The 229382-nt window shown below is 52.7% G+C and carries 219 protein-coding genes, 2 tRNA genes and 3 pseudogenes (1 of these 224 cut by a window edge); 101 read left to right on the top strand and 123 right to left on the bottom strand.

Translation table 11 applies throughout. The features are described from left to right. Window positions 1-524, bottom strand: the 5' portion of a protein-coding gene (locus tag AC6I8L_RS11945; protein WP_117117013.1) for a HEPN domain-containing protein. It extends 295 nt beyond the left edge of the window; the window shows 524 of its 819 coding nt (coding positions 1-524); the start codon lies at window positions 522-524; the stop codon falls past the left edge of the window. A 580-nt stretch (window positions 525-1104) separates the two neighbouring features. On the opposite strand from AC6I8L_RS11945, the pseudogene AC6I8L_RS11940 reads away from it, so the two are divergent. The 3 genes and pseudogenes from AC6I8L_RS11940 (at window position 1105) to AC6I8L_RS11930 (ending at window position 5935) form a co-directional block, all read left to right on the top strand. Further along, window positions 1105-2200, top strand: a pseudogene (locus AC6I8L_RS11940) (IS3 family transposase). 86 nt (window positions 2201-2286) lie between these two features. Further along, window positions 2287-3204, top strand: a complete 918-nt coding sequence (locus AC6I8L_RS11935) for a hypothetical protein (RefSeq protein ID WP_048216020.1) — start codon at window positions 2287-2289, stop codon at window positions 3202-3204. A gap of 439 nt (window positions 3205-3643) precedes the next feature. Continuing rightward, entirely contained in the window at window positions 3644-5935 is a 2292-nt protein-coding gene (locus AC6I8L_RS11930; RefSeq protein WP_048216021.1) for an AAA family ATPase, read from the top strand. A 606-nt stretch (window positions 5936-6541) separates the two neighbouring features. Here the strand turns inward: AC6I8L_RS11930 and AC6I8L_RS11925 are convergent. From AC6I8L_RS11925 to AC6I8L_RS11915, 3 genes are read right to left on the bottom strand one after another with little or no spacing between them, the layout of a single operon-like run. Then, window positions 6542-10042 carry a DEAD/DEAH box helicase gene (locus tag AC6I8L_RS11925; RefSeq protein WP_058959919.1) on the bottom strand — a complete coding sequence of 1167 codons (3501 nt, stop codon included), beginning with the start codon at window positions 10040-10042 and terminating at the stop codon, window positions 6542-6544. Then, complete coding sequence (locus AC6I8L_RS11920; RefSeq protein WP_048216023.1) at window positions 10029-10805, bottom strand: Hachiman antiphage defense system protein HamA; 777 nt, start codon at window positions 10803-10805, stop codon at window positions 10029-10031. The genes AC6I8L_RS11925 and AC6I8L_RS11920 overlap by 14 nt, the downstream gene beginning before the upstream one ends. Before the next feature lie 60 nt (window positions 10806-10865). Then, the gene (locus tag AC6I8L_RS11915; RefSeq protein ID WP_117045396.1) at window positions 10866-10985 is read right to left on the bottom strand and encodes a DinI-like family protein; all 120 of its coding nucleotides are present in this window, start codon (window positions 10983-10985) and stop codon (window positions 10866-10868) included. Window positions 10986-11076: 91 nt separating this feature from the next. Between AC6I8L_RS11915 and AC6I8L_RS11910 the strand changes: the two are divergent. Beyond that, window positions 11077-11219 (top strand): annotated as a pseudogene (locus AC6I8L_RS11910) (IS3 family transposase); the annotation flags it as partial. Between the two features lie 38 nt (window positions 11220-11257). On the opposite strand, the gene AC6I8L_RS11905 reads toward AC6I8L_RS11910, so the two are convergent. From AC6I8L_RS11905 to AC6I8L_RS11895, 3 genes are read right to left on the bottom strand one after another with little or no spacing between them, the layout of a single operon-like run. After that, entirely contained in the window at window positions 11258-13291 is a 2034-nt protein-coding gene (locus AC6I8L_RS11905) for a DUF3732 domain-containing protein (protein ID WP_117045395.1), read from the bottom strand. Then, a complete protein-coding gene (locus tag AC6I8L_RS11900; RefSeq protein WP_048216025.1) occupies window positions 13291-13752 on the bottom strand; it encodes a three component ABC system middle component in 462 nt (153 codons plus the stop codon). Before AC6I8L_RS11900 ends, AC6I8L_RS11905 begins: the two co-directional genes overlap by 1 nt. Continuing rightward, window positions 13749-14876: a hypothetical protein gene (locus tag AC6I8L_RS11895; protein WP_048216026.1), complete on the bottom strand. Its 1128-nt coding sequence runs from the start codon at window positions 14874-14876 to the stop codon at window positions 13749-13751. The genes AC6I8L_RS11900 and AC6I8L_RS11895 overlap by 4 nt, the downstream gene beginning before the upstream one ends. 380 nt (window positions 14877-15256) lie before the next feature. Here AC6I8L_RS11895 and AC6I8L_RS11890 point away from each other — a divergent pair, with 380 nt between their 5' ends. Beyond that, the gene (locus AC6I8L_RS11890) at window positions 15257-16204 is read left to right on the top strand and encodes an ArdC family protein (RefSeq protein WP_048216027.1); all 948 of its coding nucleotides are present in this window, start codon (window positions 15257-15259) and stop codon (window positions 16202-16204) included. 195 nt (window positions 16205-16399) lie between these two features. Here the strand turns inward: AC6I8L_RS11890 and mobC are convergent, their stop codons facing one another. From mobC to AC6I8L_RS11785, 21 genes and pseudogenes are all read right to left on the bottom strand, one after another. Further along, window positions 16400-17146: a MobC family replication-relaxation protein gene (gene mobC, locus AC6I8L_RS11885; protein WP_048216028.1), complete on the bottom strand. Its 747-nt coding sequence runs from the start codon at window positions 17144-17146 to the stop codon at window positions 16400-16402. A gap of 9 nt (window positions 17147-17155) precedes the next feature. Beyond that, window positions 17156-19015: a type IV secretory system conjugative DNA transfer family protein gene (locus AC6I8L_RS11880; protein WP_058959917.1), complete on the bottom strand. Its 1860-nt coding sequence runs from the start codon at window positions 19013-19015 to the stop codon at window positions 17156-17158. A 697-nt stretch (window positions 19016-19712) separates the two neighbouring features. Next, the gene (locus AC6I8L_RS11875) at window positions 19713-20015 is read right to left on the bottom strand and encodes a TrbM/KikA/MpfK family conjugal transfer protein (protein WP_072226505.1); all 303 of its coding nucleotides are present in this window, start codon (window positions 20013-20015) and stop codon (window positions 19713-19715) included. 59 nt (window positions 20016-20074) lie between these two features. Further along, window positions 20075-21094 carry a P-type DNA transfer ATPase VirB11 gene (gene virB11, locus AC6I8L_RS11870; RefSeq protein ID WP_058959916.1) on the bottom strand — a complete coding sequence of 340 codons (1020 nt, stop codon included), beginning with the start codon at window positions 21092-21094 and terminating at the stop codon, window positions 20075-20077. Further along, window positions 21084-22391: a VirB10/TraB/TrbI family type IV secretion system protein gene (gene virB10, locus AC6I8L_RS11865; RefSeq protein ID WP_058959915.1), complete on the bottom strand. Its 1308-nt coding sequence runs from the start codon at window positions 22389-22391 to the stop codon at window positions 21084-21086. Before virB10 ends, virB11 begins: the two co-directional genes overlap by 11 nt. Beyond that, entirely contained in the window at window positions 22388-23278 is an 891-nt protein-coding gene (gene virB9, locus AC6I8L_RS11860) for a P-type conjugative transfer protein VirB9 (protein WP_201785667.1), read from the bottom strand. The genes virB10 and virB9 overlap by 4 nt, the downstream gene beginning before the upstream one ends. After that, the gene (locus AC6I8L_RS11855) at window positions 23275-23958 is read right to left on the bottom strand and encodes a VirB8 family type IV secretion system protein (protein ID WP_058959913.1); all 684 of its coding nucleotides are present in this window, start codon (window positions 23956-23958) and stop codon (window positions 23275-23277) included. Before AC6I8L_RS11855 ends, virB9 begins: the two co-directional genes overlap by 4 nt. Continuing rightward, window positions 23951-24091 (bottom strand): hypothetical protein, encoded by a 141-nt coding sequence (locus AC6I8L_RS11850; protein WP_058959912.1) that lies wholly within the window; start codon window positions 24089-24091, stop codon window positions 23951-23953. The genes AC6I8L_RS11855 and AC6I8L_RS11850 overlap by 8 nt, the downstream gene beginning before the upstream one ends. 89 nt (window positions 24092-24180) lie before the next feature. Further along, entirely contained in the window at window positions 24181-25212 is a 1032-nt protein-coding gene (locus tag AC6I8L_RS11845; protein ID WP_058959911.1) for a TrbL/VirB6 family protein, read from the bottom strand. Window positions 25213-25283: 71 nt separating this feature from the next. Continuing rightward, entirely contained in the window at window positions 25284-25559 is a 276-nt protein-coding gene (locus tag AC6I8L_RS11840; RefSeq protein WP_047727032.1) for an EexN family lipoprotein, read from the bottom strand. 11 nt (window positions 25560-25570) lie between these two features. After that, window positions 25571-26299 (bottom strand): TrbJ/VirB5 family protein, encoded by a 729-nt coding sequence (locus AC6I8L_RS11835; RefSeq protein WP_058959910.1) that lies wholly within the window; start codon window positions 26297-26299, stop codon window positions 25571-25573. Between the two features lie 22 nt (window positions 26300-26321). Then, window positions 26322-29069 (bottom strand): VirB4 family type IV secretion/conjugal transfer ATPase, encoded by a 2748-nt coding sequence (locus AC6I8L_RS11830; protein WP_058959909.1) that lies wholly within the window; start codon window positions 29067-29069, stop codon window positions 26322-26324. A gap of 11 nt (window positions 29070-29080) precedes the next feature. Next, window positions 29081-29359, bottom strand: a complete 279-nt coding sequence (locus AC6I8L_RS11825; protein WP_045903274.1) for a TrbC/VirB2 family protein — start codon at window positions 29357-29359, stop codon at window positions 29081-29083. Next, window positions 29356-30000: a lytic transglycosylase domain-containing protein gene (locus AC6I8L_RS11820; protein ID WP_058959908.1), complete on the bottom strand. Its 645-nt coding sequence runs from the start codon at window positions 29998-30000 to the stop codon at window positions 29356-29358. The genes AC6I8L_RS11825 and AC6I8L_RS11820 overlap by 4 nt, the downstream gene beginning before the upstream one ends. 72 nt (window positions 30001-30072) lie before the next feature. Next, complete coding sequence (locus AC6I8L_RS11815) at window positions 30073-30291, bottom strand: hypothetical protein (RefSeq protein WP_058959907.1); 219 nt, start codon at window positions 30289-30291, stop codon at window positions 30073-30075. A 393-nt stretch (window positions 30292-30684) separates the two neighbouring features. Beyond that, on the bottom strand, window positions 30685-30894 hold the full coding sequence (locus tag AC6I8L_RS11810; RefSeq protein WP_058959906.1) for a TraR/DksA family transcriptional regulator: 210 nt from the start codon (window positions 30892-30894) through the stop codon (window positions 30685-30687). Then, window positions 30884-31471, bottom strand: coding sequence for a DUF2857 domain-containing protein (locus AC6I8L_RS11805; RefSeq protein ID WP_058959905.1), 588 nt, complete (start codon window positions 31469-31471; stop codon window positions 30884-30886). The genes AC6I8L_RS11810 and AC6I8L_RS11805 overlap by 11 nt, the downstream gene beginning before the upstream one ends. A gap of 52 nt (window positions 31472-31523) precedes the next feature. Next, a complete protein-coding gene (locus AC6I8L_RS11800; RefSeq protein ID WP_020078417.1) occupies window positions 31524-31718 on the bottom strand; it encodes an AlpA family transcriptional regulator in 195 nt (64 codons plus the stop codon). A 141-nt stretch (window positions 31719-31859) separates the two neighbouring features. Further along, a pseudogene (locus tag AC6I8L_RS11795) lies at window positions 31860-32779 on the bottom strand (hypothetical protein). A 485-nt stretch (window positions 32780-33264) separates the two neighbouring features. Beyond that, on the bottom strand, window positions 33265-33708 hold the full coding sequence (locus AC6I8L_RS11790; protein ID WP_064511331.1) for a hypothetical protein: 444 nt from the start codon (window positions 33706-33708) through the stop codon (window positions 33265-33267). Window positions 33709-34276: 568 nt separating this feature from the next. Then, window positions 34277-35170: a LysR family transcriptional regulator gene (locus AC6I8L_RS11785; RefSeq protein WP_058959904.1), complete on the bottom strand. Its 894-nt coding sequence runs from the start codon at window positions 35168-35170 to the stop codon at window positions 34277-34279. Window positions 35171-35272: 102 nt separating this feature from the next. Here AC6I8L_RS11785 and AC6I8L_RS11780 point away from each other — a divergent pair, with 102 nt between their 5' ends. Then, complete coding sequence (locus AC6I8L_RS11780) at window positions 35273-35602, top strand: YciI family protein (protein ID WP_058959903.1); 330 nt, start codon at window positions 35273-35275, stop codon at window positions 35600-35602. Between the two features lie 580 nt (window positions 35603-36182). On the opposite strand, the gene AC6I8L_RS11775 is transcribed toward AC6I8L_RS11780, so the two are convergent. Both AC6I8L_RS11775 and AC6I8L_RS11770 read right to left on the bottom strand, forming a co-directional pair. Next, window positions 36183-36380, bottom strand: coding sequence for a hypothetical protein (locus AC6I8L_RS11775; protein WP_058959902.1), 198 nt, complete (start codon window positions 36378-36380; stop codon window positions 36183-36185). Between the two features lie 21 nt (window positions 36381-36401). Further along, window positions 36402-37331: an aromatic alcohol reductase gene (locus AC6I8L_RS11770; RefSeq protein WP_058959901.1), complete on the bottom strand. Its 930-nt coding sequence runs from the start codon at window positions 37329-37331 to the stop codon at window positions 36402-36404. Between the two features lie 141 nt (window positions 37332-37472). On the opposite strand from AC6I8L_RS11770, the gene AC6I8L_RS11765 reads away from it, so the two are divergent. Then, the gene (locus AC6I8L_RS11765; protein WP_058959900.1) at window positions 37473-38378 is read left to right on the top strand and encodes a LysR family transcriptional regulator; all 906 of its coding nucleotides are present in this window, start codon (window positions 37473-37475) and stop codon (window positions 38376-38378) included. A 166-nt stretch (window positions 38379-38544) separates the two neighbouring features. On the opposite strand, the gene AC6I8L_RS11760 is transcribed toward AC6I8L_RS11765, so the two are convergent. The 4 genes from AC6I8L_RS11760 to AC6I8L_RS11745 are packed head-to-tail and all read right to left on the bottom strand — an operon-like array spanning window position 38545 to window position 41599. Then, window positions 38545-39102, bottom strand: coding sequence for a flavin reductase family protein (locus AC6I8L_RS11760; protein ID WP_058959899.1), 558 nt, complete (start codon window positions 39100-39102; stop codon window positions 38545-38547). 58 nt (window positions 39103-39160) lie between these two features. Then, window positions 39161-40018: an SDR family oxidoreductase gene (locus AC6I8L_RS11755; protein ID WP_058959898.1), complete on the bottom strand. Its 858-nt coding sequence runs from the start codon at window positions 40016-40018 to the stop codon at window positions 39161-39163. Window positions 40019-40053: 35 nt separating this feature from the next. Continuing rightward, the gene (locus AC6I8L_RS11750; protein WP_058959897.1) at window positions 40054-40821 is read right to left on the bottom strand and encodes an SDR family NAD(P)-dependent oxidoreductase; all 768 of its coding nucleotides are present in this window, start codon (window positions 40819-40821) and stop codon (window positions 40054-40056) included. Between the two features lie 34 nt (window positions 40822-40855). Further along, complete coding sequence (locus AC6I8L_RS11745) at window positions 40856-41599, bottom strand: SDR family oxidoreductase (RefSeq protein WP_058959896.1); 744 nt, start codon at window positions 41597-41599, stop codon at window positions 40856-40858. Between the two features lie 197 nt (window positions 41600-41796). Between AC6I8L_RS11745 and AC6I8L_RS11740 the strand changes: the two genes are divergently transcribed. After that, window positions 41797-42741 (top strand): AraC family transcriptional regulator, encoded by a 945-nt coding sequence (locus tag AC6I8L_RS11740; protein WP_236699725.1) that lies wholly within the window; start codon window positions 41797-41799, stop codon window positions 42739-42741. Window positions 42742-43068: 327 nt separating this feature from the next. Here AC6I8L_RS11740 and AC6I8L_RS11735 read toward each other — a convergent pair whose 3' ends face one another. Continuing rightward, window positions 43069-43443, bottom strand: a complete 375-nt coding sequence (locus AC6I8L_RS11735; RefSeq protein WP_058959895.1) for a hypothetical protein — start codon at window positions 43441-43443, stop codon at window positions 43069-43071. A 111-nt stretch (window positions 43444-43554) separates the two neighbouring features. Between AC6I8L_RS11735 and AC6I8L_RS11730 the strand changes: the two genes are divergently transcribed. Next, on the top strand, window positions 43555-43974 hold the full coding sequence (locus AC6I8L_RS11730) for an Rrf2 family transcriptional regulator (protein WP_020078429.1): 420 nt from the start codon (window positions 43555-43557) through the stop codon (window positions 43972-43974). Between the two features lie 54 nt (window positions 43975-44028). On the opposite strand, the gene AC6I8L_RS11725 is transcribed toward AC6I8L_RS11730, so the two are convergent. From AC6I8L_RS11725 to AC6I8L_RS11700, 6 genes are all read right to left on the bottom strand, one after another. Next, a complete protein-coding gene (locus tag AC6I8L_RS11725) occupies window positions 44029-47220 on the bottom strand; it encodes an efflux RND transporter permease subunit (protein WP_058959894.1) in 3192 nt (1063 codons plus the stop codon). Beyond that, window positions 47217-48386: an efflux RND transporter periplasmic adaptor subunit gene (locus AC6I8L_RS11720; protein ID WP_058959893.1), complete on the bottom strand. Its 1170-nt coding sequence runs from the start codon at window positions 48384-48386 to the stop codon at window positions 47217-47219. Before AC6I8L_RS11720 ends, AC6I8L_RS11725 begins: the two co-directional genes overlap by 4 nt. Before the next feature lie 634 nt (window positions 48387-49020). Further along, a complete protein-coding gene (locus tag AC6I8L_RS11715) occupies window positions 49021-50271 on the bottom strand; it encodes a tyrosine-type recombinase/integrase (protein WP_058959892.1) in 1251 nt (416 codons plus the stop codon). 161 nt (window positions 50272-50432) lie between these two features. Beyond that, window positions 50433-50508, bottom strand: a tRNA-Asn gene (locus AC6I8L_RS11710). A 103-nt stretch (window positions 50509-50611) separates the two neighbouring features. Further along, entirely contained in the window at window positions 50612-51379 is a 768-nt protein-coding gene (mtfA, locus tag AC6I8L_RS11705; RefSeq protein ID WP_160868112.1) for a DgsA anti-repressor MtfA, read from the bottom strand. Between the two features lie 170 nt (window positions 51380-51549). Next, window positions 51550-52230 carry an ASCH domain-containing protein gene (locus AC6I8L_RS11700; protein WP_045815144.1) on the bottom strand — a complete coding sequence of 227 codons (681 nt, stop codon included), beginning with the start codon at window positions 52228-52230 and terminating at the stop codon, window positions 51550-51552. Window positions 52231-52820: 590 nt separating this feature from the next. Here AC6I8L_RS11700 and AC6I8L_RS11695 point away from each other — a divergent pair. Together AC6I8L_RS11695 and AC6I8L_RS11690 are read left to right on the top strand one after the other, a co-directional pair. Further along, window positions 52821-53519 (top strand): phosphohydrolase, encoded by a 699-nt coding sequence (locus AC6I8L_RS11695; RefSeq protein WP_058959891.1) that lies wholly within the window; start codon window positions 52821-52823, stop codon window positions 53517-53519. A gap of 76 nt (window positions 53520-53595) precedes the next feature. After that, complete coding sequence (locus tag AC6I8L_RS11690; RefSeq protein WP_058959890.1) at window positions 53596-53844, top strand: hypothetical protein; 249 nt, start codon at window positions 53596-53598, stop codon at window positions 53842-53844. A gap of 43 nt (window positions 53845-53887) precedes the next feature. Here AC6I8L_RS11690 and AC6I8L_RS11685 read toward each other — a convergent pair whose 3' ends face one another. Then, the gene (locus AC6I8L_RS11685) at window positions 53888-55489 is read right to left on the bottom strand and encodes a methyl-accepting chemotaxis protein (protein ID WP_058959889.1); all 1602 of its coding nucleotides are present in this window, start codon (window positions 55487-55489) and stop codon (window positions 53888-53890) included. 122 nt (window positions 55490-55611) lie between these two features. Further along, window positions 55612-57012, bottom strand: a complete 1401-nt coding sequence (dcm, locus tag AC6I8L_RS11680) for a DNA (cytosine-5-)-methyltransferase (RefSeq protein ID WP_479398856.1) — start codon at window positions 57010-57012, stop codon at window positions 55612-55614. A gap of 127 nt (window positions 57013-57139) precedes the next feature. Between dcm and AC6I8L_RS11675 the strand changes: the two genes are divergently transcribed. The 6 genes from AC6I8L_RS11675 to dgcQ all read left to right on the top strand — a co-directional run bounded on the left by AC6I8L_RS11675 (window position 57140) and on the right by dgcQ (window position 61200). Beyond that, a complete protein-coding gene (locus tag AC6I8L_RS11675) occupies window positions 57140-57616 on the top strand; it encodes a very short patch repair endonuclease (protein ID WP_034824507.1) in 477 nt (158 codons plus the stop codon). A gap of 70 nt (window positions 57617-57686) precedes the next feature. Then, on the top strand, window positions 57687-57962 hold the full coding sequence (locus AC6I8L_RS11670) for a hypothetical protein (RefSeq protein WP_034824504.1): 276 nt from the start codon (window positions 57687-57689) through the stop codon (window positions 57960-57962). An 11-nt stretch (window positions 57963-57973) separates the two neighbouring features. Continuing rightward, complete coding sequence (locus AC6I8L_RS11665) at window positions 57974-58885, top strand: DUF808 domain-containing protein (protein WP_034824501.1); 912 nt, start codon at window positions 57974-57976, stop codon at window positions 58883-58885. A 36-nt stretch (window positions 58886-58921) separates the two neighbouring features. Further along, window positions 58922-59056 (top strand): hypothetical protein, encoded by a 135-nt coding sequence (locus tag AC6I8L_RS11660; protein WP_255253243.1) that lies wholly within the window; start codon window positions 58922-58924, stop codon window positions 59054-59056. A 180-nt stretch (window positions 59057-59236) separates the two neighbouring features. Next, window positions 59237-59416, top strand: a complete 180-nt coding sequence (locus tag AC6I8L_RS11655) for a YodC family protein (protein ID WP_034824498.1) — start codon at window positions 59237-59239, stop codon at window positions 59414-59416. A 206-nt stretch (window positions 59417-59622) separates the two neighbouring features. Beyond that, window positions 59623-61200, top strand: a complete 1578-nt coding sequence (gene dgcQ, locus AC6I8L_RS11650) for a cellulose biosynthesis regulator diguanylate cyclase DgcQ (protein WP_236699724.1) — start codon at window positions 59623-59625, stop codon at window positions 61198-61200. Here the strand turns inward: dgcQ and AC6I8L_RS11645 are convergent. The 3 genes from AC6I8L_RS11645 to AC6I8L_RS11635 all read right to left on the bottom strand — a co-directional run bounded on the left by AC6I8L_RS11645 (window position 61197) and on the right by AC6I8L_RS11635 (window position 63830). Further along, a complete protein-coding gene (locus AC6I8L_RS11645; RefSeq protein WP_034824481.1) occupies window positions 61197-62417 on the bottom strand; it encodes a glycosyltransferase family protein in 1221 nt (406 codons plus the stop codon). The genes dgcQ and AC6I8L_RS11645 overlap by 4 nt on opposite strands. Window positions 62418-62440: 23 nt before the next feature. Beyond that, window positions 62441-63238: a mannosyl-3-phosphoglycerate phosphatase-related protein gene (locus AC6I8L_RS11640; protein WP_058959887.1), complete on the bottom strand. Its 798-nt coding sequence runs from the start codon at window positions 63236-63238 to the stop codon at window positions 62441-62443. 358 nt (window positions 63239-63596) lie between these two features. Continuing rightward, window positions 63597-63830 (bottom strand): DUF2525 domain-containing protein, encoded by a 234-nt coding sequence (locus tag AC6I8L_RS11635; protein ID WP_058959886.1) that lies wholly within the window; start codon window positions 63828-63830, stop codon window positions 63597-63599. 318 nt (window positions 63831-64148) lie between these two features. Between AC6I8L_RS11635 and AC6I8L_RS11630 the strand changes: the two genes are divergently transcribed. Further along, window positions 64149-64307 carry a YqaE/Pmp3 family membrane protein gene (locus tag AC6I8L_RS11630; RefSeq protein WP_034824466.1) on the top strand — a complete coding sequence of 53 codons (159 nt, stop codon included), beginning with the start codon at window positions 64149-64151 and terminating at the stop codon, window positions 64305-64307. A gap of 67 nt (window positions 64308-64374) precedes the next feature. After that, on the top strand, window positions 64375-64569 hold the full coding sequence (gene dsrB, locus AC6I8L_RS11625; RefSeq protein WP_034824463.1) for a protein DsrB: 195 nt from the start codon (window positions 64375-64377) through the stop codon (window positions 64567-64569). Between the two features lie 78 nt (window positions 64570-64647). Here the strand turns inward: dsrB and AC6I8L_RS11620 are convergent, their stop codons facing one another. From AC6I8L_RS11620 to fliF, 15 genes are all read right to left on the bottom strand, one after another. Next, window positions 64648-66354, bottom strand: coding sequence for a methyl-accepting chemotaxis protein (locus AC6I8L_RS11620; protein ID WP_058959885.1), 1707 nt, complete (start codon window positions 66352-66354; stop codon window positions 64648-64650). Window positions 66355-66530: 176 nt separating this feature from the next. Continuing rightward, complete coding sequence (gene rcsA, locus AC6I8L_RS11615; RefSeq protein ID WP_058959884.1) at window positions 66531-67166, bottom strand: transcriptional regulator RcsA; 636 nt, start codon at window positions 67164-67166, stop codon at window positions 66531-66533. Window positions 67167-67795: 629 nt separating this feature from the next. After that, window positions 67796-68584, bottom strand: a complete 789-nt coding sequence (gene fliR, locus AC6I8L_RS11610; protein ID WP_058959883.1) for a flagellar biosynthetic protein FliR — start codon at window positions 68582-68584, stop codon at window positions 67796-67798. Further along, a complete protein-coding gene (gene fliQ / locus AC6I8L_RS11605) occupies window positions 68584-68853 on the bottom strand; it encodes a flagellar biosynthesis protein FliQ (RefSeq protein ID WP_034824451.1) in 270 nt (89 codons plus the stop codon). The genes fliR and fliQ overlap by 1 nt, the downstream gene beginning before the upstream one ends. Window positions 68854-68930: 77 nt before the next feature. Continuing rightward, on the bottom strand, window positions 68931-69662 hold the full coding sequence (gene fliP, locus AC6I8L_RS11600) for a flagellar type III secretion system pore protein FliP (RefSeq protein ID WP_034825234.1): 732 nt from the start codon (window positions 69660-69662) through the stop codon (window positions 68931-68933). After that, window positions 69662-70057, bottom strand: coding sequence for a flagellar biosynthetic protein FliO (gene fliO, locus AC6I8L_RS11595; RefSeq protein ID WP_034824448.1), 396 nt, complete (start codon window positions 70055-70057; stop codon window positions 69662-69664). The genes fliP and fliO overlap by 1 nt, the downstream gene beginning before the upstream one ends. A 2-nt stretch (window positions 70058-70059) precedes the next feature. After that, complete coding sequence (fliN, locus tag AC6I8L_RS11590) at window positions 70060-70467, bottom strand: flagellar motor switch protein FliN (protein ID WP_034824445.1); 408 nt, start codon at window positions 70465-70467, stop codon at window positions 70060-70062. Next, a complete protein-coding gene (fliM, locus tag AC6I8L_RS11585) occupies window positions 70460-71467 on the bottom strand; it encodes a flagellar motor switch protein FliM (protein ID WP_034824442.1) in 1008 nt (335 codons plus the stop codon). The genes fliN and fliM overlap by 8 nt, the downstream gene beginning before the upstream one ends. Window positions 71468-71471: 4 nt before the next feature. After that, window positions 71472-71957: a flagellar basal body-associated protein FliL gene (gene fliL, locus AC6I8L_RS11580; RefSeq protein ID WP_034824439.1), complete on the bottom strand. Its 486-nt coding sequence runs from the start codon at window positions 71955-71957 to the stop codon at window positions 71472-71474. A gap of 130 nt (window positions 71958-72087) precedes the next feature. Beyond that, a complete protein-coding gene (locus AC6I8L_RS11575) occupies window positions 72088-73371 on the bottom strand; it encodes a flagellar hook-length control protein FliK (protein ID WP_058959882.1) in 1284 nt (427 codons plus the stop codon). Further along, window positions 73368-73811: a flagellar export protein FliJ gene (fliJ, locus tag AC6I8L_RS11570; RefSeq protein WP_038646338.1), complete on the bottom strand. Its 444-nt coding sequence runs from the start codon at window positions 73809-73811 to the stop codon at window positions 73368-73370. Before fliJ ends, AC6I8L_RS11575 begins: the two co-directional genes overlap by 4 nt. A gap of 23 nt (window positions 73812-73834) precedes the next feature. Beyond that, complete coding sequence (gene fliI / locus AC6I8L_RS11565) at window positions 73835-75199, bottom strand: flagellar protein export ATPase FliI (protein WP_045815130.1); 1365 nt, start codon at window positions 75197-75199, stop codon at window positions 73835-73837. Then, the gene (gene fliH / locus AC6I8L_RS11560) at window positions 75199-75900 is read right to left on the bottom strand and encodes a flagellar assembly protein FliH (protein WP_034824427.1); all 702 of its coding nucleotides are present in this window, start codon (window positions 75898-75900) and stop codon (window positions 75199-75201) included. The genes fliI and fliH overlap by 1 nt, the downstream gene beginning before the upstream one ends. Continuing rightward, on the bottom strand, window positions 75893-76885 hold the full coding sequence (gene fliG / locus AC6I8L_RS11555; protein ID WP_058959881.1) for a flagellar motor switch protein FliG: 993 nt from the start codon (window positions 76883-76885) through the stop codon (window positions 75893-75895). Before fliG ends, fliH begins: the two co-directional genes overlap by 8 nt. Continuing rightward, a complete protein-coding gene (gene fliF / locus AC6I8L_RS11550) occupies window positions 76882-78618 on the bottom strand; it encodes a flagellar basal-body MS-ring/collar protein FliF (protein WP_058959880.1) in 1737 nt (578 codons plus the stop codon). Before fliF ends, fliG begins: the two co-directional genes overlap by 4 nt. A 235-nt stretch (window positions 78619-78853) precedes the next feature. Between fliF and fliE the strand changes: the two genes are divergently transcribed. The 3 genes from fliE (at window position 78854) to AC6I8L_RS11535 (ending at window position 80394) form a co-directional block, all read left to right on the top strand. Then, window positions 78854-79165 carry a flagellar hook-basal body complex protein FliE gene (gene fliE / locus AC6I8L_RS11545; RefSeq protein WP_034824419.1) on the top strand — a complete coding sequence of 104 codons (312 nt, stop codon included), beginning with the start codon at window positions 78854-78856 and terminating at the stop codon, window positions 79163-79165. 109 nt (window positions 79166-79274) lie between these two features. Beyond that, window positions 79275-79982, top strand: a complete 708-nt coding sequence (locus tag AC6I8L_RS11540; RefSeq protein WP_058959879.1) for a YnfC family lipoprotein — start codon at window positions 79275-79277, stop codon at window positions 79980-79982. A gap of 229 nt (window positions 79983-80211) precedes the next feature. Further along, window positions 80212-80394, top strand: coding sequence for a hypothetical protein (locus AC6I8L_RS11535; RefSeq protein WP_045815127.1), 183 nt, complete (start codon window positions 80212-80214; stop codon window positions 80392-80394). A 51-nt stretch (window positions 80395-80445) separates the two neighbouring features. Here AC6I8L_RS11535 and AC6I8L_RS11530 read toward each other — a convergent pair whose 3' ends face one another. Next, entirely contained in the window at window positions 80446-81657 is a 1212-nt protein-coding gene (locus AC6I8L_RS11530; RefSeq protein WP_058959878.1) for a diguanylate phosphodiesterase, read from the bottom strand. Between the two features lie 247 nt (window positions 81658-81904). On the opposite strand from AC6I8L_RS11530, the gene AC6I8L_RS11525 reads away from it, so the two are divergent. Further along, the gene (locus AC6I8L_RS11525) at window positions 81905-82153 is read left to right on the top strand and encodes a hypothetical protein (RefSeq protein ID WP_038646357.1); all 249 of its coding nucleotides are present in this window, start codon (window positions 81905-81907) and stop codon (window positions 82151-82153) included. A 57-nt stretch (window positions 82154-82210) separates the two neighbouring features. On the opposite strand, the gene AC6I8L_RS11520 is transcribed toward AC6I8L_RS11525, so the two are convergent. Continuing rightward, window positions 82211-82858, bottom strand: a complete 648-nt coding sequence (locus AC6I8L_RS11520) for a helix-turn-helix domain-containing protein (protein ID WP_058959877.1) — start codon at window positions 82856-82858, stop codon at window positions 82211-82213. A gap of 144 nt (window positions 82859-83002) precedes the next feature. Between AC6I8L_RS11520 and AC6I8L_RS11515 the strand changes: the two genes are divergently transcribed. From AC6I8L_RS11515 to AC6I8L_RS11500, 4 genes are all read left to right on the top strand, one after another. Then, on the top strand, window positions 83003-83392 hold the full coding sequence (locus AC6I8L_RS11515) for a hypothetical protein (protein WP_034824400.1): 390 nt from the start codon (window positions 83003-83005) through the stop codon (window positions 83390-83392). After that, on the top strand, window positions 83373-83702 hold the full coding sequence (locus tag AC6I8L_RS11510; RefSeq protein WP_034824398.1) for a hypothetical protein: 330 nt from the start codon (window positions 83373-83375) through the stop codon (window positions 83700-83702). Before AC6I8L_RS11515 ends, AC6I8L_RS11510 begins: the two co-directional genes overlap by 20 nt. Before the next feature lie 82 nt (window positions 83703-83784). Beyond that, window positions 83785-84306 carry a RodZ family helix-turn-helix domain-containing protein gene (locus tag AC6I8L_RS11505; protein ID WP_153012276.1) on the top strand — a complete coding sequence of 174 codons (522 nt, stop codon included), beginning with the start codon at window positions 83785-83787 and terminating at the stop codon, window positions 84304-84306. A gap of 127 nt (window positions 84307-84433) precedes the next feature. Beyond that, on the top strand, window positions 84434-84700 hold the full coding sequence (locus AC6I8L_RS11500) for a hypothetical protein (RefSeq protein WP_034824391.1): 267 nt from the start codon (window positions 84434-84436) through the stop codon (window positions 84698-84700). Window positions 84701-84719: 19 nt separating this feature from the next. Here AC6I8L_RS11500 and AC6I8L_RS11495 read toward each other — a convergent pair whose 3' ends face one another. Then, complete coding sequence (locus AC6I8L_RS11495) at window positions 84720-84959, bottom strand: DinI-like family protein (protein WP_038646364.1); 240 nt, start codon at window positions 84957-84959, stop codon at window positions 84720-84722. Between the two features lie 171 nt (window positions 84960-85130). Between AC6I8L_RS11495 and iraP the strand changes: the two genes are divergently transcribed. Next, window positions 85131-85424, top strand: a complete 294-nt coding sequence (gene iraP, locus AC6I8L_RS11490; RefSeq protein WP_058959875.1) for an anti-adapter protein IraP — start codon at window positions 85131-85133, stop codon at window positions 85422-85424. Between the two features lie 194 nt (window positions 85425-85618). Here the strand turns inward: iraP and AC6I8L_RS11485 are convergent, their stop codons facing one another. Beyond that, entirely contained in the window at window positions 85619-85942 is a 324-nt protein-coding gene (locus AC6I8L_RS11485) for a DUF6388 family protein (protein ID WP_034824381.1), read from the bottom strand. A gap of 148 nt (window positions 85943-86090) precedes the next feature. Here AC6I8L_RS11485 and yedD point away from each other — a divergent pair, with 148 nt between their 5' ends. Then, complete coding sequence (yedD, locus tag AC6I8L_RS11480; protein ID WP_058959874.1) at window positions 86091-86558, top strand: lipoprotein YedD; 468 nt, start codon at window positions 86091-86093, stop codon at window positions 86556-86558. Between the two features lie 73 nt (window positions 86559-86631). On the opposite strand, the gene fliT is transcribed toward yedD, so the two are convergent. Genes fliT through fliD form a run of 3 tightly spaced genes read right to left on the bottom strand, consistent with a single transcriptional unit; the run spans window position 86632 to window position 88832 of the window. Next, window positions 86632-86985 carry a flagella biosynthesis regulatory protein FliT gene (fliT, locus tag AC6I8L_RS11475; RefSeq protein WP_058959873.1) on the bottom strand — a complete coding sequence of 118 codons (354 nt, stop codon included), beginning with the start codon at window positions 86983-86985 and terminating at the stop codon, window positions 86632-86634. After that, window positions 86985-87392, bottom strand: a complete 408-nt coding sequence (gene fliS / locus AC6I8L_RS11470) for a flagellar export chaperone FliS (RefSeq protein WP_038646375.1) — start codon at window positions 87390-87392, stop codon at window positions 86985-86987. Before fliS ends, fliT begins: the two co-directional genes overlap by 1 nt. Window positions 87393-87401: 9 nt before the next feature. Next, window positions 87402-88832 (bottom strand): flagellar filament capping protein FliD, encoded by a 1431-nt coding sequence (gene fliD / locus AC6I8L_RS11465; RefSeq protein WP_058959872.1) that lies wholly within the window; start codon window positions 88830-88832, stop codon window positions 87402-87404. Window positions 88833-89168: 336 nt separating this feature from the next. Between fliD and AC6I8L_RS11460 the strand changes: the two genes are divergently transcribed. Continuing rightward, window positions 89169-90968, top strand: coding sequence for a FliC/FljB family flagellin (locus AC6I8L_RS11460; protein ID WP_058959871.1), 1800 nt, complete (start codon window positions 89169-89171; stop codon window positions 90966-90968). Between the two features lie 197 nt (window positions 90969-91165). On the opposite strand, the gene AC6I8L_RS11455 is transcribed toward AC6I8L_RS11460, so the two are convergent. The 7 genes from AC6I8L_RS11455 to AC6I8L_RS11425 all read right to left on the bottom strand — a co-directional run bounded on the left by AC6I8L_RS11455 (window position 91166) and on the right by AC6I8L_RS11425 (window position 98545). After that, complete coding sequence (locus AC6I8L_RS11455; protein WP_058959870.1) at window positions 91166-91525, bottom strand: hypothetical protein; 360 nt, start codon at window positions 91523-91525, stop codon at window positions 91166-91168. A gap of 160 nt (window positions 91526-91685) precedes the next feature. Then, entirely contained in the window at window positions 91686-92015 is a 330-nt protein-coding gene (locus tag AC6I8L_RS11450; protein ID WP_058959869.1) for a YmdA family protein, read from the bottom strand. Between the two features lie 544 nt (window positions 92016-92559). Continuing rightward, complete coding sequence (locus AC6I8L_RS11445; RefSeq protein ID WP_058959868.1) at window positions 92560-93615, bottom strand: fimbrial protein; 1056 nt, start codon at window positions 93613-93615, stop codon at window positions 92560-92562. Window positions 93616-93627: 12 nt separating this feature from the next. Further along, window positions 93628-96180, bottom strand: coding sequence for a fimbria/pilus outer membrane usher protein (locus tag AC6I8L_RS11440; RefSeq protein WP_082678103.1), 2553 nt, complete (start codon window positions 96178-96180; stop codon window positions 93628-93630). Window positions 96181-96236: 56 nt separating this feature from the next. Then, entirely contained in the window at window positions 96237-96920 is a 684-nt protein-coding gene (locus tag AC6I8L_RS11435; protein WP_058959867.1) for a fimbrial biogenesis chaperone, read from the bottom strand. A 48-nt stretch (window positions 96921-96968) separates the two neighbouring features. After that, the gene (locus tag AC6I8L_RS11430) at window positions 96969-97502 is read right to left on the bottom strand and encodes a fimbrial protein (protein ID WP_058959866.1); all 534 of its coding nucleotides are present in this window, start codon (window positions 97500-97502) and stop codon (window positions 96969-96971) included. 332 nt (window positions 97503-97834) lie between these two features. After that, complete coding sequence (locus tag AC6I8L_RS11425) at window positions 97835-98545, bottom strand: PilZ domain-containing protein (RefSeq protein WP_479402565.1); 711 nt, start codon at window positions 98543-98545, stop codon at window positions 97835-97837. 540 nt (window positions 98546-99085) lie between these two features. Between AC6I8L_RS11425 and AC6I8L_RS11420 the strand changes: the two genes are divergently transcribed. The 12 genes from AC6I8L_RS11420 (at window position 99086) to AC6I8L_RS11365 (ending at window position 109449) form a co-directional block, all read left to right on the top strand. Next, complete coding sequence (locus tag AC6I8L_RS11420) at window positions 99086-99457, top strand: hypothetical protein (RefSeq protein ID WP_058959863.1); 372 nt, start codon at window positions 99086-99088, stop codon at window positions 99455-99457. Between the two features lie 42 nt (window positions 99458-99499). Further along, window positions 99500-100198, top strand: a complete 699-nt coding sequence (locus AC6I8L_RS11415; RefSeq protein WP_058959862.1) for a hypothetical protein — start codon at window positions 99500-99502, stop codon at window positions 100196-100198. Between the two features lie 33 nt (window positions 100199-100231). Next, window positions 100232-100594, top strand: a complete 363-nt coding sequence (locus AC6I8L_RS11410) for a cell envelope integrity TolA C-terminal domain-containing protein (RefSeq protein ID WP_082678102.1) — start codon at window positions 100232-100234, stop codon at window positions 100592-100594. A gap of 171 nt (window positions 100595-100765) precedes the next feature. After that, a complete protein-coding gene (locus tag AC6I8L_RS11405; RefSeq protein WP_045834049.1) occupies window positions 100766-101734 on the top strand; it encodes an HNH endonuclease signature motif containing protein in 969 nt (322 codons plus the stop codon). A gap of 143 nt (window positions 101735-101877) precedes the next feature. Continuing rightward, the gene (locus AC6I8L_RS11400) at window positions 101878-102600 is read left to right on the top strand and encodes an RNA polymerase sigma factor FliA (RefSeq protein ID WP_058959860.1); all 723 of its coding nucleotides are present in this window, start codon (window positions 101878-101880) and stop codon (window positions 102598-102600) included. A 49-nt stretch (window positions 102601-102649) separates the two neighbouring features. Beyond that, window positions 102650-103153 (top strand): flagella biosynthesis regulatory protein FliZ, encoded by a 504-nt coding sequence (gene fliZ / locus AC6I8L_RS11395; RefSeq protein WP_034824353.1) that lies wholly within the window; start codon window positions 102650-102652, stop codon window positions 103151-103153. Between the two features lie 131 nt (window positions 103154-103284). Beyond that, window positions 103285-104271, top strand: coding sequence for a D-cysteine desulfhydrase (locus AC6I8L_RS11390; protein WP_058959930.1), 987 nt, complete (start codon window positions 103285-103287; stop codon window positions 104269-104271). 143 nt (window positions 104272-104414) lie between these two features. Beyond that, window positions 104415-105215: a cystine ABC transporter substrate-binding protein gene (tcyJ, locus tag AC6I8L_RS11385; RefSeq protein ID WP_058959859.1), complete on the top strand. Its 801-nt coding sequence runs from the start codon at window positions 104415-104417 to the stop codon at window positions 105213-105215. After that, window positions 105215-105883: a cystine ABC transporter permease gene (tcyL, locus tag AC6I8L_RS11380; protein ID WP_045815117.1), complete on the top strand. Its 669-nt coding sequence runs from the start codon at window positions 105215-105217 to the stop codon at window positions 105881-105883. The genes tcyJ and tcyL overlap by 1 nt, the downstream gene beginning before the upstream one ends. Then, window positions 105880-106632 (top strand): L-cystine ABC transporter ATP-binding protein TcyN, encoded by a 753-nt coding sequence (tcyN, locus tag AC6I8L_RS11375; RefSeq protein ID WP_058959858.1) that lies wholly within the window; start codon window positions 105880-105882, stop codon window positions 106630-106632. The genes tcyL and tcyN overlap by 4 nt, the downstream gene beginning before the upstream one ends. Before the next feature lie 236 nt (window positions 106633-106868). Continuing rightward, a complete protein-coding gene (locus tag AC6I8L_RS11370) occupies window positions 106869-107957 on the top strand; it encodes an acyltransferase family protein (protein WP_058959857.1) in 1089 nt (362 codons plus the stop codon). Between the two features lie 409 nt (window positions 107958-108366). After that, window positions 108367-109449 (top strand): acyltransferase family protein, encoded by a 1083-nt coding sequence (locus tag AC6I8L_RS11365; protein ID WP_058959856.1) that lies wholly within the window; start codon window positions 108367-108369, stop codon window positions 109447-109449. An 88-nt stretch (window positions 109450-109537) separates the two neighbouring features. Here AC6I8L_RS11365 and putA read toward each other — a convergent pair whose 3' ends face one another. Continuing rightward, window positions 109538-113482 (bottom strand): trifunctional transcriptional regulator/proline dehydrogenase/L-glutamate gamma-semialdehyde dehydrogenase, encoded by a 3945-nt coding sequence (putA, locus tag AC6I8L_RS11360; protein ID WP_058959855.1) that lies wholly within the window; start codon window positions 113480-113482, stop codon window positions 109538-109540. A gap of 445 nt (window positions 113483-113927) precedes the next feature. Between putA and putP the strand changes: the two genes are divergently transcribed. The 5 genes from putP to phoH all read left to right on the top strand — a co-directional run bounded on the left by putP (window position 113928) and on the right by phoH (window position 120591). After that, window positions 113928-115412: a sodium/proline symporter PutP gene (gene putP, locus AC6I8L_RS11355; protein WP_034824337.1), complete on the top strand. Its 1485-nt coding sequence runs from the start codon at window positions 113928-113930 to the stop codon at window positions 115410-115412. A gap of 526 nt (window positions 115413-115938) precedes the next feature. Then, window positions 115939-116772 carry an iron uptake transporter permease EfeU gene (gene efeU, locus AC6I8L_RS11350; protein ID WP_058959854.1) on the top strand — a complete coding sequence of 278 codons (834 nt, stop codon included), beginning with the start codon at window positions 115939-115941 and terminating at the stop codon, window positions 116770-116772. A 54-nt stretch (window positions 116773-116826) separates the two neighbouring features. Then, entirely contained in the window at window positions 116827-117945 is a 1119-nt protein-coding gene (gene efeO / locus AC6I8L_RS11345) for an iron uptake system protein EfeO (protein WP_058959853.1), read from the top strand. Between the two features lie 2 nt (window positions 117946-117947). Beyond that, the gene (gene efeB / locus AC6I8L_RS11340; RefSeq protein WP_058959852.1) at window positions 117948-119228 is read left to right on the top strand and encodes an iron uptake transporter deferrochelatase/peroxidase subunit; all 1281 of its coding nucleotides are present in this window, start codon (window positions 117948-117950) and stop codon (window positions 119226-119228) included. 574 nt (window positions 119229-119802) lie between these two features. Beyond that, complete coding sequence (phoH, locus tag AC6I8L_RS11335; RefSeq protein WP_034824330.1) at window positions 119803-120591, top strand: phosphate starvation-inducible protein PhoH; 789 nt, start codon at window positions 119803-119805, stop codon at window positions 120589-120591. Window positions 120592-120658: 67 nt separating this feature from the next. On the opposite strand, the gene AC6I8L_RS11330 is transcribed toward phoH, so the two are convergent. Both AC6I8L_RS11330 and AC6I8L_RS11325 read right to left on the bottom strand, forming a co-directional pair. After that, window positions 120659-121987 (bottom strand): IS4 family transposase, encoded by a 1329-nt coding sequence (locus AC6I8L_RS11330; RefSeq protein ID WP_058962542.1) that lies wholly within the window; start codon window positions 121985-121987, stop codon window positions 120659-120661. A 319-nt stretch (window positions 121988-122306) separates the two neighbouring features. Then, window positions 122307-123320 (bottom strand): nitrilase family protein, encoded by a 1014-nt coding sequence (locus AC6I8L_RS11325; protein ID WP_058960230.1) that lies wholly within the window; start codon window positions 123318-123320, stop codon window positions 122307-122309. Between the two features lie 93 nt (window positions 123321-123413). Here AC6I8L_RS11325 and AC6I8L_RS11320 point away from each other — a divergent pair, with 93 nt between their 5' ends. Beyond that, entirely contained in the window at window positions 123414-124289 is an 876-nt protein-coding gene (locus tag AC6I8L_RS11320) for a LysR family transcriptional regulator (protein WP_058960229.1), read from the top strand. A gap of 64 nt (window positions 124290-124353) precedes the next feature. Here the strand turns inward: AC6I8L_RS11320 and AC6I8L_RS11315 are convergent. Then, window positions 124354-124441: transfer RNA gene (locus tag AC6I8L_RS11315), tRNA-Ser, on the bottom strand. A gap of 245 nt (window positions 124442-124686) precedes the next feature. Between AC6I8L_RS11315 and phoA the strand changes: the two genes are divergently transcribed. Further along, window positions 124687-126093 carry an alkaline phosphatase gene (gene phoA / locus AC6I8L_RS11310; RefSeq protein WP_058960228.1) on the top strand — a complete coding sequence of 469 codons (1407 nt, stop codon included), beginning with the start codon at window positions 124687-124689 and terminating at the stop codon, window positions 126091-126093. 66 nt (window positions 126094-126159) lie between these two features. On the opposite strand, the gene gap is transcribed toward phoA, so the two are convergent. From gap to AC6I8L_RS11295, 3 genes are all read right to left on the bottom strand, one after another. Then, complete coding sequence (gene gap / locus AC6I8L_RS11305) at window positions 126160-127170, bottom strand: type I glyceraldehyde-3-phosphate dehydrogenase (protein WP_058960227.1); 1011 nt, start codon at window positions 127168-127170, stop codon at window positions 126160-126162. 78 nt (window positions 127171-127248) lie between these two features. Next, entirely contained in the window at window positions 127249-128226 is a 978-nt protein-coding gene (locus AC6I8L_RS11300) for a GlxA family transcriptional regulator (protein WP_058960226.1), read from the bottom strand. A 51-nt stretch (window positions 128227-128277) separates the two neighbouring features. Continuing rightward, window positions 128278-129300, bottom strand: coding sequence for a LacI family DNA-binding transcriptional regulator (locus tag AC6I8L_RS11295; RefSeq protein ID WP_058960225.1), 1023 nt, complete (start codon window positions 129298-129300; stop codon window positions 128278-128280). Between the two features lie 293 nt (window positions 129301-129593). Here AC6I8L_RS11295 and AC6I8L_RS11290 point away from each other — a divergent pair, with 293 nt between their 5' ends. From AC6I8L_RS11290 to AC6I8L_RS11270, 5 genes are all read left to right on the top strand, one after another. After that, window positions 129594-129914 (top strand): PTS sugar transporter subunit IIB, encoded by a 321-nt coding sequence (locus tag AC6I8L_RS11290; RefSeq protein ID WP_058960224.1) that lies wholly within the window; start codon window positions 129594-129596, stop codon window positions 129912-129914. Further along, the gene (locus tag AC6I8L_RS11285; protein ID WP_034824306.1) at window positions 129914-131230 is read left to right on the top strand and encodes a PTS sugar transporter subunit IIC; all 1317 of its coding nucleotides are present in this window, start codon (window positions 129914-129916) and stop codon (window positions 131228-131230) included. Before AC6I8L_RS11290 ends, AC6I8L_RS11285 begins: the two co-directional genes overlap by 1 nt. Before the next feature lie 8 nt (window positions 131231-131238). Then, the gene (locus AC6I8L_RS11280) at window positions 131239-131571 is read left to right on the top strand and encodes a PTS lactose/cellobiose transporter subunit IIA (RefSeq protein WP_034825225.1); all 333 of its coding nucleotides are present in this window, start codon (window positions 131239-131241) and stop codon (window positions 131569-131571) included. 30 nt (window positions 131572-131601) lie between these two features. After that, entirely contained in the window at window positions 131602-133035 is a 1434-nt protein-coding gene (locus AC6I8L_RS11275; protein WP_058960223.1) for a 6-phospho-beta-glucosidase, read from the top strand. Window positions 133036-133236: 201 nt separating this feature from the next. After that, complete coding sequence (locus AC6I8L_RS11270; RefSeq protein ID WP_058960222.1) at window positions 133237-134655, top strand: 6-phospho-beta-glucosidase; 1419 nt, start codon at window positions 133237-133239, stop codon at window positions 134653-134655. 117 nt (window positions 134656-134772) lie between these two features. On the opposite strand, the gene AC6I8L_RS11265 is transcribed toward AC6I8L_RS11270, so the two are convergent. From AC6I8L_RS11265 to pth, 4 genes are all read right to left on the bottom strand, one after another. Continuing rightward, window positions 134773-135801 (bottom strand): methionine synthase, encoded by a 1029-nt coding sequence (locus AC6I8L_RS11265; RefSeq protein WP_058960221.1) that lies wholly within the window; start codon window positions 135799-135801, stop codon window positions 134773-134775. A 27-nt stretch (window positions 135802-135828) separates the two neighbouring features. Further along, complete coding sequence (locus AC6I8L_RS11260; protein WP_058960220.1) at window positions 135829-136806, bottom strand: DUF1852 domain-containing protein; 978 nt, start codon at window positions 136804-136806, stop codon at window positions 135829-135831. A 406-nt stretch (window positions 136807-137212) separates the two neighbouring features. Beyond that, the gene (ychF, locus tag AC6I8L_RS11255) at window positions 137213-138304 is read right to left on the bottom strand and encodes a redox-regulated ATPase YchF (RefSeq protein WP_034824290.1); all 1092 of its coding nucleotides are present in this window, start codon (window positions 138302-138304) and stop codon (window positions 137213-137215) included. Between the two features lie 111 nt (window positions 138305-138415). Continuing rightward, window positions 138416-139003 carry an aminoacyl-tRNA hydrolase gene (gene pth, locus AC6I8L_RS11250; RefSeq protein ID WP_034824288.1) on the bottom strand — a complete coding sequence of 196 codons (588 nt, stop codon included), beginning with the start codon at window positions 139001-139003 and terminating at the stop codon, window positions 138416-138418. 260 nt (window positions 139004-139263) lie between these two features. On the opposite strand from pth, the gene ychH reads away from it, so the two are divergent. Then, complete coding sequence (ychH, locus tag AC6I8L_RS11245; RefSeq protein ID WP_058960219.1) at window positions 139264-139539, top strand: stress-induced protein YchH; 276 nt, start codon at window positions 139264-139266, stop codon at window positions 139537-139539. Here ychH and AC6I8L_RS11240 read toward each other — a convergent pair. The 4 genes from AC6I8L_RS11240 to lolB form a co-directional block, all read right to left on the bottom strand. Continuing rightward, a complete protein-coding gene (locus AC6I8L_RS11240; protein ID WP_058960218.1) occupies window positions 139536-140711 on the bottom strand; it encodes a GGDEF domain-containing protein in 1176 nt (391 codons plus the stop codon). The genes ychH and AC6I8L_RS11240 overlap by 4 nt on opposite strands. Before the next feature lie 225 nt (window positions 140712-140936). Then, window positions 140937-141884, bottom strand: a complete 948-nt coding sequence (gene prs / locus AC6I8L_RS11235; RefSeq protein WP_034824282.1) for a ribose-phosphate diphosphokinase — start codon at window positions 141882-141884, stop codon at window positions 140937-140939. Window positions 141885-142021: 137 nt separating this feature from the next. Then, window positions 142022-142876, bottom strand: coding sequence for a 4-(cytidine 5'-diphospho)-2-C-methyl-D-erythritol kinase (ispE, locus tag AC6I8L_RS11230; RefSeq protein WP_167347109.1), 855 nt, complete (start codon window positions 142874-142876; stop codon window positions 142022-142024). Then, window positions 142876-143499, bottom strand: a complete 624-nt coding sequence (gene lolB / locus AC6I8L_RS11225) for a lipoprotein insertase outer membrane protein LolB (protein WP_034824277.1) — start codon at window positions 143497-143499, stop codon at window positions 142876-142878. Before lolB ends, ispE begins: the two co-directional genes overlap by 1 nt. Window positions 143500-143716: 217 nt before the next feature. Between lolB and hemA the strand changes: the two genes are divergently transcribed. The 6 genes from hemA to kdsA are packed head-to-tail and all read left to right on the top strand — an operon-like array spanning window position 143717 to window position 149028. After that, entirely contained in the window at window positions 143717-144973 is a 1257-nt protein-coding gene (gene hemA, locus AC6I8L_RS11220; RefSeq protein WP_058960216.1) for a glutamyl-tRNA reductase, read from the top strand. Between the two features lie 41 nt (window positions 144974-145014). Further along, window positions 145015-146097: a peptide chain release factor 1 gene (gene prfA / locus AC6I8L_RS11215; RefSeq protein WP_034824272.1), complete on the top strand. Its 1083-nt coding sequence runs from the start codon at window positions 145015-145017 to the stop codon at window positions 146095-146097. Continuing rightward, window positions 146097-146927 carry a peptide chain release factor N(5)-glutamine methyltransferase gene (prmC, locus tag AC6I8L_RS11210; protein WP_058960215.1) on the top strand — a complete coding sequence of 277 codons (831 nt, stop codon included), beginning with the start codon at window positions 146097-146099 and terminating at the stop codon, window positions 146925-146927. Before prfA ends, prmC begins: the two co-directional genes overlap by 1 nt. Window positions 146928-146941: 14 nt before the next feature. Then, complete coding sequence (locus AC6I8L_RS11205; protein WP_058960214.1) at window positions 146942-147340, top strand: SirB2 family protein; 399 nt, start codon at window positions 146942-146944, stop codon at window positions 147338-147340. Next, entirely contained in the window at window positions 147337-148146 is an 810-nt protein-coding gene (gene sirB1 / locus AC6I8L_RS11200) for an invasion regulator SirB1 (protein ID WP_034824266.1), read from the top strand. Before AC6I8L_RS11205 ends, sirB1 begins: the two co-directional genes overlap by 4 nt. A gap of 27 nt (window positions 148147-148173) precedes the next feature. Continuing rightward, window positions 148174-149028 (top strand): 3-deoxy-8-phosphooctulonate synthase, encoded by an 855-nt coding sequence (gene kdsA, locus AC6I8L_RS11195; RefSeq protein ID WP_058960213.1) that lies wholly within the window; start codon window positions 148174-148176, stop codon window positions 149026-149028. A 69-nt stretch (window positions 149029-149097) separates the two neighbouring features. Here kdsA and chaA read toward each other — a convergent pair whose 3' ends face one another. Then, window positions 149098-150189: a sodium-potassium/proton antiporter ChaA gene (gene chaA / locus AC6I8L_RS11190; RefSeq protein ID WP_058960212.1), complete on the bottom strand. Its 1092-nt coding sequence runs from the start codon at window positions 150187-150189 to the stop codon at window positions 149098-149100. A 535-nt stretch (window positions 150190-150724) separates the two neighbouring features. On the opposite strand from chaA, the gene AC6I8L_RS11185 reads away from it, so the two are divergent. Continuing rightward, window positions 150725-151393, top strand: coding sequence for a gamma-glutamylcyclotransferase (locus tag AC6I8L_RS11185; RefSeq protein WP_167347107.1), 669 nt, complete (start codon window positions 150725-150727; stop codon window positions 151391-151393). On the opposite strand, the gene AC6I8L_RS11180 is transcribed toward AC6I8L_RS11185, so the two are convergent. From AC6I8L_RS11180 to AC6I8L_RS11145, 8 genes are all read right to left on the bottom strand, one after another. Then, window positions 151394-152815 (bottom strand): serine/threonine protein kinase, encoded by a 1422-nt coding sequence (locus AC6I8L_RS11180; RefSeq protein ID WP_058960210.1) that lies wholly within the window; start codon window positions 152813-152815, stop codon window positions 151394-151396. It lies immediately after the preceding gene. A gap of 65 nt (window positions 152816-152880) precedes the next feature. Continuing rightward, on the bottom strand, window positions 152881-153831 hold the full coding sequence (locus tag AC6I8L_RS11175; RefSeq protein WP_058960209.1) for a hypothetical protein: 951 nt from the start codon (window positions 153829-153831) through the stop codon (window positions 152881-152883). 14 nt (window positions 153832-153845) lie between these two features. Next, a complete protein-coding gene (locus AC6I8L_RS11170; RefSeq protein WP_045816028.1) occupies window positions 153846-154622 on the bottom strand; it encodes a PP2C family protein-serine/threonine phosphatase in 777 nt (258 codons plus the stop codon). Beyond that, window positions 154619-155734 (bottom strand): type VI secretion system-associated FHA domain protein TagH, encoded by a 1116-nt coding sequence (gene tagH / locus AC6I8L_RS11165; RefSeq protein WP_058960208.1) that lies wholly within the window; start codon window positions 155732-155734, stop codon window positions 154619-154621. Before tagH ends, AC6I8L_RS11170 begins: the two co-directional genes overlap by 4 nt. A gap of 33 nt (window positions 155735-155767) precedes the next feature. Beyond that, window positions 155768-156466 (bottom strand): type VI secretion system-associated protein TagF, encoded by a 699-nt coding sequence (tagF, locus tag AC6I8L_RS11160; RefSeq protein ID WP_058960207.1) that lies wholly within the window; start codon window positions 156464-156466, stop codon window positions 155768-155770. A gap of 13 nt (window positions 156467-156479) precedes the next feature. Further along, window positions 156480-158594, bottom strand: a complete 2115-nt coding sequence (gene tssM, locus AC6I8L_RS11155) for a type VI secretion system membrane subunit TssM (protein WP_058960206.1) — start codon at window positions 158592-158594, stop codon at window positions 156480-156482. Then, a complete protein-coding gene (icmH, locus tag AC6I8L_RS11150; protein ID WP_058960205.1) occupies window positions 158594-159808 on the bottom strand; it encodes a type IVB secretion system protein IcmH/DotU in 1215 nt (404 codons plus the stop codon). Before icmH ends, tssM begins: the two co-directional genes overlap by 1 nt. Before the next feature lie 85 nt (window positions 159809-159893). Beyond that, the gene (locus AC6I8L_RS11145) at window positions 159894-160385 is read right to left on the bottom strand and encodes an SH3 domain-containing protein (RefSeq protein ID WP_201785676.1); all 492 of its coding nucleotides are present in this window, start codon (window positions 160383-160385) and stop codon (window positions 159894-159896) included. Window positions 160386-160865: 480 nt separating this feature from the next. Between AC6I8L_RS11145 and AC6I8L_RS11140 the strand changes: the two genes are divergently transcribed. From AC6I8L_RS11140 to flhE, 10 genes are all read left to right on the top strand, one after another. Continuing rightward, entirely contained in the window at window positions 160866-162086 is a 1221-nt protein-coding gene (locus tag AC6I8L_RS11140) for a nitrate regulatory protein (protein WP_058960204.1), read from the top strand. 267 nt (window positions 162087-162353) lie between these two features. Beyond that, a complete protein-coding gene (locus AC6I8L_RS11135) occupies window positions 162354-163607 on the top strand; it encodes a CmpA/NrtA family ABC transporter substrate-binding protein (RefSeq protein ID WP_058960203.1) in 1254 nt (417 codons plus the stop codon). A gap of 11 nt (window positions 163608-163618) precedes the next feature. After that, window positions 163619-164494 carry a nitrate ABC transporter permease gene (ntrB, locus tag AC6I8L_RS11130; RefSeq protein ID WP_058960202.1) on the top strand — a complete coding sequence of 292 codons (876 nt, stop codon included), beginning with the start codon at window positions 163619-163621 and terminating at the stop codon, window positions 164492-164494. 10 nt (window positions 164495-164504) lie between these two features. After that, complete coding sequence (locus AC6I8L_RS11125) at window positions 164505-165293, top strand: ABC transporter ATP-binding protein (protein ID WP_058960201.1); 789 nt, start codon at window positions 164505-164507, stop codon at window positions 165291-165293. A 10-nt stretch (window positions 165294-165303) separates the two neighbouring features. Next, window positions 165304-169371: a nitrite reductase large subunit NirB gene (nirB, locus tag AC6I8L_RS11120; protein WP_072226522.1), complete on the top strand. Its 4068-nt coding sequence runs from the start codon at window positions 165304-165306 to the stop codon at window positions 169369-169371. Then, window positions 169368-171971, top strand: coding sequence for a nitrate reductase (locus tag AC6I8L_RS11115; RefSeq protein ID WP_058960200.1), 2604 nt, complete (start codon window positions 169368-169370; stop codon window positions 171969-171971). The genes nirB and AC6I8L_RS11115 overlap by 4 nt, the downstream gene beginning before the upstream one ends. Before the next feature lie 11 nt (window positions 171972-171982). Continuing rightward, window positions 171983-172804 (top strand): uroporphyrinogen-III C-methyltransferase, encoded by an 822-nt coding sequence (cobA, locus tag AC6I8L_RS11110; protein WP_058960199.1) that lies wholly within the window; start codon window positions 171983-171985, stop codon window positions 172802-172804. An 87-nt stretch (window positions 172805-172891) separates the two neighbouring features. Then, window positions 172892-174043, top strand: coding sequence for a flagellar biosynthesis protein FlhB (flhB, locus tag AC6I8L_RS11105; protein WP_034828621.1), 1152 nt, complete (start codon window positions 172892-172894; stop codon window positions 174041-174043). Continuing rightward, window positions 174036-176123, top strand: a complete 2088-nt coding sequence (gene flhA / locus AC6I8L_RS11100) for a flagellar biosynthesis protein FlhA (protein WP_058960198.1) — start codon at window positions 174036-174038, stop codon at window positions 176121-176123. Before flhB ends, flhA begins: the two co-directional genes overlap by 8 nt. Window positions 176124-176125: 2 nt before the next feature. Continuing rightward, a complete protein-coding gene (gene flhE / locus AC6I8L_RS11095; protein WP_058960197.1) occupies window positions 176126-176530 on the top strand; it encodes a flagellar protein FlhE in 405 nt (134 codons plus the stop codon). A 35-nt stretch (window positions 176531-176565) separates the two neighbouring features. Here flhE and argS read toward each other — a convergent pair whose 3' ends face one another. Together argS and AC6I8L_RS11085 are read right to left on the bottom strand one after the other, a co-directional pair. Further along, window positions 176566-178296, bottom strand: a complete 1731-nt coding sequence (argS, locus tag AC6I8L_RS11090; protein ID WP_058960196.1) for an arginine--tRNA ligase — start codon at window positions 178294-178296, stop codon at window positions 176566-176568. Between the two features lie 168 nt (window positions 178297-178464). Next, window positions 178465-178587: a hypothetical protein gene (locus AC6I8L_RS11085; protein ID WP_007889544.1), complete on the bottom strand. Its 123-nt coding sequence runs from the start codon at window positions 178585-178587 to the stop codon at window positions 178465-178467. 319 nt (window positions 178588-178906) lie between these two features. Between AC6I8L_RS11085 and AC6I8L_RS11080 the strand changes: the two genes are divergently transcribed. Beyond that, window positions 178907-179461, top strand: a complete 555-nt coding sequence (locus AC6I8L_RS11080; RefSeq protein WP_058960195.1) for a VOC family protein — start codon at window positions 178907-178909, stop codon at window positions 179459-179461. Here the strand turns inward: AC6I8L_RS11080 and AC6I8L_RS11075 are convergent. Beyond that, a complete protein-coding gene (locus tag AC6I8L_RS11075; RefSeq protein WP_058960194.1) occupies window positions 179458-180597 on the bottom strand; it encodes a MalY/PatB family protein in 1140 nt (379 codons plus the stop codon). The genes AC6I8L_RS11080 and AC6I8L_RS11075 overlap by 4 nt on opposite strands. A gap of 85 nt (window positions 180598-180682) precedes the next feature. On the opposite strand from AC6I8L_RS11075, the gene cutC reads away from it, so the two are divergent. After that, window positions 180683-181435, top strand: coding sequence for a copper homeostasis protein CutC (gene cutC / locus AC6I8L_RS11070; protein WP_058960193.1), 753 nt, complete (start codon window positions 180683-180685; stop codon window positions 181433-181435). A 169-nt stretch (window positions 181436-181604) separates the two neighbouring features. Continuing rightward, a complete protein-coding gene (locus tag AC6I8L_RS11065) occupies window positions 181605-182465 on the top strand; it encodes a hypothetical protein (RefSeq protein ID WP_058960192.1) in 861 nt (286 codons plus the stop codon). 41 nt (window positions 182466-182506) lie between these two features. On the opposite strand, the gene AC6I8L_RS11060 is transcribed toward AC6I8L_RS11065, so the two are convergent. Further along, window positions 182507-183604, bottom strand: coding sequence for a glycerol dehydrogenase (locus AC6I8L_RS11060; RefSeq protein WP_058960191.1), 1098 nt, complete (start codon window positions 183602-183604; stop codon window positions 182507-182509). 175 nt (window positions 183605-183779) lie between these two features. Here AC6I8L_RS11060 and AC6I8L_RS11055 point away from each other — a divergent pair, with 175 nt between their 5' ends. Beyond that, window positions 183780-184400 (top strand): LysE family translocator, encoded by a 621-nt coding sequence (locus AC6I8L_RS11055; protein WP_058960190.1) that lies wholly within the window; start codon window positions 183780-183782, stop codon window positions 184398-184400. Between the two features lie 3 nt (window positions 184401-184403). Here the strand turns inward: AC6I8L_RS11055 and cmoB are convergent, their stop codons facing one another. The 3 genes from cmoB to AC6I8L_RS11040 all read right to left on the bottom strand — a co-directional run bounded on the left by cmoB (window position 184404) and on the right by AC6I8L_RS11040 (window position 186996). Beyond that, window positions 184404-185372, bottom strand: coding sequence for a tRNA 5-methoxyuridine(34)/uridine 5-oxyacetic acid(34) synthase CmoB (gene cmoB, locus AC6I8L_RS11050; protein WP_058960189.1), 969 nt, complete (start codon window positions 185370-185372; stop codon window positions 184404-184406). Beyond that, a complete protein-coding gene (gene cmoA / locus AC6I8L_RS11045; protein ID WP_034828642.1) occupies window positions 185369-186097 on the bottom strand; it encodes a carboxy-S-adenosyl-L-methionine synthase CmoA in 729 nt (242 codons plus the stop codon). Before cmoA ends, cmoB begins: the two co-directional genes overlap by 4 nt. 77 nt (window positions 186098-186174) lie before the next feature. Beyond that, window positions 186175-186996 (bottom strand): DUF72 domain-containing protein, encoded by an 822-nt coding sequence (locus AC6I8L_RS11040; protein ID WP_058960188.1) that lies wholly within the window; start codon window positions 186994-186996, stop codon window positions 186175-186177. A gap of 232 nt (window positions 186997-187228) precedes the next feature. On the opposite strand from AC6I8L_RS11040, the gene aspS reads away from it, so the two are divergent. The 6 genes from aspS (at window position 187229) to ruvB (ending at window position 192909) form a co-directional block, all read left to right on the top strand. After that, entirely contained in the window at window positions 187229-189010 is a 1782-nt protein-coding gene (gene aspS / locus AC6I8L_RS11035) for an aspartate--tRNA ligase (RefSeq protein WP_058960187.1), read from the top strand. Then, on the top strand, window positions 189010-189441 hold the full coding sequence (gene nudB, locus AC6I8L_RS11030) for a dihydroneopterin triphosphate diphosphatase (RefSeq protein ID WP_034828648.1): 432 nt from the start codon (window positions 189010-189012) through the stop codon (window positions 189439-189441). The genes aspS and nudB overlap by 1 nt, the downstream gene beginning before the upstream one ends. 324 nt (window positions 189442-189765) lie before the next feature. Continuing rightward, on the top strand, window positions 189766-190509 hold the full coding sequence (locus AC6I8L_RS11025) for a YebC/PmpR family DNA-binding transcriptional regulator (protein ID WP_034828649.1): 744 nt from the start codon (window positions 189766-189768) through the stop codon (window positions 190507-190509). 37 nt (window positions 190510-190546) lie between these two features. Then, window positions 190547-191074, top strand: a complete 528-nt coding sequence (ruvC, locus tag AC6I8L_RS11020; RefSeq protein WP_038646509.1) for a crossover junction endodeoxyribonuclease RuvC — start codon at window positions 190547-190549, stop codon at window positions 191072-191074. A gap of 207 nt (window positions 191075-191281) precedes the next feature. Beyond that, on the top strand, window positions 191282-191896 hold the full coding sequence (ruvA, locus tag AC6I8L_RS11015) for a Holliday junction branch migration protein RuvA (RefSeq protein ID WP_034828652.1): 615 nt from the start codon (window positions 191282-191284) through the stop codon (window positions 191894-191896). Window positions 191897-191904: 8 nt separating this feature from the next. Further along, window positions 191905-192909 (top strand): Holliday junction branch migration DNA helicase RuvB, encoded by a 1005-nt coding sequence (ruvB, locus tag AC6I8L_RS11010; RefSeq protein WP_058960186.1) that lies wholly within the window; start codon window positions 191905-191907, stop codon window positions 192907-192909. Between the two features lie 70 nt (window positions 192910-192979). Here the strand turns inward: ruvB and znuB are convergent, their stop codons facing one another. Then, entirely contained in the window at window positions 192980-193765 is a 786-nt protein-coding gene (gene znuB, locus AC6I8L_RS11005) for a zinc ABC transporter permease subunit ZnuB (RefSeq protein WP_058960185.1), read from the bottom strand. After that, window positions 193762-194517 carry a zinc ABC transporter ATP-binding protein ZnuC gene (gene znuC / locus AC6I8L_RS11000; protein WP_058960232.1) on the bottom strand — a complete coding sequence of 252 codons (756 nt, stop codon included), beginning with the start codon at window positions 194515-194517 and terminating at the stop codon, window positions 193762-193764. The genes znuB and znuC overlap by 4 nt, the downstream gene beginning before the upstream one ends. Window positions 194518-194594: 77 nt before the next feature. On the opposite strand from znuC, the gene znuA reads away from it, so the two are divergent. From znuA to lpxM, 3 genes are all read left to right on the top strand, one after another. Further along, window positions 194595-195566, top strand: a complete 972-nt coding sequence (gene znuA / locus AC6I8L_RS10995; RefSeq protein ID WP_058960184.1) for a zinc ABC transporter substrate-binding protein ZnuA — start codon at window positions 194595-194597, stop codon at window positions 195564-195566. Window positions 195567-195580: 14 nt separating this feature from the next. After that, window positions 195581-196909 carry a murein DD-endopeptidase MepM gene (gene mepM, locus AC6I8L_RS10990; RefSeq protein ID WP_034828661.1) on the top strand — a complete coding sequence of 443 codons (1329 nt, stop codon included), beginning with the start codon at window positions 195581-195583 and terminating at the stop codon, window positions 196907-196909. A gap of 127 nt (window positions 196910-197036) precedes the next feature. Further along, the gene (gene lpxM / locus AC6I8L_RS10985) at window positions 197037-198014 is read left to right on the top strand and encodes a lauroyl-Kdo(2)-lipid IV(A) myristoyltransferase (RefSeq protein ID WP_058960183.1); all 978 of its coding nucleotides are present in this window, start codon (window positions 197037-197039) and stop codon (window positions 198012-198014) included. 25 nt (window positions 198015-198039) lie between these two features. Here the strand turns inward: lpxM and AC6I8L_RS10980 are convergent, their stop codons facing one another. The 3 genes from AC6I8L_RS10980 to AC6I8L_RS10970 form a co-directional block, all read right to left on the bottom strand. Then, window positions 198040-199275 (bottom strand): MFS transporter, encoded by a 1236-nt coding sequence (locus AC6I8L_RS10980; protein WP_058960182.1) that lies wholly within the window; start codon window positions 199273-199275, stop codon window positions 198040-198042. A 92-nt stretch (window positions 199276-199367) separates the two neighbouring features. Then, a complete protein-coding gene (gene pyk / locus AC6I8L_RS10975; protein WP_038646525.1) occupies window positions 199368-200810 on the bottom strand; it encodes a pyruvate kinase in 1443 nt (480 codons plus the stop codon). A gap of 117 nt (window positions 200811-200927) precedes the next feature. Further along, the gene (locus AC6I8L_RS10970; protein WP_058960231.1) at window positions 200928-201773 is read right to left on the bottom strand and encodes a MurR/RpiR family transcriptional regulator; all 846 of its coding nucleotides are present in this window, start codon (window positions 201771-201773) and stop codon (window positions 200928-200930) included. A 373-nt stretch (window positions 201774-202146) separates the two neighbouring features. Here AC6I8L_RS10970 and zwf point away from each other — a divergent pair, with 373 nt between their 5' ends. Then, complete coding sequence (gene zwf / locus AC6I8L_RS10965; RefSeq protein ID WP_034828667.1) at window positions 202147-203622, top strand: glucose-6-phosphate dehydrogenase; 1476 nt, start codon at window positions 202147-202149, stop codon at window positions 203620-203622. Between the two features lie 184 nt (window positions 203623-203806). Continuing rightward, window positions 203807-204445 carry a bifunctional 4-hydroxy-2-oxoglutarate aldolase/2-dehydro-3-deoxy-phosphogluconate aldolase gene (locus AC6I8L_RS10960; RefSeq protein ID WP_058960181.1) on the top strand — a complete coding sequence of 213 codons (639 nt, stop codon included), beginning with the start codon at window positions 203807-203809 and terminating at the stop codon, window positions 204443-204445. Window positions 204446-204526: 81 nt separating this feature from the next. Here AC6I8L_RS10960 and purT read toward each other — a convergent pair whose 3' ends face one another. Beyond that, window positions 204527-205705, bottom strand: coding sequence for a formate-dependent phosphoribosylglycinamide formyltransferase (purT, locus tag AC6I8L_RS10955; RefSeq protein WP_058960180.1), 1179 nt, complete (start codon window positions 205703-205705; stop codon window positions 204527-204529). A 161-nt stretch (window positions 205706-205866) separates the two neighbouring features. Between purT and AC6I8L_RS10950 the strand changes: the two genes are divergently transcribed. Beyond that, the gene (locus tag AC6I8L_RS10950; protein WP_058960179.1) at window positions 205867-206508 is read left to right on the top strand and encodes a tellurite resistance TerB family protein; all 642 of its coding nucleotides are present in this window, start codon (window positions 205867-205869) and stop codon (window positions 206506-206508) included. Between the two features lie 17 nt (window positions 206509-206525). Here the strand turns inward: AC6I8L_RS10950 and AC6I8L_RS10945 are convergent, their stop codons facing one another. Then, window positions 206526-207398, bottom strand: a complete 873-nt coding sequence (locus tag AC6I8L_RS10945; RefSeq protein ID WP_058960178.1) for a LysR family transcriptional regulator — start codon at window positions 207396-207398, stop codon at window positions 206526-206528. Window positions 207399-207490: 92 nt separating this feature from the next. Here AC6I8L_RS10945 and AC6I8L_RS10940 point away from each other — a divergent pair, with 92 nt between their 5' ends. Beyond that, on the top strand, window positions 207491-208003 hold the full coding sequence (locus AC6I8L_RS10940) for a phenolic acid decarboxylase (protein WP_167347108.1): 513 nt from the start codon (window positions 207491-207493) through the stop codon (window positions 208001-208003). 126 nt (window positions 208004-208129) lie between these two features. Beyond that, the gene (locus AC6I8L_RS10935) at window positions 208130-210193 is read left to right on the top strand and encodes a prolyl oligopeptidase family serine peptidase (protein ID WP_058960176.1); all 2064 of its coding nucleotides are present in this window, start codon (window positions 208130-208132) and stop codon (window positions 210191-210193) included. On the opposite strand, the gene exoX is transcribed toward AC6I8L_RS10935, so the two are convergent. Then, the gene (exoX, locus tag AC6I8L_RS10930; protein WP_038646533.1) at window positions 210187-210855 is read right to left on the bottom strand and encodes an exodeoxyribonuclease X; all 669 of its coding nucleotides are present in this window, start codon (window positions 210853-210855) and stop codon (window positions 210187-210189) included. The two genes, AC6I8L_RS10935 and exoX, sit on opposite strands and share 7 nt — an antisense overlap. 7 nt (window positions 210856-210862) lie before the next feature. Next, on the bottom strand, window positions 210863-211093 hold the full coding sequence (locus AC6I8L_RS10925; protein ID WP_034828680.1) for a DNA polymerase III subunit theta: 231 nt from the start codon (window positions 211091-211093) through the stop codon (window positions 210863-210865). Window positions 211094-211246: 153 nt separating this feature from the next. Between AC6I8L_RS10925 and copC the strand changes: the two genes are divergently transcribed. The 5 genes from copC (at window position 211247) to AC6I8L_RS10900 (ending at window position 213953) form a co-directional block, all read left to right on the top strand. Beyond that, entirely contained in the window at window positions 211247-211624 is a 378-nt protein-coding gene (gene copC, locus AC6I8L_RS10920) for a copper homeostasis periplasmic binding protein CopC (RefSeq protein WP_058960175.1), read from the top strand. 3 nt (window positions 211625-211627) lie between these two features. Further along, the gene (copD, locus tag AC6I8L_RS10915; protein WP_058960174.1) at window positions 211628-212509 is read left to right on the top strand and encodes a copper homeostasis membrane protein CopD; all 882 of its coding nucleotides are present in this window, start codon (window positions 211628-211630) and stop codon (window positions 212507-212509) included. 28 nt (window positions 212510-212537) lie between these two features. Beyond that, entirely contained in the window at window positions 212538-212885 is a 348-nt protein-coding gene (locus tag AC6I8L_RS10910) for a YebY family protein (protein WP_034828876.1), read from the top strand. A 465-nt stretch (window positions 212886-213350) separates the two neighbouring features. Continuing rightward, on the top strand, window positions 213351-213677 hold the full coding sequence (locus AC6I8L_RS10905; protein WP_058960173.1) for a hypothetical protein: 327 nt from the start codon (window positions 213351-213353) through the stop codon (window positions 213675-213677). A gap of 108 nt (window positions 213678-213785) precedes the next feature. Beyond that, window positions 213786-213953 carry a hypothetical protein gene (locus AC6I8L_RS10900; protein ID WP_166932300.1) on the top strand — a complete coding sequence of 56 codons (168 nt, stop codon included), beginning with the start codon at window positions 213786-213788 and terminating at the stop codon, window positions 213951-213953. Window positions 213954-213995: 42 nt separating this feature from the next. Here the strand turns inward: AC6I8L_RS10900 and AC6I8L_RS10895 are convergent, their stop codons facing one another. The 3 genes from AC6I8L_RS10895 to AC6I8L_RS10885 form a co-directional block, all read right to left on the bottom strand. Continuing rightward, entirely contained in the window at window positions 213996-214274 is a 279-nt protein-coding gene (locus AC6I8L_RS10895; protein ID WP_058960172.1) for a hypothetical protein, read from the bottom strand. Between the two features lie 62 nt (window positions 214275-214336). Then, window positions 214337-214552 (bottom strand): DUF3761 domain-containing protein, encoded by a 216-nt coding sequence (locus AC6I8L_RS10890; protein ID WP_236699731.1) that lies wholly within the window; start codon window positions 214550-214552, stop codon window positions 214337-214339. A 300-nt stretch (window positions 214553-214852) separates the two neighbouring features. After that, entirely contained in the window at window positions 214853-215584 is a 732-nt protein-coding gene (locus AC6I8L_RS10885; RefSeq protein ID WP_058960171.1) for a class I SAM-dependent methyltransferase, read from the bottom strand. Between the two features lie 252 nt (window positions 215585-215836). Here AC6I8L_RS10885 and AC6I8L_RS10880 point away from each other — a divergent pair, with 252 nt between their 5' ends. Next, complete coding sequence (locus tag AC6I8L_RS10880) at window positions 215837-216484, top strand: metallophosphoesterase (protein ID WP_058960170.1); 648 nt, start codon at window positions 215837-215839, stop codon at window positions 216482-216484. A gap of 2 nt (window positions 216485-216486) precedes the next feature. Here AC6I8L_RS10880 and rsmF read toward each other — a convergent pair whose 3' ends face one another. The 3 genes from rsmF to yebS all read right to left on the bottom strand — a co-directional run bounded on the left by rsmF (window position 216487) and on the right by yebS (window position 221833). After that, window positions 216487-217911, bottom strand: a complete 1425-nt coding sequence (rsmF, locus tag AC6I8L_RS10875; protein WP_058960169.1) for a 16S rRNA (cytosine(1407)-C(5))-methyltransferase RsmF — start codon at window positions 217909-217911, stop codon at window positions 216487-216489. Between the two features lie 75 nt (window positions 217912-217986). Further along, the gene (locus AC6I8L_RS10870) at window positions 217987-220620 is read right to left on the bottom strand and encodes a PqiB family protein (RefSeq protein ID WP_058960168.1); all 2634 of its coding nucleotides are present in this window, start codon (window positions 220618-220620) and stop codon (window positions 217987-217989) included. Continuing rightward, complete coding sequence (gene yebS, locus AC6I8L_RS10865; protein WP_097116874.1) at window positions 220589-221833, bottom strand: membrane integrity lipid transport subunit YebS; 1245 nt, start codon at window positions 221831-221833, stop codon at window positions 220589-220591. Before yebS ends, AC6I8L_RS10870 begins: the two co-directional genes overlap by 32 nt. 217 nt (window positions 221834-222050) lie before the next feature. On the opposite strand from yebS, the gene AC6I8L_RS10860 reads away from it, so the two are divergent. From AC6I8L_RS10860 to htpX, 4 genes are all read left to right on the top strand, one after another. Beyond that, entirely contained in the window at window positions 222051-222551 is a 501-nt protein-coding gene (locus AC6I8L_RS10860; RefSeq protein ID WP_038646557.1) for a GAF domain-containing protein, read from the top strand. A 96-nt stretch (window positions 222552-222647) separates the two neighbouring features. Continuing rightward, window positions 222648-223328, top strand: a complete 681-nt coding sequence (gene proQ / locus AC6I8L_RS10855; protein ID WP_034828699.1) for an RNA chaperone ProQ — start codon at window positions 222648-222650, stop codon at window positions 223326-223328. A 19-nt stretch (window positions 223329-223347) separates the two neighbouring features. Continuing rightward, window positions 223348-225384 carry a carboxy terminal-processing peptidase gene (prc, locus tag AC6I8L_RS10850; RefSeq protein ID WP_058960167.1) on the top strand — a complete coding sequence of 679 codons (2037 nt, stop codon included), beginning with the start codon at window positions 223348-223350 and terminating at the stop codon, window positions 225382-225384. A 217-nt stretch (window positions 225385-225601) separates the two neighbouring features. Continuing rightward, complete coding sequence (gene htpX, locus AC6I8L_RS10845) at window positions 225602-226483, top strand: protease HtpX (protein ID WP_038646563.1); 882 nt, start codon at window positions 225602-225604, stop codon at window positions 226481-226483. 52 nt (window positions 226484-226535) lie between these two features. Here the strand turns inward: htpX and AC6I8L_RS10840 are convergent, their stop codons facing one another. After that, window positions 226536-227918, bottom strand: coding sequence for an MFS transporter (locus AC6I8L_RS10840; protein WP_058960166.1), 1383 nt, complete (start codon window positions 227916-227918; stop codon window positions 226536-226538). Between the two features lie 193 nt (window positions 227919-228111). Between AC6I8L_RS10840 and kdgR the strand changes: the two genes are divergently transcribed. Beyond that, entirely contained in the window at window positions 228112-228903 is a 792-nt protein-coding gene (gene kdgR, locus AC6I8L_RS10835) for a DNA-binding transcriptional regulator KdgR (protein WP_034828705.1), read from the top strand. Window positions 228904-228939: 36 nt separating this feature from the next. Here the strand turns inward: kdgR and AC6I8L_RS10830 are convergent, their stop codons facing one another. Further along, the gene (locus AC6I8L_RS10830) at window positions 228940-229176 is read right to left on the bottom strand and encodes a YobH family protein (RefSeq protein ID WP_034828706.1); all 237 of its coding nucleotides are present in this window, start codon (window positions 229174-229176) and stop codon (window positions 228940-228942) included. Window positions 229177-229382: the final 206 nt, after the last annotated feature.

The raw sequence follows: 229382 nt of genomic DNA, 5'->3' as shown, positions 1-229382 counted from the left end.
AACCTATAATCTCCTCTTTTAAGATTATTAGTTGCAGTTTTACATACACCAATGGCGTGCCCTTTTACATCATATATTTTTCTTAATCGTCGTCGGTTTTTTTCTACTGAGCTATCATCTGAATTTATATTTTTAAGGGTTCTGCACTTGGACTTATTAATTAATTCATCTATCCCACCATGGAAAGATATTAGCTCTGATATTATTTCATAAATAAATGATTCAAAAAAACTGAAATTACTAAGTAGTGTATATTTACACAGTTTGTTTTTGTACCCTTGAGCCCGTCGCTTTAAATCAGTGTTTATATTCTTTTGTTTCTCACTGCTTATATCTCCCTTAGGCTGATAATAGTCTGCTTTGGTGATTTCATTTATAACTCCTTTTTCGAAAAGGATAATATTTCTTTTCAATACTGGAACCGCAGAACAGACCAGAACAGAAAAATCAAAAGTGTCTTGCGTTTGTTTTTTAAATTTCACATAAGATACAGACTGAGTGAAAGTTTTTTTTGAAGAGTTCATATTGTTCCTTCAGAGTATTTACACGGTCACTTGTTATTATGCTTTCGAGCACAAGATGAATAAAAGCAATTAACAACAGAGTTTTGTCAAATGTTTTGGTGCATGATTGATTATATACTTCGCGAGCCAGTCCGAGTAAAGCTTTTAAAATTCTATGAATCATTTCTGTCAGAGAAAATCAGGCCTATTAAAAGCCTAGCCATACGAAGACTAAGGTCTAAATGTGTTGCTGGTCTCGCAAATTGTACCAAAGTGTCTCACTATGCTAGTACTACTGATCTACACACTGCTCGATCAACAATGCTTTCAATCTTTACATCTATACTACATTCGCTTTCTAACCAGACCGATATCCCTCATGTAATCCTGACAACGCTACCGCCATCAGGAACATCAGTCCTGGTTGAGTACTTGTAAATCTAAATGTGACTGAAACTCATGGATTATTCAAGAAGGCAATAAGATGTCACCTAAAGTTGAGTCTGCGCGATTATGCAGTTACGACTTGGCTTGTGCAAAACGAACCATTCACTTTAAGAGATCTTCCGACATACTGTTCATGTCCTCTGGGGAGATCGTCATGCGCAAAGCCCGATTCATCGAGCACCAGATCATCACCGTTCTGAAGTCTGTTGAAGCAGGACACACCGTCAAAGATGTCTGCCGCGAAGCGGCGTATTACAATTGGAAAGAAAACTACGGCGGTATGGAAGACTCTGATATCAATGAGATGAAAGATCTTGAGGACGAAAACCGCCGACTCAAACAGATGTTTGCCGATCTCAGTCTGGAATGCCGGGCGCTGAAAGACATCATTGAAAAAAGCTTTAACACCAGCGATAAAGCGGGTGCTCGTCGGTTATCTGACCTCACAATTTACGATGAGCACTCGCCAGGTATGCAGGATGTTATCGCTGAACAGGACGGTGTACTTTTACCAGCCCGACGCCCGACGTGATGAACCGGTGATCCACGCGTTGACTGAGCTGGCGGAGCGCTACCCACGATACGTTTTTAAGAAGCTGTTCCAGCTACTACGCAGGCAAGGCAACACCTGGAACCACAAGTGCGTGCATCGGATTAACTGTCTGCTGAAACTGAATTTTCGTCGTAGGGGAAAGCAGCCTCTGCCGGTACGCAACCCCGCGCCACTGGCGACGCCGGAAGCGCTAAACCAGAGCTGATCCATCGATTTTATGCATGATGCACTGCTCTGGGGCAGACGCTTCAGGACCTTCAATGTGGTGGATGACTTTAACCGTGAAGCACTGGCGATAGAAATTGACCTGATTATCCCGGCCCAACGTGTTGTGAGAGTGCTGGACAGGATCGCAGCAAGCCGGGGCTATCCTCTTAAGATGCGGATGGATAATGGCCAGGAACTGATCTCAGTGGCGCTGGCGCAGTGGACCGAAGAACATGGGGTAATGCTGGAATTTATCAAGCCGGGTAAGCCGACACAGAACGCGTTTATCGAGCGCTTTAACCGGACGTACCGGACAGAAGTCCTGGATTTTTATTTGTTCAGGACACTGAATGAAGCACGGGAAATCACGGAGCGCTGGCTGGCCGAATATAACAGCGAGCGACCTCATGAATCTCTGAATAATCTGACGCCGCAAGAATACCGGCTGATGGCTGAAACCCCGGAAGTCTCAAAAAGTGCGTGGAACTAAAACAGGCGTACTTACATGTTTGCGTTGAAATACCCTAAAATCTCCTGTTTTATATCAGCAGACACCTTACACCGTCAGAGAAAATTGTGGAAAAAATCAGCCCTGCAACAGTTCAGTTTATCAAGCTTGGTGAGGCCGGTGAATGGGAGCAGCAGTGTCTGTCGGAGGGCACGCTTCGGTTTGGTTATCATGAAACTCCGAACAGTCTTTGTGTTGAGGGGCAATGGGCCGACGTGCACGAGATATGGCTTAACATCCGCAAGGGGAAAAAAGGCAATGCGAGCAGTGACGTTAGGCAGATCAAGACCTTTTACATGGCGGACGCAGAGACGCTATTCATTACCTTCAGGGGTGGGTTTCTGTACTGGTGTCGACCCGCGGGTCCGGTTAAGGTGCTGGCGGATGGTAGTCGAGTCCGAAAAACAATGGAGGGGTGGCAGAACACCAGCATTGGGGGAGCACTGTTAACCACAGATCACCTGAGCGGTGACCTGTTAAAGGTTCAGGGATACCGGGGAACGATATGTAACGTAAGCGCACATGATTACGTTGTTCGTAAAATAAATGATGAAGATCTCCCTGCGGTATCTGATGCGAAGCAGTCTGAAGAGACTTATCTGAAGGCTATAAAAAAGCTTTGTCAGCTGCTGACCTGGCAGGATTTCGAACTATTGGTAGACCTTGTTTTTTCAACAAGCGGGTGGCGACGCACCAGTATTGTCGGTAAAACACAAAAAACGCTGGACCTTGAGCTTGAATCTCCCACCACCGGAGAGAAAGCGTTTGTACAGATTAAATCACATGCGGACGCATATGCTTTCAGCGAGTACGAAAAGCGGTTCAGAGAAACCAGTGCCTATGAACGAATGTTTTTTATCTGGCACAGCGGGTCGTTATCGGAAAATATCAAAGTCGATGGCATCACGTTAATCGGCCCAAATAAGTTAGCAGGGCTTATTCTGGACAGTGGTTTATCAAGGTGGCTTCGAAAAAAAGTTTCGTAATATTCCTGCTTTCTTGGTAACGCATCAACAGAGCATCCACGTGAAAAACCTGCAGCCTCACCTTACGCTGCGACACCATCAGCCCCCAGCCGTCAGGCTCGAAACGCATCCTTTTGCGGTTAGGCAGAGCTTGCTAGCGTGCCGGGGCGTCAGCCAGACCGCGCTACTTGGTACGCAGTGGAGCCGAAGGGGCAAGCAATGTTTGAATTTGAATGTCCGCTGTGTGCTGTGAGTTCAACGGGTAGATGCAACGCTATCCTCATAAAGTGGGAAGATGAAGTCGCAGAAAGAGCACAGCATTCGCTACTAGTGATATATTAACTTCATCCAAACGGAGTCAACACCAGAAGCAATTCTCCTAGTAGGATGGTGCGCTCGTATTCATCTTGCTCTAATCTCAATCCGTTGTGGTAAAAATCGCGAAGAAAAAGGGATTTATATGCTTGAAAGAATTCATCAAATTACTAGCGTAGGTTTATTCCAGGATATCCGTCCTGCTGGTATGTCCTTTAAAAAAATGACCTTTGTCTATGCTGATAATGGGCGTGGTAAATCCACCCTTGCGTCTATTCTGCGTTCCTACACTGAATTAAATCCAGATATTGTACGGCACAGGAAAACGATTGGGGAAACAACCCCTCAAAATATTCATCTGCAGTTTTCTCAGGGAAATCGTGCGATATTCGATAACGGCACATGGAGTGGTAAGTATTCAGATGTGCACGTCTTCGACCTAGATTTTGTTGATCGTAATGTTTACTCAGGTGGTGAAATCAGCGCTAGCCATAGAAAGCGACTGCTGAGTTTTGCGCTGGGCAGTGATGCGGTAGCAGCGAGGGCTGCTTTTATTGATGCATCAGACAAGGCAGAGGAGGCCAAGAGAGTTACGAGACTGGCAAGTGAAAAGCTGACGGTGGCCCGGGGAAATGTAACGCTAGCAAGATACATAAAGCCTGTTCAGGAAGAGAACATTCAGGAAAAAATTGCATTAGTCGAATCAGAACTGGATCTCTGCAAAAGAACAGAGACGATCCGCAACCGTACGGGCTATCTTCCGTTACCTCTTTACGCTCCTGATTTCAGTTCTTTTTTTTCCATACTTGCATCGAGTTATGACAGCCTAAGTGCGGGTGCAGAAGAGGTCGTCTGTGCGCATATTGACCATATCAATGTCGAAGGTTTTGAGCGATGGGCGAGTAGCGGCCTTGATTATATAAAAGACGAATATTGTCCTTTCTGTACGCAAAGCTTGGAGGGTGTTGGACTGATCCGGTACTACCGGGAGCGGTTTAATCTTGCATACAAAGCCTTACTTAATCAGGTTACAGGCCTAGATAACGTTGTGGCGACAACCATGCGCGTTTTCAATCTGGCCTTACTTGAGAGCAAGATTGAGCAGGCGGGGTTAGTGACTGAAAACTGGAAAGATTGTCTCCAGTTGAACGTGAGTCTCCCTGATTTAGATAAAATTAAAGCTAGTTTGGAAGGTCTTCAGTCATCTCTGAGTCGCTTAACAGAAGCCAAGAAAAGCGATCCGCTTTCAAAGACCCAAGGCGACTATGAAAAAGAAATCGCTGATGCAGTAACTGCAATCAATGATGAGCTTTCTGCCTTTAATTCGGGCGTGGAAACTGCCAATCTGGATATTCAGGCTTATAAAGAGGCGCTTGAAACCAAAAATGAAGAAACCCTGCGGGTTACATTATCCCAGCATGAAGCAACCCGACTTCGTCTATCACCTGAGGTAGTAGGTTTTATCTCTGATTATCAGACCGCTAAAACAGCTGAAGTGACGGCCTCTGAACTAAAGGAAACACGGAGGGGTGAACTGAATGCGATCATGGACTCGACCCTTGGAAAGTATCAGTCCTCAATTAATGATTTATTGATGAAGTTTGGTGCAAGCTTTCGCATCACAGAAATTAATTATAACTATGCCGGCGGTGGTGAGCCTAAATCTGAATATGCAATTGAACTTAGAGGGGAAAAGATTTCGCTAACGGGGGAGGAATACAGTTTTCGGAGCTCACTCAGTGAAGGGGACAAAAGGACGCTAGCCTTCGCATTCTTCATCTCAGTCTTGCTTCATGACGTTGATCTTGAAAGAAAAATTGTCGTTATTGATGATCCGATGTGTAGTCTGGACAATCATCGCAGGAACCACACAATCACCATCATTAAACAGATATACCTTCGCAGCTTGCAGGTAATCATCTTGGCGCACGACCTGCTCTTTATCCGTACCATGCGAGATGAGTTCCTAAAAATACCTGCTACTCAAATGCAGGACATTTCAGCCTTACGCATTGTCCACATTGCTGGTGATTTCAGTAGTTTGGACAAACTAGATGTCGATCTGGAATGTGAATCTCCCTACTATAAAAATCATCGGCTGGTGAGCGGATTTGCCGATGGTGCTCATCATCAGCTTCACGACACGGCGGTGGCAATCAGACCGCTTCTTGAGGGGTATCTGCATCGACGTTTTCCGGGGCGAATTTCACCGGGAAATCTGTTTGGAGAGGTAGTAATGCAGATTGCACAAGCACAACCGAACGATCCGTTATTCTTCGCTAAATCACTGGTACCTGAGTTGAATGAAATTAACAATTATGCTGGTCGCTATCATCATGACACGAACCCTCAGGCATCATCAGAACCCATCACGGCAGGTGAACTGATGTCTTACTCTCGACGGGCTTTGAATGTGATTTATCGCGGAAACGTATGAGAAGTTCCTGATTGGGTATCACCTCGTACTTAGAAGATCAACTGTACATTTGAAAATGAGCCCTCTCGGGGGCTCATACCGATTATAAGCACTGCCGCCGGTGCAAACGCTTCGTTATGAATATTCTCTTAAGGAACACCCATTTCCAAACGTGACATTAGAATATGGGAGCGACATGAGCAGTGCCGGTAAGGGATGTTATGTTTCATGTAAACACTTAGTCGTCATAAGCTAAACGTCTGCTTCTCGCTCACAGCGGACCTCACGGTACTTCACGCGGTCCGCTTCGTGCTGCGAGTTCAACGGGGCGATGCAACGCTATCTGGTACTGCAATGAGACCATTGACGGGACGAGTCCTTCGTAGTGTGACGTCTTGCCATGTTGATCTGCTGCCGGAGCGCGAGGCTTGTTTGCGTTCCTCGATCTACGCTTCTACTTCGGCTAAGACCCACACTACGTAGCGTCGCGTCAGATGAAGCGACGCGGAAACTCGCCGCGGTGTTCCATCTCGTAGAGCGTCGTTTCGGCTAGCACGTCGCCACAGTCGCGACAGGTACGCGCTTCTGGTCGTAGATCCACGCAGACAGCATCTTGACAGTTCCCTTTTAGGCGTCGGCAGCCGGCCAACGCAACTTTCCGCGGCCGACGCGTAGAGCATCCACTAGCCGGGTTTTGCCCGGCAACCGCCCCGAGAATAGGCTGGGCTTGGGATCAACCGCTGGCTTCTTGAAGACGGCGATCCGCTGATAGTCGGGGGTTGCCAGCCAAGTCCGCGCGTCCCCTTCGTCGGTGACGATTCGATAGAGGCCAGCGGGCGGGGAGGGCTCGGTATCGAGTAGGCGCTTGTAGCGTTCGACGGACCATTTCTGGATGCCTCCGCTGAGAGCTTCGGTTCGGAAGCGGGCCCATAACGCGGAGGTGTCGGGTGTTGGCCAGTTGCCTGCGTCGGTTTTGGCCGTAATCTCGTCGGATTCAAGCCAAGCCCGCATTTCTGCGGGCGTGACGAAGACTGGCTCAGCATCTTCGATGGCCGCCATTGCCGCACGCCGTGACGGCAGGCCTGCGCGGATCAGCATCGCCATCATTAATTGGGGGACACCGGTTTCTACCGCAGCCGCAGCACCGCCCGCCACCGTATCCGGCGACCAGCCGAAGGACATGCGCCGGGTGCGGACGGCTTCTAGCGCCCAGACTAGCCGATAGGTGAAGGCATCTTCGACCGCCCGCATGTTCTGCGGTCCGATCTTGGAGACTTCTTCCCCGGACACCCAACTACGTAGGATAGCTTTCCAGTTCGGCGGCAGCGCGTTTGCCTTGTCAGGGATGAAAGGCCGCATGAACAGCAGGCGTTCGCCGAGTCCGCCGAGAGCATCGGCGAGTTCGTTGATGTCGCCGCTCAATGCTGCACTGTCTGCCCTGTCGATGAGTTCGGCCAACTCGTCCGCCATAGCGTCGATGAGGAGGCCAGCTTCAAGCCCGACTCCCATCGCGAAATGCCCGCGTCGCGTTGGGGTGGTGGTGGCTTTCCAGATGAGACCAGCGCGTGCTTCGAATACCTTCCGGTGCAGGGAAGCGACATCCTCGTCCTCCCGAGCAATTTGGCGAGCCCAGAGTGACCCCTTGAGCGCCTCGTCTAGAAGGTTAGGTAGATCGGCGCGATCAACGTCTAGGGATTCGATCAGACCGAATACGGTGGCGTCGAGGCGTTCGACGAGCTGAGACAGGGGCTCCTCGTCGATGGTTTCCTCCTCGTCGTCCGTCTCGTCTTCATCGTCGGTGGCGGCGTCGTATACCACAGCGGCGGCAAGTCGTTCTGCCACCCCTGCTTCTTCGTCAGGTGACCTCCAAGCCTCGCGGGCGTTGGCGAGATATTCCCAGGCATCATCTCGATCCAGGACTCCCTCGCGCGATAGACGTTTAAGGATTTCGGCAACGATCTGGATAAGGCCGCTTTTAAGCGTCCTGGCCTTGGCAGAGGCGACCAGTTCCCTCCATTCTTTTTTTCGCCATTTGATTTTGTCGAACATGACATGGACGATCAGCCCCTCGACATCGACGAATGCACGTCCGGCGCGGCCGGCCACGTTCGCGAACTCCTCACCTTTGATCTTCTCTGAGGCGCGATATAGCGCGGGCACGAGCAGCACGGCAGCGTTGAGATTGAGGCCCTGGGAGAGCGTCGGCGAAGCGATAATGACCTTTAGCGTTCCTTCGGTTAGGAGCAGTTCCAGTTCGCGTAGGAACGGGCTCGGCAGTCGGCCGTGATGAATGGCAACCCCCACCTTAAGGCTGGCCACGGCTGGGTGATCCTCGCCCAACCATTCCTTACCGACTTCCAGGGCGCGGGCGATCGGAGCCTCGTCTTCCAGCAACGAGTTCAGATAGCCTCGCTTGCAGAGGTCCACGACTTGTTTGCCGTAGCTCTCGACCCAGTTCGCTTGGGTAGAGAAGATCAAGGTGCGCTTGCCCTGGCTCGCGAACTCCCATGCCGCGAACAGAGCGAGGTGCGAGTTCTTGCGTGGATAGGGCTTCTTCTCCTTCCCTCGCGCTGGTTTTTCCGCGACGAATTTGTCAAGGAAGGGGCCATCGTCGTCTAGATCGAGCCGTAGCAACGCGTCCTTACCTCGCCAGGTAAGTGCGCCGAATCTCTGGCGCGTTGGGCGCCAGTCGGAACGCACAGGCTCCCCGGGTTCGTCGGAACGAATCCATGCGGTAAGGTCGTCGAGTTCGTCGCCGCTTGGCAGGATCGCGGAAAGGCAAACTATTCGGCGCTCTGCCGCATCCGTGCGCCGAAGTAGGCGCTGCACGAGCGTCTCATAGCGGATTTCGCGCTCACTAGGACCGATCATGTGGCCTTCGTCGAGGACGATCAGGCCGACATCGTCAATCAGCGTCTGGTCGCTTCTCAGAGCGAAGTCGAGTTTTTCGGGCGTCGCAATGATGATCTCCCGTGTGCGGAGGGCGTCTTCATCACCGGCGGAAAGGCCGCTGGCGCCGTAAAGAGAAGAGACACTAAACCCTAGTGGCGCGAAGGTCTTCCTGAAAGATCGTTCGGTCTGGGCCGAAAGAGCGCGCAGCGGTGTGACGATTAGCACCCGGCGTGCGGAGGATAGGGTCATTAACACGGCAATCTCTGCTACTCGTGTTTTGCCCGCGCTGGTCGGCAGGGCGACGACCAGATCGTCTGTGACGTCTGTGGAGCGCTGGGCGGCTTCGCGCTGCGATGGCCATAGCTCCACCTCTGAGGTCTTGCGGGCGTAAAGTGAAGATATAAACAACCGCCGTAGGTCGGGATATTTTTCCTCCGCACCCTTGGGTGGCTCAGTCGGCAAATTCTGGTGTAGTGAATGTTGCCACAGGTCGTCGATCAGGTGACGGCAGAGGTTCGAAATCCACCACAGAGGGACGTTCTCAGCATTGTCAGCAAGCCCGACAGCGGTAGTAAGGAGCCCTCGTGCGGCTTCGAACGGCTCGACTTCACCCGTTTCAAGCGCGAAGTCAAAAAATGCCAGGGCACGGCAGATCGTCGTATTGAGAATTGTCGACAGCACTTCGTCGACGTCAGTGTCTTCGCCCTGCAGCGTCGCCGCGATCTGCTCATCGCCGTGAGCCCCGTCATCCAACCAGTTGCGGACGAAGCCGCGAAGTTGATCGAGATCGCGCAGTATAAGGTGTCGGATCGCTATTTCACCGGGTGAGACGTTAAGGTCTTCCTCTGTCTCGTTGAAGATTGAAAAGGCGACGGCCGAGAAACCGGCTAGATGGTAGGCTGCAGCAGCAATGGTGCGGCGGAATCCGCGATCAGGGGACTCTGGATTACCATTACGCACCAGAGCTTCGAAGGCGTTGGCTGCGCGCTCAAAGGCCTTGCCAGTGAGTTTCGAAGCACCAGCCTGAGCCCGCAGTGCCATTGCGCCTCGAAGCAGGGCAAAACCGTGCTCGGCAAGATCTGTTTCGATGGTTGCGCCAAGCGGCGGAGCGTTTTGCGGCAATACGCCATCCTTACGCATCAACGACCAAGCTGCACCGCGATAGAGGAGGCGCCCGAGAATACCGTCAACTGTAGCGGCCGTCAGGAAGGTGCTTAATTCTTCAGTCGTCTCCAAGAGCTTCCGCCTCTAGGTACATTGCCGCAATGAAATCCTGATGATCTTTGATGTGAATGTTCACGACGTAGTGGTCCCTATTGACTCCAGCGGCTTCAAGGTTCTCTTTCAGGGAAGCATGAGGGCCGTTACCCGACACGGTGAAGAGCATGTGGTCGATGCGATCGGCTTGCATGGACTTAAGACCCACTTCGTCGCGAAGGTCGCGACCTAGTGCGTTATCGCCAGCGTCGTTGCTCTCCAACAGGCGATTGGCGACGAACAGCAGCGAGTCAGGCGTGCAGCGGCCATTGTCGCGGTCTAGGACCTTGCGGGCGGCGATGACCGTGGTTTTGCCAAGCTTCTGGTTACTTTTAGCTTCACCTTTCAGTAGCCAGAGCTTATTGCCTTGGTAGCCCGCGCCGATGAAGTCATCGCCGCGCATGGCCATGTTACGGCCGTCCTTGTATCGGAGCCGGCGCACGGGTACCCGCAGACCGATTTCTTCCTCCACTAGTTCCGTCGCAAGAATTTCGCCGAGGTCGCCAGAGCGGCCCTTGGGGGTATTAGGCATTGCCTCGCTGAGGATCTTGGCTGCAACCTTGTATCCTAGTCGCCCTACGTCATCGGCGATGCGTTCAAGTCGGTCGTAGTGCGAGCGAATGGTCTCAGCAAGGTCCTCGCGGATATCATCGCGGCCGCCGTCCTTCTCGACATACGTCCAGTAATACTTGCGTTCGTCATTTTCTTTAATGGACTCACACCACTTCTCATATAGGCCCACGGTGTTTCTCCCGATCAATCAGTTAGGATAACGTCAAGATTTTCCCGATTCGAAATCGGCTTATTGAAAGAATCCATCGTCAGCGCTTTCCCACGTATCTCGCAAAATGCCGTCAATCTCTTCCCGTTCAGTTTCAGTCGCGCCAATCAATGGGAAGCAGCTCAGATTTTTTTCAATCACCTACAGGCAAAGATTTCTGATAATGTACCCCATTGGAGGGGAGATGCAATGTCAGAGATTAATCCACACGATGCCGAGCAGACTTAGCTCCAGGATCGGGAAACACATCTATGAAACCTGGTATCTGGCCCGGCGGATATCTTCGATCACATTGAAGTGTTCTACAACCGGGCCCAGCGCCACAATCATCTCGGCGGTGTCAGTCCGGAGACCTTCGAACAGGCCTCGTCGTGAGGACAGAATTTGTCTACGGCCGTGGGGTCCGTCCATAGTTACTCTGTAGACACATCTAGGTTTGGTACTGGGTCTATTAAACCTCTAGTGCGCCATCGATTTCCATTGACTAATGATTCAAATTCAGTTCCATTGGAGAGGATTAGATCATCTGCATGGTCCGTAACAATTATTTGAGGTGAGAATCCATTAGCGATCTTAATTTCATTACAATAAGAAGATAACTGGCTGAATAAATTTTCCACAGCCTTAATATCGTCATCTAGGTCTCGTTCGTTTTTTCCTCGGTCGATCCTTTCTGCTGCTTTTGTTTCATTAAATGTTACCGATTCGTCTCGTCTAAAATTTGGGAAATAGACTTGAGTTGGTTGGTCTAAGAATAATATTGATGGTATCGAACATAGATTTCCCAGCTCAGCAAAAAAACGATGTAAAGCTAAAAATAAACTAATGTGACTATATAACCAATTGGCACCACTTCCCATAGATCTTAAATAAATTTTTTCATTTTTCTCAGTTAAATGATAGAGGTCGAAAGTCTCAAAGGAAAAGTGCAAGTTAATTGGCTTGTAACTTTCTTCAAACTCAAAGTTTTTGCCTATTGTGTTCATGTAGTTATTTACTTTAGTATTTGCATTTTCAATTCCTTTTTTTATATCATAACCTTTTAATTTTTCATCTATTTTATAAATATCATTTTTAACAGTTTTAATGTTCCTGTCTAGTTCAATATCATCTCCTAAACTTATTCCCTCCAATAACATAAATAATCTTGCCTTTATTATGAGGATGTTCTCATATAGACTTTTTTGCGCAGATATTTGTTTCTCTGATGTTTCTATAACTAAGATTTGTTCATTTAGCGGTGTTATCTCATTTTTTAATTCTTCGATTTTTCGTTTTACTTCTACTAACGATGATTCAAATTTTGCCTTTATAGGTTTAATATGAGAAAGATTATGAACTACTTTAGTAATTGCATCCTGTAATTTTTTTGCACTATGTAATAACTCATTGTTTTGGGTATGGCAGAATGGACAGACAGAAGAAGCCACCTGTATTTTATCTTTCCATCCCAATTTGCTACCATTAACAAATAAACGTTTTTCTTCTTCTATATTTTTAGCAATGGAAGATGCTTGCCTTTGGAGTTTTCTTAATTCTGAAACTTTTAAGTTAAGCTGTTTTTTTAAGTTATTATAAAACTCAGTGGTTGCATTGGAGTTATAATTTATTTTCTCAGGAACTATTATTTTGTCTAATTTTTCTTTTGCATCACGTGGATTGAGCAGAATTACATTCAGTGAGATTGGTTCGCTTTCAAAACCCATTAAAGCATACAATTGATTAAGCACGGGGGAAAGGCGCTGTTTTTGCTTTGTAGAGACACGTGAATTATTTTCTTTTTCTCGAAGTAGTTTATTTAACTCTAAGGTTAGTCTTTCCTTTTCTTGCGATTGAATAAAAAATTCTTGGTCGACTAAACCGAGAAAAATTTTTGTATGTTCTATAACTTGATCCCTTTTTTCTTTTTCATCAAAACGATAGAATAATGCATGTTTGTTAGCCACAAGGTTTTGATGTTGCAGCATAAAGGAGGTAAAACTCCTAATAGATGGAGTAGGTGCCTTCCGATTAAACTTCCGATTAGACTTAGCCGTTAATGAAACATCGACATCGTCTATGTCCAGAAAGAAACCAGTAATGAATTTTTTATATCTTTCTATGTCGATATAAAGATTCGTAACAAAGTAATCAGCATTGATTATTTCCGTAGAATAATGCTCTTCCCTTCTAAAAAAAGCTTTGTTATTAATATCAGGACGCCTCGCCATTACTATATTTTGTTCGTCTATTTTTATGAAAATATAGTAAACGGCTGCACTATCAGTAATCACTCCCTTAGGAACAGTATATTCATCACTACCAAAGCAATAATCAAATATCTCTATTAATGCACTTTTACCGGTAGATGATTTACCTGTTACAATATTAACTCCTTCTTTGAAATAAACGGGATGCTTATTTCCTATTTTGTCAATGACGCCCATTTCATGGATTAATGTGTTCATTATGGTTGTACTCCCAAGAAGTCGAATATTTCCATCACTGAATGGTTGCTAAATAATTTTGCCAAATTTATGGCGCTTTTTTGTGATGTTATTGATTTGTTTTGGTTTTTTTCACTATGTAATGTAAGGCTCTCGGTGTCTATTATTAGCCAGTCGTTAATTAGACAATACTGTATGCTTTGCGCTGTGATATATTTGAATTCTTCAATTCGTTCTTGTAGGTCATAAAACTTGGCTTTATCATTAAATATTGACCACATAGTGCTTTTTTTGTTTTCCCCAAAAATAGCGCCTTGAAGCCTACTTTCAAATATTGAATGAGTACATAGCGGAATGACAATTGGCGCGAGTATTAAATTATGTTCTACTTGATTTATTGAGGAATAAAATGAAACTAAATGCTCGCTAAATCTAAAAGGGTTGTACTTCAATAGATATAATGAATCGATAATGCTACTCATAGCTCAATCTTCCATTTGATATTTTTATCATCATCGTCCATTGCATCATGGATTAGTCCGTTTTTATATTCAATTGGTGGGATTTCATTTCCCATGTTAAATGGAGTTTCATTAACTGTATTATTATATAATATCTTTGAATCTTTCAATTGGTCTTTTAAATTTAGCTGTGCCGAAGAATAATTAATAATAAAACGTTTTACAATCTGTTTTTGATATGCCTTGGTTTTTTTTGCATATAATGGATATTCATCAAGTTCTTCAATCAAAGAGTTTTGTAATTCAACCCAGTTACCTATAGCATCAGGGATCATAGCATGATGTTCGATATCTATGATTTTCTTAACAAAAAGCTTGTCCTGATATTTTTCTATCTCAAGATCGGTTGGTTCATAACCGTTGAATGGTGGGAAAGTAAACTCTTTTTTATGAAGTAGTGAAGTAAGTTCTTCACATTTTGCATTGAATAATTTACTGCTGATTTCCCATGAGGAGTTATTGGCCTGTTCATAAACAAATCCAACAAGACCCTCTAAATAGCATTCTAAATTATATTTTGGTATGCCAATTGGGCGCTTTAGAATTTTATTCTTCAAAGCTTTGAGGTCGTCGGTTTCAGTGAAAATCGACATCTTCTTAATTATTTCCATCAATTTTTTAGATGGAGATTCCATCACTGCTTTCTGCAATTTGACAATGTTTTTGGGCTTTTCTGATTCTAACTCTTCTTTAGAACGTTCTGAAAATATATCTTTAAGAATTTGAAGTCGATCTTCTGGAGAACAATAATTCCATTTTGCTAGCCGAGTTGTCGACCCAAAAGCTTGAGTAGTATGTAGGATCAAAAAACCATAATTTTCATGCTTGAAGTTGGCATCGAGCCAGTTCTTCAATGTATTCCACAAATTTTCATGATGATCTGTCAGAGGTGCCGCATAGTTCTTCGCCTCTGTCTGTGTTGATTCATCAATCTTATTGCTAACAAGACTGATATCGCCATCTTTTTCAAACCAAATGGATTGCTCGTCTTGTAGTGAAAAACACTTATCAAGTCCTATCAATACCTGATAATGAAATGCTAAAGCGGTTGTAAGCGCTGCGTTTTTGGTTTGGCTACCATTCATACACAACTCTCCCTAGAGCTCTTTCAAAGATAAGCATATTTTGCCAAAAATGTCTTGAAGTTACGAGTGTGTTCTATTGTGCCTTAACAAAAAGCCATAAGATTTAGATGAAAATCATGGTATTTACATTGACAAAATGATGCAAAACCCATTTCACCACTGCGGAGTAAGGGGCGCTATGCCCGGCTATGCAGGGGCAGTTTTTTCTCCCGTGTGCTTTCCGTTCTTCATCTCTGCTTCCGGTTAATCGTTTCCCAACACAACCCGTCCCGCAAGGGTAAATGGCACGCTGTTGCGCCCTTGCAGGCCAGAACGATGCCGGGAAAGCGAACCATCAGGCGATACGAAGACGAAAATCACACACTGACGGAGAAAAAACCATGACGATTTCCCTGCATACCACCCGGACAAGCGCCCCTAACGCCGCAGCGGCGACCAGCGTATCCCCGCTGGACCCGTCAGGCTCCTCAAAAACGAATTTTTCTAAAACCAGAACGGACATTTATCAGACCGTTACCGACAACATCATTGCAGCACTTGAAAGCGGTGTAAAACCGTGGTCCTGTCCGTGGCAACGCGTATCGGGCATGTCTGGTCTGCCATCTAATTACGCAACCGGAGCAGCCTACAGCGGTATTAATATCATGCTGTTATGGTGCAGCGCATCTAAACAAGGTTTCAGCGATTCACGCTGGATGACTTACAAGCAGGCACAGGCGGCAGGTGGACAGGTTCGCACGCGTGAACGTGGCACCACAGCCATTTTCTACACCACGCTGGAGAGGGAAAACGACGCCGGAGAAATCGACCATATCCCGATGCTGAAAACTTTCACCGTGTTTAACGTTCAGCAAATCGGCGGCTTGCCTCTGACAAAGGTAACTGTCAGCCCGGAAGCGAGATTTGCCCCGTTGCCGCAGGCTGAAAATCTGTTCAGGAAGAGCGGCGCAAACATCATTGAGAAAGGACAAAACGCCTTTTTCAGCCCATCAACTGATGAAGTCTGGTTACCGGAGCGCCATCTATTCGCTGATGCGGCTAACTTCTACGCTACCGGCCTGCATGAGCTTGTCCACTGGAGTGGGGGTAAAAAACGCCTGAACCGTGAAATGAAAGGGAAGTTTGGCAGTGCGGATTATGCAGAGGAAGAACTGGTGGCGGAGCTGGGAAGTGCCTTTCTGATGGCGGACCTAGGGATTGAGGGAGAGGTACAACATGAAAGCTACATTGCTTCCTGGCTGAAAGCACTGAAAAACGACAGGCGCTATATTTTCAAAGCGGCCAGCGCCGCCTCCAAAGCGCATCGTTATCTGATGGATAAACTCTGAGGCCGGAACCGGACAACCGCAAGGGAATGCGGCTACATGGTTTTTAACCGGCAACGCTGCAAGGCGCAGACTGAGGCGGAACGCAGCACAGCGAGTACCGAACAGTCCGCGCCTCGCAGTGGAATAAAAAAATACACCGGCCTGGCGGTATCGCCGCCAGGCCGGTAAGGCCATCACGATGGCTCAAGTAAAAGCTTACGTAGAGCTGTCTAATGACAGACGCTTTAGTTCATCAAAGGTATAAATGCGAAACACCCGACGATGGCGTTCTTCCAGCGGGACGTGCTGATGGTTGATGATGACATGCCTGATGCTGTCAAACAGCAGTTCAAGCGCACGTTTTTTCTGCGAATCGGGTACTACATAAAATACGTAAATCCACTGTTTTTGGGTACGGGCCAGCAGGTGGCTGGCGATAATCGACTGGTAGCGGGCTCGGGTTTTCAGGCGGCGCTCGGTTTCAATGGCAATAATGTTACCGTCGGGCAGCGTCAGTAATCCGTCAGGGCGATGTTTTACCTGAAACTGGCTGAGAAAGCTGGCCCGGTCGCCGTTAATCCATCCCGAAGCGCCTTTCTTCTCCAGAATAAGTCTGGCGGCCTGATTATCAAGATGGTGCTCCAGCGTCCAGCCGGTGATTTTTGATGGTTCAAACCGCGCAGGAAAGATTTTATCATCCGGGGTTAACACCACCGCCAGCCCGTCGCTGGTGATCCCCCATAATGAAATCTTCATTGTCCGTGATTCCAGCACATGCTTCTGGATTAACCCCATTTGCTCAGTTTTTGCCAGCAGCGAATAAAGCGATTTATGATCCCGGAAACCAAATAGCAGCATCAGCGTTTTGAAATCGCTGTAGGTTTCTTCTTTCAGGAAGTTCAGCAGTTGTTTTATTTTTTCTCTGTTGCGTGTTTGGCGCTCTTGATATGTCGAAATCAGCATAACCGCTCCTTAAAAATCCAGCGGGGACAGGTGTTCTCCCTCATCAGGTTGGGGCTCTGCCGGTTTGACTTCGCTTTCGTTGAAGAAAAGATCCGGGTGCGTTGTCATTACATCCTGTATGGATGGTTTATCATCCTCGTCAAAATCCAGTGCGATTTTCACCGGTGCCGCCGATGCGGCAATATCAGGGGAAACCGAGAAGATTTTTAGCTGACGCTTTCTGATCTTTATCGGTGAAATCAGTGAGGCAGAAGGTAGCGTTTTTGTCGTAAAGATAAAGCTGACAAAATCGGGCAGGTTCAGGATCATATTACTGTCAATAAAGAAACGTTCGGCCTGGCGGATTGTGCGCTCACTGTCGATGGTCTCCGTCAGCATATTATCCGTTTTAGCCTTACGGAGTTCATCATCCACCAGAATAGTGCCTGACATTCTTGCAACCCATTCCGCCGTATCCGGGTCCATAACCCGGTAAACCAGTTTGAATTTAGCGTTCTCAACGACCGCTCCGACAACGGCGTCACCTTTCAAATCTGCCGGGCAGTCTTTTAAATCGGCAATGGACTGGTGGTCCATAATAATATGCACACCTTTATCCCGCGCCGCACCTAATCCCTCCAGTGCTGGCCTGGATAAATGGTATTTCAGTTCTGAAAGATAAATAGCAATGGGGCGGGGTATGTCTGTTACACGGTCGCGCCTTTCTGCTAACTGGTACAGGCGAACCAGCAGCATGCGCTGTGCGGTAATTATTTTGCTGTTTCGCATTGAACCGATGACGTAACAGCAACCGCCTTCATCAAATATCTTATTAAGCGAAAATCCGGTAGGGGCATTGATGGCATTGAGCAAGGCCAGTTCCTCAATCTTGCCGAAAAAGGCTTTTATCTTATCTGCAATACTTTGAACATAGTCTCCGTTATAAACTTCCCGAATGGTTGAGGCTGTATTATGGATGACAAATTGTGCGGCTATTCGGGCGGCTTTCCGGTCGTCGATCCGATAAAAGTCAGCTTCCTGTCCTTTTTCCGCCAGGCTGAAACCTGCAACAAACAGTTCTTCCAGTTCATCTGGCGTAATATCTTCAATCAGGTTTAGCTGGTATTGCTGTTTTCGCAGGTCAATTAAGGCAAAGGGTTTTCCTGCATCCTCGCAGGCTTTCCGATAAAGGTGTGGAGCCCATTCATCATCCTTGGGGTCCATAACAAACACACCTTCACCGGCCAGAATACTTTGATAAAGCAATATGCCGGTGGCAACCCCTTTCCCTGCTCCAGTGGTGCCAATAATATCCGCGTGTTGTTTCTGCCAGTCTTTTAACGGGAGATACATTGGTTCGTTCTCCCTGTCCATGCCAATAAAAATGCCTTTATTCAGGTCAATATAATCCAGCGGATCATAATGCAGTGTTTCCGGCAGCAGGGACTTTACGGTGCGGACATCGGTGCGCAATTCGCGTTCAAGGGTGGTTTTTTTAACAAGATGTTTCTTTATTTTGTCCAGTTCCGGCGTGAATACGCGGCGAAGTATAATATGAAAAATAATCCCGGTCACAGTGAAAGCAATCCGTACTGACCACGCCAGTACCGTATTATCACTGGTGAGTCTGGTCTTATACAGCCACTGGAAGGATCCGATAACTATCGGGGCCAGTGTCCCAGAGAGAAAACACACCAGGGAAAAAGCAATAATCAGCTTTTTCCATAACGGGGCTTTCTGCCGTTCATCGCTTTTCATCGATGCAAAAAACGGCATCGTCAACCCCGCTAATAATGCCAGCATCAGTTGTTGCTGTTGCATAAAAGCCAGCACCGCCAGCATCCCGTTCACTATCGGGGACAGTGAAGCGGCAAGCTTATTTAAAATCATGATGCCTCCTTCGTCAGCGATTCGCCCCATGACATCGCCCCATCAATTCGCCCCACGGTGTCGGGCGAAAAGACGGGGCGAGCGTATGGGGTAAAAAAGGTGGCCGCTGTGCGGCCATGTGCAGGAAAGCATGCTTCCCTGCACGAAACGGCGTGCGCCGGTACATGCGGGCTGGACGCCCTTATTGCCCGGTGCATGGGGGTAATGTCGCGGCTGGACGCCACGCCAAAACCCTAGGGTCAAAAGCGGCACACCGTCGCCCGCTACGCGCGACCACCCCCTTTAAGACGGTCGCTTTCGCCTTTTTCTTCCCTTTGCTCGTTCCTCGCAGCGGGAATAAAAGGGAAGCTGACCTTTAAAGAGGGTGGTCGCGCCACGCTACCGGCTTTTGGCCGGAGACTTAGCCGCGACGGTGTGCGGGGCTGTGCCCCCCAAATAAACCGCTGTCGTGGGCGACAGCTTTTCGCTCGCTTGGGCGGCGAAATTTATCCGGCTCCCCCCGGCCTGCAAAATCCGCGTGGGCGCGGCTGTTTGCAGATGAGGCGCGGTGCCTGAATTATTTTCGCTCCTTAACCCGCGAAAATATTTCTGTCCGCAGCCTCATTTTTACAGCCCCTGTTTCTTCGCTCCTTAATCCGCGAAAAACAGAAGCCGTAAAAACCTGAAAACCGTCATGCCCTGTGCCGTCTCGCCAGTATTAACCACGAATGCGGCCATATTGACTGATGATCTGACTGATAGCCGCCGGGTCTGCCGAATTACATTCTCTTAAAAATGATTTTCTGGCATCGGCCGTATGGTCAGGCAGAAAACCATGCCTGTTCTTTTTTACGATATTAAAGAATTCCCGTTCAGCGGAATGACATTCACTGCCGCCGCCATTTCCGGTTGCTTTACCGTACATACATAACACCACTTCGCAGGCATCAGCAGCCAGTACAGTTGTTGAACATGACGCAATCACGCAAAACAATAATACGGAGGATATTGCTTTTTTCATTTCAGTTACCATTATGATTAATGAAAGGTTACGTATCTTGATAATGTTATTTGCCGGAGTTATCTTCTGAATGTTTCTTTCATGCTATTTAAATGAACTGGCTTAAAGTAAATATCATGCATCCGGCGAACATCGCCGTGTATATCAATACTGACGATGACATCAATGCTTTTAAGTACCTTGCGTAACAACACATCAAAAGGAATGTTCCGGCAGTCAGGGTTTTCATAGCAGCGGTCAATGATCCCTTCAATACATTCTTCCGGGCTGCCCGCATGCAGGGAGGTGATTAACCCCTCATGCCCGGAGCCGACAATTTTCAGCGCGTCCCACGCTTCCTGCCCACGAATTTCCGCCAGTAATATCCGGTCAGGGTTCATACGATAATTAGCCCGGATCAGTCTGCCAGGTGTGACAATAGCATTATCCCCGGCATCCGCAGGGTAAAAAAGATGCACATAATTGGCATGGTGATAAAAACGGATTTCGGGATTATCCTCAATCGTTACCAGCCGGAGATGCAGCGGAATATAATGCAGCAGCGTTTTCATATAGGTGGTTTTGCCGGAGCCGGTTTCACCCACAATAAAAATCGTCTTGCCGTATTCCACCGCCTTTTCCATAAAGCGGGGAATATCCCCGCTGTGATATAACCGGACCAGTGCATTATCCTGGCTTTCCGTTTTTTCCTGACCGGCCACGCGCTGATAAAATCCAGCATCAATCCATGACTGATGTGTTTTTTGCCCGAATGAGGGTTTGCGTAACGTAAGGGACACCGTATTACGCTCACAGGCCGGAGGAATAATCGCCTGAATACGTTCGCCGGATTCGAGCGTGGCCGACAGAATCGGTGACGTATCGTCAATATTATCGTCCTGCCAGGACGCCAGCGCTCTGGCAAAAGCATGACACTGACGCAACGTGATGGGGGATGCCTGTTTTTGCCATTTTCCCCGAATTTTTGTATGCAGCTCACCCGGTCGGTTAACCGCAATTTCTGCCAGGCCATCCTGAGCAAGAAAATCACCAAACAGCCGGTTTTTCATAAAATCCAGTGACAGGTTTTCAGCGCTCATACCATTTCTTTTTCAGCCGTAGTTGATAAACAGAGGAAAAATCAATATCCGTGCCGGTCATGATGCCGATCACATCGCCCTGGTTCAGGTACATCGTGGGCGGGATACTGATGCTGTTTTCCAGCGTCGTTTTCGCCATTTCCGCCGTGGCGGCGCGGGTGTTTTCGGTATAGTCGGTATTGCGGTCTTTACCCGGCGCGGCATCTGATGCAGTCGCCGCCACGTCCTGCACGGTACTGAGCATCAGGGCGTTGCCGAAACGCTCCCAGAAATGGCTGTCGATCCAGCCTGCGATCCCCGCCTCACCGAGCGGGCCGGTGGCCTGCGTATCGGTGAGCGGGATTTGCAGGCTGCCGGGCTCCGGCGTGCGCAACTCCGTCCACAGCACAAACATCCGGCTGCGCCCGTGTTGCAGTGCGCCTGTGCGGTAGACGCCACGGGCGACCGTTCCTGCCGGGATCAGCTTCACATGGTTACTGGCGCTCCAGACATTCTCACCGATCAGGCAGGAGATATGACCGCCAACATCGGATACCAAGCGCCGCATCATCGAACACGGAATATAGCGGTCCACCGGGATATAGAGATCGGGATCGAGGCCCAGCCGTCTGACACCGGTGACGCGGGCAACGCCCGGATTGTCGTTGTTATTGCTGCCTGCCGGTGCTGTCGTATCCGGGCAGCGCAGGCGGTCATCTTCGCCACTGACCAGTACTGACTGACAGGATGTGTACGCCGTGGAGGCTGACGGTCTGCCCGACGTTTCCGTGTTGCTGCGCACTCCGCTTCGGGACGTGCGTGTATTGTCGCCTGACCCTGTACTGCCGCTGTTCAGCCCGTCTGCCAGTGCTGCCGCCTTGTTCAGGGCGGGCGGCCCGGGCGGCAGATCTGGAGTGGCCGGAGCGCTCTGACTGGCAGGGCCTGCGCTTTCCTGCCTCCCTGGCCCGAACAGGCCAAACGGGTTACTGTCCATGCCCAGATTCTTACGTTCCTGCTGCACCGTCCCGGAGGAGGGCGACGGCGCGGTGTCAGATTCTTTCTCATCACCCCTTTTCAGGGCGCAGAGAAGGCGATCGCCGCCGGATGCCAGCGCGATGACCAGGACCAGACTCAGCAGGCTGACGATCAGTGTGCGGCGACCGGACGCTTTACGGAAACGGGTCACTTCCGGCTGGCCGGGCGGCGTTTTCTTCTCCGGCTCCTGATATGCCATTGCCGCGCGGGCGCGTTCACGGGCTTCCGATTCCCGTTCTGCGGTGGTTTTTTCCGGTTCGTTCGGGAAAGATTTGTCGGTCATTTTGCCTCCAGCGTAACGGACGGCGAAACGGTGTCACTGTTGGCCAGCGGGATACGCCCGGATCCGTCGTTTTCGATCCCCACCACCGAGGTGCCGTAACGCAGAATCAGCTGCGGCGATGCCGGAACCACCACCACGGTGTAGTTGCCCCGTTTACCCGTCCGGGGCGTGACCGCCTGCTCCTGGCCGTTAACCACCCGGAAAACGGAAGGCAGGGTTTTCGTGGGGGAAAAGCCGATATACGCGAAACGACCGTCATCCCAGGTAAAGTCCGGGGCGATGGCGGCGGAACCGGCGGCCACCCGTTTTGTATAGCGCCAGTTGCGCGGCGTGGTGGCCTGCCCGAATGCCGCCGCTATCCGCTGCCGGTCCAGTGCTTCCTGCTGATGTTGCTGACGGGCGGCGCTGGCGGCGGCAGACTTTTTCCGCAGTTCGTCGGGATAGCGGTAGCGGATAACAAAGGCCTGGGCGGGCGAGTCTTTATCCAGCACGTTCAGCTCCAGGCTGTAATCGCGCTTTGATGTCACCACGAACAGATTGGTTTTCCAGTCTTTTGCCGTCGGCAGAAACACCTGGCTGACGTTGTTGCCGCTGGCATCCGTGACCGGCTGGGTAATCGGGTTCGGGCTGATGCCCACCCGGTTGTCGCTTTTCGTCACGGTCCAGCCTCTGGGAAAACCCGCCTGCGCATCGATAACGGTTTCATCATCGTCAAACACCAGCATGGTGACGTAGCCGGGGCGGGTACTGACGACCGTGGCGTTCTGGCTGTTGTACGTGACGTTCTGCATCCGGCTGTCATACGCGCTGCCGCGCGGTGTCGCCGCGCTCCATGCCACGCATGACGCCAGTAAACCCGTGAGGAGCAGAATGTGTTTCAGCATCATTCCCCCCTCAGCTCTTTGTCGCGCTGGTAGCTGGTGACGATAAAGCCCAGCGGGTTCACTTCGCGCTGGCTGTCGGTCAGTTGCCGGTGTGGTAAATAGCGGTAGGTCAGGCGGATATTCCACACATCCGTTTTTACTGAATTATCAGCAATACGGCGGATAGTGCGCTTGATACGCAGGGTTGCCAGACTATCCGGCCCGGTGGCAGGCGCATGCACATTGGAAATAATGTCGATATAGACAACATATTCCGCCTTGTTAAAAATCACGTCCGGTGCCTGATCGCCGTTAAACCCGTCAAGATAATCCCGGTTCACGCTGTCGCTGTTAAATAACTGTACGTCGTCGTAATCACGCTGGAGGGAGAAGTAATTATATCCCTCGCGCAGTCTGACATAGTGTGCTGCCAGTGAATGCGCCAGTGCCTTTTCAGACGAAATATCCCGCTCCTTCACGCGGGTCATATATTCATAACGCCCGGTCTGTTTATCCACCGACCATAACTCAATGTCGGTGGTTTTCAGCGGCAGCAGAATAATAATGGCCGCAATCGCCATTGCGGCCAGCATCAGCCCGACAGCAGCCACCCGCCAGGCGGTTTTTCGGGAATGCTCTTCCTTTTCCAGCAGGATGGATTCAAAAGAGCGGGAAACATTAACAATGTTCTGAATATCAGACATGGTGAGTCAGCTCCTGAATGATGGCGGGGGAATTCACCGGCTCGGGTTCGCCGGATACCGACGGAAGGTCGCCCTGATGCCGTGCGCAGCCCGTGAGCGCGCACAGCATCAGAAAGAAGATGCTGAATTTCATGGAAGCCCCTTATCGTAAGGATGCAGGAATGCCGCACCGGTGGCGCAGGCCACGGCGTGACGGGGAAAGGAAATTAAGGGTCGGGAGGATTAACGATGTCGCTGCCGGTTCAGGCGTTTCATGCTTTCGATGGCGGCGGCGCGTTTCTGCCAGGCGCTCACGGTTTTACCCGCGCCTGCGCCGGTGAGCCTGCCGGTCGACGCGACGACGGCCATGCCGCCTTTCGCAGCCAGGCGGGCACCGCCCTTTATCCCCGGCCCGGCGAGGTCGGCGGATTTATTCGCCATTCCGCTCAGGCCACTCATGGCTGCCCCCTGCAGCACTGCCTGTACGGCGGCCCCGCTGAGTGCGCTGGCGAGCTTCGCGGAGAACCAGACCACCACACCCGCCGCAATCCCGGCCAGCAGGCACTGTGCTGCCAGCGTCACCATGTTACTGACATTGGATGTCCGGGTCGCTGCATCAAGGATTTTATTCAGGTAATTGATGGCGATACGGATGGATAAGGCGGAAAACATGATCGTTAATATTGCCGCGAAAATCGTTTTCAGCCAGTTATCAAACATTGGCTTAAGAAAACCGTACAGCAGGCAGAAAATAAAGAGCGGCGCGGTGATCGTCATTAACAGGATGGTGATTTCGGCGAGCAGGTTGACAAAGGTGGCCGCCAGTAACAGAACGATCGCGCCGCCCCATACCAGCACTTCGGCAAAGCCACCATTAAGTTTGACGTAAGTCGAAGTGTCCATACTGAACAGCGTCTGTCCCAGTGTCTGCGCCTTTTCCCAGACGGTATCAAGCAACGCCCAGACGTTATCATCGCCGCTGACACCGTCTTTGAGTCCCTGGATAGCCGCTACCGCCATATCCAGCCAGCCATCCCGGTTTAACGCAAAGGTGGTGATCATCAACATTCGCCCCACATCCCAGGCGACATCTTCTACCGGGGTCCGGAGTTTGCCAGCCAGTGTCTGGTAACCGCGATACAGTATAAATAAGGTAAAAGAACTGACGATGATGACGCTGATCATAGTGCCGTAAGTGGAAGACTGACCTTCCAGAACGGCATTCAGTCCATCCATGATGTTTTTGTCCATACCAACAAAAATACCACCGGACATGGTGCCTCACCTGATATATAAAGAAAGGAAATAAAAAACAGGGAGAATTCCCTGTTTTGCTGGAGGAGATATTACCGGGTGACGGATTTTCTCTTTTCGGCTTCCAGCTGAAAGAGTGTCTCAAATTTTTCTTTTGTTCCGGGCTTGCCAATTTGAGCGAACATAATGGCAGCCCGTTGAGCAAACTCGCAGTTATCGCTTGCCTCACCATCCTTCAGGCATTGCGTATAAACCGCATATGTTTCGTCAGGATGCTGCTTATACCAGGCTTCGGATTTGGTTTCCTTGCAGCCGGACAGTAATATCACGCCTGAGAGTGTGCATAAGGTGAATAAGGATCTGAGCATGGATAATCTCCTTATAAATTATTAAGGTCAGCAACAGGTGCCGTTAGCTGCTGCTGTTCAAAGGCTTTCTGTCTTTGCTGTTCCAGCAATGTCGTTCGCTGTTCAGCCTGCCTGACAGACATCTCCCACTGATTTGTCAGCGCATTTAACTGTACGCTTTTCGCCGCGATGGCGTTAGCCAGATCCTGAGACTCTTTCGAGTCCTGCGCATTCGATATACGGTCAGATAAGTCTGATATATCGCTGAGTGTGCTGTTGATCCTGTTTTCAACGTCAGTGGTATTCTCAATCGCCATTGCCTGATTGAGGATTATCTGTTTGCAACTGTCGGCCAGAGACTGAGATTTTATTTCTTCCTGTTCAGGGTTGCATACGCTGAACGATTTGTATTTACTGTAAAGGTGTTGCAGTTCAGCAGAATAGGAACTGTTCTGCGTGGTCAGTAGATCATCCAGTGAAATACCGCTCTTACGGAGATTATCAATATCGGTTTTCAGGCTTCGGGCATCACTGAGAAAACCCTGAATATCCCGTACGCCGGTTGCAGTGGCTAATTGTTTTTTATATGCATCAAGTTCACTTTTATAATGGGTAGCCGTATCCTCCCATTGCTGTAGTTTCTGCATCCACTGATTAATTGACTCGGTATTCTGCACGGCGTCGAAAACCGGTATTCCGGCGCTGAACGCCTGCGTCGAGAAAAATAACGATAATGCCAGATAGGTATATCTGGTACGCATATCAATGACCTCCGTATGAATATTAGATGGCCCGCTCAAGGAAAGCGTCTTTCCATTCATCAGGTCGCATACCGTCCTGATAAATGGCATCGAATATTTTCAGATTGTCCTCACTGCCGCTGAGAAGCCGGGTGAGTTTACCCAGTCCGGACAGATCCATTTTCGCCATTGCCACAAACGGGCGGGTTTCTCCGGCCCGCAGCGGTGTTTTCAGGATGACCATATAATGCTCGCCCGGATCCAGATTTCTGACCGTCTCATAAACGCTGTCCGGCACTTTCATTTTCTCCACATAATCCGCATAGCTGGCTTTCGGATTGGCGAGGAAAATCTGGGTACCGCACTGCTCAATAATCGCCGGGGCGATGGGGTGTCTGACGATTTCATCCGGTGACTGTGTTGCCGGAACGAAGATACCGTTCAGCTTGCGGATGACTTTCAGCATATTGAGCGAGAAGCGGGAAAATTCGACATCGGCCAGCCAGCGCCAGAACTCATCCATAAACATCACCAGGCGGCGACCGTCCAGAAGACTGGTCACACGGTACAGCAGGTAAAAGGTCACGGGGCCGCGAATATCGTCATCATCCAGAAATTCGGTGCCGTCGATACCAAAGTTATCGACATCGCTGATGGTGAAAGTATCAGCCTCGTTATCAAACACCCAGCCGAACTCGCCCCCCTGCGCCCACTGTTTCAGGCGAATACGCAGCCCGTTGGTGCGGGCGTCTGTAGTCGGCGGTTCCGGCAGCACTTCCAGCAGCCGGGTGATCCCGAACCGGCGGTACTCCGGCGGATAGTCCAGCATGATGGTGTCCACGGCGGCACTGATCCGCTCCTCATCGCGCGGATCGAGCGGCTTACCGTTGCGGCGGCACAGCATGCGCACCAGCCGTTTGATGAAACTGATGTTCCGGCGGGTTGGCTCCAGCGCAAACGGGTTGAAGCCGGTGGGCTCGCCGGTACGGATGCGGAAATAACGCCCGCCCGCCTGGCGGATCGCCATCTCCGCCGCCCGGTCCTTATCGAAATACACCGTGGTCAGCCGTTTGATGGTGGCAGAAGGCGCAAACGACGCCGGGTTACGGTACTTCTGCATCAGTTGTTGCATGATGGTCATCAGCAGGGTTTTACCGGAGCCGGTTTTCCCGATAATCGCCGTATTCCCCGGCGTTTTCTCACCGGTGTCATCCCGTCCGGCCTGGCTGTCGTGCAGGTTCAGGTAATACCCGCCACCGCCGGGAGATGTGAGGAGGGCGATGGCTTCCCCCCACGGATTACCGCTGCGTTTGTGGGGATGGAAGTTATGCAGGCAGGCCATATCGGCGAAATTCTGGCTGCTGACGGCCACCAGTCGGGGGCGCAGCGTATAGACGCCCGGCAGTTGCGCCAGATATGCGGCGGGCAGTGACAAAGTGGAAAGCGCCGTCATAATACCCAGATCGGCGAAGGGCTGGGCCAGAACGTTAGTGTCCTTCACCACCTGTCCGGCACTGTCTGAGGAGATCAGCAGGGAAAAGTGGAATTTACCGCATGACACATGCCCGGACTGGAGCAGGTCGCGCAGGACAATCAGCTCTTCGCGCTGGGAAGTCGCGTCGTCGTGCGTGGAGTTAAGCCGTTTTTCCGCCAGCCGGATATGATTCTGCGCCTCATCCCGTGCCATACAGGTAAAGGACTGCGTCAGAACATACTCGCTTTCAGCGTACAGCAGCGCATCCAGCATACCGGTGTGGGTTTCCGGGGAATAATCCTTAATCTCCAGGCTGCGGAAGAAGCGGGAACCGCTGACCGTCTGGCATTCACCGGTGTCGGTGGTGAAAAAGACGTCTGGCGTACTGAGAGTTTCATAAAATGGTGAGCGCGTTACGGCCACCTTCTGCCACTGACCGGTAAGCAGACGATGAAAGAACGCGAGTTGTGCGGAATATACCCGCCCGTTTTCTTCATATATCCCCAGCGGCGTTGCCATATAGCGGGATAATGAAGATTCCAGTGCTTCACGGTATTCCCGCATGATTTTGAGCGCGTCATCCAGAGCTGGCTGGCGTTTAACGTGCGACTGCGCTTTCATGGTTTTCTTCTCAATCTGAGAGAACGGTGCGTAGCAGACGGTGAAAAACAGCCGGTGCCGCCAGAACGGTTTTTCTTTTACCGGCTGGTAATACCGACGTGTTACCTCATCGGAAAAGGGAATACCCGAACAGGCTTCAAAAGCATCATGGTATTTTTCACGGAGCCGGTGAATATAGAATGTTACCGGCAGACCCTCATACGAACGAATAACGTTATTCAGGTGCGTGGCCATCAGGGTCAGGTGATGTTCGTCTTCACATTCAAAGACTGTGCCGCCCAGCTCCCAGGTGGCAACAAAATCACGCTGACGGTTTCTGATGACGTAAGGGTGAATATGGGAGGAATACGGAATATATTTATCCAGCGTAATACGCTCGTTTAATTTCATTTTCTGAATAAACTCCGAGACATCAACGTTATCGTACTGGTTTGCCAGAAGGGCATTCGCGCCAAAATGGGTATTGGTGAAAAGTCGTCCACGGGTTTTAAACGCCAGCCAGAGCAGACTGAAATAATGAATGTCCTTTCGGGATTTATTTTTCATTTCCGCCCAGGCCGGGATCAGCAACAGTGCCAGGTAATAGCTGACATAGACCGCCAGCAGGACGATAGCCCCGCTGACGAGAACGAACGGCACGAGAGGAATGCCCATAATGGTGGCAGGCCGCGTAAGCGCTTTATTCAGCGTAGCCATCGTTGCCTCCCTTATGATGCCCAGTAGGCACCGAAGCCGGACGCGCCAACAATCAGGATCGCGCCGATGATGACGTTACGCATGTCGTGCAGGCTCTTGCCATCGAACAGCACCTTGTAGCCCACCCACATTGTCGCCAGCGTGATGGTGACGGCGGCCAGACCCAGCAGGCCGGTCGAAGTATTGCTCAGTGTCTCATTGGCCTTGTTAAATCCGCTGTCTGCCGCCAGCGCCGGGGCAGACAGCAGCATGGAAGCAACAGCAGAGTAACGGCGTTTACGCATGATCATTTCTCCTCATCAGGGACAACAGGGATAGCGCCGCGAATGACGGAACCGGGATAATGCAGGGAAGTCAGGACCGGCGCAGTGGCACCGGCAGGCTCGCCGCGCAGCACAACGGCGGGATAACGGACAGACGGTTGTGTGCTCGGGTCAGAGGCACGCTGCCGGTCTTCCCGGGTGGACGGGACGACATAGCCAATGCGCTGTACGTAGCTGGTCTGGTTAAAGGCGGATTGCGGTCGCTGGCCGGTTTCAAAGTTGCCGGAGTAGTAACAACTGAGCGCCCGTTTCAGCGTTCTGCCGCGCCGGTAACAGTCGGCGAGAATGCGCTCAAATACCGACAGATTGATGCAAGGGTTAAGCAGGTCGCTGGCCGTGACGCCGTAATGGCGGAAATTGGTGCTGGTGATTTGCATCAGGCCGACCGAATAGCGTCGGCCCTGTGCAGTCAGCTGTCCGGTGAGGCGGACCGCCTCCGGCAGGCTCGTGGGAAAATGAGAAATCACGCCCCGACTGTCTGGCAGGATTTCAGCAATGGCGTAAGGGTGGAAACCGGATTCGACCCGCGCGACGTCAAGTGCCGTGGACGGGTGAATACTGGCGGCGCACTGCACCGCCAGTGCCAGAAAGGCAGTGGTGGAAAGCATGCTGGCCTCGTAACAGAGAGACCGACGGCTTACAGAAAAATACGCCGCCGGGGGAGAAGAAGAGAAAATGGATTAAGCGGCCGCATTCTGTGAAATGTCACTATCTTCCCTAGGTTCAAGTAGCACCAGTCTGCCGGAGACGGCAATACCGGGTATCAGCACGATATTAAGACCGGGTTTGCCGTTGTGCGCGAAGGCCACACCAACCTTTGTCCAGTACGTGTTTTTTTCACCCTGTGCATCGGGCTGACTTTCCTGGGTAACAAATACGTGATAAGCGGGTTTTCTCATGGAATTTCCTTTGAACAAAAACAGTAAATGAAATAAACCAGTCACATCCCGGTTCTGCATTCCGGTTTTAACGGGTCAGCGAGAACATTCAGCGGCACCCTGAATTGTGGTTACGTGACAGCCCGATCCATTTTGTTAAAGAGCAATACCCTGTCAGGACGAATTAATGTCCATAGGGGCGACTATGCTGTAATGGCGTTCTCAGATTCGAATATCTGGTGAGGGATATAAATGAGAAACTCAAAACAAAAAGAAGAGAGAAAAATAGTGGAGTATTTAAGATGCAGTAAGAATAATGAGGATTTAAAAAACTCGAGAGAGTGGTATTAACATTCACCGTGAATAATAAAGACGTGCAGAGATATAACATCTCTACACGTCCTTTTTATCCTGTCAGCGGCTACTACGTTCAAGTTTTTCCTGACATTCCGTACAGGTGGTTACACCCGGCAGTGCTTGCCGTCGCTTTTCTGGAATGGGTTTACCACATACACGACAGTGAAATAATGATGGTGTCGACCCCGGCTTAAAACGACTCTGTTCAATCATCTCCTCCAGGCGCTGCTCATTAATTTCCTGATCGCGATCGATCTCATCCGGCATGTGGTGCCCTCCTGTTAGCGGCAACTTCCTTTTCACAAAGCGTGATACGTCTCCATACCATGGTGAGTGATAGTCCCAGGAACCTTGGTAGCAGGAGTTCAGTAACCTGCATCATGGCCATCAGCGCGTCGGGGGATTCAAGGCTTTCCACCCGGCACTTCTGCCATTGCCGCCAGATCTCGGCATCTGTCTCTTCATCCGGCTCAGGTGTACGTCCATATGGCACGCTGACACCCAGCAACCGTCGGCGAAGGCAGACATCATTAGACGTCAAGCCAAAGTAGTGGTTGAGCAACGCGATAGAACCGCCCAGCCGGATAGCCCGGTTAATCTGCTGCTGTTGTCGGTATTCCTGTCGGGCCTGCGCCAGTAAATGATGCAGGACATCATGGCGGACACTGACCGCAACAAACGGCGCTGATGACCGACTGACAGCAAACAGCTCATCGAGCGACAGTTGATTAAGGGCGTTCATTTCGTCGAACGTGAATCCGAGGGATTCACAGTGACGAATATCCCCAACTTTCAGAGCGTGCAACGCATCAGTTAAGATGGTGTAATTAATTAATGGAATCATTCTGTTATCTCCTCAATCTATATGGAAAAGTTGAGCAAATAAACGGACATTTTTAACTGATTGAACGTCCGGCCAATTTAAGGCTGATCCATTCATCAATTTCCGATTCGAGCCAGGCCACACTGGCCGGGCCAATTTTTATTGAACGTGGAAAGGTTCCATTTTTCATATACAGGTAAATCTGAGAGCGTTTCAGGCCAGTTTTTTCTTCAACTTGCTTCAGGCGCAATAGCTGATGTGCTGTCATTGTTTTCTCCTGTGGTTAAATAACCGGTGGACGCCCGGCGTTCTCAAAAGAAGCACAGGAAAGATTAGGATGGAAGTTAATAAATCCATATCAAGGAGGCTATTATCCTTAATACGGATTTAAACTTTAGCATGATAAATATCATGCTATCTTAGACGATGGTGAAACTGGGGAGCCTCGTTCTAGCGCGGTTTTTAGTGTGTCTCCGCTGAGTCGATCTGTGATGCCATCGTCTGAGGCCCATTGCTCGAAGATGGATAAGAGTTTATAAGGTTGTCGAAGTAAAGGCCTTATATCCTCATTATGATAACAGGCAAGCCAGAAAAGACGTGATAGAGGCGTTGAAATACGGGGTTTAACGGCCAACGACTTGGTTGGGATGTTTATAAGCTTTCCAAGTTCTGAATGGCGTATAACAAAACATGCATCAGTAGGTAAATTATAGAGTGGAAAGTACGCTTTTCTCAGCGTGTTGTTTGCTTCAATATGGGATATTTTTTCGGAAATATCCAGAATGATATCTTCGGGGAGCAACGCTGTTTGTTGTCGTATTCTGTCATTCCATGTGGAATTTATAAATATTTGATATATTTCCCCTAAAATAGTAACCGTCAGCCCATAATTGAATTCATTAGCTCCAGTTATCGGCGCTGGGATTTTAAGTGATTGTGATAGTAGACGTTGTACAAGAACATATTCATATCCAGCTAGGCTGGTATCTATAATTCTTTGCGCAGTGCGTAAATATCTTCCTTCTGTGCTGAGTATCAGATTGTTTTCTTCGATAAAGCTTTTTTTTCGAGGGCGCAAAGGCGGGAGGTTAATGAGTTTTCTATAGGTCTAAATTTTAATTTATTTTTTAATTTTTGAATTTTTCTTAATATAATAGGTGACTGAAAATAAATGGAAAGGATGATGTTTCCTCTCAGCGCATTCTTGTAGATATCACTTTTTGTTAATCTAAACTTCAATTTCTGTTGAGCCAGTTGTATGGCTTCAGGTATAGTTAACCACTCAGTCATCGGGTATTTAATGTCAGTGCGATTATTTTCTTTTTTCATAATGAAGCTCCACTTGTATTGCAAGGTAATGGTACTTGGTTTAAATGCTGTTAACATTACTCAGTGCTCTTACTTCAGGCATGCTAGTTCAAGTTCAATTAATAAGAGTTTCCACGTAATAAACTTCGTTTGGATGATATTTAAGAGGGACTGGTCGCGCCTTAGAAACACGGGAAAAAGCTGACAACATTCATACTGTATGTTGGTTATTAATTTGAATGATATATGTCCAGTCTTTGATTTTTACTTTTGCCAGAATCAAAGAAATACTCCATGCGAATATAGCGATAATGTAAACTGACTCAGAGCATTCTAAGATGAAATTGGGTTGGAGATTATTATATATGCCAAACGTATCAGGTCTCATTTATCCCAAATCGTCACGCAGGTATTGAATTTCAGCATCGGCAGTAAGCCTATACTGACGTCGCTGATGATGCGGAAAAAAGAGTTTATAGACTGGCGTGAAAGCAATTTATTATTAATTACTCAACATACCTGGCGCAGAGGTGGCGATCCTTGCGAAGAAAAATATATCGTATGGTGTTGTACATGCTATAAACAAAGTTGTCTTTCATGTCCTTTTCTTCAATCGCCTTGGCAATGGCATTTCTCATCATCAGTAGAATAATACCTCTGAATATGGACGTTAAACCGATGGTAAAGAAAGCAGTAACAGCAAGGTCAACTAACCAAAATCCTGAATTAAGAAGAACAGGCCTGTAGATTGCCATACCCACTAAAACCACCCAGTGACTGAAACAATAAAAGCAACTGAGGAGACAACCTGTCATGGCATTTATCTTGACCATTCGTTCTCGCAAAAGACGGAACATTTCCTGTTGCGTGACGGTGATTGAAGTACAACTGGACATCCGCGCTATTACCATGCAAACCCAGAACTGCTCTAAAACGTTATCGAATGACATAGTATGTACCCCTCATAAGACCTTCATGTAATGATATAAGATACATGAAAACAAGATTCTTATGCAACAACAAAAGTGTCATAAGTGAAAGTGCAGCAATCGAGTATCAACAACGGGAATGTCAACCGGCTAATCTGGGATTACTTGTAATGATTCATATGTATACAATTCAAGGTGCCGTTACCTCTGAAGATATATCCTTGATGATCAATACGAATCCGGTTTAAGTCAGATGTCTGTTCCAACGGATAAAATTGCAGGTACTGTCCATTCTGAGAATGTCCAGGGAGGGGGCACTTCAAAAATCCCTCACTTCTAACACCGTTCTGCTGGTTTTGTAATGGCAGATTGAATTTAACCACCTGAACAGAGGAGATAGCCTTACTTCAAGACAAGTCAGGTGTCTTAAATAAAAAAGAAATTTCATCTCAGCTTTCAGGTGAATGTTCTTTCCTAATGGCAAAATAAATAGCCCAATGAGATAGGCTATTGCGCATCTGCAGTGAAATTGACTGACAGCAGTGATGCCTAAGTGAGATTGCTGTTATTAAAAGGCTTAGCGGAATAATTAGCTAAGATGTTCATATAGTTCGTCAATAAAAACTTTATACCGGTTTTCGTTAGCCCGAGAAGGGTCATACAATAAATGCATTTCCCGAGGGGGAATATTAAAATCTTCCAGAACAGGAACGAGTTTTCCCTTTTTAATAAATCGTTCAAGTCCCTTTTCATAACCAAATAGCAAGCCAGTACCTCTTAATGCCGCCTCAAGGATTGCTCCCCAGTCGTTAATAGCCAGGCGAGAGTTTACCATCACTTCCGCATATCCCTCACTGCTGGAAAAAGGCCAGTAATGGCTTAATCCCGCAGACCAAGGTGCAAAAACCAGACACTCATGATGTTTCAGATCAGAAGGTTGTTCTGGATGACCGTACTTTGCCAGGTATTGAGGAGCAGCGCATGCAAAAAATCGGTACGCAGGCAACGGTTTTGCCGCAAGTCTGAGTTTCTTATCAAGCTCGCCGATGCGTATCACCAGGTCAAAATCTTCTGAAGCAGGATTAATAACGTCATCAGAAAGAATAAGTTCAATACGCATTTGCGGATAACGCTCAAGAAATATGCTCAAAAAATCCACTAAGACATAACGGCCGAAAGTTACCGGCGCATTCAGCCGTAACGTACCTGCAAGAATCGCACTCGAACTGCTTGCTTCCCGTTCTGCACTGTTGATGGCTTGTAAAATTGTTTCACAACGCCTGTAGTACAGCGAGCCTGCCGGCGTCAGGCTTTGCCTGCGCGTCGTTCGGTTAAGCAGGCGCGTTTCAAGCTGCTTCTCAAGTGTGGCGATATGGCGGGCCACCATCTGAGGCGACATATCGAGCCGGTCTGCGGCCGCAACAAAAGAGCCTGTCTGAACCACAACAACGAAGGCCCGCATTCCGGTAAGTTTATCCAGCATTCGCTACTCCTGGTTGTTTCAGAACTCAATATTGGCGAATTTTAAAAACTGCTAATACTTATTATGCTTATTTTTTGTCTCATGAACAGGACAGCGAAAACGATGCACATTTATATTGTCAGAATGGACCATCCGGATGGCACCGGGTGGAATACCTTTGTGCGCGAGCATGTGATTTATCTGAAAGGGCTGATAGAACAGGGCAAACTGTTAGCGTCCGGTCCGCTCAAAAACACGCCGCTGCGGGCGGGATTTCTTATTTTCAGGGCTGAGACGCGCGATGAAGTCCAGTCCATGATCAGTGCGGACCCTTTTGCTCGTGAAGGTCTCATCGCTAAACTTGAAATCCATGAATGGGACCCGTTGTTTGGTCTGCTTGACAGGTACTCAAGCCACAATACGGTCAGTGAATTGCAGGGCTTAATTGGCTGAAAATTTGAGCCACGAGAAAAATACTATCAGTATCCTGTAGTATTCATATATCGGGTGTGAGGTGAGTAGCCACGCCAGTTACTCGCCTCTCTACCTGACGGTAATTTTTTAAATTTCACAACCGTACAAATTATTATAAATTATCAGATTACAGAACTAAACATCATTTGGTTTCCATTAAATCGTTATTTTGTTTAACAGGCACCTTACATCCTGATTTTATTTAGGACAAAATCTTATGTGACTTTTTTAGTTACGCAATGATATCTGCCTGCAAGCAGTCCCCAGGCATTCAGAACAGGTCATTCAGATATGCCGGGTGTGTAAGTCATTCGCAATTTTCTGAACTAGGTATCCGCAAGTACTGCTGCCAGGGGGGAGACTGGAGTTGCTGTACATGATGGTGGGGGAGTTTTACCTGACACGTACGGTAAAACTCTCAGTTACCCACCCGTTATACTTTATAAATTTATTGACGAATCAAAATAAAAACCTCCAATATGTAATACGATATAAATATCCTTGACTGCGTCGACAGCCATACCTGGTAAATTCAAGGGGCTGTTTCACCCAGATCTATTTATTCCGGCAGGATTTTTTCTGCTGTGATATGTACTTTATTTCCCATGCGGGCTTCGGTGATTTTATAATCCCTGTCAGCCTGCTGGCGAATTTTTTCTTCCGTCTGCTCCGTATCGCCTGTTGCCGTCACGGTTTGAGCACAGACTGAAAAAGGCAGGACTATAGAGACGAATAACAACGTCATGGTAGTTTTCATTGATAATCCCTTGATTAATAATTAAATGGATGACTTAAGCCAGGCTGCGATATTCTGCGTGGGAATATTATTCTGCACGTTCCAGGTGTCGTTCATCGGCCACCACATACCGTCTCCTCGGGCGAAGGCCGCACGATAGCGAAGCATCTGGTCATCCGGGCTGGCCTGCAATTCCTCCAGCAGGGTCGGCAGGGTCAGAACCTTTTTCACAAAGGTTTGTTGTGTCACTCGCTCGACCGTTTCTGCCAGTTCACCATAGGAAGTCGTTTCTCCTGCAACAAACACCACTTCGTTGGCAATACGCGGCTGATGTAGATAAATGTCGGTGGTGAGTCGGCCGATATCTTCCGGAGAAGTTACTGTAACCTGTGTGTCCCATCCCCCCAGCGCATTGATAGTCCGTGCGGATAAATTCACCACATCGAATGCAGGCTCGAAGAGAAAGCTGGTAAACATACCGGTGGAGATAATGATCCATTCGGTGTTGTGTTGTTCTCGCAGTAAGGTTCTTACATCATACTGTTCGTCCCAGACCGGCTGGCCGCTGCCTTTGCCGACGACATCGTAGTTAACACCAAACTGCCATGGAAAGTAGCGGTTAACTCCGGCTTCCAGTACTGCGCGGGTGATTTTTATCTGGGTGCCTGCGCCTGCAACAAACCCCATACAATTGATAACGGTATCAAACTCTTTAAACTGATCCTTCAGGGCGTCCATCGTGCTGTCGGCGATGTCCAGAGGGATTAATTTTGCTTCGGCATCCACATATTTTTGATGCGTGGAAGCGCGCAGTTGACCTTGTTCATCCCTGGAACGAGGCGAAACGATAACGCACACAGTGCCTTCTCGCTGAGAGACTGCGGGGAGCAGATGCTGCAGTACAGCCGCCCCGAGTTGTCCTGCGCCCAGCACCAGTATTTTTTCACCTGAGTGTAATTTATGCTCTGCCATGTTAGTTCCTTATACTATTTTAGCCGTGTTCAGTGTCCGGGAGAAAGTGTAGGGCGATGATGTACGTTCGATAAGATCCCTAAACCGAGTTAGACTGTTCGCTCTGACGGGATAATCAATATCTACAGGCAAGAGGGTAGGATGGATAAACTGGCAGCAATGCAGGTCTATGTCAGCGTGGTGGAAACTCATGGCTTTGCAAGAGCGGCAGAAGTGCTGGGTCTGCCACGCTCTACGGTTTCTAGGGTTATCCGGGAGCTGGAATCCTGGCTTGGTATCCAGCTTTTGCAGCGTACTACCCGCAAACTCAGCATCACGGCGGAGGGCCAGCGCTACTACGACGAATGCAAAAGGATCCTGACGGATATTGCGGCCATGGAGTCGTCTTTTCCCGCCCGATCTGAGCAGCCAGGAGGCCGTTTCAAAGTGGGGATGCCCCAGTCCCTCGCCCGACATTGCATTATCCCCAGACTCCTGTCGTTTCTCCGCCAGTACCCCGGGCTGGAAGTGATGCTGTGCTCAAGCGATAATGTTGAGGATATCATCAGGGAAGGATATGACTGCGTGATCCGTACTGGCAGGATCGAAGATTCAACAACCCTGGTTGCCCGCCCACTGCCTGGTTTTACCTGGGTCGTTCTGGCCGCGCCGTCTTATATTGATGCTTTCGGCAAGCCGCAAAAACTGGATGAACTGGAAAAGCATCACGCGGTTGGCTATCTGAATCACCGCACCGGACGCACAACTGAATGGTTTTTTACCCTTGATGGTGGGGACCGGGCGATCCGTATGAGAGAGGTGCTAATCGTTGACGATACCGATGCCTATATTCAGGCCGGGATACAGGGGGTTGGGTTAATCCGTGTCGCCAGTTATCTGGCTATGCCGTACCTGCAAAGCGGGGAACTGGTCTCCTGTCTGGAGAACAGCACCTCTAAATTACCGCTATCCCTGGTATACCCCTATAGCCGGTATATACCACCGTCAGTTCGCGCTTTTTATGACTGGAGCAGAACGATGTTAAGTCACCCGGATAATCGTCAGTAAAGTAAAAAGAGAGTTAACTTTTTAGCGTACATTTTCATTCTGTTGGCCGTAAGATCCTGCTACGGGATGGATCACAAGATCTGCGTCCTTTTTCATGGCAATACATTACCGGCTTTTACCGGTAATGTATTGCCAGCAAGCGCTTGTAGTCAGAATGGAACAACATTCAGTTCATCAGGTCGCGCCATTTTACCATCCTGTCACTAAGGTCAAGCATCTCTCCGTCGACACTGAAACGGCCATCGCCCTGATGGTGGAGCAGGCGCATTTCCTGCCATGCGCTGTCAAGCCAAATCCGCCGAACTTCCAGCACCCACAGGTTATAGCGCCGCACCTGTCGGTCATCCACCACTCTGCACTCCAGATTAGCCAGGCATTCATCTACCAGAGGCGCACTGACCGATTGCGCGGCAATGGGCGTCAGGCCGAAACGCGCAAATTTGTCGTCTGTTTCTCCCGAGCAATTACCGATGTCCACAACGGCCTTTGCCATCCCGGCTGGCGGTACAGCCAGAACACATTCCCCGGTATCTGACAGCGCCTGATAGCTGTAATCCCAGGGGCCGATAATCACACCGACCAGCGGTGGGGCATGCTGCATCATCATGTGGAAACCTGCGGTCATCAGATTCGTCCGGCCATCTGTCCCCCTGGTGGACACCAGAATAACGGGACCAGCTTCAAGAATACGGTACGCTTTTTCCGCAGGCAGGCTGTCATGCATGAGATATCCTCCAAAAAGAAAATCAGGGACAGTGTGGTTCACATGTCCCCGGGGGTTATTACTCTTCAAAATCCGTGGCGTCTGACGCGCTTCGCCAGACATCAAGGTCCTGACTCACTGCATGCATTTTTTGTTCAGCGAGGGTGTTGGCAATCTTACCAGCAAAAAGATGCACGGGAGGGGCGTCAGCAAAGGCCGCCTGCAGTATCAGAGAAGCGACTTTATCAGGATTGCCAGCCTGTTTGCCGTCCAGACCGTTCAGATGGAGGTCCAGCGAGGCCTGAGCTTCGGTATAGTCAGCGATTGTGCTCTGGGCCACGACCAGCGTCTCTTTCGACAGGAACCCGGTGCGCACCGGTCCAGGATAAACCACTGTGGCTCTGATGTTCAGCTCGGCCAGTTCGGCCGCCAGGGTTTCGGTCAGACCGGCCAGTGCGAATTTGCTGGCGACATAGCTGCCCCAGCCCGCGTAACCGCCCTGAAAGCCCACGATCGACGCCACGTTGAAGATATGGCCGCTGCGCCGCGTACGCATATGCGGCAGGGCATGGCGCAGTACATGCAGGGGAGCAAACACATTAACATCGAAATTGCGACGCAATTCGCTGTCGGTTAATGCTTCAATGGTGCCCTGCTGGCCGTAGCCTGCGTTGTTGACCACACAGTCAATGCGCCCGAAGGCGGCAATGGTGCTGTCGATGGCTTTCTGAACGCTAGCTTCGTTCACCAGGTCCACCTCCAGCGCCAGCAGTCGCGCGTTATCGTCGCCGAATGCCTGACGCAGACTGGTCAGGGTGCGGGAGGTTGCGGCTACGGCATCGCCTCGCGCCAGTAACTGGCGTGCCAGCGAAAGGCCAATACCACGAGCAGCGCCGGTGATAAACCAGACTTTTGCAGGGGAGGTTTGTTGTTGCATTGATGGAGACTCCTGTTGTTGAAAAATGAATTGCATTACTGAATGGCGACACTCATACCACCGTCGGCCATAACCACTGCGCCGACAATGTAACTGGCCCTGTCTGACGCCAGAAAGGCGGCGACTTCTGCGATTTCATCGGGGTGGGCTGCACGACCAACAGGCGCTTTACGACCATGCTCTGCCAGATATGCCTGCCCGTCGGGCTGGATTGTATTCGTGATGTTTGTCACCGCATCTCCGGAGCCGACTGCATTAACACGAATACCGTGAGTGATAGCTTCCAGCGCGAGTGTACGGGTTAACTGTGCAAGCGCCCCCTTGGAGGCTGCATAGGCGGCGATACCGGGAAAAGACTGATAACAGGCGTAAGAACCAATATTAACGATTGCACCCGATTTTGCCGCCATCATTGGGCGCATGGCTTCCCTTGAGAAAAGAAATGCCCCCGTGGCATTAACAGCCATGACCTGGTTCCATTCACTGAGGGTCATTTCTGCCACTGGCTGGTTGATGATGATGCCAGCGTTGTTGATTAAGACGTCGAGGCGACCGAACTGTTCTGTTGCAGTCCGCACAGCCAGTTCCGCACTGGCTTCCTGAGTCACGTCGGCGACAACGGGCACAATACCTTCACGTGCAAGCGCATTGACATTATCCCCCCGGCCAACTGCGACGATACGTGCTCCCTGGCGGTGCAACAGTTCGACGGTCGCCAGGCCGATACCGCTGGCGGCACCGGTGACGATCGCAACACGGCCTGCAAAGGGCATAGCCCTGGAAAAAGAGCCTGACTCTGACATGAACACTCCTGAATAAATGAAAACATGTTTACGGTTAATGAGGACTGGCCACAGGGCGGACGATGAGTTCGCTGATATCAACGCCAGCGGGTTGTTCAATGGCATAGGCGATTGCCTGCGCCACGGGCTCAGGAGGTAAGGCGATGCGCCGGAATTCGCGCATGGCAGTCCGGGCTGTTTCGTCCGTAATATGATCGGCAAGTTCTGACTCGACCACCCCCGGGCTGACCAGCGTCACCCGGATCGCGTCGGTCTCCTGTCGCAGTCCGTCAGAAATAGCGCGCACGGCAAACTTGCTGGCGCAATAGACAGCGGCTATGGGCGAGACCGTATACGCGCCAGTGGAGGCAATATTAATGATGTGACCATAACCCTGCTCCTGCATGATCGGCAGGACGGCGGCTATTCCGTGTAAAACGCCCCGTACATTGACATCCAGCATGCGGTTCCACTCTTCGACCTTCAACGCTGCCAGCGGTGAGAGTGGCATAACGCCAGCGTTATTTATGAGAACGTCAATGCGTCTGTGCTTCTCCAGCGCCCTGGCTGCGATGCGTTGCAAATCTTCTGGTCGCGTGACGTCAATTGCCATGGCATCAACATTACCCCCCCTTGCCCGCAACTCTGTCGCCAGTGCGGTCAGTTTTTCCATACGTCTGGCACCGATAAACAAATGATGCCCCTTCCGGGAAAGATGACGGGCTGTGGCCTCACCTATACCACTACTGGCACCGGTAAGAATGACCACCTTAGACGTTTCTGATACCACTGTTTTCATCACTCCTCCTTGCCTGTCAACGGGCGGGACAGGGAATGTCACGGGAATATCAAACAGGCAGGTATCATAAAGAGAGGGTACATACGGCGACAGGCCTGACACTCTTGCGTCATTGCCTAATCCTATTTTCTTTATTGATTTTTAAGCACGCGGGGAGTGAAAATATAATTATTAAATTCAATTAGCAGGTCTGATGTATGCCAGAAAGATTGACCTCCATATCTCAACAGTCCGAAATGGCGGCTATGATTTGCCAGCTCGCCCCACATGAAGGTCACACCCGTACGTTGCTGGATGGCGTGCGTCTGATGCGTGCTGACGGTGCGCTGGGGCGTACCCCCGTGTTGTACGAACCAGGCATTGTTATTGTCTGTCAGGGGCACAAAAGAGGTTACCTGGCTGACAGGGTTTACCACTACGACCCTTTGCACTACCTGGTGCTGTCAGTACCTCTGCCATTTTCAAGCGAGACAGATGCCAGCCCGGCAGAACCTTTTCTTGCTGTGTCCATTCGGCTGGATATGACAGCTGTGGCAGACCTGGTTATGGCTGTCGATCACCATGCCACTGCATCAGGTTCACCCGTTGGCATTGTCTCCACACCACTTGACGACACGCTGGCAGATACGACAGTTCGTCTTCTGAAGGTATTATTCTCACCACTTGAAGCCCGGGTTCTGGGGCCGGGGATTGTGCGAGAGCTGATTTTTCGTGTTCTGCTGGGTGAACAGGGCGGAGCCATTCGTGCTGCGCTGGCCTGTCATGGCAACTTTGGACGTATCGCGCGTACGTTACAGCGTATCCACCTCGATTACGCCCGGCCACTAGATGTGGCTTCACTTGCGCACGAAGCTGGCCTGAGCGTTCCGGCTTTTCATGCGCATTTCAAAGCCGTGGCGGCGACTTCTCCCATTCAGTACATCAAGTCAGTACGTCTTCATCAGGCGCGACTGATGATGATACGGGACAACGTTACTGCAGCAGGGGCAGCAGCTCGGGTCGGCTACGAAAGTGCGTCGCAGTTCAATCGAGAGTTCAAAAGACTGTTTGGTCGCAGTCCCGGAGAGGAGACACGTAAAATGCGCACGGCATTCGCACTGATGGAACCTGCGCAACTCGAAGCAGCGACATCGACACACTAATCTGCAACTGTCGATATTCATGCGCAAATGTTTACTGTAAACCGGACTGAGACTCCAGGACGCTAACAGTTCATGCTGATATTAAGATTATCTGAATAACCTGTGGGATTTTCGTTCGTAACAAAAATGTCAGCAACACCTGCTGGCACATCAACACCGGCAGCAAGAACCAGTATGTACCTGTACCTCTGTGAGCTGCGTGGAAGACGAACGTAAAAACATCGCAAAACCTGGTGCGAAAGCGTAAAGCAGTAGTGCCATTTATATGCGCAGATTGCCGGGCTAACCGTCCTGTTTTCATCACCAGGTTTTCAGGCTCCGTTCGATTTACAAACCCAGCTTGTCTTTCATTTCTTTTTCTTCAATTGCCTTGGCGATAGCGTTTCTCATCACTTTCAGGATGATCCCGCTGAACATGGCCGTTAAACCTATGGTAAAGAATGCTGTAACCGCAAGGTCAATTAACCAGAATCCTGAATGAACAAGAACGGGCCTGTAAATTGCAACACCGGCAAAAACCACCCAGTGACTGAAACAATAAAAACAACTGAACAGGTAGCCTATCATGGCATTTTTTTTGACCATCCATTCACGCAACGGGCGAAACATTTCCTGCTGCGTGACGGTGATTGAAATGCAACTGGACATCAGTGCAATGACGAGGCAGACCCATAACTGTTCTGACACATTATCGAATGACATAAAAAATACTCTCTGTATGGATTTCATGTAATAGTATAAGATACATGATATCGCGCCACTTATGCAACAACGAAAGTTTCATAAGAAACTTCGCAGCAAACAGGATAAAAAATGAGAAAAGACCACCGGCTGTCCCGTGCATTACACGTGCTGATACATATGGATAAAATCCGCGATCCCGTTACCTCCGAAGATATAGCCTCGATGATCAATACGAATCCGGTTGTGGTCAGACGCCTTTTCCAGGGGCTCAAACAGGCGGGTATCATTCATTCTGAAAAAGGGCATGGAGGTGGCTGGACACTCCAGAAACCTCTCGGAGACATCACTCTCCTTCAGGTTTTCCACGCTATTGGCAGCACTGAACTTTTTTCAATAGGCTGGGCGACTGAACATGACAAATGCCAGATAGAGGATGCAGTTAACAATGAAATAAGTGATACGCTTGAAGAGGCGAGACGTCTGATTACGAACCGCTTTGCTGAACTTACCCTTGATAAGCTTGTGCCGGAAGTCCTTAAACATAAATAAATTCAACAGCCGGGCATCATATAATGTCCGGCTGTTGAAAGGTCACCATAAATTTTAGTCTGAAGCCTGTTCTGTTATCGGCCGTTCCTCAGGCGCGTCCGATAAAGTGGCCGAGTGCAGTGGTTTCCCTGATATTTGTCGGGCTAACAGGTAGAACACGGGGGTCATAAACAAGCCAAAAAGGGTGACGCCGAGCATGCCAAAGAATACTGATATCCCAATTGCCTGACGCATCTCAGCGCCTGCTCCATGCGATACCATCAGGGGGATTACACCCATGATGAAAGCCAGTGAGGTCATCAGAATTGGACGCAGCCTGAGACGGCATGCCTCTTTCACCGCGTTAAAGGCAGACTTACCTGAAAGCTCAAGTTCACGGGCAAATTCAACGATAAGAATGGCATTTTTAGATGCGAGCCCGACCAGGACGATAAATCCAATTTGCGTAAAGATATTATTGTCCCCATGAGTCAGCCATACCCCGGTAAGTGCAGAAAAGATACTCATTGGGACAATCATAATGACAGCCAAAGGGAGCGTAAGGCTTTCATACTGGGCAGCCAGTACCAGGAATACTAGGAATACACATAGTGGAAAAATCCAGACGGCACTGTTGCCTGCAAGAATTTGCTGGTAGGTCAGGTCTGTCCACTCATACTCTACGCCGGGTGGAAGTGTTTTCATCGCTATACGTTCAATCTCTTCCATCGCCTGACTTGAAGAATAGCCCGGAGCAGGAGCGCCACTAAGATCGACCGCTGTAAAACCGTTATAACGGGTAACCAGCTCAGGACCGTGTGTCGGCTCAATACGGGCTATGGCAGACAGCGGTACCATATTGCCATCGGCATTTCGGGTCTGTAGTTTCAGTATATCCTCCGGGGTCGCCCTGAACTCTGCGTCGGCCTGCATTCTTACCTGATATACACGACCTATTATATTGAAATCATTTATATAATATGAGCCAAGATAGGATTGTAATGTCTCGGTGATATCACTGATGTTCACCCCAAGTTGTTTGGCGCGATTACGGTCAATATCGACATTAATTTGTGGAAAATTATTCTGGTATGTTGAAAAAAGTGGCGTCAGCACAGGTGATTTAGCTGCTTCTGCCTGAAATCGTCGAAGTACTTCGGCCATTCCGTCGTAACCGATATTTCCTCTGTCTTCAAGCTGCAATTTGAATCCCCCCAGGGAGCCCAGACCCATAACGGGTGGTGCCGGGAAAACGGCCGCAAAATCTGCGCCAGGAAGTGACTGATATCTGGCATTCAGAGAGGCGGCAACATCATCTGCGCTGATGCCAGGCCGTTGCTCAAAAGGCTTGAGGAGGACAAATGTCAGACCGGAACCAGGGCTTGTGGTGGTGCCGTTTACAGACAATCCAGCATAAGAAGATGTGGAAGATACTCCTGGCTCACTTCGTGCTATTTCATTCATTTTTTCCAGTACCCGGTCTGTTCTGGACAATGATGCGCCAGCAGGAAGCTGCACAAAACTGATAAGGTATTCTTTATCCTGAGCAGGGATAAACCCCCCAGGTACAGACCTGCCCAGTAACAGCGTAATTGCCAGCAGAATGCCATAAATCACCATAATCAGAATCTTGCGCTGGCCAAGCGCGCCAACACCTTTTTCATATCGTCTGGCACTACTATTGAACAGGCGGTTGAAAACAGTAAAGAACCGTCCACAACTACGATGCATAATGCGCGTAAGCCAGTCGCTGTCTGAATCACGTGACTTCAGCAGCATGGCAGAGAGAGCCGGTGAGAGCGTAAGGGAGTTAATAGCGGAGATTATCGTTGAAACTGCTATTGTCACTGCAAACTGCTGATAAAACCTCCCGGTCAGGCCACTCATAAAAGCCAGCGGAACAAATACGGCACTCAGCGTCAGCGCGATCGCAATAATAGGACTACTGACTTCCTGCATAGCCTTGCAGGCGGCATGATATGGCGTCATGCCTCTTTCTATGTTTCTTTCTACATTTTCAACAACAACAATGGCATCATCAACGACAATGCCAATAGCCAGGACGAGGCCAAAAAGGCTCAGGGCATTGATTGAAAACCCAAAAAGGTACAGAAATGCCATTGTGCCGGTTATCGAAACGGGAACAGCCAGCAGAGGAATGATTGATGCTCGCCAGGTCTGGAGGAAAAGAAAAACAACCAGTACCACGAGGAGAATGGCCTCAAAAAGAGTATGAAGCACAGCTTCTATACCCGCCCTGACTGATTTGGTTGGATTATAAACTATCTGGTAATCCAGTCCTTCAGGGAACTGTTTTTTCAGATCTTTCATTGTGCGACTTACTTGTGAGGCAATTTCCAGAGCATTTGCGCCCGGAGACTCCTGTATGGCCAGCGCTACCGCAGGCTTTTTATCCAGGTAAGTACGCATGGCATAATTTTCAGCGGCCAGTTCAATACGGGCGACATCCTTCAATAATGTCGTTCTGGTATCCTGTCGGGCATGGAGCACAATGTTGCCAAATTCTTCAGCCGTTTTAAGCCGACCGCTGGCATTAACTGACAACTGTAACGGTGTTTCTTCTGCCATAGGGGCTGCGCCAACGCTTCCCACTGGTGACTGGGCGTTTTGTTCACGGATAGCAGAGGCGACATCTGATGTCGTCAGTCCGCGAGCAGCCATAGCATCAGGATTAAGCCAGATTCGCATCGCGTAACCACCGGGGCCCCATACTGATACCTGGCCAACTCCCTCAATACGCGAGAGCTGGTCTTTGATGTTACGTATGGCGTAATTACTGATGTAATTATCGTTATATCTGCCATCAGGCGATATCATATGAACGGCAAGTGTGATATTCGGCGAGCTTTTATTCGTTGTGACACCCAGTCGCTGGACATCTTCAGGTAACCGGGGCAGAGCCTGCGACACCCGGTTCTGCACCCATTGCTGAGCCTGATCGGGATCTGTGCCCAGTTTGAAGGTCACTGTCAGATACAGATTGCCATCCTCATTTGAAAGTGACTGCATATACAGCATATTCTCTACGCCGTTCACAGTTTCCTCTATTGGAGCTGCAACCGTCTGTGCAATCGTGGTGGCATTGGCTCCAGGATACTGGGCATGAACGATAACGGATGGGGGGACAACCGGTGGGTATTCCGATACCGGTAGACGAAATATGGCGATAATCCCTGCCAGAATGAACAACGCAGACAGTACTCCAGCAAAAACCGGCCTGTCGATAAAGAATTTTGATACTTTCATGATGACTTATTTCCTTCCCGGGATTTTGAAGAAGGGGATTCGTCTTTGCTGACAACGACTGTTTCACCGGGACTGACCAACTGCGCCCCACCGGAAATAACTCTGTCACCCTTATTGAGGCCTTTTTTCACAACAATCAGTTCCCCCTGTCTGTTTCCCAGTTCGAGGGGGCGATATTCAACTTTGTCATTGTTTCCTACTACCAGAACATAGCGTCTGTCCTGGTCGGTGCGGATCAGTGTCTGGTCAATCAATACTGCTGTATAAGATTTGCTTGTCTGGAGTCTGACCCGGGCCTGTAAACCGGGAAGCAACCTTGATGATGGATTATCAAGAAGTGCGCGCATCCTGATAGTGCCGGTTTCAGTACTGAGATGATTATCCACAGAATGAAGAATGGCTTTATGTGGATAATCTTTTTCATCAGCCAGTCCTACCAGCACTTCAGGTTTGTCTTTATTTGAAAGCTTGTCGATATAATTAAGATAGGTTCGTTCATCCGCATTAAAAGCGACATACAAGGGATCAAGAGCAACAATGGATGCAAGAACTGGACTGTCAATACCGGCTGCGACCAGATTACCGACTGTCAGTTCTGCTCTGGAAATACGGCCAGTTACCGGTGCGGTGATCCGGGTATAGCTTTCGCTGAGCCTGGCGCTCTCGACCTCAGCTTCGGCAATCTCCCTGGCTGCTTTCGATTCCCGGGCGGCATTGTTCAGAACGTCATAATCGCGCTGTGAGATAGCATGGGTCCCGATAAGTTTTTTACCACGGGACAGATCCAGCAATGCCAGGTCCTGCTTCGCTTTTGCCTGCGCGTATGCTGCACGAGCCCGGGCCAGTTCAGTCTTATAAGGGGCTGGATCGATAATAAATAAAATGTCGCCTTTCCTGACCAACTGACCATCCTTGAACTTAACATCCACAATCGCGCCTGTAACTTTTGAACGTACAGCGACCTCATCGGTGGCTTCCAGTTTTCCCGAGAATTCGGCCCAGTCGTTTACCGTATGAACAACTGCGGACGTAGTTCGCACCGTTTTAAAGTTTGATGTCTCAAGTGCATACGCGCCGGGTATGACGCTCTGTTTTGAAAGGAACAGCCCGATGACAGCCAGTGTACCGGTTAAGCACAACATGCGACGTTTGAACGATACAGTCATAAATCATTCCAAAAATCATGTGGTTATAAAGGTAAAGTTAAGTTGTTTGTTGGCCCCTACATGTCACAGCGTTTACCTGCGTTACTTTGTGATGTGTGCGCACCATAAGACGTTGCAAACTCGCATCGGAAAGATAAACTCATGTAACTTTACAAGGGACATGAGTCAGCTTATCACATGAAACCATGAAAGTTACATGATATTTTGCGTGAGATGTTTTCAATTCCGTTAAAGTGAATGCAATCTTTCACGAGAAAGTTGTTTTTATTTGCTATGTAATCAGTCTTGATAACATTCCGATTTACCGGGAGAATGAGTGGGGCTGGGAAGCAAACACAGTAATGTTCACGTCAAGTTAATAGCCGAGTACCTTCTCGCCCTAAACCAGCAGCGTGTTCGATACGTCAGGAGCCTGATCTGCATTTCTTAGAGTTTTCCTTTGTCGGCCGTTTTAAGACTATGGAATGTTCTGTAGAGAACATCCGCAATAGCCTTTTTCAAAGGCAAATACCTTACAGGAGTCATTACTCCTTCGCAGTCATGGGATTTAAACTAAAAAAAACCATATCAATTGACGCCGATATGGGGTTGATTTGTTACGCCAGATAGTTCATGAACTATCTGGCGTAATGCTTTATTTTCTGATAAGGAAATATGGTGGAACGTAGGCTTCACGGCATATATCCAGATAATCGGACCACCACTGCATCATCGCCTTGCGGGCTTCCAGATGTTCTGCCTTGTGAATATAAGCCATGCGCACGGTATTGCGCTCCTGATGACTCATCTGGCGTTCTACTGCGTCCTTTGACCATAAACCCGATTCCATCAGCGCACTGCATGCCATCGCCCGAAAGCCGTGGCCACAGATATCCTTTTTTGTGTCGTAGCCCATCACCCGCAATGCCTTGTTGACCGTGTTTTCACACATTGGCTTATACGGGTTATGGTCGCCGGGGAAGACCAGTTCATTATTACCGGTGATATCTTTAATCTGTTTCAGAATGGCGATGACATGTTCTGAGAGGGGGACGATATGCGGCATTCGCATTTTGGCCCCGCGCTCGGAATAACGCACGCCAATAATGGGTTCTCGCGTCGCGGGTATCGTCCAGACCCGGTTTGTGAAATCAATCTCTGACCAGCGGGCGAAACGCAGTTCACTGGAGCGAATGAACACATGCAGCATCAGCAGGACGGCAAGCCGGGTAAGTTCGCGGCCCTGATGATATGCCTCAATACGTTCAAGCAGTTCAGGCAGCCGCTCCAGTGGCAGGGCAGGATAGTGCCGTCTGACAGGAGGTGTGGTCACGCCGCTAAGGTTTGCTGCCGCGTTCGTATCGATTAACCCCTGATGGACCGCATGGCGCATTATGTTACTCAGGTGCTGCCGCGTGCGGGACGCAACTTCCAGCAGACCTTTTTCCTCGATCCCTTTCAGCAGGTCAATGAAATGACGGGGTTTAAGTTCTGACACAGGCAGGTTCCCGATAACCGGAAAGATGTGATTGTTCAGGCTGGCAAGCAGACGGTCAGCGGTGTTCTGCGACCATTTCCGGTTACTTTTATGCCACGCCAGCGCCACGTTTTTAAAAACTTTATCCGGTGTTCTTGAGCCACGTTCAGCAGCCCGCTTCTGTACCGGGTTGATATTCAGCGCCAGCATTTTACGGACACCTTCACGCTGCTGTCGCGCATCAGAGAGGGAGACGGCAGGATAGGCACCCAGCGCAATGCGGGATTCTTTACCGTTAATACGGTACTTGAGATACCAGTGACGTGAGCCACCCGGTTTGACCAGCAGATACAGACCGTGGGAATCGGAGACTTTAAAGGGTTTATCAGAAGGCTTGAGAGTGCGGATTTTCGCGTCGGTAAGGGACATATGGGGGTCACTCCATTATCGAACTAACCTGACCCCAGATTTGACCACCAATTTTTCCCGATGCGGAGGGTAAAATCAAAATGCACCGGGAAGAATTTTCACGCTAACCTGTTGAGCCAACACCATATAATGATTCGCAAGGATGCATGAAAACAGGAAATTGGCTCCTCTGACTGGACTCGAACCAGTGACATACGGATTAACAGTCCGCCGTTCTACCGACTGAACTACAGAGGAATCGTGTGAACGAGGCGCATATTAATGGCACCTCATTAATGTGTCAACAGCTAAAAATACATTTGTATTCAACTGGCTAGCAATAGTACAAAGCGATCGCGATTTAAGCAGAACCTGCTGCAAGACGCGCCATCGGGTCCTGGCGATAAAACTGCTGTAAGTGGCGATACATCGCAGGGAAGCGATCCGCCAGTAAATCTGGGGCGCTGAAAAAGTACTCCGACAGCACGGCAAAGCACTCGGCGGGATCGCTGGCGGCGTAGGGATCGATGGTTGCCGCCTGTTCACCCACCAATTCCACTTCCGCCTCTATCTCTTCCATCGCTTGTAGCAAGTCCTTCTCCCATTGGGCGACATCTCGTAAGGCAATCACGGGAATACCGCTGGTATAGCCGCTGCCGCGTGCATCGAGTTTATGCGCAATTTCATGGATGACGAGGTTGTAGCCGGAAAGATCGAAAGAGTCCTGAATATCCAACGCGTTTAATACCACCGGGCCTTGCGTCCAGCTTTGACCGGCATGCACCGCTGGAGCCTGATGGACTAAGCCGCTGCTGTCTTCCCAACGGTCATCGACATTGAACGGTTCGGGATAAATTAACACTTCATGAAAGCCATCCAGCCACTCCAGACCGAGCTTCAACACGGGCAGGCAAAACAGCAAGGCAAGACGTGCCAGCTGCCGTTCATCGAGTTGCAGCCCATTCAACAGCGAGATTTTTTTTTGTTGTAGAAAGCGTTGGGCAAGCGTGGTCAGGGCGCTTTGCTCTTCAGTCGTGAGCAGTGAAAAGATCGGTTGCGCCAGCGCCTGTTGCCAGGGAAGCGCCGTGACAGTGGTATCTACCTGCGCATTCCATGGCCATTTGAACATCGCGCGACTCACTCTGCAGGGCGGAAAGGGTTATCCTGGCGCGACAAAAAGAAAAATGCCAGCGCGGAATCAAAGCAGTGTATTCAATCAGTTACTGCAGGTTTTTTCTGTGATTAAGATGGCAAAGCAGGAAAATTGCCCTCACCCAGGCGGGGGAGGGCTGAAGACAGTTAACTCTCGCGATCAACGCGTTGAAACTCGATCACCCATACCCACGGGTTCACTTCCCAACTGGTGGCGCCATACTGCTTTTGCCACGCTTTACGATAGGCTTCTTTCGGCGATTCTGCGTTCATGTTCATCGTAAAGAAGTTATTCAGGAAGTGCGTATCCGTTTGTACGCCCTCAGCCATGATGTCATCTTCACTGATGTCCTGAATCTTTTCAGCACGTACCGAGGTAATCGCCAAATCAATACGGCTGGCCCAGCGCGGCATATGAATCGCCGTTTGCCAACCAAACTGCTCGGCGTGCTCCACATCTTCATCCAACTGACCCAGTTCATTGCTGTCGGAACGATACTGACAGAAAGCCGGGCTACGGAACGGCAGTGGATCGCGTTCATATTCGGCGAGTTGTTCTTCTGGCACGATGGGGCCGCGCCAGGTTTCACGCACCCACAATCGGTCACCCGCCTGGCCAAACGGGCAGTGAGAGCTGACATCTGCCATCGACATCAATTTATAGCCATGCAGATGGTTGGCGCTAACGTCAAATGCATGCACGCCTTCGTGATGATCCTGGCCTGGGCCAAAAGCCTGGGTTTTCATAATGCGCCGGGTTTGCGTCTGCTGGCCAACCAGCAGGGCGCGGACCCGCTGTTCGGAAAAAAGAATCGGCCGTTCTTTCATTACGTACCTCATGTAGTGTTACTCACCCGGAAAACTTCGACGAATCACCCGCATCAGCAGATGTGAGAGTTAGCATAATGGGTTTGAATCAATTTGCTTAATAATTTGTCGCCTCAGTATCAGGCTATTCCTGCATATTCCGGTTTTAAAAATGGCGCTTAAGCAAAATACATGCTGGAAATGCCTTCTCAGGCGATAAAGAACCAGAAATATCCCCTATACAGTACGTTATAACGGCCTGCATGGGAATCTTTTCAGATTTTCCCGTGAGTGTTTATCGCTTTTACCTTGTGATAGTTAGCATCATTAACTGGAATAATTCAAAAGCGTGAATATTGTTGATGGTAGAAATAGATTACGCATGTTTAACAGATTTATTTAACTGAAATGACGCTAAGGAAATGCCTAAAACATGATCTCCGCTGGGAAAGCGACATTAACAGCGCTATAACAAGATCGGGATCGCATTTTTACGCTTTGCACATCCAGGAAGGATGTAAAAAAAGTGTCACGACCAGACCGCTATGATGTCCCCAGGAGCAGCACCCTGAATTGGCGGTGCTTTTATAACAGCAATAAGGAGAAGCACGATGTCACTCACCCGCTGGCAACAACGCTACGAGAACTGGCTGCAGCAAAACTGGCTGCACGATGATAAAGCCCATGATATCGCGCACCTGCGTCGTGTCTGGATGAGCGCCACGCGCATCATGCAGCACAGTGCAGCCGATCCTATGGTGGTCCTCACCGCCTGTTACTTCCATGATGTGGTTAACCTTCCCAAAAACCATCCAGAGCGCCATCTGGCTTCCACCTATGCCGCTGAAGAGACACGCCGAATTTTGCAGCAGGACTTTCCCGATTTCCCCCTGGAATTGCTCGAGGGCGTCGCACATGCCGTCCAGGCGCACAGTTTCAGCGCACGCATCACGCCACTGACATTGGAAGCAAAAATTGTTCAGGATGCCGATCGCCTCGAGTCTCTGGGTGCTATTGGCCTCGCACGCGTTTTCTATACGGCCGGGGCGTTGGGCCGTCCGCTGTTTGACAGCGAGGATCCATTAGGAAAAGAGCGTGAATTAGACGATGTGAAATGGACGCTGGATCACTTCCAGAAGAAACTTTTACGCTTACCCGAAACCATGCAAACCGAAGCGGGACGCCTGCTAGCGGAGCATAACGCGGATTTCCTGGTGCACTATATGGCTAAGCTATGCGCGGAATTGCAGGGCAATCTCACCAGCATTGATGAGTCGGTATTAAGGGATTTCAGCCCTATACACTCTTAATATTAAATTTTTATGACAGTCTGTTAACTTTCATCTTCTTCCGCTACGTTGTTGTAAATCAAAAGGGAGTATGAAGATGACCGAGACCGTTAACTTAACCATTAAAATTGACCCGACGCTGAAAGAGCACATCAAACAGTTAGCCGCCGATAACCAAATCTCCATGAGTCAGGAGATCGTTAACCGCCTGCAGGCCAGTTTACATGCTGTTGAGCAACCGGCGGTTGATAGTCTGAATACCGAAGAAGCGGTGGCTGAACAGCTCTCCGCGTCTGAACTGAAGCAGGTACGTGCACTGCTGAAGAAAGGCAAAAAGAAAAAATAAGCGATATAAAACCCGTCATTGACGGGTTTTTTTATCTTTGTACTCAAGCGGCATCGACGCGGAATTGCTGTGCCCGCTGGGCGAGGCGATCAGAGAGTTCACGCAGTTGCGTAGCCGAATTGACCTGATGGGCGTTGAGCGCTTCGTTTTGCTGTAGCTGATTACTCATCTCCACCACTTCGTGCGCAATTTTACTGACGCGGTGACTTTGCGCAGTGCTATTTTGCTGCAACTCATCGAGCTGCGTTACGACCCCCGAAACCGCACTGCTGATTTGTGTAAACAACACTTCCAGCGCTTTCACTTTGTCAAAACCATCATTCACATGCTGCTGAGTGTGCTGAATTAAACCATCAATCTGACGCGTTGATTCACCACTCTTTTGCGAGAGCAGCCCCATCTCTTTGGCGACAACGGAGAAACTGCGACCGTACGATCCGGCGTGGGCGGATTCAATCGCGGCATTCAACGACAGCAAACGGGTTTGCATCGACAGGCTATCCAGCATGCCGACAATTCCGGCGATATCACCCGAAGCTGTAACGATCTGCTGCATTTTGAGTTCCATATTGTCGACTTCCGTGGCGCAGTTGCGCATCAGGGCATCGGCTGACTGTGCCTCCTGCGTGGCCTGCTGCGAGAACTGCGCACCAATTTCGACTTCTTCAGACACGCGATGTAAACGCTGTGACAGATGGTGGAAGCTGGCATTCTGCGCCTGGTGTTGCTGCATCACCTGTTCATTATGCTGCTGCATATCTTCTGCACCCGCCGCCACGCTCACAGCAACGGTATTAATGTCGCTGACAATCTGCTGCAGACCGAAACGCATTGATTCGATCGACTGAAACAGCTGGCGCGTCTCTAAGCACTGGCGGCGTGGCGTATCATGACTCGGGACTAAATCACCGGTGGCAATCTGCTCCAGCTGCCGGTTGGCACGACGCAGCGGCAACAGCACGCCGCGCATCAACAGACTGGAGGCCAGCACCAGCAGCGCCATCAAAATGGCACTGACGATCAGCGACATGTTGCGACTCTGCTTTAGCGTACTGAGGGTATTTTGATTGACGCTGCTCAACTGATGGTTGGCTTGTTCAATCTCGCTGAACCAGGCATCGTTAAACTGCTGCTGGAATGCCTGCATCGGCACCATAAAGAAGGCATTGATGTCATTGGCCGCTAACCCTTTCAACTGCTCTTGCAAACCTTCCGCTAACATCGCAAAGCCCTGAGCCAGCGGACTGTCTGCTTTAGCATGGTAGGCGGTGAACAGTGCCTGCGCTTTTTTTAACGAATCATCAGAAGCGGCCGCCAGACTTTTCCAGCTATCGACTGAGCCACTTTGCTGATCCTGCATTAAATAGATACCAGCACGGTGGCTGTTATCACTGGCGGTGAGCAATTCGATACGTGCTTTATCCAGCAGGGCCAATCTTTCCCGCAGTTGGTTGGCTTGCTGGAGTGACGTTTGCGTCTGATTAACGTGATTGCTGAGCAGCAGTACGCCCGCGAACTGCAGGAGACAGAACAGCACGATAAACAGCAAAAACTGGTTACGAAGACTGGTGAGCCAAAGCGGCAAACGCCAGGTAAGACGTGTACGTAAACGCAGCGGTAACGAGATTACAGAAAGGAGTGACATCTAACGCCCCCAAAAATAAAAAGGAGTATTGAGAGCGGGCGTGACAGTTTGGTGACAATAGACGCGTTTCAGCGCAAAACAGCATAATACGCGTCCCTAAAGGAAATTGTGGACCTGTGGCGCTAAGTGTTTTGGCTAAGATGTTGTTCGATAAGCGGCGAAAGTAACTGTGCCACAGCAGCAAAAACCGGGACCACCACTGAATTACCAAACTGCTTATATGCCTGGGTATCCGAAACCGGAATACGGAACTGGCTTTGTCCCGGTGCCTCAAATCCCATCAGTCGGGCGCATTCGCGCGGTGTTAACCGACGCGGACGCAGAGCCATATTGCTGGCGAGCTGGAAATCCGCTTCCCCCTGCGCCTGATCCCAGCCGCGGTCGATCAGAATTTCTGAGCCGTCTTTATAATAGCGCGCGGACAGGGTGCGAACACACACGTTGGGATTGCGGGGATCGTTAAGACCAAAGCCGAAGCCATTGCCTTTGGCTTTGTGCTTTTTGGCGTATTGATAGAGATAGTTCCACAGTGTCGGCGACAGGATGTATTTCGCATCTGGCGTCGGCTCCAGCAAGCTTTGCAGCGTGGGCACCTGCTGCGGATAGAGTTGAGAAAGCGCGCGCAGTGAAAAACCGTCGCTCAATCCGGTGTCACGACGAATACCCACCAGCACAATGCGTTCGCGATGCTGCGGCAGGAAATGGCGCGCATCCACCACTTTCGCATCGGGTGTTGCGCTATCGGCCGCATCGGCAACGTCGTAGCCAAGTTCATCCAGCGTCGCCATAATGATGGCGAAGGTGCGTCCTTTGTCATGACTCTTGAGGTTTTTCACGTTTTCCAGCACGAAGAATGGCGGCTTTTTGGCAGCGAGAATGCGGGCAACATCGAAAAACAACGTGCCCTGCGCTTCACACTCAAAACCGTGCGCACGACCTAACGCATTTTTTTTACTGACGCCGGCCAGTGAAAATGGCTGGCAGGGAAAACCCGCCAGCAGCACCTGATGATCGGGGATGGTTTGATCGATGTGCTGATAAATCGCCTGTTCGTCAGTGAGTCCTGCGGGCTGCGTCACCAAACGAATATCACTATTGAACTGATGCCGTTGCGGATCGCTATAGTGATTGGCTTTATAAGTACGGACCGCTTCTTTATTCCATTCACTGGTGAACACGCACTGGCCGCCAATTTGCTCGAAACCACGACGAATCCCGCCGATGCCGGCAAACAGATCGACAAATTGAAATTTAGGCGCAGCGTAATGCGCAGGGCGCGAAGGCAACAACGCTTGCAGGCTGCTGACTTCATCGCTGGAAAGGGCAGGGACGGCGCTTTTGCCCTGACGAATACGATTCAGACGCGGCACGCTCCAGTCGCATCCGCCCGCCTCGGTTAAGGTTTGCACCACATCGCGTGCGGCATAGATATCGAGAACCTGCATTAACAGCGATGTGGCGTCATCCGAAGGGGCAGAAAATGAGGAGGGTGAAACCGTCGTGGCGGGATCGATAGCAAGCATGCGTTTTTCCTTAACAGTGAAGCCGCTATGCTATCACTCCTCGCGTCTTCATACACTTGTTGCGCGTGCCTTTCGCTTTCACGCCAAACCGCTAAAGTTGTATAAGCCCCAATAAAAAGGAGACGCCATGGTCGACGTCCATTCGCAAGCTATTCGCAGCAAAAATATGCGTGCCATTCGCAATCAGGACACGGCGATTGAGCAGCGTATCGCGTTGATTTTGAAAGATCGTGGCTTCAACTATCGTGTACAAGATAAAGCATTGCCGGGTCGGCCAGACTTTGTTTTGCCACACGAGCGGGCGATCATCTTTGTCCATGGCTGCTTCTGGCATCGTCATCACTGCTATTTATTCAAGATGCCCGCCACGCGCACTGAGTTCTGGAACGGCAAAATTAACAGCAACGTTGAACGCGACCGCCGTTATATCGGGCAGTTACAACAAAGCGGCTGGAAGGTACTGATTGTCTGGGAATGTGCGCTGCGCGGCAAATTGCGCCTGGAAGATGAGGCGTTGATTGAACGACTGGAAGAGTGGCTGCTGGCCGCCATGCACAGTGGCGAAATCGATCATCAGGGCTTGCATCACTATCGTGTTGAATAGCGTGCGATTGTTGCTTTTAGCCGCCATAACAGTTTAGATCTTCTCTTTCTCTGGGACGCGGAATCGAGCCATGAGCAGCATCAAACTGACGGTCAAACGCCTGTATCAACTCCGTGATGAGCGGATGGTGAACACCCATGCAACGGCACGCATTTATTTAGGCGAGCAACTGGTGGCCACCGAGGAGATCAGCGGAATGACGGAAAGTCCGGTCAGCAAATATGTGCACGCTGGCGATCTTGCCGGGCAAACACTTCGCGTCGAATGGGACTGTGCGGGCATCGCTGATATGTCAGTGACGGCGGTTGAGCGATGCCCCTGTTGTCAGGATCACGAACCGGAATAAGGATAACTATTTTGGCAGGAACCAGTTTACTCACGCTTCTGGATGACATTGCGACGCTGCTTGATGATATTTCAGTGATGGGCAAAGTCGCGGCAAAGAAGACCGCTGGCGTATTGGGTGATGATCTCTCACTCAATGCGCAGCAGGTCACCGGCGTAAAAGCCAACCGTGAATTACCCGTGGTCTGGAGCGTCGCAAAAGGCTCATTTCTTAATAAATTAATTCTGGTGCCGCTGGCGCTGATTATCTCGGCGTTTGCGCCCTGGCTAATCACACCGCTGTTGATGTTGGGCGGCGCTTACCTTTGCTATGAAGGCGTGGAAAAGGTGCTGCACAGCCTGAATCACGATAAGGCAGAAAGCAGCCCGGAGGCACGTCAACAGCGTCTGGATAAGCTGGCGCAGCAGGATCCGCGCCAGTTCGAAAAAGATAAAGTGAAAGGCGCTGTACGCACAGATTTCATTCTTTCTGCGGAAATTGTGGCAATCACCTTAGGGATTGTCTCTGAAGCGCCGCTGTTGAATCAGGTGCTGATTCTGGCGGGGATTGCGATTCTGGTGACGATTGGTGTTTACGGCATCGTGGCGATGATCGTGAAAATCGACGACCTCGGATACTGGCTGCGGGAAAAGTCCTCCACGCTGGCTCAGGCGACTGGCGGTGCGCTATTGGCGCTGGCCCCCTGGTTGATGAAGGTGTTAACGGTGGTGGGCACGGTGGCAATGTTCCTGGTCGGTGGCGGCATTATTGTGCACGGTATCGCGCCGTTGCATCACGCGATTGAGGAGTACAGCAGCGGCTTCCATGGCGTTATCTCCGCCTTGCTGAGCAACGGTGCCAATCTGGTACTCGGCTTTATCATTGGGTCGATCGTGCTGTTGGCGGTAAATCTGGTTGCGAAAGTACGCGGTAAATCGGTATAAAGCGCAGGAATTTATCAATCACGGGTCAGGAGAACGATGATGAACGACGATATGTTTGAATTTGATATCGATGCGCAGCTGGAACAGGCTGAAGCGAAAGCGGCTGAAAAAGCCAATGAAGTCCCGGCTGATATCAGCGACGAAGCGGACTGCGAAGGTTGCAAAATCTGATTTCCCACCCGGGAAAGTGTTTCAAAGCCGATAATAATTTTTATCGGCTTTTTTTATAAACAACATTTTACACTGCTTATTCCGATTTCGTCACAGTAATAACATTATCCTATAGGCATAAATGGGGTGCAGCTGCTATAACTTTATCCGTTCATTCAACGGAAAAAGGGAGGGCGCGGTATGACCTTTGCGATCAGTGATGAAGTTCAGCACAAAGAGGGCGGACCCACGATGGTGGTGACCGGCTATGCCAGCGGAATGGTAGAGTGTCGTTGGTATGATGGCTACAGCGTGCGACGCGAGGCGTTCCGTAGTGACGAACTGAGTCACTTATCCGGAGCGCGCCAGCTGGCCAGCTAAGCGTGTGCGGGACGGTCAATCCGTCCCGTTGCGTTTTTACCTCTCTGATTTTCCTTTGATCCCTGCCTGTACGACTTTTCTCCTGCTGACTACACTTTTCGCATCCGCCCTTGATTGAATAACTGTTGCCCATGCCCACTTCGCCTTTGACGCCACGCACAGGTAATCCTTTTTTGCCGGTGCATCTCTGCTTTCTGGCGGTCTTTTTGTTCTCTGCATTCCTTACCGTGCATGAAGCGATTGAGCTAAAAAATAACTATGAGGAGCGTCAGCGCGCACAACTGGCTGAAATCCAGAAAAACCTCGACAGCCGATTTCAGGAAAGCATCGATGAATTGACATATTACGAGAGAATGCTCAACTATGCGTTGATGCATCCGCTGGATTCGAGTCAAACGCGCGAAGCCATTACCCGCTTTCAACAATTGCGCCAGCAAACGACCTGGCAGTTAAAGTTGGCTAGCCTGCGCAGTATGCCGTTGAATGGCGTGAGTGACAGTTGGTTAATGCGCGATCCCCTGCTGCTGCGCAACAGCGATCACATCAATGCGGAATTGCGCGCCGCCATGGAATTCAGCTTTATCATGCAGTTCAGCGACCCGGGACAGGATTTTCACTCACGCTTTTGGTATATCTCGCGCGCCGGTTTTTTTATCAGTTCAAGGCCTCCGCAAAGTCCGCAAGAGCTGATAGAAAGCTATACCACCATGACGGAGCGCCCCTATTTTCGCGATCAGGCACCGGATAATCCGCAGCGCGGTCGATTGCGCTGGAGTGAAGCCTATCAGGGTGAATTTAACGAAGGGTTAATGATGACAGTGAGCACGCCGATCGTCAGTCATGGTTACTGGTACGGTGTACTGTCGATGGATTTCACCCAGGCGCGGATACATGGGTTGATGGCCGAAGCACGCCATAGCTTGCTGCAAGGCAAGTTGCTGATGGTAGACCGCTCACTGAATGAAATCACCCGCTTGCATGCGCCAAACGATCAACCGCTAATGCCGGAGCAACAGTCGCGGCTGGAAGCGCAAATTAGAGAGCAGCCCGCTGGCGTGATGCGCCTCGGCACCCAGTTTGCCAGCTGGAGCAAATTAAAGAATGTGGACGCGTATATCGTGAATATTCAGAGCCTGAGGCAGGGGATGTCACAGGAACTGGGCCGCGTATCGCTGTTCTTGCTCGGCATGTGGTTGCTGTTTGTACTGCTACTGCTGGTCGTGCATCAGGTCATTATTCGTCTGGTGCGCCGTATGGACGATCTATCCGCCAAACTCACCTGGCGCGCCAATTACGACGGTATGACGCGGTTGCTCAATCGCAATGCGTTCTTTGAGCAGTTTGTGGCGATCTCAGCCCGCAGCCAGCAGCAGCAAACGCCCCTCGCGGTGATTCAGCTGGATGTCGATCACTTTAAGAAAGTGAACGATACCTGGGGACATGCGGCAGGCGATCAGGCATTGATTCGGGTGGCGGGCGTGATTAGCCATACGCTGCGTAAGTATGATGTGGCGGGCCGTATCGGCGGAGAGGAGTTTTGTATTGTACTGCCGGAAACTACGTTGGCGGATGCCAGTGCAGTTGCGGAACGCATCCGTGCGCGTTTAGCGGCAAAAACGATTCTCGTGAATGCCAGCACCACGTTTAGCGTCACCCTGTCGGCTGGCGTGACCGGCAGCGAAGAGCAGGGCGATTATCATGCCGAGAGCCTGCAAGCCACCGCCGATCGCCGCCTGTATCTGGCGAAAACCGGCGGCCGCAACCGCGTGGTGGCAGAAGATTAAACCTTGCCTTCGTTATCTTCCTCCACCGCCTGATAAATCCGCTGCAGGATATCCGGAAACGCCGATTGCACGCGGCTCCAGCTGGGAATGAAAGGTTTCTCATTGGGCCGCTCAATAAAGGATTGCCCGGCATCAAGTATCGCCTGGGTGAACATCTCGACCGCCGCCTCCTCAATATGCTGATCAAACTTCAGGCCATTCATTGTCGCTTCGTGGTTGTAGATCTCCATCATATCCAGCGCATTGCGATAATAAGTGGCTTTGAGCACGCGGAATGAGTCACTGGTGAGTGGCACGCCCATGGTCGCCAGCTTGCGCAGTAACGACTGGACAATATCATTGCTCATACGTTTCAGGCCGCCGGTGCCATCTTCTTCTGCCAATGGTTGATGTTTATGATCGTAGTTATCGGCAATTTCCACCTGACAGGTTTGTCGCGTGGTGTAGTTGCGATAAATCTCCGACAGCACGCCGATTTCCAGCCCCCAGTCGCCGGGAATTTTAATGCCGTTCAGCACATGGGTACGCATGGCGAATTCGCCAGACAGCGGATAGCGGAAGCTGGTGAGGTAATCCAGATATTCAGAATGGCCATACACTTTTTGTAGCGAACGCAGCAGCGGGCCGACCAGCAAGCGGCCTACGCGACCATTAAGCTTGCCGTCCGCGACGCGCGCGTAGAACCCTTTGCAGAACTCATACTGGAAAGCTGGATTGGCAAGCGGATAGAGCAAGCGCGCCAGCATGCTGCGCTCATAGGTGACGATATCGCAGTCATGCAGCGCCACGCACTGGGTGCGATCCGAGGCCAGCGTATACCCGGTGCAGAACCACACGTTGCGTCCTTTACCCGGCTGGCTAGGCGACAACCCTTCTTTATCCAGTTCAGCATCCAGCGCTTTCAATCGGGGTCCATCATTCCACAGGATGCGATGGCGTTGTGGCAAACGAGAAAAGAATTCGCGAGCAAAGAGAAACTGGTCGCGGTCAGCACGATCGAGACCGATGACGATCTCATCCAGATAAGGCACTTTGGCCAGCTCATTGACGATGTTATCCAGCGCCGGACCTTCCAGTTCGGAGAACAGGGAAGGCAGGATTAGCCCCATTTTGCGTTTACGCGCGAAACGTACCATCTCTTTTTCCAGCGATTCAACGCTGCGTTGGGTGAGATTATGAAAGTTAGTAATGACACCATTTTGGTAAAAATCACTCATTTTCTCATCCTTAGGTCAGAGGGTTATTCGGGTTGCGCGAGAAAATAGTCCAGCCCTTCACGCCAGCCCAGCGGGCCAGCATGCGCGGTGTGATAGACATTTTGTTGATCGCGGCGCGTGAGGATCACCGGGGTTTTACTGAATCCTTTAATCACCACGGCATAATCGACCTGCTCCAGCATCGGCACATCATTGGGGCCATCACCGAGGCCGAGGGTGGTCCGCTTCTCTCCACTGCGCTGTTCGAGATGCTGCTGCAGCTGCTGCAGTGCGATGCCTTTACCGCAGCCCTCTGGCATCACATGCCAGAATCGTCCCCCCTGGGTGAGCGCCAGGTTGTGTTCCGCCAGCGCCATACGAAAATCCTCCAGCTTTTCACTGTCATCGCGCCAGAGTATGACTTCTGAAGCATTGCGCAGTCGGCTCTGGCTGGCTTCGGCCAGGGTTAATCCGGTGAAGCGGGCCACTTCCGCATCGCTAAAGTCGTGAAAACCGCTGAAGCGGAAAGTGGATTGCAGGGTATTCAGAGAGCGGCACAGCGCAAGATAGTGTTCACCCGGTTCCTCCGCTGCAATTTGCTCGCCATCAAAAGCGATAAAAGCCCCGTTTTCAGCGATGAAAGGGGTACCGGAAAGACCCAGGCGTTTCTGTAAGGGGATCATTTCAGCGGCCGTTTTACTGGAACAGAACACCACGGGAATCGCCTGCTGCTTGAGGCGCTGCAACCATTCACTGGCGGCATCCCAGTTGTAATCATGATGATCCAACAACGAGCCATCGAGATCGGTCACAATCATCAGCGACGAGTTAAGTCTGAGCATCAACACTCCTTACGCCAGGCGCGTCCGTAAAGCAGAGAGTAATCAGTATAATAGCGTTATGACGATCACACTTTTATGCGAGTGGCTCACGTCAATTTCCAGGATAAATCTTAAATCTACAGGGTGACGATTAGGGACGTACACACATTGCGCATAAAAGAAACACAGTAGGCACACGGTGTTTTCGGTAACAAATGGGGAAGGTCATGCTTTTTTGTTCGTTTTATACGCCAGATTGGGACTTGTCTTGTGTTGACTAAAGCGTAGTCTGACTCAGGTGTTAAGAATTTCCTGGTGTAACGAATTCACTGATTTATTTTACCCGGCCATCCCGCCGGGTATTTTTTTGAAATCGATTTCAACGGTTAACTTCAGTGATCGAGAAGTCACGGATATCGAGTTCAAATGCTTCAGCCAGATCGATATAAGAGTCATAGGCTTCACCATTCACTTTCACCCGGTGAGCGTGTTCCGCTTCCATGAACTCTTTAACCTCGCCTGAGGTTTTCTTCTGAATCGCTTCCAGCAATGCTTCAACGTCAATGTTCACTTCGCGCTGCACATTATCACTGTACTCTTTTGCGGTTGTCATGGTCGGCCTCCCAGAGGCGATGAGATTCTATATCAGTATAGACAAAGGGAAGAATGGGCAGGAAAGGGCAGATTTCAGGCAAAAAAAAGCCCGCGCTGCGCGGGCAAAAATCCTTGTTACTTTTAGGTTGACTGCGCCTTTGGGGTTGGTGCAGTACGAAGAAGTGTACGGGCTACCCGCGTCAGAAGTCTCTCTGCGTACTGTTAAGAAAGTGAAAAGCCGCGGTTTGACAGAACTTTACCCGTCTGTCATCGCATCAAGCGAATCAGCGGCTATGCTTAGAGCTTGACGATAAATAAGTGATATCAGGGAGTTAGTATGGATTTTATTCGAATTGTGATTGCGATTTTACTGCCACCGCTGGGTGTATTTCTGCAGGTGGGCTTTGGCGGCGCCTTCTGGCTGAATATCCTGCTCACGCTGTGCGGTTATATCCCGGGCATTGTGCATGCAGTGTGGGTAATCGCCCGACGCTGATCCGGATCAGGCGGCCGCCATTTTCTTCCGTTACACTGTATTCAGGACAATATCTGGAGAGTAATCAATGCAGGTGAATGACCGCGTAACGGTAAAAACCGATGGCGGCCCACGTCGCGTGGGTACAGTACTGGCAGTTGAAGGTTTTAATGAAGGGACCATGTACCTGGTGGCGCTGGAGGATTATCCGCTGGGGATTTGGTTCTTTAATGAAAGCGACCATGCGGAAGGGGTGTTTGTTGAGCCCTACGAGGAAGCTTAAGACTGCATAAAAAAATCAGGTGCACATAAGGTGCACCTGATGCATATCAACCCCTGCCATCAATGACGGCGAGAGGGTTTAGAACGTTTCCCAGTTGTCGTTACTGTTCGCCGCTGCCAATGCTGGACGCGGTGTCAGCGTCGGGGCCTTCAGGGTGCCTGATGAAGGTGTCATCACTCGCGATGCGGGTGAATCGTTAAGTTTAAATGCCGCAACGGCCTGTGTCAGACGACCCGCCTGATCTTCCAGCGAGGCGGCCGCTGAAGAGGCTTCTTCCACCAGCGAGGCGTTCTGCTGCGTCACGTTGTCCATCTCGGTAACCGCCAGACTCACCTGCTGAATGCCACGGCTCTGCTCATCGGAGGCGGCGGCAATTTCCGACATAATATCGGTGACGCGACGCACCGCCTCGACGATCTCACCCATGGTTGAGCCGGCTTCGCCCACCTGATGTGAACCGTTATTAATCAGATCAACCGACTCGGCAATCAGCGTTTCAATCTCTTTCGCGGCCTGGGCACTGCGCTGGGCCAGATTTCGTACTTCGCTCGCTACGACGGCGAAACCACGCCCTTGCTCACCGGCACGCGCTGCTTCTACCGCCGCGTTCAGCGCCAGGATGTTGGTCTGGAAGGCGATACTGTTAATGACGTTGGTGATCTCAGCAATTTTCTTCGAGCTGCCAGAGATATTGTTCATGGTTTTCACCACGCCATGCACCAACTCACCACCGCTACGGGCTTTGCCGGAAGCATCCGCAGCCAGTTGACTGGCATGGTGGGCGTTTTCCGCATTTTGCTTCACGGTTGCGGTGAGCTGTTCCATGCTGGCAGCGGTTTGCTCCAGCGCAGAAGCCTGCTCCTCAGTGCGTGAAGACAAATCGGTGTTACCGGCTGAGATCTCGCTGGAACCCTGATAGATGGCAACGGCGCCTTCGCGGACGGTGCCTACGGTACGCACCAGTGCGGCCTGCATCAGTTGCAGATTATGCAACAGGCTACCGATCTCGCTACGGCCATACGCTTGTTCCGGTGCGGTCAGATCGCCCTGCGCAATACGCTCAATACGCTCAACCGACTGACGCAGCGGGCTGATCACCACACGGCGGAGGAAGACGAAGGTGAGGAGCACCAATACCAGTGCAGCAGCAAAGGCCACAGCCATGGCAATAAAGCCGACGCGGGACTGGTGCGCAGCTTCCGCGTTGATCGCTTCGGCACGGTCAGTACGAATTTTTATCGCTTTCAGTAATACCGCGTTATACGCATCATCCAACTTGCGTGTCACGTCGGTTTCCTGCGCCACGATCCCTTCGAAGCTGCCTTGCTTAGCCGACTCAATCATCGGCTTCAATCCCTTGTCGATATAGTCATTGAATGCCGCGGTAAGTGGCGCATCCAGCGCGATATCCTCCGGCGTTTTCGCCTTGCGGTCCATGTAAGTTTTAAAACCGTCACGCGCTTGCTTGATGCGGGTCTCCGTGCGCGCCAGATCGGCACGATAGCCGTCCATTTCACCGATGCGGGCAGCGGCGCCGGATTGCAGCACGTTCAGACGAGCGGTACGCAAATGGTTCGAGCTATTAGAGATGCCCATACGGATTTGAATTTCATCCGTCGCATCGTTGAGGGAATTATTACTCTGGGTTAAAAAATAGCTGGCGAGGCCGATACACAGGGCAAAAAGCAGCAGAATGCCACCAAAGATCATGCTGAAAAGAGGCATCAGGCGCAGGTTCTGCCAGATGCTGAGCTTATATTGCTCATCAATCGATGCTGTTTTCATATCCTTGCTCTCATTTTGGGTAGGTGTTCTGAGAACAAGCATCGGCAGTTCAGGCTAAAGGATTAGGGGGCGAAGTGAGACCTGGCTCGCAGATCCAGGCAAAACGACAAAGGGCCAATCTGCGGATTGGCCCTTTGTCGGCTACGGCTATTTACTCAAACTGTTTACATGCAGGACTATCGCACGTTGACATAAATACCGGAGGTCACATTATCGGTCAGTCGCACCACATGATAAATAACCTGTTTATTATGTGTCTTAATTTTGCGTTTTATATTACCTTTGTGTGACGATACCGTTTTGGCTTTAATTTGCATCTTGTCTGAAATTTGAATGGTGTCATGTCCTGACATCCACATTTTCAGCATATTTGATTCAGTCTGACTTAATGTCAGTGGGTGAATGTCCAGGCCTGCTGAAATACGCGGGGTAGCGCTGAGTTTCTTTTGCAGGTAAGTACCGAGCAGTGAATCCAGAGTCGAGGTTTTCACCGATTTTGACGTAATAATCAGGTTCTTACGAACGTAGAGGTATTCCTCAAAATGGATGTTCGAGATCGCCATAAAGATAAAAAATAGCGTATCTGGATGCTGCATAATAATGGCACGAATACGATCGCTGGAATCGGATTCATGAATGAAGCATTCTTCGTTAATAAATACGACACCAGGCTTTAACTGTTCACATCTTTGTTGCAGTTGTTCAATATCAGAGACCGGAGTAATATTTTTCTTTTTAACTCCTTTGGCCGACATATAGTCTGATAATCCCAGGCGTGTGTAGTTACATGAATCCATAATAATCGTTGGCATTATAGCGACCCTCACCAATTTGTTATCCGTTTAAATCAACGATGAATACGCGTTTGCGGTACGAGAGAGATTTCCAAAGACACTTTTTTATTCTGCTCGGCAGACTGGCGAATGATATCCGTGCGCCATCATGACTCTATCCCTGAACCCTTCTGCGAAGTTTGTTGTGTTACTTCCACGTCACTCTAGTCCCCGCGATAGTGGGAATCGCCGGGAGTTTGCATTAAGTGTGTAATTCGCTCTGTTTTTGAGAGCCCTGTCACTATCGCGCAAGTCACAGACAAATCTGATAGGACAATTCTTAAAAACATTTGAATCGCGAAAGTGTGACGTTTCAGCGAGTGTTGACAATGCCGGAAAAAAGGGATTTAGACAAGAAAAATCGCTGTAATATTTTTTTTGTTTAAAAACAGCCCTTTGAGCATTTATTCAACCAATTCTCAAGGTTTATCACCTTAGGAATCGTCTGACTAAAATACGCGAAGCGCCGTTTAATAAGAATAATTTTCACCTGAAATGCGCATTTATCAGAATAACCTCAGTTGATTTCTGAGAAATATGGTTCGAAAAATGCACAGATTGATTTTGAATACTTAACTATCGCATAAGAACTTCTACAGAATCGTTAATTAGCGTGCGTGGGAGAGTTCTGAGACAAACTGCGCGAGTAAATCAAAGACTTCGCCGAAGAGATGTTCGCAGAAGGGGGCGAGCAGTGGCATCATCATACCCAGGCTGAGGATCCCCACCGTTAAGGTAATCGGAAAGCCAATCGCGAAAACCGACAGTTGTGGTGAAACACGGTTTAACAAACCTAGTGCCATGTTTAGCGTGAGCAATAAAACTATTAAGGGCAGCGCTAACATCATCCCATTAAGGAAAATTAACCCGGCGGACTTCACCAGCGCCATAAAAGCATTGGCGTTGAGGGGTTGATCATTAATCGGCAGGGTATGAAAACTGTCCACCAGCAGCGAAATCAGCCACAAGTGTCCGTTGAAGGTCAGAAACAGCAGCATGGCCAGCATATCGAGAAAACGCGCCAGCACGGGCATGTTAAGGCGGCTGCCAGGATCAAAGAAGGTGGCAAAGGATAAGCCCATCTGTAATCCAACGACTTCACCGGCCATACGCACCGCGGCAAACGCCAGTTGCATGGTCAGGCCAATCCCCACACCAATCAGTAATTGCTGTAACAGGATCCAAAAACCGGCGGGGGTAAATAACGTGACTTCTACCGGAGGCAACACGGGAATGACGATCCAGGTCGTCAATACCGCGAGGCCCACTTTCACGCGCTTGGGAATGGATTTCTCACTCAGCACCGGCGCACTGGCAAAGAGTGCCAGCAAACGTACCATCGGCCAGAAAAATTGCGCGACCCAATGGACCAGCTGGCTGCTATCGAGGTTAATCATCAGCCGATGATATAAGGTAAGTTGGTCAACAGATTACGCATGTAATCCAGTATCAGGTTCAGCATCCACGGGCCAGCAATCACCGCGGTGGCGGCAACGGCAAGGATCTTAGGAATAAAGGAGAGTGTCTGTTCGTTGACCTGCGTGGCCGCCTGTAACAGGCTGATGATCAGACCGCTGACCAGTGCCGCCAGCAACAGCGGGGCGGCGAGCATCAGGGCAATTCGCATTGCTTCCTGGCCGATGACCATAACCGATTCGGGTGTCATGCTGCGCTCCTGGCGTTATATGTTGCGGCCTTCAGGCCGACCGGATTGAGAGTTGCCATCGACTTCCAGGTGTGCCGCTAGGAGTAGAAACTTTGTGCCAGTGAACCCACCAGCAGCTGCCAGCCATCCACCAACACAAACAACATCAGCTTGAATGGCAGAGAAATGGTCGCCGGCGGCACCATCATCATCCCCAGCGCCATCAACACGCTGGCAACCACCAGGTCGATGATCAGGAACGGGATGAACACAGTAAAACCAATCTGGAAAGCAGTTTTCAGTTCACTGGTGACGTAAGCCGGCAGCAAAATGCGCATCGGTACGGCTTCCGGACCTTGAATCGGCGCGGTGTTGGCAAGACGAGCAAACAGCGCTAAATCGGCTTCACGTGTCTGACGCAGCATAAATTCACGCAGCGGTTGAGCGCCTTTGTCGATCGCTACGTCCATGCTGATTTTGTCCTGACTGAACGGCAAATAGGCGTCGCTATAAATCTTGTCGAAGGTCGGCGCCATAATAAAGAAGGTTAAAAACAGCGCAAGGCCAAGCAAAACCTGATTGGGGGGGGCAGAAGGCGTGCCTAAGGCGTTACGCAGCAAGCCAAAAACAATGATGATGCGCGTAAAACTGGTCATCATCAGCAAAATGGCCGGAATAAAGGTCAGCGAGGTGATAAACACCAACGTCTGCACCGGCAGTGACCAGCTCTGGCCGCCATTTGCCAGTGGCTGGCTGACCAGTCCTGGCAATTGCGCATGCGCAACCGGTGCCAGCAACAGCAGCGGCAAGAGGGGAAGCAATCGACGCATCATTGGGGTTTTCCGGGACGTTTAACCAGATTCTGGAACAGCTGACGAAAATCCTGCGGCGCCACGGTTTTGTTCACCAGCTCTTCAGGTGGCAGCGGCGGCAGCGAATGCAGATGGGTAATTTGCTGGGCGGTGACGCCCAGCACTAAACGCGCATCGGCGGTGTCAACAATCACCACCCGCTCCTGACGACCCACCTGCACGCTGGCGCTAATTTTCAGCGCCTGGGTGTTGACGGTTTTGGGCGCAAAGCCAAGGCGTTTTGCCAGCCAGCCACAGGCCAGAATCAGCAGAACAATCACTGCCAGCACGCTGCTGACTTGCCCAATCACCGAACCGGTAGAGACCACCGGCTGGCTATGAACAGGCTGGCCAATTTGCGCGTTCTTTAACATGCTTAACGGCTCAGACGACGCATACGTTCAGATGGCGTAATAATGTCGGTGATACGCACGCCATATTTGTCGTTCACGACGACGACTTCGCCCTGCGCAATCAGGTAACCATTGATCAAGATATCCAGTGGTTCACCGGCCAGGCCATCCAGCGCCACCACGGAACCCTGCGTCAGGCGCAGCAGCTCTTTGATGGTCATCTTGGTGCGACCCAGTTCCACGGTGAGTTTGACCGGGATATCCATAATCAGATCAATGTCTTGCAGCGAGCCACTGGCACCGTTGCTTTCAAACGATTTGAAAACGTTCTCGGTTGGATCAGGCGTGCTGGTGGTTGCCTGCTCGTTCATTGCCTCAGCCCACAGGTCGTCCGCAGAAATATCATCGGACGGTTTTTTGCTGTCACTCATCGGGCTGTTCCTCGTTCAGCGAATTCAAAATCGGGTTAATCAGGTGTTCAACACGCAGCGCGTACTGGCCATTCATGGTGCCATATTGGCTGGTCAGTACCGGTACGCCATCGACGTGAGCAATGATGCGGTCCGGCTTCTCAATGGGCAGGACGTCACCAGGTTTCAGTTGCAAAATACGTGACAGGCGCATGGATGTTTCCGCGAAGTGGGCAATCAGCTCCAGCTCCGAGTGCTGCACCTGTTTCACCAGATTGTCGCGCCAGTGCGTATCTTCCTGACGGGAGTTTTCCAGTGGTGGATTGACCAGCAGCTCGCGCAGCGGCTCAATCATTGAAAACGGAATACAGATATTAAATTCACCCACCAGGTTACCAATCTCGACCTGGAACGGGGTGTTGACCACGATATCGTTCGGCGAAGTGGTGATGTTGGTAAATTTCACCTGCATTTCCGAACGGACGTACTCAACATCCAGCGGGTAAATCGCTTTCCAGGCATCGCTGTAACCATCCAGTGCCAGCTTCAGCATGCGACGGATGACGCGTTGCTCGGTATGGGTAAATTCACGGCCTTCCACTTTGGTCGGGAAACGGCCATCACCACCAAACAGGTTATCTACGGCGATAAACACCAGACTCGGTGAAAATACCACCAGCGCAGTACCGCGCAGTGGTTTCAGGTGGATCAGGTTCAGGTTGGTTGGCACCGGTAAATTGCGGGCAAACTCATGGTAAGGCTGAATCTTGATCGCACCGACACTGATATCCGGGCTACGGCGCAGCAGGTTAAACAGCGCCATACGAAAATGACGGGCAAAACGCTCGTTAATGATCTCCAGCGCCTGCAGACGCTCGCGCACCACGCGACGCTGAGTATTAGGATCATAGGGACGGATATCGCCATCGGTCCCTTTGGAACTGTTCTCTACTTCCGCGCTGTCACTGTCGCCATTAAGCAGCGCGTCAATCTCAGCCTGGGAGAGAATGCTATCGCCCATTAAATCACCTCAAAATGAAGGCGGTAAACAGCACGTCACTGACCACCTGTGGCGGTTGCGTTTTTACCAGCGGTGGCGCCAATGCCTGTTTGATCTGCTCAACCAGGGCCTGCTTACCTTGTTCTGTGGCAAGCTGAGCGGCACTTTGACGCGAGAGCAGCAGCAGTAAACGGCTGCGCACCTCAGGCAGGTAATCATTCAACCGACGACGGGTATCCTCATCCGGCAGACGCAGGGTAAAGCCTACGTACAACACACGGTCGGGATCGTTGTCAGGATTGACCAGGTTAACCGTAAACGTATCCATTGCAAAAAATACAGGGGCGGCCGGTGGCTCTACTTTCGCCGCTTCCGGTTTGTCATCCCCGTGTTTATTCATCATTCGCCAGACTGCATAGCCTGCCACGCTGCAAGCGGCCAGCGTTACAATCAGTAACACCGGTATTAGTAGTGAACGTTTGCGGCCTTTAGCTTTCGCGTTATCAGACATGTTTGCAGTTACTTCCTGTGAATTATGGGCAAGCCTCTCGGCTCGCCTGGACAGATTATCCCGCGTCTTAAGTCAAACAATGGGAAGAAAAGACGCGGGTTTTACGCTTACCTTCAGCGTTTAGCCGCTGTCAGGCAAAGATATCGACAGCGCCGTTACCTGTCGCGCGCGCCTGAAGGGCTGCCGGGACGGCAATAGGCGTTATCTCGTTTTCACTGTCCTGGGAGAGGGTAAAGCTGCCGTGCTGGCCATCACGACGTCCTTCCTGCTGGCCCTGATAATTCTGGCTTTGTGCGAAGGCGTCGCTGCTGACATTACTCTGTCCCAGGTTGATACCGCTCTCCGCCAGCGCTGTACGCAGCTGAGGGAGAGCCGCTTCCAGCGCGGCCCTCACTTGGCTGTGGCTGGAAACCATACTTAACTGCGCCTGATCCTTGTCGAGGGTCAGGTTGATCTGGATAGCACCCAAATCTTCGGGATGTAAGCGCAATTCGGCATTTTGCTGACCGTTGCGACTAAACATCACGATTTGCTGGCTTAACGCCTGCTGCCACTCATTGCTGCCGAGTTGGGCATTCAGCATCGGCGTCGACGGAGTGGTGCTGGTCGTCGCCGTGCTGTTGGTCAGTGTGCTACTGCTGCTGACCGGGGCGCTGGTTAATGCTGTTACCGTGTCGCTCTGAGTATTACGATGTTCTTCCGGTTTGCTGAGCGTGCTCAGCACCTGCTTAAAGCTTTCATCCAGTGACAGTGCGCTGTTACTGTTACTGCTGCTGGCCGTGGTGCTGGCGGCAGCGGCACTGCTACTGGCTGTCGTTGTACTGACATCACGGCTGACACCGCTCAGCACATCGCTGGATTTCTTATGAGGCGTACTGTCGGATTGTGCCTCTTGTTCATCTTTCACGGCGTTCTGCAGTGTTCGGCTTAACAATGATCCGTTTAGCGTAGTCTCTGCATCGGCAGAGGTTTTATCCGTGCTGACGCTGACGGCGCTCTGACTGTTGCGCGCTTCAACCGCAACCGGTAACATCGCGAACAGTGCCTGAACATTCTGTAAGTCGCTGGCACTTAACGAACTTGCTTCAGACTTGTCTTTATCATCGGCTGATTTCAGCGTGGCTTTAGTGTTTTCCGGTTGTAAAAGTGCGTTTAACGCCTCTGGTTTGTCCAGTGCCTGCAATAACGCGCTTAATGACGCTTTTGTGACGCCTTTTTCATCGACTTCTGCTGTCAGATCAGTCGATTGCGTGTTAACACCTTGTTGCTGAGCCAGCGTCAGTAAGCGGTTACCCAGTTCAGTGATAAATCCCTGTGGCAGCGCATCTGTACCCAGTAAATTGTCCGATGCTACAGCACTGTCTGCATCGCTGACTTTAGAGGTTTGCGTAACCATAGTTGGCAGCGTAATCATTCGCCTCTCCTCATAGCGGCCCGTTGGGCAAATTCATCCATCCGTTTCTGATCGAGACGGTTTTCTTGTCGTAATGCGTTTTCGGCAGCGCGAGTGATCAGTGTTTGATACGCATTCAATCGCTTATGCTTTTCTTGCCAGCTGCTCAGCGCCTGATCCAGACGTTGATTCCACTGATTCAGCTGTTGCCGATGCTGTTCAATGGCTTTCTCCAGCGTCTGGATAAACTGGTGGTAATTGGTCCAGCGCAGGCTGGAAATACCGCCTGACATATCGGTGTTGAGCTTATTGCGGTACTCATCCTGATAGTCGAGCAGCATGGTGAGCTGCTCATCCGCCTGCTTTACGCCACGGCGCATGTCACCTAAATGAATCACGGCCTGTTCCAAATCCTGCTCCGCCATATCGCGCAGCTTATCGATTGCACTGGCAGTTTTCATGGCTTACCTCGCTTGGGCTCGCGCTAGCCGAACATGGCCTGCAGGTGCAGACTGGCGTCGTCATAGTCGCTGCGTTCGAAAATACCCTGTTGCAGGAAGGCTTCCATCTCCGGGTAAAGCTTGATGGCTTTATCGAGCATCGGATCGCTTCCAGCGGCATACGCGCCTACACTCACCAGATCGCGGTTGCGCTGGAAACTGGAGAGCAGTTGTTTAAACTGACGCACCCGCGCGTAGTGGGTGTCATCAATTAACGCGGTCATCGCACGGCTGATTGAGGCTTCAATATCAATCGCCGGATAGTGACCGGCTTCGGCCAGACGGCGCGACAATACAATGTGACCATCAAGAATGGCGCGCGCCGAGTCGGCAATCGGGTCTTGCTGATCGTCACCTTCGGTAAGCACGGTATAGAAAGCCGTAATCGAACCGCCGCCGTGGGTGCCGTTACCGGCGCGTTCCACCAGGGCGGGGAGCTTCGCGAACACGGAAGGCGGATAACCTTTGGTGGCCGGTGGCTCGCCAATCGCCAGGGCGATCTCACGCTGCGCCATGGCGTAGCGGGTGAGGGAGTCCATGATCAGCAGCACGTGCTGGCCACGATCGCGAAAATCTTCCGCGATGCGTGTGGCATACGCGGCACCCTGCATACGCAGCAGCGGCGAAACGTCAGCCGGTGCGGCGATCACCACCGAGCGCGCACGGCCTTCTGCGCCGAGGATGTTCTCAATGAATTCTTTGACTTCACGGCCACGTTCACCGATCAGGCCAACCACGATCACATCGGCTTTGGTATAACGCGCCATCATGCCAAGCAACACCGACTTACCGACGCCGGAACCCGCAAACAGGCCCATACGCTGACCGCGCCCGACAGTCAGCAAGGCGTTGATCGCCCGTACGCCGGTATCCAGTACATCGTGGATTGGCGTACGTTGCAGTGGGTTAAACGGGGCGGTGATCAAGGGCGCACGATAGCCGGTGTCCGGGGCAGGTAAACCATCCAGCGGTTTGCCTGCGCCATCCAGCACGCGGCCGAGCAGTTCTGGCCCAAGCAACAGCTGTTTACCGCCTTGTGCGTTGTCACCGCTAAAACGGGCATAAACGCGCGCACCCGGCAAAATGCCGTCCACTTCTTCCAGCGGCATCATCAACAGTTTCTGACCGTTGAAACCCACCACTTCACTTTCCACTTCAGTGATGTTGTTACCGTCGTGACGTTCGATGATGCAGGTCGCACCGAGCGGCAGTTGCAGCCCGGTGGCCTCCAGTACTAAACCGGTAGCACGGGTCAGACGGCCATAGCGGCGCACGGTTTGCACCTGCGAAATACGATCCTCGAAGGCATCGAGTGCGCCAAGCCAGCGGGAAAGACGCGACGAGGTCATTACAAGGTCCCCGGTGCGGCCAGACGGCACAGTTCCTGCCAGCGGGTTGCCACGCTGGCATCGAGATCACCATCTTCGGCGCTGAGTTTACAGCCGCCGGGATGCAGTGAATTATCCGCGAGCAGTTTCCAGCCGTGCAGATCCAGCGTCGGGCCCAGTGTCTGCTCAATACGCTGTAAATCATCAGGATGCACACGCAGCTGCGGTTTGCCGCTGAACATGGGTTCTTGTTGAATCAGTTGCTGAATCTGGCGCAGCAGGGCGGTGCCATCCACTTGTGTGGCCTGGCCAATGACCGTGCGCGCCGCTTCCAGCGCCAGCTGCATCAGACGAGAGGCAATGACGCTATCCAGCGCTTCCAGCGTATGGTGGAACTCGGTCACCAGCTGCTGCATACGCGCCTGTAAGGGCGCCTGCTGCTGCTGGGCATCGGCTAGCCCTTGCTGAAAACCGGCGTCGTAGCCGTTCTGCTGCGATTCGGCAAAGCCCTTTTGATAGCCTTCGCTATAGCCTTGCGTCTGTGCATCTTTGCGCATCTGCTGTTGCATGCGCTCCAGCATCTGCTGTTGCTCAGCTTCGGCACTCATTTCGACATCCACAGCCGGCTCTTCCTGCGGCAGTTCTTCCGCCACTTTGAAGGTGCTGCCTAAATCATCAGGCTGCCAGCGCTGCCACGCACGGGCGGAAAAGGCATCAGACATAAGTTTCCTCGCCACCACCAATTACCATTTCGCCGGATTCTGCCAGGCGACGGACCACCAGCAGGATCGCTTTCTGTTCGTTCTCCACGGCCGACATACGCACCGGACCACGGTTGGCCAGATCGTCGCGCAGGATATCGGCTGCACGCGCTGACATGTTCTTGAGGAACTTCTCGCGCAGCGGCTGTTCGGCACCTTTCAGGGCGATTAGCAACTGCTCGGACTCCACTTCCTGCAGCAGGCGCTGGATGCTGCGATCGTCCACTTCCACCAGGTTTTCGAACAGGAACATCTCGTCGATGATCTTCTGTGCCAGCTCGCCGTCGAAGTCGCGTACCGCTTCGATAACCGCTTCTTCCTGCTGCGTTTTCATCAGGTTGATAATTTCGGCTGCGGTTCTCACGCCACCCATCTTCGCACGCTTGAGGTTGGTGCCATCCAGCAGACCGTTCAGGACTTCGGTCAGTTCTGCCAGCGCCGCTGGCTGTACACCGCCGAAGGTGGCGATACGCAGCATCACGTCGTGACGCAGGCGTTCGTCGAACAGCGCCAGAATATCTGCAGCCTGGCCACGTTTGAGGTGCACCAGGATGGTGGCGATAATCTGCGGATGCTCGTCGCGGATAAGATCGGCCGCTGCCTGAGGTTCCATAAAGTTGAGTGTTTCCATGCCGCTGGTGGTCTCGTTCTTCTCGAGAATATCTTCCAGCAGGCTTGAAGCACGCTCCTCGCCCAGCGCTTTGATCAGCACTGAACGCAGATAGTCATTGGAGTTGAGGCTGAGCGCAGCAAACTGCTCGGCATCTGCTTCAAACTCGCGCAGCACTTCGGTCAGTTGCTTATGCGACACCTGGCGCATCCCCGCCATCGCGGCGCTCAGGTGCTGCACTTCACGCTGGTTGAGGTGTTTGAATACCTCGGCCGCACGTTCTTCGCCAATGGTCATCATCAGAATGGCGCTTTTTTCAGTACCGGTCAGACTCATAGTTCTTTACTCATCCATTCGCGGATAACCAGCGCCACAACGCGCGGATCGTTTTCAGACATATCGCGGATGCGCTGGCTCATCACCTCGGCGCTCATGCGGTTATTGGATTTACGCTCCTGATCCAGCTCGTCTTTACTGAGCTGCACGTTATAAGCTTCCTCAGATTCCAGCGCTTCCGCACGGGCTGCCGCCGCTTCTGCTGCCGCTTGCTCCTGCGCTTTCTTACGCAGCAGCTGCGGACGAACCAGTTTGCGATACAGGATGAAGGCAACCAGCGCCACCAGCAGCCAGCGACCACCGCTCATCAACATGTCGAAGAAGGCTTGCGACTGCCAGAACGGCAGGTCACCGCCAGACGGCTCAGTCATGTTGAACTGCGAGTTCACCACGTTGACGCTGTCGCCACGATTCTGCGAGTAGCCCATCGCTTCACGGGTCAGATCTTCAATCTGTTTGATCTGCTGATCGTTCAGTGCAACGGCTTTGCCTTTGCCGTCATCACGGTAGTTCACCACCACGGCCACCGACAGACGCTGCACATCGCCCACATTGACCTTGGTGTGGCGAATGGTGCGGTCCAGTTCGTAGTTCACGGTGTCGTTACGGCTTGAGCTGCTCGGGCCGCTGCTTTGCTGCGTGCTGGTGGTGGTGCCGTTGTTGTTCGCCGCGTTGTTCTGGCCATTCGCATTCTGGCCGTTGGCATTTTGGCCGTTAGCATTTTGCTGCTGCGGATTGGTAACCGGCGCAGTATTCGCAGGGGCAGGTTGATTCGACAACGCACCCGGCACGCCACCTGGGTACGGGCTGCCATTCTGCTGGTTGGTATTGGTCTGACGCGAGCGAATCGCCGTGCTGTTTGGATCGGCGTTCGGTTTGTACTTCTCGTCGGTTTGTTCGCTGCGGTCAAAGTTGATCTGCGCTGTCACCTGCGCATGCACATTGCCCTGGCCAACGATCGGATTCAGGATGGCTTCGATACGCTGCTGATAACGCGCTTCCACTTCAGACGCATACTTCAGCTGTGCATCATTCAGGTCACGACCTTCGCTGTCAGAACGAGTCAGCAGACGACCGGCCTGATCCACCACGGTCACGTTGCCAGGCGGCAGACCGGCGACGCTGCTCGACACCATATGCTGAATGGCCTGAATCTGGCCTTCATCGAGTGCGCGACCCGGTTGCAGGTTCAATGTCACGGAGGCCGAAGGCGCTTTCTGCTCACGCACGAACAGCGTAGGTTTTGGCATCGCCAGATGCACGCGCGCGCTCTTGACCGGGCCGAGCGTTTCAATGGTGCGGGCCAGCTCACCTTCCAGCGCACGCTGGTAGTTGATCTGCTCGCTGAACTGGCTGATGCCGAACTTCTCTTTGTCCATCAGCTCAAAGCCAACAGAGCCACCTTTCGGCAGCCCCTGTTGCGCCAGGCGCAGACGCAGTTCATGTACCTTATCGGCGGGCACCATTAAGGCACCGCCGTTTTCGGCGAACTGGTAAGGAATGTTCATTTGCGTTAGCTGGGTAACAATCGCGCCGCCATCCTCATCGGAGAGGTTGTTATAAAGGACGCGATAGTCAGGGGCTTTAGCCCACAGCACCAATGCAAAAACCACTGCGATAGCGGCAGCGGCAGCAACAATGATTGGAATTCGCGGATTGGCGCGCAGGCGAGCCAGAAGGTCATTGAAACCTTTCTTTGCGGTATCTTGTGTGGCGGCTGCACTCGCATTCATGACCGATTCCTGCCTGACATAATTGACCGGGTTAGTTGTGGTGACAAAACAGACTCCCTGAAGCAACGTCTTAAATGAAATTCCAATCTTATGGCTGGCATTATTGATGAATCGGGTCACTTCGATGGCTGGATAAGCTAGGTTTTTTACGTTTATTTAGCGCCTTTGTCCTATTGACAGTGTGTTAACTTTTGCAGCGTGAAAATTTAAACCCTTCTTTAATGAGGTACAGGCAATGTCGATTCAGGCAATTGATGGTGTGTTGCAGCAGCTGCAGTTAACGTCGTTACAGGCCAGCGGCAAGCAGGCCGAGTCAACCAATCAGGTAGATTTTGGTGCCACCATGAAAGCAGCACTGGATAAGATCAGCGACACGCAAACCGCGGCGCGCACCCAGGCACAGGATTTTGAAATGGGCAAACCGGGCATCCAGTTAAACGATGTGATGGTCGATCTGCAGAAATCCTCCATTTCCATGCAAATGGGGATTCAGGTGCGTAACAAACTGGTATCGGCGTACACCGATATCATGAACATGCAGGTGTAGTGGCTGCAAACATTGTTGCGGTGTCAGGCGGGAAAGCATTTATCTTTTTCAGTAACAGCGGCATGATGCTGGCCTGACACACCGCGTATATCGAGAAGAGGATTCTCACGTGAAGCCCACCCTGCTGCTGCTGATGGCAACGATCATGCTATCCGGCTGTGATAATAAAAATGCGGACTTTGCACCGCAGATGAAAAATTACGCTTACCTCTATCAGTTCGAAGCCATTCCCGGCAAAGTCAAAAGCACGCATCAGCGCCTGTTTAGCGCCGACGACACGCCAATCTTTGATGTCGATATCGCGTTCGATGGGCAAGGCTGTATTGCCCATGTGAAATCCATTGATAAAGCCGGAGATATCACCGAAGTGACGCGGGAAGGCGATAAACTGACTGGCACAGAAAACGGTCAGGATGTGGTCGTCACGCTGAATAAGCAGTGCGCGGTAATAAAAAAAGTCACTCCCAGCATGACGGTGGATATTGGCTATAACGATCAGGGTTGGGTTGATCAAATCTCCTCTCCCGCCTCCGATGTTAAATTCCATCTGACCTACAATAACGTCGGTGATATGACGCTGTTGAGTATTAAGAAGGGCGATGAGGAAGTGTCACGCGCCAGTGCCAAACATGATACGGACGCAAAAAAGATATCCGATGTGGTGACGACGGTGCAAAGAAACGAGCAAAGCAAGACGGTTACCACGCAATGCCAGTATAAGAATGATGTTCCTTTCCGCTGTGATACCGTGACCACTGATGCCGAAGGGCAAGTCACGGATAAGCAGTACGGCACCATTGATGTCACCTATTATTGATGCTTGAGTAAGCCGCGAATGCGGCTTTTTTTATGCCGTTAATATCGGCGCCGATAAGCGAAGCGCTAAATAAAACAATCACTTACTGATCAATTGCGCGCTCGATATGCTAAAGTGTGGGCCTTAGGTAAGCATTCGTCAGAGCAGGGAACTCGGTGTGCAACATGCGCATCACGCGAGGCGTTGAGGAGTGTTGAGTAAGGGTTGCAGCGACAAGAAGCGTGTAAGAATGAAAGAAGGTTATTACTGGGTTAGAGATAAAGATAACCCACCAGAAGTCTGGCGATATATAAAGCAATTTGGCTGGTACCGTCCCTGCGTTGCCGTGCCCATCACCTTAAGTTCTTTTAAGTTGATGAACTACCAGGTCATCAGCGATCGATTATTACCACCGGGTTACTTCCCGCTTTAAATGCTAAAACCGCCGGTTAAAGGCGGTTTTTTTATTCTCTCTAACCGTTCGCTATTTGATTTCCGGCCAGGCGATAGCCGGGAAACCATTTAACTGCGGACGCGCGAACAGATACCCCTGGAACTGGCTAATGCCTGCCGCTTCCAGCCACATCCACTCCTCGGCTTTCTCCACGCCCTCTGCAATCACCGCAATCTCCAGCGAGTTACAGCACTTAATGATGGCATGCAAAATGGCCTGTTTAGGACCGCTTTTGTGCACATCGCTAATCAGCTCACGATCAATCTTAATTTTGTCCGGCTGAAATCTTGATAACAGTGACAGGCCAGCAAAGCCCGCGCCAAAATCATCCAGGGCCAGACTGATACCCGCCGATTTCAGTTTGCGCACCTGTGCCGCAAACTCATCGGTGCGCGAGATGATCTCATTTTCTGTGACTTCAACAATCACCTGCTCGGGGACCAAACCATTGGCTTCAATCTGCGTCAGCAGAAACTCCACCGCATCAGGAACCGTGACCAGGGACATTGGCAGAAGGTTAATGGAGGTACTGTGTTCGCCAATACCTAATTTTTTCGCCAGTTCGAACGCCAGTTTTTTAGACTGAATATCCGCATGATAAACAGCCTCGCCACCGAAGGCCGAAAAGTATTCGCCTGGCGAACCGCCATTCGGGGTACGGATTAACGCCTCATACGATGCCACGCGGCGTGCAAACGGATCGATAATCGGCTGAAAGGCGAAGTGGCACTCTTTCAGTGACTCAATGACTTCATTCTGAAGGGTACGAGATGGCTCATCCGCAATAAATTCCCATGTGCTGGCTGCGGGGATTTCAAAATAGTTCTCTTTATCACGAGCGATAACAAAGGTGCGCAGGAACTGCAACGCGCGATCATCGTAGGTCAGTTGATAGCGCGAGGTGCCTTTGTCTAACACGGCTTGCAGCACCATGGATTTATCATGCTCGCGTAAATCAAACAGCTCCATACCCACTTTGCCAAAGCGGCGAGCGGGGGCAAAGTCATGCATCAACTCCACCAGATTGTGGTGGCGGGCGTCCAGGCAAATGCGATCATAAATACCCTGCACAGCGTCACGGGGCCCTTCAAGTAACTGGAAGAAGTGCAGTCCATCAAAAAGCAGAATGCCTGTGACATCGTGCGAGCTGTTTTTGTTATTCGCTTTGGTCACCATGTCTTCAAGTGTTTTGATAGGAACATGGTCATGGAGGTGACTGCGATAAATGATGGTGGTAAGCATAGCGATTGTCCGGACAGCTTATTATTGTGGGGCCTACAGTAGCAGGCCTGGGGCGGGGGCTGTCCACCAATATAGACTCGAATCGTAAACTATTTTCCAATTAATGAGTTAACCGAAACGGCTAGCGAAACGGCGTCAAATCGAATTGTTAATTAATTGCACCGGGGGAGTATTTACGATAAATAATTTCGATTGAATGGATAAATAAAAAGCGTATCTTGACCCTCGTTAACCAGAGGTGAGCATAATGTTACGCGACTATTTAAAGATTGATGATAGCGACCGTTTAGTTGAACAGAGCGTATTAAGACTCAACAACCGCGGTCAGGAAGATGTCACTGAATGGCATATTGTTAGCGTAGACGGCAAGCAAAAAGGCAGCGTGACGCTGTTCGATAAGCTCTGCAACCGCCGCTCATATTGTGTTAACTATCGCATTACGCAGAAGGATGTGCACGGGAGGGTTGTCGTCGATCACTTGACCGACGTTTTGTAATAATTGCCGTAGTTTTGCTGGTTTTGACCCGCTCATAGGCGGGTTTTTTGCATTCTCTTATCTGGCGCGATAGCGGCGCATTTCCATCATAGTTCCGATTAATTCAATCTTTTTCTCCGCCGATGTCTGCGCGGGGAAGTCATCATTTAACGGCCGCAACGAGAAAATTTGTTCGTCGTGCTGCTCGGCCATCAAACGATAAATGCGCACCTGTGCAACACCATTGATGAGCGCCAGCACCGCATCACCCGGTTGTGGATTAACGGCAGGATCGAATATCAGTGTATCGCCGGGTCGGTAGTCAGGTTGCATGGCGGCATCCTCAAGGGTGATAGCCAACGCCGATTCACTCAGTCTGCTATCGCTGTAGAGAAAGCGGGTCGCCTGCTGCTGAATCAATAAGCGTTGCTCCTGCATCCACGCAGCAGCTTGCGCCAGAGTGATCAACGGCAGAGCACTGACATCACTGACGTTAAGCGGGGCGGTAAACACCTCGCCCTCGCCATCAATTATCCAAGCTGCCGTACATTGCAGCAGTTCTGCCAGCCGCAACAGGTTCTCGCCGCGCGGGACCGTCTCATCTTTTTCCCATTGTGAAACAGCGACATGTGACACGCCAATGCCACTTGCCACCACTAACTGCGTGAGCTTTAGCGCTTTACGACGGCTGCGAATGCGTTCACCTGCAGATTCTTTTTTCATCATCTTGACAACTCCGCTGGGTTTTACTTAAGTATACTTAAATTTATTAATTAAAGTAAACTTAAATTCTGATGTTGGCCGCGCAACTGGCAAGGGCGGACAACATGTTTCTCGGGCGGATCCCTTGCCAGTGAAGAGAGGTGAGGCATGGAAAGTAGTTTGGTGACCAGCGTCGGTGCGCTACTTCTCGGTGGCGGTGCGGCAGCTGTGTTTTGGAAACCCTTAATGGCCGGCATCGCGGCCATCGTCACCAGCAATCGCGCCGGCGGCGAGATCATCACCAGCTATAAAGAGCAGGTGATGCTTCTCAAGGAGAGCCATGCGCTGATGCGCCAGGAGAACGATGACCTGCGTATTCGCCACGACAAAAACCTGCGGCGCATCTCTTCGCTGGAGACCGATCTACGGCTGATTAAGAACGCGTTGGGCATTCTGTTAGCCACCACGGAATCTGATCACAGCGATAAATTCCGCAGTCAGATCAATCAACTGATCACCACCTTAGAGGAGAGTCGCGATGGTGCAGATAAACAGTGAATTTTCAGTGCGCGGCCATCGGCGTCAGCTACTGCTGGGCGGTCTGCTGCTGATGCTGTCGCTGCTGTGTGTGGCGATGACCATTATGTTCGTGTTCGTGAATAACAGCGCCAATCGTCGGGTGGAGGATATCCGACAGCAGTACCGTGCGATTTCCGATCGGCGGGAAGCGCGGGTGGCGGAATTGACCAGCCAGTTAGTGACATTGCAGAAAAAACTCGATGGCTTGCCGGACCGCACCGCGAACAAGACAGCGGACAAAGTGAAGCAGGTTGTGGGGGAAGACGCGCCACCCGAATCGACGCATTAAGGAGGCCATGATGAGTATTACCGAGCGGATTGCAGCCAGCTTCGGCCGACTGCGGTCTTTATTAAGCAAGAAGGAGAAAATTATGAGCGACCAAACTGTAATCGAAAATAGTGCAGCAACTGCAACACCGGATGCCAGCACGCTGTCACCATTAGAGAGTTTTGCTAATGAGGTGGCGGTGCCGGGCAGTGCGACAGTGACCGATGCCTCAACGACAACCGTGGATAGTGCACCAGCACAGGATGTTTCAACTTCAGCTGTAAGTAGTGCACCCGTCCCTGCCTCCTCAACGCCAGCGGTGAATGCTGGCAGCGAGGCACAGCTTGGGGCGGACGCTGCGAGTGCAACGGATCTCACCCAGCAGTTGGCCACGCCCGATCCTCTGGCCAACGGTTCTGCCAGCGCTGGGCCGTCAACGGCTTCTACCGTCGGGATTCTCGCTGAGCAACCTGCCGTGGGAGTCATTGCGGATGCTGTCAGTCAGGACATCAATGCCAGCGTGAAGGACTTCACTCAGGCATTTAACTTTGTTGAAAATGGGGTTGAGAAGCTAGGTGCCGCGGCTAAGGATGAGCTGATCGCCCTGGCGCGCAAGTATCTGTAATGCTCAGGCGGCCTTCGGGTCGCCTTTTCATCTTCCGATTATTCTTAATGCGGTCTCGCTATTTTCTACTAACTTTAATGATTCAAACGTTATTTAAACGGGTTTAATTAGCGAAAAGGAAGATAGCATGAGTGATACAGAGGCAATCAAAACCAAAACTGACTACCTGCGTGATGTCACCTCCCAGTTAAAAGAGATGCGTCACTATGCGCAGACTAACACTGAGACGCTATCCAGCCACTGGTTGGCATTTGATGCAGGCGAGTACAAAGACAAAGAGTACGCAGGACGTTTTGACACGCTACTCAACAAGCAGGGACAGTTGTTAGATGATATCGAGCTGGCGATTCAGGATTTAGAGATCGCCATCAATCACAGCGAGCAAGAAAGCTAAGTTCCCCCGCGCTGGTGGCTTAATCGGCCACCAGCCACATTTCGGCTTCATCGAACATCTCTTCGACAATACGTGCCACCGTCGCTTTATCATTCTTACTCAGATCGGTATCAATGGCGTTTCGCTCCATTGGCTTGACGCGTACCTCGATCTCAGGAAATACGCGTTGCACGCGCTTCTCCAATTCCTGCAATATCATCTCACGTGCGCCTGGTAAACCGGCGACGTTGCGCTTATCGTAAATCAGCTCCACAAACATCAGGGCAGTCCATTCTTCAAAGAGGGTGCGTCATATTACTGTAAATAAAAACAGTGGCAAGGCTCGAAGCCCTATAGGTAAGAATATTTTTCTATCTGAGATACAGTTAGCGGGATTTGCACTGATACTCAACAGCGTTACAAAGCGAATTGGCTTTTTTAGGGGGTAAACATGCGTCAACTGGTGATCGATATTTTGTTGAAAATGGCAAAAATGGATACGGAAGCAAAAGAGTTGGTGGCGCAGGTTGAGGCACAGTCATTACTGATTGCGGCCTTATTGATTCAGGCGAAGCAGGATAATAACTTAACGATCAGCGACACCGTTCAGGATGCCATTTTGACCGCATCGCGTGCCGGGCAGCAATTTTTACAGTCAGATGTGGATCTGCTGCTGACGCACATCAATCGTCTATTGGCGGTGGCAAGTTATGTGGAAGTGAAAGGGATTGAGCGCGAGGGGTAAGCAAAAAAATACTACCTCTGGAGGGGAAATCCAGCAACTCCTCCAGAGGCGGCGCAATAGCACCTTCGTTCAAGGACAATCTACGACCGAAGCCGTCAGATACAAGTTATACAACTTATTCAGGATTGTACAACTTTTTCCTTGCCGATTTGTGTGGTTAGAGGTGTGTTTGAGATAATTTAGGGCCGCTGCGCTTAAAGTTCGTTCTTAATGCAAAACTCTTCCCACGTCATGCCGAGCGCTTCCGCATGGGATTTCAGGTAAGTTTCAATCGCTTCAGCAGCAACCGCTTTATCAGGCTCTGCCAGTTGAATGGAAAACAGCATGCCATCCAGCTTTTTCTGGCGTAAGAATGCGGCATAGATGCGCTCAGCGTGCCACTCGCGCAGTTGGCGCAGTGACAAGTTGGCCGCGCGCGCATCGCTCTCGGTCAGTTCATCCAGCGCGGCTTGAAAATCGGCGTGCGCGGCAAAAAACATCGTGCGGGCCTGGGCGTAATACTCTTCTGGGGTTTTCATGCGAATTTCCTGCTTATCGACTTGCGCGCTAGTGTAACGTGCGCGAGCCGTATTGTCAGGCTCAGCCGGGTTTTCACCGAGATTCCTTGCGTAACTTACGCGAAAAATTATAACGTAGCCGCCATTGAGGCGAGTGTAGGGACCAGGAATGAAAAAGTGGATGGTATTGGCCGCGCTGGGCTTGAGCGGATGTGCGCAAATCAGCAATTACGATGAAGCGGTAAAAACCCCGGCACCAGTGGAATTGCAAGGTAACTGGCAGACTGTCGGACCGCAGAGCAAGTTGATCAGTGGCCAGGCGATGGGCAGCCTGATCATCGGTGCAGAAGGCGACACGCTGGACTGCCGCCAGTGGCAGCGCGTAATTGCCAAGCCAGGCAAGTTAACCCGCCTGAGCGATGAGTGGGTCAACGTGACGCGTCAGGTGCGCGTGATGCCGCTGACGCTGGAGAACGGTGAACTGCGTTATGACGGCTTGCGCATGCGTAAGGTCGACCAACCCACTGTTGAGTGCCAGCAGGCGCTGAAAGAAGTGGCGAAGCGTCCGAAGGATGCGGTGATTCAGGATATTCAGCCGCAGATTATGGAGCCGGTGTCGGTCCCTGCGCAGAAGTGATTTTGTGAGCACAGTTCTAAATAAGAAACGGGTGAGCATCAGCTCACCCGTTTCTTATTTAGCCCGCCGTAAATTAATTCTGTGGCAGATAGACATTGCCTTGCTTGCCGTAAGCACTCATGACCGACTTTTGCATTGTAGATTGACCAATCAACTGCGACAGTTCATCCATGCGCGCCTGTAGTAGACGTCTGACTTCACTCTCATTGTCCAGGATATGGCGCAGTACCGGACGCAGTTGTTCTTGCAAATAGTTGGACGGTGGCGAGGCCTCAGTCGAGCGGGCCAAAGTTTGCACCGCACTGACGTAATCCACTTCCTTTGTAATCAGGTCATCCCATTCGCCGTCTGCGGCCAGGCGCAGCATTCCATGGCTGAGATCGAGTAACTCTTGATAAACGGTGATCAGTTGCGGTGCGTTATTCATTAAACGGCGTCCTGAAGGTGTTGAGGTTGTGCGACTTCTTTCCAGGCATCCGCGATATTACGCAGAAGACCTTCTACTTCTTCGAGGGCTTCAACATCATTACGCAGATTCGCCTGAATCAACCGGCGAACCATATAAGCATAAAGACCTAACAGATTGTCGGTGAGGTCATCGCCTGACTGCTCATCCAGACCCTGCTTCAGCCCGCTTTCGATAATGTTAATCGCTTTGGAAATCGAATTACCTTTTCCCTGAATATTGCCATCCTGCATAAACAGGCGGGCACGGATCAGTGCACTGATCGCGCCGTCAAACAGCAGCGTAATCAGTTGCTGTTGGTTGGCGCTCATTACGGAGCTTTCCACACCAATTTTTGCATAGGCTTGGGTGCCATTTGCGCTGTACATGATTACTCCTTATGAAGATGAGCTGCTGGAGCTACTTGATGATTCAAACTGCTGCGTCAGGTAAGAACTGGTGCTGTTCAGCGAGCTCATGGTGACGTCCAGTTGGGTAAACTGTGCTTTATAACGCGCGATCATATTGTTGATGCGCGTGTTCATGTCGTTGTACTGCTCGGTCAAATTATTCAGTGTCTTGCTGACACCGTCTTTGGCCGACTGAATGCTGCCAGTTGAAGAGAGCCAACTAGTGAGATTGGTAGCCAGAGTAGTGGTGATACCGGTGGTTTTGCCATCACCAACAATCATCTCTTTAATACCGTCCGGATCTTTAGTCAGCTCGGTTGAGAGTTTGTCAGAATCCAGCGTAAGTTCACCCGTCGATGGATCGGATGTGATACCAATTTGCGCTAATGTTTTATACGTTGATGAACTGGAAGAGTTCGTCAACATGCTTTTAATTTGGGTCTGAATGCTGCGCAAAGTGCTGTCGCCTACCAGGGCTCCGTTGCTGGAGTCTTGCGTATCAGATCCCACATCCACTGCCGTGTATTTAGTCAGGGTATTGAACTGATCCAATAGCGTGTTATAGGCAGTGACGAAGTTCGAAATAGCCGTTGATGCTTTTGACGTATCCTGCGCGATGGTCAGCGTTTGGTTGCCGCTGGTCGTGTCACTCAAGTTTAGCGTAATGCCTTCGAGTGCATCGCTAATCGTGTTGGTGCTGCTGGTGATCGCTACGTTGTTCACCGTCAGTTCGGCATCCTGCGCCGCCACGCTCACATCCATCGGGTTATCGGCATCGGTCTTGGTCGAATCAAAACCTACGATATTGTTCAGGGTGTCATCACCCGTCACGCTAATCGATGAAACGGCATTGGCCTCACCCGTTTTGGAAGAGGTCAGCGACAAGCGGTAAGAACCGTCGGCCACTTTTATAATACTGGCGCTAACGCCAGCACTGGCACCGTTGATGGCATCACGCATGCCGGTCAGTGAAGTCTGATCGGTGGTCAGCGAGATATCTTTGCTGGTGCCATCAGTCAGCTTAATGGTCAGAGTGCGGCTGGTGGCAGAGCTGTCGCCCAATGCGGTGGTGTTGCTGGTTTGCACCGCAGAGGTGAGGGTCTGTGCCTGTGCCAGTTGCGTAACAGCCACGCTGTATTTGCCAGCAACCACGGTACCCGAGGTGGTGGCGCTGAAGGCGCTGCTGCTACTGGTGGCGGTGGTGGCAGAGAACAGGTCTGCACTGTTCAGCGCGGTGTTGGCGGTCTGGAAAGTCGTCAACGCACTGGAGAGCGTACCGTAGGCACTCAGCTTTGCGGTATAAGCGCTCTGCTGATTGGAGATCGGTGTTAAGGAGGCTTTTTCCGCAGTGGATAAGCTATCCAGGATACTACTTAAGTCGAGGCCTGAACCGACACCGAGGGTAGTGATACTAGCCATGTTGTTTCCTTTTCATGTCGACACGGAGAGTGAATACCGCGGTTATCGGCTTATCTGAGGCAAAGTTTAGATTTATTTACCAGCGAGTGATAAAGCGAATAAAGGCTATAGAGAAGGGTATTTCCGGCGCTAGAAAAGTATTGGGTTTGCACTAAAGAAGTGCGAGGTGAGGGCGATAAAGATAAGCGTGACAGGTTGAAGAGAAAAAATTTCGCCTGGTACTAAAAAATCTCTAAAGGTTGTTTAAGCACAGACGATAACAACTTTGACGGCGCTGAAGCCGGCGGGTTGAAGCCCAAACCATAACCAAAGACTTGATTAATAGGAACTTAAACCATGGCTCAAGTAATTAACACCAACAGCCTCTCGCTGATCACCCAGAACAACATCAACAAAAACCAGTCTGCGCTTTCTTCTTCAATTGAGCGTCTGTCATCTGGTCTGCGTATCAACAGCGCAAAAGACGATGCAGCAGGTCAGGCAATCGCCAACCGCTTCCAGTCAAACATCAACGGCTTGACTCAGGCTGCTCGTAACGCCAACGACGGTATCTCTGCTGCGCAGACCACTGAAGGCGCACTTTCTGAAATCAACAACAACTTACAGCGTGTTCGTGAACTGACTGTACAGTCTCAGAACGGCACCAACAGCCAGTCTGACCTGGACTCAATCCAGGACGAAATCAAATCACGTCTGGACGAGATTGACCGCGTATCAGGTCAGACTACTTTCAACGGCGTGAACGTGCTGGCGAAAGATGGTTCTATGAAAATTCAGGTTGGTTCTAATGACGGTGAAACCATCACCATCGACCTGAAAAAGATCGATTCTTCAACTTTGGGCCTGACTGGCTTCAACGTGAACGGTTCTGGTTCAGTGGCTAACACTGCAGCTACTAAGGCAGATCTGGCAGCTGCTCAGCTGACTACTACAGCTGCTGGCGCTGCTATCGCTGCACCTACCGCAGATGCAAATGGCGTTACTAAGTACACTGTAAGCGCTGGTCTGAAAGAATCGACTGTTGCTAACGCATTTGCAGGCTTAAGCGATGGGGCAAAAGCTACCGCAGTGATTACTACTGGCTTCGACTCAGTAGCAGCTGACACCTATACCTACAGTAAAGATACGAATGACTTTACTTACACTGGAACCATCAATGCAGCTGATGCTACAACACAAAGCAATAGCGCTAAGCTTCAATCGTTCCTGACGCCTAAAGCGGGTGACACTGCGAGCTTAAGCGTAAAAATTGGTGGCACTTCAGTTGATGTTAACCTGGCGAGTGATGGTAAAATCACCGCTAAAGATGGCTCTGCGCTGTACATCGACTCTACTGGTAACCTGACTCAGAACAGCGGTGGTACATTACCTGCGGCTACCTTAGATGGTTTGACCAAAAACCATAGTGCTGCGGCTGACGGTGCAACTGCTGCCGTTGCTGTTCCTGTTGAAATTACCACTGCTGATGGTGCCACCATCAACATGGCAGGCGACATCGCTGCTATTGGTGAGCCTGCAACTGGTGTTGCTGGCGCTATCACTGTGACTGATGCACGCATTAGTGCTGATGCTCTGCAGTCGGCGACTAAAGGCGTTGCATACAGCATTGATACCAATGGCAACGGTGGCGCAGCAGACGATGGTGATATCTCTGTTGATGCGACTGGCAAAGTACAGCTTCGTGCAGCTGGTGCTTTCAGTGATGCTTACACCGCTGCGGACGGTTCACTGACTACCAGCAATGAACAGGAAATCTTCCTGCAGAAAGACGGATCTGTAACCAACGGTTCAGGCAAAGCTATCTACAAAGATGCTGCTGGCAAATTCACTACTGATGCTGCTACCACTGCTGCTACCACTGCAGACCCACTGGCCGCTCTGGACGACGCTATCAGCAGCATCGATAAGTTCCGTTCTTCACTGGGTGCGATTCAGAACCGTCTGGATTCAGCGGTAACTAACCTGAACAACACCACAACTAACCTGTCTGAAGCACAGTCTCGTATTCAGGATGCTGACTACGCGGTTGAAGTTTCAAACATGTCTAAAGCACAGATCATCCAGCAGGCGGGTAACTCAGTGTTGGCTAAAGCTAACCAGGTTCCACAGCAGGTTCTGTCTCTGCTGCAGGGCTAATCACTCTAAGCTCCTTGCTTATCAAACCTCGCTTCGGCGAGGTTTTTTTTATGGCTGCCATTTAGCAAATCGCACGACTCGCTGCGGCGCAATTTATTGCGCGAAGGAGGGAGCATTTGAGGATTACTTAACAAAATAGCGCGATAAATCGCGCCGCTACAAATAGGGTGGAAGAGTGGAATGATTGATATTAAAAATTAAATCCGGCTATACCCAATATCCCCTAAATCCGAACACCGTACCTTCGCCTCAAACTCCGTCGTCTTGCCATTATTTTCCAGCGAAAACGGCACCACAATATGCGTACTAGTCGCATTCAGCGTCGTCGGGTGAATATACAGCGAACCAATCTGCACCTGGAAGGTGCCAAAAAACGCCGGGTTAGCATGGTTCAGCAGGTCATCTTCTACCTGATTCTGCACGCGCTGATAATCAATATTCATACATGCAAGCTGATCCTGCTGAAAGCCAGTTTTCTTGGCATAAGCGTAAAAGCCTGCGGCACCCAATCCTAAAACCAGCAGTGAGAAAAGTTGACTGCCAAATTTGCTGTGCATCGTTTGATTTCCTTATTAGTGACACCGGAAATCATAATCAATGCAATTAGCCAGTTAATGGGTTCTGCCTATGGTTCGGACTGAATTAAGCGCGAACTGGCGCTTTACAAATAAAAAAGCCGCGATTGTGAATCGCGGCCTTTATCCATTTGTCAGGTAATTAGCGGTAGTTCACCGTCAAAATCCCTTCGCGTTTCGCATCGCTCAACCAATCCAGTTGCGCTTCAGAACGGCGGTTATTGAAGGCGATGGTCTGCACGTCTGAAGTGGACAGTGACTGCTGATGATACTCGCCTTGCTCGAAACAGCGGCTGGTGATCGCGGCTTGATTCACATTGATACGGCAGGCAGGTTGGTAGATCTCACCACTGAAGTGCACGCGGCCTTTTCCCACCACACCAAACTGCTCGCTGGCAGAAGCGGTGCTCGCTGCACCCATCAATAAAGCAAATACCGCAACCTTGCTGAGACTACCGATATTTTTCATCATTGTTCGCTTCCTTTTGCTCTACGTTGCCGTATCAAGATGTGCAATCCGGATTAGGATTTCTCCGAAGCTGCGTCATTAATGAGGAGCATAGCCTAACCGATTGATCTGCACAGCATACTTTGACTTAAGTAACCGATGTTTTTTTCGATCAATTATCAGTAATTAATTCGCATAAGCAATGAAGGGATAGTTGACTACCTTATCGCAAATTTTTTCAGGTTGAGGTTTTTTACCTGTACTTAACAGGGAGAGGGAGTCAGGAATGCTGCAAAAATGCTGAAGTGAGTGTGGATTAAAAAACGAGCGTTGAAATAGATTGAAAAAAAACCGCAGGATTTGGTGTGAAAAACTCACATTTTAATTGAATCGTATTTGATGGCGCTTAGCTTTCAGGACTTTTGGACGTAAAAATGGCGATAAGTTGCGCCGCTACCAAAGGTGTGGAAGGTGCAGTTAATAGGATGGAGGCAAGAGGTAGATTAAGAGGCGAACTAAAGCCGGTACGCATAATACCGGCTTTGAAGGAAACGCTGCGTTTTGAAAGCTACTTAAAGGTCACATCCACATTCGCAGACGCAGAGAAATCCCCAATCTTTGGGTTGCTGTTAAGCCAACGCAGGGTGGCAATAAAGTTATTCTGCACTACCTGACCGTTGGCATAGCCCAGCGCCACACTGGTGTTCATCGGGATAAAACTGTCCTGATTATTAGCAGTTGAGACCGAAATACCGAAGCCGCTGTCGGTGCTCGGCATAATAATATCCGTGCCGCTGGTCGGGTAAGTGGTACTAAAACTGGCGACGAACGTCTGTCCCTGACAATCTTGCCCCGCATTGGTCAGATTGGCGACGACCGCGAAAGGCACGCGTTTTTCAATCACGCCCGCGCTGGCATTACGTGATGGCAGGCTGCCGAAATTGACTGTCGAACCGTTATTTGAAGAGATATTGACCTGCGGTGAGCAGGAGATAAAACGGATATTGCCCAGGCCAGTAATAAAGGCGCGGAAGTTGCTGTCGGGTGTGCTGTTGAGCCCTAATACGCCATCCACCTGGAAGATCGCATATTGACCCGTGTTGGAAATTTTACCACTGGACGGTGGTGCGCTGCCGGTGGCTTTAATATAGATGGAGTAGTTTACCGTCACGGTTTGCGCCCGCGCCGGAGACTGACAGTAACTTCCGCTCCAGCTGTAAACTCTACGGCATACAGTACCTGGACCGACATCAGTTTTGGAATTCTTTACCGGTTTAATATCAATACTGTTATAAGTCACACCCACTTCTATCGAGGGATGGATAGACTGCATCTGGCTGAGCGGATCCCAATAAAGGAAAGCATCTTCTCCATTCGGATAGCCGTTAGTATCTTCGCAGCGAAAGGTCGAGGTGTAGTTCTGCGACCGCCACAGAATCGTCCCGGCTTTTAACGTGGCGGTAGAGACGGAAATTTCATTCTCAATTGGGATGATCTGGCGAATATTGCCGGATCCCGCTTCTTTGCAAGATAGGGCAAAACTGCTTTGAGAAAACAGGGCAGCACTAAGCGCCAGCAGCGTTAAACAGGCGCGCATCACGCCACGAAAATGAAGAAAAAGCATCAATACTTCCTTTTAATTGGGCGTGCAGCGCAGAGTAAATTCCTGATAACCTGCTTGCGAACCGTTCTCTAATTCCGGCAGCGCGATCCAGCAGTGTTCGTTATCTGAACTGCCCCAACGTAGTTGCAGGCGTTCACCGCTGGCAACCCCGGACACAAAGGTGCTGCCGTTGGTGCCGACCACGCCGAGGTTGCTGCCGTTTTGATTAAACACCGAAGCACCTATCGCCGGGACATCACCATCCGGTAACTGCGCATGAATCAGCGCACTTTTGCCGCTGCGAGTTTCAAAGGTCACGCGGCTGATGGCGCCATAGGTCGGCACCACGTCTTTGACGGCCAGAGGAATATCCAAATCGGCGCCGATATCATCGGTGCGCAGCGCCACACGGTTGTGGTGATAGGCGGTGGCCGAGGTCATCACCGCATAGCCGGAACGGTTGATCGCTACCCCCGGCTGATTCTCCAGACGGACGCCTTGCGCCTCTTTGGCTTCCACTAACACCACGGTGTTTTGCAGTGGCTGCGTCAGCGTTAAGCCGCCAGAATGCAGCAGTGCGCCGCCCGACAGATTAAGGTTGGTTTGTTGATAGGCATCGCTGTAGGTATAACCCAATTCAGCATTGCCCATGCTGCCCATGTAACCGACGTCGGCAGTGCTGGTCTGTCCGGCATGGCTGGCCTTACCGGTTTGCACATAATAGTTGAGGCGATTGTCATCCAGCAGGCTGCCGCTCAGACCGGTGTTATAGCTGCTGCCACTCTGTTTGCTGTCGGCCAGGTTAAAGGTGGCTGTGACCGGTTGGCTATCAAAGGCATTAAACGGCACCGAGAGCGTGAGGGATATGCTGCGATCGTGCTCGCCATAGTTGCTTTGCGTATCCTGCAGGAACACACTGTAATTCACTTTCCCCCAGCTGCTGTTAAGACCGGTTTGCAGCGTACGATCGCGGTTTTCAGAACCCCAATAGGTCTGATTGGTCATTGAGGCATACACCGATACCGGACCGATATGCTGATTAATGGTCAGTTCGAGACGTTGGCGTTTGTTGTTGTACTGGTTGGTGTAATAGGTGTTACGACGGGTATCTGCCCAGGACGGCACGCCGTTGGTCACTTCACTGGTATCGGTGTAGTCGTTGCGATAGCGACCATTTTCATAGTTGGCGCGCTCGGCCACCATATCGCTAAAATCGTAATAGCCCGAAGTGGAGTAGCGATAGCCCGCAATTTGCAGTTCAGTACCCAGGGTATTGAGTGATTTGGAATAGAGAAAACGGAAACTGGCACCCTGTTTCTGATCGCCGTTGGCTAAATCAGTTTTTGACCACGCGGTATCAAAAGATGCCGCGCCAAACATCCCCAGGCTTTTCCCCATTCCGAGCACCGCCGAGCTGTAGTGATCGGCAAACAGCACACCGCCATAAGGCGTAATCTCAAAAGGTAATCCGCGCGATAGCGTGGCTTGTACAAACTGAGGATGATAGGTAGTGGATCCATCCTGATAGCGGCCTAGCGTAAAGGCGTAATCCCAAATCCCTTCGCGCAGCATGTTCGCCACGGAAGAGAAGGGTACGGCATAGTGCTGTCGCGATCCGTCAGCTTCATAAATGGTGACCTGTAAGTCACCACTTAAGGTGCTGGGATAGACATCGTTCAGGGCAAATGGACCAGGTGCGACAGTTGCGCTGTAAACGGTATAGCCATTTTGCTGCACGTCAACGCGGGCATTGGTGCGTGCCACACCGCGAATCACCGGTGCATAGCCGCGCAGGCTGTCGGGCAGAATTTCGGACACGCTGGAGAGTTGCGCGCCCCGGAACTGGAAGCTATCAAACACACTGTTGCTGGTACTGCTTTGCCCGAGCAGTAAGCGAGAACGCCAGGCGATAATGTCGGTTTCAGCCCAGGTGGAAATCGGTGTCCAGTGGCTGCGCTCCCCACTCTGTTTCTGCCACGACGAGGTATTGCGTACGCGCCAGCGGCCAAGGTTCACGCCGCTGCGTGACGACAAATAATAATATTGGCTGCTGCTCTGGCTGCCGTTGTCATGAAGACGATTATCGGAGCTATTAAAGTTGTAATTGACGAAAGCAGCATTAATGCCGTTGTCATACACCAGCGGGGAAATCGCGCCTTTTGGCACGGGAATCAAAAATACCTGCGGAACCGAGAGATCAACGCGTTGCACTGCGGCGTCATAACTGACGCTGGCATCTTTAAAGGTATTGGCTAAATCAACGCAGCTTTCCGCAGAGGTTGTCGCCGCGAGATCGACACCATAAGCAATCAACTGCTCAGCGGATAAGCAAGGAGCAATGGCTTTTTCAGGCGAAGATTTGCGGAATTCAACATCACGATGGTCAACACGTTGCCCATTCAAATAGATGTCGAAGGGATAACTGCCCGGTAAAATATCATCGCCTGTTGCCAGTTCAGATACCGTTGCCGCGTCACCGTGAATAAAGGATGTGTTAAAAGCCTCTTCTGCTGAGGCAGAAAAGGCCTGAAGCAATGCAATGGTGAGAAGGGATAGCTTAACGGTATGATTGTTATTGGTTTTCATTAATCATGGTTTCGCGCTTTCATGCACCAAAGAAGAATTGCTGTGTGTCATCTTTCTTATAAAGCGTTTTGCTTTGCGGTACTGTTGCCGCCAAAGTCGTTGATATAACTTGCCTGCACACTGTTTGCTGATTCTGCGCCAGCGGGCAGTTTGATCGTCAATTTGCCGAAGGCATTCACCATATCCGCATTCACTTGCCACTGTTTGCCCGCTGCGTTTTTTACTTTCAGCACAGAGAAGGTGATGTTCAGTGGACCCGCGTTATCAACCACCAGCGTATCGTTTTGCTTATGCCATTTAAGATTTTCCACCTGTTGTTCCAACGAGGTGTTAAGACTGGCAGGACGATAAAACAGTTTGACTCGTGTGCGCACGGCGATCTGGAGCGTGTTGGCTTCTTTAGGCGCAGGGGGTATTTCCTGCACATTGACCCAAAGTACCGTTTCACGATCCTGCGGCAGACCTTGCCCTGCATAAATAAAACGCAGAATGGCTTCTTTATTGCCCGCGAGTTTTAAAACGGGGGGGATAACCTGAATCGGAATATCTTTAGGAGTTTTAGTGGCATCGCCGCGATCCAACCAGGTCTGCACCATGTAGGTGTCATTTTGGTCGTTACGGATGTCCAGTGAGGCAGATTTCGCATTACCGTTGTAAATAACGCGACTTTCATCAACCTGAATACCTGCAGCGGCGCTCGCAGAATAAACAAAGAGTACTGCTGCAAATAACTTTTTCATGTTTTCACTCACTGGACGACTGCCATCCCTGGCGATTGCTGATCTAAATTACTTGTATTCGATGGTGAAGCTTGAGCTGGCGTTGGCTTCGCCCGGCGTTACGGTTTGGTTGAACGATTTGTAACGCGCTTTCAGGTTAAATACCGCAGTACCGTTTGGTGTGGTGGTATTGCTGCTTGATGCTGTAACCCAGGCGGTGTTGTCATCAGCAGTCTGGTTAATTGGCAGCACTTTCTCGTTGTTATCCAGGATTTCGATACCGACACCCGTCGCTGCGCTGACTGCCAACAGGTTAGGATTGCCCGCTACAGTTGGGCCATCAAAACGCAGGGTGTAGCTGCCGCTGTCGCAGTTCGCCAGGTTGATGGAGAAGGCTTTCGAAGCGGTCACATCGCCAATTTTGCTGAAAGCGGTGGTAGGGTATTTACCGATGAAAACTTCTTTGTTGGCATCAGTTGAATTCACGGTACAGGTAGATTTCACGATGCTACCGGTGAATTTTACGGTGCCGTTGGTTGCGTGAGCGTTCATGGTCATCAGAACCAGTGCAGCTGAAGCCAGAGGCAAAAGAATCTTTTTCATCAGGTACTACTCCAAAGTGGGAATTCAGTTGATTTTTGTTATCCCGATTCCGACTTCGCTGCATTCAATCAGCGCGTGGCCAGTGATTCGTGATAGTCATTAGGAAAACTCTTAACTGCCGATGACTATAAATTTCTGGCCCTGCGTGATTGATAGTTGTTAACACTTAATTTTCAAAAAACTATCGGTATAAACATTTTTAGTTTGTTTACATTTGCGATAAGCACAAATTCAACTAATCCTTTCAAGTCTTAAAATGCTGGTAAAAATTGAATTAAATGAATATTAACAATGCTTTGCGTTCTTATTGTGGCTGGATTTGTAAAGCTCGGTTAACGAGTTCGCTGTAAGCGTTTGATATCGAGGATCAGTTCCATCAGCACTTCTTCAATGCGACGAGTCAAAACAACGCTAGGTTTGGCGAAGGCGCAAGAGAGCGAGAAGTAGTTTGACTGAGCACTGTCGGGATCAAAATGCGTGATTTCTTTCAAATTGAGCAAGGTCAAATCAACAGGGTACTGGCCGTAATTTTGCAGGTTTAACACCATGCTCTTAAGCAACATGCCAGGTTTGGTCAGCGTTGGCAGTGTGCCAGAACAAATTAATTGCACGCCTCGTAACGAAAGATCTTTTATCGCCATCCGGTGAACATAGCCATCACGAAAACGCCCTTCGCAAATAAAACCGAACTGGTCTGGGATCGTCACACGAACGCTGCTGCGGCGTTGTGTTATAGCAATTTCAGAAGGAAAAGAAAAAGTCAGGCGATGGAGCGTAGCTGATCGCGCAATCAGTTGAGAATTAAATGCAATTTTCTCAGTAGTACCCTGAATCACCATGATAAAGGGGCTATCAAGCGCAACTTCATCGAGTTCGGCGATGATCTGAAAACCACTTAAGTCGAGCTCGATAAAATTACTGCTGATAATTTTACCATCATGGATAAATTCAACGCTGGCATTGCGTTTTTTTGCCTCGCGCAGCATTGCCAGTATTTCATAGCGATCGGATTTCGTGACTTCCTTGTAACTCGCGTTGTCCATAATTGCATCTGTCCTTAACCAACAGCCAAGGGGAAACCTGACCGAGTGGCAGGTTAACCTTATGATTTAAAGTTATAATTAGATTGCTTCCGTGTTTTCTCAGTGAGAGGGGAGAATACAGGTTGCGTAGCAGTGACGAATAGATATACGCAATTGAACATGCTCCGGAATTAACCAGCCGGTAGCGATTCAATGGCTAAAAATACCCATGAAATTATGGTTCAAGAGGTTTCGTCCTGCGGGTCTTCTTTTTTAAAATGCCTGTGCAGTGTCTGCAATGTCAATTGAAAACGTAAAGGAATTGTATTCTACCTACTAATATTAGTAGGTGGTGCAGAAGTTTATCCCATCAGTTTTTGATGAGTTTTAAGTAGAGTGGCATCCTGTCAGAGCGCGTGGTTATTGAGTTTTGTTGCGAATCCTAAAGCATGAAAGTTTATCATGGTTAACATTTGAAGTTGTTTAGACTGTTACAAGAAGCACTTTTTGTTAAACCTGTTTTTGCGCAGTTAGCGTTAGAATCCGGAAAAATTTAATTAAATGGACTTTGTGATGGGGAAGAAACTATTTATTCCTTTGCTGGCTGTTGCCGGCTTCGGATTGGCATTCGCGAGTTATAGTGGTTGGGACCAGAATAACCAGGTTCAGCAAGATCGATTAACGTGCCCATTAATCAAGCCAGAACAAATTGTGGGTAGCGTTGAACGCGACCTATTGAATAAACCGGCTGAAGCCTTTTTTCATAAAAGTCGGATTACTATCGGCGCTCTGCATATCGATAGCGAAAGCATTCAACTTGAGCAGGGGACGCATTATTCAGTGTTTTTCACCATAACAGGAAGAATGGTGAGGAAGTATGTGGCGTCAGTAAGATGTTCAGATTTAAATGATATTTCTTATAATGAATTATAATTATATTTAACTTTCTATTTATTTTAGGGCAAGGCTGCACCTGTGCGTGATATAGAATTAACCCGATCTTATTTTTATCAGGATGAGATTTTAAATACTGAATTGCATTTTTATATCCATCACGTAGTAATACATTTTCAATCTAATGTTTTTTTATTGACGCCCCCTGAAAAAGGGAAATTAAAAAATACATTACTCATCGCAGATGGGCCGCGATGGCGTAAACTGTCTTTCGTGTGGCTTGATGAAATAACGAGTATTTTTAAGGTGTTAAGCTTCACTCCGCAAACCAAATCTGCCATGCTTGCACAGAAGCGCAGCCTAAAAATGATCCATCAGAATGGCACCGATGTTGACTACTCTCTGCCCAGGTTAGGATCACTGGTGGAGAAAACACTTATTACTAACAACACTTTGCTTACCTGCAATCATAGAGGTAGTCAGGTAACGCATTCTTCAGGGCATTGGCTTACTGTTAACTATCACGGTGAAGTCGAATATGGTTTACGGCGATTTAACCAAAGTATTAAGTGCCTTGGCAATCCGCTTAAAAATTTTACCGAAAACGGCAAAGTGAATCAGCACAACAGCGGTCTGGATTTTATAACTCTGGCTGCAATGATGAATTCACATTATTCATTCAATCAAATGAATGATTTTCAGCGTGTGCAGAAGTCAGATTCCGATCGTTATCTCGCCAGACATCATGATGTGCTCGATCTGGCGGCAAATCTGTTATAAATGACATTTCATTAACTTCACAGGGCGTGATCAATGAAAATTCTTCCTCTGGCTGTTTTGCTACTCGCGGGTTGTGCACCCATTAAACATCCCCGCAACCACGTTGATAGGCCTCCTATGCCCGTGGTGACCGATCTCAAAAGCTACTATTACGCCGTTACCTTTGCTATCCAGACCCAGTTTTTTGACGCCGACCATTACATCGGCAAAACCTGTCAGATAGACATTGATTTGGACGATAAAGGGCAACTGAGCGGCTTACATATGCGCACCGGTGATTTATCGCTCTGTACCGAAGCGTTGTATGCGGCTAAGCATGCTGAACTGCCGGCGCCGCCTTCGGCAGAAGTGCATGAGAAGACCAAACATATGGTGATCATGTTTGCCCCGCAGTGATTATTCCTGCATTAAACCAAATTTGATTTCATCAGCGATGATGATTTCCCCCAGCACCCTATAAGCCAAAAAAAGTAACCAACCTGTTACAGTCCCACCTAAAAATGCCGATAACTTCCCCAGAATCATTCCAATTTTTTCGCACGATTTTTTTCTGTTTCTGGGGTGTCTATGCGCTTCAATTATGACTTGTTACCGGGTGAGCTACTGACCTTCGAAGAGATCGCGTTGCGCTATGCGCAGCAGCATCCTGATGAGAAAGAACTCACCGCCCGCGGGTTGCTGAGCCCGTCGACCAGTTTTCGCAATTTGGTGATCCGCGCGGTATTCGCGCAGGAGGAGATTAACAGTCCGTTGGAGGATCTGCTGTTCGTCTCTGACGATAACGAGCGCAAAAACTATCTGCGCCGTTTTGAGCACTATCTCAAAAGCCAACAAGCTTTCCTTTATTTCCGCCGTAACGATGAAATAAAGAAGGAAGGGCGCTGGAAGGTGGTGGGTGAAACCCAGGTGTACGCCATGCTGGATCCGAATTCGGCAGAAGCGCAGAACCTGCTCACCAGTCGGGGCTTCAAGCTGGTGTTGATGCGACAGACGGAAGAGGAGGAGTACTGGCAGCTGTTCGATCCCCATGCGCACCCTTGCTTCCCACTGTCGCGCAAAATTCAGTTTCTGGTGGTGCTGAGTACGCCGCAGCATAAAGTGCCGACGGCGGTGATGCCAGGCACAGAAGTCGGGCGGCGCGTAAAAGCGAAAGTGTTCCAGCGTGCCAGTCAGGCAGAGTTTAATTCAGCCGTTAAAGCGCGCTATGGCGCCTGTATTATTACCGGCACGCAGCTTACGGAACGTCACAGCTGGCCGTGGGTGGAGGCCTGCTATATCGATACCCAGGAAAATGAAGAAGGTTTTCTTGCCGATAACAGCGTCGATAACGGCTTGTTCCTGCGCAGTGACTTACAGCGATTGTTTATCAATAAAATGATAAGTATCGACGCGGAATCCGGGCAGGTGATGTTTAATCCGCTGCTCGAAACTGAAGCGCCGATAAGCGATTTTTATCAGGCACTTGATGGTAAAACCTGTGCATTATGGGACGCGGTGCCGCCTGGCACGCGGCAACGGCTGCGCAATCTACGCTAGCGGCTTCGCCTATGGCGGTGCATTCCACCGCCATCCATAACAAATTTGAAATAACCTCGCTTTTGCCCGCCTATTCTGCCAATCGAAACCCCTACAGAATTGGATAATCATGCCGATAACTTTATTAACGCAGGGTAGTCACCGTGAACGATCTCTATACGCCCGAAGGCGTGATGGATAAACATTCGCTCTGGCAGCGCTACGTTCCTCTGGTGCGACACGAAGCGTTGCGCTTGCAGGTACGTCTGCCAGCCAGCGTTGAGCTTGACGATCTGCTGCAGGCCGGTGGCATTGGTTTATTAAATGCCGTGGAGCGCTACGATGCGCTGCAAGGCACCGCCTTTACCACTTATGCCGTGCAGCGTATCCGGGGCGCAATGCTGGATGAACTGCGCAGCCGCGACTGGGCACCTCGCAGCGTGCGTCGTAATGCGCGCGAAGTGGCCGGTGCGATGCATCAGGTAGAACAAGCGTTGGGGCGCTCGGCTACTGAGCAGGAAGTGGCTGAACAGTTGAATGTTTCGCTGGAAGAGTATCGGCAGATTCTGCTCGATACCAATAACAGCCAACTCTTCTCCTACGACGAGTATCGGGAAGAACACGGTGACAGTGCGGAGCTGGTGACGGAGGGGCATGAAGAAGCCAACCCGCTTCATCAGTTATTGGAAGGAAACCTGCGTGATCGCGTGATTGAAGCCATCGAGGCATTGCCCGATCGTGAAAAATTAGTGCTCACACTGTACTACCAGGAAGAACTGAACCTGAAAGAGATTGGCGCAGTGCTGGAAGTGGGGGAATCCCGCGTCAGTCAACTGCACAGTCAGGCGATTAAACGCCTGCGTGCCCGGTTAGCGGGGGCGCGCTGACAGACTCAGTACCTGGCATCGAAAAAATAAAAATACCGGGGACTCAGCAATGGGAGCCAAAGCCAAAGCCAGACCTTTAAGTCGTTATCTTAAAGACTATAAACACAGCCAAAGCAACTGTTCACATTGTGGCAAAGTTTTAGATCGTATGGCGTTAGTGTTTCGTGGACAGATCATCAATAAAGAGGCCATCGCGCGGATGGACCAGATGATTGATGACCAGGTATGGATGAAACTCCAGCCGGAACTGACCGCGTTATGTCGTTTCTGCAGCGATATTTTTTGTAATACCCATCCTAATTACTTCGATATTATGGCGTTCAAACAGTATCTGTTTGAGCAGACCGAGATGAGTCACAGCACCATTCGCGAGTATGTGGTGCGGCTGCGTCGTCTTGATGACATGCTGAAAGCGAAAAATTTCCCGGCCGACAGATTACGGGGCAACAGCTGGCATGAATGTCTGGAAAACGATTTGCCGGATGCGGGTAACAACAATTACCGCATCGCACTGCGTAAATATGACCAGTTTTTAGGCTGGCAGCAGGGCTGATTGTGATCCTGCCCTTGTTGTTGCTGAGCATAGCAGCAACAGGGGCCGCACTCGCAGAATTCCGGGTGCGACTTTTCTCATCTTCTGCAACACTGTATGGATAATTGCACATTGCCCGAATGGAGGCTGCATTGTCTTTACATCTCTTGCACCAGTTCCCACGTCTTGAATTACTCGGTGCACCCACGCCGCTTGAGCATCTGCCACGGCTTTCTGATTATCTCGGTCGCGATATTTTTATTAAGCGTGATGACTTCACGCCCGTGGCCATGGGCGGCAATAAACTGCGTAAACTCGAATTCCTGGCGGCCGATGCGCTGCGCGAGGGCGCGGATGTCCTGCTGACGGCGGGCGCGATTCAATCCAACCATGTGCGCCAGACGGCGGCGGTGGCGGCGCGCCTTGGCCTCGAGTGTGTGGCGCTGCTGGAAAATCCGATTAGCACGACCTCAGAAAACTACCTCACCAACGGTAATCGCCTTATGCTTGACCTGATGGACGTCGAGGTGGTGATGGTCGATGCGTTGCACAATCCCACTGAACAGCTGGCCGAACAGGCTGAACGTCTTGAAGCCCAGGGTTTCCGTCCTTATGTTGTGCCGGTTGGCGGTTCCAACGCACTGGGCGCGCTCGGCTACGTGGAGTGTGCGCAGGAGATCGCGCACCAAAGCGAAGGCGTGGTGGATTTCGCCGCTGTGGTGGTTGCATCGGGCAGCGCCGGCACCCATGCAGGTTTAGCGGTAGGGCTGGAGCAGTTGCTGCCTGATACCGAGCTGGTCGGTGTGACGGTTTCACGCAAAGTCGAGGCGCAGTTGCCGGTGGTAGAACGCATCCGCAGCGCGCTGGCTGAACAGCTGGAAGTGCAGACGCACGCGCCGATCACGCTTTGGGATGACTATTTCGCGCCGCGTTACGGTGAACCTAATGATGAAGGCATGGAAGCGGTGAAACTGCTGGCGCGTCTCGAAGGCATCATGCTGGACCCGGTCTACACCGGTAAAGCGATGGCCGGATTGATAGATGGCATTGCGCAGAATCGTTTCCGTCGTGAAGGGCCGCTGCTGTTTATTCATACTGGCGGCGCGCCTGCGTTATTTGCTTATCATCCTTCGGTCTAAGGCTAAGATAAAAAAGGTTTATAATCCGGCAGCTGTTGTTCTGGCCTGAAATGGGCCTGAATGCAGCGCCAATAACGAAAAGGCGGCAAACCCCGGTTTCGCTGCCTCAAAGCACACAACACATCACAATAAATGGGGTAAACATGGCTTTCTCTCCTATTCGTCGCCAACTGGTGATGGGCATGATGGCGGTCGCGCTGGTCGCGGGCGTTAACGTCAAAACATTCGCCGCAGAAGATCTGCTGGCACAGGTGAAGAGCAAAGGTGAGCTGCGCGTCGGTCTGGAAGGTACTTATCCGCCGTTCAGTTTCCAGGATGAAAGCGGCAAGCTGACCGGTTTCGAAGTGGAGTTCGCGCAAGAGCTGGCACAACACCTTGGCGTCAAAGCGGACCTGAAACCGACCAAATGGGATGGCATGCTGGCGGCACTGGATTCTAAGCGCATCGACGTGGTGATCAATCAGGTAACGATTTCACCCGAGCGTAAGAAGAAGTATGACTTCTCCACGCCATACACCCTCTCTGGCGTTCAGGCGCTGACGATGAAGAAAAATGCTGGCAGCATCACCAAGCCAGAGGATCTCTCTGGTAAGAAAGTCGGTGTCGGCCTGGGGTCTAACTACGAACAGTGGCTGCGTGACAACGTCAAAGGCGTCGATATCCGTACCTATGATGATGACCCAACCAAATACCAGGATCTGCGTTCAGGTCGTGTTGATGCCATTCTGGTGGACCGTTTAGCGGCGCTGGATCTGGTGAAGAAAACCGGCGACACCATGGCGGTAGCGGGCCCGGCCTTCTCTCGTCTCGAATCCGGCGTGGCGCTGCGTAAAGGCAATGACGACCTGCTGAAAGCCATTGATGCAGCGATTGCTGATATGCAGAAAGATGGCTCGCTGAGCAAACTCTCTGAGAAATGGTTCGGCGCGGACGTCACTAAATAATGCAGGAAAGCTTACAACTGGTGCTGGATTCAGCACCATTCTTACTCAAAGGCGCGCTGTTCACGCTGCAGCTGAGTATCGGCGGGATGTTCTTCGGTCTGGTACTTGGCTTTGTGCTGGCGCTGATGCGCCTGTCACATTTCTGGCCAGTAAACTGGCTGGCGCGTATCTATGTGTCGATTTTCCGTGGCACGCCGCTGATCGCCCAGCTGTTTATGATCTACTACGGCTTGCCGCAGTTCGGTATCGAGCTGGATCCTATCCCATCAGCGATGATTGGTCTGTCACTCAATACCGCCGCTTACGCCTCTGAATCCCTGCGTGGCGCGATTGCGGCGATTGAACGTGGGCAGTGGGAAGCGGCGGCCAGTATCGGCATGACGCCATGGCAAACCTTGCGCCGCGTGATTCTACCTCAAGCGGCACGTACCGCTTTGCCACCGCTCGGTAATAGCTTTATCAGCCTGGTGAAAGACACCTCGCTGGCGGCCACCATTCAGGTGCCGGAGCTGTTCCGCCAGGCGCAATTGATCACCTCACGTACGCTGGAAGTGTTCACCATGTATCTGGCTGCCTCGCTGATTTACTGGGTAATGGCGACGGTGCTGTCGGCATTGCAAAATCGCCTGGAAGCGCATGTGAATCGACAGGATCGGGAGGCAAAATGAGTGCGATTGAAGTACGTCAGCTGGTCAAGCAGTTCCAAGGCCAGACCGTGTTGCACGGCATCGATCTGGATGTGGCACCGGGTGAAGTGGTGGCGATTATCGGGCCAAGCGGTTCGGGGAAAACCACCTTGCTGCGCAGTATCAATCTGCTGGAAGTGCCCGATAGCGGCCGCGTCACGGTGGGTAATATCACCATTGATGCCAGTATTGGGCTCAACAAGCAGAAAGAGCAGGTTCGCCGTTTGCGTCAGCAGGTGGGTTTCGTGTTCCAGAACTTCAATCTGTTCCCGCATCGTTCAGTGCTGGAGAACATCATTGAAGGGCCGGTGATCGTGAAGGGTGAACCGAAAGCAGAAGCCGTGGCGCGAGCCCGCAGCTTGCTGGAGAAGGTCGGTCTGCACGGCAAAGAGGAGAGCTTCCCGCGTCGCCTTTCTGGCGGGCAGCAGCAGCGTGTCGCCATTGCGCGTGCGCTGGCGATGCGACCGGAAGTGATTCTGTTCGATGAGCCGACTTCGGCGCTGGATCCTGAGCTGGTGGGTGAAGTGCTGAATACCATCCGCGCGCTGGCGCAGGAGAAACGCACCATGGTGATCGTCACGCATGAGATGAGTTTTGCGCGTGACGTGGCCGATCGGGCGATCTTTATGGATCAGGGCCGTATCGTGGAGCAGGGCGCAGCGAAAGAGCTGTTCAGCCATCCGCAGCAGGCACGCACCCGCCAATTTCTTGACAAGTTTCTTAACCAATAGTCTCAAGCGTCGTCTGGTTCTGACGGCGCTTTCTCTTTTCTCATCTGAATCCCTTCTCTCAGTTTCCTCTGAAAATTGTCAAAGAACTTTCAATTAACCAACTGAAAAATAATATTTTATTGCCTATAAAATTTTGCTGGCAAGGTGCAGAAGGATTTTTAAGACGCCCCCGATTGAGACATCTTTGTAAATATAAATAATTCTTTACAAATTCATGGCGCAATCAGGATCATAAAATGACACATGCCAGAAATGAAGTCCTCTGGATCAACACGTTAAAAGGTGCCTGCATCTTGCTGGTGGTGTTGCACCACTCGATTATCACCACTTTCGCTCCCTCACTGCATCACCTCACGGCCGGCATGGTGCCTGCGCACTGGTGGGTGACCTTCAATACCTATCTTTCACCGCTGCGTATGCCCGCTTTTTTCTTTGTCTCAGGCCTGCTGGCGGCCAGTTCGATCGTCAAGAAGAGCTGGAAAGAGGTGTTCACCAAGAAGTTCAGCAATATCGTGTATCTCTATTTGCTGTGGGGGGTGATTCAGTGGCTGAGCATTCACTATATCTCCACACACCTCGGTGAGCGGCTGTCCAGCACCAAAAACGCTGCCTATGCCGACACGCCGTTTGAGTTCCTTAAACTGCTGCTGACCTCCATGACCAGCCTCTGGTATCTGTACGCGCTGGCGGGCTTCTTCTTGTTCACCAAGCTGTTCCACCGCCAGAAAATGGCGCTGATGGCACTGGCGATTGTCGCGACCTACGCTGCGCAGTTTAGCCTGATCCCTGGTTGGGGGCCGGCCAGCGTGGCGCAAAACTATCTCTACTTCCTGCTCGGCGTATTCTTTAGCCAGTCTTTGATTGAGATTAGCCAGCTTAAGCGCCAACACTGGCTGCTGCTGGCAGGCATCGCGGTGATTGGCGTGGTACATCATGTGGGGGGCATCTATAAAAACCCGTTCTACAGCCTGCTGACCATCGTGTTTGGTATCGTCGTGTGCCGTTTCCTCAATGAGCGCCTGAACATGGCGTGGCTGAACTGGATTGGCCGTAACACGCTGCAGATTTACGTACTGCACCGCATCTTCATAGAGTTGCTGGGACTGAGCGCGATTGCCCTGGCGCTGCATTACGGCTGGTTTGGTCATGCGGCCTTCAGTTGGGTATGGGCGCTGCTGATGCCGTTGACGGGCGTGGCGCTCTGCGTGACGATCTCACTGGCGGTGTGGTCACTGCTGAATCGCGGTCCAGGCAGAATGTTATTCATCTATCCGCGACTGTTGAGAAAACCCGTGCCAGAGACAAAAGCGGCACCGCTGCAATAATCAAAAAGGGCCAGTTCGCTGGCCCTAATTATTTTCTCTTAGCACAATATTAATATCCGCGTTTATCCATCTGCCACATTTCATAATTATACGAATAAAATTTGATTTTAATTTGGTTTGTTTGTGGTGGATTGCTCTTAATTTCCCTGTATTAATTGCTAACCTTATTTCCCTCGTCATACCCTTAGTGACTCTAATTTGGGAAGATATTGTTAGCCTGCTTAGCATTTGATTAATGTCTGGAACTGTAAAGTATTGTTATATCAGGGCCAGTAAAAAACTTTTAGGAGTTTCGCTAGAGTCATCCCCCGCCAGCTTGTTTAATAATCGTTGAATAACCAGAAATGCATCATTGTTTATTTCCTCATACTTCTCCTTAAAGACCTACACAGCAGCGGGAGTTAATCATATGAATAACGCCAGGAAAGAAGATATTGCATGGGTCAATACCCTGAAAGGGGCCTGCATATTGCTGGTGGTGTTGTACCACACCGTATTACCCGGATTTGAAGGAACGGTGAAATTATTGACGGCGGGTTGGATACCGGCAGAAATATGGGTGCAGTTTAATACTGTTTTATCTCCGCTGCGTATGCCAGCCTTTTTCTTTGTTTCGGGCTTGCTGGCAACCAACGGGATTCTTAATCGTCCGTGGAAGCAGATATTTACCAGTCGTATTACCAATCTGTTCTATCTCTATATTTTATGGGGCTTTATTCAGTGGTGGTCGATTGTGGGCATCTCCACAGAGATCACCGGTCAGCGTATCTCACACAACCTGAATGCCGCCTATGCGGGTTCACTGTTTGAGTTCCTGAAACTGACGTTTATGGCGATGAGCACCTCGTGGTATCTGTACGGACTGGCACTGTATTTCCTGTGTGCGAAGATCTTCCACAAACAGAAAGTGGCGTTGCTGGTGGTCGCGGTTGCGCTTAACTATCTGGCGGTGGAGAAGATCATTCCGTATTGGGGACCGCAAAGCGTGGCGCAGTACTTCCTGTTCTTCCTGCTGGGCGCGTTCTGGAGCCCGCTGATGCTGCGTATGAGCGAATGGCGTCGTGAAAATCTCGTGCCATGGGCGCTGCTGGCGGCGGTATCAGGAATCCACATTATCTTTGGTCTGGATAAGAGCCTGTTCCTGTGCATCATCGCGGTGCTGGCGAGCGTGGCGGCCTGCCGCTGGCTTAACGCGCACTTTAAGATGACGTACTTTAACTGGATTGGCCGTAACACCCTGCAAATCTACGTGATCCATCGTATTTTCATTGAGTATTTTGGCATGTCAGCGATTCTGTTCGCTCAGCGCCATCATCTGTTTGACTATGCCTGGTTCTCCGTGTTGTGGGCGTGTTTCTATCCGGTGGCGATTGTGGGGATTTGCTCGCTGCTGTCGGTGGCGGTGTGGTCTGTCACCAATCGCGGGTTGGGGCAGTCGCTGTTTGTCTTCCCGACCTTGATTGGTATGAAGCGCAACAAGTCTGTGGCTTAAGCTCAAAGTACAAAACAGTAGCGCCGCAACAAGTGGATATACTCGTCGCGGCGCGCCATGAAAAAGGGCCCATGTGGGCCCTTATTTTTTAACCAATCGTCATCAAACTGGCGTTACCACCCGCTGCGGCGGTATTCACGCTCAGTGAGCGCTCTATCAACAGACGTTCCAGCAGCAGATTGGTTTCGCCACGCGCGAAGCCCTGTACCGAAACAATCGCACCGTCCCGCGCGGCAACCTGCTCGCACAGCACGCGCAATTGATCCGCGTCACCGTGGTAGATCACCGCATCAAACCCGGCTGCCAGCACATCTTTCACCAGCACCACGTGTTTTTGTACGGCGGCAGGCAGTGATTTGCGCAGCGCGCGATGCAACTCATCATCCTGCCACAGCGCCTGGCTGCCCACGCTGGTCACTGCCGCAAGCTGTGTCAGTGCGTCCTGCTCGTTATCCGCAATACAGAGGACGTTATCGCGCGGCAGAAGCGTGAAGGTGTTACGTTCACCCGTTGGGCCTGGCAGCAGTCGCACCGTACCCGCCTGCGCCAGCTCGTCATAACGCTGACAGAGTGCCAGCAGTTCAGGTTTATCCTGCGCCCAGCTCTGCAATGCCTGGTGCGCGCTCATCAGCTCAGCACGTACGGAACTGTCGACTGGACGCTCGGCATCCTGACGATCGAAGGTCTTACGCAGTGCACTGTCTGGGCGGTTTGCCAGCAGGCGATAGAGATACAAAGGACCTCCGGCTTTTGGACCGGTGCCGGATAAACCTTCTCCACCAAAGGGCTGCACGCCGACGACCGCGCCGACCATATTGCGGTTCACATACAGGTTACCGACCTTCGCGCCTGCCGTGACTTGCGCGATGGTTTCATCAATACGCGTATGCACACCCAGTGTCAGACCGTAACCAGAGGCGTTAATCTGATCGATCAGCTGTGGCAGGCTGTTACGCGCATAACGCACCACGTGCAGCACTGGGCCAAACACTTCTTTATCCAGATCGCTCACCTGACCCAGCTCGATCAGGGTTGGCTTGATAAAGGTGCCGCTGGTCCACTCTTTGCTGTCTTGCGGATTGTCCTGCGCCGCCTGATACACGGTGAAACCTTTATTGCGCATCGCCTGAATGTGGCGCTCGATGTTACCTTTGGCTTCGGCGTCGATCACCGGGCCGATATCCGTAGAAAGACGTTCCGGATTGCCCATGCGGCATTCAGCCATCGCGCCACGCAGCATTTTCAGGGTGTGATCGGCGACATCATCTTGTACGCACAGCAGACGCAGCGCCGAGCAACGCTGTCCGGCGCTGTCAAAGGCGGAGGCAACGATATCGACCACCACCTGCTCAGTCAGCGCCGAAGAATCCACGATCATGGCGTTCATGCCGCCGGTTTCAGCAATCAGCGGCGTTGGGCGGCCTTGCGGATCGAGACGACCCGCCAGATTGCGTTGCAGCAGCGTCGCGACGGCGGTGGAACCGGTGAACATCACACCGCGTACTCGCTCGTCACCCGTTAACTGTGCACCGACAGTCTCGCCCTGGCCCGGCAGCAGTTGCAGCACACCTGATGGCACGCCCGCATCCAGCATGATTTGTACCGCCTGCGCGGCTATCAGCGGCGTCTGCTCAGCGGGTTTCGCCAGCACGCTGTTACCGGCTGCCAGTGCTGCAGCAATCTGACCGGTGAAGATCGCCAGCGGGAAGTTCCACGGGCTGATGCACACCACTGGGCCGAGCGGACGATGGGTCTCGTTATCGAAATCATCTCGCACCATACCGGCGTAGTAATAGAGGAAATCAACCGCTTCACGCACCTCGGCAATGGCGTTGTTGTAGGTCTTACCTGCTTCACGCACCAGCAGGCCAATCAGCTGCTGCATCTGGCCTTCCATCGCTTCGGCGGCGCGCTCCAAAATGGCTGCACGTTCTTGTGGCGGAGTGGCAAACCAGATTGGACCGGCATTCACTGCGGCATCCAGCGCTTCCGAGACTTCTGCTTCGCTGGCATCGCGCACGCTGCCCACCACATCGGCTGGCGCAGACGGGTTGAGTACCGGACGGCTCACGCCGTCACCCAGCTCACCTTCGACCAGCGGCTGGGCAATCCATGGCTGGCTGGCGCTATTGAGCAGGGCGCTGGAGAGTGATGCCAGACGATGTTCGTTAGCCAAATCCAGACCGGCTGAGTTGGCGCGCTTCTCACCATACAGATCGCGCGGCAGCGGGATTTTCGGATGCGGTAAACCGACTGCGCCTTCGGTCAGCGCCATCTTCTCCACCGCAGAAACCGGATCGGCAACCAACTCATCCAGCGGCAGGGTGTTATCCGCGATGCGGTTAACAAACGAGGTGTTGGCCCCGTTTTCCAGTAAGCGACGTACCAGATAGGCGAGCAGGGTTTCATGGGTGCCGACCGGCGCGTAGATACGGCACGGACGGTTCAGTTTGCCGTCTGCCACTTTGCCGACCACCTGCTCATACAGCGGTTCGCCCATGCCGTGCAGGCACTGGAACTCGTACTGACCCGGATAGTAGTTATTGCCTGCCAGCTGATAGATCGCTGCCAGCGTGTGAGCGTTATGAGTAGCAAATTGCGGATAGATCAGATTCGGTACCGCCAGCAGTTTGCGGGCGCAAGCCAGGTAAGAGATGTCGGTGTACACTTTGCGGGTATAAACCGGATAACCTTCCAGCCCTTCAATCTGCGCACGTTTGATTTCGCTATCCCAATACGCGCCTTTCACCAGACGGATCATCAGGCGACGGCGGCTACGTTGGGCGAGATCGATCAGGGAGTCGATCACAAACGGGCAGCGCTTCTGGTATGCCTGAATCACAAAGCCAATCCCGTTCCAGCCGTCCAGTTCCGGCTCGAAGCACAGTTTTTCCAGCAGATCGAGCGACAGTTCCAGACGGTCTGCTTCTTCCGCATCGATATTGATACCAATGTCGTAAGAGCGCGCCAGTAAGGTCAGTGATTTAAGGATCGGATATAGCTCTTCCATCACGCGTTCATACTGCGCGCGGCTATAGCGAGGATGCAGGGCCGACAGTTTGATCGAGATGCCTGGACCTTCATAGATGCCACGGCCATTGGAAGCTTTACCAATGGCATGGATAGCCTGCTGATAGGACACCAGATAAGCTTTGGCATCGCTGGCGGTCAGCGCCGCTTCACCCAGCATATCGTAGGAGTAGCGGAAGCCTTTCTCTTCCAGTTTGCGCGCATTGGCCAGTGCTTCCGCAATGGTTTCGCCGGTGACGAACTGCTCGCCCATCAGGCGCATCGCCATATCCACGCCTTTGCGGATCAGCGGTTCTCCACTCTTACCAATAATGCGATTAAGTGAACGCGACAAGTTGGCTTCATTGTGAGTCGATACCAGACGGCCGGTAAACAGCAGACCCCAGGTCGCGGCGTTAACGAACATCGACGGGCTGCGGCCCAGATGCGACTGCCAGTTGCCATTGCTGATTTTGTCGCGAATCAGCGCGTCACGAGTTGGTTTGTCGGGAATACGCAGCAGCGCTTCCGCCAGACACATCAGCGCCACGCCTTCCTGCGAAGAGAGAGAGAACTCTTGTAACAGGCTTTGCACCATTCCGGCGCGTCCGGTTGCACCTTTTTGGTGACGCAACTTATCCGCCAGGCTATAAGCCAGCTGATGGGTTTTCTCGGCCAGCGGGGCAGGGAGACGCGCCTGCTCCAGCAGCATCGGTACCGCATCGGTTTCCGGACGACGCCACGCAGCGGTGATGGCAGAGCGCGTGACCGACTGCGGCAAAATATGTTCAGCAAAGTCGAGGAAGGGCTGGAATGACTCGTCTGCCGTGCCTTCTTCACTGGCGGCGTCGGCGAGCTGGAGGGGAATTTCCGGCAAAGATTCACCGGCTTCCAGCTGCGAAAGGTAGTTAAAAATCGCCTGTTTGATCAGCCAGTGTGGCGTGCGGTCAATTTTACCTGCCGCCAATTTAATGCGATCGCGGGTGGCTTCATCCAACTTCACCCCCATGGTGGTCGTTCCCATGATTTCCTCGTCCTCAAAATATGATTCAACATCAGCGTGGGCTGCACTATCACTCATGTTGCAACTTTGTGCAACCATGTTAAATGTGACCTGAGTTGCACGTTTATCAACACTTAAAATCGGTCATGTGAAAAAACGGCACAAAACTTGCTGCAAGAAGCTCGCCAAAGTTGCAACTCCCTTCAACGAGAGCACTCTCATGTTGAACAAGGTGCAACTCAAAGTGTGAGCGTGTGCAACCTATTGGCATTAAATCAGCGAAGTCAGGTGAAACCATTGTGACAGCTGTGTTAAATGCATTGTGCGCGCCGCCCCTTTGCGGCAGGATACCGCGCCTTAAGAGAAATCGCTTTCTCTGGATGCGGTAAAGCCCTGATGCCATCACGTTCCGATGGCTCAGGAAAAAAGATTTCTCTTAACGGATTAAATAATAAGTGGAGAGAGTATGAGTATGAGTACACCGATGTTGGTGACCTTTGTAATTTATATCCTGGGAATGGTGCTGATTGGCTTTATTGCCTACCGTTCGACCAAAAACTTTGACGACTACATTCTGGGCGGACGCAGTTTAGGCAGTGTGGTCACCGCACTGTCAGCGGGTGCATCAGATATGAGCGGTTGGTTGCTGATGGGTTTACCCGGCGCCATCTTCCTTTCCGGCATTTCAGAAAGCTGGATCGCCATTGGCCTGACCATCGGTGCCTGGCTTAACTGGAAAATTGTGGCAGGTCGCCTGCGCGTGCAGACCGAACATCACGATAATGCCTTAACGCTGCCGGACTTCTTCTCCAGCCGTTTCGAAGACAAAAGCAAGTTGCTGCGTGTTATCTCCGCTGTGGTTATCCTCATCTTCTTCACCATCTATTGCGCCTCAGGCGTGGTTGCCGGTGCACGTCTGTTTGAAAGCACCTTCGGTATGGATTACCAAACTGCGCTGTGGGCCGGTGCTGCTGCCACCATTCTTTATACGCTGGTGGGCGGATTCCTGGCGGTGAGCTGGACCGATACCGTGCAGGCCAGCCTGATGATCTTCGCGCTGATCCTTACACCGGTGTTTGTGATTATCGCCGTCGGCGGTCTGGATGATTCACTGGCGGTGATCGAAGCGAAAAGCCTCGAAAACCTCGACATGCTGAAAGGGCTCAACTTTGTTGCCGTTATCTCCTTACTCGGCTGGGGCCTGGGCTACTTTGGACAACCGCATATCCTGGCGCGCTTTATGGCGGCGGATTCACATCACTCGATTCGCACTGCACGTCGCATTGGCATGACCTGGATGATCCTGTGCCTCGCCGGTGCCGTGGCGGTGGGCTTCTTCGGTATCGCCTACTTCCAGAACCATCCAGAACAAGCGGCAGGGGTGAGCCAGAACGGCGAGCGCGTGTTCATTGAACTGGCGCGTATCCTGTTTAACCCGTGGATTGCCGGTATCCTGCTGTCAGCGATTCTGGCCGCAGTGATGTCCACCCTGAGCTGCCAGCTGCTGGTGTGTTCAAGCGCCCTGACAGAAGACCTTTACAAAGGCTTCCTGCGTAAAAATGCCAGCCAGAAAGAGCTGGTATGGGTAGGGCGTTTAATGGTGCTGCTGATTGCGTTAATTGCTATCGCACTGGCGGCCAATCCGGAAAACCGTGTACTCGGCTTAGTCAGCTATGCATGGGCGGGCTTTGGTGCTGCCTTCGGTCCGGTTGTTCTGTTCGGCGTATGCTGGAAGCGTATGACCCGCAATGGCGCGCTGGCCGGGATGGTGATTGGTGCACTGACGGTGCTGCTGTGGAAACAGTATGGTTACACCGAACTGTATGAAATCATTCCAGGCTTCATCTTCGCCAGCATCGCGATTGTGGTGTTCAGTCTGATCGGCAAAGGCCCATCAGAAGAAGCACAAGCGCGCTTCGCTGCCGCCGAAGCTGAATACAACACCAAGTAATTCTGTCTCTGACACACTAAGCCCGCCCGTCAAACGGCGGGCTTTTTTTATGGAATCGACCAGGCTTCAGCATTCCCTTCAAAGCAATGACATAGTTAATCGTCCAATAAAGGCCATTCCGAGGAGCGAAGCGTCCGCGCCATGGACGGCGCGGCCGATCTGCAGGGATGCGTGGTTTCTTCGCGATCGGGATGGCCTTTAGTGGACAATGCTCTGAACTCGAAGCGACACCTCTGCACTGAACCTGAAGCGATAACTCTGCACCGAACGTGCAGCGAAAACCCGGCACTGAACCTGCAGCGATATCCCGGCACTGAGCTTGCAGCCACACCCCAGCACTGAATATTTATCTGAACGCTGAAATCCCCATCACCCATTTTCACTGAATCCGTATTACAGCCCGCAAATGAGAAATAATTTCATTCAGTGACTTGTAATTTTACCCGCGATAATGATAATCGATATCGTTTGCACTTTACGTATTTTTACCTAAGGTTTACCCTGCTTAACAATCAAGAGGTTGGTGATGTTCGTACCGTTTCTCATTATGCTGCGTGAAGGTCTTGAAGCAGCTCTCATCGTCAGCCTGATTGCCAGCTACCTGAAACGCACCCAGCGCACTCAGTGGTTCCCCGCGATGTGGGCGGGTGTCTTCATTGCCGCGGCACTCTGCTTAGGCCTTGGCATCTTCATTAATGAAACCACCGGCGAATTCCCGCAAAAACAACAAGAACTGTTTGAAGGCATCGTCGCGGTCGTCGCGGTGGTTATCCTCACGTCCATGGTGTTCTGGATGCGCAAAGTCTCGCGCAACATCAAAGCTACACTGGAACGCTCGGTGGACCAGGCATTGCAAAAGCAGGGCGGCGGTGGCTTCCCGTTGGTCCTCATGGTCTTTCTGGCCGTGGCTCGTGAAGGGCTGGAATCGGTATTCTTCCTGCTCGCTGCTTTCACCCAGGATGTCGGCTACGCGCCGCCGATTGGTGCAGTTCTCGGCCTGTTGACGGCGATTGTATTGGGCATGCTGCTCTACTACGGCGGCATCCGCCTCAATTTGGCGAGCTTCTTCCGCTGGACCAGCTTATTCATTCTCTTTGTTGCCGCAGGTCTCGCGGCAGGTGCGATCCGTGCTTTCCACGAAGCGGGGCTCTGGAACCACTTCCAGGACATTGCTTTCGACCTCAGCAACACGCTCTCCACCCACTCGGTGGTCGGTACGCTGCTGGAAGGCATTCTCGGCTATCAGGAAACGCCAAGCGTCAGTGAAGTGGCGGCCTGGCTTATCTACCTGATTCCGGCGCTGCTGCTGTTCTTCTTCCCGGCGCGCCCAACGGCCAGTGCTGCGCGCACCACGCGCTGAAATTAAATCAGGCGCGATTGCGCGCCTGTTCTTCCATGTAACAGGGATATCACTATGACGATTCGCTTCCGCCGTAAGGCGCTGTTGGTTTCAATGCTGGCTCTCTCAGGCGCTGCATCTGCTGCATCCATCCCGCAAGTCACGGTTACCGTCACTGACAAACAGTGTGAGCCGATGTCACTCAATGTGCAGGCGGGTAAAACCCAGTTCATCATCAAAAACAACAGCCAGAAAGCGCTGGAGTGGGAAATCCTGAAAGGGGTGATGGTGGTGGAAGAGCGTGAAAACATCGCGCCGGGCTTCAGCCAGAAACTGACCGCGAACCTCGAAGCGGGCGAATATGACATGACCTGTGGCTTGCTGACCAACCCGAAAGGCAAACTGGTGGTATCGGGTGAGTCGAAAACCGCTGCCAAAGGTAAAACCGACATCATGCAGCTGGCTGGCCCAATCACGGACTACAAAACCTACGTGATGAGCGAAGTCAAAGAGCTGGTGGCGGGCACTCAGGCCTTCACCGATGCGGTTAAAGCGGGCGACCTGGAAAAAGCCAAAGCGCTGTACGCACCAACCCGTGCGCACTACGAGCGTATCGAACCGATTGCAGAACTGTTCTCCGATCTGGACAGCAGCATCGATGCCCGTGAAGATGACTTCGAGAAAAAAGCCGAAGATCCGAAATTCACCGGCTTCCACCGCATCGAAAAAATCCTGTGGGCCGACAAAACCACCAAAGATGCAGAAGAGTTTGCGACTAAGCTGAATCAGGACGTGCTGGATCTGCAGACCCGCATCAGTGAACTGGCCTTCCCTCCGGCGAAAGTGGTCGGTGGCGCAGCAGGCCTGATCGAAGAAGTGGCGGCCAGCAAAATCTCGGGTGAAGAAGATCGTTACAGCCGTACCGACCTGTCCGACTTCCAGGCCAATATCGACGGTGCACAGAAAATCGTTGATCTGCTGCGTCCACAGCTGCAAAAAGCTAACCCGCAGCTGCTGGCGAAAGTCGATGCTAACTTTAAGAAAGTCGACAGCATCCTCAGCAAATACCGCACCAAAGACGGTTTCGAATCTTACGAGAAACTGACTACCGCTGACCGCAATGCGCTGAAAGGGCCGATCACCACTCTGGCGGAAGATCTCTCCCTGCTGCGCGGAACTTTAGGTCTCGACTAATCATGAGCCATAAAAATGACGCGGCAGAGCCGTCGCGTCGTCGTTTATTGCAGGGGTTAGGTATGTTGGGCGGCGCGGCCGCCCTGAGTGGCGGTTGTCCGTTCCATACGGCAGCCGCGGCTGACAGCTTCTCTCCCGGCACGGTTGCACCCGATGCGCGCCAGCAGGCGCAACCTTTCTACGGCACTCACCAGGCTGGCATTATCACCCCGCAGCAAGCTTCGATGATGCTGGTAGCTTTTGACGTCTTAGCCAGCGATAAAACCGATCTGGAGCGCTTGTTCCGTTTGTTGACCGAGCGCTTCGCTTTCCTGACCAAAGGAGGCGCCGCGCCAGTTGTCACCAACCCGCAGCTGCCGCCAATGGATTCCGGCATTCTTGGCGCCGATATCGCACCCGATAATCTCACCATGACGCTGTCCGTGGGCACCTCGTTGTTTGATGAGCGCTTTGGTTTAAGTGCACACAAACCGACGCAACTGCAAAGCATGACGCGCTTCCCCAACGATTCGCTGGATGCCGATCAGTGTCACGGCGATCTGCTGCTGCAAATCTGCGCCAATACGCAAGATACGGTGATACACGCACTGCGCGACATCATTAAGTACACGCCCGATCTGCTGGCCGTGCGCTGGCGGCGCGACGGCTTTATCGCCGACCACGCTGCACGCAGTCACGGTAAAGAAACGCCGATCAATCTGCTGGGCTTCAAAGATGGCACCGCTAACCCTGACACGCATAATCCTGCGTTGATGGATCAGTTGCTGTGGGTCACTGCAAATCAACAAGAACCCGCATGGACGCAGGGCGGCAGTTATCAGGCGGTGCGTATCATTCGTTTCCACGTTGAAATGTGGGATCGCACTCCACTGGGTGAACAGCAAACGATATTCGGTCGTGAGAAACTTTCCGGTGCGCCGCTGGGCATGAAAGAGGAACATGACGTGCCGGATTACAGCAAAGACCCGGATGGCGATGTCATCGCGCTGGATGCGCATATCCGTCTCGCTAACCCACGCACGCCGGAAACCGACAGCAGTTTAATGCTGCGCCGGGGTTACAGTTACTCCTCAGGGATTACCGGTTCGGGGCAGCTAGATATGGGACTCTTGTTCGTTTGCTATCAGCATGATTTAGCCAAAGGCTTTATCACCGTGCAAAAACGTCTCAATGGCGAAGCGCTGGAAGAATATATTCGTCCGATTGGCGGCGGATATTTTTTCGTTTTGCCCGGCGTACCTGACGAAAAACATTACCTTGGCCAGCCTTTACTGCAGGCCTGATTAATAAACGCACCGTGCCAGCACAGCGATAAGGTTGCGCTGGCGCTTTTTTCACCGACCGTAAACTTTCCCCTGGTCGCTTCCATTTCCGAATGTTCCGAAAAAGTTCGTCGCACGTCAAATAATCCATCCCACTGAAATTGCGAGATAATTTAATTTAAGACGAAAATTCTCATGCTTCGCTTATCTGTTTTTCTTTGTCGTGACGTAAAAATACTGTTGCAAAGCATGGTTAATATGATGCACTTTACTCATAAGCGTTGTCAGTTGTGTGGCTAAGTCCACTGGAGTTCGCGCATGACCCGGTCCTTCTATGGACAGTTAAATACACTTCAGCTAGCGCAGTACACTGCGGGGGATTTCTTCCCTCCAAAGTATCCTCTTCACTTTTCAATTATCGTTTCCGAACTAACGCCAATTCTCTACCGGTGCGCTTCAGCGCTTCGTCGTTGTTGCACACTATTTTCAATGGCCAGACCCGGCTTACAAGGAAGCCAAACAAACCTCTAAAGCGTTCAAGTCATCGCCGCGGGTGATCCGCCGCGATAAATGAAACCAACTGTAAGGTGCCACTATGGGAAGACAGAAAGCAGTGATCAAAGCGCGTCGTGAAGCAAGAAGAGTCGTTCGTAGTGATTCTCGCAGTCACCGTCAGCGCGAAGAAGAATCGGTCACTTCGCTGGTGCAGATGGGTGGGTTGGACTCAATTGGTATGGCGCGTGATTCACGCGATCGTGGTCCGATTGAAGCCAGAAATGAAGCTCAGGCGCACTATCTTAATGCCATAGAAACGAAACAGCTGATATTCGCCACCGGTGAAGCCGGTTGCGGTAAAACCTGGATTAGCGCAGCCAAAGCGGCTGAGGCCCTGATCAATAAGGATATCGAAAGGATTATTGTGACGCGCCCGGTTCTGCAGGCGGATGAAGACCTCGGTTTCCTTCCTGGGGATATTTCCGAGAAGTTCGCCCCGTATTTCCGACCGGTATACGACGTTCTGGTTAAACGTCTCGGCGCTTCCTTTATGCAGTACTGCCTGCGGCCTGAAATTGCCAAGGTAGAGATTGCGCCCTTCGCATATATGCGCGGACGTACGTTTGAGAATGCGGTAGTGATCCTTGATGAGGCACAAAACGTCACTGCGGCACAAATGAAGATGTTCCTGACACGCTTAGGTGAGAACGTGACGGTTATCGTCAACGGTGATATCACCCAGTGTGACTTGCCGTCCCATGTCAAATCCGGTCTTGCTGATGCGCTGGCGCGTTTCGAAGAAGACGAGATGATTGGTGTGGTGCGTTTCGACAAAAACGACTGCGTCCGTTCGGCACTTTGCCAGCGCACGCTGCTGGCTTACGGTTAACCATTGAGTAGTAGTTGATTGAGAGTGTAGCGAAGCAAAACCCGGCGCAAGCCGTAATGCCAGTCAGTTAAGCCTGACTGGCATTTTTTCTTCTGGCTGTCGGATATTTATAGGGTCTCTCTTTCACCACCCTTGGGAACGAGCGCTCCCGTCGTCCCGGTAGTCTGACCATCTCTGCTATCGAACTTACGTCCTTTACCAGTTCCGGGATACGCCCAGGCGATGCGCCTTCAAGTGTCCAGAGCAGTTTCATCACCCACGCTGTCGATTCCCTGAAGCTGAGCTGGTTAGGCCAGTATCCCTTCAGCGTTGAGGCCATTCTTATCATCTGATATCTCACCAGATTGTAGGCCAGCAGCACGCCCCACAGCTCCTGCCTTATCATCTCCGGCTTCCTGCTGCGAAGCGTGAGCCTGCTGTCCTGGAGACCCTGCTTTATTTCACGATATCCCAGCTCTATCTCCCAGCGATGACTGTAGAGATCCGCTATTTCTTTACCCGGGTAACGCATCGCATCCGTCATCGACGTCAGGAACCGCCACGTCCGGCCTTTTATTTCCCGGCTTATCATCCTCATCTCTGTGTGCGCCGCCAGATGTGGCCATTTCTTCCGTGAATGAGCGGAGGTTTTTACCCGGATAAGTATGTCTCCCTTCCCCAGACGACGTACCTCTTCGTACTGCAGGTCTTTACGTGCCGCTATCATCCAGTGACGATTTTCGCCGGCCTCATGCCAGGCGCTAAGCAGACCGAATGACGTGTAGCCCTTATCGAAGAGGGTCAGGCTGTTGTCGCACGCGCGTTCAATGAGACCTTCTGCCAGCACCATCTCATTCTCGTTCTGGCAGCCCATCGCGGCGCCGCTGATAAGATGGCTGGTGAGTTCCATCAGGCAGACCATGCGAACCTGCGGATAAGGAGAGGCGCCTGCCACCGTGCCTGAACGGACGAAAGCCTTCTCATTATCAGGTGTTTCTGGCGTGCGCCAGACAACGCCGTCAACAGCGTACAGCGTCAGACCACACCAGTCAGGGTGGGAAGTCTGTGCATTCCAGAGCTCGCTGCTCTGTTCGAAAACCCGCCGTACAGCGTCGTCCCCCAGCCGCTGCCTTGCCTGCACTACGGCACTGGGCGCAACGAAAGGACGGTTTCCCGGTAAAAGAATATCAAGGCGATTAACGATGGCGTGAAGGGGTTCTTTGCGCTCAAGGGCCATGCCGATGAGACACCAGACCATCATATCTGTAGTGAGTCTGCGCTTACGGAGCGTGACCGTGCCAGCTTCCTCAAGGCAGCGGCTGATGAGCGCAGGGTCAAGAACATCCGCGAGCGTATTCAGAGGATTACGAAGAGAATCGTAACGAGAGACGATATCAAGGGCCTGACTGAGCTGCATAAAAAAATCCGGAAACGAAGCGTTTCCGGATTCTTACACAGCCACTGGATCGTTCAACTGATCCTTAACTGATCGGCATTACGGCGCAAGCCGGGTTTTTTTATTGCTGCTCAGCCTGGTTCAATGGCGCGCATCAATAACTGCTGGTTAGGAAAATCGATCAGAACACGATGATGTTGTAAAAAATAAGTGCCAATTAAACCCTCTGGATAATGCATGAATCCTTTCATTTATTTTTTCCTATATGAGTATTTATCACATCCAGATATCTTCAGTGTCGGTATTCATAAAACGCGAAAGGTTTACTCCTCATGCTGCGTTATTTTTTATCCAAAAATGTTTTACGCGCCATTATGTGATCGAACACAGGAACATCTTCGGAAAACCGTGCAGTACGTGCATCACGCTCATAGCCCTGAGGTTCACACAGGAGTTGATAAAGCTCCGGGCGACGACCATGGATCCAGCGGCGTCCGGTAGACATCGCCAGTAACGAGAGATCCAGGTCGGCACTCACCAGCGTATCCCTGAAGGAAGTGGTTTCGTTAACGATGCGGCCATAGGGGTCAATCACCATCGCATTGCCGGTACGGATCTCGCCGTTATCCAGTCCGACGCCATTACTGAACAGGACGAAAAGACCGTTATCGTGCGCACGCGAAGGCAGCCAGCGCATCAACCAGCCTCGACCGCTGTCGCTAGCCAGAGCGATTTCCAGTGCGCTGGGATCGCTTTCTCGGTTTTCCCACAGGCTCACCGGAATGGGTTTCATACCAAAGGGACTGCGTGAATGGGTGCCACCTGTTTGATGCGGGGCAATCAGAATATCGGCTCCCATGAGCGCGGTGATGCGGACGTTATCGGTTAAATTATTGTCCCAGCAAATCAGAATCCCGACTTTCACCCCCCATGGCGTGTCAAACACGGTGAATTCATTTCCCTGGGCGATGCCCGCATGTTCGAAAGCATGGATCTTACGATGTACATGGCGTTGGCCATCCGGCATGCAGACCGCATAGGCATTGTAGAGCAGTCCATTATCATGCTTTTCGATGTAGCCGGCGCCGATCGCCATCTGATGCTTTTCCGCCAGGCTCGCGATACGCGCCAGTGACGGGCTGTTTTCCGTGCGCTCGGCCAGGGCTTCGACCTCTGTAATGGGCAGATCCGGCACATGCCAGTAACCCGTGATGCACATTTCAGGAAAGGCTAATATTTTGACTTCTTCTTGTGCGGCCTGCGCGATAAAGCGCTCCATCACGGAAAGATTGTAAGCTTTGTCGCTGGCGCGATGGCAAAACTGCACGGTGGCAACGCGAAGTGAATGTTCCATGGTGATTCTCCGAAAGGAAATAGGTCGCTATTTCACCAGAGGGAAAACCACCGTGTATAATCACAACTTCTCCCACTTTGATAACCGATTGGAATGGATATTAAACTGTTACGCGCCTTTGTGACGCTGGCGCAAGAAGGCACCTACCACTCGGCGGCCAATAAGCTCTGCATCACCCAGCCCGCACTATCGAAACAGATCCAGACACTGGAGCACCTTTCTGGTGTGACGCTATTTCAGCGCGGACGGCATGGCGCGCGGTTAACGGTGGCGGGAGATCAATTGTTAGCGGCTGCCAGCGAGGCAGTGGAACGCTATGCGGATTTTTTCGCTGACGTGACGGCGATCCAAAGAGGGGATTCAGGAAAACTCACTCTGGGTTTTGGCATCTCTTCTTATCTTTTTGCTGCCAAACGTGTCGCTGCCTTTCGCGTTCGTTATCCCGGCGTAAAGGTCTCGCTTAACGATATGCCTTCGGCGGTTCAGACCCAATGGCTTGCTGAAGGACGACTGCAGGTGGGATTTGTGCGCTTACCCGTGCCTGAACCACTGCAAAGTCACAGTCTGGATACGGAACAATTAGTGCTGGCGGTAGCCGCTGATCAATTATTGAGTCACTTAGAAGCAACGCAGGTTATTGAAAATCATCAACTCTTACAGTTGGCACCTCAGCGGGGCGAAGGGCTCACTACGCAGGCCGATCAATTCCTGACCGCAAGAAACCTCACGCCGCGCACGGTGTCGGCTGCTGATGATATCCAGACGTTACTGGCGCTGGTGGCCGCTGGTGATGGTGTGGCGTTACTGCCGGCGAGTGTGAAACACATCCTGCCTGTAGGCGTCACACTATTGCCGCTGGAAGGCGAGCATACCCAATGGCACACCGGTTTGGCGTGGAATGGTCAGATTAAGGACCCGCTAAGAGACAAGTTTTTAGCGATGGTAATGGAAAATGGCCAGATAAATTAACGATGTGGCTGAATTGAAGACAAAAAAAAGCCTGAACTTTCGTTCAGGCTCTTCTTCAAAATGATGGCGGTGAGAGGGGGATTCGAACCCCCGATACGTTGCCGTATACACACTTTCCAGGCGTGCTCCTTCAGCCACTCGGACATCTCACCACATTTTTTCTGCCAACCGCACTGGGTCAACGGGGCGCTACTATAGGGAGTTACCTGAATACGGTCAAGCCCTATTTTCTCCTTTTGTTCTATCCGCTTAAGCTCTGTGCAGCTTGCTGCATCTCTCGCCGAACTGCGTGTTCTGTCATCAAATTATTCCTTCTCTGCCACAAAAGTGTCACCAGACTGTCGCAGACTTGTCTGCGGAAACATTTGGTTATATTTACTGATAAGGATGCTTATAAATGAAACACATACCTCTTTTTACGGTTTCTCTGCTGGCTTCACTCATCGCGACGTCAGCTGTCGCAGATTCAACAACGTATAGCCGCGCCGCCACCGGTGATATCACCGAACACGGTGGCGCGCGCCGCCTCAGCAGCGACCAGACGGAAGCGCTGAAATCCTCATTAATCAATACCACGGCCAAAAACGTCATCTTATTGATCGGCGATGGCATGGGTGACTCGGAAATCACCGCCGCACGAAATCAGGCGATGGGCGCGGGTGGTTTCTTCCCAGGCATTGATGCGCTGCCGTTAACCGGTCAGTACACCCACTACTCGTTAGACAAGAAAACTCACAAACCGAATTACGTGACCGATTCGGCTGCCTCCGCGACCGCCTGGGCGACGGGCACCAAATCTTATAACGGCGCCATCGGCGTAGACGTTAATGGCAAGGATCAGGTCACCATTCTGGAGCTGGCGAAAGCCGCTGGGAAAGCCACCGGTAACGTCTCGACTGCAGAATTACAGGATGCCACGCCCGCCGCTTTGATGGCGCATGTCACGTCGCGTAAATGTTATGGCCCGGAAAAAACCAGCGAGCTGTGTCCCACCAATGCGCTGGAGCAGGGCGGTAAAGGGTCCATCAGCGAGCAGATGCTGAAAACCCGTCCAGATGTCACCCTCGGCGGCGGGGCGAAATCGTTCTCTGAAAGCGCCAAAGCGGGTGAATATCAGGGTAAAACCCTGCGCGAGCAGGCTCAGGCACTGGGCTTCCAGCTGGTCGATAACCTTGATGGCATGAATGCAATTAAACAGGCCGATCAGACGAAGCCGGTGCTCGGGCTGTTCTCTGACGGCAATATGCCGGTTCGCTGGCAGGGACCGAAAGCCAGCTATCACGGCAATATCGATAAACCGGTGGTGACCTGTGAAGTGAATAAAGATCGCCCGGCATCAACACCAACATTGGCGCAGATGACTAAAAAGGCGATTGATCTGCTGAGCACCAATGAGAAAGGTTTCTTCCTGCAGGTGGAAGGCGCGTCAATTGATAAACAGGATCACGCGGCGAACCCGTGCGGCCAGATTGGCGAAACGGTGGATCTGGATGAGGCCGTGCAGCAGGCGCTGGCCTTTGCACGTGAACACGGTGACACGCTGGTGGTAGTGACGGCAGACCATGCGCATAGCAGCCAGATTATTGAAAATGGCCGCAAAGCCCCAGGCCTGACCCAGGCGGTGAACACCAAAGATGGTGCGGTCATGACCATCAGCTACGGTAACTCTGAAGAGGATTCTCAGGGACATACCGGCACACAGCTGCGCATCGCGGCCTATGGGCCTTATGCGGCTAACGTGGTGGGCCTGACCGATCAGACTGACTTGTTCTTTACGCTGAAGGATGCAATGGGCATCAAGTAATCACTCCCGGCAGCAACGAGAATCCCCGCATCAGCGGGGATTTTTCTGGCTGCAGATTGGTGCGAATTACAATCCGCGCTGCGCCATTAAGCGCGCTAAATCCACCAGACGATTTGAGAATCCCCACTCGTTATCGTACCAGGCGAGGATTTTCACCAGGTTGCCGCCAATCACCAGGGTAGAGAGCCCATCAATGATCGATGAACGCGGATCGCCCTGATAATCGCTGGAGACCAGTGGCTCATCGCTGTATCCCAGAATGCCTTTTAATGGACCCTCAGCGGCGGCGGCCTTAAATGCATTGTTCACTTCTTCTGCCGTCACATCACGCTTCAGCGTCACGGTAAGATCCACAATCGACACCACCGGCACCGGTACGCGCAATGAATAGCCCGTCAAACGTCCATCCAACTCGGGAATAACACGGCCCAGCGCTTTAGCCGCACCGCTGGAGTAAGGCACGATTGACAGCGCCGCCGCACGCGCACCGCGCAGATCCTTCTCAGGCTGATCGTGCAGCACCTGGCTATTGGTATATGCATGAGTGGTATTCATTAGACCATGCTCAATACCAAATGCCTGATGCAATACCTGCGCGGCGGGCGCCAGACCGTTGGTGGTACAACTGCCGTTACTCACCACGAAATGCTGCTGGGGATCGTAACGCTGGTCGTTCACACCCAGCACAATCGTCAAATCATCGTTTTTACCAGGAGCAGAGATAATCACTCTTTTTGCGCCGCCGTGCGTGATATGCACTGCCGCTTTCTCGCGCTCGGTGAAGAAGCCGGTGGCTTCAATCACAATATCAACACCCACGTCACGCCAGCGGATATTGGCCGGGTCGCGCTCGCTGAACACCCGCACTGGCTTACCATCGATGCGCAGCTCACCCTCACCGGCCTCAACTTCTGCAGGAAGTCTGCCCAGCAGTGAATCGTGTTTAAGCAGATGCGCCAGCGTTTTGCTGTCGGTGAGATCGTTAATCGCCACAATCTCAATATCATCGCTTCCCAGTGCGGCGCGGAATACGTTACGTCCGATACGGCCAAAACCGTTAATGCCAACCTTGATCATCATTGACTCCTTATCCGAAGTGGTTGCAGTCAATGTAGGACGATGCGTGATTGGCGTAAACGACAAAAAAGGATCACTTTACGCCATTTTACGGCAGTGAAAGCGTTGGCGATATTCACCCGGAGTGAGATGCAGCTGGCGCTCAAAACTGCGGCGCAAATTGATGCTGCTGCCAAATCCGGTGTCAAGGGCGATACTTTCCAGCGTCGCGCGACTCTGCTCCAGCTGTTCTCGTGCGGCGGCCAGTCGCGCTTCTGCGACATAGCGCGCCGGTGACGCACCGGTTTCACGGGTGAATACGCGGGTGAAATTGCGTGGACTCATGGCGACACGTTCGGCCAATTTCTCAACCGACAGATCTTTCGCCAGGTTGGCGCGTATCCAGCTTTGCAGATCGTGGATCGGGCCGGTGCTGGTTTGTTGTAGCTGGTAGCGGCTGAACTGCATCTGTCCGCCGGGGCGACGCAAATACATCACCATATCCTGAGCGATATCGCGTGCTACGCTGAAACCAAAATCCTCTTCAACCAGCGCCAGCGTGAGATCAAAGCCGGAGCTGACGCCGCCGGACGTCCAGATAGGACCATCCTGAATATACAGCGGACCCCCTTCCACCTGGACACGGGGGAAGCGGGTTTGCAGGGTTTCCAGCAGGCGCCAGTGTGACGTGGCGCGGCGTCCATCCAGCAAACCGGCTTCAGCGAGCAGCATCGCGCCACCACAAATTGACACCACACGCCGAGCCTGCGGAGCCGCCAGCCTGATGAAATCCACCACCATATTGCCCTCTTCAACGCTGTCACCGCGTCCGGTAATCATGATGGTGTCCCAGGCGGCGCGGGGATCTAATTCGGCCAGCTTCAGGTCAGCCAGCAGGTTGAGGCCCGACTGACCATGGATCACCTGATGCGGCTGCGTGGTGGCGATATTGACGCGATAACGTGGCTGATCAACGCCAACGGGCAGGTGCAGGTTGGCGTGCATCAGGATGTCGGCAATACCGGCGGCTTCAAATAACATGCCGCCATCGGGGACGATAACGAGAAAGTGCTTCATGGCGTAAAATGCTCATCGTGGCAAAATAAGCCAGATTATCGCACGGCGCCGTTATTTTTGCTGGTAATACGGTCCCTGGGTGATCGAATTACGCAGCACCAGTCGGCCCGGCATCAGTGGCTGCGCCGTCACGCTTTCGCCATCCAGCATTTTAGACAGTTGCGTTAATGCGCTCGACACCATCTCAGCAACCGGAACATGCACCGTGGTTAACGCCGGCAGGAGATAGGGCGCAACCGGGATATCATCAAAGCCCAGCAAGGAGACGTCATGCGGGATGCGCAAACCCGCGTTGTGCAAGGCGCAGGCGGCGCCAATCGCCATATCATCATTGCTGGCGACAATCGCGGAAAATCTGACTTTACGACGTAACAGGGCTTCAACCGCCAGCTGCCCACTGGCGCTGGTCCAGCAGCCGTCCAGCATCAGGTTTTCGTCGTATTCAATGCCATTTTCCATCAACGATGAAATATAGCCTTTCAGGCGACTTAATCCGGTGTGAGAGCTGCCCATCCCTTTGATAAAAGCGATCTCGCGGTGGCCCTGAGCAATTAAATGATTCACCGCGTTGAGGGTGTCATTTTCGTGGTCAGCACACACCGAATATTGCGGATGCTGCTTCAAACGGCGGTTTAACACGATTAACGGCTTACTCATACCAGGAATAAGGGCATCAATATCTTCCACGCTTAAATAGCGCGGATAGATAATCACGGCATCGCAAAAGCTATCGATTAAAAAGTTTATGGCCTCGCGCTCTTGCTGCGCATTGTGTTTACCATCGCCCAGCACCAGTTGTGAACCGAGTTTTTCCGTCATGGTCGCGGCCTGGAATAGTAGCTCGGTAAAAAAGGGACCATTGTAAAGCGTGTTGGGCACCATCAGACCAATACTGTGCGAACGGTTGGTCGCAAGACTTCGTGCCAGCAGATTAGGACGGTAATCCATCTCATCTATGGCCAGCATCACCCGATCCCGCACCGTTTTAGACACATAAGCATGGCCAGCCAGCACCCGTGACACCGTGGCTTTTGACACACCTGCGCGTTTTGCGACATCAAGCATTGTCGTCATTTATCTTCCTTCTCAGCGTTCTCGCGCATTGTAGCGCAAAAGCTCAATCTGAAAACCGCAGAGTGAGGCTCTTCTAACCGATAACGTTTTTTCTCATTATCATCTGATTTCATCACATATTTAAAAGGCTAACATAAAAATAATATGAAACCGGTCTCAGATTAATCATCTTTTCACTCTTTAAATAAGGTTTAACGGTTTGAGTTATGGATCACAAAAAGAACAAATTGAATCTGTAACCGGTTGCAGAAACGATTCTCGGCGCGTAATTATTTAAAAAAACGGAGGGTGTCATGGTGAAAATTCTATTGTGTTGTTCCGCAGGTATGTCAACCAGCATGGTCGTACAAAGAATGCAGAAAGCCGCTACGCAGCTGGGTTTAGAAGCCACAATTGATGCCGTTGGCATGGAAGAGTTCAGTGAAAAAATCGCCGAGTATGACTGTTGTCTGCTAGGCCCGCAGATCAAATATAAGCTGGCAGATTTCGAACGTCAGGCACAGGAGTATCACAAACCGGTTACCGTCATTAATACCATGGATTACGGCATGTTAAATGGCGAAAAGATCCTGAAGTCGGCGCTCGCCCTGATTGATGCTAATAAGGGGGCATGATGAGTACACTGGCTGACTCCTTATTTGGTGTGATTGAAAACCGCATCAGCCCGATTGCTGCGCGACTCTCCTCGCAACGGCATGTGGTGGCGATCAAGGACGGATTTATTGCCTCGATGCCGTTCCTGATTGTCGGCTCATTTATGCTGCTGTTCTCACATCCTCCTTTCAGTCAGGACAGCCAATGGGGCTTCGCCCAGTGGTGGCTGGGTATGGTGAAGCAGTACAACGACCAGCTGATGATGCCCTACAACATGACGATGGGCATCATGGCGGTGTTCATCACCGGCGCGATTGCCTATAACCTGGCGCAAAGCTACAAACTAAATGGCCTGATGGCGGCGCTGCTGTCGCTGATGACTTTTTTGGTGGTGGCTGCACCGGAAAAGAACGGCGCATTGTCCGTCGCTTCGCTGGGTGGGGAAGGGATATTCACCGCCATTCTGATCAGCCTGTACTGCACGGAAGTGATGCACTGGCTGGTGAAGTACAACATTGGTTTCAAACTGCCGGAACAGGTGCCGCCGAAAATTCGTCAGTCCTTTGACCTGCTGATCCCCATCATGGTGATTTTCCTCACGCTCTACCCGCTGAACCTGTTTATGGAGAGCCACTTTGGTCTGTTGATTCCTCAGGCCATCATGTCAGTGTTTGCGCCAATTATCTCAGCAGCCGATTCACTGCCTGCGGTGCTCATCGCCGTATTGCTATGTCATTTGCTGTGGTTCGCCGGCATTCACGGCGCGGCGATTGTCGGCGGCATCCTGCAGGCATTCTGGCTGAGTAATCTGGGACTGAACCAGGAAGCGTTAAATGCCGGGCAAGAGATCCCTAAAATCTTTATCGAGCCATTCTGGCAATTCTTCATCACCGTAGGCGGATCGGGTGCCACCATGGGCCTGGTGATTCTCTATCTGCGCAGCCGCTCCGCGCATCTGCGCGCCATCGGCCGCCTAGGCTTTGTACCCGGTATGTTTAACATCAATGAGCCGATTATTTTCGGTTCGCCGGTGGTGATGAATCCGCTGCTGTTTATTCCCTTTATCACCACGCCGTTGATCAACGCGGTTATCGCCTGGACCGCCACCCGCACCAACCTGATCAACCACGTCATTTCGCTGGCACCCTGGACCACGCCGGGACCGATTGGTGCCGCCTGGTCAACCGGCTGGGACTGGCGCGCAGTGGTGTTAGTCGCGTTCCTGATTTGTTTGTCCACGCTGATTTATTACCCGTTCTTCAAAATGTATGAACGCCAACTGCTTGCGCAGGAAGAAGAGATGGCGCAGGAACAACTGGCTGAGGAGATGAAGTAATGCAAGAGATGCAGGAAATGGAAAGCACGGTGATGGAGCTAATCATTCATGCCGGGGAAGCCCGTTCATCATCGATGCAGGCACTGCAAGCGGCCCGAAAACACAACTGGCAGGAAGCCGATGCGTTGCTGGCAAGTGCACGAAATGCTGCGCGCGAAGCCCACAAAATTCAAACCGCGTTGATCGGTGCGGATGAAGGCTGCGGCAAAATTCCGGTCAACCTGATTATGGTGCATGCGCAGGATCATCTGATGAACGCCATGTTGTGCCGCGATTTAGTTGAAGAGCTGATCTATCTGCATCGTCAGGTGCAGGAATTATCGAAAACCCACTTGCAGTAAGACGCAGTTAATCACATGAAAGGATGGATTATGTCTCAGTTACCGGCTGATTTTTTATGGGGCGGCGCCGTTGCCGCGCATCAGGTTGAAGGTGGATGGAACGAAGGCGGTAAAGGGCCGAGCATCGTCGATGTGTTGACGGGCGGAGCGCATGGCGTTGAACGTGAAATTACCGATGGCATTGTCGAGGGGAAACACTACCCCAATCATCAGGCCACCGATTTTTATCATCATTACAAAGATGATATCGCGTTGTTTGCCGAGATGGGTTTTAAATGTTTTCGTACCTCGATTGCCTGGACACGCATCTTCCCGAAAGGCGATGAGCAACAACCTAACGAAGCGGGCCTGCAGTTCTACGACGACATGTTTGATGAGCTGCTCAAATATGGCATCGAACCGGTGATTACGCTGTCGCACTTCGAGATGCCATTGCATCTGGTGCAGCAATATGGCGGCTGGCTGAATCGTGAATTGATCGATCTCTTTGTGCGCTATAGCGAAGTGGTGATGAAGCGCTACAAAGGCAAAGTGAAATACTGGATGACCTTTAACGAGATCAACAACCAGCGTAACTGGCGTCGACCGCTATTCGGCTACAGCAACTCAGGCGTGATTTTTACCGATCATGAAAATCCGGAAGAGGTGATGTATCAGGTACTGCATCATCAATTTGTGGCCAGTGCCAAAGTGGTGAAGCTGGGGCATCAAATCAATCCTGAATTCAAGATTGGTTGCATGCTGGCGATGGTGCCGCTTTATCCGTGGTCATGCCATCCTGATGACGTGATGTACGCGCAAAAGTCGATGCAGGAACGCTATCTGTTTGGCGATGTGCACATGCGCGGTGCCTATCCTTCGTACATTTTGAAAGAGTGGGAACTGCGCGGATTCCACATTGAGATGGCGCCGGAAGATGCACAAACGCTGCGAGAAGGCTGCACCGACTATCTCGGCTTTAGCTATTACATGAGTAACGCCGTGGAGTATGCCAGTGCAACGCGCATGGACAGCGCACTTGAAGCTTTCCCCGGCAGCCGTAAAAACCCTCACGTTCAGGCGTCAGATTGGGGATGGCAGATTGATCCCGTCGGCCTGCGCTACACGCTAAATGCGCTGTATGAGCGTTACCAGAAGCCGCTGTTTATTGTGGAAAATGGTTTTGGCGCCGTCGATCAACGTGAGGCCAACGGCGAGGTCAATGATGACTATCGTATTGCCTACCTGCGTGAACACATCGAGCAAATGAAAAAAGCCGTACTGGAAGATGGCGTGGATTTAATGGGCTTCACGCCCTGGGGCTGTCTGGACTGTGTCTCTTTTGGCACCGGCCAATACAGCAAACGCTACGGCTTTATTTACGTAAACCGTAATGACGATCAAACCGGCGATTTTTCGCGCTCGAAGAAAAAGAGTTTTGCCTGGTATAAACAGGTCATCGCCTCGCAAGGTGAAGCGCTTTAATTCGCATTGCCCGGGCAGGTAGCCCGGTTAAATCAGAGTTGTCATCTCTTCGGCAGTGAATATCCTTTCCAGCCTGCGCAGGCAGGCTGAATAAATAACATGAACCCGAACCAGGAAAAATATCATCCATGCGGTGAGGCCTGATGCTGCCTGAAACGGCGCTTCTGCTCACCTGATTGCAACCAAACGGAGTTATATCCTATGCCAAATAAGATCAAGATTGTCACTATCGGTGGGGGTTCCAGCTATACGCCTGAGTTGATTGAAGGACTTATCCTGCGTCAGGAGCAGTTACCGATTGCCGAGTTGTGGCTGGTCGATATTGAGGACGGCGCAGAGAAGATGGAAATCGTCGGCAGTATGGCAAAGCGCATGATCGCGGCTGCCAAACTCGACTGGCAGGTGCATCTTTCTCTCGATCGCAAGGAAGCGTTAAAGGATGCGGATTACGTGACCACCCAGTTCCGCGTGGGGTTGCTGGACGCGCGCTTAAAAGACGAAGTGATTCCGTTGGCCAATGGTTTGCTGGGTCAGGAAACCAACGGCCCGGGCGGGATATTTAAAGCGTTTCGCACGGTGCCGGTGATTCTCGACATTATCGAGGATATGCGTCAATTGTGCCCCAACGCCTGGCTGGTGGATTTCACTAATCCGGCAGGCATGGTCACCGAAGCGGCGATTAAATATGGCAAGTGGGAAAAAACCGTTGGCCTGTGCAATGTGCCGTTCGGCCATATCACTCAGGCTTGCAGCGTGCTCGGTGCGGAAGAGAAAGATCTCTATTTCAAGTTTGCCGGACTTAACCATTTCCACTGGCATCGCGTCTGGGATCAGCAGGGCAATGAACGCACCGCCGAACTGATTGATAAAATATATTCCCCAGACCAGCAGGAAACAAGCGATGAAGGGCTGAAAAATATTCATCAGATTCCTTTTAATTACGATCAGGTAAAACATCTCGGCCTGCTGCCCTGTGGTTATCACCGCTATTATTACCTGCAGGAACCAATGCTCGCTCATGCCATCGAAGAGTTCGAACAGTATGAAACGCGTGCTGAAGTGGTGAAGAAAACCGAAGCGCGGCTGTTCGAGTTATATAAAGACGTGAACCTTAATTACAAGCCTGAAGAGTTAAGTCAGCGGGGCGGGGCGCATTACAGCGACGCGGCCTGCGATCTCATTGCATCGATTCAAAATAACAGCGGAAAATTAATGGTGGTCTCAACGCGCAATAACGGCGCGATTGCCGATTTACCGTTTGATTGCGTGGTAGAAGTCACCGCTGCGATTACTTCTCATGGCGCAGAACCGCTGCGTTGGGGAGCGTTACCGCCTGCGGCGCGCGGCATGATTCAGTTAATGAAAGCCATGGAGGAAACAGTGATTGAAGCCGCCGTTACTGGAGATTACGGTGCGGCATTACACGCTTTCACCATTAATCCGCTGATTCCGGCGGGCGACACGGCGATAAAAGTTCTGGATCAATTGTTGTATGCCCATAAAGCCTATTTGCCGAAGTTCGCCAGCAAAATTGCGGAGATTGAGCAGACCAAATCGGAGATCGCTACCTTCGTCGATCAGTTACTGGCCGACAGGCAAGCGCACGCGCATAAGGCGTGATGAGGTTTTATCAGGATCGAATGAGGCAGAAAGGAGACTGAAGACGGTGCCCGTTTGAACATCGCTGGGCACCGGTAAAAGCACTCACCGTCCTGTTGGGCGGTGAGTGGATCAGCATTACGCGGTGAGTTCGTCACGTACGATAGCAGCACCCGCGCTCAAGGCTTCCAACTTACCTCTGGCAACACGGCGCGACAGTGGCGTCATACCGCAGTTAGTAGAAGGATAAAGCTTATCGGCGTCGACAAACTGCAGTGCTTTACGCAAGGTATCAGCGACTTCTTCCGCAGTTTCAATGGTGTTGGTCGCCACATCAATGGCACCGACCATCACTTTTTTGCCACGGATCAGCTCAATCAGATCCATTGGCACGCGCGAATTCTGCGCTTCCAGTGAAATGATATCGATAGAAGACTTTTGCAGTTTAGGGAACACTTCTTCGTACTGACGCCACTCAGTGCCAAGCGTCTTTTTCCAGTCGGTATTCGCTTTAATGCCGTAGCCATAGCAAATGTGCACGGCGGTTTCGCACTTCAGACCTTCAACGGCTCTTTCCAGTGCGGCAATGCCCCAGTCATTCACTTCATCGAAGAACACATTAAATGCGGGTTCATCAAACTGAATAATATCAACACCGGCTGCTTCTAACTCTTTGGCTTCCTGGTTAAGAATTTTGGCAAATTCCCAGGCGAGTTTTTCACGGCTTTTGTAGTGACCATCATAAAGCGTATCGATCATGGTCATTGGGCCTGGCAGAGCCCACTTAATCTGTTGTTTGGTTTGCTGGCGCAGGAATTTAGCATCTTCAACAAACACCGGCTTTTTACGCACTACTTCACCGATCACGCTCGGCACGCTGGCGTCATAGCGATTGCGAATTTTCACAATCTCACGTTTTTCAAAATCAACGCCGCTGAGATGCTCAATAAAGGTGGTGACGAAGTGCTGGCGCGTTTGCTCACCATCACTGACGATATCAATACCCGCTAATTGCTGATCCTGCAGGGATAACAGCAGGGCATCTTTTTTGCCCTCGGCTAATTCATCACCCTGCAATTTCCATGGCGACCACAGCGTTTCAGGTTGAGCAAGCCAGGCCGGTTTCGGTAAGCTTCCTGCCGTTGAAGTAGGCAATAACAATTTCATAATCAATAACCTTTTATTTTGGCTTAATCAAAGAACGTAATGTGCAGACCACTGCTCAAGAATGTCTTGATAGGGTTTGATGAAGTGCTCTTCCGTATACTTCCCCTGCTCAATAGCCAACCGGCTGCGTTCTTCTCGATCGTAAACAATGCGCGTTAATGAATGGTCGCCATGTGTCAGGCTTGGCTGATAGCACTGGCCTGCGGCAGAGTTGGCATTGTAAATTTCCGGGCGGTAAATCTTCTGGAACGTCTCCATGGTGCTGATGGTGCCGATCAGTTCCAGATCCGTGTAATCATTCAGCAAGTCACCGGTGAAATAGAAAGCTAATGGCGCGACGCTGTTTTCAGGCATGAAGTAGCGCGCCTGCAATCCCATTTTGCCGAAGTAATGGTCGGTGAGAGACAGCTCATCTTGCTGATATTCAAAGCCCAATACCGGATGCTGATAGTCAGTGCGATGATAGGTGTTCTTGCTCGATACGCTCAGGCAGATTACTGGCTTTTTATTAAAGCGCTCCTGATAAGCCGCCGAGTTGACGAAACTTTTAAAGATATTGCCGTGCAGATCACCGAAACCTTCCGGCAGGCTGAAACCGGAGTTATTGTTATTGGCCGCCAGCAGACGCACGCTAAAATCGTAATCACGCACGTAGGACGAGAAGTTATTGCCTACGATGCCATCGGTACGCTGCTGAGTTTTGCGATCAACAATATTGGTTTTCAGGATTTCGATCACCGGGAAGGTTTTGCCATTGCCTTCAATATCAATTTCCGCAGAAATGATTTCCAGCTCAACGGCATAACGATCGCCTTTTGGGTTGTCCGCGTGCGCCAGAGAGTTGAAACGGTTGTTCATCATCATTAAGGCATTGCGCAAATTCTGCTGGCGATGGGTTCCACGTGCCAGGTTAGCAAAGTTCGTGGTGATGCGCGTATTTTCAGATGGATTGTAGTTCTCATCGAAAACGCTGCTCTTAATTGAAAATGCAAAATCGTTGCTCATGATGCTCGGGTATCCTGATTTCAGCTGCAAAACCTTTCCGGCTTTAGGCGGGTAGACCTGATACTGCGGCCTATCACCTGCGGTAGATTTCACATTGTCTTAAGTCAATAACAATGCGAATTTTATGCCAGAGTCACTCAGTGATTGAAAGTGATTAAACTTCAAACCTGCATGAGCCAATTTCATGATCGGGTTCACACTCTGAAGCAGGGTGGTCAGAAGGGGGATTTTTTGCGGAAAAGCGAGCGTTGAATGTTTGTTAGACCAGAGATTAAAGCGATGTGATGGTCAGCACGCCCGGAGGCGACGCGGAAGAATTTACCTAATGGGAAATAAAAAATCCACGCCAGGCGTGGATTTTTTTGGCTGAATTTAATTCAACAGGGTCAAATCATCGACTTGAAGATTAGACGTTGAACAGGAAGTTCATCACGTCGCCATCTTTCACGATGTACTCTTTACCTTCTGAACGCATCTTGCCGGCTTCTTTCGCGCCTTGCTCACCTTTGTAGGTGACAAAGTCATCAAACGCGATGGTTTGCGCACGGATAAAGCCTTTCTCGAAGTCGGTATGAATTTTACCGGCAGCCTGCGGCGCGGTGGCACCCACTGGGATGGTCCACGCACGCACTTCTTTCACGCCAGCGGTGAAGTAAGTTTGCAGGTTGAGCAGGGCATAACCTGCACGGATCACGCGGTTCAGACCCGGCTCTTCCAGACCCAATTCCGCCATGAACTCGTCACGCTCTTCGTCATCCAGCTCAGCGATGTCAGATTCAACGGCTGCGCACACCGGCACCACCACTGAACCTTCGGCTTCTGCAATCGCACGCACCTGATCAAGATACGGGTTGTTTTCAAAACCGTCTTCGTTGACGTTGGCGATGTACATGGTTGGCTTCAGGGTCAGGAAGCTCAGGTAGCGAATGGCCGCTTTCTCGTCTGCATCCAGTTTCAGCGCGCGTAACATGCCCGCTTCGGACAGATGCGGCAGGCACTTCTCTAATGCAGCCAGCTCAGCTTTAGCATCTTTGTCGCCGCCTTTGGCTTTCTTCTGACAACGCTGAATGGCACGTTCACAGGTATCCAGATCGGACAGCGCCAGCTCAGTGTTGATAACGTCAATATCTTCCGCCGGGTTCACTTTGCCGGAAACGTGAATAATATTGTCGTTCTCGAAGCAACGCACCACGTGGCCGATAGCTTCGGTTTCACGGATGTTGGTCAGGAACTGGTTACCGAGGCCTTCACCTTTGGATGCGCCTTTCACCAGACCGGCGATATCGACGAATTCCATGGTGGTCGGCACAACACGCTGTGGCTTAACGATTTCGCTCAGCTGATCGAGGCGCAGATCGGGCATTGGCACCACACCGGTGTTTGGCTCGATGGTGCAGAACGGAAAGTTGGCTGCTTCGATACCCGCTTTAGTCAGCGCGTTGAACAGAGTGGATTTACCGACGTTCGGCAGGCCCACAATACCGCATTTAAATCCCATGGTCTGATTACCTTTCTCACTGAGTGTACGGCACTGGCTGGCAGCGCCGACAGATTCAAAAAATTTCGCGCATTATACACAGAATTGCCTTCTGCGGCGCGGGAATTGGGCTTAGCCAGCCTTGAACGCATGCAGGCGGTTCATCGCCTTGATTTTGTCTTCTTTCAGCCACAGTTCTGTGCAGCGCACCGCTTCATCCACGGCATCGTCAATCAGTTTTTGCTCGCTGGCAGGCGGTTTGCCTAACACGAAGCCGGTAACCTTATTGCGATCGCCGGGATGACCGATGCCAACCCGCAGGCGATGGAAATTATTGTTATTGCCCAGCTTGCTGATGATGTCTTTCAGACCGTTATGCCCGCCATGACCACCGCCCTGTTTGAATTTGGCGATGCCAGGAGGCAGATCCAGTTCATCGTGTGCCACTAAAATCTCTTCCGGTGCGATGCGATAAAAGGTCGCCATTGCCGCAACCGCTTTGCCACTCAGGTTCATAAAAGTAGTGGGCACCAGCAAACGGACATCTTCACCCGCCAGTGACAGGCGTGCAGTGTAGCCGTAGAATTTCGGCTCCTCTTTCAATGACTGATTGTTCCGGTCGGCCAGCAAATCCACATACCAGGCACCTGCGTTATGGCGCGTTGCGGCGTATTCAGCGCCGGGATTGGCCAGCCCCACAATCAGTTTAATGCTGCTCACGATGTTTATCCTGTCTTGCTGCGGAAAGGGCGATAGTTTACTGCCTGCAAGCGGCGATGACAAAGGGTGCTGAGTACAGATGATACCTCTGCGTGACTTATCAATTTCTATCGAAATCAAGCCTCTGGCCGTAAAGAAATGTCAGAGATTGTGAAGGATGTGTGATCCTGTACGCAACTTAACCGGCAGTCATTGCCTAAACTTATGACAAGTTAACCATATGTGCTGTTTTGCTTTTTTCATAAGGATGGAGGTGAATCATGAAACGTCAACAATGCCGCTATTTAGGTAATGGCCTGATGTGTTTAGGTTTACTGACGATGGTATTAGGCGTCGGCTATTCCATTATTAATCAGCTGCCTGCGTTAAATCTGCCGCAGTTCCTCGCACATGGTGCTATGTTCAGCATCTTTGTCGGGGCACTGCTGTGGCTGGCGGGGGCACGCGTCAGCGGACGTGAGCGTGTCGAAGACCGCTACTTTTGGTTACGCCATTACGGTGACAAACGCTGCCGCCGCAATCACTCTTCACATTAAGAGAGAGCGGCTTCCTGCACCGGCTGTAACTGCACGAAATAACGTTCGACGCGGTTACGGCCACTGGCTTTTGCACGGTATAACGCTTCGTCCGCCAGGCCGAGTAAAATCGGGAAGGTGTGATCGCGATGGTTAGCGGTAGCATAGCCAATACTCACGGTATAGCAGACGTCGTTGGGCTGCGACAGCTGTGTCGCCAGACGGATACGCTCACACACCCGTTCTGCATCCTCGCTATTGCCCGGCAGAATCGCCGCAAACTCTTCACCGCCCAGACGGGCAAAATGACTTTCTGCGGGCAGCAACGCCTGCACCACCTGACAAAAATCGATTAATACGCGGTCACCTTGCAGATGGCCGTAACGATCGTTAATGCCTTTGAAATGGTCAAGATCAAACAGCACAGCGGTGTAAACCAGCGGTTGGGGATTTCGCGTGTTACGCACCACTAATCTGTCGGCTTGCTCGAACAGGGCGCGACGATTCCAGACGCTGGTCAGGGGATCGTGAAGCGAGGCTCGTTTGTGAGCTATTTGCGTGCGCTCATTGACCATCGCCAGAATGGTAAACGTCAGGCCAATCACAAACAGAATGGATTCTAGAATCACGTACACCGAAAAACTGGAACCGGCTATCGCGCCGCGCACCGGCGTAGCGATGGCGTCATCCAGGAAAATGCGCGCCACGTGAAACAGCAGATGGATCCACAGCAACATCTGCGCCGGCCAAAAGGTCACCTGCAGTGCATCGCGCGATTGCCACAACAGGCGAATCAGGGCACCGGTGTAAATAATGCAAAGCAGACATATGACTAAAACGCGTTTAGGTTGGCTGGCGTAAAACTGCGGGAACGTACATAGAATGGCCCATAACAATGCAGCCGCTAACCAGCTGAATCCGAGAGGTTTATTGCAGAATGCTCGAAAAGCGTTCAGCAGATTGCCATAGGCCAGCATCATCACCACGTTGCCGACAGCGATGGGAAGAAAAACAAATCCAGCACTGCGCAGACTGCTGAGAAACACCGCTGTCAGGGTCAATGTGAGCGCCAGCGTAGTGAACCCCAGCACGCGATCGTACTGCGCACCCACCCAGGCGAACACCAAAATAATGCTCAAAAAACCCAGCACATAGAGCTCGCAAACAAATAGTGTGTAAATGTCGAGAGTCATAGTGGTCGGAGTTCTCAGAAAAAAGTGTGGAGAAAAATACCACTAATCAATGGCCCGCTAAAGTGCAGCATCGCGTGTCGAATGAAAAGAGTGTAAGGCAGGGAGAATAGCGAATTTTAACGAAATTTATCGCGAAAATATCTGTAGCGAGAGCGGCTTAATCGGTAAATGAAGCGGATTGTTGGGAATAAAAACCGGGCGCGGGGCCCGGTTTCATGCAATGTATTAATGTTCGAACATTGCGGAGATGGACTCTTCGTTACTGATACGGCGAATCGCTTCGGCCAGCATGCCAGAGAGCGTTAAGGTACGCACGATTGGCAGGGCTTTCATCTCGTCTGACAGCGGAATAGTGTCGCACACGATAACCTGATCGATCACTGACTTACGCAGGTTTTCGACCGCGTTACCAGAGAAGATGGGGTGAGTCGCATAAGCGAAGACACGTTTCGCGCCGCGCTCTTTCAACGCTTCAGCTGCTTTGCACAGCGTACCGCCGGTGTCGATCATATCGTCGACCAGTACACAGTCACGACCTGCCACGTCACCGATGATGTGCATCACCTGAGAAACGTTCGCACGCGGGCGACGTTTATCGATGATAGCCATATCAGTGTCATTGAGCAGCTTAGCAATAGCACGCGCACGCACGACGCCGCCGATGTCCGGAGAAACCACAATCGGGTTTTCCAGGCCAATCTGCAGCATATCTTCCAGCAGGATTGGGCTACCGAACACGTTATCAACCGGGACATCGAAGAAGCCCTGGATCTGTTCGGCGTGCAGATCAACCGTCAGAACACGGTCAACACCCACGCTGGAGAGGAAATCGGCAACCACTTTGGCGGTGATAGGCACACGAGCAGAACGCACGCGGCGGTCCTGACGGGCATAACCAAAGTAAGGGATAACAGCAGTAATACGACCAGCAGAAGCCCGACGCAACGCGTCGACCATCACAACCAGCTCCATCAGATTATCATTGGTGGGGGCACAGGTGGACTGGATGATGAAAATATCACCACCGCGTACATTTTCGTTGATCTGTACACTTACTTCACCATCGCTGAAACGGCCGACAGCGGCGTCTCCGAGGCTAGTGTAAAGGCGGTTGGCAATACGTTGTGCTAGTTCCGGGGTGGCGTTACCAGCAAATAGCTTCATATCAGGCACGAGAAGAACCTCAGGCTTGGCGTCCAGAGAATGAACGTTTCAAAAGTAACCGGCGAATACTTTTGAAGTCGTTCATACGGGTGTGTTAATGCGTCACGTGCAGTGCCTGGAACAGGGTGGCACTGTCACGCAAACGCTTAGAGCCCGGAAAGGGTGCGTTGCAACGGCGAGATATTAAGCCCGCGCGCCACAAATCCGCAAATCCATTTCGGGGCAAGCTCCAGCACCTGACGAGCAGCGGATTCGGTGCTAAATTCAGCAAATACACAAGATCCGGTCCCGGTCAGGCGCGACGGCGCGTATTCTAGCAGCCAGGAAAGCAGCGCATCAACCTCGCGAAAACGTTTTCTTGCCACAGCTTCACAATCATTGTGAAAAGGACGCTGTAACAGTTCATCTAATGTGCGTATCGGTGAATTGCGCGTCAAGTCTGGATCACGAAAGATATCCGGCGTGCCGATGCTAATACCAGGATGAGCCACCAGATACCATTTTTCTTCCGGTTCAGCAGGCTGAATCTCCTCGCCAACCCCTTCGGCAAAGGCGGCGTGACCACGCACGAATACCGGAACATCAGCACCAAGCTGCACGCCAAGGGTGGCTAACTCATCCACGCTAAGCCCGGTTTGCCATAAATGGTTCAGCGCCACCAGCACGGTCGCGGCATCGGAAGAGCCTCCGCCCAGTCCGCCGCCCATCGGAAGACGTTTTTCCAGGGCTATCTCCGCACCCGCGTTTTCGGGCAGCGTACCGCGAACGACCGCGGCTTGCTGTAACATCCGCGCCGCCCGCACGATCAGGTTATCGTCATCGGAGACGCCCGCTAACGGCGTCAGCAGTGTAATGTTCCCACTGCTGTCAGGCGTGATATCAAGCGTGTCGCCGTGATCAAGAAACTGAAACAGCGTTTGCAGATTGTGGTAGCCGTCAGCGCGACGGCCCGTAATGTAGAGAAACAGATTCAGTTTTGCCGGAGCAGGCCAGGTGGTGATCATTGCGTGGTCCAGCTATCCATGCGCAGTTTGATACGCTGACCACCTTCTGTCAGTTCCAGGTTGGCCGGCAGCGGTGGATTGACCTTGCTGTCGTAATCAGAGATGTTCACTTTCCACTGCTGGCCATTACGGCTGTAATTCACACTCTGCAACTGATAGCTGCTATTGAGCTGATAATCCGTGGCATCACCCGGCAGACCCATCATCCACTGACGCAGATTCGCCAGCGGAATATCCATGCCGGTCAACTGTGAAATCATCTTCTCAGCGTCATTGCTCACATAGCGCTTGCCTTTGTTATCGACAATTTGCACCACCGACCCCTGCGCATCCAGCTGCAACTCGGTGCTGCCCAGCGGATTGGTTAACAACAGACGATAGCGATCGGCGGCGGTTTGCTGCCAGTTAAAGCGCGCATAGACTTTTTGCTTATCGGAAAGATAGGCAAAAGCGCCACGCGTTTGATATTGGGTGATTTTCTCAACGGCTTGCTGATGCTGCTGCCATTGCGGTGAGGTGGTGCTGGGGCCAGGACCTTGTGGTTTGTTGATGCTACAAGCAGCCAGCAATACGCTGGCAAGGGGCAAAAGGCGCAACAGCTTGCGCGGGGGCAAATGCATCACGTGGTCGTCTCCTCAGACACGTTTTTACTTCGTAACCGATAACGCTAACCATCCAATACTATGCCGTCAATGCCGATGTAAGGATAATTGCGCACGATCAGTTTAATCTTATTACAGTCATAGCCTTTGTATGGCTTTTCTTGATCTGTGGCATCTTGTAGAATGCGCTTCACAAAGCCCTGACAAATATTGGGACATCCCAACCCGAATCACCATGACGCTGCTTGCTCTCGGAATCAACCACAAAACCGCACCTGTTGCGCTGCGCGAACGCGTTGCGTTTCTGCCAGACACGCTGGATCAGGCTCTGAATAGCCTGTTGTCCCAGCCGATGGTTCAGAGTGGTGTGGTGCTCTCAACCTGTAATCGTACTGAACTCTATCTCAGCGTAGAGCAGCAGACAGATTTGCAGGAGAGGTTGGTGCGCTGGTTGTGCGAGTATCACGATCTGCGTGAAGAGGATGTCCGTGCCAGCCTTTACTGGCATCAGGACAACGCCGCCGTCAGCCATCTGATGCGCGTTGCCAGCGGTCTGGATTCGCTGGTATTGGGCGAACCGCAAATTCTCGGCCAGGTTAAAAAGGCCCATGCTGATTCTTCGCGTGACCATGCGCTAAGCAGCGAGCTGGAGCGCATGTTCCAGAAGACCTTCTCCGTCGCTAAACGTGTTCGCACCGAAACTGAAATCGGTGCCAGCGCGGTCTCTGTCGCCTTCGCCGCCTGTTCTCTGGCGCGTCAAATCTTCGAATCACTCAGCACGGTCAACGTGTTGCTGGTGGGCGCCGGAGAAACCATCGAGTTAGTGGCGCGTCATCTGCGTGAACACAAAGTGCAGAAGTTGATGATTGCCAACCGCACCCGCGAGCGTGCGCAGCTGCTGGCCGATGAGGTGGGCGCAGAAGTGATTGGGTTGGGTGATATTGAAACCCGTCTGGCCGATGCGGATATCATTATTTCTTCTACTGCCAGCCCGCTGCCGATTATTGGCAAAGGCATGGTGGAGCGCGCTTTGAAAGCACGTCGCAACCAGCCGATGCTGCTGGTGGATATCGCCGTACCGCGTGATGTCGAACCTGAAGTGGGTAAGCTGGCGAACGCCTATTTGTACAGCGTCGATGATCTGCAAGCGATCATCGAGCAGAATATGGCACAACGCAAAGCCGCTGCAGTCCAGGCCGAAAGCATTGTTGTGCAGGAAAGTGGCGAATTTATGGCGTGGCTGCGTGCGCAAAGCGCGGGCGACACCATTCGCGAATATCGTTCACAGGCGGACGACGTGCGTGCCGAGTTGCAGGAGCGTGCCATTGCCGCACTGCGTCAGGGCGCAGATGCCGAGAAAGTCTTGCAAGAGTTAGCGCACAAGCTGACCAACCGTCTGATTCATGCACCAACCAAATCACTGCAGCAGGCCGCGCGCGATGGCGACAACGAACGCCTGCAGATCTTACGTGACAGCCTCGGTTTAGAGTAATCTGGTCTGTCACGACCTATCACTGGGATACCCTCTATTACATGAAGAGCTCTATTGTTGCCAAGCTGGAAGCCCTCCAGGAACGCCACGAAGAAGTTGAAGCGTTGCTGGGCGATGCCGGCGTCATTGGCGATCAGGAACGTTTTCGCGCCTTATCACGCGAATATGCACAGTTGACCGATGTGACCCGTTGCTTCCGCGACTGGCAGCAGGTGCAGGAAGATATCGAAACAGCTGAAATGATGCTCGACGATCCTGAAATGCGTGAAATGGCTAACGAAGAGTTAAAAATTTCGCGTGAGAAGCGTGAAGTGCTGGAACAACAGCTTCAGGTGCTGCTGCTGCCAAAAGATCCCGATGATGAACGTTCGTGCTTTGTGGAAGTGCGCGCCGGAACCGGCGGAGATGAAGCGGCAATTTTCGCAGGCGATCTGTTCCGTATGTACAGCCGTTATGCCGAAGCACGCCGCTGGCAGGTCGAGATCATTAGCGCCAACGAAGGCGAGCACGGCGGCTACAAAGAAGTTATCGCCCGAATTAATGGTGAAGGCGCTTACGGTCGTTTGAAATTCGAATCCGGCGGTCATCGCGTTCAGCGCGTCCCGGAAACCGAATCTCAGGGCCGTATTCATACCTCTGCCTGCACCGTGGCGGTGATGCCAGAATTGCCGGAAGCAGAAATGCCGGAAATCAACGCGGGCGATCTGAAGATCGATACCTTCCGCTCCTCTGGTGCCGGTGGTCAGCACGTTAACACCACCGACTCAGCGATTCGTATTACCCACTTGCCCACCGGTATTGTGGTTGAGTGTCAGGACGAACGTTCCCAGCACAAAAACAAAGCCAAAGCGCTGGCGGTATTGGGTGCGCGTATTCATGCCGCCGAAACCGCCAAGCGTAACGCTGCTGAAGCCTCAACCCGCCGTAACCTGCTGGGCAGCGGCGACCGTTCGGACCGTAACCGCACTTACAACTTCCCGCAGGGTCGTGTTACCGATCATCGTATCAACCTGACGCTGTACCGCCTGGATGAAACCATGGAAGGGAAGCTGGATACGCTGATCGAGCCGATTGTGCAGGAGTATCAGGCCGATCAGCTGGCCGCGCTGGCTGGACAAGACTGATGATGATTCGCCACTGGCTCAAGCACGCAGTGGTCGCGCTCTGTGGCGGAGACAGCCCGAAGCGGGATGCGGAGATTTTGCTGGGATTCGTAACGGGAAAATCACGCAGCTGGCTGGTGGCGTTTGACGATCATGAACTCGACGCTACTCAGCTTGCCGAACTTGATGCGCTGCTGGCGCGTCGGGTGAAAGGCGAACCGATTCCGCATCTGGTGGGCGAGCGTGAGTTTTGGTCGCTGCCGTTGCGCGTCAATGATGCCACATTAATTCCGCGTCCGGATACCGAAGTGCTGGTGGAACAGGCGCTCTTACGTATTCCCGTAACACCGTCCTCCTTGCTCGATCTTGGCACCGGCACCGGAGCCATCGCGTTAGCGCTGGCGAGTGAACGTCCTGACTGCCAGGTGCTGGGCTGCGACCGTATCCCAGCAGCCGTGGCGCTGGCGGAAGAGAATGCTCAGCGGTTGCACATTAGCAATGCGCGTTTCCAGCTCAGCCACTGGTTCGATGACATTCCCGCCCAGTGTTTCGATCTCATCGTTAGTAACCCGCCTTATATCGATGCCGCCGATGAACATCTGCAGCAGGGAGATGTGCGCTTTGAACCGCTTAGTGCACTGGTGGCCGATGAAGCCGGGCTGGCCGATTTACGTTTGATTATTCACCGTGCTCCACAGTGGTTGCAGCCTGGCGGCTGGCTGTTGCTGGAGCACGGCTGGCAACAAGATGAAGCTGTGCGCGCCATCATGACGCAGCACGGCTATCAGCAGGTCAGCAGCATTAACGATTATGGCGGCAATCCGCGCGTCACACTTGGGCAATTTTTTTGATTTAAGGAAGCACCATGGCAAGCTGGTATCCGCTGATTAAACATTTTCACCTGCTGACGGTAGCGTTGACGATCAGCTTGTTTCTGCTGCGTTTTTACTGGTTAACCACCGGTTCAGCGATGCTACAGCGTCGCTGGGTGCGCATTGCGCCGCATATTAATGACACCTTTTTGCTGCTCAGTGGCGTGTGGCTGGTGGTGATCACACACTTTTATCCGTTCTCACCGCAAGGAAGCTGGCTGACGGAGAAGCTGTTAGGGGTTATTATCTACATCGCCTTAGGTTCCGTGGCATTGAGCCGTCGCCCACGCAAGATGGGGACACGTTGGATCGCTTGTCTGATTGCAATCGTAGCACTGCTGTTTGTGATTAAGCTGGCGATGACCAAAATGCCGTTATTGGGGATAGTATGACCTCGCCAGAGCTAGTTGATTACAGTGAAACACCGTTGAGTGAAGCGGTGATTGGCGCAACCTGCGCCATACGCAATGATTTTTCTGCGCCATCCGTTCAGCAACAGCTGGCGGCATTAGTTGAAGAAGCACGGGAATACGTCAGTAGCGAACAGGATGCCGACTTGCAACTGGGCAAGCTGCTTGAATTGTTTTATCGCCAGTGGGGCTTTGGTGGCGCCAGTGGCGTCTACAATTTGTCCGATGCGCTGTGGATCGATAAAGTGCTGAAGAGCCGACAGGGCACAGCCGTATCGCTGGGGGTGATACTGTTACACATTGCCGACGAGCTGGAGCTGCCGCTGATCCCGGTGATTTTCCCCACCCAGTTGATTCTGCGTGCTGACTGGCTGGACGGTGAAATGTGGTTGATCAACCCTTTCAACGGCGAAACGCTGGATACACATACGCTGGAAGTGTGGCTGAAGGGCAATATCAGCCCGACTGCGAAGCTCTACAATGATGATCTGGATGAAGCCAAAACCATCAACGTGATGCGTAAAATGCTGGATACGTTGAAAGCGGCACTGATGGAAGAGAAGCAGATGGAACTGGCGTTAAACGTCAGCCAGGTACTGCTGCAGATTGATCCCGATGACCCGTATGAAATCCGCGATCGGGGGTTAATCTACGCTCAGCTTGAGTGTGAACATATCGCGCTGACCGATTTGACCTACTTCGTTGAACAGTGTCCAGAAGATCCGGTCAGCGAAATGATTAAAGTGCAGATTCACGCAATTGAACAGAAACAGGTGACGCTGCACTAAGCGTCACCTCGACAATAAGGAAAGGGCATGACTCAGAAAGTAGTAAATATCGGCGATATCAAGGTCGCAAACGATCTGCCATTTGTTCTCTTTGGTGGCATGAACGTGCTGGAATCGCGCGACCTCGCCATGCGTATTTGCGAACACTATGTAAAAGTGACCGACAAACTCGGTATCCCTTACGTGTTCAAAGCCTCTTTTGACAAAGCTAACCGCTCTTCCATCAAATCCTATCGTGGTCCAGGTCTGGAAGAGGGCATGAAGATTTTCCAGGAGCTGAAACAGGCGTTCGGCGTGAAAATCATCACTGATGTGCATGAAGCTTCACAGGCGCAGCCGGTGGCGGATGTCGTTGATGTGATTCAGCTGCCTGCATTCCTGGCGCGTCAGACCGATCTGGTGGAAGCGATGGCGAAAACCGGTGCAGTCATCAACGTTAAGAAACCGCAGTTCGTGAGCCCAGGCCAGATGGGTAACATTGTCGATAAATTCGCGGAAGGCGGTAACGACAAAGTGATCCTGTGCGACCGTGGCAGCAATTTCGGTTACGACAACCTGGTTGTCGATATGCTGGGCTTCAACGTGATGAAGAAGGTCACCAACAACAGCCCGGTTATCTTCGACGTGACCCACGCACTGCAGACGCGCGATCCGTTCGGCGCGGCTTCAGGTGGACGTCGCGCGCAGGTAGCTGAACTGGCTCGCGCGGGTATGGCGGTGGGTATCGCCGGTCTGTTTATTGAAGCGCACCCTGAGCCGAACAGCGCGAAATGCGACGGCCCATCCGCGCTGCCGCTGGATAAGCTGGAGCCATTCCTGGTGCAGATGAAAGCGATTGATGATCTGGTGAAGAACTTCCCGGAACTGGATACCAGCAACTAATTGCGTTATCCAGATGTAAGAAAGGCGCCGATGGGCGCCTTTTTTTGCTTTGAATCTGAGCGTTAGACGCTACAGCATAATCGTCAGCAAATAACCCGCAAACAACGCGAGATGCGCAGCCCCGTTCAGCACATTGGTACGCCCGGTTGAGAATGAAATATGGCACAGAATCAGCGCGGCACTCATGATCACCATTTGTGGTGGCTCAAGGCCAAACACTAATTGCTGATCCGTCAGCGTCGCGATAATGCTTACAGCAGGAACGGTCAGTGAAATCGTCGCTAACACCGAACCAAAGAACAGGTTCATGGCACGCTGCACCTGATTCATCAATACCGCTTTAATCGCCCCCAATCCCTCTGGTGACAGAATCAACAGCGCAACCAGGAAACCGGTAAATTGCTGAGGCGCGTTCAGTTCGGTCAGCAAGTTCTCCAGCGGGTTGGCGTTCATTTTGGTGACGCTGATGACGGCGATCAGATGAATGATCAACCATACCGTGTGCCACAGTGAGCTATGCGCAGAAGGCTTACCATGATGCGGATCGCCATCGTCACCGTCATCCTCATGCTCATAAACAAACAGGCTCTGATGCGTTTTGGTCTGAATCAGCAGGAACACGCCATACATGGCAGCGGAAATCGCGGCAATAATCAGCGCCTGAGCCGTGGTGAAGTTACCGCCTGGCAGCGCATTCGGAAACACCAGCACCAGAATCGCCAGCGGGAAGATGGCAATCATGTACTGCTTAACGCCCGCGAGATTGACATATTGGGTGGCGAATTTTCGTCCGCCGAGCAGCAGCGCAAAGCCCACCAGACCGCCGGTCACAATCATGATGATGGAGTAGAGCGTGTCACGCATTAGCGCAGGTGCAGCATCGCCGGTGGCCATCAAGGCGGAGATCAAACTGACCTCCAGGATCACCACGGACAGGCTCAAAATCAGCGAGCCATAGGGTTCACCCAGGCGGTGTGCCAGCACGTCAGCATGACGCACCACGCTGAAAGCACTACAAAGGATGGCGACCAGCGCCAATAGGTTGATGCCGATAACCGGCAATAATGCCGTCTGACCGCCAAAGAAGCTCAGCACCGTCAGCGCGACAATCGGGAAAATCAGTGAGTACTCGGTGTGTCGGGTTTTCTCATGTGTAGCCATTCACCATCCTCTCCGGCAAAAAGAACAAAACAGGCGATCAGTGCCTGATAAATATAATGACTTTTATGACGCAGCGCAGTGTAACTTTTCAACAGTTGTGTTTCAGGCTTTTTACGCGACTTTACTTAGTCAGGTTTTTGATTCTAATCCAGCAAAAGAAGCAATTATCTTCTAATAACATCGACTATTCATCTTGTTGTAAATCGATAAAAGTCATTTTAAGATAAAATAATGCCTGTTTTAATCTGATTTCAATGAGGGTTATCGTGGTTTTATGGATTTAAAAAACCTTGTGTAACTAAAGTATATGTTTGCCATTTCATTACTTTCTTCGTCATCACTCTGTTCAAGTTATCTGCCAGGCAGCCGATGCTATTTACAAAGAATTTCCCCTTTGTGATCGGGGTCAATCTTGAAACTTTTGTTAAAAATGCATTAATGTCTTCTCTTAAGTCGACGCAACGCGTGTTGCCTGTGAGACATCATCTTTGAGGAGCCGAACCGACAGGATGTCAGTGCAGTAGAGGAGGTCGCATTGTTAACCCGGGAATTTCTTTTAAAAGCGGATTGTAAAACATCATTTGGCGATATCGACGAAGCGCTGCTGTGGAGCTGTGAAAAGCGTGCCGCGTCACTCGCTGCCACACTGGCTTGTCGCCCTGACCAAAGCCCGGTGTGGATATTTGGCTATGGCTCCCTGATGTGGAACCCGGTTTTTGAGGCGGAAGAAGTGGCTTCCGGGCGACTCGAAGGCTGGCATCGTGCTTTCTGTCTGCGTCTGACCGCCGGCAGAGGAACGGTATCGACGCCCGGTCGTATGCTGGCGCTAAAAGAAGGCGGTTCAACCAGCGGTCTGGCTTTCCGTTTACCCGAAGCGCGGCTGCATGACGAGCTGGAGCTGTTGTGGAAGCGCGAGATGATCACCGGCTGTTATCTGCCAACCTGGTGCGAACTGGAACTGGAAGATGCTCGCAAAGTGACGGCGTTGGTATTTATCATGGATCCGCGTCACCCGCTGTATGAAGCAGACTCCTGTCGCAGCACCATCGCACCGTTGATTGCCCAGGCCAGCGGACCATTGGGCACCAATGCTCAGTATCTCTACTCCCTCGAACAGGAGTTGGGTAAACGCGGCATGCAGGAAGATGCGTTGACGCGTCTGGCCGCTGAGGTGAGGGCGCTGCAGCAATCTGCAGCGAGTTAACTACTGTTTAACCGGATTAATCAGCCAGGTGCCGGGTTTGTCAATGGTCAGTGATTGGCTCATTACCTGGCTGCCATTTTGCACTTCAATTCGATAACTCCCCGCCGCCAGATTGAGTGAAGCAAAGCCACTGCCGGTGGGTTTCACGTCCTTCGCTTCGCCGTTAAGCAGCACTCTCTCGCCCTCCTGCAAGCGCAGATAGACGGTTGCCATACCTGGCGCGCTGGCTGCTGCGCTCTGACTCGCCACCGGCGCTGACGCAGAAGGTGTCGCGGCGATCGAAGCGGTTTCACTGTGGCGATTCGTTTTCCACACCACCACCACCACGGCCAGAATGGCAATGGCAGCGGCGGCGACCAGACCAGGCGAAAGGCGACGCACGTTGCGTGGCGTGACAGGTTCAATCGCCGCCGCTGCATGATTCACCGCCATTACCTGTGGTTCAGGCACCGGAGCGGTGACGGGTTCCGGCGCTGGAGCTGGAGCTTCAACCGCCACCGGGAAGGTGGTGACCAGTGCTTCAACATCGCTCACCGGCAAATCAATCAGGCTGGCAAACGCATCAATGCTTTGTGGGCGATCACCGGGTTTCATTGCCAGCGCACAGTCGATGGCATGCAGTAGCGGCAGGGAATAGCCTGCTGGCTTGCGTTCAACCAGTGGCTGATAGTTATCCTCGATGCAGCGCACCACGCTAACCGGAGGCGCATGGCCGGTAATCAGATTGTGCAGCACCGCGCCAAGCGCATAGATATCGGTCCACGGACCTTGCTCAACTTCACCCTCTTCGCTGTATTGCTCAATCGGGGCAAAGCCAGGCTTCAGCATGATCTCGGTTTCATCGGAGAGATTGCCGATCTCCTTCCGCGCTGAGCCAAAATCGAGTAACACCGGCAGCTGATTTTCCTGAATTTGGATGTTATCCAGCGAAATATCACGGTGCAGATAACCGGCGGTATGGATGGTATTAATTGCGCCAAACAGCGGCGGTAACAGCCGACGAATCCAGGACTCATCGATACTGTCCGGGCTGGTGACCTGCCACTCTTTTAATGTCATCCCGCTGTAGTAAAGCGTGCCCATGTAGGCGGTGCCATTCTCTTCCCAGAAGCGCAACACGTGCAGCAGGCCGGGATGATTAAAACGTGCCAGCAAACGGGCTTCCTGAATGAAGCTGTTACGTCCGGCATTGAACAGTTTCTGGAAGCGCTCGCCACGCAACTCCAGCGACAGGTCAGCGGCACGCACCGCCAGTGAAACCGGCATGTACTCTTTGATGGCGATGGTGCGTTCCAGTTGATGGTCCCAGGCACGGTAAACAATGCCAAAGCCGCCGCCGCCAATCACTTCCTTGATTTCAAATTCATTAAACCGGTAACCCGCAGGCAGGGCATTCGGTGTGTGGTTTTCGTTTGCCGACATAGTGAACTCTCTGAACACGTCCTGTAGCGCCTGCCCGTCTGTTGAGGTCAGGCGACGACCGCTAATTAATTAATGTTACGCCAGGCACCAATCGCCGGATCGGCAAGATCCGCATGCAGGGTGTCAATCAGTAACACAGTCACTTTTTGCTGTGGCATAAACTGCGACGACCAAACGCCGCGTAAGGTTTCAACCCGACTCTTCACCGTGTCACTGTCTTGACCTGCTGTCTTATCCATTTTAATCAGCAGATTGCCGGTGAAGCGCCACACATGTTGCTGGCTATCGAACGGCAGCACTAACCAACTCTCTTCGGCGTCCGGACGCGTCACGATCATGCGCTGTTTATTCACCGCCACCACTTCCAGTGCCGGGCCGCTGAGCTTGAGGTTGGCAATGGGATAGCCCTGATAGAAATTCACCACCAGCGAGCGGGTTTTGTCACCACTCATCAGCGTTAATTCACTCGGGCCTTCAAGCCAGCCATCCGTGGAGCAGTGCTGCTGCGGGTTATCCGGAATAAATAGCGAGTCGCCGTTTTCGTCCCAGGAGGTGCGGAAATGACAACCCGCTGGTAGGGTGAAGTGCTGCAATGGGGTGCTGTCTGCCGGGCGTGAGAGATCCAGCGGGGCGGCATTGCTGGCACTGGCACTGGCGGTCGCATCGTTAATCACGATGGGTCGCCAGTTCTGTAATTTTGCTGCGCTGCCGTTGGCCAGCACGCTGCCGTCTTTATTGGTCATCTGCCACGGGATTTCATCCAGCGTGCCGCATTGATTTGCCAGCAGCGTGCCAACGCGCGGCAGGAAGCTGGTCAGAATGCTGGAATCAGTGCTTTTGCCGGAAACAATACGCAACGGCAAGGTCTCTTTGCACCAGTCGTTGGGTGAATTGCTGGCCACATTATCGATATAGACTTCAAGCGACAGACTCGGCGAATAGACCACACGATAATCATCAGCTTGCGCATTTAGAGCCAGCAACAGGGTCGCTAAGCCCGGCAACCACACTTTCATAAGGGTCCTTGGGATCAATAACGTGTCGGCAGAAAACGTGCCGCATCAGCCTGGGAATAAAGCAGCGTCGCTTCCTGCGGTTCGCCAATCCAGATGGCCAGAGCGCTGAGATTGTCGCTTTTTACACTGCGGTTAACGGCTTGTTCCATCAAAGTCAGCCACTCTTCGCAGGCATTGACCATGCGCAGGGCTTGTTCCATCTCGTGAGTGGTCAGATTGAGCCAGAACCCGTCGGTGCAGACGAGAAACGCATCGCCATCCGTCAATGAAATCACTTCACTAAAGGTGGCTGGACGTGCAGGCTCAACGCCGAGCGCATTATAGAGTAAATTACTGTTAATTCCGGTATTTTCATAGCCTGCTTCGCGCAGTTGCTGCGCCAGACTATGGTCACGCGTCACTTGACTCAACACCCCATGACGGAAGTGATAAACCCGGCTGTCACCAGCATGCGCCCACCATGCGCGCTGTGTCTCGCGGTCAATAAACAGCGCGGCCAGCGTGGTGCTCATGCGAGCATATTTCGGATTTTTTCCCTGCGCCTCAAGCAACACCTGCTGGCAGTGCTCAATCGCTGCACGAGTGCTCTCGGGCGTGAACGTCGGGCTGTTGTGTAACTGGGTCAGCAGCGTATCCCGCACGATTTGCGCCGCTTTATCACCGCCAGGCAAACCGGCCACGCCATCGCAAACCAGAAAGCAGGCTTTGTGCTCATCCAGCTCGGCTCCGGTGCGATCCTGGTTTTCATCGCGCATTCCCTGCTGGCAACGGCTGGCAAACATCATTTTCATGCGTCTTCGGTCCGAGTCTGGGAATCTTTATATTGATTCACTTCCATGTCATACGCATGCAGGAAAGCTTCACCAAACAGGGTATGGAAGTCATCTTCAATTTCACCGGCAGTGCGCTGGTAGTGGCGTGAAAAGTAATCCCACAAGGCCGCTTTACGCCCGCCGTTAAACGGTAGCTTAGGCAACACGCCATCTTTACGTGCTTCCTCTTCCAGCCGTTGCGGATTGAAGGATTGCAGCATCGCCGCGATGATCGCGCGTATGCCAGCGATCATACCCAGCTGATGCGCCTGCAAATCCACCAGTGCATCGCGCACTGCCGCTTCTGGCGGCATAAAACCGGGCATCTGGCTCTGATAAATCTGCATCAATACCGTTTTACCCGAAGGCAAAATTTTAAACGGGTTGTTGGCCTCATTGAGGATCATCGTCATATCGGCTTTCACGCCGCGCTTGAGGATCGAACGGGAAGAGAGCAGGGCAACAGTGCCTTGCGAGAACAGGCTCAGCATGCGGCCGGTCACGCGCATCTGCTCTTCGGTGATCGTCGTGTGATGGCCATTGTTCAATCCCATGCCCTCCAGCAGCGCGGCCAGCAGTTTGTCCTGATCTGCATGCGGCAACGTGGCGGGAGCCGAAGGGGCATCACTTTGTGGATCAATACCCAGGCGTGGGTCAGTCAGGCGCTCCGGACGCGCCGCAGTGGGTTCCGGCACCCTGTCGAATGCCTGCTGCATACCGAGAGGATCGGCAGCGCTGTCCGCGAAGAACGTGAGCGGGTCATCATGCTGGGTACTCTGGCAGGCAGGATCGCGCACCTCAAGGCCATAATCGCCGATTTGCAGTGCATCACCATGCTGTAATTGCACTTGTGAACCACGCTGTAGCGCCACGCCGTTCAATACCACCGAGGTCACGCTGCCCTGATTGGTCAGGCGGCATTCACCTTCCGGGGAGATATGCACCAGCGCCTGCAAGCGTGAAATGGCGCGCGATTCGTCAGGCAGCACCAGATCGTTATCCTGACTGCGGCCAATGGTTCCCCCAGGCGGTTTAAAAGCAACCGTCTTTGCTGGCACATCCGTATTGCACTGCACAATGGTAAATTGCATGAGTCATCCTGTTAACAAGGAAAACGCTGCGGCTCATTCAAACATGGGTGGATAGAGGCCGTTGCGTCCCGGCTGTGCACCTGCCGCCGGGTTAAACAGTAACGCAAAAAGTTGCGCGGTGAGCGGCCCACTGTGTTTGTGTGTGGCGTGGGCAAAACCGTCACTGCGATTACTCCACCAGTAGCTAATATGCTGCTGGGGATCAAATTTATCCGCCACTTCACGCCAGCTCAGCGTGCAGGGCAGATCATCAAAACCAATCACATCCATAATATCGCTGCGCTGATTATCCGGGACCATCAGCGGCGTGACGCCTTGCATCTGCTGCTCCAGCGCATCGGGGTTCAGCCGGTCACGCACGCCGCGCAGTAGCAGCGTGCCCAACTCCTGAAACCAGTCGCCCGACATGGCCAGCTGAGCGCTGTGCCAGTGGCTGAGCGGAAAACTTCGCAAAGCCAGCAGCGGCCAGCTGCGCCCCACGCGATCGCACGAAGGCAGCAGGCAGCCCATCTGCACCTGCTGACGTAGCGGCGACAGCGGCAGAACAAAATTCCAGACAGGTGCGCGCAGAAACAGCTGAGTGGAGGCATCGGGTTGCTGATGCCAGTGCATGAGCCCCTGTTGAAACCAATGGCTCCAGGGCGTCACGGTATTCTCACTCAGGCGCTGGCGCAGGAAATCGCCGGTGGCCGGTAATTTGCCGTACCAACCCGGCGCGGTGTGCGTCGCCATGGTTACCTCACCATTACTCACTGTGTCCGGTCAATCGCTGCGAAACCCGCTGTGGTGCAATCGCCAGCGAACTGCCATTCGCACCGGCAATTTTCAGATTTTCTGCAAGCTTGCGCATCATTAGTGCGTTATCTCGCGCATAAGGCGACGACTGAATCTGCTGATCCAGAAGCTGGCTAAGATGCCAGTCAAGCTGCTGCAAATCCCGGGCGCTGACATCATCTGGCAGATTGCGTTGAAGATTCTGCATCAGCCAGGCACGCAGGAATTCGCCGTCATAATTGCGCGGTTGATACAACATCTGATAGGCACGCAGCGCATTGCGGCTGTATTCATTGTCGTTACCGGGGTCATCACGCAGCAAATTGGTGATTTGCTGGGCCACGCGCGGTAACAGTAGAGACTTAAGCGCATTTTGATAAAGCACCCATGCCGCATCGCTTACCTGGTTGCCACGATAGAGACCCACGCGCATGCTAAGCGGTGGATTGTCGAGGGAAAAGCGCTCCGACAACGGCAGCTTCACCAGGTTATTTAAGAAGGGTAGCAGGTCAAAGATATTATCGGCTGGCTGATGAATCACCTGCTGACTCTGACGAGTCATTGGCTCAATACGCTCAGCGACCTGGTTAAGATATTGCTGGTTCTGGACATAGCTGGCCAGCCATAAACCGGAGAGCAAAAGCAATGCGCCGGTGAGCGCACCGTAGCCAATCCAGTGGAACAGGCGGTTGCGGTACTCCCAATGGCGATTACTGCCCGCTAAGCCACTTTCGCGGAACACCAGATCGCTCAGCAGGTCGCGGATAAAGAAACTCTGGCCTTTATTGCCGGGGATGGGGTTATTACGGGTGACGCTATCCCAGGTGGCGAGGCTACTTTCACCGGTATGTGGCAATTGAAGCTTACGGTTGAGTTCGCCCATGATGCGATCAAACGGTAAGCCTTCCTGAGTCCCGCTGGTAAAGAATAAGCCGCGCGCTGACCAGGCAATCTCATCCTCATGGCGCGAGAACACCACATCCAGGTACTCATTCAGCAACGGCCTTAACGAACTGAACTCCTGTGGGAACAGGAAACAGTCAGCACGCAGGGTGAGATCGCGTTCATTCGCCATCACCGTGGGCAGTTGCTGCTGCAGGCGCTGTTCCAAACGCTGATATTGCTGGCTAAAACTGTTATGCCAGTCATCTTTGTGCGGTTTACCCGGTTCCCAGGGGAAGGTGAATCCCCAGATGGCGTCGCGCTGCGGTTTGCTCAGGCCGTCGTTAAAGCTCAAAAAACCTTTCAGCAGATCGGTCTTGGTCACCATCACATACACCGGGAAATGGATACCGGTTTGCTGGTGTAACTCCTGCATGCGGCTACGTAACGCGCTGGCCTGAGCGTGACGTGCTTCCGCGGAATCGGTGAGCAGATCGGCAACGCTAATGGTCATGATCACCCCGTTGATCGGCTGGCGGGTGCGATAGCGTTTCAGCAGGTTAATGAAACTCTGCCACTCGGCGCCGTCGCGTGCACGCTGGCTCTCCTGCAGGGCATATCGCCCTGCGGTATCGATCAACACCGCGCTGTCGGTAAACCACCAGTCGCAGTGACGCGTACCGCCGACGCCGCGAATCGCCGCTTTGCCAAGGCTATCGGTCAGTGGAAACTCCAGTCCGGCATTGAGCAGGGCGGTGGTTTTGCCCGCGCCGGGCGCCCCAATCATCACATACCAGGGTAGCTGGTAGAGATAGTGGCTCTGAAAGCGGGCCAGCCAGTTCTGTTGATGACGGCGACCAAACTGTGTGCGTTTCAGGCGCAGCGCTGCTTCACTGAAGCGCTGAGCCAGCAGCGTATCAGTGGCCTGACGATCGGACAGCTCTTCGTGACTCATCTCCTGCAAACGGTTGAGGAGTTTACTGTTAAACCAGCCGCGCCAGATCGCCGGGATAAACTGGAACAGCACCCAGCAGAAGAACAGCAAACCGACCAGCAGTTGACGAGGAAACACCGGCTCAAGGGGGCGGGTGTCTCCCCAACTCCACAGCGGGCCGAGCATCCACAGCACACAGCTTAAGGCAGTGACACCAATCAGGCTCCACAGCAGGCGGTGGGTTAACAGATGTTGCAGCGATGCGCGCATCACTCACCTCCTGGATGATTGCCAAGGGTTTCCGGTGCGGCAAACAGGGTGATCTCCACACGGCGGTTGCGCGCGCGGTTTTCATTGCTGTCATTTGGCAGCAGCGGATTACTGTCGCCGCGGCCTTCCGCTTTCACACTGTGCCCTTCCGCCAGTTGCGGGTTTAGCAACTGGGTCACGGCGCGTGCGCGCGCAAAGGAAAATTCATAGCTTGAGGCAAAACGCCCATCCACCGGGCTGTTATCGGTATACACCGACACCAGTACCGTGCCTTTAACGGTTTTCATGGCGCTGGCAACGTGCGCCAACAGCGCGCGACCAACCTGATTGACCACGGTACCGTCAGGGGAGAAGAGTTTATCGGCAGGAATGATCACTTTACTGCCAAAGGCGCCATCGCTGACTTCAAGTTGACCGGCGGCGATCACATCATTCAAACGCTGATGCAAATCCAGCAATGCCTGCGGTGAGGTAGGGCGACGGCCGGGCATAATTTGTGGCAGCGGTGTTTGATAGATGGCGCGCAGCAGCGGCTCGGCCGCATTGCCCAGCCGCCAGTTCAGGCCGCTGTAAATCAGGCAGGCAATCAGGGCCGCTAACATCGCACAGGCCCATAGCGGCACCATCGGACGGGTTAAGCGACTGACCAGGGGATGCACTTCCACCAGCGGCACGGCCGGGTTAGTGGTTGACGGGCGCGTTTCCTGGATCAGTTGAGCGAGGCGTTTACGAATCCCTTCACACTGTGCACGGCCAGCATCGCTGCCGCGATAACGTCCTTCATAGCCCAGCAACAGACAGTAATGAATCAGCTCCAGCAACCACAGGTGTTGCTGCGGGCTTTGCGAGACGCGGGAAAGCAGCTGAAACACTTTTTCGCCGCCCCAGCTTTCATTATGGAAAGTGACCAGCATGCCGTTCCCTGACCACACACCGCGCGTACCCCATGGAGTTTGTGCGGCGGCTTCATCCAGTACGCTGCATAGGCAGTAGCGCGCACCAATAATCATCTCAAACGGCAAACCGGCTTGCTTGCAGCGATGTTCGAATTGGCGGATCTCTTCAATGAGTAACTGGCGTAAACCGGCGGGATCGTCATGCGTAGCAGCCTGCCGTATACGGACAACGGCATTCAATATCGGTGCTGCGGCATTAAGCAAAAGGTTATCGTTGCCCGCGACAATGCCATCGCGGACAACAGAATCCTGGGTCATTAAATATCTTTTTTCCTGGCAATGGCGCTACGGAGCGTCCACAGAGTGCGACCTTGCTGTGGACAATCTGCGCCATATTACATTATCAGTCTAGGATCCAGGTCGCGGTATCGTTGGTGCGGCAAGCCTTGCTGGCTCCGCCAACGGCCACGCAGACCTGTTTAGTACGGCGGGGACGTGGACGGTCGCTACGCAGGGTGGCGTCATAACGGCTACTTTCAACCCCGGCTTTCGGCGGGATGTAACCAATCAGTTGTCCATTGGGTTCATCGGCAACGGCTAACCAACTGTGTTCGACACGTCCCAGTACTTCAAAGGGTTTAGCGTTATCGAGATAACGAACGACCTTGCCGCCATAATCTGGCGTGGTCATCACCGACGCGGCATACAGTGCGCGGAAACTCTCATTAATCGGCGTGAATTCGCCTGGCGCAGCCACCGCATGACGGTGAACCAGCTTGACGCCATTTACCTCACTGGTAACCAGGGTGTCATCAGTCATCGGCGGTGGTGGCGCTTTACAACCCGCCAACGTCAATACTGCCAGCAGAGTGAGCAACAGACTCTTATTCACCATGAACCTCAAATTTCATCAGATTAGCTGCAGATTAATATGTGGCACACGCATTTAAGGCGGGCAGAGTATGCAGCGGGAAAGCCATCAAAAAACAGTCAGATTACAGAAAGATAGTACTGTGCTCAGTCTACCTAAGACTTTTGAGAATTCAATCCATTGCATAGCGAGAAAACCCGTGCTACCGGGCGAAAACAGCGCATATCAGGGGGGATAAAAAACCTGTGCCTATAGTGATAGATAAGCTGAATTTACTTATTTAGTCGTGTAAGTGTGTGACGCAGGCGATAAAGCCGAAGCAACCCAGAAAGGTGCCAGATTAATAGTAAGCACTCTTAATCTTTCCTCAAGGTTAAAAAAAGATTGCGCAGGTAAACAATTTTCTTACTTTCGGAATTTCCGTGTACATTTCCGCCAGCTTTAAAGTCGGTCCGGCACGGCTTTTGCTTAGAATCGTTATGTCTTTTTGCTCAAGAGAACCTTATGAGCCGGGCCTTTGAATATTTGCGCGCCAGCCGCGCCAGCGAAATTGCCAGCCTGCGACGACTTATGCGCACAGGCGAACAGATTCTCGCCATCAGTGAGTTAATTCACGTGCTGCAACGTGAGCGCGGTGCCAGCAACATTTGGATCTGTTCCGCAGGGCGGTTGTTTAGCGATGAGCTGGATGCGCGCGCACTTGAGGTAGAGCAGCGACAGGAAAATGCCCTTATGGTCCTGCCGGAAGCGGTGGCGCAGCCGGGTTACAGCCGTTTCTGTATGCTAATAGCTGCAGCGCTGCAGTCGTTAGAGAGCCTGCCATCGTTACGCCAGCAAATACGGGCGGGGCAGTGCAGCCATGCAGAGGCGATGGAGGGCTTTAATCACATTATCCGCACCTTACTTAGTCTGGTCTTCGAAGCCACTGATACGGCCAGTGAGCCGGAGATTTCCCGCGCGCTGATTGCGCTCTTTAGCTTTATGCAGGGTAAGGAGTTGGCGGGGCAGGAGCGCGCTACCGGTTCAGCCGGGTTCGCTGCCGGGGAGTTTACTGCTGAACAGCGCCAGCGGATTCAAATGTTGATCACTGCTCAAGAGCAAAGCTTCGCGACCTTCAGTCATTTCGCGGATGCGCACAACCAACAACAATGGCTATTGATGGCGGATGCAGATAGCCAGATTGAGCGACTGCGGCGTATTGCCTGCACCGGCGCGCAGTGCGGCGAAAATGGCGTGCTGCAGTGGTTCACATTGCTGAGCAAACGACTCGATCAGATGAAACAGATTGAGGATGGGCTCTGCAGCACATTAATGGCGTGTTGCCAGCGCGCCATTGCGGTGAGCGAACAGGCTGAGCCGCAGCATCTGGCGTTCAATGAGGATGCGAGTTTCTCTCTTTACGTGGCGGGAGCCAGCTGGCTGGGTGAGCAGGAAACAACGCTCGACAGTAACGGCCTCGCCCCCCAACTCGGCCGCTCTGTGCTGTCATTGATTCGTGAACAGGCGCAACGGTTACAGGCACAGGCGGATGAACTTGCCACCATGCGTGCTTCTCTGGATGAGCGAAAAGTCATCGATCAGGCCAAAGGATGGCTGATGCAGCAGCACGGTTTTAGCGAGCAGGATGCGTGGCAAGCGCTGCGCAAAAGTGCCATGAATCAAAACAAACGCATGCTGGATATTGCTCAGGCGATCCTCGCCGTAGCGGCCACACTGAAGCCATAACCCGAAGGAGGTAGTTGCACAAAGCTTGTGCGTATTGTGCGTCAGGGCAGTGCAAAGTGGAGTCAGATTTACGGCTCAATGGCGCGGTAATATTGATTTTGCAGTAATAAATTTTCTGGCACAGGCTTTGCAGTATTACACAGACATTGCGCATTTGTTTCGCCAACGGCGGTGAAGCGAGTGCTTTGGATAAAGGCGTCCGGCCCCATGTTTTGACGACATGCGGGAGGACGCCTTTTTTTATTTCTTTTTTTCAGGAAGCGCATGATGAGTAAAACGCGGTTTTCAGTCTCACGTCGTCAGTTCCTGCTGGGTAGCGCGGTGGTAGGAAGCAGCTATTTACTGCCGGGCTTACGCAATGCGGTATGGGCTGCCGGTTCAGATGCGCCCGAAAAAAGCAGCGTGCGTGTGGGCTTTATTCCACTCACTGACTGCGCTCCTGTGGTGATGGCTTCTGTAAAAGGTTTTGATAAGAAATACGGTCTGACGCTGCTGCCGAGTAAAGAAGCCAGTTGGGCGGCGGTGCGCGACAAACTCACAGCCGGAGAGCTGGATGCGGCACACGCGCTGTACGGCATGATCTACGGCTTACAGCTGGGCGTAGCAGGGCCACAACACGACATGGCTAACCTGATGACGTTGAATAACAACGGTCAGGCCATCACGCTCGCCAATCAACTAAAAGAGCAGAAGGTCACGGATGCCACCAGCTTGCAAAAGCTGATCGCCAGCCAGGCGAAAGGCACGTTCGCCTTCGCGCACACCTTCCCGACCAGCACCCACGCCATGTGGCTCTATTACTGGCTGGCAAACGCCGGTATCGATCCGTTTGAGGATGTGCGCACCGTGGTGGTGCCGCCGCCGCAGATGGTAATGAACATGAAGATGGGCAACATGAGCGGCTTCTGCGTGGGCGAGCCATGGAATCAGCGCGCCATCAGCGACAACATCGGTTTTACCGCCGCCACCACGCAGCAAATCTGGCCCGATCATCCGGAAAAAATCCTCGCCACCCGCGCGCAATGGGTGCAAGAAAACCCCAACACGGCGCGCGCCATGACGGCAGCGGTGCTGGAAGCCGCACGCTGGATCGATGCGTCGGATGAAAACCGCAAAGAGACCGCCGCCGTATTAGCCGGGCGCGCATGGATCAATACCAAAGTTGAAACCTTAGAAGGGCGCATGCTCGGCCAGTACGAAAACGGTCTCGGTCAGAAATGGCAGGACGCGCACGCCATGCGCTTCTTCCATGATGGCGAAGTGAGCTATCCGTGGATCTCCGACGGCATGTGGTTCCTGACGCAGATGAAACGCTGGAGCATGGTGAAGACCGCTCCTGATTACGCCGCCGTTGCCCGTCAAATCAATCGTATCGACATCTACAAACAAGCCGCCAGCGCAGTGGGAGGCGTCTCCGTGCCGTCCAGTGAAATGCGCAGCAGCACGCTTATTGATGGCAAAGTGTGGGACGGCAGCAACCCCGCCGCTTATGCCGACAGCTTTGCCATTAAACGCAGTTAAGTGAGGTCAGCATGAAATCTGAAGCCCGCACGCTAAAACCCGCGACGCCTGTCGTCGCTCTACCGGCGCAGGTGATTGCGCTTAACGTGCCAAAGAAACCGCGCGCTCGTCAGCGCTGGCTGCAGCCGCTGCTACAAAGACTGATCCCGGCGAGTTGCGGTGTAATTTTGCTGCTGTTTGTCTGGCAGCTGGCATCGATGTCGAGCAAAGGCTTTCCAACGCCGTTTGCCACCTGGCAGGCGGCCGTCACGCTGTTCGCTGACCCTTTCTATAACAACGGGCCCAACGACCAGGGCATTGGATGGAACATCGTCGCCTCGCTGCAACGCGTGGCGGTGGGTTTTGGGCTGGCAGCGCTGGTGGGCATCCCAGCCGGTTTCCTGATTGGCCGCTTCACCTTTGTGGCACGCATGTTCAACCCAATCATCGCGCTGCTGCGTCCGGTCAGCCCACTGGCGTGGTTGCCGATTGGCCTGCTGCTGTTCCAGCGTGCCGAACCCGCTTCCAGCTGGACCATTTTCATCTGCTCGATCTGGCCGATGGTGATCAACACCGCCGAGGGCGTGCAGCGCATCCCGCAGGATTACCTCAACGTCGCCCGCGTGCTGCAACTCAACGAATGGACGGTGATGCGCCGCATCCTGTTCCCGGCGGTATTGCCCGCCGTGCTCACCGGGATGCGCCTGTCGATGGGCATCGCCTGGCTGGTGATCGTCGCCGCCGAGATGCTGACCGGTGGTCTCGGGATTGGCTTCTGGATCTGGAACGAGTGGAACAACCTCAATGTGGAAAACATCCTGATCGCCATCGTAGTGATCGGCGTGATTGGGCTGTTGCTGGAGCAGGCACTGATGCTGCTGGCACGTCGTTTTAGCTGGGATAAATAAGGGGCCGATGATGAATCCGATTATTCGCGTACAGCAGGTGAGTCAGCGTTTTAACACCGCCAGCGGTGAATTTCTGGCACTCGATAACGTTAGCTTCGATATCCACGCGGGTGAAACATTGAGCCTGATTGGCCACTCCGGCTGCGGTAAATCTACTTTGCTCAACCTGATCGCCGGCTTAACTCAACCGAGCAGCGGCGTGTTGCTGTGTGAGAACCGCGAAATCAGCGGCCCCGGCCCTGAGCGTGCGGTGGTGTTCCAGAATCATTCGCTGCTGCCGTGGCTCACCGCTTATCAAAACGTCGAACTGGCGGTGCAGCAGGTGTTTAAAGGGCAGATGAACAAGAGCGAGATGAGTGAGTGGATTGAACACAACCTCAATCGTGTGCAGATGGGCCATGCCATGCACAAGCGCCCCTCGGAAATCTCCGGTGGCATGAAGCAGCGCGTCGGTATTGCGCGTGCGCTGGCGATGAAACCGCGCGTGCTGCTGTTGGATGAGCCGTTCGGCGCGCTCGACGCCTTAACGCGTGCCCACTTGCAAGACAGCGTGATGCGTATCCAGCAGGAGCTAAAAACTACCATTGTGCTGATCACTCATGACGTAGATGAAGCGGTGTTGTTATCGGATCGCGTGCTGATGATGACCAACGGACCGGCGGCGCAGGTGGGTGAGATCCTCGCTATCGATCTGCCGCGCCCGCGTTCACGCGTGGCGCTGGCCGATGAGCCGCGCTATCACCAGCTACGCCAGCAGATCCTGCATTTCCTCTACGAAAAACAGACGGCAGTGGCGTAAGGAGCGGGCGATGACTCAGCAGCTGGTGGTGATCGGTAACGGGATGGCGGCGATGCGCATGGTGGAAACCTTGCTGCAACGTGCGCCGGGCCGCTATGCCATCACGGTGATTGGCCGTGAAGCACAGGGCAATTACAACCGCGTCATGCTGTCACCCGTGCTGTCTGGGGAAAAAGCCTTCGCTGACACGCTGATCCACACGCCGGAATGGTATGTCGCACATGACGTACAACTGCTGATGGGGGAAGAAGCGCTGCAGGTGGATCTCATTGCGCGGACGGTGTTCACCGATCAACGCACGCTGCACTGGGATCAGCTGGTGTTCGCCTGTGGATCCCAACCCCGTATGCCGGATCTGCCGGGGGTCGAACACCCACAGGTTTTAGGTTTCCGCACGCTGCGCGATGTCGACACCATGCTGGCGCAGGATGGCCCGGTGGTGGTGCTGGGCGGCGGGTTGATTGGCGTGGAAGCCGCTGCGGCGCTGCGTCTGCGCGGGCGCGATGTCACGCTGCTGCATCATCGTCCGTGGCTGTTGGATCGCCAACTGGATCAACAGGCGGGCGCGCTGCTGACACAGCATCTCACTCAGCGCGGGATCCACTGCCGTCTCGGCGTGTCGCTGCAATCGATCCAGCACGCTCACGTGACGCTCACCGATGGCACGTTGCTGCCCGCGCAGCAGGTAGTAATGGCGATTGGCGTGATGCCTGAAAGCGCCCTGGCGCAGCAGGCGGGCGTGCCGTGTCAGCGCGGCATCATCGTTAACCGCCAGCTGCAAACTCAGGTCGCTAACGTCTATGCCCTCGGGGAATGCTGTGAAATCGACGGTGAAACCTTTGGTCTGGTGGCACCGTGTCTGGCTCAGGCCGACGTGCTGGCGGCACAGCTGGCGGGCGAACCGCTGGCGGATTTTTACCACCAGGAGAGCGGCACGCGGCTCAAAGTCACCGGCATTGAGATGTTCAGCGCGGGCGACATCCGTGAAGGCGACTCTATTACCAGTTTTGATCCTTTCGACGGTCACTATCGCCGTCTGTTCTTGCGCGATGGCGCCCTGCGCGGCGTGCTGCTGTTTGGCGACAGTCAGGGCGCCAGTTCGCTGCTAACCCAATTACAACAGGCAGAACACGTGGACATTCACGCGCTGTTTGGTCTGGACAATCCCTTAACGCAGCCGTGTGCTGCAGGAAGCAATGTGATGAGCAAACCTCTTCTCGTCGTGGTGGGCCACGGTATGGTCAGCCACCATTTTCTTGAGCAGCTGGTGAGTCGTGAACTGCATCAGCACTATCACATCGTGGTGTATGGCGACGAGCCGCAGATGGCGTATGACCGTGTGCACCTCACCGAGTACTTCACTGGCAAAAGTGCTGACGATCTCTCGCTGGTGAGCGAGAACTTCTTCGAGCAACACGGGATAGAATTGCGCACGGGTTGCGAAGTGCTGGCGATTGATACCGACAAGCGCAGCCTGCGCGATGCCAGCGGTGCGGAGTTGGCATGGGACAAACTGGTGCTGGCCACCGGATCGATGCCATTTGTGCCGCCGGTGCCAGGACGTGAGAATCCGCGCTGTTTTGTCTATCGCACCCTGGCCGATCTTGATGCGATTGCCGCCTGTGCCAAACAGGCCAAGCGCGGCGTGGTGATCGGCGGCGGTTTGCTGGGTTTGGAGGCGGCCAACGCCCTGAAGCAACTCGGGCTGGAAACCCACGTGGTGGAGTTTGCCCCGCGTCTGATGGCGGTGCAGCTGGATGACGGCGGGGCGCAAATGCTGCGCGGCAAAATCAGCGCGCTGGGCGTGCAGATCCACACCAGCAAACAGACCGAAGCGATTGAAAGCCAGCCGGACGGCAGCATGCACCTGCGCTTTGCCGATGGCAGCGTACTGGAAACCGATCTGATTGTGTTCTCGGCCGGTATCCGACCGCGCGATGCACTGGCGCGTGCGGCGGGGATTCAACTCGGCGAGCGGGGTGGCGTTGCCATTAACGACGGCTGTGAAAGCAACGTGGCCGGCGTATATGCAATTGGCGAGTGTGCGCTGTGGCAAGGGCAGGTATTTGGTTTGGTGGCACCGGGCTATCAGATGGCGCGCGTGCTGGCAGCGCAATTGGCGCAGGAGGAGCTGGCATTCGGCGGCGCGGATATGAGCACCAAGCTTAAACTGCTCGGTGTGGAAGTGGCCTCGTTTGGGGATGCGCATGGCCGCACCGCTGACAGTCAAAGCTATCACTGGACTGACAATCCCAAAGGCATCTACAAAAAACTGGTGGTGTGCAAAGACAGCAAAACCTTGCTCGGCGGTGTGCTGGTGGGTGACAGCGGTGATTACAGCAGTCTGCTTCAGATGATGCTCAACAAGATGCCGCTGCCGAGTGAACCTGAAAGCCTTATTCTGCCGCAGCTGGCAGGGGCGCCATCCAAAGCGTTGGGGGTAGCGGCGTTGCCGGAAGCCGCGCAGATCTGCTCCTGCCACAACGTCAGCAAGGGGGATATTTGTGCAGCCGTGCAGGGCGGTTGCGGCGATATGGCCGCAATCAAAAGCTGCACCAAAGCGGCCACAGGCTGTGGCGGCTGTAGCGCGCTGGTGAAACAGGTGATGGAACTGGAGCTAGCGAACCAGGGCGTGGTGGTCAAAAAGGATATCTGCGAGCACTTTGCCTATTCGCGTCAGGAGCTGTATCACCTGATTCGCGTCGGCAATATCACCACCTTTGACCAACTGATCGAGCAGCATGGGCGAGGCCACGGCTGTGAAGTGTGCAAGCCGCTGGCGGGCTCGCTGCTGGCCTCGTGCTGGAACGAGTATCTGCTCAAACCCCAGCATCTGCCGTTGCAGGACACCAATGACCGCTACTTTGCCAACATCCAGAAAGATGGCACTTACTCCGTGGTGCCGCGCGTGCCTGCCGGAGAAATCACGCCAAAAGGGCTGATTGCCATCGGCGAAGTGGCGGCACGTTACGATCTCTACACCAAAATCACTGGCGGCCAGCGTATCGATCTGTTTGGTGCACGGCTGGAGCAGTTGCCAGAAATCTGGGAAACACTGATTGCCGCTGGCTTTGAAACCGGCCACGCCTACGGCAAATCGCTGCGCACCGTGAAGTCCTGTGTGGGTTCGACCTGGTGTCGATATGGTGTACAGGATTCTACTGCGTTCGCGATTGCGCTGGAGAATCGCTACAAGGGGCTTCGCGCCCCACACAAAATCAAAATGGCGGTGTCGGGCTGTACCCGCGAGTGTGCTGAAGCGCAGAGCAAGGACATTGGGGTGATCGCCACCGACAAAGGCTGGAACCTCTATGTGTGCGGCAATGGCGGCATGAAACCGCGTCACGCTGACCTGTTCGCCAGCGATCTGGATGATGAAACCCTGCTGCGCTATGTCGATCGTATTCTGATGTTTTATGTGCGCACTGCCGACCGTCTGCAGCGCACCAGCGTGTGGATGGATAACATGGAGGGCGGACTGGATTACCTGCGCAGCGTAATTATCGAGGATGCCCTCGGTATCGGCGACATGCTGGAGCAGGAGATGCAGCTGGTGGTGGATCGCTACCAGTGTGAATGGCAGAGCACGCTGCAGGACCCTTCACGCCGTGCACTGTTCAGTGCAACCGTCAACAGTGAGCAAGCGGATGAAACCCTCAACTATGTGCGCGTGCGCGACCAGCGACAACCCGCGGCCATGGACATCATTCCAGTGACAACGCTGCCTGCTGAACCCTGGAGCGCCATTTGTGATGTGGCGTCAATTCCGGAGGCAGCAGGGATGGGCGCGCGACTGGGTGGCCAGCGTGTGGCGCTGTTCCGCTTAGGTGAAGCGATCTACGCGCTGGAGGATATTGAGCCGGGCACGCAGGCCAGCGTATTGTCGCGCGGCATTCTCGGCGATGTGGCGGGCGAACCGGTGGTGATCTCTCCGCTGTATAAGCAGCGGGTTCGGCTGCGCGATGGACAGAGTCTGGATAATGCCGAGCACCAGCTGCGCTGCTGGCCGGTACGCGTGGATGGCGGCAAAGTGTGGCTCGGTCATGAACCTATTCTCGCGCTCGCGGCAGCATCATGAAAACCACCTGTCCTTACTGCGGCGTGGGCTGTGGCGTAGAAATCCACGCGCCCGAACAGTCGGTGAGCGGGGACCGCCAGCATCCGGCGAACTTTGGCCGCCTGTGCGTGAAAGGCTCTGCGCTGGGTGAAACCCTGTCTCATGAAGGGCGTCTGTTGTGGCCGAAGATCAACGGTGAACGCGTCAGCATGGATCAGGCGCTGGATCATGTCGCACAGGGATTGCGCCGTATCATCGATCAGCATGGTCCTCAGGCAGTGGCGTTTTATGGCTCTGGCCAACTTCTGACCGAGGACTACTATACCGCCAACAAGCTGATGAAGGGCTTTATCGGCGCCGCCAATATCGATACCAACTCGCGGCTATGTATGGCGTCGGCAGTGGTGGGCTACAAACGCGCATTCGGTGCCGATGCCGTGCCCTGCTGTTATGAAGATATCGAACAGGCGGATATGGTGGTGCTGGTCGGTTCAAACGCGGCGTGGGCGCATCCGGTGGCGTGGCAGCGGCTGGTGCAGGCGAAAACCGATCGACCCGAGATGCAGCTGGTGGTGATCGACCCACGTCGAACTGCCAGCTGTGATATCGCCGATCTGCATCTGGCCCTGCAGCCGGGATCGGACAGTGCGCTGTTCGCCGGGCTGCTTAACTGGCTGAGCGACAATGTTGCGGTGGATGCAAGCATGCTGCCCCATCTGTCCAATGTCGAAGCCACGCTGGCGGCCTGCAAAGCCTGGGAGCTGGCCACGGTCGCTGTCGCCTGCCAGCTCAGCGAGCAGGACATCCTGGCCTTCTGGCAGCGGTTTGCCGCACATCCGCGCGTGCTCACGCTGTGGTGCATGGGCATTAACCAGTCGCAAACCGGCAGTGACAACAACAACGCCATTATCAATGCCCATCTGCTTAGCGGAAAAATCGGCTATGCAGGCGCGGGTCCCTTTTCATTGACCGGACAGCCGAACGCCATGGGCGGGCGTGAGGTCGGTGGCCTCGCCAATCAGCTGGCGGCGCATATGGGGTTCAGCGAAGAGGAAGTGGACCGCGTGAGTCGCTTCTGGAGCAGCCCTCAGGTGGCGCGTCAGCCCGGTTTAACGGCGGTAAATCTGTTCAATGCGATTGATCGTGGCGAGGTCAAAGCCGTGTGGATTATGGGCACCAATCCGGCGGTATCGATGCCTGAAGGCAATCGTATCGTTCAGGCATTGGCAAAGTGCGAACTGGTGGTGGTGTCGGAAGTGAGCGCGCGCAGTGATACCGCTGATTTAGCGCACGTCTTGCTGCCCGCGCAAGGGTGGGGCGAGAAGAACGGTACGGTGACCAACTCCGAGCGGCGCATCTCACGCCAGCGCAGTTTTATTGCCCCAGCTGGTGAAGCGAAACCTGACTGGTGGTTGCTGGCGCAGGTGGCCCAACGTCTGGGATATACCGAAGCCTTTGCCTGGCAGCATCCCAGCGAAATTTTTGCTGAACATGCGGCGCTGTCTGGCTTCGAAAATCATGGCCGCCGCGCTTTCGACATCAGTGCACTGGCGCATATCACCCGTGAGCAATATGACCAGCTGGCACCCGTGCAGTGGCCGTTGAATGACCGCGCACCGAGTGGCACCGCACGGCTGTTTGCCAATCGTCGTTTCTTCCACGCGGATGGCAAAGCGCGTTTGCTGCCGCCTGCCATCCCGGTTAAGACGCTCACCAGCGCGCGCTATCCCTTATTGATGAACACCGGGCGCATCCGCGACCAGTGGCACACCATGACGCGCACGGGCAACGTGCCGCGCCTGATGCAGCATTATGATGAGCCTTTTGTCGCGCTGCACCCGCACGATGCGGCGGCACATGGCCTAAGTCAGGGCAATCTCACTCGCGTGCAGTCGGCATTGGGCTGGTGGAGTGGTCGTGTGGTGATCGACAGTGGCTTAACGCGCGGCCAGCTGTTTATCCCGATGCACTGGACGCGTCAGTTTAGTGCGCAGGCGAATGTCGACGGCTTAGTGGCTGCTCACTGCTGCCCCGACTCGGGGCAACCTGCGTTGAAGCAGACCGCGGTGCGTTTGCAACCGCTGCGTCCGACGTGGCAGGGATGGTTATTTATGTCGGAGGTGATAACGCCACCGCAACTGCAGTATTGGTCGCGTGCGCCGCAACAGGGAGCACAGCGGTATGTGCTGGCGGGTGAGGCGCAGGCAGCAGATTGGTTGATGCAGTTACCCGCTATGCAGGAACTGCAGTGGCAACAGGCGCAGGCGGGACAGCAGTTACACATGCTGGGCTGGCGCAGCGGACGTTTGGTGTGTGCGTTTTATGCCGCGCCCTGGCTGCCAGAAATTGATCATGGCTTTGTGGCGCGAGCCTTTACGGAAGAGCCAACTTCTCCGCAGCTGCGCCATGCGCTATTGGGTGGGCGACCGGCTCAGGGTGAAAGTCAGGGGCGGACGGTTTGCAGCTGTTTCGGCGTGGGTGAAGTGGCGATTCGTCGGGCGATTGAGCAGGGCTGCGATTCTCCAGCGGCACTCGGCGCGGCGCTAAAGTGCGGCACCAACTGTGGCTCCTGTATTCCGGAGCTAAAAAACTTACTGGCAACCCTGCGCGTGGCGCAGTAGCGGAGAACTTCATGACTCAGGCCGTTGAGCGTCTCGAAAAACTGTTCAATCTTCAGAGTGGGGATGCGGCGCCGGGCTGTGTGTGGCTGGTGGGCGCAGGGCCGGGTGATGTCGAATTACTGACGCTGAAAGCACTACGTCTGATCAAAAGCGCCGATGTGGTGGTGTATGACCGCCTGGTAAGCGACGAGATCATGGCCGAAGTACTGCCCGGCACGCTGGCCATTGATGTCGGTAAAAAGCCCGGCAGCTATGGTCTGAAGCAGTCGCAGATTAATCAGTTGCTGGCCGATCTGGCGGCAAGTGGTCGTTTAGTGGTGCGATTGAAGGGCGGCGATCCCTTTATTTTCGGACGTGGCGGTGAGGAGATGCTATTTCTGCAGCAGGCGGGTATTGCCTGCCAGATAGTGCCCGGCATCACCGCAGCCGCTGGTTGTGCGGCAGCCAGCGGCATTCCGTTGACGCATCGCGACTGTGCGCAGTCTTTGCGGTTGATTACCGGGCACGGCAAAAGCGGTGAGCCACAGTTGGAAGATGCCAGCTTAGCCGCCAGCAATCAGACGCTGGTGTTTTACATGGGATTGAAATGGAGCGCCAGCATCAGCGCCCAGTTGCAGGCCCACGGTCGCGCTGCCGATACGCCGGTGGCGATCATTGAAAATGGAACGCGCCCTGACCAGCGCGTGATGGTGACCACTCTGGCGGATCTGACCGTCACCATTGCTCGTGAGCAGGCGCAATCCCCGGCACTGTTGCTGGTGGGTGAAGTGGTACGCTTTTATCGCCAGCCCCAAAGCGCCGATCTCAGCGCAATTTCACTTATGGCTAAATAAACTCGCATTTTCCCCCCTTAATCCACGCTTTAGCCTTGGCGGGTTTTGGCATCCTATGCTCAGAATTCCTGCCAGCTGAGGTATGTCGTGGCTGAAGAGAGCGACGAGGACAAAACAGAATCGCCCACGGCGCACCGACTAGAGAAGGCGCGAGAAGAGGGGCAGATTCCGCGATCGCGCGAGCTGACATCGGTACTGATGCTGCTGGCGGGCTTGCTGATCCTGTGGCTGGGCGGCGAACTGATGGCTGAACAGTTGGCCAGTATGCTCGCCACCGGTTTTCGCTTTGACCATGCCATGGTGACCGATGACAAGATGATCATCGCTCACATCAGCAATCTGATTGGTCAGGCGGTGATGGCGCTGCTGCCGTTGATGGCAGGCCTGGTGATTGTGGCGATAGCTGCACCGATGCTGCTGGGTGGGATCAATATCAGCGGTAAATCGATCAAGCTGGATTTCAACAAGCTGAACCCGTTGAGTGGTCTTAAACGCATGGTTTCCTCACAGACCTGGGCGGAACTGCTAAAAGCCATTTTGAAGGCGGTGCTGGTGGGTCTGGTGGGTGGCTGGTACATCTGGTCGCACTGGCAGGAGATGCTGCGGTTAATCAGTGAATCACCCATCAACGCGCTCCATCACGGTTTAACCATGATCGCCATTAGCTGTGCGTTGATCATGCTGGGCCTGGTGCCCATGGTCGGTTTCGACGTGTTCTGGCAGCTCTATAGCCATTTCAAAAAGCTGAAAATGTCCCGCCAGGAAATCCGCGACGAACACAAACAAAACGAAGGTGACCCGCACGTCAAAGGGCGCATTCGTCAGGCGATGCGTGCGGCGGCCCGTCGTCGCATGATGGCAGATGTACCGAAAGCCGACGTTATCGTCACCAACCCAACGCACTACTCGGTAGCGTTGCAGTATCAGGAAGGCAAGATGAGCGCGCCAAAGGTGATTGCGAAAGGGGCCGGGGATATTGCGCTAAAAATTCGTGAGCTGGCAAAAGAACATCGCATTCCGATTTTAGAAGCACCGCCGCTGGCGCGTGCGCTGTATCGACACACGGAAATTGGTCAGTTCATCCCCGGCGCACTTTACGGTGCCGTGGCGGAAGTGCTGGCCTGGGTATGGCAACTGCGTCGCTGGAAACGCGAAGGTGGCTTGATCCCAACCAAACCAAAACAGCTGCCGGTTCCGGCAGACATGGACTTTGCAGGAGAGAACAGAAACGATGGCTAATCTGGCCGAAAAGCTGCGTTTACCGGGCAACTTTAAAGACACGCAGTGGAAGGTGCTGGCTGGACCGATACTGATCATGTTGATCCTGTCGATGATGGTGCTGCCGTTACCTGCCTTCATTCTCGACCTGCTGTTCACCTTCAATATTGCCTTATCGATCATGGTGTTGTTGGTGGCAATGTTTACTCAGCGTACGCTGGAATTCGCGGCATTCCCGACCATTCTGCTGTTCTCAACGTTGCTGCGCCTGGCGCTGAACGTCGCCTCAACCCGTATTATCCTGCTTGAGGGCCATACGGGTGCCGATGCCGCCGGACGCGTGGTTGAAGCTTTCGGCCACTTCCTCGTGGGCGGTAACTTTGCCATCGGTATCGTGGTGTTCATCATCCTCGTTATCATCAACTTTATGGTTATCACCAAAGGTGCCGGACGTATCGCCGAAGTGGGCGCGCGTTTTGTGCTGGATGGGATGCCCGGTAAGCAGATGGCGATCGATGCTGACCTTAACGCCGGTTTAATCGGGGAAGAGGAAGCCAAACGTCGTCGTAGCGAAGTGACCCAGGAAGCCGATTTCTACGGCTCAATGGACGGTGCGAGTAAGTTCGTACGTGGTGACGCCATCGCCGGTATTTTGATTATGGTGATTAACGTCATCGGCGGTCTGCTGGTGGGCGTAGTGCAGCACGGCATGGATCTGGGGCACGCAGGTGAAACCTATACACTGCTGACCATCGGTGATGGATTGGTGGCACAGATCCCGGCGCTGGTCATCTCTACCGCTGCGGGTGTTATCGTGACGCGCGTCAGCACCGATCAGGATGTGGGCGATCAGATGGTCTCCCAGCTGTTTAGCAATCCGCGTGTGTTGATGCTGAGTGGTGGTGTTATCGGTCTGCTCGGCCTGGTGCCGGGTATGCCCAACTTTGTCTTCCTGCTATTTACCGCCGCGTTGCTCGGTCTGGCCTGGTGGCTGCGCGGTCGAGAGATGAAACCGAAGACTACCTCGGAACCTTCTAGTCTGGTCAAAACGCAGGAGACACCCGCCACGGTGGAAGCTTCCTGGAAAGACGTGCAGCTGGAAGATTCGCTGGGTCTCGAAGTGGGTTATCGCCTGATTCCCATGGTTGATCATTTGCAAAACGGTGAGCTGCTGGGCCGCATCCGCAGTATCCGTAAAAAAGTCGCACAGGAGGTGGGCTTCCTGCCGCCGGTGGTGCACATCCGTGACAACATGGAGTTGCCGCCTGCGCGTTACCGCATCCTGATGAAAGGCGTGGAAATTGGCAGCGGTGATGCCTATCCTGGGCGCTGGATGGCGATCAACCCTGGGACTGCAGCCGGTTCTTTGCCGGGTGAACCGACTGTCGATCCTGCCTTCGGTTTAGCGGCAATCTGGATCGATAGTGCGCTGAAAGAGCAGGCGCAGATTCAGGGCTTTACCGTGGTAGAAGCCAGTACCGTGGTGGCAACGCATTTGAACCACCTGATTGGTCAATACGCCAGTGAACTGTTTGGTCGTCAGGAAGCGCAACAGCTGCTGGATCGCGTGACCCAGGAGATGCCGAAGCTGACGGAAGATCTGGTGCCGGGCGTTATCACCCTGACCACCCTGCACAAAGTGCTGCAGAACCTGCTGATTGAGCGTGTTTCGATCCGCGATATGCGCACCATCATCGAAACCCTGGCGGAACATGCGCCGGTCCAGACCGATCCGCAAGAGCTGACCAGTGTGGTGCGTGTGGCGCTGGGCCGTGCGATTACTCAGCAGTGGTTCCCGGGTAACGGCGAAGTACAGGTGATTGGACTGGATGCCACCTTAGAGCGTCTGCTGCTGCAAGCGTTACAGGGCGGCGGCGGTCTGGAGCCGGGTCTGGCCGATCGTCTGTTAGTGCAGACGCAGGGTGCATTGCAACAGCAAGAGATGACGGGTGCACCGCCGGTGCTGCTGGTGAACCATCCGCTGCGTGCCTTGCTGGCGCGCTTCCTGCGCCGCAATCTGCCACAGTTGGTAGTGCTGTCAAATATGGAACTGACCGATAATCGCCAGATCCGTATGACCGCCACCATCGGAGGTAAATAACCATGCGTCGTTGGTGTTGGGCGTTAATGATGTTGCCGATGATGGCGCTACCGCTCTATGTGGATGCAGCAGGATCCTGGAATGACAGTGCCAGTGGTCCGAGCCTCGGCGTGCGCGGGAACTGGCACACGACGCCAGCTTTAAAAGCACCTTCGCCCGCAGTGGGCACTATTACGGTGGTGAACTGGCGTTACCAGTTGAGCCGTCCAGCCCCCTCGGGGCTGCTCGTACGTTTGTGTGCGACCCAGCGTTGCGTAGAGATTGAGGGCGGCAGTGGTTCAACGCGTAGCCTGGCGAATATTCCGGCTGACGAGACGCTGCATCTGGCGTTCGGTTTTCAGGGGAAGGGCGCGTTACCGCCGGGATTACGAGTGGTGAGCAGTGAAGTGACGGTGAATTACCAATAGCCAATAAAAAACCCGCCGAAGCGGGTTTTTTGTTATTACATACGCTCGACGGTTTTGATGCCCAGCGTATCCAGTCCTTGTTTTAGCGTTTTAGCGGTCAATGCAGCCAGTTGCAGACGGCTGTTACGCACCTGCTCATCCTCGGCGGAGAGGATTGGACAGTGCTCGTAGAAGCCAGAGAACAGGCCTGCCAGATCGTACAGGTAAGCACACATCACATGCGGCGTGCCATCACGCGCAACCTGGGTGATCACTTCTTCAAACTGCAACAGGCGAGTTGCCAATTGCGCTTCACGCTCTTCGGTCAGCACGATGTCGCCGCTCAGGCTGTCAGCTTCAATGCCGGCTTTACGGAACACAGAAAGCACGCGCGTGTAGGCATATTGCATGTACGGTGCAGTGTTGCCCTCAAACGCCAGCATGTTATCCCAGTCGAAGATGTAATCGGTGGTGCGGCTTTTTGACAGATCGGCATATTTCACCGCGCCGATACCCACCACTTCCGCCAGATCTTTCAGCTCTTGCGTTGACATTTCCGGGTTTTTCTCGCTGACCAGCGCATGCGCACGTTCAACGGCTTCATCCAGCAGATCGGCCAGCTTAATGGTGCCACCGCTGCGGGTTTTAAATGGACGGCCATCTTTGCCCAGCATCATGCCAAACGCATGGTGCTCCAGCGGCACAGACTCGGGCACGTATCCGGCTTTACGCACAATGGTCCACGCCTGTTGCAGATGTTGATGCTGGCGCGAATCGATGTAGTAAAGCACGCGGTCGGCATGCAACGTCTCATAGCGGTATTTGGCGCAGGCGATATCGGTGGTGGTGTAGAGGTAGCCGCCATCCTTTTTCTGGATGATCACGCCCATCGCTTCGCCTTCCTTGTTTTTGAACTCATCAAGGAACACCACGGTTGCGCCTTCGCTGGTTACGGCCAGCCCTTTTTCACGCAAATCGCTTACGATGCCAGGCAACATATCGTTGTACAGGCTTTCCCCCATCACATCTTTACGCGTCAGCGTCACGTTCAGGCGGTCATAGACTTCCTGATTCTGGCTCATGGTGATATCAACCAGTTTTTTCCACATTGCACGGCAATATTCGTCGCCGCCTTGCAGTTTCACCACATAACCACGGGCGCGTTCGGCGAAGGCTTCGTCCGCATCATAGGTGACCTTGGCTTCCCGGTAGAACTCTTCCAGATCCGCCAGCGCGATATCTTCATGGTGCTCATTCTGCTGCTTTTCCAGATAGGCAATCAGCATACCGAACTGAGTACCCCAATCGCCGACGTGGTTGGCGCGGATCACGTTGTGGCCGAGAAATTCCAGCGTACGTACCGCAGCGTCACCGATGATGGTGGAACGGACGTGACCGACGTGCATCTGTTTGGCGACGTTGGGTGCCGAGTAGTCAATGACAACGGTTTGTGGCTTGAGGCTGCTGACGCCAAGGCGCGGCAATTGCAGAGCCTGCGCGGCCTGGGTAGCCAACCAGTTGCGATCGAGGAAGATATTAATGAAGCCGGGGCCGGCGATTTCGACTTTGCTGGCGATGCCGGCGAGATCCAGATGCTGAATCACCTGTTCAGCCAGCTGGCGCGGAGCCTGACCGAGCTTTTTCGCCACAGCCATGATACCGTTCGCTTGATAATCGCCGAACTGCACTTTAGCCGATTGGCGAACCTGAGGTTCACAATCCGCTGGCGCACCCGCCGCTACCATTGCCTGACCGACTTTATCGGATAGAAGAGCCTGAATATTCACCGCGTTACCTTCATATGCTGAAAAGGCCCGCCAGTGGCGGCGAGCCGATGCCTTCATCCCGCAACAGCGCGGCGGGACGGAAAAATAAGAGGGGAAGTATACGTGAAATGTTAAAGTGCGTCAGCTTTTAGCATGCGCAATGGCGGGTGACAGCAACCCGCGCGCCGATTAACGGCGACGCGGGTGACGACGAGGATTTTTAACGCTTTTGTCTTCACGCACCTTCCAGTGGCGGGAAATTGCAAATCCCATCAATGCAATCAGGACCGCGACAACAATGAGCATAGACATAGAGCCATTCCTTGTAGTTGTGAAACACAAATTTATAAGAAAGGGTATCAAGCTGCAATTGTTTGCAACTGAAATAAGACTTATCTCATTGTATTAATTATCGTTAATATTAACAGTGATTTAAGGTGTTTTCATAAAGTAACCGCTGGACCTATTTAGGTGAATAATCCTAAAGAGAGGGCCTATTTATGCGGTTTCAGGTCTTTTTCATGATGAAATCGGAGGAATCCGACGATTTTGTCAAGCGGATTCTGAAGCGCTGCTGTTTTTACATTGATTAAAATAATTGAACTGATATTGATGTGTCTGGAGTGTTGAGATGAATTTTCCTGCGGAACTAAGTGATTTAGAACAAGACCTGGCTCGATTTGAGCACTCCTTGCAGCAATTTGCTGAAAGATTAGGGCTGCGGTTATCCGAACATGAGGCCGATCACCTGGCGGTGCGCTGCCATCAGTTCGCCACGGCGGAGCGCTGGAAGGCGGGATTGCAGCAGATGGGCAGTCAGTTTTCCGAAGCAATGATCAACGGGCGCCCGATCTGCTTGTTCAAATTGCATCAGCCGTTAACGATCGCTGGATGGCAGGTCGATGTGATTGAGTTACCCTGGCCGGGTGAGAAATTATATCGCCATGAAGGCTGGGAACATGTGGAAATCGTGTTGCGCGGTGAGCCCGAAACATTGGGTGTGCGCGCGATGGCATTGCTCTCCGATCATGCACTGACGCAACCCGGCATTTCGTTCAAAACCAGCGCGCCAAAAGGTGAGCATGAGCGTTTGCCCAACCCGACACTGGCGGTGACGGACGGGCAAATTACCATCAAGTTTCATCCATGGCGACTGGAAGAGATTGTCGCCAGTGAGCAAGGTTAACGCCGGGCGATGACCGCGCTGTGCAATCGGCTCACCGCCTGTTCCAGTAAGGCGCGCGTGCAGCCGAAGTTAAATCGTACGAAGTTATCATCACCGAAATCGCGGCCGGGTGAAAAACCGAGGCCGTGTTTTTCGAAATAGAGCGCGGGGCTGGCCACATCCAGCTGGCTGGCATCGATCCAGCCGAGATAGGTGGCTTCGGGCGAATTCATCTGCAGTTCGGGAAGCGCATTGACTTGCGCCACCAGCCAGTCGCGATTGGCTCGCAGATAGTCGATTTGCGCCTCTAGCCACGCATCGCCCTCACGCCAGGCCGCTTCTGCTGCCACCAGTGCGAGAATATCGACCCCTGGCACAATACCTTCGCGTACCTGTTTAAACCGTTTGCGTAATTCAGGGTTGGGGATAATCGCCATTGATGCGCCGAGACCAGCGATGTTGAAGGTTTTCGAGGGCGATATCAGCGTAATGCTGCGCTGTGCAGCATCATCACTCAATGCTGCAAAAGGAATATGGCGGGCATCGGGCGACAAAATCAAATCACAGTGAATTTCATCAGAACAAACGATTAAATCGTGTTGCTGAGCAAACGCCAGTTGCGCCTCCAATTCCTCGCGACGATACACGGTGCCGCCGGGGTTTTGCGGATTGCACAGCATCAGCAGGCGTTCATTGCCCTGCATCGCAGCCGTATCGAGATCGACGACCCAGCGGCCATGCTGTAAATGCAGCGGCAAGTTGATCTGTTCACGCTCGGCGAGTTTTGAGGCCGCGCGGAACGGTGGATAAATCGGCGTTGGCGCGACTGTGCGTTGCCCAGCCTCGGTAAACGCGCGGACCGAAAGGTTAAGACCACTGACGACGCCAGGCAGCATAACGATCCATTCCGGCTGAATATGCCAGTTATAGCGCTGCGCCAGGCGGGAAACAGTGATATCAATCAATCCTGTGGGTGTGCCGCCATAGCCAAAAACACCGTGATCGGCGCGTTTTTTAATGGCCTCAATAATGCAGGGCGGCGAGCGAAAATCAGTGTCTGCAACCCATAAAGGCAGCACATCACGATCGCCATATTTGTGCCACTTCAAACTATCGCTGTGACGACGGTCTATCCATTGATCAAAATCGAATGCCATAGTGAGGTTTCCACGTAAACTGTTCAATTAAGCAGACTAACTTAAGCCATCCTCCCGAGCCAGAAGTCATGAAAAGGAGCAAGCTATGACGAAACTGGAAATTTGTTGCTACGGCATCGACTGTGCAATGACTGCACAGCAGTCCGGTGCCGATCGCGTGGAACTGTGCAGTGCCCCACGCGAAGGCGGGCTGACGCCGTCAGCTGGCGTGCTGGAAGCCGCACAACGTGAACTGTCCATACCGGTTCACCCGATTGTTCGCCCGCGTGGCGGCGATTTTAGTTACACCGCACAGGAATTTGAGGTGATGAAATCCGATGTTGCACTGATGCGTGAACTCGGTTTCCCTGGCGTGGTGATCGGCATGCTGGATGAAGATGCCCATGTTGATATTGTGCGCATGCGGCAGATCATGGCGCTCAGTGATGGCATGGCGGTGACCTTCCACCGCGCTTTTGATTTGTGCCACAGCCCCAAACGTTCGCTGGACGTACTGACGGATTTAGGCGTTGCGCGTATTTTGACTTCCGGCCAGCAGCAGAGCGCGGAAACTGGAATTGCATTGTTGCGGGAACTAAATGAACTGAGCACGGGTCCAATTATTATGGCTGGTGCGGGTGTTCGTTTGAGCAATTTGCAGAAATTTATCGATAGTGGTCTGCAGGAAGTTCACAGCTCCGCCAGCCGACTGGTTGCTTCGCCGATGCGCTACCGTAAAGCCGGTGTCTCCATGTGCTCCGAAGCAGAAGTCGACGAATTCAGCCGAACTTGTGTCGACGGCGATGTGGTCGAAGCGATGAAAAGCATGCTGGAAATGACCGCAGTTCGTGTCGCCTGAGTTCGCACCCCTTTTGCCGCGCAGCACGCCAAAACTCTGACGTGATGTTTGCAAGTACCAAACCCCAGTGAGTTTTGCTGGGGTTCTTTTTGTCTGCTGTACAGCCGTTGATAGCGCATTGTTAAAAAAGATGCTTTGATTACTTTATGGCTTAGCGCGGATAACATTCATGAAATCCTACTCTTGTGCTGTTTTAGTGCTGTTGTTTCCCTTGTCTGGTTCAGCGCTGGCGGTGAGCACTGCCTGTCCGCCTCTGAGCAAAAATATTACCAGCAGCAACAATTGGATCATGCTGGGTGGTGATGCCAAAGGCGCGGTACGTCAGGTCGTAGCCGGTGAGTTTGGTAAAGATGTCGATTCGCAAAAGCGCGTGCTGGGGCAGTTCGATCAGTGCGGGGATTTGATGGTTGCCGACATTACGTATGACAAGAACGAAGGCAACGTGGTGCTGACCATGGAACAGCACATCGCCCGCGTGCAGCGAGGTTGGGTGGCGGAGTATGCCTACCTGGTCAAAGTGGTAAAAGCGGGCAAAGAGGAAGTGGTGGATAACCGTCAGGGCACCATCAGCTGGCAAATGGGTCAGCATGGCAACATCATCAGTTCTTCCGACAAATTCACCAGCATGGGCAAGGATGGCTTCACCGATACCACTTACCGCTACGACAAACATTTTCGTCTGGAGAAAAGCGTCGCGCGCGGCAGTGATGTGATGACCAACGGAGAGAGCACCTGGCGCTGGAATCCACAAGGGCTGGTCACCTCATCGTCCAGTGCACGCGGTAAAGACACCTACAGTTATGATAAGCAGTGGCGAGAGCTGCGGCTTAATGGCTTCGCTACCACGCCTGTCAGTACCTTAAGTTCAGTTGATGAGTGTCAGTTATGGGATGAGGTGGGCAACTGTACGCTAAGTTATCTGCATGAAACCGAGGTGTTTGCTAAAGGCACCATCGAGCGCCACCTGAGTTCTGCGTACAAATATCAGTACTGGGATCGCCTGCCAGCCGTAGCGGATGACGGGGAGTAAACGCGGTTGGTCCGGGCGCACCGTGGTGCGCCCAACTTCTTTTACTGCACGGTTTTACTGAAGGCATCCACTGCGACAATCGCGTTAGCAATGTCTTCTGGCGACAAGTTCGGGTTGAGGTTCTTCAATGTATCTCCCTCGCTGTTTGCCAGCGCCCCGACGCGCAGCAGATTCTCCCAGGATTCATTCTCCAGATGCAGCTCTTTCAACGTGGTCGGCATCTTGATTGAGCGGTAGAAGCGGATATAGCGCGCAATCTCCTCATCCGGACGCTGCTCCAGCACCATTTGCGTCAACGTGCCGTAAGCGACTTTCTCGCCGTGCGTCAGATGATGGATATCGCCATCAATCGCGGTAAAGCCATTATGAATGGCGTGCGCACCCGCCAATCCGGCATTCTCGAATCCGAGTCCTGAAAGCAGGGTATTGGCTTCCACCACGGCTTCGACGGCTGGCGTCACGCGTTTTTCACTCACAGCGGTGTAAGCACTGTAGCCCCATGTCAGGAGCGTCTCTTCACAGGCGCGCGCAATGGCGGTGCCTGCAATGGTCGGATCGCCGTTGACCATCGATTTGGCGTGCGAGCGCAGCACGGCCTGAGCTTCAACCCAGGTGGCCAGACCATCGGCAATGCCGGAGGCGAACAAGCGGGCTGGCGCACCGGCACAAACCGCGGTATCCACTAGCACCAGATCCGGGTTTTTGCGGTAGAAGCGATAGCTCTCAAATACGCCGCTGTCGGAATAAATCACGGATAGCGCGCTGCAGGGCGCATCCGTCGAGGCCACGGTCGGCACAATGGCGACCGGCTGCTTAAGCTCATCTGCAATCGCTTTTACGGTATCCAGCGTTTTACCGCCGCCAAGGCCCACCACCACATTGCTGCCTTGTGACCTCGCCAGTTGCGTTAAACGATTGATCTCGTTGCTGGAGGCTTCACCGTTAAACTGCTGCCAGCTGAACTCAATGCCCGCCGCTTTTAACGTTTTCTGTGTGCGTTCACCAATCAGTTTCCAGACGATGTCATCGGCGACCAAAAATGCATGCTGGCCCAGCTCGGCCACATAGGTCCCCAATTCATCCAGCACACCTGCACCCTGAACATACTTACGCGGAGAAGAAAAAATGAATTTACTCATAGCGACAACTCCTTGATGTGAGAAAAGCCGTTGCCGATAAAGTGACACAGATAAATGACGGAGATTTAACCATTACTGGCAAGTTGAGAATTATTATCAATTGCTGACGGAAGGTAACTATCGTCAAGATGTTGCGGCAAGGTTAAGATAGCGGCGAACTGACAGGGAGCTCGCCATGACACTGATATTTTCATTTCTTTTTGCCATTACTATTTTGACGTTAACGCCAGGCTTTGATACCGCGCTGGTGCTTAGATCCGCAGCCGCGCAAGGCTGGAAACGGGCATCAGCCACCGCATTGGGCGTCACCATGGGCTGTCTGGTGTGGGGCGTTGCGGTGGGACTGGGTCTCGGCGCGCTGCTGCTGGCTTCCGAAATGGCGTATAACCTGTCGAAGTGGGTCGGCGCCGCCTATCTGCTCTATCTCGGCATTAAACTGCTGCTGAATCCCCGCACCCAGGCGGAAGAGAGTCAGAGTGTGCAGGGCAAAGAGCAAAGCTATTTCGCCTGCTTCTCGCGAGGATTATTCGGCAATCTGTTAAATCCGAAAGTCGGTGTGTTTTATGTCACTTTCCTGCCACAGTTTATTCCGGCCGGTGCGTCAGTGGCGCTATGGTGCACCCTGATGGCGTTAACGCATATGATGATTGGCCTGGTATGGAATGCGATATTGATCGGCGGCAGTCAGTATTTTGCGGCGCATCTGCGTCGTCCAACAGTGCTGAAAGTGATGGATCGTTTGACGGGCTGTGTGTTTATCGGTTTCGCCGCGAAGCTGGCGCTGTCGCGGCGTTAAGCATTACGGCTTGCGTGCCACCAGCACCGCGCGCAGCGGTGCTGGATAACCTTCAATGGTTTTGCTGCTGTCGTTAGGATCAAGGAACTCGGCCAGCGATTCGCTGGTCATCCAGCTGGTGCGACGTTGCTCTTCCACTGACGTCACCGCGTAATCCGCGATGCGCACATCGACAAAACCACACTTCTCCAGCCAGCCTTTCAACGCGGCAGCGGACGGAATAAAGTAGACGTTACGCATCTGGGCATAACGTTCACCCGGCACCAGTACGGTGTTCTCATCGCCTTCCACCACCAGCGTTTCCAGCACCAGCTCTCCCTCGCTGACCAGCTGGTTTTTCAACTGCAATAAATGATCGAGCGGCGAGCGGCGGTGATACAGCACACCCATGGAAAACACCGTGTCGAAAGCCTGCAAGGCGGGCAGTTGTTCGATGCCAAGTGGCAGCAGATGGGCGCGACGATCGTCCCCCAGCAGCTTACGCACCGCTTCGAACTGACACAGGAACAGCTGCATCGGATCGATGCCGACCACCAGCTTCGCGCCTGCGCCAATCATACGCCACATGTGATAGCCGCTACCGCAGCCAACATCCAGCACCGTGCGGTGGGTTAATGGCGAGATATGCGGCAGCACGCGATCCCATTTCCAGTCCGAGCGCCATTCGGTATCAATCTCGGTGCCGTAAAGGGAATAAGGACCTTTGCGCCAGGGCATCAGGTTGCGCAACAGGTTTTCAATACCAAGACGTTGGCGATCGGTGAGATCGTCAGCCGTGGCCGTGACGCTGTTGACCAGATCCAGCGTTTGCGGGTTCAGCAGCGGCAGGTAATCCACTGACTTTTCCCAGTCGCGGAATTTACCGTGCAGATTCTCGCGCTGCCAGGCTGCGACTTGTGCGGGTAAAACTTCCAGCCAGCTCGCCAATGGGCCGGTGGCGATTTGCTGATAAAAACGGCCAAAATCAATCATTTCAACGCTACCAAAGAACCAAAGTTAAAGCACTGGAACCACAATTCCGCATGGGCAAATCCGGCAGTTTTTAAACGCGCCTTGTGCGCTTCTACACTGTCGGTGAGCATGACGTTTTCCAGCATGCTGCGTTTCTGGCTGATTTCCAGTTCGCTATAACCGTTAGCACGCTTGAAGTCGTGATGCATGTTGAACAGCAGTTCGCCGACTTCGCCATCTTCAAAGCTGAATTTTTCAGACAGCACCAGCGCTCCGCCAGGATTCAAACCTTTAGCGATCTTTTTCAGCAGTTCCAGGCGCGCAGGCGGCTCAAGAAATTGCAGGGTAAAGTTCAGCACCACCATCGAAGCGTTTTCAATGTGGATGTCCTGAATATCCGCTTCAATCACCTGCACCGGCGTATCTGCGCGGAAAGCGTCAATGTGACGGCGGCAACGTTCAACCATCGCCGGAGAGTTATCCACGGCAATAATCTGGCAGCCAGGCACATGAATATTGCGGCGCACTGAGAGCGTGGCGGCACCCAGCGAGCAGCCGAGATCGTAAACCTGGCTATCAGGCTTCACAAAGCGTTCTGCCAGCATGCCAATCATCGAAATGATGTTGGAATAACCCGGCACCGAGCGCTGAATCATATCGGGAAAGACTTCAGCCACGCGCTCGTCAAAGGTCCAGTCACCCAGCTTATCGATGGGTGCGGAAAATAGCGTATCGCGGTCAGACATAATGAAAAGTCCGGAGAGAGGAATCGGAAAGGGCGCTATTCTGTCAGAAAGTCCCGCAGGCTGCACCCGCTTTGAGTTTAGAACAAGCTGCTTTGTTGCGGCCAGTCTGGCAGATTGCGCAGCGAAGGCTCAAGCTGCAGCAGCTTTGGCCACAGCGCCTGCAACAGTGGAAACACCTCGCCCATATCCGGCGTATGGATAAACAGCATCGGATCGCTGTCCGCCTGCCACTCCGCCAGTTTATGTTGCCAAGGCAGGAACAGCGGCACGCTCTCATCCACGCTGTCACTACCGATAAAGCGCACCATTGGTTGCGAACCGCTGCGCACAGCATGCGGTGGCACGCGCGGTTTTTTCGCCCGGGCGTCCACGGCGGCGGCGCTTTGCGAAGTCGAGGCGTGCACCGGACGGCTATCGAGGATCACGCGATTCACGCCGCGTTCCAGCAGGCCACGGTTGAACGCGCGCTCAGCCTCGCCTTTGGCAAAAAACTGCTCGTGGCGCACTTCAACGCCGTAACTAAACCCGCGCGGCAGGCTATCGAGGAACAGCCACAAGTCTTTCAGTTGCGCGGGTGAGAAGGTCGCCGGCAGTTGCAGCCAATACTGCCCGATGCGCTGGCTCAACGGATCGAGCAAGCGGAAGAATTCGTTCAGCAGTTCATCGCAGTTCCGAATCGCGGCTTTGTGGCTGATGCTGTTGGGAAATTTAAAGCAGAAGCGAAAGTCATCGTGAGTCATATCGCGCCAGCGCATCACTGCTTCCGGCGAGGGCAGCGCATACAGCGTGGTGTTGCCTTCCACGCAGTCAAACAGCTGGGCGTAATCCGCCAGGGTTTCCAGGCCATACTGCTTCCAGCGGGGATGCTGCCATTGCGGTAATCCAATGCGAAGTGTCAAACGTGGCTCCTGATCCTTTTACGGGCGGGAATAGGCCGGGTAATGTACCCTGTTTTGGTGTCGGCAGGAAAATCCGCGCGATAAACCGCAATGTTTTGCCCGCTTTGATCTGGCTCTACTTATCCTGCCTGGGTTTTTCCATTATAATAGCCGCCTTTTTTGCGACAGCATCTCAGAAGGTTACGCGGCCTGATGCTGTCTGGCAGCAGCGGCGAAGTTAAAAGGATACGTTATGCGTACAGAATATTGCGGACAGCTCAATCTGTCTCACGTGGGTCAGCAAGTCACTCTCTGCGGTTGGGTTAACCGCCGTCGCGATCTGGGCAGCCTGATTTTTATCGATATGCGCGACCGTGAAGGTATCGCTCAGGTATTCTTCGACGCAGATCATCAGGACGCTTTCCAGCTGGCCTCTGAGCTGCGTAACGAATTCTGTATCCAGATCACCGGCACCGTGCGTGCGCGTGAAGAGAAAAACCGCAACAGCGATATGGCCACCGGCGATGTCGAAGTGTTTGCCCATGCGCTGAACATCATCAACCGCGCTGAACCTCTGCCGCTGGACTCTAACCAGACCAACAGCGAAGAAGCGCGTCTGACCTATCGCTATCTGGACCTGCGTCGTCCGGAAATGGCACAGCGTCTGAAAACCCGTGCGAAAATCACCAGCTTCGTGCGTCGCTTTATGGATAACGAGGGCTTCCTCGATATCGAAACCCCGATGCTGACCAAAGCCACGCCAGAAGGTGCACGTGACTATCTGGTGCCAAGCCGCGTGCACAAAGGCAAATTCTACGCGCTGCCGCAGTCCCCACAGCTGTTCAAACAGCTGCTGATGATGTCCGGCTTCGATCGCTATTATCAGATCGTTAAATGCTTCCGTGATGAAGACTTGCGTGCAGACCGTCAGCCAGAATTCACCCAAATCGACGTGGAAACCTCTTTCATGACCGCCGAGCAGGTGCGTGAAAAGATGGAGCGTCTGATTCGTGAACTGTGGATCGACGTGAAAGGCGTGGATCTCGGTGACTTCCCGCAAATGACTTTTGCTGAAGCTATGAACCGTTACGGTTCTGACAAACCCGATCTGCGCAACCCAATGGAGCTTGTGGACGTGGCTGACCTGCTGAAAAGCGTGGAATTCCAGGTGTTCGCTGGTCCGGCTAACGATCCGAAAGGTCGTGTTGCCGCGCTGCGTGTGCCGGGTGGTGCAGCGCTGACGCGTAAGCAGATTGATGAGTACACCAAATTTGTTGAGATCTATGGCGCCAAAGGTTTGGCGTGGATGAAGATCAACGAGCGTGCAAAAGGCTTCGAGGGTGTACAGAGCCCGGTGGCGAAGTTCCTGACGCCTGAAATCGTTGAAGCGATTCTGAACCGCACCACTGCGCAAGATGGCGATCTGATCTTCTTCGGTGCTGACCGTGCCAAAATCGTCACTGATGCGCTGGGTGCACTGCGTCTGAAAGTGGGCCGTGATCTGAAGATTACTGACGAAAGCATGTGGGCACCGCTGTGGGTCATCGACTTCCCAATGTTTGAAGCGGATGAACAGGGCGGTCTGGCTGCGATGCACCACCCGTTCACCTCGCCGAAAGAACTGACGGCTGAACAGCTGGCGGTCGACCCGACGCAGGCCGTGGCGAACGCTTACGATATGGTGATCAATGGCTACGAAGTGGGTGGCGGTTCCGTGCGTATCCACAACGGCAACATGCAGCAGACCGTGTTCAGCATTCTCGGTATCACCGAAGAAGAGCAGCGCGAGAAGTTTGGCTTCCTGCTGGATGCCCTGAAATACGGCACACCACCGCACGCGGGCCTGGCCTTTGGTCTTGACCGTCTGACGATGCTGCTGACCGGCACCGACAACATCCGTGATGTTATCGCGTTCCCGAAAACCACTGCAGCGGCGTGCCTGATGACCGAAGCGCCAAGCGAAGCCAACCCGGCAGCGTTGTTGGATCTCGGCATTCTTGTGGCTCCGAAGAAAGAAAAGTCAGAGAACAAGTAATGGGCTATAAACATCCGGTTTCAGTGCTGGTGGTGATTTTTGCGCGAGATACTGGCCGGGTGTTAATGCTGCAGCGACGGGATGATGAAAGCTTCTGGCAATCTGTAACGGGCAGCCTCGAAGCGGGTGAGAGCCCGCGTCAGGCGGCACAGCGCGAAGTGTCAGAAGAGCTGGGTATCGACGTTGCGGGCGAACAGTTGGTGCTGGACGATTGCCACAAACACATTGAGTTTGAAATCTTCCCGCACTATCGCCATCGCTACGCACCTGGCATCACGCACAACCGCGAACACTGGTTCCGGCTGGCACTTCCGCAAGAGCGCGATCTCCTACTTACGGAGCATCTCGCCGCGCGCTGGCTCGATCCTGCCGCAGCCGCAGCCCTGACCAAGTCCTGGAGTAATCGCCAGGCAATCGAAGAATTTACCTGAATGCCCGCCGCCGCGCGTTTTTCCGGCGACAATTAAGGTAGATTCCACGAATTCGACGAAGCGCATTTCCTTCGTGTTTAAATCCGGTGCCAGACATTTATCTCGCACCGCTAAAATTGAACAGATGGCGTAATCGGCAAAGATTGTCAGTTCTACGCCGCCCAATATTGAACAGTCAGGCGTTATCGGCGCAGCAAGGTTGTTCACCGCCAGCGCGCAGCAACCGGAGCGTACTTTTGTACGTGAGGATTGCGAGCACTGCCGGGGGACAAGATTGCAAGTGAGATAGCCTGCACCCTGTTAAAGATCGGAGAAATAGTAAAGATGGCTGGACACAGTAAGTGGGCAAACACCAAGCACCGCAAGGCGGCGCAGGACGCTAAGCGCGGTAAAATCTTCACCAAGATCATCCGTGAGCTGGTGACCGCAGCGAAACTGGGCGGCGGCGATGCCGGCTCGAACCCGCGTCTGCGCGCAGCAATGGACAAAGCCCTGTCCAACAACATGACCCGTGACACCATGAACCGTGCGATTGCACGCGGCGTGGGCGGCGAAGATGATTCCAACATGGAAACCATCATCTATGAAGGTTACGGTCCAGGCGGCTCAGCGGTGATGATCGAGTGTCTGAGTGACAACCGTAACCGTACCGTGGGCGAAGTGCGTCACGCCTTCACCAAAACCGGTGGCAACCTCGGCACCGACGGTTCCGTTTCTTACCTGTTCAGCAAAAAGGGTGTGATCTCCTTTGCGCCAGGCCAGGATGAAGATGCGGTCATGGAAGCGGCGCTGGAAGCCGGTGCGGAAGACGTGGTGAGCTACGACGACGGAGCGATTGATGTGTTTACCGCGTGGGAAGAACTGGGTGCGGTGCGTGATGCGCTGGAAGCCGGTGGCCTGAAGGCGGATACCGCTGAAGTCTCAATGATCCCTTCCACCAAAGCGGAAATGGATGCGGAAACCGCACCGAAACTGCTGCGTCTGATCGACATGCTGGAAGATTGCGACGATGTGCAGGAAGTTTATCATAATGGTGAAATTTCTGATGAGGTCGCGGAAACGCTGTAATGGCGTTTTCCATTAACCTCACAGCCGGAGGCGCGTAGTGGCGATCATTCTCGGGATTGACCCCGGCTCGCGCGTCACCGGTTACGGTGTGATTCGTCAGGTTGGCCGCCAGCTAAGCTATCTGGGCAGCGGCTGTATCCGCACCAACGTCACCGATCTACCCTCTCGTCTCAAATTGATTTACGCCGGGGTGACAGAAATCATCACCCAATTCTCGCCAGACTATTTTGCTATCGAGCAGGTATTTATGGCGAAGAATGCGGACTCAGCGCTTAAGCTGGGCCAGGCGCGTGGCGCAGCGATTGTGGCGGCGGTGAATCTCGATTTGCCGGTGTTCGAATATGCAGCACGTCAGGTCAAACAAACGGTAACCGGCACCGGTGGGGCAGAAAAAAGTCAGGTTCAGCACATGGTGCGCACCTTGCTGAAACTTCCCGCTAACCCGCAAGCTGATGCCGCTGATGCGCTGGCGATTGCCATCACCCATTGTCACCTGAGCCAAAATACCACGCGATTGAGTGACGCTAAGCTGGTGATGACGCGTGGGCGATTGCGGTCCGGCTGACGAAAACCCAAACATTGAAGGCTGGATATTGATCCAGCCTTTTTTATGATATAAATACCCGTCATATTTCCACTGGCTGATGCGCGAGCTACCCTTGTTCACCTGAATCACTGACCTCAGTGCGTTCATCGTCATGCGCTCGCTTGCCGCTTTAACGTCAGCGGAAATCAATCAGGTATTTTTAGGATTACATAAGGAACTGCTCAGGTGATTGGTCGCTTACGAGGCAATATTCTGGAAAAACAGCCGCCGCTGGTGTTGATTGAGGCGCACGGTGTGGGTTATGAAGTGCACATGCCAATGACCTGCTTCTACGAGCTGCCGGAGATCAATCAGGAAGCGATTATCTTCACCCAGTTTGTGGTGCGTGAAGATGCGCAGCTGCTGTTCGGCTTCAACAACAAACAAGAGCGTGCGCTGTTCCGTGAGCTGGTGAAAGTGAATGGCGTGGGGCCAAAGCTGGCACTGGCAATCCTTTCTGGCATGTCAGCACAACAGTTTGTGACCGCCGTTGAGCGTGAAGAGATCGCGTCATTGATCAAGTTGCCTGGCGTCGGCAAGAAAACCGCCGAGCGTCTGGTGGTGGAGATGAAAGACCGCTTTAAAGGCATGCACGGCGATCTGTTTGGCAGTGACTCGACCTTCACATTGACCACGCCGTCTGAAGCGCCAGCCGCGAATGACGCTGAGGCCGAAGCGGTTGCTGCACTGGTGGCGCTGGGTTATAAACCGCAAGAAGCCAGCCGCATGATCAGTAAAGTCGGCAAACCTGATGCGGATTGCGAAACCCTGATCCGTGAAGCTCTGCGCGCAGCTATTTGAGGTAATGCATGATTGAAGCCGATCGCCTGGTCTCGGGCATCTCTATAAATGAAGAAGAGAGCCTCGACCGTGCCATTCGTCCTAAGCTCCTGGCGGAATACGTGGGGCAACCGCAGGTGCGCGAGCAGATGGAGATTTTCATCAAAGCAGCGCAACTGCGTGGCGATGCGCTGGACCATCTGCTGATTTTCGGCCCGCCGGGATTAGGTAAAACCACGCTGGCTAACATTGTGGCGAATGAGATGGGCGTGAATTTACGTACCACTTCTGGTCCGGTGCTGGAGAAGGCAGGCGATCTGGCTGCGATGCTGACCAACCTCGAACCTCATGACGTGCTGTTTATCGATGAGATCCACCGCTTATCACCGGTGGTGGAAGAGGTGCTCTATCCGGCGATGGAAGACTATCAGCTGGATATTATGATTGGCGAAGGCCCAGCGGCGCGCTCAATCAAACTTGATTTGCCCCCCTTTACCCTGATTGGCGCCACCACGCGCGCGGGCTCGCTGACCTCGCCGCTGCGCGATCGCTTTGGTATTGTGCAACGCCTTGAATTTTACAACGTACCGGATCTGCAACACATCGTCAGCCGCAGTGCAGCGTGCTTAGGATTGGCATTAAGTGAAGAGGGCGCGTTAGAAGTGGCGCGCCGTGCCCGTGGTACACCTCGTATCGCCAACCGTTTATTGCGTCGCGTACGCGATTACGCCGAAGTTCGCGCCAACGGTGTGATGAGTGGTGAAGTCTCTGCCAGCGCACTCGATATGCTCAACGTCGATAATCAGGGTTTCGATTACATGGACCGCAAGCTGTTGCTGGCGATCATCGACAAGTTCTCGGGTGGTCCGGTGGGATTGGATAACCTGGCGGCGGCGATTGGTGAAGAACGGGAAACCATTGAAGATGTGATTGAACCCTTCCTGATTCAACAAGGATTCATTCAGCGCACGCCGCGCGGCCGTCTGGCCACGCAGCACGCCTATAAGCACTTCGGTATCAGTCGCGAAGAGTAATGCTGGCGTTCGTCCGGCTGCGCGATTTCACGATCGGGCATTCGCTAAGGGGCCGTTAATGGCCCCTTTATTACGCCGCCGGCTTTTTCGCCATACTAAAGATGAACAGCACAGCGGCGCAGAGTACGACGGAAGGGCCAGCGGGCGTGTCGTAAGTGGCGGAGAACGTCAGTCCGCCGGTGACCGCCAGAATACCGATAATCACCGCAAAACCGGCCATCTGTTCCGGTGAACGGGAGAAACGACGTGCGGTGGCAGCGGGAATAATCAACAGTGAGGTGATAATCAGTGCACCGACAAACTTCATTGCCACACCAATGGTCAAGGCGGTGACCAGCATCAGCATCAGGCGCGTGCGTTGAATGTTGACGCCATCCACTTGAGCTAACTCCGGGCTGATGGTCATCGACAGCAGTGAGCGCCATTGCCATGCCATCACCGCTAGTACAATGGCCACGCCAGCGCCCATCATCCACAAATCATCCGGTGTCACCGCCAGCAGATCGCCAAACAGATACGCCATTAAATCGACGCGTACACCCTGCATCAGGCTGACTACCACCAAACCCAGCGACAGCGCGCTGTGCGCCATAATGCCGAGTAACGTATCAATGGCCAGATGCGGACGACGCTCCAGCCACACTAAGCCCATAGCCAGAAATACAGTCACCAGAATCACGGCATAATAGGGATCCACATTGAGCAGCAGACCAAAGGCCACGCCGAGCAGCGAAGCGTGCGCCAGAGTATCGCCGAAATAAGACATGCGGCGCCAGACCACAAACGAGCCAAGCGGACCCGCCGCCAGCGCCAGCAGCACGCCACCGAGCCAGCCGGGTAATAACAATTCAATCATGACGGACCATTTCCTTTGCGCAGCACAATGCGTCCCTGTAAATCGTGACGGTGATTATGATGATGGCGATAAATAGCCAATTGCTGCGCGCCACGTGGGCCGAACATGGCGATAAATTCTGGATGCTGCGACACCGCTTCTGGCGTGCCGGAACAGCAGATGTGGTGGTTGAGGCACAATACCTCGTCAGTTTTTGCCATCACCAGATGCAGATCGTGCGAAACCATTAGCACGCCACAGTTGAGCTCCTGACGAAGCTGATCGATCAAATCGTAGAGCGCCACTTGCCCATTTACGTCAACGCCTTGCGTAGGTTCATCTAACACCAGTAACTGGGGTTGATTGAGCAGGGCACGCGCCAGCAGTACGCGCTGAGTTTCACCACCTGAAAGTTTTTGCAGAGGCGCATTCAGCAGATGTCCGGCCTGCACGCGTTTCAAAGCCGGGAGAATAGCATCTCGCTTGCTGCCACGCGTCAGACGCATAAAACGTTCAACGGTGATCGGCAGTGTCGGGTCGATGTGCAATTTCTGTGGCACGTAGCCGATGCGTAAACCGGGCGCGCGTTTGACCGTGCCAGCCGTGGGCGCGAGAAGGCCCAGCACCGTACGTACCAGCGTCGATTTGCCCGCGCCGTTCGGCCCAAGCAGCGTAAGTATTTTCCCTGGCTCCAGTGACAGGCTAATACCTGCTAGCACAGGGCGCTGGGAAAACTTGACGGAGATGTTTTCAAGTGTAACAAGTGACGACATATTATTTACGGGTTGCATTGAATTTCGAATGTTATAATATCACATTCCATCAACAGGTCACGATGGAATGACGCATTATGTTACACATTAAGCAGCGCTTCGCTTTCACTCTTCCTGCTGCGGCTCTCGCCGCCGCCTGCGCAATGCCCGCGCACTCAGCCGTAGTGGCTTCAATCAAACCGATCGGATTTATCGCAGCGGCCATTGCAGATGGCGTGACGCCAGTGGAAGTGCTGTTGCCCGATGGCGCTTCAGAGCACGATTATGCTTTACGTCCCTCTGATGTAAAACGTATTAAAAACGCGGACTTAGTGGTATGGGTTGGACCAGAAATGGAGGCGTTTCTGACCAAGTCAGCGGCAGAGTTACCTGAAGCTAAAAATCTCGAAATAGCGGCGATGCCAGGGGTGAAACCGCTACTGATTCGTGGTGGTGAGGACGAGGACGAACATGAGCACGGTCACGATCATGAGCATGACTCAGATAAGTCTGATGACCAGGAGCCGTCTCATACACACCACCACCATGGTGAATTTAATATGCACCTGTGGATGTCACCTGAGATTGCGCGACAATCTGCGGTTGCAATCCACGGAAAATTATTGGAACTTATGCCGCAAAGCAGAGCCAAACTTGACGCGAACCTGCAGCAGTTTGAAGCAGAATTAGCAGATGCGGATAAGCATATTGGCGCGCAGCTTGCCCCCGTTAAGAGTAAGGGTTACTTCGTTTTTCACGATGCGTACAGCTACTTTGAAAAACACTATGGTTTGTCCCCTGCTGGACATTTCACCGTCAACCCTGAGATCCAACCGGGCGCCCAGCGTTTACATCAAATACGAACACAGTTGGTTGAGCAAAAAGCCGTATGCGTTTTTGCTGAACCACAATTCAGGCCGGCCGTCATCGATGCCGTGTCTCGCGGAACCAACGTGCGCAAAGGCACACTTGACCCGCTGGGCATGGGAATCAGCTTAACCAAAGACAGCTATGTGAAATTCCTCTCACAGTTGTCGAGCCAGTATGCGAGCTGCCTGAATGGAGCATAGAGGAATAAGTAAAAGTGCAGCAGATAGCCCGCTCTGTCGCCCTCGCATTTAATAATTTGCCGCGTCCCCACCGCGTTATGCTGGGTTCATTAACCGTTATCACGTTGGCCGTCGCTGTCTGGCGGCCTTACGTTTACCATCCCCATGATGTTGCCCCCATCGTGAAAGACATCACGCTGGACAAAAACGAACTGCGCACGCTGTTACCCGAAGCCAGTGAGCCGATCGATCAGACCACGGTTGAACCGGAAGAAGAGATTCCGGCCGATGACATCGATAAAGATGTGCAGGACAACCCGAATCAACACGATTACACCGTTTCCTCTGGCGATACCCTGAGCAGCGCACTGAATCAGTACGGTATTGATCTCAGTGATATCAATGCGTTAGTCAATAGCGATAAAGACTTCCGTAACCTGCGCGTCGGTCAGCAACTCAGCTGGACGTTGGATGCGGATGGTCAACTGCAAAACTTTACCTGGGAAGTGGATCGCCGCGAAACCCGCACTTACGAGCGCCAGCCGAATGGCAGCTTTAAGATGCAGCAGGAGATGCAAAAGGGCGAGTGGCAAAATAGTGTGCTGAAAGGTGAAGTGCGTGGCAGCTTTGGTGCCAGCGCCCAGCGTGCAGGCTTGACCAGTGCTGAAACCAGCAACGTTATCAAAGCCATGCAGTGGCAGATGGATTTCCGCAAACTGCGCGCCGGTGACGATTTTAGCGTGCTGATGTCACGCGAGATGCTGGATGGCAAAAGTGCGCAGAGCCAGCTGCTCGGCGTGCGTCTGCGTACCGGTGGCAAAGATTACTACGCGTTCCGCGCTGAAGATGGCAAATTCTATGATCGTAACGGCTCAGGCCTTGCCCGTGGTTTTATGCGCTTCCCGACGGTGAAACAGTATCGCGTTTCCTCCAACTTTAATCCGCGCCGTCTTAACCCGGTAACGGGCCGCATCGCACCACATAAGGGTGTCGATTTCGCGCTGCCGATCGGTACACCGGTATTGGCCGTGGGTGATGGTGAAGTGGTGATGGTCAAAAATGGCGGGGCGGCGGGTAACTACGTGGCCATTCGTCACGGTCGTCAGTATATGACCCGTTATATGCACCTGAGTAAGGCGCTGGTGAAACCAGGACAGAAAGTGAAGCGCGGTGACCGTATTGCGCTGTCAGGCAACACCGGGCGTTCTACGGGACCACATCTGCATTACGAAGTGTGGATCAACAATCAGGCCGTCAATCCACTCACGGCGAAACTGCCGCGTATGGAAGGGCTGACTGGTAAAGATCGCAGCAACTATCTGGCGGACGTGAAGAGTTATCTGCCACAGCTGGCACTGAAATAGCCCATTTCTGTAGCCAATATTGAAAAAACCGACGAATTATTCGTCGGTTTTTTGCTATCTGACGCATGATGATTGCAAAATTAACCACCGTCACTATCATTGTCCCGTCATTGTCAGAGGCGAGTGCATGGAAACCCGAAAGAAAAATAACAGTGAATTTATTCCCGTTTTTCAACGTTCTTTTTTAAAACCGAAATACTGGGGCAATTGGCTGGCGATTGGTGCGCTGGCGGGCATGGCAATGCTGCCTGCCAAAGTGCGCGACCCGATTTTGGGTGGATTGGGGCGGTTTGCCGGTAAGCTGGCAAAAAGTGCGCGTCGTCGTGCGTTGATCAATCTCTATTATTGCCTGCCGGAGTTAAGCGAGGCACAGCGCGAAGAGATTGCTGATCGTATGTTTGCCACCGCGCCACAGGCGATGGTGATGATGGCTGAGTTGGGGATGCGCGATCCGGCTCGTGTGCGCCAACGCGTTGACTGGCACGGCCGTGAAATTATCGAAGCCCTGCAGGCCAACAATGAGAACGTGATTTTTCTGGTGCCGCACGGTTGGGCCGTGGATATCCCGGCGATGCTGCTGGCGTCAGAGGGCCAGATGATGGCGGCCATGTTCCATAATCAGAGCGATCCGCTGCTGGATTATGTGTGGAACACCGTACGCCGTCGCTTTGGTGGCCGCATGCATGCACGTAATGACGGCATCAAGCCGTTTATCGCCTCGGTGCGTCAGGGCTATTATGGTTACTATCTGCCGGACCAGGATCACGGCCCGGAGCACAGTGAATTTGTGGATTTCTTTGCCACCTATAAAGCAACACTGCCAGCGGTCGGCCGATTGATGAAAGTGTGTCGCGCGCGCGTGGTGCCACTGTTTCCGGTGTACAACAGCGAGACCCATCGTCTGGAAATCTATGTGCGTCCGCCGATGGACGATTTGCTGGATGCCGACGATAACACCCTGGCGCGGCGAATGAATGAGGAAGTTGAGATATTTGTGCGGCCGCATCCAGAGCAATACACCTGGATTTTGAAGCTGCTGAAAACGCGTAAAGAAGGGGATATTGAACCTTATGCGCGTAAGGAGCTTTATCCTCGCAAGAAATAACGAAGGGGCCGATTGGCCCCTTTGATTATTCTACCGCTTCAACGTGGCTGCGTCGGATACGTTCACGCAGGAACAGTGTGACCAGGCCAAACCACAGCACACCCGCCGCAAAATTGATGCCGCTGAACCATGGCGTGCCACCACTGAAGTAGCCTGCTTTCGCCAGTTCAATCCCGATGGCCAGCGTCAGAATACTGATCATACCCAGCATGGCTGCCACGCTGCCTTTACCTTCGCTGCTGGAATACAGCGTCAGACGATACAGACCGGCGTTGACCATGCCCGCACCAAAGGCATACAGACTTAATCCTGCGGTCAGCAGCAGGTAGGTATGGCTGTCGAGCAGGTTAGCCAGCAACGAGATGCTTAAACCCAGCAGAATCGGCCACGCCGCGAATTTGACCGGCTGCTCGATGGGAACGCGACCCGCCAGTTTACCCAGCGTCAGGTTGCCAGCGATCATGGCAAGGAACACTGGCAGTTGCAGCAACGCATACTCCATGCGCGATAAGCCCTCGTCATGCATCAGAATCACGGGCGACAGGGCAACCCAGGTCAGAATCGGAATAAACACCAGGCCAATAGCGAAAGATCCATACATCACCTGACGATCGCGTGCCAGACGGCCATAGGCGCGCGCCAGATTCGGCAGGGCAATCGAGTGACTGCGATCGCCAGCGGTTTCCGGCATGATGCGCCACAGCACCACAAAGGCCACCACGCTACAAATCGCAAACAGCCAGAACATGCTACGCCATTCACCCACGGTCAACCAGGCGGCACCCGCCAGCGGACCGGCCAGCGGGGCTAAGAGGGCCACGTTGGCCATTAGCGCCATCATTCGCACCGCTAAAGCCTCATTAAACGCTTCCTGCACGGCGGCATAACTGACTGCACCGATAAAGCACAGGCTGATGCCCTGGATGAAACGCAGGGTGACAAACTGTTCGATGTTCGTGACCCAGGTGGTCAGAATGCAGGCCGCAGCAAAGAACAGAATGCCGAACAGCAGGACTGGACGGCGACCATATTTGTCCGAGAGCGGGCCCAGCAGCCACTGCAGCACCACGCCGCCCATCAGATAAGCAGTAAGAGAAGTCGACACCCATTCCGGGCCGACGTTGAATTCAGAAGTGACCAGCAGCATGCCGGGCTGAATCATGTCATGGGCGATGTAAGTCGCGAACTCAAACAACACCAGCGCGAGCGGGAACAGCAGCACCCGTCCGGTAAGTTGGGTAATCGGTTGATAGCGGGCCATCTGGCCTCCTTGTCAGAAAAAATAAAAACGCGACTGCCAGGCAGTCGCGTTTATCCATGTTGTTACAGCCGCTGTGAGTGGTGCGTGAGCGTTTAGTCTACGCGCAGAACACGGCTGGTGTTGGTGGTGCCGGTGGTTGCCATCACGTCGCCCTGGGTGACAATCACCAGGTCGCCCGAGACGAGGAAACCTTTGTCGCGCAGCAGGTTCACTGCATCATGCGCGGCGGCTACACCATCATTGTTGCTGTCGAAGTAAACCGGTGTCACGCCGCGATACAGCGCAGTCAGGTTCAATGTACGTTCGTGACGTGACATAGCGAAGATCGGCAGGCCAGAAGTGATACGTGACGTCATCAGCGCAGTACGGCCCGATTCGGTCATGGTGATGATGGCAGAAACCCCCTGCAGGTGGTTGGCTGCATACATCGCGGACATCGCAATCGCTTCTTCCACGTTGTCGAACTGCACTTCAAGACGGTGCTTAGACACGTTGACGCTTGGGATTTTTTCCGCACCGAGACACACTTTCGCCATCGCAGACACGGTCTCCGCTGGATACTGACCGGCAGCGGTTTCTGCTGACAGCATCACGGCATCGGTACCATCCAGCACGGCGTTCGCCACGTCCATCACTTCAGCACGGGTTGGCATCGGGTTGGTGATCATCGACTCCATCATCTGCGTGGCGGTGATGATGGTACGGTTCAGCTGACGCGCACGACGAATCAACGCCTTCTGGATCCCTACCAGTTCTGGATCGCCAATTTCAACGCCGAGGTCGCCACGCGCGACCATCACCACGTCAGAGGCGAGAATGATATCATCCATCGCTTCCTGAGACGCAACGGCTTCTGCACGTTCGACTTTGGCCACCAGTTTGGCATCACAACCTGCATCGCGCGCCAGTCGGCGAGCGTAGTTCATGTCTTCACCATTTCGCGGGAATGACACGGCCAGGTAATCCACGCCGATTTTCGCGGCGGTAATGATATCGACTTTATCTTTCTCCGTCAGCGCTTCGGCAGACAAACCGCCGCCGAGTTTATTGATGCCTTTATTGTTGGAGAGCGGGCCGCCGACGGTGACTTCGGTGAAGACTTTAACACCCTGAACTTCCAGCACCTTCAACTGTACACGACCATCATCCAGCAGCAGGATGTCGCCCGGCACCACGTCTTCTGGCAGGCCTTTGTAGTCGATACCGACTTTCTCTTTATCACCTTCGCCTTTGCCCATATCCGCATCCAGCAGGAAGCGATCGCCAACATTCAGGAAGACTTTGCCTTCTTTGAAGGTGGAAACACGAATTTTTGGACCTTGCAGGTCGCCCAGAATCGCCACGTGACGGCCAAGCTTAGCGGCAATCTCACGCACCTTGTTGGCGCGCATCTGGTGGTCTTCCGGGGTGCCGTGGGAGAAATTGAGTCGCACCACGTTCGCGCCAGCCGCGATGATTTTTTCGAGGTTATTGTCGCGATCGGTGGCTGGGCCGAGGGTAGTTACGATCTTGGTTCTTCTGAGACGTCTTGACATGAAGGACTCCGTTGACAAAGGTTCGTGTCACTCTCAAGGGGACACGGTGTAATCGCATATTCTATATGATCGATGGGCTGTGATTCGACTCACATTGTGAATGTGATGTTAATTATTTTACAGCGCCCGCTTTTCCAGGCGTGAATCCTTAAGCGCTTCTTTCACCCGTTTCAGATTTTCGCGGAAAGCCGCGCCACGCTCAAGGGTAAAACCTGTCGCCAAAACATCAACCACGGTTAATTGCGCAAGGCGGGAAACCATCGGCAGGTAGATATCCGTATCTTCAGGTACATCGAGCGTCAGTGCGAGGGTTGCTTCTGCCGCAAGGGGTGAACCCGGAGAGGTGATAGCCAGTACTGTGGAAGCGTTTACACGCGCCAGTCGAGCCAGTTCTATCATATTTTTGGTTCGACCAGTATGTGATATGAGAACAAAAACGTCATTTGGTCCACTATTTATGCAACTCATGCGCTGGATCACAATATCCTCTGACCAGATGACCGGCAGATTAAAGCGCAGGAATTTATTGGTCGCATCGTGCGCCACAACCGCTGAGGCGCCGAGACCAAAAAAGGCGATTTTTTGGGCCTGAGTCAGGGCTAAAACCGCTTGATCAATGACCTGAAGATCCAGCTGTTGGCGCACATGGCTTAAGCCGGCGAGGGCGGAATCAAAAATCTTGTGGCTGTAACTTTCAACACTGTCATTTTCTTCCACATCGCGACTGACCCAGTTCGGACCTTTTGCCAGACTCTGTGCCAGTCGTAACTTGAAGTCGGGGAAGCCACGCGTACCCATACGATGACAAAAGCGATTGACGGTCGGTTCGCTGACGTCGGCGGCACGGGCCAGGGTGGCGATGCTGGAGTGCATAGCCTTCTGCGGAGCGGCCAGAATCTGTTCTGCCACTTTCCGTTCTGATTTGCTCAGCGCGTTAAGTTGCGCCTGAATATGTTCCAGCATGTCGTTAACCCGATGCGTCTCAATCACTTTCGTCGCGTTCATCACCTGATAAAACGCTGCCAATTCACAACAATATACCGTGTAATACACCCTCGCACGCAGCAGCGGACAAATGTAAGCGCGTTTTTTTTGTCATACTTTGATCGTTGCCGGGTTTTATCCCGACAAACATCGAAACAGAAAAAGCGCGAAAAGCGCACACCACAACACACCTTTGTTCGCCATCATGTTCAAAGTAATGGCTAATGCCACACCGCGTCTGGGTTGTTCCGATGCGGGGAAAAAAGTACATTGTGCTGTAAGAAAATTACAATAAGGACCTGGGATGATGAGGACGCTCAAACCGGGTATATCCTGCAACGAGGAGAGGAAAATGGCGGTAACACAAACAGCCCAGGCATGCGATCTGGTTATTTTCGGTGCCAAAGGCGATCTTGCTCGCCGGAAACTGTTGCCTTCACTGTATCAGCTGGAGAAAGCCGGTCAGATTCACGACACCACACGCATCATCGGCGTGGGGCGCGCGGAGTGGGACAAAGACGCGTACACCAAAGTGGTGCGTGAAGCGCTGGAAACCTTCATGAAGGAGAAAATCGACGAAGCGCTGTGGGATAAGCTCAGCAGCCGTCTCGATTTCTGCAACCTCGACGTTAACGACACCTCGCATTTCACCAAACTGGGCAAGATGCTTGACCAGAAAGATCGTGTCACCATCAACTACTTCGCTATGCCGCCGAGCACTTTTGGCGCCATTTGCGACGGTCTGGGCGCCGCCAAGCTGAATGCTAAACCGGCGCGCGTGGTGATGGAGAAGCCGCTCGGCACCTCGCTCGAGACCTCGCAAGAGATCAATGACAGCGTTGGCAAGTACTTCGAAGAGAGCCAGGTGTTCCGTATTGACCACTATCTCGGTAAAGAGACGGTACTGAACCTGCTGGCTCTGCGTTTCGCCAACTCTATCTTCGTGAATAACTGGGATAACCGTACCATCGATCACGTGCAGATTACCGTGGCGGAAGAAGTGGGTATCGAAGGTCGTTGGGGTTACTTCGATAAAGCTGGCCAGATGCGCGACATGATCCAGAACCACCTGTTGCAGATCCTCACCATGATCGCCATGTCACCGCCATCCGATCTCAGTGCGGATGCCATCCGTGATGAGAAAGTGAAGGTGCTGCGTTCGCTGCGTCGTATTGACCAGACCAACGTGCGTGAAAAAACCGTGCGTGGCCAGTACACCGCCGGCTTCGTGCAGGGCAAAAAAGTACCAGGCTATCTGGAAGAAGAGGGCGCGAACAAGCAGAGCGCCACCGAGAGCTTCGTGGCGATCCGTGTTGATATCGACAACTGGCGCTGGGCGGGCGTGCCGTTCTACCTGCGCACCGGTAAGCGCTTGCCGACCAAATGCTCTGAGGTTGTTGTGTACTTTAAGAACCCAGAGATGAACCTGTTCAAAGACTCTTATGCTGAACTGCCGCAGAACAAGTTGACCATTCGTTTGCAGCCGGACGAAGGGGTGGATATCGAGATCCTGAACAAAGTGCCGGGTCTGGATCACAAGCACAAACTGCAGACTACCAAGCTGGATCTGAGCTACTCCGAGACCTTCAACCAGTCGCATCTGGCGGATGCCTACGAGCGTCTGCTGCTGGAAACCATGCGCGGTATTCAGGCGCTGTTTGTACGCCGTGACGAAGTGGAAGCGGCGTGGGGCTGGGTGGATTCCATCATTGATGCATGGAACGCCGATGCTGAAGCGCCTAAGCCATACCAGGCTGGCACCTGGGGCCCGGTGGCGTCCGTCGCGATGATTACTCGTGATGGCCGTTCGTGGAATGAGTTTGAATAAGCCTTGAAATCTAAGCCCGCCAATGAGCGGGCTTTTTTGTGCCAAAATTCATTTCTCTTAAAATTGAACCAGAGTTTCAATAATTTTTGATATCCGATAGACGCCGCTCCAGCCAATCTTGTATGGTAGAGCCCAAACATTGACAGCCGGATGCGAGTCGGGCTGATGCCACTAAGGAAACGTGATGAAGAACTGGAAAACCACTGCTGAACAGATCATGACTACGGGCCCGGTTGTGCCGGTGATCGTGGTGAATAAACTGGAACACGCCGTGCCGATGGCCAAAGCGTTGGTGGCCGGCGGTGTGCGTGTGCTGGAAGTGACGCTGCGTACGCCGGTGGCGATGGACGCGCTGCGTGCGATGATCAAAGAAGTGCCAGAAGCGATTGTCGGTGCGGGCACAGTGATCAACACTCAGCAGCTGAAAGAGGTGACTGATGCCGGTGCGCAGTTCGTGATCAGCCCAGGTCTGACCGAGCCGTTACTAAAAGCCGCCGTTGAAGGTCCGGTGCCATTGATTCCGGGCATCAGCACCGTTTCTGAACTGATGTTGGGTATGGATTATGGCCTGCGTGAGTTTAAGTTCTTCCCGGCTGAGGCGAATGGTGGTGTTAAAGCGCTGTCAGCGATTGGCGGTCCTTTCCCACAGGTGCGCTTCTGCCCAACCGGCGGTATCTCACCGGCCAACTATCGTGACTACCTGGCGCTGAAAAGCGTGCTCTGTATTGGTGGTTCGTGGTTGGTGCCGAACGATGTGCTGGAAAGCGGCGACTGGGATCGCATTACGCGTCTGGCTCGCGAAGCCGTTGAAGGCGCGAAGTAACGCATCTGGCAGGGTGCGAATCATTGGAACTGAAAGGGCGGCCTGGTGGCCGCCCTTTTTCGCTGTCAGCAGCTGAGGGAATTAGCCCTCTACTTTCACGGCTGCGGCACTCGCCACGGCACGTGCAATCGCCTCATCGGTATTGTCACCGGTAGCCAGCGCTACGCCCAGACGACGTTGACCAGCAATCTCTGGCTTGCCGAACAGACGCAACTGCAGTCCCGCACCCAATGCCGCTTCGATGTTCACGAACTGCACATTGTTGCTATCCAGCTGTGGCAGAATCACCGCCGAAGCCGCCGGGCCATACTGGCGAATGCCACCGATTGGCAAGCCGAGGAACGCGCGCACATGCAGCGCGAACTCGGACAGATCCTGAGAAATCAGTGTCACCATGCCGGTATCGTGTGGGCGTGGCGAGACTTCGCTAAACACCACCTCATCACCGCAGACAAACAGCTCAACGCCAAACAGACCGTATCCGCCCAGCGCTTTCACCACTTTAGATGCGATATCTTGTGCACGCTGCAGAGCCAGGTCGGTCATCCGCTGTGGCTGCCAGGATTCACGGTAATCGCCATCTTCCTGACGATGACCAATCGGCGCGCAGAAATGGATGCCATCCACTGCGCTGATGGTCAGCAGGGTGATTTCGAAATCAAATTTCACCACACCTTCGACGATCACACGACCGGCACCGGCACGTCCGCCTTGCTGCGCGTAATCCCAGGCTTTATCCAGCTGGCTCGCTTCGCGGATGAAACTCTGACCTTTGCCTGATGAGCTCATTACTGGTTTAACGATGCACGGAAAACCAATTTCATTGGCGGCTGCGACGAAATTCTCTTTGCTGTCAGCGAACTGATAGGTTGAAGTCGGTAACGACAACTCTTCTGCCGCCAGACGGCGAATACCTTCGCGGTTCATGGTCAGGCGCGCTGCACGCGCGGTAGGTACCACTTTCTGGCCTTGAGCTTCCAGTTCCAGCAGTTTTTCAGTGGCAATAGCTTCAATTTCTGGCACCACAAAGTGCGGCTTCTCCAGCGCAATTAACGCAGCCAGCGCATCACCGTCCAGCATATTGATCACATGGCTACGGTGTGCAACGTGCATCGCAGGGGCATCGGCATAACGATCCACGGCAATCACTTCCACACCCAGACGCTGACACTCCAGCGCCACTTCTTTGCCCAATTCGCCTGAACCTAACAGCATCACACGCGTTGCGGCAGGGCGCAGCGCGGTTCCGAGAGTCGTCATAATTTCACCTTAGCAGTCAAAATGCGCGCGCAGTATATACGAAAACGTTTGCGTACTCACGCATTCGCCTTCATCAGGTTTGCCATACTTTTCCCGCTCTGACGTTACCTGACACTCGCTACGGCAGCATGGAACGCGGAAACTTAAACAGGAGTTAAACGATGAGCAATTGGTTGCAGCAAATCCAGTCGGTGCTGGCGAAGAAGGGCGGCGACGGCAAAGCCGGTGGATTGAGCGATATGCTGGCCCCTGGCGCGCTGGGTGGTTTAGCGGGATTACTGGTAGCCAGCAAGTCCACGCGAAGCCTGTTGACCAAATACGGCGGTAAAGCCTTGCTGGTCGGCGGCGGTGCGGCAGCGGGCGCCGTGCTATGGAACAAATACAAACAGCGTGTGCGTGAAACGCACCAGGATGAGCCGGAATTTGGTCAGTTGCAGACACCTGTGGATCAGCGCGCTGAACGTTTGGTGACGGCGTTAGTGTTCGCCGCCAAAAGCGATGGTCATATTGACGATCGCGAACGTGCCGCCATTGAGCAGAATATCCATCAGGCGGGTTATGGTTCACAGGCGGAAACGCTGATCCAGCAGGCGATGAACCGTCCACTCGATCCCCAGTGGCTGGCAGCCGATGTGAAAAACGAAGAAGAGGCGTTAGAGCTTTACTTCCTCAGCTGTGCCGCCATCGATGTGGATCACTTTATGGAGCGCAGCTATCTCTCTGCACTGGGTGATGCCCTGAAGATCCCACAGGATGTGCGCGACGGCATTCAGCGCGATATTCAGGCGGAGAAAGCGGCGTAATGATGCTGAAGCCTGGATCATATCCAGGCTTTATTGCGCATCAGATCGAGCAGTGTTTGCAACTGGGCATCAATAACAATGATCTCGTTATTGATCAGTAAATGCAGCGCTGTTACGCGACGAACGCCCTGCTGCAGCGGCAGCATCTTCAATGTTCCTGCCGCCAGGGCGGACTGAATACGGGTCTCCGGTAACCAACCATAACCAACCTGATGCATTACCGCCTCAATTGCGGCCTCGATAGTGGAACATGCCCAGGTCTCTCCCTGATGGTGCTCCTGCAGTACGCTAAAATGCTGATGATCGGCAATGCGGATCAGCGGATATTCCGCTAACTGCTCAGCACTAACCGCACCATTCAAGTGATGTAACGCATGCTGGTGGTGCGCAACAGCCACGAAATCCACATTCATCATCCATTCGCCCCGGCCTGTCCCGGGCTGGCGCTGGCTCAATACCATTACATCCGCCTGGCTGTTATCCGGTATCTGCATTTCCAACACCTCGGTGACGTTAACCTGCGTACCTGGATAGAGACGCTGGAATTCACTCAGCACACTGAACAGATGCTCGCGCGGCAAGATGCTATCCACCATCAGTTCGATGCGGCTGCGCTCTCCGTTGCGCATAGCGCTGGCGGTGCTTTCCAGCGCGTAGAAAGCTTTCAACAGTGGCCTGACCTGCGCCAGAAGCTTCTCGCCTGCAGGCGTCAGCACGGTGCGCCGTCCTTTGGTCTCCAGCAAGGTGACTTCAAGGCGTTCTTGCAGCATGGCGAGGTTATAGCTTACCGAAGACTGGCTGCGATGTGTCGACTCGGCCGCGCTGGCGAAACTGCCGCGCAGCACCACCTCATTTAACAAGCTCCACTGCTCCAACGTTGATTTATGCATATCATCTAAATTTTGAATGAATTTTAACGAAACATAGCGTTATTCATCAGGTAAGTGAAGGCGTAATCTGGCTTCAAACCAAAGGAGAACACATTATGAGTACCTTCGATAAAAATGATTTGGCTGGAGTTGTTGGCAAACACCTGATCTATACCTATGACAATGGCTGGAACTATGAGCTGTATATCAAAAATCCCAGCACCGTTGATTACCGTATTCATAGCGGGATGGTGGGCAATCGTTGGGTTAAGGATCAGCGCGCTTATATTGTGCGAATTGCGCAAGAGGTCTACAAAGTTTCCTGGACTGAACCCACCGGCACTGACGTCAGTTTGATCGCGAATCTGAGAGACAGATTGTTTCACGGTACGATCTTCTTCCCCCGCTGGGTGATGAACAACCCGCAGCATACGGTTTGCTTCCAGAATGAACATCTCAACGAAATGAATCGTTATCGCGAAGCGGGTCCAGCTTATCCCACTGAAGTGATCGACGAATTTGCCACCATCACACTGGTGCGAGATTGCGGTGCCGATAATGATGAGGTCATCGCCTGTGCAGCCAGTGAATTGCCCGCTGATTTTCCAGCTAATTTGTTGCGTTAACTACCCTTGACGAGGGAGCGCATGAAAAACGCTCCTTTCGTTACACTTCCTGTGCGCTGCTGCTTGGCTTCCCGCGTGATAAGTGCCACGCTTGCTGAATGTTGTCTTTCAGGGAAAGGAGCCAGAATGCATCAGCCACAAGCGAAAAAAATCCCCCACGTCATGAACCTGCACGGCGAATCGCGCACCGATAACTACTATTGGATGCGCGATGACGAGCGTGAAAACCCAGAGATTCTGGAGCATCTGCACGCCGAGAATGCGTACGGTAAAGCGATGATGGCGTCGCAAGATCCTTTGCAGGAACGGGTATTAAAAGAGATTGTCGACCGCATCCCACCGCAGGACCACTCCGTCCCCTACGTAAAAAACGGCTATCGCTATCAAAGCCGCTATGAGGTAGGCAACGAATACCCGCTCTATTTTCGTCAGTCGGTAAACGCACCAGCGGATGAACCCTGGCAACTGCTGATCGACGGCAATCAACGAGCTTCTCACAGTGATTTCTACACCATGGGCGCACTGGCGATCTCACCCGACAACCAGGTGATGGCGCTGGCGGAAGATTTTCTGTCGCGCCGCCAGTATGGCATCCGCTTCCGTAACTTAGAGAGTGGTAGTTGGTATCCGGAAGTGCTGAGCAATGCTTCTTCCAGCGTGGCGTGGGCCAATGATTCGCGCACGCTGTACTACGTGCGTAAGCATCCGAAAACGTTACTGGCCTATCAGGTGTGGCGCCATGAGTTAGGTCATCCGCAATCAGACGATCAGCTGGTGTATGAAGAGCAGGATGAGAGCTTCCACCTCAGCGTGCACAAAACCACCTCCGAGCACTTCATCCTGATCGCGATGTACAGCACCACTACCAGTGAGATCCAGCTGATTGATGCCGAGTATCCGGATGCGCAGCCACAGGTGTTCTGTCCACGTCGTCGCGATCACGAGTACAGCATCGATCACTACAATCACCAGTTCTATATTCGCTCGAATCGCGACGGAAAAAACTTTGGCCTGTATCGCAGCGCATGGCTGGCCGAGAACCGCTGGCAGGCGTTGATTCCGGCACGCGATAACGTGGTGCTGGAGGATTTCCAGCTGTTCCGCCATTGGCTGGTGGTGGAAGAGCGCCAGCGCGGCGTCAATACGCTGCGCCAGATCAACTGGGAAAGCGGTGAAAGCATCGGGATCGCCTTTGACGATCCGGCTTACGTCACCTGGCTGGCATACAATCCTTCGCCGGAAAGTGACACGCTGCGTTATGGCTACTCATCCATGACCACGCCAACCACGCTGTTTGAACTCAATATGGAGACGGGCGACCGCCGCGTGTTGAAACAGACGCCGGTGCCGGGCTTCAACTCAGATGACTACAAAAGCGAGCATCACTGGATCACGGTGCGTGATGGCACTGAAGTGCCGGTGTCGCTGGTCTATCACCGCAAGCACTTCAAACCAGGCACTAATCCACTGCTGGCTTACGGATACGGCGCCTATGGCAGTAGCATGGATGCCAGTTTCGGCACCAGCCGCATTAGCTTGCTGGAACGCGGTTTTGTTTACGCCATTATTCATGTACGCGGCGGTGGCGAACTGGGGCAGCAGTGGTACGACGATGGTCGCCTGAAGAATAAGATGAATAGCTTCACCGACTTCATTGATGTGACGCAGGCGCTGGTGGCGAAAGGCTACGGCAATCCGCAGCAGCTATATGCGATGGGCGGCAGTGCGGGCGGCTTGTTGATGGGCGGTGTGATGAACCTTGCCCCCGAACTGTTCCACGGTGTTGTGGCGCAAGTGCCGTTTGTCGATGTGGTGACGACCATGCTGGACCCGTCGATCCCACTAACCACCGGCGAATATGACGAGTGGGGCAACCCGGAGCAAGAAGAGTTTTACCACATCATTCGCCAGTACAGCCCGTATGACAACATCGAAGCGAAAGCCTACCCGCATCTGTTAGTGACGACAGGATTGCACGATTCCCAGGTGCAGTATTGGGAACCGGCGAAGTGGGTAGCAAAACTGCGTGAGCTGAAAACCAACGATACACTGCTGCTGCTGTGTACCGAGATGGATTCCGGTCACGGTGGTAAATCCGGGCGTTTTAAAGCCTATGAAGGGGTAGCGCAGGAGTTTACTTTCCTGATCGGGCTGGCGCAGGGCAGTTTGCCAGACCGCGTCGATTATTGATCGACTTTCACGTACTTGCGCAGCGCCTGCCGTAACGGTGGGCGCAAATCGCGCACATTCTCCAGCACCCAGCGTAAGTAGCCGGGATCTTTACGCGCAATGCTGCCAATGCTTTGTCCGCGATATTTACCAAACGGGAACACATCGCCGCTGACTTCTGCGGGCTGACAGCGGCCGACCATATCACTGACGCTCCAGCCGGAGGTCTCCATGATGCGGATCAGCAGCGCAGCGGTGACATAGCAGTCATACAACGCACGGTGCGCATGCAGTTCAGCAGGTGGCGTAACGTCAAGCTTCAGGCTGTGACGCAGTGCCTGGTTTCCGTACTTAATGCCCGGCCACAGCTGGCGCGCCAGCGTCATGGTGCAGATCCATTCACCGGGCATGATCGGCAACATACGACGATCAAAACTGGCATTGTGCGCTACATAATGCGGGCTGCCATGATAGCGACCAATCGCTTCTTCAATGGTCGGCTTATCGGCGACCATTGCTTCCGTAATGCGATGCACCGCCATCGCCTGACGGCTGATAGGGCGGTCCGGGCAAATCAAATCGCTCATCGGATTGACGATCTGTCCGTCGATCACATCCACTGACGCGACTTCGACCACGCCGCCTTGCAGGCCACAGGTTTCGGTATCGATAACGCGTAACATAGGTTAATTACTTCTGTTTGGGTTCGTAGGGCAGGCGAGAGAGGCTGAGCGATGCCTGGCGATAGCTCATCAAACGCTGACGGAACCACTCGCGCAGCGCTTCCGGCTGCTCGCGCTCGACCATTTCCGCGATCACGGGCATGTTGTAGCGCTCTTTAAAGGCCACGCCTGCGGCGGCCAGATCGACATTGACTTTGTCTTTCTCTTCCTGCGACAACAGGGCAAGGTTTTGGCTCATGCATTTCTCCTGATAAACAGGGGCAAAAGTAATGGTTTCCCCTTTACGGATCAAGGAAATTGGATCGCACCGCAAGTCTCGACACGTCTTTGCCAGCGGCGTATCCTGCTGCCACGTTTGCGGCAGAGCGCCGCATGGCAAAGGGAAGAAGTGATGAAGAAAACTGCGTTAAACCCGATTGTGGCGATGTTGCTGACGTCATCCACGTTGGTCTTCAGTCAGTTTGCACTGGCACATGCTCACCTGAAAACGCCGGTTCCCGCCGATAAAGCGGTGATCGACAGCTCGCCACAAAATCTGACGCTAACCTTCACAGAAGATGTTGAGCCTGCCTTCAGCGGTGTTGAAGTGCTCAATGCACAGAATCAGCCGATGGCCGTGGAAAAAGCCAAACTCAACGACAAGCAGCATGATCAGTTGATCGTGCCGATCAGCAAGCCGCTGCCGTCGGGCAACTACCAGGTGAACTGGCATGTGTTGTCCGTTGATGGACACAAAACCAAGGGAAGCTACGCGTTCAGCGTGAAGTAATCGATGAGCCTGAGCACGTTGTGGATTGTCCTGCGCGCCCTGCATTTTATTGCGGTGCTATTGCTGGCTGGCAGTGCGTTCTACACGGCTCTGCTGGCACCGCGGCGTTATCGCCCGGTGCTGGCGCAACGTTTACACAAAATTTTAGTCACGACGGCGCTATTGAGTTTGCTCAGTGCGGTGTTAATGCTCGCCACGCAAACCGGTTTGATGAGCGGTGACTGGCACAATGTCGGTGACCTGGAAACCTGGCAGGCGGTTATAGCGACGCGCTTCGGCGCAGTGTGGCGTTGGGAGCTGGGCTTCGCACTGCTGAGCACGCTGGCCTTGCTGATGCGTGGCACACTGCGCCAGCAGCTTTTGCTGGTGAGTGGTCTGTTACAGCTGGTGGCGCTGGCAGGCGTCGGACATGCCGCCATGCGCGATGGTTTACCCGGTTTGCTGCAGCAGATCAATCACGCGCTGCATTTGATTGCTGCTGCGTTCTGGACCGGCGGCTTACTGCCTCTCTTATTGCTAATGCGTGAAGCCCGTCAGATTAGGTATCGCACCGATGCGATTCGCTGCATGATGCGCTTTTCGCGTTATGGGCATCTGGCTGTCGCACTGGCGCTGCTTACCGGGCTGAACAACAGCCTGCTGATTGGCGGCACACCGCTCAATTGGGGCACCACCCTGTGGAGTGCGATGCTGGTGGTCAAAGTGATGCTGGTAATGATGATGGTGGGCATTGCGCTGATCAATCGCTATGTTCTGGTGCCAGGTTTTCGCGTCGCGGGCAGCCACGCGCCGCAGCAGTTTATTCGCCTGACGCAGCTTGAGCTGCTGCTGGCCATTGTTGTTGTCGGATTGGTTAGCGTGTTTGCCACGCTGTCACCGGCCTGAATTGTCATAAATGAAAAATGAGGTCAACATTTTGCTGAAGAAATTGATTCCAGCCTGCATTCTGATGGCGCTGTGCAGCCAGGCGATGGCCGCACAGATTATTACCGTCAGCCGCTTTGAGATTGGCAAAGACAAATGGCCCTTCACCCGCGAAGAGGTGATGCTGACCTGCGAGAAAGACGGCGCGCTGTTTGCCATCAATCCGAGCACCTTGCTGCAGTATCCGCTGAATGATAAAGCCCAAGCACGCGCTGATGCCGGCAAGGGCACACTGCAATCCATCGATACCATCGTGGCGGAAGACAAAGCGCATCCTGGCCAGAAAATGAGCCTGCAACCGATCGTTGATCGCGCGCAGCAATTGTGCGGTAAGTAATCCCTGCAAAATTCGGGCGTAGCGCACAGTTTTGCCGCTACGCTTGCTTTTCCGATGTGTCAGCACGATCACAGAGTTGGCAGCTTCCTGACCGCATCGTGACGGTTGGCTGGAAAATAATCACCCTTGGACTACCTTTAAATGGCAAGGCGAACTCGCCTTCAAAAATGCCAACTTTTAGCGCACGGCTCTCAAAGAGCCATTTCCCTGGACCCGATACAGGAATCGTATTGGGTCTTTTTTTATGTAATTGATTATGATTATAATTTACTCTTCACCCAAGTTTCCCGAAATTTGTCCGAAATCCTTTTATCCGAATCAATTTCATATCCCGCAATCCTAACCCAATCTTTGCGCAAAATACCCGCAAATCGCCCAGTTATTCACCCAATCGCGCCTCGCTTCACGTGCTACATTTCCTCTCAGCAATACGCCAACCCTGCCAGCCCAAACGAGAGTCTTGAGATGTTCAAACCTGCTGTACTGTTCACCACTATCCTGCTGCTCAGCGGCTGTGCGCTGAAGCAATATCCGCAATCACCCAAAGTCAGTGATGAAGAAGCGCAAACCTACAATTGTGCGGCACTGGATCAGGAAATTGCAAAATCCCACAGTGTCCAGCAGCAGATCGACAAAACCGGTGAGTTTGATGCGCTGACGGTGATTGGTTTTATTGGCGACTTTGGCATCGGCAACGGTATCGCGAAGGCTAGCGCCAACAAGCATGCCTCGACACGGTTAAATCAGCTGGAACAATTAAAAGCCGTGCGTTGCAGTCACCCAACGGCGTAATGAATTCAAGCCAGCACGAAAGATGCGGACATTTAACAGCAGCCAGTTAGCGTGAAAAATGGTATAAGAGTGCGCACTGTTTTTAATGCCGATTAAAAAGGATCCTTCATGGCAAATGCGCAATATCTTCTCTGGGTAATGATTGGCACCTTAACGCTGCTGAGCATCTTTATCGGTGTGGTAGTCGGTCGGACGAAAACGCCTCGTGTCGGCTTTGCGACCTTTGCCGGATTGTGGGTATTCTTCCTGCTGGCAATATTCTTTCTCTCGCATTAAAGAACAGCGTTTGCCACACGGCTTGTGTGGCAAATCAGTCAGTTAAGCGGTGTGGCGTAAAGCGGCACGATGTTGAGCAATCAGCGTGTCAGCCAGGTGGCAATCCTCTTCATGTTGCGAGACATAATATTCATAAGGATCGCGCACGCCGAGGCTTTCGATATAATCCAGATGGGCTTGTTTCACTTCGCGGTTAATATACTGCACCAGCTCTAATCCCAACTCATCGGCATAAACCGGCGCTTTGCTTTTTATTTCGCGAATCAAATCCACGTTATTTTGCATAAAAAGCTCCAGATCGATTTTATAATAGTCTTTCATTGCTCACTCCTTAAGAAAATAGTGTCCTTTAAGCCTGGCACATGCTGCTTATTGCGTGTGGCTTAAGATGCCAGCCATTCCGCAACGCCACCATGGCGAGAACAGGTCCCGCGGTGATGGGTGCTGAAACTGTATGACCCATCGCGACACCGAGCGGTTGCGCCATCGGGAACGTCATTATTTTGCGTATGTGCAGGACGATGAATCGATTGTCCTTCGCTGTTGATGTAACTGCCTTGCTCAATCAGTTCAACATGCTTTTTGGCGTGAGTGGGCATGCTGACAAGCAACAGGATAAGTGTGATAACAGAAAGCGTTTTCATATTCTCATAAAGAAGGAAAGAGGATAGGACGTTATCGGCAGGAAGGAAGAAAGCTTAAATAAACATCACTAATGTAAGCGAAGCGTAAAAAAGCAATGATGAGAATGATAGTTAATATCATTTAACTTGTTCGGAATTGTCTGGATTGATAAAGTGATCGCCGTCCCGCACAGAGCTAACGCCTTTAATGAGCGCCGGAGATAAGCGCCGGACGGGACTTTCATCAGGGCTGCAGGACGCAGCCACTGTTGAAACTCATATTGGTTTTCTGGCAGACAGTAAAAACATCATCGGGCGGTCGCGCTCTTCCTCTAAGCCTGGATTCTGTTTTACCTGCTCGTCGTCAGGCCCCCATTCATCAAGATGCACAATCTCGAATCCGGCACCAATCAACGCATTGATCCAACTGGCTAATTTACGGTGCTGCTTCTTCACGCCATCAGCAAACCAATTACTGATGCGCTCACCTTCCTGTTGATAATGGTTGATCGGCCAACTGCGTTGCTGTTGATCATCCACAATCCACTGCTGCTGAAGCGGAGCGGTATAAATAGGGTGTTCGCAGGAGAAGATCAGCATACCGCCAGGTTTTAATGCATCGAACAGGGAGGTGAATAACGGCTCGATGTGACTCAGGTAATGTAATGCCAGTGAGCTGTAGGCAAGATCATAGGTTTTATCGAGCTGCAGAGTGTCTAAATCCGCACGTTGATAGCGAATGTTCGGTGAAGAAGTCATGGCGGTCGCTTGTGCCAGCATCTTTTCTGAAACATCAATCCCCAGGACTTCACGGGCACCATGCTGCTGCGCGTAACGGCAAAACCAGCCGTATCCACAGCCTAAATCAACGACGCGTAAGTCATTCAGATCGGGCAGCATCGCTCGTAATGCGGGCCACTCAGGTGCGCCATCCAATCCTTCCACTGAGCGGGGTAAAGTAGCATAACCGGCAAAGAAGGTGGGGTTATCGTAAATGTTCTGGCTCATATTGGCTCCTTTATATGAATCGAAAGGAGTTTAGGTGTTTAGCGCGACAGGAAACAGCGATTAGCCCACAAACAGCAGATGCACCAAACGCGCCAGCGATTCCAGCAGCAACAGGCTGCCGAGAAATATAAACACCAGTACACCGATAAATTGTTTACGGCTGCTCACCGCTGCTCCCTCCCCTGGCTTCATCTCACCGGACTATACTTTATGCCGGGTTCACTAAACTGCCAGTCAACCGGGAAAGATTACATGTTTTACCAAACGGTGAGTGCCAAAACGTGGCGTAACATTTGGGTGGTCGGTGATTTACATGGTTGCCGCGCTCAACTGGACTCGCAGCTGATTTTGCATGACTTCGACAAAGAGCGAGACCTGCTGCTGTCGGTGGGGGATTTGATCGATCGCGGTCCCGACAGCCCCGGCTGTTTACAACTGTTGCAGGAGCCGTGGTTTCGTTGTGTGCGCGGTAATCATGAACAGATGGCGTTGTCGGCGCTGGAAGGGCAAGACCCTATGCTGTGGATGATGAACGGCGGTGACTGGTTCTGGCAGCTAAAAGGGGCGGATTTAATTGCAGCACGTCATGCGCTGAAACGCTGTGCCGATCTGCCGCTGATTTTGCACCTGGAGTTAGCCGATCGCGTGGTGGTGATCGCCCATGCCGACTATCCAGCCAGCCATTATGAATTGGGTCAGGACGTGGACTGGCATCAGGTGGTGTGGAGCCGCGATCGCCTCGGGCGTCATCATCGCGGCGCTTCCGCCAGTATCGACGGCGCGAGCGATTTCTATTTTGGCCACACGCCGCTGGAACAGCCGCTCAATGTGGCGAACCAGCATTATATCGATACCGGCGCAGTGTTCGGTAATCGCTTAACGCTGATTCAGCTTCAATAGATTTAACGGAACAAACGCCCGTCGCGCACCAGTTCGCGTGGGTAGCTGTTCTTGATGCGGTTACTGACTTTCTTGGCTAATCCCAATGGCTGCTGCTGATAGGTGACAATCACTTCATCGCGAGTTGGTGCAGTTGCAGGATGAATATCCTGGCCGCGATACCAGCTTTCTGCTTCCGTTTCCGTCAATTCGAAATCCAGTGCGCTGCCCGGTTTAGTCAGGGCAACCACCGCTTCATGCTGCCAGCGATAGCCTTTCGGGAAGGTCTCTGCCAGCTTCAGACCGATGCGCGAGAACCGCACTCTGCCGAGCCAGTTTTCCAGCGCAGCCGGGAACAGCCACAGTTCTTTATCACGCTGCCACAACGAATGCTGCTCATCCCACTCGATACCCACCCGTGCTGCCGCCTGTTGCACTTCAGCAACCAGCTTGCGGCTGGCAGGCGAGAAGGGCAGTTTACCCACTTTATAGGTGGGCGCGGGCAGCGCCGTGATGCTGGCCGTTTTGCGCAGGCGTGCGACAAAGAAGCCTTCACTGTCGAAAATCTGTGGGAAGACATGCAGGAAGCCTTCCGGCGTCAATGCACGCTCGGCACCGTCAAACAGGTCGCACAACGGCACGATTTCAACCGCATCGGGATAGCGCTGCAGCAACCAGGCGATCACCTGCTGATTTTCAATCTGGTTCAGCGTGCAGGTGGAGTAGATCAACGTACCGCCAGGTTGTAATGCATGGAATGCACTGTCGATCAGGTCACGCTGGGTTGCGGCAATCTCTTCAGTGCTGGCCAGTGTCCAGTTACGCAGGGCGTCGGCATCTTTACGCACCACACCTTCGCCGGAGCAGGGCGCATCCAGCAGGATGGCATCAAACTGCTCAGGTAGGGCGGCACCAAACACACGACCATCAAAGTGCGTCAGCGCCACATTGCTGACGCCACAGCGGCTGATATTGGCATGCAGCACTTTAACGCGGCTGGCTGAATATTCATTGGCGAGAATCGCGCCTTCGTTGCGCATCAACGCGGCCATTTGCGTGGTTTTGGAACCGGGTGCAGCGGCCACATCCATCACCTTACGTGCTTCTGGCGCGGCATCAAACAACGCGGTGACCGGCAGCATTGAGCTGGCTTCCTGAATGTAGAACAAACCGCTCAGGTGCTCGGCCACACTGCCCAGCGGCAATGTCTCATCTTCCCGCTCGATCCAGAATCCTTCGGCGCACCAGGGGACCGGCGTTAAGCGCCAGCCATAATGCGCGGTGCGTGCTAAAAACGCCTCCACACTGATTTTCAACGTATTGACGCGCAGGCTGCGGCGCAGCGGCTGCTGGCTAATCGCCAGGAAACGCTGCAGTTCATTTTCGTCAGCCAGGCTGGTGCGCATCAGCGCAAGGAAATCTTCAGGAAAGCGATCGGACACGGACATTTACCGGGGTATCAAATTTAGCGCGAAGTGTAACACGTGCAAATAAAACGGGCAGCCCGCAGGCTGCCCGATTGCTTAATTGGGATCCGGAATCGCCGTTCCCCAACTGCGCCACTCTTTCGGCGCTTCATCCTGCAACAGGAAGTGTTTATCAGCACCGGCCTGAGGCGCCAGCGGCACCGTCGGCGGTGTGGCAAACTGAATGCCGCCACGAATGAACTGCTGGAAGGTACCGGTTTTCACTACCCCACCAATCAGACCGAAGTCGAGGTTATAGCCAGACGCCAGCCAGAACACGGAGTTATTACGCACCAGATGCTGATACTTCTTGCTGATGCGCAGCGCGATCTGTACGCGATCCGCCATGTTGCCCAGCGAGGTACCGGTTACCGTACCCACTTCTACCCCACGGAACAGCACCGGGGTACCCAACGACAGCGAACCGGCTTCGGTAGCATCAACATAAATGTTGAGTCCGTTGAGGTAACGCGAATCGGTGATGGTACTCTCCTGCAACTCAAAAGTACGTGCCTGAGCCCCTTTGCCGGGATCAACATTGAGGTAAGGCTGCAGCAAGGTCTCCAGATGATTAACACCCGCTGGCGAAATTTCCGGTGAGACCACCGAGAAGCGACTGCCGATACGCGCAAAGTCCTGCACATACTCGGGATAAAGCACCGCTTTCGCCACCACCTGATTATTGTCTTTACTCAATGCCAGTGATTCGACCTGGCCAACATTAATGCCGAGGTAACGAATCGGCATGCCCGCAGCCAGCTTGCTGGCATCAAAGGTATGCAAGGTGATCTGGCTGCCGACTGCACGCGCTGCCGTTTCTGAGGCATAGAGTACGCGTTTCACGCCTTTCGCCGCTTGCGCGCCAGTGAGGTTATCGAAACTGATCGCCCCTTTCAGCGCGCGGTTGAGCGGCGAAGCCTGCACCGTTAAACCGCTGCCGTTAAGTTGCACTTTCGCACCACCTTCGGCCCAGAATACGCTCTCGCTGGTCAGCAATTTGCGGTATTGCGGCTCAATGTGGATGGAAATCTCAAAGGCATCGGCGCGCGGCACCACGTCCACCACTTCACCCACCTGGAATTTACGATACAGCACCACTGAACCGGCCTGCACATCTGGCAAGCTGTTGGCGGTCAGTTTCAGTGTGGTTGGCGGCTGGTCACCGATAATCCCTTCCTGCGCACGTTCAGCATCGGCATATAAAGGATAACGGGCGGAAGGATTGCCTTTCGCACCCGGCACCAGACGTATGCCGCCGTCTACCCATTCACGGGCACTGGCACCCAGCACCTGCATTCCATCGAGACCAAACTTCACGTCGAGACGACTATTCACAATGAATTTGCTGTCCGCGTGCACCAGATGGCGATATTCCGGATTGATGGCCACCGCAAAGCTAATGCCATTCTCATCCAGTTGGCGCGAAATGACCTGCCCAATCTTCATGCCGTACAGCATCACCGGCTGACCGCCATCAATACCGTAGGTTTCCGGCGCGCTGAGTTTTACCGTCAGAACATCCGGTTTTTGCAGCAGGGTTTCGCTGGCAGGCAGCACGGTAAAGTGATCCTGCGCGGGACCTTCGCCCGGTACCAGTTCGAAGGTGTTACCGGTCAGCAAGCTGCTGAGATTGGTGTCGGTCAGGCTCAGTTTGGGCGCCCGCATTTCAATGCGGGTACCGCTGCGCATCAGGCTCGTCACCGAAGGATCCACGGTGAGTTCGCCGGTGACTTTGCCGCCCGGCAACAGATTAAGTTTGGTCAAGGTACCGACTTCCAGACCCTGGTACATCAGTGGCGTGCTATTCGCTTTGAGGTTATCGCCGCTCGGTAAATCCAGACTGATCTGCACGCCACGCTGGCTGCGCGCCAGATCGGGGTAGAGCTGATAGTTTTCGTCGCTGTTAGCCTGCTGACCTTCTTCCGGAGAATCAAAGGCAATCGCCCCATTCACCAGCGCGGCCAGGCTTTCCAGCTTCACTTTGGCACCGCTCAGACTGACGTCAGCGTCTACGCCGGACACGTTCCAGAAGCGGCTCTGCTTTTTCACCAGATTGACGAAACGACGCTCAATCAGTACGTCGACCGTGACGCCATCAGTATTACCGTTGATGCTGTAGTCATACACGCGTCCCACCGGGATTTTGCGGTAGTAGACCAGCGACCCGGTGTTCAGCGAACCCAAATCGGGAGAGTGCAGATGGATCAGCAATTCCCCGGTGTTAACGCGATATTTCGGTTGGGTATCCAGCGCGGTGAAGTGCTCACGCGGATTGCCGCCGCCCGGCATCATGCCGATATAGTTACCGCCCACCAGCGCATCCAGTCCAGAAACACCTGCCAGCGAGGCTTTCGGCGTCACCAGCCAGAACTGCGTATTGTCCTTCAGAGCGTCACGCATATCGCTCTTGATACTGGCCTTGATCTGGATGCTGTGATAATCATCGCTCAGCACAATACCTTGCACCGTTCCCACTTCCACGCCCTGATAACGAATAGGCGTGCGGCCTGGCACAATGCCGTCCGCAGTCTGGAAGTTGATGGTAATTGTGGTACCGCGCTCCTGGTAATTGGTCCATAACAGCCAGCCAGCAATCAGCAGGGCAATAATGGGCAATAGCCAGAACGGCGAAATCTTGCGTTTGTTACGCAGGTTGGCGCTAGTCGGTGTAGTCGGCGTTTCCTGTTGCATGTGCATCCCAGATCAGGCGGCTATCAAGCCACTCTACAGCCATAATGGTCAGGATGACTGCCGCGCCAAAGTAGAAGGCGGCAGGTCCCATGGTAAAAGCCAGCAGTTGATCGCGATTCACCAATGACATGGTGACCGCAATCACGAACAGATCCAGCATCGACCAGCGTCCCACCCAGGTGATGGCACGCAGCAGTCGAATGCGGGTTTTTAAGCCCTGTTCACACTTAAAATGGATGCTGACCAGCAAAGTCAGCATCACTAACACTTTGGTAAACGGCACCAGGATACTGGCGATAAATACCACCGCCGCCACCGGGATGTTGCCGGAAGCCAGACCCAGAATACCGGAGAAGATCGTATCTTCACGGCGTGCGCCATTAACGTAAACTACTGAAATCGGCAGCAGATTAGCGGGGATCAGTAGCACAATCGAAGCGATCAGCGCGGCCCAGGATTTCTGCAAACTGTGGCGACGACGGAAATCGAGCGGGGTGTGACAACGTGTACAACGTCCGCGATCGTCCGGCATGCCGGTTTGATGACAGTTCAGACACACCTGCCACTGTTCCGGAGGTGTGGTGGGTACAGCCTGTGGATAATAGTGCTCCCACAGCTCTTCCACGTTGAGATGAATCAGCGTCAGCAGGCTCAGCACCGTCAGCGCGATATAGGCCACCAGGCCATAGCCGACTTCCAGCGCGGCGTAATCCTGCACCTTTATAGAGGCGACCGCCACACCGACCAGATAGATATCCAGCATCACCCACTCTTTGAGCTTCTCCAGCATCAGCAACACCGGACGCAGGTTCATCCCGAGGGCGTTGCCAATCCATAAATAGCAGATGCCCGCGACTAAGGTTACCGGTGCACCAATGGTACAAAACGCCACCATCGAGGCCGTCAGCACGTTGCCCTGCTGCGCCATCTGGATCACGCCTTCAACCAGGCTGGCGTTGATGCGCATGCCGAGCAAGCGAATATCCACCAACGGGAGGCTGAAGGCGAAGGGCATCAACACGATCATGGTCACGGCCATTACGGTGAGTCGCGTCATTGACCAATCGCGGCCACTTTGAATTTTTGCATGACAGCGCGGGCAATGCGCCGACTGATGCGATTTCACATCCGGTAAGGAAAAAAGGGTATCGCATTGCGGACAACGCTGATAACGTGCGTGGGGCAACGTCTGGCTGATAGCGTGAATTTTCATAGGTGACGCAAGTGGCCCATCGTTCGTTACGTTTACCGGCATGCTGTTCAGAGCATTCTGACTGCAATAGGGAGTGGTACAAGAATAGTCTTAACCACCGACTGCTAAGGGTATAGTAACTAACACAATGATTCACCTGATGGGGCTGGATTATTAGTGCTTATTTTAACAACTGAGTGACAACAAGCTCACGACAGTGACGAGTTATGGTTAAACAATGAACAAAAAAGCCTTTTACGAGGATTTAAATCGCGATGTCCGTGCACTGTTAGCGGGCGAAACCTCTTTCCTGGCAGCACTGGGTAATTGCAGTGCGCTGTTGTTTGAACGCCTGGAAGGCGTGAACTGGGCAGGATTCTACTTGCTCACCGAGCCAAATACGCTGGTGCTGGGCCCGTTCCAGGGCAAAATTGCCTGCGTACGCATTCCGGTGGGCAAAGGGGTTTGTGGCACAGCGATTGCAGAGGATAAAGTACAGCTCGTTGAGGATGTGCATGCGTTCCCTGGTCATATCGCGTGTGATGCGGCCAGCAACGCTGAAATCGTGATTCCTCTGAAAGTGAATGGCACCGTTGTCGGTGTGCTAGACATTGATAGTACGGTTTATTCTCGCTTTGATAGTGAGGATGAAGCGGGGCTGGTGGCCCTTACCGACGGGCTTTGTGAAGTGCTGGCGGGCAGTGACATCGAAAAATTTATTCAACTGTCACGCAGCTAATCGACTGGATCACATAGCATTTGGCGATGTTGTCATTATAATGTCGCCTGTTCATGCCTGCTCTGGTCGGCAAACCCGTAGTAATCAGGAAATTTCATGGAAAATCAACCTAAGTTGAATAGCAGTAAAGAAGTGATCGCCTTTTTGGCGGAACGTTTTCCGCAATGTTTTAGCGCCGAAGGTGAAGCGCGTCCGCTTAAAATCGGTATCTTCCAGGATCTGGTTGAGCGCGTTCAGGGTGAAAACAGCCTGAGCAAGACGCAACTGCGTTCAGCCTTGCGCCTTTATACCTCAAGCTGGCGTTACCTGTACGGCATTAAAGCGGGTGCAATCCGTGTTGATCTCGATGGCAACGCCTGTGGCGTGCTGGACGAACAACACGTTGAACATGCGCGCAAGCAGCTGGAAGAAGCCAAAGCGCGCGTTCAGGCGCAGCGCGATCAGCAAAAAGCGAAGAAACGCGAAGCCGGTGAAGAGACCGCTGAGCGTCGTCCTCGTAAACCTGCTCCTCGCAAAGCGGCTGAAGGCGAAGCACCTCGCAAGCCTCGTCCACAGGCACCGCGTGCCGCATCAGCAGAACGTCCTGCTGCACCGCGCCCACCGCGAGCTAAACCTGTCACTGATACCTCAACTTTGCAACCCGGCCAGAACATCAAAGTTAAAGCAGGCAAAAGTGCAATGGACGCCACCATTCTTGAAATCACCAAGGATGGCGTTCGGGTGCAGCTCGCTTCCGGCATGGCAATGATTGTGCGCGCAGAACACTTGCAGTTCTGAAACGGAGGCTGACCTCGGCATGAACAACATTCTAAAGATCGGTATGATCGCGGGCCTGCTGTTAGCAGGCCCCACCTTTGGCGCAGATAACATTACCCGCGCCGACCAGATTCCACAGTTACATGAAGACCCGCAGCATCCTACCGTCAGTGAACGCGTCACTTCGCGTTTCACCCGTTCTCACTATCGCCAGTTCGATCTGAATCAGGATTTCTCTGCGAAAATTTTTGATCGCTACCTGAATCTGCTCGACTACAACCATAACGTGTTGTTGGCTTCAGATATCGCGCAATACGCCGATAAGAAAACCACGTTGGGTGATGAACTGCGCAGCGGTAAGCTGGATGTGTTCTACGATCTCTACAATCTGGCGCAGAAACGCCGCTTCGAGCGCTATCAATATGCGCTGAGTGTGCTGAATCGCCCGATGAGTTTCACCGGCAATGACACTATCGACATTGACCGTGCAAAATCACCCTGGCCGAAAAACAGCGATGAGCTGAACGCGCTGTGGGATGCCAAAGTCAAATATGACGAGCTGAGCCTGAAACTGGCCGGTAAAGATGACAAAGAGATTCGTGAAACGCTGACTAAGCGTTACAACTTTGCCATTCGTCGCCTGGCGCAGAGCAACAGTGAAGATGTGTTCCAGCTGGCGATGACCGCCTTTGCGCACGAAATCGACCCGCACACCAACTATCTTTCACCGCGTAACACCGAACAGTTCAACACCGAGATGAGCCTGTCGCTGGAAGGTATCGGTGCCGTGCTGCAGATGGACGATGATTATACGGTCATCAACTCCATGGTGGCTGGCGGACCGGCCGCGAAGAGCAAATCCATCAGCGTGGGCGACCGCATTGTCGGTGTTGCCCAGCCAGGTAAGCCAATGGAAGATGTGATTGGCTGGCGTCTGGATGATGTGGTGTCCAAAATCAAAGGACCGAAAGGCAGCAAAGTGCGCCTGGAAATCCTGCCTGCTGGCAAGGGCACCAAAACCCGCACCGTGACACTGACGCGTGAAAAGATCCGTCTTGAAGATCGCGCGGTGAAAGGCACCGTACATAATGTCGGTAAAGAGAAAGTCGGCGTACTGGATATTCCAGGCTTCTACGTTGGCCTGACTGACGATGTGAAAGTGCAGCTGCAAAAACTGCAGAAGCAGAACGTCGACAGCATCGTGATTGATTTGCGTACCAACGGCGGCGGTGCGCTCACCGAAGCCGTATCACTGTCGGGTCTGTTTATTCCAAGTGGCCCAGTGGTGCAGGTGCGTGACAACAACGGTCGCGTGCGCCAGGACAGCGATAACGACGGTATCGTTTATTACAAAGGTCCGCTGGTGGTGCTGGTCGATCGTTTCAGTGCTTCCGCATCTGAAATCTTTGCCGCTGCGATGCAGGATTACGGTCGTGCGCTGATTGTGGGTGAACCGACCTTTGGTAAAGGCACCGTGCAGCAGTATCGTTCGCTCAACCGCATCTATGATCAGATGCTGCGTCCTGAATGGCCGGCGCTGGGCTCAGTGCAATACACCATCCAGAAGTTCTATCGCATTAACGGTGGCAGTACTCAGCGTAAAGGCGTCACGCCGGACCTGCTGATGCCAACTGGCGTAGAAGCGGCGGAAACCGGTGAGAAGTTCGAGGACAACGCGCTGCCATGGGATAGCGTGAATGCCGCGACATACACCAAAACCGGTGATATCACCGCGCTGGTACCGCAGCTGACCAAAGAGCACGCCGATCGTATCGCTAAAGATCGCGAGTTCCAGTACATCATGAAAGATATTGCGCGCTTTGACGCGATGAAAGATAAACGCAATATTGTGTCGCTCAATCTTGCTCAACGTGAGAAAGAGAACCACGAAGATGACGCACTGCGTCTGGAACGCATTAACGCGCGCTACCAGGCGGAAGGCAAAGCCCCGCTGAAGAGCATTGAAGATTTGCCGAAAGACTACAAAGAGCCAGACCCGTATCTGGACGAAACCGTGAAAATTGCCAATGACATGGCGCAGCTGGAGAAAGCCCAGCCTGCCGAAGGCGCGAAATAAATTTTCGCTGAATAAAAGCACCGCTCCGGCGGTGTTTTTTTTGCACCAAAGATATTGTTCATTGTGGCTAATGGGCAGAATTGCGCACATCATTACCAAATGTAAAGTTATGTCTTTTTAGACACTTAAAGATTAAGGTTGCTTGAAAACCTGCGCAATGGACATAGGATGTATATCCGCGCATGAGCGCGAGCACAACTGAGGAAGATTAACGTTTATGATGCGTATTGCGCTTTTCCTGGTCACCAACCTGGCGGTGATGTTGGTATTCGGACTGATTCTGAGTCTGACAGGAATTCAGTCAAGCAGTGTTCAGGGTCTGATGATTATGGCAGGTCTGTTTGGCTTTGGCGGTGCGTTTGTTTCACTGCTGATGTCTAAATGGATGGCGTTGCGCTCCGTCGGCGGTGAAGTGATTCAACAACCCCGTAACGAGACAGAACGCTGGCTGATGGATACCGTCAGTCGCCAGGCTCAACAGTCCGGCATTGCGATGCCGCAAGTGGCGATCTATCACGCACCAGATATTAATGCCTTTGCTACCGGTGCACGTCGTGACGCCTCACTGGTTGCGGTCTCGACCGGCTTGCTGCAGAACATGAGCCGTGATGAAGCGGAAGCGGTGCTGGCGCACGAAATCGCCCACATCGCTAACGGTGACATGATCACCATGACGCTGATTCAGGGTGTGGTGAACACCTTCGTGATCTTCATTTCGCGTATTATCGCGCAGGTAGCATCGGGCTTCCTGTCGGGTAACCGTGACGGTGAAGAGAGCAGCAACGGTAACCCGCTGGTCTATTTTGCGGTCGCGACCGTGCTGGAACTGGTGTTCGGCATTCTCGCCAGCATCATCACCATGTGGTTCTCACGTCACCGTGAATTCCACGCGGATGCAGGTTCAGCCAAACTGGTGGGCCGCGAGAAGATGATTGCCGCTCTGCAGCGTTTGAAAACCAGCTACGAGCCGCAGGAGCCAAGCAGCATGATGGCATTCTGCATTAACGGCAAAAGCAAATCGTTGAGCGAATTGTTTATGTCGCATCCGCCGCTCGATAAGCGTATCGAAGCGCTGCGTAACGGTGACTATCTGAAATAATGGTTTGGCTGTTGCAATAAACAAAGGTGCCCAATTGGGCACCTTTGTTGTTTTATGACTTCACCGTCTGACTCGATTGCGTCATCCGAGACATACTGACGACGGCTGCCACTGTGGCGAAACTACCTGCCAGAACCAGTGATGCATGTGTTCCGCTGTCGTTAAACAGATTGAACATCAATGCAACCAATGCTGCACCGCTGCTCTGACCGACCAAACGCGCCGTCCCTAACATACCGCTGGCGCCACCGCTGCGATGACGCGGGGCAGAGGAGATAATCGTGTGATTATTTGGAGACTGGAACAGGCCAAAGCCCGCACCGCAAAGCATCATTCGCCAGATAATATCAATATCGGTGGGTTGTGAAGGCAGCAGTGCCAGTAAGAACAGACCCGCCGCAAACATTGCCAGCCCCAGGCCACCCAATAATCCCGCATGGACTTTCTCAATCAACCGGCCAGCAATGGGTGCCAGCACCATGGTGGCCAGCGGCCAGGGTGTGAGCAGCAACCCGGTTGCCACTTCATCCCTTCCCAGCACGTTTTGCAGGAAGAATGGCAGCGAAACCATAGCCAGCATCTGCGCACAGAACGAGCAAATCGAAGTGCACATCGACAACGAAAAAATGGGGATGCGCAGCAAATCCACCGGCAGAAGCGGCACTGGCATCGCCAACTGGCGACGAACAAACACCACGCCCACCAACACCAGTGCGACGACTTCCGCCAGAATCAGCCAGTGATCCTGCCCCTGTGAGAACCCGCTGAGGGCCGATATGAGCAGGCCAAAGAACAGGGCGTTCATGATGGCACTGGGAACATCGAATTTCTGCTGTTTAGCTTTCAGCGTGTTATCTGGCAGAAAACGCAGCGCCAGCCACAGTGCCACAATGCCCTGCGGCACGTTGATCAGGAATAACCATTTCCAGCTGGCGATGGAGAGAATCGCGGCTGCCACCGTTGGGCCCGCAGCGCTCGACACCGCGACGATCAGCGAGTTAATCGCCATACCGCGGCCGAGAAAACGCTGCGGATAGATAATACGAATCAGCGCTGTGTTCACACTCATCAGTGCCGCGCCGCCAAAACCCTGCAGGATACGCGCCACGGTAAGCATATTGAGTGAAGAGGAGAGGGCGCAGAACAGTGAAGTGGCAATAAACAACGCCAGCCCTACCTGATAAACACGGCGATAACCCAGCATATCGCCCAGAAAGGAGAGCGACAGTAACGAGATAACAATGGCGATTTGGTAGGCGTTAACAATCCAGATTGATTCCGCCGGACTGGCATTCAGTTCGCGTGCAATGGTGGGTAACGCAACGTTAGCAATGGCACCATCCAGCACTGCCATCATGATGCCTAACGCAATAGTGATAATCGCGCCGTACCGCTGCGGAACAGGTAATCCATCCTGAGAGACTGTAGGGGACATAAATGAAATAAATGAAGGAAGTGAATATCATCATGCTAATCAATTTTGTGACGGAAAGCACCGCATTCATTGACAAAAAATTACGAAGGAATGTGTCGCTGCATGCCAGTCGTTGCCGCCGTTGGGCTGAAACGCATATACTGGCGCTTCTGTTCCGTTTTTTTTGAAACACCGTCAAAAAAGGATACGCGCAATGGCGAGCAGTGATAACGATAAACAGCCAGACTCCGTCTCTTCGGTAATGAAAGTGTTCGGCATTTTGCAGGCGTTAGGCGAAGATCGTGATCATGGTATCACCGAGCTGTCGCAACGCGTGATGATGTCAAAAAGCACGGTTTACCGCTTTCTGCAAACCATGAAATCATTGGGTTACGTAGCGCAGGAAGGGGAAAGTGAAAAATATTCGCTGACGCTCAAGCTGTTTGAATTGGGTGCCAGGGCACTACAAAACGTCGACCTGATTCGTAGTGCCGATGTCGAAATGCGAGAACTGTCGCGTTTGACCAAAGAAACTATCCACCTGGGTGCGCTGGAAGAAGACAGCATTGTCTATATCCATAAAATTGATTCGCTGTATAACCTGCGCATGTACTCGCGCATCGGGCGTCGTAACCCGCTGCATACCACCGCCATCGGTAAAGTGTTACTGGCATGGCGCGATCGCACTGAAGTTCAGGCAATCCTGAGCGAAGTCGAGTTTCGTCGCAGTACCGCCAACACCATCGTCAGTGCTGAAGCGCTGCTTGAAGTATTAGATCAGGTAAAAGTGCAGGGTTTCGGTGAAGATAATGAAGAGCAGGAAGAGGGCTTACGCTGTATCGCTGTGCCGGTTTTCGACCGCTTCGGCGTGGTGATCGCGGGATTGAGCATCTCGTTCCCGACAATCCGATTCTCTGAAGAAGCAAAAAACGAGTATGTGGCGATGCTGCATCGTGCCGCGCGCAATATTTCCGACCAGTTGGGTTACCACGACTACCCATTCTGAATAGCAGAACGGGCTGTCGCCAGCCCGTTTGAGTCACTAATTATCTACCACTTCGCCACTTTTCTTCAACAGTGGACAATCGGTGACACCCACAATACCGCTGTCGGTATGCAGATATTGCGCGGTGATCATGCCGCGTGCAGTGAGATAGCTACACTGTAAGCCCAGTCCAGCGGCGTTTTTGTTGCTTCCGGTCAGTACGCCATAGCCGGTAAACAGCATCCCTAACCAGACCACTGCCACCACGATTATCGCCCGAATGAATAGTTTCATTTTATCTCCTTGTGATACACAACGCAGCTATCCTGAAGTCGCTGCGATTTCTATAGTAGCAGCATGACGCGTCCTGCTCATGAAATCGATCAGAGATAACTGAAAGCCATCAAGATGCGGGATAATCTGCTTTCCACCGGCAACCATTATCTTTTCCGCACACAACGAGTAGAATCAGCGGCGGTGTAAGTGTTTTATGTTTGACA

This window comes from Type-E symbiont of Plautia stali, assembly GCF_059731115.1.
The sequence above is the reverse complement of the archived record's forward strand: the minus strand, read 5'-3'. Positions and strand labels throughout refer to the sequence as shown.

Excerpts from the sequence above, each read along its gene's own strand:
- lpxM (WP_058960183.1), top strand. The coding sequence starts at position 197,037 with ATGGAAACCCGAAAGAAAAATAACAGTGAATTTATTCCCGTTTTTCAA.
- dsrB (WP_034824463.1), top strand. The coding sequence starts at position 64,375 with ATGCAGGTGAATGACCGCGTAACGGTAAAAACCGATGGCGGCCCACGT.
- AC6I8L_RS11635 (WP_058959886.1), bottom strand. The coding sequence starts at position 63,830 with ATGACAACCGCAAAAGAGTACAGTGATAATGTGCAGCGCGAAGTGAAC.
- AC6I8L_RS11775 (WP_058959902.1), bottom strand. The coding sequence starts at position 36,380 with ATGAAAACTACCATGACGTTGTTATTCGTCTCTATAGTCCTGCCTTTT.
- fliR (WP_058959883.1), bottom strand. The coding sequence starts at position 68,584 with ATGATTAACCTCGATAGCAGCCAGCTGGTCCATTGGGTCGCGCAATTT.
- AC6I8L_RS10840 (WP_058960166.1), bottom strand. The coding sequence starts at position 227,918 with ATGTCCCCTACAGTCTCTCAGGATGGATTACCTGTTCCGCAGCGGTAC.
- AC6I8L_RS11755 (WP_058959898.1), bottom strand. The coding sequence starts at position 40,018 with ATGCAACAACAAACCTCCCCTGCAAAAGTCTGGTTTATCACCGGCGCT.
- AC6I8L_RS11670 (WP_034824504.1), top strand. The coding sequence starts at position 57,687 with ATGAGCAGCATCAAACTGACGGTCAAACGCCTGTATCAACTCCGTGAT.
- AC6I8L_RS11535 (WP_045815127.1), top strand. The coding sequence starts at position 80,212 with ATGAAAGAAGGTTATTACTGGGTTAGAGATAAAGATAACCCACCAGAA.
- AC6I8L_RS10905 (WP_058960173.1), top strand. The coding sequence starts at position 213,351 with ATGTTCAAACCTGCTGTACTGTTCACCACTATCCTGCTGCTCAGCGGC.
- ychH (WP_058960219.1), top strand. The coding sequence starts at position 139,264 with ATGAAACGTCAACAATGCCGCTATTTAGGTAATGGCCTGATGTGTTTA.
- flhA (WP_058960198.1), top strand. The coding sequence starts at position 174,036 with ATGGCTAATCTGGCCGAAAAGCTGCGTTTACCGGGCAACTTTAAAGAC.
- AC6I8L_RS11875 (WP_072226505.1), bottom strand. The coding sequence starts at position 20,015 with ATGAAAAAAGCAATATCCTCCGTATTATTGTTTTGCGTGATTGCGTCA.
- znuA (WP_058960184.1), top strand. The coding sequence starts at position 194,595 with ATGTTACACATTAAGCAGCGCTTCGCTTTCACTCTTCCTGCTGCGGCT.
- AC6I8L_RS11455 (WP_058959870.1), bottom strand. The coding sequence starts at position 91,525 with ATGCACAGCAAATTTGGCAGTCAACTTTTCTCACTGCTGGTTTTAGGA.
- sirB1 (WP_034824266.1), top strand. The coding sequence starts at position 147,337 with ATGACCTCGCCAGAGCTAGTTGATTACAGTGAAACACCGTTGAGTGAA.
- putA (WP_058959855.1), bottom strand. The coding sequence starts at position 113,482 with ATGGGAACGACCACCATGGGGGTGAAGTTGGATGAAGCCACCCGCGAT.
- nudB (WP_034828648.1), top strand. The coding sequence starts at position 189,010 with ATGGGCTATAAACATCCGGTTTCAGTGCTGGTGGTGATTTTTGCGCGA.
- flhE (WP_058960197.1), top strand. The coding sequence starts at position 176,126 with ATGCGTCGTTGGTGTTGGGCGTTAATGATGTTGCCGATGATGGCGCTA.
- AC6I8L_RS11500 (WP_034824391.1), top strand. The coding sequence starts at position 84,434 with ATGAGTGATACAGAGGCAATCAAAACCAAAACTGACTACCTGCGTGAT.
- AC6I8L_RS11850 (WP_058959912.1), bottom strand. The coding sequence starts at position 24,091 with ATGAAATTCAGCATCTTCTTTCTGATGCTGTGCGCGCTCACGGGCTGC.
- AC6I8L_RS10950 (WP_058960179.1), top strand. The coding sequence starts at position 205,867 with ATGAGCAATTGGTTGCAGCAAATCCAGTCGGTGCTGGCGAAGAAGGGC.
- AC6I8L_RS11170 (WP_045816028.1), bottom strand. The coding sequence starts at position 154,622 with ATGAAAATGATGTTTGCCAGCCGTTGCCAGCAGGGAATGCGCGATGAA.
- AC6I8L_RS11825 (WP_045903274.1), bottom strand. The coding sequence starts at position 29,359 with ATGATCATGCGTAAACGCCGTTACTCTGCTGTTGCTTCCATGCTGCTG.
- AC6I8L_RS11260 (WP_058960220.1), bottom strand. The coding sequence starts at position 136,806 with ATGAGCAACGATTTTGCATTTTCAATTAAGAGCAGCGTTTTCGATGAG.
- AC6I8L_RS11125 (WP_058960201.1), top strand. The coding sequence starts at position 164,505 with ATGAATCCGATTATTCGCGTACAGCAGGTGAGTCAGCGTTTTAACACC.
- lolB (WP_034824277.1), bottom strand. The coding sequence starts at position 143,499 with ATGCATTTGCCCCCGCGCAAGCTGTTGCGCCTTTTGCCCCTTGCCAGC.
- AC6I8L_RS11485 (WP_034824381.1), bottom strand. The coding sequence starts at position 85,942 with ATGAAAACCCCAGAAGAGTATTACGCCCAGGCCCGCACGATGTTTTTT.
- AC6I8L_RS11060 (WP_058960191.1), bottom strand. The coding sequence starts at position 183,604 with ATGAGTAAATTCATTTTTTCTTCTCCGCGTAAGTATGTTCAGGGTGCA.
- AC6I8L_RS10970 (WP_058960231.1), bottom strand. The coding sequence starts at position 201,773 with ATGCTGGAACATATTCAGGCGCAACTTAACGCGCTGAGCAAATCAGAA.
- copC (WP_058960175.1), top strand. The coding sequence starts at position 211,247 with ATGAAGAAAACTGCGTTAAACCCGATTGTGGCGATGTTGCTGACGTCA.
- AC6I8L_RS11175 (WP_058960209.1), bottom strand. The coding sequence starts at position 153,831 with ATGAAAGTGTGGTTGCCGGGCTTAGCGACCCTGTTGCTGGCTCTAAAT.
- AC6I8L_RS11330 (WP_058962542.1), bottom strand. The coding sequence starts at position 121,987 with ATGCAGCTCAGTCAGGCCCTTGATATCGTCTCTCGTTACGATTCTCTT.
- virB9 (WP_201785667.1), bottom strand. The coding sequence starts at position 23,278 with ATGATGCTGAAACACATTCTGCTCCTCACGGGTTTACTGGCGTCATGC.
- tagH (WP_058960208.1), bottom strand. The coding sequence starts at position 155,734 with ATGCAATTTACCATTGTGCAGTGCAATACGGATGTGCCAGCAAAGACG.
- rsmF (WP_058960169.1), bottom strand. The coding sequence starts at position 217,911 with ATGTCCGTGTCCGATCGCTTTCCTGAAGATTTCCTTGCGCTGATGCGC.
- AC6I8L_RS11740 (WP_236699725.1), top strand. The coding sequence starts at position 41,797 with ATGCCAGAAAGATTGACCTCCATATCTCAACAGTCCGAAATGGCGGCT.
- AC6I8L_RS10900 (WP_166932300.1), top strand. The coding sequence starts at position 213,786 with ATGGCAAATGCGCAATATCTTCTCTGGGTAATGATTGGCACCTTAACG.
- AC6I8L_RS11505 (WP_153012276.1), top strand. The coding sequence starts at position 83,785 with ATGAGCGACCAAACTGTAATCGAAAATAGTGCAGCAACTGCAACACCG.
- AC6I8L_RS11780 (WP_058959903.1), top strand. The coding sequence starts at position 35,273 with ATGCACATTTATATTGTCAGAATGGACCATCCGGATGGCACCGGGTGG.
- fliT (WP_058959873.1), bottom strand. The coding sequence starts at position 86,985 with ATGAATAACGCACCGCAACTGATCACCGTTTATCAAGAGTTACTCGAT.
- prmC (WP_058960215.1), top strand. The coding sequence starts at position 146,097 with ATGATGATTCGCCACTGGCTCAAGCACGCAGTGGTCGCGCTCTGTGGC.
- AC6I8L_RS11640 (WP_058959887.1), bottom strand. The coding sequence starts at position 63,238 with ATGCTCAGACTTAACTCGTCGCTGATGATTGTGACCGATCTCGATGGC.
- tssM (WP_058960206.1), bottom strand. The coding sequence starts at position 158,594 with ATGCGCGCATCGCTGCAACATCTGTTAACCCACCGCCTGCTGTGGAGC.
- AC6I8L_RS11620 (WP_058959885.1), bottom strand. The coding sequence starts at position 66,354 with ATGAAAACAGCATCGATTGATGAGCAATATAAGCTCAGCATCTGGCAG.
- AC6I8L_RS11810 (WP_058959906.1), bottom strand. The coding sequence starts at position 30,894 with ATGCCGGATGAGATCGATCGCGATCAGGAAATTAATGAGCAGCGCCTG.
- AC6I8L_RS11765 (WP_058959900.1), top strand. The coding sequence starts at position 37,473 with ATGGATAAACTGGCAGCAATGCAGGTCTATGTCAGCGTGGTGGAAACT.
- fliD (WP_058959872.1), bottom strand. The coding sequence starts at position 88,832 with ATGGCTAGTATCACTACCCTCGGTGTCGGTTCAGGCCTCGACTTAAGT.
- iraP (WP_058959875.1), top strand. The coding sequence starts at position 85,131 with ATGCGTCAACTGGTGATCGATATTTTGTTGAAAATGGCAAAAATGGAT.
- aspS (WP_058960187.1), top strand. The coding sequence starts at position 187,229 with ATGCGTACAGAATATTGCGGACAGCTCAATCTGTCTCACGTGGGTCAG.
- AC6I8L_RS11510 (WP_034824398.1), top strand. The coding sequence starts at position 83,373 with ATGGTGCAGATAAACAGTGAATTTTCAGTGCGCGGCCATCGGCGTCAG.
- AC6I8L_RS11280 (WP_034825225.1), top strand. The coding sequence starts at position 131,239 with ATGCAGGAAATGGAAAGCACGGTGATGGAGCTAATCATTCATGCCGGG.
- cmoA (WP_034828642.1), bottom strand. The coding sequence starts at position 186,097 with ATGTCTGACCGCGATACGCTATTTTCCGCACCCATCGATAAGCTGGGT.
- AC6I8L_RS11655 (WP_034824498.1), top strand. The coding sequence starts at position 59,237 with ATGACCTTTGCGATCAGTGATGAAGTTCAGCACAAAGAGGGCGGACCC.
- AC6I8L_RS11445 (WP_058959868.1), bottom strand. The coding sequence starts at position 93,615 with ATGCTTTTTCTTCATTTTCGTGGCGTGATGCGCGCCTGTTTAACGCTG.
- tagF (WP_058960207.1), bottom strand. The coding sequence starts at position 156,466 with ATGGCGACGCACACCGCGCCGGGTTGGTACGGCAAATTACCGGCCACC.
- AC6I8L_RS11025 (WP_034828649.1), top strand. The coding sequence starts at position 189,766 with ATGGCTGGACACAGTAAGTGGGCAAACACCAAGCACCGCAAGGCGGCG.
- tcyL (WP_045815117.1), top strand. The coding sequence starts at position 105,215 with ATGCAGGAAAGCTTACAACTGGTGCTGGATTCAGCACCATTCTTACTC.
- AC6I8L_RS10860 (WP_038646557.1), top strand. The coding sequence starts at position 222,051 with ATGAACAAAAAAGCCTTTTACGAGGATTTAAATCGCGATGTCCGTGCA.
- AC6I8L_RS11410 (WP_082678102.1), top strand. The coding sequence starts at position 100,232 with ATGAAAATTCTTCCTCTGGCTGTTTTGCTACTCGCGGGTTGTGCACCC.
- fliO (WP_034824448.1), bottom strand. The coding sequence starts at position 70,057 with ATGTTAAAGAACGCGCAAATTGGCCAGCCTGTTCATAGCCAGCCGGTG.
- AC6I8L_RS11075 (WP_058960194.1), bottom strand. The coding sequence starts at position 180,597 with ATGGCATTCGATTTTGATCAATGGATAGACCGTCGTCACAGCGATAGT.
- AC6I8L_RS11425 (WP_479402565.1), bottom strand. The coding sequence starts at position 98,545 with ATGGACAACGCGAGTTACAAGGAAGTCACGAAATCCGATCGCTATGAA.
- AC6I8L_RS11300 (WP_058960226.1), bottom strand. The coding sequence starts at position 128,226 with ATGAAGCACTTTCTCGTTATCGTCCCCGATGGCGGCATGTTATTTGAA.
- fliE (WP_034824419.1), top strand. The coding sequence starts at position 78,854 with ATGTCGATTCAGGCAATTGATGGTGTGTTGCAGCAGCTGCAGTTAACG.
- nirB (WP_072226522.1), top strand. The coding sequence starts at position 165,304 with ATGACTCAGCAGCTGGTGGTGATCGGTAACGGGATGGCGGCGATGCGC.
- fliM (WP_034824442.1), bottom strand. The coding sequence starts at position 71,467 with ATGGGCGATAGCATTCTCTCCCAGGCTGAGATTGACGCGCTGCTTAAT.
- znuC (WP_058960232.1), bottom strand. The coding sequence starts at position 194,517 with ATGTCGTCACTTGTTACACTTGAAAACATCTCCGTCAAGTTTTCCCAG.
- AC6I8L_RS11845 (WP_058959911.1), bottom strand. The coding sequence starts at position 25,212 with ATGTCCGGTGGTATTTTTGTTGGTATGGACAAAAACATCATGGATGGA.
- AC6I8L_RS11420 (WP_058959863.1), top strand. The coding sequence starts at position 99,086 with ATGGACTTTGTGATGGGGAAGAAACTATTTATTCCTTTGCTGGCTGTT.
- fliS (WP_038646375.1), bottom strand. The coding sequence starts at position 87,392 with ATGTACAGCGCAAATGGCACCCAAGCCTATGCAAAAATTGGTGTGGAA.
- AC6I8L_RS11735 (WP_058959895.1), bottom strand. The coding sequence starts at position 43,443 with ATGTCATTCGATAATGTGTCAGAACAGTTATGGGTCTGCCTCGTCATT.
- AC6I8L_RS11525 (WP_038646357.1), top strand. The coding sequence starts at position 81,905 with ATGTTACGCGACTATTTAAAGATTGATGATAGCGACCGTTTAGTTGAA.
- htpX (WP_038646563.1), top strand. The coding sequence starts at position 225,602 with ATGATGCGTATTGCGCTTTTCCTGGTCACCAACCTGGCGGTGATGTTG.
- AC6I8L_RS11770 (WP_058959901.1), bottom strand. The coding sequence starts at position 37,331 with ATGGCAGAGCATAAATTACACTCAGGTGAAAAAATACTGGTGCTGGGC.
- AC6I8L_RS11930 (WP_048216021.1), top strand. The coding sequence starts at position 3,644 with ATGCTTGAAAGAATTCATCAAATTACTAGCGTAGGTTTATTCCAGGAT.
- AC6I8L_RS11080 (WP_058960195.1), top strand. The coding sequence starts at position 178,907 with ATGAATTTTCCTGCGGAACTAAGTGATTTAGAACAAGACCTGGCTCGA.
- AC6I8L_RS11900 (WP_048216025.1), bottom strand. The coding sequence starts at position 13,752 with ATGAGTAGCATTATCGATTCATTATATCTATTGAAGTACAACCCTTTT.
- cutC (WP_058960193.1), top strand. The coding sequence starts at position 180,683 with ATGACGAAACTGGAAATTTGTTGCTACGGCATCGACTGTGCAATGACT.
- AC6I8L_RS10880 (WP_058960170.1), top strand. The coding sequence starts at position 215,837 with ATGTTTTACCAAACGGTGAGTGCCAAAACGTGGCGTAACATTTGGGTG.
- AC6I8L_RS11405 (WP_045834049.1), top strand. The coding sequence starts at position 100,766 with ATGCGCTTCAATTATGACTTGTTACCGGGTGAGCTACTGACCTTCGAA.
- fliJ (WP_038646338.1), bottom strand. The coding sequence starts at position 73,811 with ATGAAAACTGCCAGTGCAATCGATAAGCTGCGCGATATGGCGGAGCAG.
- AC6I8L_RS11085 (WP_007889544.1), bottom strand. The coding sequence starts at position 178,587 with ATGTCTATGCTCATTGTTGTCGCGGTCCTGATTGCATTGATGGGATTT.
- ruvB (WP_058960186.1), top strand. The coding sequence starts at position 191,905 with ATGATTGAAGCCGATCGCCTGGTCTCGGGCATCTCTATAAATGAAGAA.
- fliP (WP_034825234.1), bottom strand. The coding sequence starts at position 69,662 with ATGCGTCGATTGCTTCCCCTCTTGCCGCTGCTGTTGCTGGCACCGGTT.
- AC6I8L_RS10935 (WP_058960176.1), top strand. The coding sequence starts at position 208,130 with ATGCATCAGCCACAAGCGAAAAAAATCCCCCACGTCATGAACCTGCAC.
- AC6I8L_RS11815 (WP_058959907.1), bottom strand. The coding sequence starts at position 30,291 with ATGAGAAAACCCGCTTATCACGTATTTGTTACCCAGGAAAGTCAGCCC.
- AC6I8L_RS10870 (WP_058960168.1), bottom strand. The coding sequence starts at position 220,620 with ATGCAACAGGAAACGCCGACTACACCGACTAGCGCCAACCTGCGTAAC.
- AC6I8L_RS11685 (WP_058959889.1), bottom strand. The coding sequence starts at position 55,489 with ATGTCACTCCTTTCTGTAATCTCGTTACCGCTGCGTTTACGTACACGT.
- znuB (WP_058960185.1), bottom strand. The coding sequence starts at position 193,765 with ATGATTGAATTGTTATTACCCGGCTGGCTCGGTGGCGTGCTGCTGGCG.
- AC6I8L_RS11880 (WP_058959917.1), bottom strand. The coding sequence starts at position 19,015 with ATGATTTTAAATAAGCTTGCCGCTTCACTGTCCCCGATAGTGAACGGG.
- AC6I8L_RS11520 (WP_058959877.1), bottom strand. The coding sequence starts at position 82,858 with ATGATGAAAAAAGAATCTGCAGGTGAACGCATTCGCAGCCGTCGTAAA.
- ntrB (WP_058960202.1), top strand. The coding sequence starts at position 163,619 with ATGAAATCTGAAGCCCGCACGCTAAAACCCGCGACGCCTGTCGTCGCT.
- AC6I8L_RS11730 (WP_020078429.1), top strand. The coding sequence starts at position 43,555 with ATGAGAAAAGACCACCGGCTGTCCCGTGCATTACACGTGCTGATACAT.
- pyk (WP_038646525.1), bottom strand. The coding sequence starts at position 200,810 with ATGTCAAGACGTCTCAGAAGAACCAAGATCGTAACTACCCTCGGCCCA.
- AC6I8L_RS10830 (WP_034828706.1), bottom strand. The coding sequence starts at position 229,176 with ATGAAACTATTCATTCGGGCGATAATCGTGGTGGCAGTGGTCTGGTTA.
- phoA (WP_058960228.1), top strand. The coding sequence starts at position 124,687 with ATGAAACACATACCTCTTTTTACGGTTTCTCTGCTGGCTTCACTCATC.
- fliI (WP_045815130.1), bottom strand. The coding sequence starts at position 75,199 with ATGACCTCGTCGCGTCTTTCCCGCTGGCTTGGCGCACTCGATGCCTTC.
- purT (WP_058960180.1), bottom strand. The coding sequence starts at position 205,705 with ATGACGACTCTCGGAACCGCGCTGCGCCCTGCCGCAACGCGTGTGATG.
- dcm (WP_479398856.1), bottom strand. The coding sequence starts at position 57,012 with ATGCTTGCTATCGATCCCGCCACGACGGTTTCACCCTCCTCATTTTCT.
- AC6I8L_RS11855 (WP_058959913.1), bottom strand. The coding sequence starts at position 23,958 with ATGTCTGATATTCAGAACATTGTTAATGTTTCCCGCTCTTTTGAATCC.
- AC6I8L_RS11140 (WP_058960204.1), top strand. The coding sequence starts at position 160,866 with ATGAGCCGGGCCTTTGAATATTTGCGCGCCAGCCGCGCCAGCGAAATT.
- efeO (WP_058959853.1), top strand. The coding sequence starts at position 116,827 with ATGACGATTCGCTTCCGCCGTAAGGCGCTGTTGGTTTCAATGCTGGCT.
- AC6I8L_RS11320 (WP_058960229.1), top strand. The coding sequence starts at position 123,414 with ATGGATATTAAACTGTTACGCGCCTTTGTGACGCTGGCGCAAGAAGGC.
- zwf (WP_034828667.1), top strand. The coding sequence starts at position 202,147 with ATGGCGGTAACACAAACAGCCCAGGCATGCGATCTGGTTATTTTCGGT.
- AC6I8L_RS11830 (WP_058959909.1), bottom strand. The coding sequence starts at position 29,069 with ATGGCTACGCTGAATAAAGCGCTTACGCGGCCTGCCACCATTATGGGC.
- AC6I8L_RS11495 (WP_038646364.1), bottom strand. The coding sequence starts at position 84,959 with ATGTTTGTGGAGCTGATTTACGATAAGCGCAACGTCGCCGGTTTACCA.
- AC6I8L_RS11180 (WP_058960210.1), bottom strand. The coding sequence starts at position 152,815 with ATGTCGGCAAACGAAAACCACACACCGAATGCCCTGCCTGCGGGTTAC.
- tcyN (WP_058959858.1), top strand. The coding sequence starts at position 105,880 with ATGAGTGCGATTGAAGTACGTCAGCTGGTCAAGCAGTTCCAAGGCCAG.
- AC6I8L_RS11325 (WP_058960230.1), bottom strand. The coding sequence starts at position 123,320 with ATGGAACATTCACTTCGCGTTGCCACCGTGCAGTTTTGCCATCGCGCC.
- mtfA (WP_160868112.1), bottom strand. The coding sequence starts at position 51,379 with ATGTTCAAATGGCCATGGAATGCGCAGGTAGATACCACTGTCACGGCG.
- prfA (WP_034824272.1), top strand. The coding sequence starts at position 145,015 with ATGAAGAGCTCTATTGTTGCCAAGCTGGAAGCCCTCCAGGAACGCCAC.
- putP (WP_034824337.1), top strand. The coding sequence starts at position 113,928 with ATGAGTATGAGTACACCGATGTTGGTGACCTTTGTAATTTATATCCTG.
- icmH (WP_058960205.1), bottom strand. The coding sequence starts at position 159,808 with ATGACCCAGGATTCTGTTGTCCGCGATGGCATTGTCGCGGGCAACGAT.
- AC6I8L_RS11790 (WP_064511331.1), bottom strand. The coding sequence starts at position 33,708 with ATGTCATTCGATAACGTTTTAGAGCAGTTCTGGGTTTGCATGGTAATA.
- AC6I8L_RS10890 (WP_236699731.1), bottom strand. The coding sequence starts at position 214,552 with ATGCCCACTCACGCCAAAAAGCATGTTGAACTGATTGAGCAAGGCAGT.
- AC6I8L_RS11430 (WP_058959866.1), bottom strand. The coding sequence starts at position 97,502 with ATGAAAAAGATTCTTTTGCCTCTGGCTTCAGCTGCACTGGTTCTGATG.
- yebS (WP_097116874.1), bottom strand. The coding sequence starts at position 221,833 with ATGAAAATTCACGCTATCAGCCAGACGTTGCCCCACGCACGTTATCAG.
- AC6I8L_RS11450 (WP_058959869.1), bottom strand. The coding sequence starts at position 92,015 with ATGATGAAAAATATCGGTAGTCTCAGCAAGGTTGCGGTATTTGCTTTA.
- AC6I8L_RS11290 (WP_058960224.1), top strand. The coding sequence starts at position 129,594 with ATGGTGAAAATTCTATTGTGTTGTTCCGCAGGTATGTCAACCAGCATG.
- AC6I8L_RS10885 (WP_058960171.1), bottom strand. The coding sequence starts at position 215,584 with ATGAGCCAGAACATTTACGATAACCCCACCTTCTTTGCCGGTTATGCT.
- AC6I8L_RS11715 (WP_058959892.1), bottom strand. The coding sequence starts at position 50,271 with ATGTCCCTTACCGACGCGAAAATCCGCACTCTCAAGCCTTCTGATAAA.
- fliG (WP_058959881.1), bottom strand. The coding sequence starts at position 76,885 with ATGAGTCTGACCGGTACTGAAAAAAGCGCCATTCTGATGATGACCATT.
- AC6I8L_RS11645 (WP_034824481.1), bottom strand. The coding sequence starts at position 62,417 with ATGAGTGATTTTTACCAAAATGGTGTCATTACTAACTTTCATAATCTC.
- AC6I8L_RS10925 (WP_034828680.1), bottom strand. The coding sequence starts at position 211,093 with ATGAGCCAAAACCTTGCCCTGTTGTCGCAGGAAGAGAAAGACAAAGTC.
- AC6I8L_RS11205 (WP_058960214.1), top strand. The coding sequence starts at position 146,942 with ATGGCAAGCTGGTATCCGCTGATTAAACATTTTCACCTGCTGACGGTA.
- AC6I8L_RS11275 (WP_058960223.1), top strand. The coding sequence starts at position 131,602 with ATGTCTCAGTTACCGGCTGATTTTTTATGGGGCGGCGCCGTTGCCGCG.
- AC6I8L_RS11800 (WP_020078417.1), bottom strand. The coding sequence starts at position 31,718 with ATGACAGCACATCAGCTATTGCGCCTGAAGCAAGTTGAAGAAAAAACT.
- fliZ (WP_034824353.1), top strand. The coding sequence starts at position 102,650 with ATGGGAGCCAAAGCCAAAGCCAGACCTTTAAGTCGTTATCTTAAAGAC.
- AC6I8L_RS11675 (WP_034824507.1), top strand. The coding sequence starts at position 57,140 with ATGGTCGACGTCCATTCGCAAGCTATTCGCAGCAAAAATATGCGTGCC.
- AC6I8L_RS11805 (WP_058959905.1), bottom strand. The coding sequence starts at position 31,471 with ATGATTCCATTAATTAATTACACCATCTTAACTGATGCGTTGCACGCT.
- AC6I8L_RS11575 (WP_058959882.1), bottom strand. The coding sequence starts at position 73,371 with ATGATTACGCTGCCAACTATGGTTACGCAAACCTCTAAAGTCAGCGAT.
- AC6I8L_RS11365 (WP_058959856.1), top strand. The coding sequence starts at position 108,367 with ATGAATAACGCCAGGAAAGAAGATATTGCATGGGTCAATACCCTGAAA.
- rcsA (WP_058959884.1), bottom strand. The coding sequence starts at position 67,166 with ATGCCAACGATTATTATGGATTCATGTAACTACACACGCCTGGGATTA.
- yedD (WP_058959874.1), top strand. The coding sequence starts at position 86,091 with ATGAAAAAGTGGATGGTATTGGCCGCGCTGGGCTTGAGCGGATGTGCG.
- AC6I8L_RS11785 (WP_058959904.1), bottom strand. The coding sequence starts at position 35,170 with ATGCTGGATAAACTTACCGGAATGCGGGCCTTCGTTGTTGTGGTTCAG.
- AC6I8L_RS10980 (WP_058960182.1), bottom strand. The coding sequence starts at position 199,275 with ATGGCCCGCTATCAACCGATTACCCAACTTACCGGACGGGTGCTGCTG.
- gap (WP_058960227.1), bottom strand. The coding sequence starts at position 127,170 with ATGATCAAGGTTGGCATTAACGGTTTTGGCCGTATCGGACGTAACGTA.
- AC6I8L_RS10895 (WP_058960172.1), bottom strand. The coding sequence starts at position 214,274 with ATGAAAGACTATTATAAAATCGATCTGGAGCTTTTTATGCAAAATAAC.
- proQ (WP_034828699.1), top strand. The coding sequence starts at position 222,648 with ATGGAAAATCAACCTAAGTTGAATAGCAGTAAAGAAGTGATCGCCTTT.
- phoH (WP_034824330.1), top strand. The coding sequence starts at position 119,803 with ATGGGAAGACAGAAAGCAGTGATCAAAGCGCGTCGTGAAGCAAGAAGA.
- AC6I8L_RS11890 (WP_048216027.1), top strand. The coding sequence starts at position 15,257 with ATGACGATTTCCCTGCATACCACCCGGACAAGCGCCCCTAACGCCGCA.
- AC6I8L_RS11695 (WP_058959891.1), top strand. The coding sequence starts at position 52,821 with ATGTCACTCACCCGCTGGCAACAACGCTACGAGAACTGGCTGCAGCAA.
- fliF (WP_058959880.1), bottom strand. The coding sequence starts at position 78,618 with ATGAATGCGAGTGCAGCCGCCACACAAGATACCGCAAAGAAAGGTTTC.
- AC6I8L_RS11630 (WP_034824466.1), top strand. The coding sequence starts at position 64,149 with ATGGATTTTATTCGAATTGTGATTGCGATTTTACTGCCACCGCTGGGT.
- ychF (WP_034824290.1), bottom strand. The coding sequence starts at position 138,304 with ATGGGATTTAAATGCGGTATTGTGGGCCTGCCGAACGTCGGTAAATCC.
- tcyJ (WP_058959859.1), top strand. The coding sequence starts at position 104,415 with ATGGCTTTCTCTCCTATTCGTCGCCAACTGGTGATGGGCATGATGGCG.
- efeB (WP_058959852.1), top strand. The coding sequence starts at position 117,948 with ATGAGCCATAAAAATGACGCGGCAGAGCCGTCGCGTCGTCGTTTATTG.
- AC6I8L_RS11270 (WP_058960222.1), top strand. The coding sequence starts at position 133,237 with ATGCCAAATAAGATCAAGATTGTCACTATCGGTGGGGGTTCCAGCTAT.
- AC6I8L_RS11515 (WP_034824400.1), top strand. The coding sequence starts at position 83,003 with ATGGAAAGTAGTTTGGTGACCAGCGTCGGTGCGCTACTTCTCGGTGGC.
- kdsA (WP_058960213.1), top strand. The coding sequence starts at position 148,174 with ATGACTCAGAAAGTAGTAAATATCGGCGATATCAAGGTCGCAAACGAT.
- AC6I8L_RS11115 (WP_058960200.1), top strand. The coding sequence starts at position 169,368 with ATGAAAACCACCTGTCCTTACTGCGGCGTGGGCTGTGGCGTAGAAATC.
- AC6I8L_RS11895 (WP_048216026.1), bottom strand. The coding sequence starts at position 14,876 with ATGAATGGTAGCCAAACCAAAAACGCAGCGCTTACAACCGCTTTAGCA.
- copD (WP_058960174.1), top strand. The coding sequence starts at position 211,628 with ATGAGCCTGAGCACGTTGTGGATTGTCCTGCGCGCCCTGCATTTTATT.
- AC6I8L_RS11370 (WP_058959857.1), top strand. The coding sequence starts at position 106,869 with ATGACACATGCCAGAAATGAAGTCCTCTGGATCAACACGTTAAAAGGT.
- AC6I8L_RS11065 (WP_058960192.1), top strand. The coding sequence starts at position 181,605 with ATGAAATCCTACTCTTGTGCTGTTTTAGTGCTGTTGTTTCCCTTGTCT.
- cobA (WP_058960199.1), top strand. The coding sequence starts at position 171,983 with ATGACTCAGGCCGTTGAGCGTCTCGAAAAACTGTTCAATCTTCAGAGT.
- fliH (WP_034824427.1), bottom strand. The coding sequence starts at position 75,900 with ATGTCTGATGCCTTTTCCGCCCGTGCGTGGCAGCGCTGGCAGCCTGAT.
- fliN (WP_034824445.1), bottom strand. The coding sequence starts at position 70,467 with ATGAGTGACAGCAAAAAACCGTCCGATGATATTTCTGCGGACGACCTG.
- chaA (WP_058960212.1), bottom strand. The coding sequence starts at position 150,189 with ATGGCTACACATGAGAAAACCCGACACACCGAGTACTCACTGATTTTC.
- AC6I8L_RS11905 (WP_117045395.1), bottom strand. The coding sequence starts at position 13,291 with ATGAACACATTAATCCATGAAATGGGCGTCATTGACAAAATAGGAAAT.
- AC6I8L_RS11760 (WP_058959899.1), bottom strand. The coding sequence starts at position 39,102 with ATGCATGACAGCCTGCCTGCGGAAAAAGCGTACCGTATTCTTGAAGCT.
- mobC (WP_048216028.1), bottom strand. The coding sequence starts at position 17,146 with ATGCTGATTTCGACATATCAAGAGCGCCAAACACGCAACAGAGAAAAA.
- AC6I8L_RS11460 (WP_058959871.1), top strand. The coding sequence starts at position 89,169 with ATGGCTCAAGTAATTAACACCAACAGCCTCTCGCTGATCACCCAGAAC.
- AC6I8L_RS11835 (WP_058959910.1), bottom strand. The coding sequence starts at position 26,299 with ATGCGTACCAGATATACCTATCTGGCATTATCGTTATTTTTCTCGACG.
- AC6I8L_RS11660 (WP_255253243.1), top strand. The coding sequence starts at position 58,922 with ATGATGAACGACGATATGTTTGAATTTGATATCGATGCGCAGCTGGAA.
- AC6I8L_RS11135 (WP_058960203.1), top strand. The coding sequence starts at position 162,354 with ATGAGTAAAACGCGGTTTTCAGTCTCACGTCGTCAGTTCCTGCTGGGT.
- AC6I8L_RS11265 (WP_058960221.1), bottom strand. The coding sequence starts at position 135,801 with ATGAAATTGTTATTGCCTACTTCAACGGCAGGAAGCTTACCGAAACCG.
- virB11 (WP_058959916.1), bottom strand. The coding sequence starts at position 21,094 with ATGAGCGCTGAAAACCTGTCACTGGATTTTATGAAAAACCGGCTGTTT.
- AC6I8L_RS11435 (WP_058959867.1), bottom strand. The coding sequence starts at position 96,920 with ATGAAAAAGTTATTTGCAGCAGTACTCTTTGTTTATTCTGCGAGCGCC.
- virB10 (WP_058959915.1), bottom strand. The coding sequence starts at position 22,391 with ATGACCGACAAATCTTTCCCGAACGAACCGGAAAAAACCACCGCAGAA.
- AC6I8L_RS11145 (WP_201785676.1), bottom strand. The coding sequence starts at position 160,385 with ATGGTGAATAAGAGTCTGTTGCTCACTCTGCTGGCAGTATTGACGTTG.
- AC6I8L_RS11440 (WP_082678103.1), bottom strand. The coding sequence starts at position 96,180 with ATGAAAACCAATAACAATCATACCGTTAAGCTATCCCTTCTCACCATT.
- AC6I8L_RS11285 (WP_034824306.1), top strand. The coding sequence starts at position 129,914 with ATGAGTACACTGGCTGACTCCTTATTTGGTGTGATTGAAAACCGCATC.
- AC6I8L_RS11725 (WP_058959894.1), bottom strand. The coding sequence starts at position 47,220 with ATGAAAGTATCAAAATTCTTTATCGACAGGCCGGTTTTTGCTGGAGTA.
- AC6I8L_RS11720 (WP_058959893.1), bottom strand. The coding sequence starts at position 48,386 with ATGACTGTATCGTTCAAACGTCGCATGTTGTGCTTAACCGGTACACTG.
- AC6I8L_RS11690 (WP_058959890.1), top strand. The coding sequence starts at position 53,596 with ATGACCGAGACCGTTAACTTAACCATTAAAATTGACCCGACGCTGAAA.
- AC6I8L_RS11055 (WP_058960190.1), top strand. The coding sequence starts at position 183,780 with ATGACACTGATATTTTCATTTCTTTTTGCCATTACTATTTTGACGTTA.
- AC6I8L_RS11750 (WP_058959897.1), bottom strand. The coding sequence starts at position 40,821 with ATGTCAGAGTCAGGCTCTTTTTCCAGGGCTATGCCCTTTGCAGGCCGT.
- AC6I8L_RS11530 (WP_058959878.1), bottom strand. The coding sequence starts at position 81,657 with ATGCTTACCACCATCATTTATCGCAGTCACCTCCATGACCATGTTCCT.
- kdgR (WP_034828705.1), top strand. The coding sequence starts at position 228,112 with ATGGCGAGCAGTGATAACGATAAACAGCCAGACTCCGTCTCTTCGGTA.
- AC6I8L_RS11840 (WP_047727032.1), bottom strand. The coding sequence starts at position 25,559 with ATGCTCAGATCCTTATTCACCTTATGCACACTCTCAGGCGTGATATTA.
- fliL (WP_034824439.1), bottom strand. The coding sequence starts at position 71,957 with ATGTCTGATAACGCGAAAGCTAAAGGCCGCAAACGTTCACTACTAATA.
- prc (WP_058960167.1), top strand. The coding sequence starts at position 223,348 with ATGAACAACATTCTAAAGATCGGTATGATCGCGGGCCTGCTGTTAGCA.
- AC6I8L_RS11820 (WP_058959908.1), bottom strand. The coding sequence starts at position 30,000 with ATGCTTTCCACCACTGCCTTTCTGGCACTGGCGGTGCAGTGCGCCGCC.
- AC6I8L_RS11240 (WP_058960218.1), bottom strand. The coding sequence starts at position 140,711 with ATGACTCTCGACATTTACACACTATTTGTTTGCGAGCTCTATGTGCTG.
- efeU (WP_058959854.1), top strand. The coding sequence starts at position 115,939 with ATGTTCGTACCGTTTCTCATTATGCTGCGTGAAGGTCTTGAAGCAGCT.
- AC6I8L_RS11745 (WP_058959896.1), bottom strand. The coding sequence starts at position 41,599 with ATGAAAACAGTGGTATCAGAAACGTCTAAGGTGGTCATTCTTACCGGT.
- AC6I8L_RS10960 (WP_058960181.1), top strand. The coding sequence starts at position 203,807 with ATGAAGAACTGGAAAACCACTGCTGAACAGATCATGACTACGGGCCCG.
- AC6I8L_RS11295 (WP_058960225.1), bottom strand. The coding sequence starts at position 129,300 with ATGACGACAATGCTTGATGTCGCAAAACGCGCAGGTGTGTCAAAAGCC.
- hemA (WP_058960216.1), top strand. The coding sequence starts at position 143,717 with ATGACGCTGCTTGCTCTCGGAATCAACCACAAAACCGCACCTGTTGCG.
- AC6I8L_RS10945 (WP_058960178.1), bottom strand. The coding sequence starts at position 207,398 with ATGCATAAATCAACGTTGGAGCAGTGGAGCTTGTTAAATGAGGTGGTG.
- fliQ (WP_034824451.1), bottom strand. The coding sequence starts at position 68,853 with ATGACACCCGAATCGGTTATGGTCATCGGCCAGGAAGCAATGCGAATT.
- cmoB (WP_058960189.1), bottom strand. The coding sequence starts at position 185,372 with ATGATTGATTTTGGCCGTTTTTATCAGCAAATCGCCACCGGCCCATTG.
- exoX (WP_038646533.1), bottom strand. The coding sequence starts at position 210,855 with ATGTTACGCGTTATCGATACCGAAACCTGTGGCCTGCAAGGCGGCGTG.
- AC6I8L_RS11700 (WP_045815144.1), bottom strand. The coding sequence starts at position 52,230 with ATGAAAGAACGGCCGATTCTTTTTTCCGAACAGCGGGTCCGCGCCCTG.